General features: G+C 65.2%; 171 protein-coding genes and 2 tRNA genes. 125 read left to right on the forward strand and 48 right to left on the reverse strand.

Annotation, left to right across the window (positions count from 1 at the left end; translation table 11 throughout):
* Positions 1 to 12 precede the first annotated feature (12 nt).
* The 14 genes from CGR01S_RS11345 to CGR01S_RS11410 all read left to right on the forward strand — a co-directional run bounded on the left by CGR01S_RS11345 (position 13) and on the right by CGR01S_RS11410 (position 17,606).
* Positions 13 to 88: transfer RNA gene (locus CGR01S_RS11345), tRNA-Trp, on the forward strand.
* An 82-nt stretch (positions 89 to 170) separates the two neighbouring features.
* A complete protein-coding gene (gene secE, locus CGR01S_RS11350; RefSeq protein WP_042426917.1) occupies positions 171 to 554 on the forward strand; it encodes a preprotein translocase subunit SecE in 384 nt (127 codons plus the stop codon).
* Between the two features lie 63 nt (positions 555 to 617).
* Positions 618 to 1,145, forward strand: coding sequence for a transcription termination/antitermination protein NusG (gene nusG, locus CGR01S_RS11355; protein ID WP_156967567.1), 528 nt, complete (start codon positions 618 to 620; stop codon positions 1,143 to 1,145).
* Between the two features lie 126 nt (positions 1,146 to 1,271).
* Positions 1,272 to 1,703, forward strand: coding sequence for a 50S ribosomal protein L11 (gene rplK / locus CGR01S_RS11360; RefSeq protein ID WP_042426923.1), 432 nt, complete (start codon positions 1,272 to 1,274; stop codon positions 1,701 to 1,703).
* Positions 1,704 to 2,399 carry a 50S ribosomal protein L1 gene (gene rplA, locus CGR01S_RS11365; RefSeq protein ID WP_042426926.1) on the forward strand — a complete coding sequence of 232 codons (696 nt, stop codon included), beginning with the start codon at positions 1,704 to 1,706 and terminating at the stop codon, positions 2,397 to 2,399.
* Positions 2,400 to 2,626: 227 nt separating this feature from the next.
* Positions 2,627 to 3,133, forward strand: coding sequence for a 50S ribosomal protein L10 (gene rplJ, locus CGR01S_RS11370; RefSeq protein WP_042426930.1), 507 nt, complete (start codon positions 2,627 to 2,629; stop codon positions 3,131 to 3,133).
* 44 nt (positions 3,134 to 3,177) lie between these two features.
* Complete coding sequence (gene rplL / locus CGR01S_RS11375; RefSeq protein ID WP_042426932.1) at positions 3,178 to 3,552, forward strand: 50S ribosomal protein L7/L12; 375 nt, start codon at positions 3,178 to 3,180, stop codon at positions 3,550 to 3,552.
* A gap of 295 nt (positions 3,553 to 3,847) precedes the next feature.
* A complete protein-coding gene (rpoB, locus tag CGR01S_RS11380) occupies positions 3,848 to 7,960 on the forward strand; it encodes a DNA-directed RNA polymerase subunit beta (protein WP_042426935.1) in 4,113 nt (1,370 codons plus the stop codon).
* A gap of 130 nt (positions 7,961 to 8,090) precedes the next feature.
* Complete coding sequence (gene rpoC / locus CGR01S_RS11385; protein WP_042426938.1) at positions 8,091 to 12,332, forward strand: DNA-directed RNA polymerase subunit beta'; 4,242 nt, start codon at positions 8,091 to 8,093, stop codon at positions 12,330 to 12,332.
* A 131-nt stretch (positions 12,333 to 12,463) separates the two neighbouring features.
* On the forward strand, positions 12,464 to 13,861 hold the full coding sequence (gene rsmB / locus CGR01S_RS11390; protein WP_084690652.1) for a 16S rRNA (cytosine(967)-C(5))-methyltransferase RsmB: 1,398 nt from the start codon (positions 12,464 to 12,466) through the stop codon (positions 13,859 to 13,861).
* Complete coding sequence (locus tag CGR01S_RS11395) at positions 13,854 to 14,486, forward strand: DUF4390 domain-containing protein (protein WP_439644743.1); 633 nt, start codon at positions 13,854 to 13,856, stop codon at positions 14,484 to 14,486. Before rsmB ends, CGR01S_RS11395 begins: the two co-directional genes overlap by 8 nt.
* Positions 14,483 to 16,774 (forward strand): sensor histidine kinase, encoded by a 2,292-nt coding sequence (locus CGR01S_RS11400; protein ID WP_042426941.1) that lies wholly within the window; start codon positions 14,483 to 14,485, stop codon positions 16,772 to 16,774. The genes CGR01S_RS11395 and CGR01S_RS11400 overlap by 4 nt, the downstream gene beginning before the upstream one ends.
* Positions 16,775 to 16,809: 35 nt before the next feature.
* A complete protein-coding gene (locus tag CGR01S_RS11405; protein WP_042426944.1) occupies positions 16,810 to 17,478 on the forward strand; it encodes a response regulator in 669 nt (222 codons plus the stop codon).
* A 52-nt stretch (positions 17,479 to 17,530) separates the two neighbouring features.
* A tRNA-Phe gene (locus tag CGR01S_RS11410) sits at positions 17,531 to 17,606 on the forward strand.
* A 292-nt stretch (positions 17,607 to 17,898) separates the two neighbouring features.
* On the opposite strand, the gene CGR01S_RS11415 is transcribed toward CGR01S_RS11410, so the two are convergent.
* From CGR01S_RS11415 to CGR01S_RS11425, 3 genes are all read right to left on the reverse strand, one after another.
* Complete coding sequence (locus CGR01S_RS11415; RefSeq protein ID WP_042426947.1) at positions 17,899 to 18,129, reverse strand: DUF2188 domain-containing protein; 231 nt, start codon at positions 18,127 to 18,129, stop codon at positions 17,899 to 17,901.
* Between the two features lie 73 nt (positions 18,130 to 18,202).
* Positions 18,203 to 19,165 carry a hypothetical protein gene (locus CGR01S_RS16470; protein ID WP_084690654.1) on the reverse strand — a complete coding sequence of 321 codons (963 nt, stop codon included), beginning with the start codon at positions 19,163 to 19,165 and terminating at the stop codon, positions 18,203 to 18,205.
* A 4-nt stretch (positions 19,166 to 19,169) separates the two neighbouring features.
* A complete protein-coding gene (locus CGR01S_RS11425; protein WP_042426950.1) occupies positions 19,170 to 20,405 on the reverse strand; it encodes a hypothetical protein in 1,236 nt (411 codons plus the stop codon).
* A gap of 235 nt (positions 20,406 to 20,640) precedes the next feature.
* On the opposite strand from CGR01S_RS11425, the gene CGR01S_RS11430 reads away from it, so the two are divergent.
* From CGR01S_RS11430 to CGR01S_RS11535, 23 genes are all read left to right on the forward strand, one after another.
* Positions 20,641 to 20,982, forward strand: coding sequence for a helix-turn-helix domain-containing protein (locus CGR01S_RS11430; protein WP_042426954.1), 342 nt, complete (start codon positions 20,641 to 20,643; stop codon positions 20,980 to 20,982).
* Positions 20,983 to 20,985: 3 nt separating this feature from the next.
* Positions 20,986 to 21,918 carry an ImmA/IrrE family metallo-endopeptidase gene (locus tag CGR01S_RS11435; RefSeq protein ID WP_245616796.1) on the forward strand — a complete coding sequence of 311 codons (933 nt, stop codon included), beginning with the start codon at positions 20,986 to 20,988 and terminating at the stop codon, positions 21,916 to 21,918.
* Positions 21,919 to 21,943: 25 nt separating this feature from the next.
* Complete coding sequence (locus tag CGR01S_RS11440; RefSeq protein WP_042426957.1) at positions 21,944 to 23,779, forward strand: DUF262 domain-containing protein; 1,836 nt, start codon at positions 21,944 to 21,946, stop codon at positions 23,777 to 23,779.
* Positions 23,780 to 23,803: 24 nt separating this feature from the next.
* Positions 23,804 to 24,655, forward strand: coding sequence for an OST-HTH/LOTUS domain-containing protein (locus CGR01S_RS11445; RefSeq protein WP_156967561.1), 852 nt, complete (start codon positions 23,804 to 23,806; stop codon positions 24,653 to 24,655).
* Positions 24,656 to 24,742: 87 nt separating this feature from the next.
* Positions 24,743 to 24,958 (forward strand): hypothetical protein, encoded by a 216-nt coding sequence (locus tag CGR01S_RS16475; protein WP_084690655.1) that lies wholly within the window; start codon positions 24,743 to 24,745, stop codon positions 24,956 to 24,958.
* Entirely contained in the window at positions 24,955 to 25,425 is a 471-nt protein-coding gene (locus CGR01S_RS11450; RefSeq protein ID WP_042426960.1) for a DUF2924 domain-containing protein, read from the forward strand. Before CGR01S_RS16475 ends, CGR01S_RS11450 begins: the two co-directional genes overlap by 4 nt.
* Entirely contained in the window at positions 25,422 to 26,843 is a 1,422-nt protein-coding gene (locus CGR01S_RS11455; RefSeq protein WP_042426964.1) for a recombinase family protein, read from the forward strand. Before CGR01S_RS11450 ends, CGR01S_RS11455 begins: the two co-directional genes overlap by 4 nt.
* Positions 26,840 to 27,304, forward strand: a complete 465-nt coding sequence (locus CGR01S_RS11460; protein WP_042426967.1) for a hypothetical protein — start codon at positions 26,840 to 26,842, stop codon at positions 27,302 to 27,304. Before CGR01S_RS11455 ends, CGR01S_RS11460 begins: the two co-directional genes overlap by 4 nt.
* A gap of 174 nt (positions 27,305 to 27,478) precedes the next feature.
* Entirely contained in the window at positions 27,479 to 27,754 is a 276-nt protein-coding gene (locus CGR01S_RS11465) for a helix-turn-helix transcriptional regulator (protein WP_042426970.1), read from the forward strand.
* 11 nt (positions 27,755 to 27,765) lie between these two features.
* Positions 27,766 to 28,251 (forward strand): hypothetical protein, encoded by a 486-nt coding sequence (locus CGR01S_RS11470; RefSeq protein ID WP_042426972.1) that lies wholly within the window; start codon positions 27,766 to 27,768, stop codon positions 28,249 to 28,251.
* Entirely contained in the window at positions 28,248 to 28,529 is a 282-nt protein-coding gene (locus tag CGR01S_RS11475) for a hypothetical protein (RefSeq protein ID WP_042426974.1), read from the forward strand. Before CGR01S_RS11470 ends, CGR01S_RS11475 begins: the two co-directional genes overlap by 4 nt.
* A gap of 2 nt (positions 28,530 to 28,531) precedes the next feature.
* The gene (locus CGR01S_RS11480; RefSeq protein WP_042426977.1) at positions 28,532 to 29,293 is read left to right on the forward strand and encodes a BRO-N domain-containing protein; all 762 of its coding nucleotides are present in this window, start codon (positions 28,532 to 28,534) and stop codon (positions 29,291 to 29,293) included.
* Complete coding sequence (locus CGR01S_RS11485; protein ID WP_042426980.1) at positions 29,293 to 30,147, forward strand: ATP-binding protein; 855 nt, start codon at positions 29,293 to 29,295, stop codon at positions 30,145 to 30,147. The genes CGR01S_RS11480 and CGR01S_RS11485 overlap by 1 nt, the downstream gene beginning before the upstream one ends.
* Positions 30,148 to 30,152: 5 nt before the next feature.
* Positions 30,153 to 30,794 carry a hypothetical protein gene (locus CGR01S_RS11490; RefSeq protein WP_042426983.1) on the forward strand — a complete coding sequence of 214 codons (642 nt, stop codon included), beginning with the start codon at positions 30,153 to 30,155 and terminating at the stop codon, positions 30,792 to 30,794.
* A gap of 9 nt (positions 30,795 to 30,803) precedes the next feature.
* Positions 30,804 to 31,286 carry a DUF6511 domain-containing protein gene (locus CGR01S_RS11495; protein ID WP_042426985.1) on the forward strand — a complete coding sequence of 161 codons (483 nt, stop codon included), beginning with the start codon at positions 30,804 to 30,806 and terminating at the stop codon, positions 31,284 to 31,286.
* Positions 31,283 to 32,017, forward strand: coding sequence for an isoleucyl-tRNA synthetase (locus tag CGR01S_RS11500; RefSeq protein WP_042426988.1), 735 nt, complete (start codon positions 31,283 to 31,285; stop codon positions 32,015 to 32,017). Before CGR01S_RS11495 ends, CGR01S_RS11500 begins: the two co-directional genes overlap by 4 nt.
* Positions 32,014 to 32,241 carry a helix-turn-helix domain-containing protein gene (locus CGR01S_RS11505; RefSeq protein ID WP_042426992.1) on the forward strand — a complete coding sequence of 76 codons (228 nt, stop codon included), beginning with the start codon at positions 32,014 to 32,016 and terminating at the stop codon, positions 32,239 to 32,241. The genes CGR01S_RS11500 and CGR01S_RS11505 overlap by 4 nt, the downstream gene beginning before the upstream one ends.
* Positions 32,234 to 34,516 carry a phage/plasmid primase, P4 family gene (locus CGR01S_RS11510; protein ID WP_042426995.1) on the forward strand — a complete coding sequence of 761 codons (2,283 nt, stop codon included), beginning with the start codon at positions 32,234 to 32,236 and terminating at the stop codon, positions 34,514 to 34,516. Before CGR01S_RS11505 ends, CGR01S_RS11510 begins: the two co-directional genes overlap by 8 nt.
* Positions 34,517 to 34,656: 140 nt before the next feature.
* Positions 34,657 to 35,133: a crossover junction endodeoxyribonuclease RuvC gene (locus tag CGR01S_RS11515; RefSeq protein ID WP_042426999.1), complete on the forward strand. Its 477-nt coding sequence runs from the start codon at positions 34,657 to 34,659 to the stop codon at positions 35,131 to 35,133.
* A 1-nt stretch (position 35,134) separates the two neighbouring features.
* A complete protein-coding gene (locus CGR01S_RS11520; RefSeq protein WP_042427002.1) occupies positions 35,135 to 35,338 on the forward strand; it encodes a hypothetical protein in 204 nt (67 codons plus the stop codon).
* Positions 35,331 to 35,729, forward strand: coding sequence for a DUF6362 family protein (locus CGR01S_RS11525; RefSeq protein WP_042427005.1), 399 nt, complete (start codon positions 35,331 to 35,333; stop codon positions 35,727 to 35,729). Before CGR01S_RS11520 ends, CGR01S_RS11525 begins: the two co-directional genes overlap by 8 nt.
* 352 nt (positions 35,730 to 36,081) lie before the next feature.
* Positions 36,082 to 37,479, forward strand: a complete 1,398-nt coding sequence (locus CGR01S_RS11530) for a site-specific DNA-methyltransferase (RefSeq protein ID WP_042427009.1) — start codon at positions 36,082 to 36,084, stop codon at positions 37,477 to 37,479.
* Positions 37,476 to 38,738 (forward strand): site-specific DNA-methyltransferase, encoded by a 1,263-nt coding sequence (locus tag CGR01S_RS11535; protein ID WP_042427012.1) that lies wholly within the window; start codon positions 37,476 to 37,478, stop codon positions 38,736 to 38,738. Before CGR01S_RS11530 ends, CGR01S_RS11535 begins: the two co-directional genes overlap by 4 nt.
* On the opposite strand, the gene CGR01S_RS11540 is transcribed toward CGR01S_RS11535, so the two are convergent.
* The 3 genes from CGR01S_RS11540 to CGR01S_RS11550 form a co-directional block, all read right to left on the reverse strand.
* Complete coding sequence (locus CGR01S_RS11540; RefSeq protein ID WP_042427018.1) at positions 38,705 to 39,067, reverse strand: hypothetical protein; 363 nt, start codon at positions 39,065 to 39,067, stop codon at positions 38,705 to 38,707. The genes CGR01S_RS11535 and CGR01S_RS11540 overlap by 34 nt on opposite strands.
* Positions 39,068 to 39,160: 93 nt before the next feature.
* A complete protein-coding gene (locus CGR01S_RS11545; RefSeq protein ID WP_042427023.1) occupies positions 39,161 to 39,775 on the reverse strand; it encodes a DUF3489 domain-containing protein in 615 nt (204 codons plus the stop codon).
* A gap of 76 nt (positions 39,776 to 39,851) precedes the next feature.
* Positions 39,852 to 40,118 carry a hypothetical protein gene (locus CGR01S_RS11550; RefSeq protein ID WP_042427025.1) on the reverse strand — a complete coding sequence of 89 codons (267 nt, stop codon included), beginning with the start codon at positions 40,116 to 40,118 and terminating at the stop codon, positions 39,852 to 39,854.
* 117 nt (positions 40,119 to 40,235) lie between these two features.
* On the opposite strand from CGR01S_RS11550, the gene CGR01S_RS11555 reads away from it, so the two are divergent.
* The 28 genes from CGR01S_RS11555 (at position 40,236) to CGR01S_RS11690 (ending at position 65,855) form a co-directional block, all read left to right on the forward strand.
* Positions 40,236 to 40,772 carry a hypothetical protein gene (locus CGR01S_RS11555; RefSeq protein WP_042427368.1) on the forward strand — a complete coding sequence of 179 codons (537 nt, stop codon included), beginning with the start codon at positions 40,236 to 40,238 and terminating at the stop codon, positions 40,770 to 40,772.
* Positions 40,772 to 42,748: a phage terminase large subunit family protein gene (locus CGR01S_RS11560; RefSeq protein WP_042427027.1), complete on the forward strand. Its 1,977-nt coding sequence runs from the start codon at positions 40,772 to 40,774 to the stop codon at positions 42,746 to 42,748. The genes CGR01S_RS11555 and CGR01S_RS11560 overlap by 1 nt, the downstream gene beginning before the upstream one ends.
* A gap of 7 nt (positions 42,749 to 42,755) precedes the next feature.
* Positions 42,756 to 42,959: a phage head-tail joining protein gene (locus CGR01S_RS11565; RefSeq protein WP_042427031.1), complete on the forward strand. Its 204-nt coding sequence runs from the start codon at positions 42,756 to 42,758 to the stop codon at positions 42,957 to 42,959.
* 1 nt (position 42,960) lies between these two features.
* Positions 42,961 to 44,496 carry a phage portal protein gene (locus CGR01S_RS11570; protein ID WP_042427034.1) on the forward strand — a complete coding sequence of 512 codons (1,536 nt, stop codon included), beginning with the start codon at positions 42,961 to 42,963 and terminating at the stop codon, positions 44,494 to 44,496.
* Positions 44,493 to 45,737, forward strand: coding sequence for a S49 family peptidase (locus CGR01S_RS11575; protein ID WP_042427038.1), 1,245 nt, complete (start codon positions 44,493 to 44,495; stop codon positions 45,735 to 45,737). Before CGR01S_RS11570 ends, CGR01S_RS11575 begins: the two co-directional genes overlap by 4 nt.
* Before the next feature lies 1 nt (position 45,738).
* Positions 45,739 to 46,116, forward strand: a complete 378-nt coding sequence (locus CGR01S_RS11580) for a head decoration protein (protein WP_042427041.1) — start codon at positions 45,739 to 45,741, stop codon at positions 46,114 to 46,116.
* A gap of 2 nt (positions 46,117 to 46,118) precedes the next feature.
* A complete protein-coding gene (locus tag CGR01S_RS11585) occupies positions 46,119 to 47,123 on the forward strand; it encodes a major capsid protein (RefSeq protein ID WP_042427044.1) in 1,005 nt (334 codons plus the stop codon).
* Positions 47,123 to 47,422 carry a head-tail joining protein gene (locus CGR01S_RS11590; RefSeq protein ID WP_042427046.1) on the forward strand — a complete coding sequence of 100 codons (300 nt, stop codon included), beginning with the start codon at positions 47,123 to 47,125 and terminating at the stop codon, positions 47,420 to 47,422. The genes CGR01S_RS11585 and CGR01S_RS11590 overlap by 1 nt, the downstream gene beginning before the upstream one ends.
* Before the next feature lie 4 nt (positions 47,423 to 47,426).
* Positions 47,427 to 47,873 carry a hypothetical protein gene (locus tag CGR01S_RS11595; RefSeq protein ID WP_042427049.1) on the forward strand — a complete coding sequence of 149 codons (447 nt, stop codon included), beginning with the start codon at positions 47,427 to 47,429 and terminating at the stop codon, positions 47,871 to 47,873.
* Positions 47,874 to 47,878: 5 nt separating this feature from the next.
* Positions 47,879 to 48,079, forward strand: a complete 201-nt coding sequence (locus CGR01S_RS11600; protein WP_042427052.1) for a DUF7210 family protein — start codon at positions 47,879 to 47,881, stop codon at positions 48,077 to 48,079.
* Positions 48,076 to 48,828 carry a phage tail tube protein gene (locus CGR01S_RS11605; RefSeq protein WP_042427054.1) on the forward strand — a complete coding sequence of 251 codons (753 nt, stop codon included), beginning with the start codon at positions 48,076 to 48,078 and terminating at the stop codon, positions 48,826 to 48,828. Before CGR01S_RS11600 ends, CGR01S_RS11605 begins: the two co-directional genes overlap by 4 nt.
* Before the next feature lie 11 nt (positions 48,829 to 48,839).
* Entirely contained in the window at positions 48,840 to 49,232 is a 393-nt protein-coding gene (locus CGR01S_RS11610) for a DUF6631 family protein (RefSeq protein ID WP_042427057.1), read from the forward strand.
* Positions 49,229 to 49,438: a hypothetical protein gene (locus CGR01S_RS11615; protein ID WP_042427370.1), complete on the forward strand. Its 210-nt coding sequence runs from the start codon at positions 49,229 to 49,231 to the stop codon at positions 49,436 to 49,438. The genes CGR01S_RS11610 and CGR01S_RS11615 overlap by 4 nt, the downstream gene beginning before the upstream one ends.
* Positions 49,413 to 50,057, forward strand: coding sequence for a DUF6441 family protein (locus CGR01S_RS11620; RefSeq protein ID WP_042427061.1), 645 nt, complete (start codon positions 49,413 to 49,415; stop codon positions 50,055 to 50,057). Before CGR01S_RS11615 ends, CGR01S_RS11620 begins: the two co-directional genes overlap by 26 nt.
* A 2-nt stretch (positions 50,058 to 50,059) precedes the next feature.
* Positions 50,060 to 54,046 (forward strand): tape measure protein, encoded by a 3,987-nt coding sequence (locus CGR01S_RS11625; protein WP_042427063.1) that lies wholly within the window; start codon positions 50,060 to 50,062, stop codon positions 54,044 to 54,046.
* An 18-nt stretch (positions 54,047 to 54,064) separates the two neighbouring features.
* Entirely contained in the window at positions 54,065 to 54,472 is a 408-nt protein-coding gene (locus tag CGR01S_RS11630; protein WP_042427066.1) for a hypothetical protein, read from the forward strand.
* A 1-nt stretch (position 54,473) separates the two neighbouring features.
* Entirely contained in the window at positions 54,474 to 58,082 is a 3,609-nt protein-coding gene (locus CGR01S_RS11635) for a hypothetical protein (protein WP_042427068.1), read from the forward strand.
* 18 nt (positions 58,083 to 58,100) lie between these two features.
* Positions 58,101 to 59,366: a hypothetical protein gene (locus tag CGR01S_RS11640; RefSeq protein WP_042427070.1), complete on the forward strand. Its 1,266-nt coding sequence runs from the start codon at positions 58,101 to 58,103 to the stop codon at positions 59,364 to 59,366.
* Positions 59,367 to 59,369: 3 nt separating this feature from the next.
* On the forward strand, positions 59,370 to 60,365 hold the full coding sequence (locus CGR01S_RS16190) for a hypothetical protein (RefSeq protein ID WP_052382550.1): 996 nt from the start codon (positions 59,370 to 59,372) through the stop codon (positions 60,363 to 60,365).
* Positions 60,362 to 60,757, forward strand: a complete 396-nt coding sequence (locus CGR01S_RS11650) for a hypothetical protein (RefSeq protein WP_042427073.1) — start codon at positions 60,362 to 60,364, stop codon at positions 60,755 to 60,757. The genes CGR01S_RS16190 and CGR01S_RS11650 overlap by 4 nt, the downstream gene beginning before the upstream one ends.
* 16 nt (positions 60,758 to 60,773) lie before the next feature.
* The gene (locus CGR01S_RS11655) at positions 60,774 to 62,729 is read left to right on the forward strand and encodes a hypothetical protein (protein WP_042427377.1); all 1,956 of its coding nucleotides are present in this window, start codon (positions 60,774 to 60,776) and stop codon (positions 62,727 to 62,729) included.
* Entirely contained in the window at positions 62,722 to 62,943 is a 222-nt protein-coding gene (locus CGR01S_RS11660) for a hypothetical protein (RefSeq protein ID WP_042427075.1), read from the forward strand. The genes CGR01S_RS11655 and CGR01S_RS11660 overlap by 8 nt, the downstream gene beginning before the upstream one ends.
* Before the next feature lie 84 nt (positions 62,944 to 63,027).
* Positions 63,028 to 63,330, forward strand: coding sequence for a DUF6127 family protein (locus tag CGR01S_RS11665; RefSeq protein WP_042427079.1), 303 nt, complete (start codon positions 63,028 to 63,030; stop codon positions 63,328 to 63,330).
* Complete coding sequence (locus tag CGR01S_RS11670) at positions 63,327 to 63,554, forward strand: DUF7940 domain-containing protein (RefSeq protein ID WP_042427082.1); 228 nt, start codon at positions 63,327 to 63,329, stop codon at positions 63,552 to 63,554. The genes CGR01S_RS11665 and CGR01S_RS11670 overlap by 4 nt, the downstream gene beginning before the upstream one ends.
* Entirely contained in the window at positions 63,551 to 64,054 is a 504-nt protein-coding gene (locus tag CGR01S_RS11675) for a lysozyme (RefSeq protein ID WP_042427085.1), read from the forward strand. The genes CGR01S_RS11670 and CGR01S_RS11675 overlap by 4 nt, the downstream gene beginning before the upstream one ends.
* Complete coding sequence (locus tag CGR01S_RS11680) at positions 64,051 to 64,548, forward strand: hypothetical protein (RefSeq protein ID WP_042427088.1); 498 nt, start codon at positions 64,051 to 64,053, stop codon at positions 64,546 to 64,548. Before CGR01S_RS11675 ends, CGR01S_RS11680 begins: the two co-directional genes overlap by 4 nt.
* 205 nt (positions 64,549 to 64,753) lie before the next feature.
* A complete protein-coding gene (locus CGR01S_RS11685; protein WP_042427091.1) occupies positions 64,754 to 65,089 on the forward strand; it encodes a helix-turn-helix domain-containing protein in 336 nt (111 codons plus the stop codon).
* 13 nt (positions 65,090 to 65,102) lie between these two features.
* Complete coding sequence (locus CGR01S_RS11690; RefSeq protein ID WP_042427096.1) at positions 65,103 to 65,855, forward strand: DUF5131 family protein; 753 nt, start codon at positions 65,103 to 65,105, stop codon at positions 65,853 to 65,855.
* Here CGR01S_RS11690 and CGR01S_RS11695 read toward each other — a convergent pair.
* The 16 genes from CGR01S_RS11695 to CGR01S_RS11770 form a co-directional block, all read right to left on the reverse strand.
* Positions 65,850 to 66,761 carry a three-Cys-motif partner protein TcmP gene (locus CGR01S_RS11695; protein ID WP_052382551.1) on the reverse strand — a complete coding sequence of 304 codons (912 nt, stop codon included), beginning with the start codon at positions 66,759 to 66,761 and terminating at the stop codon, positions 65,850 to 65,852. The genes CGR01S_RS11690 and CGR01S_RS11695 overlap by 6 nt on opposite strands.
* A 20-nt stretch (positions 66,762 to 66,781) precedes the next feature.
* A complete protein-coding gene (locus tag CGR01S_RS11700) occupies positions 66,782 to 67,735 on the reverse strand; it encodes a toll/interleukin-1 receptor domain-containing protein (protein WP_042427099.1) in 954 nt (317 codons plus the stop codon).
* On the reverse strand, positions 67,732 to 70,587 hold the full coding sequence (locus CGR01S_RS11705) for an ATP-binding protein (RefSeq protein WP_042427102.1): 2,856 nt from the start codon (positions 70,585 to 70,587) through the stop codon (positions 67,732 to 67,734). The genes CGR01S_RS11700 and CGR01S_RS11705 overlap by 4 nt, the downstream gene beginning before the upstream one ends.
* Positions 70,588 to 70,591: 4 nt before the next feature.
* The gene (locus tag CGR01S_RS11710) at positions 70,592 to 72,250 is read right to left on the reverse strand and encodes an acetate and sugar kinases/Hsc70/actin family protein (protein ID WP_042427105.1); all 1,659 of its coding nucleotides are present in this window, start codon (positions 72,248 to 72,250) and stop codon (positions 70,592 to 70,594) included.
* A gap of 13 nt (positions 72,251 to 72,263) precedes the next feature.
* Positions 72,264 to 73,724 (reverse strand): hypothetical protein, encoded by a 1,461-nt coding sequence (locus tag CGR01S_RS16725; RefSeq protein WP_156967563.1) that lies wholly within the window; start codon positions 73,722 to 73,724, stop codon positions 72,264 to 72,266.
* 14 nt (positions 73,725 to 73,738) lie between these two features.
* Complete coding sequence (locus CGR01S_RS11720) at positions 73,739 to 76,636, reverse strand: DUF1156 domain-containing protein (protein WP_042427112.1); 2,898 nt, start codon at positions 76,634 to 76,636, stop codon at positions 73,739 to 73,741.
* Complete coding sequence (locus tag CGR01S_RS11725) at positions 76,637 to 77,689, reverse strand: hypothetical protein (protein ID WP_042427115.1); 1,053 nt, start codon at positions 77,687 to 77,689, stop codon at positions 76,637 to 76,639.
* A gap of 9 nt (positions 77,690 to 77,698) precedes the next feature.
* The gene (locus CGR01S_RS11730; RefSeq protein WP_042427119.1) at positions 77,699 to 78,319 is read right to left on the reverse strand and encodes an NYN domain-containing protein; all 621 of its coding nucleotides are present in this window, start codon (positions 78,317 to 78,319) and stop codon (positions 77,699 to 77,701) included.
* A 205-nt stretch (positions 78,320 to 78,524) separates the two neighbouring features.
* Complete coding sequence (locus CGR01S_RS11735; RefSeq protein ID WP_042427122.1) at positions 78,525 to 82,067, reverse strand: helicase-related protein; 3,543 nt, start codon at positions 82,065 to 82,067, stop codon at positions 78,525 to 78,527.
* Positions 82,068 to 82,100: 33 nt separating this feature from the next.
* Positions 82,101 to 82,307, reverse strand: a complete 207-nt coding sequence (locus CGR01S_RS11740) for a hypothetical protein (protein ID WP_042427125.1) — start codon at positions 82,305 to 82,307, stop codon at positions 82,101 to 82,103.
* A gap of 63 nt (positions 82,308 to 82,370) precedes the next feature.
* A complete protein-coding gene (locus CGR01S_RS11745) occupies positions 82,371 to 83,267 on the reverse strand; it encodes a BrxR family transcriptional regulator (RefSeq protein ID WP_042427128.1) in 897 nt (298 codons plus the stop codon).
* Between the two features lie 269 nt (positions 83,268 to 83,536).
* A complete protein-coding gene (locus CGR01S_RS11750) occupies positions 83,537 to 84,901 on the reverse strand; it encodes a YfjI family protein (protein WP_042427131.1) in 1,365 nt (454 codons plus the stop codon).
* 3 nt (positions 84,902 to 84,904) lie between these two features.
* A complete protein-coding gene (locus tag CGR01S_RS11755) occupies positions 84,905 to 85,789 on the reverse strand; it encodes a plasmid partitioning protein RepB C-terminal domain-containing protein (protein ID WP_009519800.1) in 885 nt (294 codons plus the stop codon).
* The gene (locus CGR01S_RS11760) at positions 85,786 to 86,685 is read right to left on the reverse strand and encodes a plasmid partitioning protein RepB C-terminal domain-containing protein (protein ID WP_042427136.1); all 900 of its coding nucleotides are present in this window, start codon (positions 86,683 to 86,685) and stop codon (positions 85,786 to 85,788) included. Before CGR01S_RS11760 ends, CGR01S_RS11755 begins: the two co-directional genes overlap by 4 nt.
* The gene (locus CGR01S_RS11765) at positions 86,682 to 88,247 is read right to left on the reverse strand and encodes a recombinase family protein (protein WP_042427139.1); all 1,566 of its coding nucleotides are present in this window, start codon (positions 88,245 to 88,247) and stop codon (positions 86,682 to 86,684) included. The genes CGR01S_RS11760 and CGR01S_RS11765 overlap by 4 nt, the downstream gene beginning before the upstream one ends.
* A gap of 148 nt (positions 88,248 to 88,395) precedes the next feature.
* Entirely contained in the window at positions 88,396 to 88,863 is a 468-nt protein-coding gene (locus CGR01S_RS11770; RefSeq protein ID WP_042427141.1) for a hypothetical protein, read from the reverse strand.
* A 154-nt stretch (positions 88,864 to 89,017) separates the two neighbouring features.
* On the opposite strand from CGR01S_RS11770, the gene CGR01S_RS11775 reads away from it, so the two are divergent.
* The 5 genes from CGR01S_RS11775 to CGR01S_RS11795 all read left to right on the forward strand — a co-directional run bounded on the left by CGR01S_RS11775 (position 89,018) and on the right by CGR01S_RS11795 (position 92,305).
* Complete coding sequence (locus CGR01S_RS11775) at positions 89,018 to 89,791, forward strand: HNH endonuclease signature motif containing protein (RefSeq protein WP_042427144.1); 774 nt, start codon at positions 89,018 to 89,020, stop codon at positions 89,789 to 89,791.
* A 177-nt stretch (positions 89,792 to 89,968) separates the two neighbouring features.
* The gene (locus CGR01S_RS11780) at positions 89,969 to 90,568 is read left to right on the forward strand and encodes a type IV toxin-antitoxin system AbiEi family antitoxin domain-containing protein (RefSeq protein WP_042427146.1); all 600 of its coding nucleotides are present in this window, start codon (positions 89,969 to 89,971) and stop codon (positions 90,566 to 90,568) included.
* Positions 90,565 to 90,813 carry a hypothetical protein gene (locus tag CGR01S_RS16900; RefSeq protein WP_042427149.1) on the forward strand — a complete coding sequence of 83 codons (249 nt, stop codon included), beginning with the start codon at positions 90,565 to 90,567 and terminating at the stop codon, positions 90,811 to 90,813. Before CGR01S_RS11780 ends, CGR01S_RS16900 begins: the two co-directional genes overlap by 4 nt.
* Entirely contained in the window at positions 90,810 to 91,379 is a 570-nt protein-coding gene (locus tag CGR01S_RS11790; protein WP_042427152.1) for a DUF6932 family protein, read from the forward strand. Before CGR01S_RS16900 ends, CGR01S_RS11790 begins: the two co-directional genes overlap by 4 nt.
* Positions 91,376 to 92,305 (forward strand): hypothetical protein, encoded by a 930-nt coding sequence (locus tag CGR01S_RS11795; protein ID WP_042427154.1) that lies wholly within the window; start codon positions 91,376 to 91,378, stop codon positions 92,303 to 92,305. Before CGR01S_RS11790 ends, CGR01S_RS11795 begins: the two co-directional genes overlap by 4 nt.
* 487 nt (positions 92,306 to 92,792) lie before the next feature.
* On the opposite strand, the gene CGR01S_RS11800 is transcribed toward CGR01S_RS11795, so the two are convergent.
* From CGR01S_RS11800 to CGR01S_RS11810, 3 genes are all read right to left on the reverse strand, one after another.
* On the reverse strand, positions 92,793 to 93,023 hold the full coding sequence (locus tag CGR01S_RS11800) for a DUF2188 domain-containing protein (RefSeq protein WP_042427157.1): 231 nt from the start codon (positions 93,021 to 93,023) through the stop codon (positions 92,793 to 92,795).
* Between the two features lie 74 nt (positions 93,024 to 93,097).
* Positions 93,098 to 94,093 (reverse strand): hypothetical protein, encoded by a 996-nt coding sequence (locus tag CGR01S_RS11805; RefSeq protein WP_042427160.1) that lies wholly within the window; start codon positions 94,091 to 94,093, stop codon positions 93,098 to 93,100.
* A gap of 3 nt (positions 94,094 to 94,096) precedes the next feature.
* The gene (locus tag CGR01S_RS11810; protein ID WP_042427162.1) at positions 94,097 to 95,332 is read right to left on the reverse strand and encodes a hypothetical protein; all 1,236 of its coding nucleotides are present in this window, start codon (positions 95,330 to 95,332) and stop codon (positions 94,097 to 94,099) included.
* 243 nt (positions 95,333 to 95,575) lie between these two features.
* Here CGR01S_RS11810 and CGR01S_RS11815 point away from each other — a divergent pair, with 243 nt between their 5' ends.
* The 8 genes from CGR01S_RS11815 (at position 95,576) to CGR01S_RS11845 (ending at position 102,233) form a co-directional block, all read left to right on the forward strand.
* Positions 95,576 to 95,917, forward strand: a complete 342-nt coding sequence (locus CGR01S_RS11815) for a helix-turn-helix domain-containing protein (RefSeq protein ID WP_042427165.1) — start codon at positions 95,576 to 95,578, stop codon at positions 95,915 to 95,917.
* Between the two features lie 87 nt (positions 95,918 to 96,004).
* Positions 96,005 to 96,856 carry an ImmA/IrrE family metallo-endopeptidase gene (locus tag CGR01S_RS11820; protein WP_042427167.1) on the forward strand — a complete coding sequence of 284 codons (852 nt, stop codon included), beginning with the start codon at positions 96,005 to 96,007 and terminating at the stop codon, positions 96,854 to 96,856.
* A gap of 26 nt (positions 96,857 to 96,882) precedes the next feature.
* The gene (locus tag CGR01S_RS11825; protein ID WP_042427171.1) at positions 96,883 to 98,718 is read left to right on the forward strand and encodes a DUF262 domain-containing protein; all 1,836 of its coding nucleotides are present in this window, start codon (positions 96,883 to 96,885) and stop codon (positions 98,716 to 98,718) included.
* Between the two features lie 24 nt (positions 98,719 to 98,742).
* Positions 98,743 to 99,594: an OST-HTH/LOTUS domain-containing protein gene (locus CGR01S_RS11830; RefSeq protein ID WP_156967564.1), complete on the forward strand. Its 852-nt coding sequence runs from the start codon at positions 98,743 to 98,745 to the stop codon at positions 99,592 to 99,594.
* Positions 99,595 to 99,683: 89 nt separating this feature from the next.
* On the forward strand, positions 99,684 to 99,896 hold the full coding sequence (locus CGR01S_RS16480; RefSeq protein WP_084690658.1) for a hypothetical protein: 213 nt from the start codon (positions 99,684 to 99,686) through the stop codon (positions 99,894 to 99,896).
* Positions 99,893 to 100,363: a DUF2924 domain-containing protein gene (locus CGR01S_RS11835; RefSeq protein WP_042427174.1), complete on the forward strand. Its 471-nt coding sequence runs from the start codon at positions 99,893 to 99,895 to the stop codon at positions 100,361 to 100,363. Before CGR01S_RS16480 ends, CGR01S_RS11835 begins: the two co-directional genes overlap by 4 nt.
* Positions 100,360 to 101,772 carry a recombinase family protein gene (locus CGR01S_RS11840; RefSeq protein WP_042427177.1) on the forward strand — a complete coding sequence of 471 codons (1,413 nt, stop codon included), beginning with the start codon at positions 100,360 to 100,362 and terminating at the stop codon, positions 101,770 to 101,772. Before CGR01S_RS11835 ends, CGR01S_RS11840 begins: the two co-directional genes overlap by 4 nt.
* Positions 101,769 to 102,233, forward strand: a complete 465-nt coding sequence (locus CGR01S_RS11845) for a hypothetical protein (RefSeq protein ID WP_042427181.1) — start codon at positions 101,769 to 101,771, stop codon at positions 102,231 to 102,233. Before CGR01S_RS11840 ends, CGR01S_RS11845 begins: the two co-directional genes overlap by 4 nt.
* Positions 102,234 to 102,242: 9 nt before the next feature.
* Here CGR01S_RS11845 and CGR01S_RS17130 read toward each other — a convergent pair whose 3' ends face one another.
* Genes CGR01S_RS17130 through merT form a run of 3 tightly spaced genes read right to left on the reverse strand, consistent with a single transcriptional unit; the run spans position 102,243 to position 103,140 of the window.
* Entirely contained in the window at positions 102,243 to 102,464 is a 222-nt protein-coding gene (locus tag CGR01S_RS17130) for a GDCCVxC domain-containing (seleno)protein (protein WP_084690659.1), read from the reverse strand.
* Complete coding sequence (gene merP, locus CGR01S_RS11850; protein WP_042427184.1) at positions 102,461 to 102,754, reverse strand: mercury resistance system periplasmic binding protein MerP; 294 nt, start codon at positions 102,752 to 102,754, stop codon at positions 102,461 to 102,463. The genes CGR01S_RS17130 and merP overlap by 4 nt, the downstream gene beginning before the upstream one ends.
* 11 nt (positions 102,755 to 102,765) lie before the next feature.
* The gene (gene merT / locus CGR01S_RS11855) at positions 102,766 to 103,140 is read right to left on the reverse strand and encodes a mercuric ion transporter MerT (protein WP_042427186.1); all 375 of its coding nucleotides are present in this window, start codon (positions 103,138 to 103,140) and stop codon (positions 102,766 to 102,768) included.
* A 41-nt stretch (positions 103,141 to 103,181) separates the two neighbouring features.
* Between merT and merR the strand changes: the two genes are divergently transcribed.
* The 16 genes from merR (at position 103,182) to CGR01S_RS11935 (ending at position 115,117) form a co-directional block, all read left to right on the forward strand.
* Entirely contained in the window at positions 103,182 to 103,595 is a 414-nt protein-coding gene (merR, locus tag CGR01S_RS11860) for a mercury resistance transcriptional regulator MerR (RefSeq protein WP_042427189.1), read from the forward strand.
* A 31-nt stretch (positions 103,596 to 103,626) separates the two neighbouring features.
* A complete protein-coding gene (locus tag CGR01S_RS17135; protein ID WP_245616798.1) occupies positions 103,627 to 104,043 on the forward strand; it encodes a helix-turn-helix transcriptional regulator in 417 nt (138 codons plus the stop codon).
* Between the two features lie 11 nt (positions 104,044 to 104,054).
* Complete coding sequence (locus tag CGR01S_RS11870; protein ID WP_042427192.1) at positions 104,055 to 104,534, forward strand: hypothetical protein; 480 nt, start codon at positions 104,055 to 104,057, stop codon at positions 104,532 to 104,534.
* A 2-nt stretch (positions 104,535 to 104,536) separates the two neighbouring features.
* Complete coding sequence (locus CGR01S_RS11875; RefSeq protein WP_042427195.1) at positions 104,537 to 104,818, forward strand: hypothetical protein; 282 nt, start codon at positions 104,537 to 104,539, stop codon at positions 104,816 to 104,818.
* A 2-nt stretch (positions 104,819 to 104,820) separates the two neighbouring features.
* The gene (locus CGR01S_RS11880; RefSeq protein WP_042427198.1) at positions 104,821 to 105,594 is read left to right on the forward strand and encodes a BRO-N domain-containing protein; all 774 of its coding nucleotides are present in this window, start codon (positions 104,821 to 104,823) and stop codon (positions 105,592 to 105,594) included.
* On the forward strand, positions 105,594 to 106,448 hold the full coding sequence (locus tag CGR01S_RS11885) for an ATP-binding protein (RefSeq protein ID WP_042427201.1): 855 nt from the start codon (positions 105,594 to 105,596) through the stop codon (positions 106,446 to 106,448). Before CGR01S_RS11880 ends, CGR01S_RS11885 begins: the two co-directional genes overlap by 1 nt.
* Positions 106,449 to 106,453: 5 nt before the next feature.
* Entirely contained in the window at positions 106,454 to 107,089 is a 636-nt protein-coding gene (locus CGR01S_RS11890) for a hypothetical protein (RefSeq protein WP_042427207.1), read from the forward strand.
* A gap of 9 nt (positions 107,090 to 107,098) precedes the next feature.
* Positions 107,099 to 107,587 (forward strand): DUF6511 domain-containing protein, encoded by a 489-nt coding sequence (locus CGR01S_RS11895; RefSeq protein WP_042427210.1) that lies wholly within the window; start codon positions 107,099 to 107,101, stop codon positions 107,585 to 107,587.
* Positions 107,584 to 108,321, forward strand: coding sequence for a PD-(D/E)XK nuclease family protein (locus tag CGR01S_RS11900; RefSeq protein WP_042427213.1), 738 nt, complete (start codon positions 107,584 to 107,586; stop codon positions 108,319 to 108,321). Before CGR01S_RS11895 ends, CGR01S_RS11900 begins: the two co-directional genes overlap by 4 nt.
* Positions 108,318 to 108,542, forward strand: a complete 225-nt coding sequence (locus tag CGR01S_RS11905) for a helix-turn-helix domain-containing protein (RefSeq protein ID WP_042427216.1) — start codon at positions 108,318 to 108,320, stop codon at positions 108,540 to 108,542. Before CGR01S_RS11900 ends, CGR01S_RS11905 begins: the two co-directional genes overlap by 4 nt.
* Positions 108,535 to 110,817, forward strand: a complete 2,283-nt coding sequence (locus CGR01S_RS11910; RefSeq protein ID WP_042427219.1) for a phage/plasmid primase, P4 family — start codon at positions 108,535 to 108,537, stop codon at positions 110,815 to 110,817. Before CGR01S_RS11905 ends, CGR01S_RS11910 begins: the two co-directional genes overlap by 8 nt.
* Positions 110,818 to 110,959: 142 nt before the next feature.
* Positions 110,960 to 111,436, forward strand: coding sequence for a crossover junction endodeoxyribonuclease RuvC (locus tag CGR01S_RS11915; RefSeq protein WP_042427222.1), 477 nt, complete (start codon positions 110,960 to 110,962; stop codon positions 111,434 to 111,436).
* 1 nt (position 111,437) lies between these two features.
* The gene (locus CGR01S_RS11920) at positions 111,438 to 111,647 is read left to right on the forward strand and encodes a hypothetical protein (RefSeq protein WP_042427224.1); all 210 of its coding nucleotides are present in this window, start codon (positions 111,438 to 111,440) and stop codon (positions 111,645 to 111,647) included.
* A complete protein-coding gene (locus tag CGR01S_RS11925) occupies positions 111,640 to 112,038 on the forward strand; it encodes a DUF6362 family protein (RefSeq protein ID WP_042427227.1) in 399 nt (132 codons plus the stop codon). The genes CGR01S_RS11920 and CGR01S_RS11925 overlap by 8 nt, the downstream gene beginning before the upstream one ends.
* Positions 112,039 to 112,376: 338 nt before the next feature.
* On the forward strand, positions 112,377 to 113,774 hold the full coding sequence (locus CGR01S_RS11930) for a site-specific DNA-methyltransferase (RefSeq protein ID WP_042427230.1): 1,398 nt from the start codon (positions 112,377 to 112,379) through the stop codon (positions 113,772 to 113,774).
* Positions 113,771 to 115,117, forward strand: coding sequence for a site-specific DNA-methyltransferase (locus tag CGR01S_RS11935; protein WP_245616799.1), 1,347 nt, complete (start codon positions 113,771 to 113,773; stop codon positions 115,115 to 115,117). Before CGR01S_RS11930 ends, CGR01S_RS11935 begins: the two co-directional genes overlap by 4 nt.
* A gap of 109 nt (positions 115,118 to 115,226) precedes the next feature.
* Here the strand turns inward: CGR01S_RS11935 and CGR01S_RS11940 are convergent, their stop codons facing one another.
* The 4 genes from CGR01S_RS11940 to CGR01S_RS11955 form a co-directional block, all read right to left on the reverse strand.
* Positions 115,227 to 115,595 (reverse strand): hypothetical protein, encoded by a 369-nt coding sequence (locus CGR01S_RS11940; protein ID WP_042427233.1) that lies wholly within the window; start codon positions 115,593 to 115,595, stop codon positions 115,227 to 115,229.
* Positions 115,596 to 115,692: 97 nt separating this feature from the next.
* Positions 115,693 to 116,052 carry a hypothetical protein gene (locus CGR01S_RS11945; protein ID WP_042427237.1) on the reverse strand — a complete coding sequence of 120 codons (360 nt, stop codon included), beginning with the start codon at positions 116,050 to 116,052 and terminating at the stop codon, positions 115,693 to 115,695.
* Positions 116,053 to 116,184: 132 nt separating this feature from the next.
* Entirely contained in the window at positions 116,185 to 116,703 is a 519-nt protein-coding gene (locus CGR01S_RS11950) for a DUF3489 domain-containing protein (protein WP_042427239.1), read from the reverse strand.
* A gap of 76 nt (positions 116,704 to 116,779) precedes the next feature.
* Entirely contained in the window at positions 116,780 to 117,046 is a 267-nt protein-coding gene (locus CGR01S_RS11955; RefSeq protein WP_042427242.1) for a hypothetical protein, read from the reverse strand.
* Positions 117,047 to 117,153: 107 nt separating this feature from the next.
* Between CGR01S_RS11955 and CGR01S_RS11960 the strand changes: the two genes are divergently transcribed.
* The 28 genes from CGR01S_RS11960 to CGR01S_RS12090 all read left to right on the forward strand — a co-directional run bounded on the left by CGR01S_RS11960 (position 117,154) and on the right by CGR01S_RS12090 (position 143,558).
* Positions 117,154 to 117,699, forward strand: coding sequence for a hypothetical protein (locus CGR01S_RS11960; protein WP_042427244.1), 546 nt, complete (start codon positions 117,154 to 117,156; stop codon positions 117,697 to 117,699).
* Between the two features lie 10 nt (positions 117,700 to 117,709).
* Positions 117,710 to 119,671 (forward strand): phage terminase large subunit family protein, encoded by a 1,962-nt coding sequence (locus CGR01S_RS11965; RefSeq protein ID WP_042427247.1) that lies wholly within the window; start codon positions 117,710 to 117,712, stop codon positions 119,669 to 119,671.
* Between the two features lie 17 nt (positions 119,672 to 119,688).
* Positions 119,689 to 120,180, forward strand: coding sequence for a hypothetical protein (locus CGR01S_RS11970; RefSeq protein WP_042427250.1), 492 nt, complete (start codon positions 119,689 to 119,691; stop codon positions 120,178 to 120,180).
* Complete coding sequence (locus CGR01S_RS11975; protein WP_042427253.1) at positions 120,180 to 120,572, forward strand: hypothetical protein; 393 nt, start codon at positions 120,180 to 120,182, stop codon at positions 120,570 to 120,572. Before CGR01S_RS11970 ends, CGR01S_RS11975 begins: the two co-directional genes overlap by 1 nt.
* On the forward strand, positions 120,572 to 120,793 hold the full coding sequence (locus CGR01S_RS11980) for a phage head-tail joining protein (RefSeq protein WP_042427256.1): 222 nt from the start codon (positions 120,572 to 120,574) through the stop codon (positions 120,791 to 120,793). The genes CGR01S_RS11975 and CGR01S_RS11980 overlap by 1 nt, the downstream gene beginning before the upstream one ends.
* A 1-nt stretch (position 120,794) precedes the next feature.
* Positions 120,795 to 122,321, forward strand: coding sequence for a phage portal protein (locus tag CGR01S_RS11985; RefSeq protein WP_042427259.1), 1,527 nt, complete (start codon positions 120,795 to 120,797; stop codon positions 122,319 to 122,321).
* Between the two features lie 22 nt (positions 122,322 to 122,343).
* Positions 122,344 to 123,582 carry a S49 family peptidase gene (locus CGR01S_RS11990; RefSeq protein ID WP_042427260.1) on the forward strand — a complete coding sequence of 413 codons (1,239 nt, stop codon included), beginning with the start codon at positions 122,344 to 122,346 and terminating at the stop codon, positions 123,580 to 123,582.
* A 1-nt stretch (position 123,583) separates the two neighbouring features.
* Positions 123,584 to 123,961, forward strand: a complete 378-nt coding sequence (locus CGR01S_RS11995; protein ID WP_042427262.1) for a head decoration protein — start codon at positions 123,584 to 123,586, stop codon at positions 123,959 to 123,961.
* A 2-nt stretch (positions 123,962 to 123,963) separates the two neighbouring features.
* Positions 123,964 to 124,968 carry a major capsid protein gene (locus CGR01S_RS12000; RefSeq protein ID WP_042427264.1) on the forward strand — a complete coding sequence of 335 codons (1,005 nt, stop codon included), beginning with the start codon at positions 123,964 to 123,966 and terminating at the stop codon, positions 124,966 to 124,968.
* Complete coding sequence (locus CGR01S_RS12005) at positions 124,968 to 125,270, forward strand: head-tail joining protein (protein ID WP_042427268.1); 303 nt, start codon at positions 124,968 to 124,970, stop codon at positions 125,268 to 125,270. The genes CGR01S_RS12000 and CGR01S_RS12005 overlap by 1 nt, the downstream gene beginning before the upstream one ends.
* Positions 125,271 to 125,274: 4 nt before the next feature.
* Positions 125,275 to 125,721 carry a hypothetical protein gene (locus tag CGR01S_RS12010; RefSeq protein WP_042427271.1) on the forward strand — a complete coding sequence of 149 codons (447 nt, stop codon included), beginning with the start codon at positions 125,275 to 125,277 and terminating at the stop codon, positions 125,719 to 125,721.
* A 6-nt stretch (positions 125,722 to 125,727) separates the two neighbouring features.
* Positions 125,728 to 125,916 (forward strand): DUF7210 family protein, encoded by a 189-nt coding sequence (locus CGR01S_RS16735; protein WP_156967566.1) that lies wholly within the window; start codon positions 125,728 to 125,730, stop codon positions 125,914 to 125,916.
* Complete coding sequence (locus CGR01S_RS12015) at positions 125,913 to 126,665, forward strand: phage tail tube protein (protein WP_042427273.1); 753 nt, start codon at positions 125,913 to 125,915, stop codon at positions 126,663 to 126,665. The genes CGR01S_RS16735 and CGR01S_RS12015 overlap by 4 nt, the downstream gene beginning before the upstream one ends.
* An 11-nt stretch (positions 126,666 to 126,676) precedes the next feature.
* The gene (locus tag CGR01S_RS12020; protein ID WP_042427276.1) at positions 126,677 to 127,072 is read left to right on the forward strand and encodes a DUF6631 family protein; all 396 of its coding nucleotides are present in this window, start codon (positions 126,677 to 126,679) and stop codon (positions 127,070 to 127,072) included.
* Positions 127,073 to 127,264: 192 nt separating this feature from the next.
* Positions 127,265 to 127,909 carry a DUF6441 family protein gene (locus tag CGR01S_RS12025; protein ID WP_042427279.1) on the forward strand — a complete coding sequence of 215 codons (645 nt, stop codon included), beginning with the start codon at positions 127,265 to 127,267 and terminating at the stop codon, positions 127,907 to 127,909.
* A gap of 3 nt (positions 127,910 to 127,912) precedes the next feature.
* Entirely contained in the window at positions 127,913 to 131,953 is a 4,041-nt protein-coding gene (locus CGR01S_RS12030; protein WP_042427282.1) for a tape measure protein, read from the forward strand.
* Between the two features lie 48 nt (positions 131,954 to 132,001).
* Positions 132,002 to 132,409, forward strand: a complete 408-nt coding sequence (locus CGR01S_RS12035) for a hypothetical protein (protein ID WP_042427285.1) — start codon at positions 132,002 to 132,004, stop codon at positions 132,407 to 132,409.
* Position 132,410: 1 nt separating this feature from the next.
* On the forward strand, positions 132,411 to 136,001 hold the full coding sequence (locus tag CGR01S_RS12040) for a hypothetical protein (protein WP_042427288.1): 3,591 nt from the start codon (positions 132,411 to 132,413) through the stop codon (positions 135,999 to 136,001).
* Positions 136,002 to 136,063: 62 nt separating this feature from the next.
* Complete coding sequence (locus CGR01S_RS12045; protein ID WP_042427290.1) at positions 136,064 to 137,332, forward strand: hypothetical protein; 1,269 nt, start codon at positions 136,064 to 136,066, stop codon at positions 137,330 to 137,332.
* A gap of 3 nt (positions 137,333 to 137,335) precedes the next feature.
* Positions 137,336 to 138,421: a hypothetical protein gene (locus tag CGR01S_RS12050; protein ID WP_042427293.1), complete on the forward strand. Its 1,086-nt coding sequence runs from the start codon at positions 137,336 to 137,338 to the stop codon at positions 138,419 to 138,421.
* Positions 138,418 to 138,813 carry a hypothetical protein gene (locus CGR01S_RS12055; protein ID WP_042427296.1) on the forward strand — a complete coding sequence of 132 codons (396 nt, stop codon included), beginning with the start codon at positions 138,418 to 138,420 and terminating at the stop codon, positions 138,811 to 138,813. The genes CGR01S_RS12050 and CGR01S_RS12055 overlap by 4 nt, the downstream gene beginning before the upstream one ends.
* Positions 138,814 to 138,816: 3 nt before the next feature.
* On the forward strand, positions 138,817 to 140,844 hold the full coding sequence (locus CGR01S_RS12060) for a hypothetical protein (protein ID WP_042427299.1): 2,028 nt from the start codon (positions 138,817 to 138,819) through the stop codon (positions 140,842 to 140,844).
* Positions 140,837 to 141,058, forward strand: a complete 222-nt coding sequence (locus CGR01S_RS12065; RefSeq protein WP_042427302.1) for a hypothetical protein — start codon at positions 140,837 to 140,839, stop codon at positions 141,056 to 141,058. The genes CGR01S_RS12060 and CGR01S_RS12065 overlap by 8 nt, the downstream gene beginning before the upstream one ends.
* Before the next feature lie 84 nt (positions 141,059 to 141,142).
* Positions 141,143 to 141,448 carry a DUF6127 family protein gene (locus CGR01S_RS12070; protein ID WP_042427305.1) on the forward strand — a complete coding sequence of 102 codons (306 nt, stop codon included), beginning with the start codon at positions 141,143 to 141,145 and terminating at the stop codon, positions 141,446 to 141,448.
* Positions 141,445 to 141,921: a hypothetical protein gene (locus CGR01S_RS12075; protein ID WP_042427306.1), complete on the forward strand. Its 477-nt coding sequence runs from the start codon at positions 141,445 to 141,447 to the stop codon at positions 141,919 to 141,921. The genes CGR01S_RS12070 and CGR01S_RS12075 overlap by 4 nt, the downstream gene beginning before the upstream one ends.
* On the forward strand, positions 141,918 to 142,388 hold the full coding sequence (locus CGR01S_RS12080) for a lysozyme (RefSeq protein ID WP_042427307.1): 471 nt from the start codon (positions 141,918 to 141,920) through the stop codon (positions 142,386 to 142,388). Before CGR01S_RS12075 ends, CGR01S_RS12080 begins: the two co-directional genes overlap by 4 nt.
* Positions 142,389 to 142,447: 59 nt before the next feature.
* Positions 142,448 to 142,798 (forward strand): helix-turn-helix domain-containing protein, encoded by a 351-nt coding sequence (locus CGR01S_RS12085; RefSeq protein ID WP_245616800.1) that lies wholly within the window; start codon positions 142,448 to 142,450, stop codon positions 142,796 to 142,798.
* Between the two features lie 13 nt (positions 142,799 to 142,811).
* Positions 142,812 to 143,558: a DUF5131 family protein gene (locus tag CGR01S_RS12090; protein ID WP_042427308.1), complete on the forward strand. Its 747-nt coding sequence runs from the start codon at positions 142,812 to 142,814 to the stop codon at positions 143,556 to 143,558.
* Here the strand turns inward: CGR01S_RS12090 and CGR01S_RS12095 are convergent.
* The 14 genes from CGR01S_RS12095 to CGR01S_RS12160 form a co-directional block, all read right to left on the reverse strand.
* The gene (locus CGR01S_RS12095) at positions 143,555 to 144,382 is read right to left on the reverse strand and encodes a three-Cys-motif partner protein TcmP (protein ID WP_042427309.1); all 828 of its coding nucleotides are present in this window, start codon (positions 144,380 to 144,382) and stop codon (positions 143,555 to 143,557) included. The two genes, CGR01S_RS12090 and CGR01S_RS12095, sit on opposite strands and share 4 nt — an antisense overlap.
* A 27-nt stretch (positions 144,383 to 144,409) precedes the next feature.
* Positions 144,410 to 147,163 (reverse strand): phospholipase D-like domain-containing anti-phage protein, encoded by a 2,754-nt coding sequence (locus CGR01S_RS12100; protein WP_042427310.1) that lies wholly within the window; start codon positions 147,161 to 147,163, stop codon positions 144,410 to 144,412.
* 11 nt (positions 147,164 to 147,174) lie between these two features.
* Positions 147,175 to 150,135 carry an anti-phage-associated DUF1156 domain-containing protein gene (locus CGR01S_RS12105; protein WP_042427312.1) on the reverse strand — a complete coding sequence of 987 codons (2,961 nt, stop codon included), beginning with the start codon at positions 150,133 to 150,135 and terminating at the stop codon, positions 147,175 to 147,177.
* 13 nt (positions 150,136 to 150,148) lie between these two features.
* Entirely contained in the window at positions 150,149 to 151,207 is a 1,059-nt protein-coding gene (gene darG, locus CGR01S_RS12110) for a type II toxin-antitoxin system antitoxin DNA ADP-ribosyl glycohydrolase DarG (protein ID WP_042427314.1), read from the reverse strand.
* Positions 151,208 to 151,225: 18 nt separating this feature from the next.
* The gene (gene darT / locus CGR01S_RS12115; RefSeq protein WP_042427316.1) at positions 151,226 to 151,873 is read right to left on the reverse strand and encodes a type II toxin-antitoxin system toxin DNA ADP-ribosyl transferase DarT; all 648 of its coding nucleotides are present in this window, start codon (positions 151,871 to 151,873) and stop codon (positions 151,226 to 151,228) included.
* Positions 151,870 to 152,496, reverse strand: a complete 627-nt coding sequence (locus CGR01S_RS12120; RefSeq protein ID WP_042427318.1) for an anti-phage-associated DUF3780 domain-containing protein — start codon at positions 152,494 to 152,496, stop codon at positions 151,870 to 151,872. Before CGR01S_RS12120 ends, darT begins: the two co-directional genes overlap by 4 nt.
* A gap of 2 nt (positions 152,497 to 152,498) precedes the next feature.
* Positions 152,499 to 155,624 (reverse strand): anti-phage-associated DUF499 domain-containing protein, encoded by a 3,126-nt coding sequence (locus CGR01S_RS12125; protein WP_042427321.1) that lies wholly within the window; start codon positions 155,622 to 155,624, stop codon positions 152,499 to 152,501.
* A complete protein-coding gene (locus CGR01S_RS12130; RefSeq protein WP_042427324.1) occupies positions 155,621 to 155,818 on the reverse strand; it encodes a type II toxin-antitoxin system antitoxin in 198 nt (65 codons plus the stop codon). The genes CGR01S_RS12125 and CGR01S_RS12130 overlap by 4 nt, the downstream gene beginning before the upstream one ends.
* Positions 155,819 to 156,149: 331 nt before the next feature.
* On the reverse strand, positions 156,150 to 157,514 hold the full coding sequence (locus CGR01S_RS12135; protein ID WP_042427327.1) for a YfjI family protein: 1,365 nt from the start codon (positions 157,512 to 157,514) through the stop codon (positions 156,150 to 156,152).
* Positions 157,515 to 158,399 (reverse strand): plasmid partitioning protein RepB C-terminal domain-containing protein, encoded by an 885-nt coding sequence (locus tag CGR01S_RS12140; RefSeq protein WP_042427330.1) that lies wholly within the window; start codon positions 158,397 to 158,399, stop codon positions 157,515 to 157,517. It lies immediately after the preceding gene.
* Entirely contained in the window at positions 158,396 to 159,295 is a 900-nt protein-coding gene (locus CGR01S_RS12145; protein WP_042427333.1) for a plasmid partitioning protein RepB C-terminal domain-containing protein, read from the reverse strand. The genes CGR01S_RS12140 and CGR01S_RS12145 overlap by 4 nt, the downstream gene beginning before the upstream one ends.
* On the reverse strand, positions 159,292 to 160,851 hold the full coding sequence (locus CGR01S_RS12150) for a recombinase family protein (RefSeq protein WP_042427335.1): 1,560 nt from the start codon (positions 160,849 to 160,851) through the stop codon (positions 159,292 to 159,294). Before CGR01S_RS12150 ends, CGR01S_RS12145 begins: the two co-directional genes overlap by 4 nt.
* A gap of 138 nt (positions 160,852 to 160,989) precedes the next feature.
* Positions 160,990 to 161,457: a hypothetical protein gene (locus CGR01S_RS12155; RefSeq protein ID WP_042427338.1), complete on the reverse strand. Its 468-nt coding sequence runs from the start codon at positions 161,455 to 161,457 to the stop codon at positions 160,990 to 160,992.
* A 100-nt stretch (positions 161,458 to 161,557) separates the two neighbouring features.
* Complete coding sequence (locus CGR01S_RS12160) at positions 161,558 to 162,187, reverse strand: type IV toxin-antitoxin system AbiEi family antitoxin domain-containing protein (protein WP_042427341.1); 630 nt, start codon at positions 162,185 to 162,187, stop codon at positions 161,558 to 161,560.
* A 136-nt stretch (positions 162,188 to 162,323) separates the two neighbouring features.
* Here CGR01S_RS12160 and CGR01S_RS12165 point away from each other — a divergent pair, with 136 nt between their 5' ends.
* The gene (locus tag CGR01S_RS12165) at positions 162,324 to 163,439 is read left to right on the forward strand and encodes a Fic family protein (RefSeq protein WP_042427344.1); all 1,116 of its coding nucleotides are present in this window, start codon (positions 162,324 to 162,326) and stop codon (positions 163,437 to 163,439) included.
* On the opposite strand, the gene CGR01S_RS17140 is transcribed toward CGR01S_RS12165, so the two are convergent.
* Both CGR01S_RS17140 and CGR01S_RS16905 read right to left on the reverse strand, forming a co-directional pair.
* Positions 163,421 to 163,987: a helix-turn-helix transcriptional regulator gene (locus CGR01S_RS17140; RefSeq protein WP_245616801.1), complete on the reverse strand. Its 567-nt coding sequence runs from the start codon at positions 163,985 to 163,987 to the stop codon at positions 163,421 to 163,423. The two genes, CGR01S_RS12165 and CGR01S_RS17140, sit on opposite strands and share 19 nt — an antisense overlap.
* Positions 163,968 to 164,435, reverse strand: a complete 468-nt coding sequence (locus CGR01S_RS16905; protein WP_174435703.1) for a helix-turn-helix domain-containing protein — start codon at positions 164,433 to 164,435, stop codon at positions 163,968 to 163,970. Before CGR01S_RS16905 ends, CGR01S_RS17140 begins: the two co-directional genes overlap by 20 nt.
* A gap of 291 nt (positions 164,436 to 164,726) precedes the next feature.
* Between CGR01S_RS16905 and CGR01S_RS12180 the strand changes: the two genes are divergently transcribed.
* A complete protein-coding gene (locus CGR01S_RS12180) occupies positions 164,727 to 165,917 on the forward strand; it encodes a benzoate/H(+) symporter BenE family transporter (RefSeq protein WP_042427348.1) in 1,191 nt (396 codons plus the stop codon).
* 44 nt (positions 165,918 to 165,961) lie between these two features.
* Positions 165,962 to 166,924 (forward strand): glutathione synthase, encoded by a 963-nt coding sequence (gshB, locus tag CGR01S_RS12185; protein ID WP_042427398.1) that lies wholly within the window; start codon positions 165,962 to 165,964, stop codon positions 166,922 to 166,924.
* Positions 166,925 to 166,990 lie beyond the last annotated feature (66 nt).

Raw genomic sequence — 166,990 nt, forward strand, 5'->3', positions numbered from 1 at the left:
GCACTCGTTCGTAGGGGTATAGCTCAATTGGCAGAGCGTCGGTCTCCAAAACCGAAGGTTGTAGGTTCGATTCCTACTGCCCCTGCCACCTGCTAGTGGCAAACCAAGCCCGCCAGCTCCTGGCGGGCTTCAGTGTCTTGAATGGCACCGAAAACAGAGGACAGCCAGTGATGGCCACTTCACAAGTAGAAACAGTCAGCAGCGGTTCGGACAAAGCCAAGCTCGCAGTCGTCGGACTGCTGGTGGTCGCTGCCGTGGCGGGGTTTTATCTGCTGGGCAAGCAGGGCGCCTGGGTTCAGTGGGCGGCCCTTCTGGCGGGTCTGGCGCTGGCGGCCGGTGTCTTTCTGGTGTCCGAGCCGGGGCGGCAATTGCTGGCCTTTTCGCGCGACGCCTGGCGTGAGGTCAAGAAGGTTGTCTGGCCCAGCCGCAAGGAGACTGTGCAGATGACGGGCTACGTGTTTGCCTTTGTAGTCATCATGGCCCTGTTTTTGTGGCTGACGGACAAAACCCTGGAGTGGGTCTTGTACGGCCTGATTCTGGGTTGGAGGAACTAAATGAGCGCTGACGTGGAACAGGGTGCAGCAGCGTCTGCGGCGGCCGAGGCATCGTCCTCCGCCATGCGCTGGTACATCGTCCATGCCTATTCCGGCATGGAGAAGGCGGTCGAGCGCAACATCACCGAGCGTATCGTGCGCTCGGGCATGCAGGGCAAGTTCGGCCGCATCCTCGTGCCGACGGAAGAAGTCGTCGAGATGAAGAACGGCCAGCGCCGCACCACCGAGCGGCGCTTGTTCCCGGGCTATGTATTCGTCGAGATGGTCATGGACGACGACACCTGGCACCTGATCAAGCACACGAGCAAGGTGACGGGCTTCGTGGGGGGCGCCAAGAACCGGCCGGCCCCGATCTCCGAGGATGAGGTCCAGAAGATCGTCCACCAGATGCAAGAGGGCACGGAAAAGCCGCGCCACAAGATCGAATTCATGGTCGGCGAAATGGTGCGCGTCAAGGAAGGTCCGTTCACGGACTTCAACGGCACGGTCGAAGACGTCAATTACGAAAAGAGCCGCCTGCGTGTATCGGTCATGATTTTTGGCCGCTCCACGCCCGTCGAGCTGGAATTCGGTCAGGTCGAGAAAACCTGATCTTTGCCTGAGCGCAGCAGGTCCTTGCGCACTTTACCGGCTCGGTGCGCTGTGCGAAAGAGCCGTCAACCCCGGGGAGCCTGAGGCCCAACGCCCAGGCGATCGCACCCGCAAGGAGTCATCCACATGGCGAAAAAAATCGTCGGCTTCATCAAGCTGCAAGTGCCGGCTGGTAAGGCCAATCCCTCTCCGCCCATCGGCCCGGCACTGGGTCAGCGCGGCCTCAACATCATGGAGTTCTGCAAGGCATTCAATGCGCAGACCCAGGGTGTCGAGCCGGGCCTGCCGCTGCCCGTGGTCATCACGGCGTTTGCGGACAAGAGCTTCACCTTCATCATCAAGACCCCTCCGGCCACGACGCTGATCAAGAAGGCGATCAAGCTGGAAAAGGGCTCCGCGAATGCTCTCAAGAGCAAGGTCGGCAAGATCACGCGCGCTCAGCTCGAAGAGATCGCCAAGACCAAGATGAAAGACATGAACGCAGCCGACCTCGACGCGGCTGTGCGTACCATTGCAGGTTCCGCGCGCTCCATGGGCGTGACGGTGGAGGGTGTGTAAATGGCCAAGCTGACCAAGAAGCAAAAAGCCCTGCAGGGCAAGGTGGATTCGAACCGCCTGTATTCCCTGGCTGATGCGCTGGTCATCGTCAAGGACGCGGCCACGGCCAAGTTCGACGAGTCCATCGACGTGGCGGTGCAACTGGGCGTGGACGCCAAGAAGTCCGACCAGGTGGTGCGCGGTGCCGTGGTGCTGCCCAACGGCACGGGCAAGACCACCCGTGTGGCCGTGTTCGCCCAAGGCGCCAAGGCCGAAGAGGCCAAGGCGGCGGGCGCCGACATCGTCGGCATGGATGACCTGGCTGCCCAGGTCAAGGCGGGTGACATGCCGTTCGACGTGGTCATCGCCGCGCCTGACGCCATGCGCGTGGTCGGTACGCTGGGCCAGATCCTCGGCCCGCGCGGCCTGATGCCCAACCCCAAGGTCGGCACCGTGACGCCCGACGTCGCCACGGCCGTGAAGAACGCCAAGGCCGGCCAGGTGCAGTTCCGCGTCGACAAGGCCGGCATCGTGCACAGCACCATCGGCCGCCGCTCGTTCGACAACGACAAGCTGCAAGGCAACCTCGCCGCCCTGATCGAAGCCCTGAACAAGGCCAAGCCTGCAACCAGCAAGGGTCTGTACCTGCGCAAGGTGGCGGTGTCGTCCACGATGGGCCTGGGCGTGCGCGTGGATACGCAATCCATCGCGGCGTGATGGCGTGAATCTTGAGGCGCCTGCAAAGGCGCCTCGGTGGTGGGCCGGTGCAGCAATGCATCGGGCCATCCAAGACCGCTGGTGTGCCCGCAAGGCACTTAATCCCCGAGGGGCCAGCGCAGATGGCGATCCCGCTGCAGATGGAATCCGTTCCTCAACAGTTGGTCGCTGCAACAAGAGCGTGCGCGAGGGGCCTGCCCTGGAGCGCACATTTTAAGGAGTAGACCTTGAGTCTGAATCGCAGTGAGAAAGAAGCGGTCATCAATGAAGTGACCAGCCTCGCCGCTAAAGCTCAAACGCTGGTGATTGCGGAATACCGTGGCATCACGGTCGCCGACATGACCAAACTGCGCGTCGATGCACGCAGCAAGGGCGTGAGCCTGAGTGTTCTGAAGAACACCCTGGCCCGCCGTGCTGTGGCCGGCAGCCAGTTTGACGTGGTGGCCGACCAGATGACCGGTCCGCTGATCTATGGCTTCTCCGAAGACGCCGTGGCCGCTGCCAAAGTGGTGGCCGATTTCGCGAAAACCAACGACAAGCTGGTGATCCGCGGCGGTGCTTTCGGTGGCAAGGCCCTGGACGTCAACGGCGTGAAGCAACTGGCCAACATTCCTTCCAAGGAAGTGCTGCTGGCCCAGCTGTGTGGCTTGCTGATGTCGCCGATGTCCCGCACCGCCGTGGTGCTGGGTGCGCTGGCGGCCAAAAAAGGCGAAGGCGAAGCCGTTGCTGCCTGAGCAGCGTGCTGACCGACCTGTTAACTAATTGTTAGGAAATCAAAATGGCATTCGATAAAGACGCATTTCTGACCGCGCTGGACAGCATGACGGTCCTGGAACTCAACGACCTGGTCAAGGCCATCGAAGAGAAGTTCGGTGTGAGCGCTGCCGCCATGGCCGCTCCTGCTGCAGGTGGTGGCGCTGCTGCCCCGGCTGCTGAAGAGAAGACCGAGTTCAACGTGGTGCTGACCGATGCCGGCGCCAACAAGGTGTCGGTCATCAAGGCCGTGCGCGAAATCACCGGCCTGGGCCTCAAGGAAGCCAAGGACCTGGTGGACGGCGCGCCCAAGAACGTCAAGGAAGGCATTGCCAAGGCTGACGCCGAAGCGGCCGTCAAGAAGCTGGTGGACGCCGGCGCCAAGGCCGAACTCAAGTAATTCGGCCTCGTGCAAGGGCTGGAGTGCTCGCAATGGGCCTCCAGCCTTTGGCGCTTCCAGAGCGCACTTGAAAGCGGGCTTGGGCGGCATGCCGATGATGGCCGCCGACGGAGAGTCCCAAACCGTTTTCAAGTGTCTTCTGACCCACCCGACAGCAGAAGGCGCCTTGGTCCGGGCGATGTGCAAGGCATCGCCGTCCGCCATGGTTGGTAGTGGCCAACCGCCAAGCCTGCGGCCTCGCCGCCGCAGTCCCGTCGTCGAAGACCCAGGACCCAAGTCTTAGCCCGGAGAATTCATGGCCTACTCTTTCACCGAACGCAAGCGTATCCGCAAAAGTTTCGGCAGCCGCGACAGCGTGCTGAAGGTACCTTACCTCCTGCAGATGCAAAAGGACGCCTACACCGCGTTCCTGCAGGCCAGCGTACCGCCGAAAAAACGAACCAACGAAGGCTTGCAGGCCGCATTCAATTCCGCGTTCCCCATCGTCTCGCACAACGGTTTTGTCGAGATGAAGTTCCTGGAATACAACCTGGCCAAGCCGGCGTTCGACGTGCGCGAATGCCAGACGCGCGGCCTGACCTTTGCCTCGGCCGTGCGTGCCAAGGTGCAGCTCATCATCTATGACCGCGAGTCCTCCACGGCGCAGTCCAAGGTGGTCAAGGAAGTGAAGGAGCAGGAGGTCTACATGGGCGAAGTGCCCCTGATGACCGACAAGGGCTCGTTCATCATCAACGGCACCGAGCGCGTGATCGTCTCGCAGCTGCACCGCTCGCCCGGCGTGTTCTTCGAGCACGACAAGGGCAAGACGCACAGCTCGGGCAAGCTGCTGTTCTCGGCACGCATCATCCCCTACCGCGGCTCCTGGCTGGACTTCGAGTTCGACCCCAAGGACATCCTCTACTTCCGCGTGGACCGTCGCCGCAAGATGCCGGTCACCATCCTGCTCAAGGCCATCGGCCTGAACCCGGAATCCATCCTGGCGAACTTCTTCGTCAACGACAACTTCCGCCTGATGGATTCGGGCGCGCAGATGGAATTCGTCGCCGAGCGCCTCAAGGGCGAGGTGGCCCGTTTCGACATCACCGACAAGTCGGGCAAGGTCGTCGTCGCCAAGGACAAGCGCATCACCGCGCGCCACACGCGTGAGCTCGAGCAGTCGGGCACCACGCACGTGAGCGTGCCCGAGGACTTCCTCATCGGCCGCGTGGTGGCACGCAACATCGTCGACGGCGATACCGGCGAGATCCTGGCCAAGGCCAACGAAGAGCTGACCGAAGCGCTGCTCAAGAAGCTGCGCGCCGCTGGCGTGCAGGACCTGCAGTGCCTCTACACCAACGAGCTGGACCAGGGGCCCTACATCTCGCAGACCCTGCGCATCGACGAGACGGTGGACGAGTTTGCCGCCCGCGTGGCCATCTACCGCATGATGCGCCCCGGCGAGCCGCCCACCGAGGACGCCGTGCAGGCCCTGTTCCAGCGCCTGTTCTACAGCGCCGACACCTACGACCTCTCGCGCGTAGGCCGCATGAAGTTCAACGCCAAGATCGGGCGCGACGACCCCAACGGCCCCATGGTGCTGTCCAATGAGGACATCCTGGCCGTGGTCAAGATCCTCGTGGACCTGCGCAATGGCCGCGGCGAGGTGGACGACATCGACCACCTGGGCAACCGCCGCGTGCGCTGCGTGGGCGAACTGGCCGAGAACCAGTACCGCACCGGCCTGGCGCGCATCGAGAAGGCCGTGAAGGAACGCCTGGGCCAGGCCGAGCAAGAGCCGCTCATGCCGCACGACCTGATCAACTCCAAGCCGATTTCCGCGGCGCTCAAGGAGTTCTTCGGCGCGTCCCAACTGTCGCAGTTCATGGACCAGACCAACCCGCTGGCCGAGATCACGCACAAGCGCCGCGTCTCGGCCCTGGGCCCGGGCGGTCTGACGCGCGAGCGCGCCGGCTTCGAGGTGCGCGACGTGCACGTCACGCACTACGGCCGCGTGTGCCCGATCGAGACGCCGGAAGGCCCGAACATCGGCCTGATCAACTCGCTGGCCCTGTATGCGCGCCTGAACGAGTACGGCTTCATCGAGACGCCCTACCGCCGCGTCGTCGACGGCAAGGTCACCGACGAGATCGACTACCTATCCGCCATCGAAGAGGGCAAGTACATCATCGCCCAGGCCAACGCCGTGCTCGACGCCCAGGGCCGCCTGACGGGTGAACTCATCTCCGCCCGCGAGAAGGGCGAATCGGTGCTCGTGACGGCCGACCAGATCCAGTACATGGACGTGTCGCCGGCACAGATCGTCTCCGTGGCCGCCTCGCTGGTGCCCTTCCTGGAGCACGACGACGCCAACCGCGCACTGATGGGCGCCAACATGTCGCGCCAGGCCGTGCCCGTGCTGCGCCCGGAAAAGCCGCTGGTCGGTACCGGCATCGAGCGCGTGGCCGCCGTGGACTCCGGCACCGTGGTGACGGCCACGCGCGGCGGCGTGGTCGACTACGTGGATGCGACCCGCATCGTGATCCGCGTGAACGACGACGAGGCCGTGGCCGGTGAAGTGGGCGTGGACATCTACAACCTCATCAAGTACCAGCGCTCCAACCAGAACACCAACATCCACCAGCGTCCCATCGTCAAGCGCGGTGACAAGCTGGCCAAGGGCGACGTGATCGCCGACGGCGCCTCGACCGACCTGGGCGAGATCGCCATCGGCCAGAACATGCTGATCGCCTTCATGCCCTGGAACGGCTACAACTTCGAGGACTCGATCCTGATCTCCGAGCGCGTCGTCGCCGACGACCGCTACACCAGCATCCACATCGAGGAGCTGGTGGTCATGGCGCGCGACACCAAGCTGGGCGCCGAGGAAATCACGCGCGACATCCCCAACCTGTCGGAGCAGCAGCTCAACCGCCTGGACGAGTCCGGCATCATCTACGTGGGTGCCGAGGTGCAGCCCGGCGACGTGCTGGTGGGCAAGGTCACGCCCAAGGGCGAGACCACGCTCACGCCCGAAGAAAAGCTCCTGCGCGCCATCTTCGGCGAGAAGGCCTCCGACGTGAAGGACACCTCGCTGCGCGTGGACCAGGGCTCGCAGGGCGTGGTCATCGACGTGCAGGTGTTCACGCGCGAAGGCATCCAGCGCGACAAGCGCGCGCAGCAGATCATTGACGATGAACTCAAGCGCTTCCGCCTGGACCTGAACGACCAGTTGCGCATCGTCGAGGCCGATGCCTTCGACCGTATCGAAAAGCTCCTGATCGGCCGCGTGGCCAACGGCGGCCCGCAGAAGCTCTCCAAGGGCACCAAGCTGGACAAGGCCTACCTCGACGGCGTGGACAAGTTCCACTGGTTCGACATCCGCCCGGCCGAGGAGGAAGTGGCCGCGCAGCTCGAGTCCATCAAGAACTCGCTGGAGCAGACGCGCCACAGCTTCGACCTGGCGTTCGAGGAAAAGCGCAAGAAGCTCACGCAAGGCGACGAGCTGCCCGCGGGCGTGCTCAAGATGGTGAAGGTCTACCTGGCCGTCAAGCGCCGCCTGCAGCCCGGCGACAAGATGGCTGGCCGCCACGGCAACAAGGGCGTGGTCTCCAAGATCACCCCGGTCGAGGACATGCCCTACATGGCCGACGGCACGCCCGTGGACATCGTGCTCAACCCGCTGGGCGTGCCCTCGCGCATGAACATCGGCCAGGTGCTGGAAGTGCACCTGGGCTGGGCCGGCAAGGGCCTGGGCCAGCGCATCGGCGACATGCTGCAGCGCGAGGCCGCCAGCACCGAGCTGCGCGGCTTCCTGGAGCAGATCTACAACCGCACCGGCCACAAGGAAGACCTGGCGGCGCTGCCCGAAAGCGAACTGCGTGCCATGGCCCAGGAGCTGACCAGCGGTGTGCCGTTCGCCTCGCCCGTGTTCGACGGCGCCACGGAGCAGGAGATCCGCGACATGCTCAAGCTGGCCTACCCGGACGACATCGCCAAGGCCAAGGGCCTGACGGCCACGCGCACCCAGGCGCAGCTCTACGACGGCCGCACCGGCGATCCGTTCGAGCGCACCACCACCGTGGGCTACATGCACTACCTCAAGCTCCACCACCTGGTGGACGACAAGATGCACGCGCGCTCCACCGGCCCGTACTCGCTGGTCACGCAGCAGCCTCTGGGCGGCAAGGCGCAGTTCGGCGGTCAGCGTTTCGGCGAGATGGAAGTGTGGGCGCTGGAGGCCTACGGCGCCGCCTATGTGCTGCAGGAAATGCTCACCGTCAAGTCCGACGACGTGCAGGGCCGCACCAAGGTGTACGAGAACATCGTCAAGGGCGAGCACACCATCGAGGCAGGAATGCCCGAGTCGTTCAACGTTCTGGTCAAGGAAATCCGTTCCCTGGGCCTGGACATCGAACTCGAGCGCTCCTGAAGCGGGGCAGGTTTAACAAAAAGTGAGCTGCTAGCGCTTAACTAGAAAGGCTTTGCGAATGATTTGATTCGCAAAGCCTTATGCAACAAGCGCGGCCCGCTATGATTTTTGACGAAAAGGAAAGAGTCACATGAAATCGCTACTCGACCTGTTCAAGCAATTCACGCCCGATGAGCATTTCGATGCCATCAAGATCGGCCTCGCGTCGCCCGAGAAAATCCGTTCCTGGTCCTTCGGCGAGGTGAAAAAGCCCGAGACCATCAACTACCGCACCTTCAAGCCCGAGCGCGACGGCCTGTTCTGCGCCAAGATCTTCGGCCCCATCAAGGACTACGAGTGCCTGTGCGGCAAGTACAAGCGCCTCAAGCACCGCGGCGTGATCTGCGAGAAGTGCGGCGTGGAAGTGACGCAGACCAAGGTGCGCCGCGAGCGCATGGGCCACATCGACCTGGCCGCGCCCTGCGCGCACATCTGGTTCCTGAAGAGCCTGCCCTCGCGCCTGGGCCTGGTGCTGGACATGACGCTGCGCGACATCGAGCGCGTGCTCTACTTCGAAGCCTACGTGGTCACCGACCCCGGCATGACGCCGCTGAAGAAGTACAGCATCATGACCGAGGACGACTACGACGCCAAGCGCAAGGAGTACGGCGACGAGTTCGAGGCCAAGATGGGTGCCGAGGGCATCCGCGACCTGCTCGAATCCATCGACATCGACACCGAGATCGAGAAGCTGCGCGGCGATCTGACCGGCTCCGAAGTCAAGGTCAAGAAGAACGCCAAGCGCCTGAAGGTGCTCGAGGCCTTCAAGAAGTCCGGCATCAAGCCCGAGTGGATGGTGCTCGAAGTGCTGCCCGTGCTGCCGCCGGACCTGCGTCCGCTGGTGCCGCTCGATGGCGGGCGCTTCGCCACCTCGGACCTCAACGACCTGTACCGCCGCGTCATCAACCGCAACTCGCGCCTGCGCCGCCTGCTCGAGCTCAAGGCCCCCGAGATCATCGCGCGCAACGAAAAGCGCATGCTGCAGGAAGCCGTGGACTCGCTGCTGGACAACGGCCGCCGCGGCAAGGCCATGACGGGCGCGAACAAGCGCGCACTCAAGTCCCTGGCCGACATGATCAAGGGCAAGAGCGGCCGCTTCCGCCAGAACCTGCTGGGCAAGCGCGTGGACTACTCGGGCCGTTCGGTGATTACCGTGGGCCCGCAGTTGAAGCTGCACCAGTGCGGCCTGCCCAAGCTGATGGCCCTGGAGCTGTTCAAGCCCTTCATCTTCTCGCGCCTCGAAGCCATGGGCATCGCCACCACCATCAAGGCGGCGAAGAAGGAAGTCGAATCCGGCACCCCCGTGGTGTGGGACATCCTGGAAGAGGTGATCAAGGAGCACCCGGTGCTGCTCAACCGCGCACCCACGCTGCACCGCCTGGGCATCCAGGCCTTCGAGCCCATCCTGATCGAAGGCAAGGCCATCCAACTGCATCCGCTCGTTTGCGCGGCCTTCAACGCCGACTTCGACGGTGACCAGATGGCCGTGCACGTGCCGCTGTCCGTGGAAGCGCAGATGGAAGCGCGCACGCTGATGCTGGCCTCCAACAACGTGCTGTTCCCCGCCTCGGGCGAGCCCTCCATCGTGCCCTCGCAGGACGTGGTGCTGGGCCTGTACTACGCCACGCGCGAGAAGATCAACGGCAAGGGCGAAGGCCTGATCTTCGCCGACACCGGCGAGGTGCAGCGCGCCCTGGATGCCGGCGTGGTCGAGCTGACCACGAAGATCAGCGTGCGCCTGACCGAGTGGAACAAGAGCAAGACCAGCGGCGAGTTCGAGCCCGCCACCAGCCTGGTCGAGACCACCGTGGGCCGCGCGTTGCTGTCCGAGATCCTGCCCAAGGGCCTGGCGTTCTCCAACATCAACAAGGCGCTCAAGAAGAAAGAGATCTCCAAGCTCATCAACGCCTCCTTCCGCAAGTGCGGCCTGAAGGAGACGGTGGTTTTTGCCGACAAGCTGCTGCAAAACGGCTTCCGCCTGGCCACCAAGGCCGGTATCTCCATCGCCGTGGACGACATGCTGGTGCCTGCCGAGAAGCAGACCATCATCGAGCGCGCCGAGGCCGAGGTGAAGGAAATCGCGCAGCAGTACGCCTCCGGCCTGGTGACGGCGGGCGAGCGCTACAACAAGGTGGTGGACATCTGGGGCAAGGCCGGTGACGACATCTCCAAGGTCATGATGGACCACCTGAAGAAGGAAAAGACCATCGACCGCCACGGCAAGGAAGTGGACCAGGAGTCGTTCAACTCCATCTACATGATGGCCGACTCCGGCGCCCGCGGTTCTGCCGCCCAGATCCGCCAGCTCGCCGGCATGCGCGGCCTGATGGCCAAGCCCGACGGCTCCATCATCGAGACGCCCATCACGGCCAACTTCCGTGAAGGCCTGAACGTGCTGCAGTACTTCATCTCCACGCACGGCGCCCGCAAGGGTCTGGCCGACACGGCGCTGAAGACGGCCAACTCCGGCTACCTCACGCGCCGCCTGGTGGACGTGACGCAGGACCTGGTGGTCACCGAAGACGACTGCGGCACCTCCAACGGCGCGCTGATGCGCGCCATCGTCGAGGGCGGCGAGGTGATCGAGTCGCTGCGCGAACGTATCCTGGGCCGCACGGCCGCCGAGGAAGTGCTGCACCCCGAGACGCGCGCCGTCATGGTCCAGCCCGGGCAGATGCTCGACGAGGACATGATCGACGAGCTCGAAGCCGCGGGCGTGGACGAAGTCAAGGTGCGCACCGCGCTGACCTGCGAGACGCGCTACGGCCTGTGCTCGCGCTGCTACGGCCGCGACCTGGGCCGCGGCGGCCTGATCAACCTCGGCGAAGCCGTGGGTGTGATCGCCGCCCAGTCCATCGGCGAGCCCGGCACGCAGCTGACCATGCGTACCTTCCACATCGGCGGTGCGGCATCGCGCGCCGCCATCGCGTCGAGCGTGGAAGCCAAGTCCAGCGGCATCATCGGCTTCAACGCCACGATGCGCTACGTGACCAATTCCAAGGGCGAACTGGTGGTCATCTCGCGTTCCGGCGAGATCATCATCCAGGACGAACACGGCCGCGAGCGCGAGCGCCACAAGATGCCCTACGGCGCCACGCTGACCGTCAAGGCCGACCAGCAGATCAAGGCCGGCACCGTGCTGGCGCACTGGGACCCGCTCACGCGCCCCATCATCACCGAATTCGCCGGTACGGCGAAGTTCGAGAACGTCGAGGAAGGCCTCACGGTGGCCAAGCAGGTGGACGAGGTCACCGGCCTGTCCACGCTGGTGGTGATCGACCCCAAGCGCCGCGGCTCGGCCAAGGTGGTCAAGCCCCAGGTCAAGCTGATCGACGCAAATGGCCACGAAGTCAAGATCCCCGGCACCGACCACTCGGTGACCATCGGCTTCCAGGTGGGCGCGCTGATCCAGGTGCGCGACGGCCAGGAAGTGGGCCCCGGCGAAGTGCTGGCGCGCATCCCGATCGAAGGCCAGAAGACGCGCGACATTACCGGCGGTCTGCCGCGCGTGGCCGAGCTGTTCGAGGCGCGCACGCCCAAGGACAAGGGCACGCTGGCCGAAGTCACCGGCACCGTGTCCTTCGGCAAGGAGACCAAGGGCAAGATCCGCCTGCAGATCACCGACCCCGACGGCAAGGTCTGGGAAGAGCTCATCCCCAAGGAAAAGAACGTGCTCGTGCACGAAGGCCAGGTGGTCAACAAGGGCGAGCACATCGTCGACGGCCCGGCCGACCCGCAGGACATCCTGCGCCTCTTGGGCATGGAAGAGCTCTCGCGCTACATCGTCGATGAGGTGCAGGACGTCTACCGCCTGCAGGGTGTGAAGATCAACGACAAGCACATCGAGGTGATCGTGCGCCAGATGCTGCGCCGCGTCGTGGTCGAGAACCCGGGCGAGTCCAGCTACATCGCGGGCGAGCAGGTCGAGCGCTCCGAGATCCTCAACACCAACGAGGCGCTGCAGGCCGAAGGCAAGATTCCCGCCACGTACTCCAACGTGCTGCTGGGCATCACCAAGGCGTCGCTGTCCACCGACTCGTTCATCTCCGCGGCATCCTTCCAGGAGACGACGCGCGTGCTCACCGAGGCGGCCATCATGGGCAAGCGCGACGAGCTGCGCGGCCTCAAGGAGAACGTGATCGTGGGCCGCCTGATCCCGGCGGGCACCGGTCTGGCCTACCACCAGGCACGCAAGGCCAAGGACGCCATGGACGAGGCCGAGCGCCGCGCCATCGCCGAGGCCGAAGCCGCCGAGATGGCGGGCATCACTGCCTCCGACGACGCCGATACCACGGCCGACGCCGGCGGCGTGGACACGCCCGCCGCCGACTGACACGCCAGTCAGCGCATCCCCGCCGCGTGCGGGATGCGCTGGCGGCTGTCCGGTGCGATGGATTTGACCCCAGACGCTCCCGCCCTGTCTGATCCCAGGCAGGCCGGGAGCGTTTTCACTGGCCCCACTGCATGACGCCCACTGCCCCGCGCCCGCCGGCCCCGGCCGCTTCCGATCTGCCCCCCGCCGCCCGCAAGGCGCCCGCCCTGTCGCAGCGCCTGCGGTCCGTGGCCGCCGCGCTGCAGGCCGTGCGCGCTGGGCGCTCCGCCACGGCGGCCCTGCAGGCCGTGGCGCCGGCCGAGCGCCCCGCGGTGCAGGCGCTGCTGTTCGAGGTGCTGCGCCACCTGGGCCTGGCCCAGGCGCTGCGCCAGCAATTGGCGCCGCGCGCGCCTGCGCCGGCGGCCGATGCCCTGCTGTGCACGGCGCTGGCCTTGCTGGCGGCGCCCGCCGGCGCGTCCTACGAGCCGCACACCCTGGTCAACCAGGCGGTGGAGGCCGCCAAGGCCCAGCAGGCCACGCGCGCGCAGGCCGGCTTCATCAACGCCTGCCTGCGCCGTTTCCTGCGCGAGCACGCCGGCCTGTGCGCCACCGCCCTGCAGCAGGGCCAGGCGCGCTGGAACCACCCGGACTGGTGGGTGCACCGGCTGCGCCAGGACCATCCGCACGAGTGGGAGCAGATCCTGCAGGCCAGCCGCAAGCAGGCGCCGCTGGTCCTGCGGGTTAATCAACAAAAATGCACTCCAGCGCAATACCAGAAAGCGCTGGCAGCTATCAATTTGGAAGCGGATCGCATCGGTGACTGCGGCCTGGTGCTGCGCCGCGCTGTGCCGGTGCAGGAGCTGCCGGGCTTTGCCCAGGGCTGGGTCTCGGTGCAGGACGCGGGCGCGCAGCGCGCCGCGCCCCTGCTGCTGCAGGGGCTGGACCTGCGCCAGCCGCTGCGCATCCTCGACGCCTGTGCCGCCCCCGGCGGCAAGACCGCGCACCTGCTCGAATGCGCCGGCCCGCAGGCCCCCCTGCAGCTCACGGCGCTGGATGTGGATGCGCAGCGCTGCGAGCGCATCCACGAGACGCTGCAGCGCCTGGGCCTGCAGGCGCAGGTGCTGGTGGCCGATGCCGCCCGCCCCGCGGACTGGTGGGAGTCGCGCTGCGGCGGCGAGCCCTTCGACGCCATCCTGCTCGATGCGCCGTGCACGGCCTCGGGCATCGTGCGCCGCCACCCCGACGTCGCCTGGCTGCGGCGCGCCAGCGACGTGGAGCAGCTCGCCGCCACCCAGGCGCGGCTGCTGCGCGCGCTCTGGCCGCTGGTGCGCCCGGGCGGCAGGCTGCTGTACTGCACCTGCTCGGTGTTCCGCGCCGAGGGCAGCGAGCAGATCAAAGCGTTTCTTGCGCACAACACTGATGCGCGCCTCCTGCCATCCCCCGGGCATTTGTTGCCCGGCCTGGCCCCCAAGGACCAGGGTCTCCCGGACAATGGGTCGGGTGAACACGATGGCTTTTTCTACGCACTGCTCGAAAAGCGCCGTGCCTGACGGGGCCGTGGCCGGGGGGCGGCTGCGCCGGGCCCTGCGCTGCCTGTCCGGCTGGCTGCTGGGCTGCCTGCTGGTGCTGGGCGCCGGCGCGCACGCCGCCGCCACCGGGGCGGTGAAGGACCTGCGGCTCGAGGCTGCGGACGACGGCCTGTACCTGCACGCCCTGCTGGAGTTCGAGGTGCCCGCGCTGGCCGAGGATGCCCTGCGCAAGGGCATCCCCATGTACTTCGTCACCGAAGCCGAGCTCACCCGCAGCCGCTGGTACTGGTACGACCAGCCGGTGGCCACGGCGCAGCGCTACCTGCGCCTGAGCTACCAGCCGCTGACGCGCCGTTGGCGGCTCAACGTCGCCTCCGAGCCCTTCGACCCCAGCGGGCTGGGGGTGTCGCTGGGGCAGAACTTTGACGAGTTGTCCGACGTGCTCGCCGCCATGCAGCGCATCGCACGCTGGAAGATCGCGCCGCCGTCGGCGATCGAGCCGCGCGCGCAGTACAACCTGCAACTGCGCTTTCGCCTCGACATGTCGCAGTTGCCCCGGCCGCTGCAGATCGGTGCGCTCGGACGCTCGGGCTGGAGCCTGTCCTTCGCGCGCAGCCTGCGCTGGCCCGCGGAGCCCGCGCCATGAGCAGCACGCAAAGCGCGCACCGCCCCTCGCAGGCCGTGCGCTGGGCCCTGGGCGTGGGCGCGGCCATCATGACGGCCATCGCGCTGGTGCTGTTCTTCCTGCTCACCCTCACGACCAACAACCGCGGGTTGTACGAGCGCAACTACGCCTGGCTCTTCGGCGTCAACGTGGTGGTCGCGTTCCTGCTGCTGGCCGTGCTGCTCTGGATGGCGCTGCGCCTGTACCTGCGGCTCAAGCGCGGGCGCTTCGGCAGCCGCCTGCTGGTCAAGCTGGCGGCCATCTTCGCGCTGGTGGGGCTGGCGCCGGGCCTGCTCATTTACTTCGTGTCCTACCAGTTCGTGGCGCGCTCCATCGAGAGCTGGTTCGACGTGAAGGTCGAGGGCGCGCTCTCCGCGGGGGTCAGCCTGGCGGGCGCCACGCTCGAAATGCAGGCCAGCGAGACGGCCACGCGCCTGCGCAGCCTCGGCGCCCCGCTGGGCCAGACCTCGGATGCCGCGGCGGGGCTGGTGCTCGAACGCATCCGCGACCAGCTCGGCGCCAGCGACGTGCTGCTCTGGAGCGCCACGGGCCAGCTCGTGGCCAGCGCCGGGCAATCGCGCTACCGCCTGGACCAGGAGCGCCCGCCCGCCGCCCTGCTGCGCCTGGTGCGCCAGCAGCGCGCCATCGGGCAGATCGAGGGCCTGGAGGAATTGCCCGAGAGCGCCTCCCCCGAGGCCTTGCGCAAGGTGCGCATCACCGCCCTGGCCTGGGTGCCGAGCACGGGCATGGGGCTGGTGGCCGAGTCGCGCTTCCTGCAGGCCATGGTGCCCCTGCCCGAGGTGCTGGTGGCCAACGCCGTCGCCGTGCAGGAAGCCAACCGCGAATACCAGGAGCGCGCCCTGGCGCGCGGCGGCCTGCGCCGCATGTACATCGGCACCCTCACCCTGAGCCTGTTCCTCGCCGTATTCGGCGCCGTGCTGCTGGCGGTGCTGCTGGGCAACCAGCTGGCGCGTCCCCTGCTGGTTCTGGCCGAGGGCGTGCGGGAAGTCGCCGAAGGCAACCTCAGCCCCAAGGCCAGCGTGCAGGGCAAGGATGAGCTGGGCGGGCTCACGCGCGCCTTCGCCTCCATGACGCAGCAGCTTGCCGACGCGCGCGGCGCGGTCGAGCGCAGCATGGCCGCCGTGGACACGGCGCGCGCCCGGCTGCAGACGATTCTGGACAACCTCACCGCCGGCGTCATCGTGCTCGATGCCGCCGGCACCATCCGCTCGACCAATCCGGGCGCGGCGCGCATTCTGCGCGCCCCCATGGCCACGTTCGAGGGGCAGCCCCTAGCCGCGGTGCCCGGGCTGCAGGCGCTGGCCGAAGGGGTGCAAAAGCAGTTCGACGCCTTCCTGGGCCATGGCGAGCCCGCCGGCTCGGAGCACTGGCAGCAGGCCTTCGAACTGCATCCCGTGGGCGCGGCCCAGGCCGCCGGGGGCGTGGCCCAGGACACCGTCAGCATCGTCGCGCGCGGCGCCGCGCTGCCCGATGGGGCGCGGCTGCTGGTGTTCGACGACATCACCGAAATCGTCTCCGCCCAGCGCGCCCAGGCCTGGGGCGAGGTGGCGCGGCGCCTGGCGCACGAGATCAAGAACCCGCTCACCCCCATCCAGCTCTCGGCCGAGCGCCTGGAGATGAAGCTGCAGGGCAAGCTGCCCGCGCCGGAGCAGGCTGTGCTGTCCAAATCGGTCAAGACCATCGTCGAGCAGGTCGATGCCATGAAGCGCCTGGTCAACGAATTCCGCGACTACGCGCGCCTGCCCGCGGCCGAACTCAAGCCCGTGGACCTCAATGCGCTGATCACCGACATCCTGCACCTCTACGAGTCAGACCGCGCCACCGTGGCCGTGCAGGCCCGCCTCGATCCGCGCTGCCCGCGCATCCTGGGCGATGCCCAGCAACTGCGCCAGATCGTGCACAACCTCGTGCAGAACGCGCAGGACGCGACGGAGCAGGCGGCGCAGCAGCCCGCCGGAGAGGCGTTTCTCCCGGTCTGCATCAGCACCCAGTGGAGCGAGACCACCGGCCGCGTACGCCTGCAGGTGAGCGACCACGGCAGCGGTTTTCCCGCGCACATCCTGAGAAGGGCGTTCGAGCCCTATGTGACCACCAAGGCGCGTGGCACCGGCCTGGGCCTGGCCGTGGTCAAGAAGATCGCCGACGAGCATGGCGCACGCATAGAGTTACTCAATCGGCAGGAGGAAGGGGTAGTGCGGGGCGCCCAAGTGTCGCTATCATTCGCCCCGGAGCAGACAGTTGCGTCCTGACAACAACCCGCACGGCAGAGGCAAGGCATCCCTTCATGGCAAACATACTTGTGGTCGACGATGAACTCGGTATCCGAGACCTGTTGTCGGAGATCCTGAACGACGAGGGCCACAGCGTGGACCTCGCGGAAAACGCAATGCAGGCCCGTGCCGCGCGCGCCGCAAACCTGTACGACCTGGTGCTGCTGGACATCTGGATGCCGGACACGGATGGCGTCACCCTGCTCAAGGAATGGGCGGCGGGCGGCCTGCTGACCATGCCCGTCATCATGATGAGCGGCCACGCCACCATCGACACCGCCGTGGATGCCACGCGCATCGGCGCGTTTGCCTTCCTGGAAAAGCCCATCACCATGCAAAAGCTCCTCAAGGCGGTGGAGCAGGGGCTGGCCCGCCACAGCACCCGTCCGGCGATGGCGGCCACGGTGCTGGCCGCGCCGGCAGATGGCGAGATGCCCGGCGTGCAAAGCCTGCCCATCACCATGGAGGCCGAACCCGGCCCGCACGCGCACCAGGGTTTTGACCTGGACCGGCCGCTGCGCGAGGCGCGCGACGGGTTCGAGAAGGCCTATTTTGAGTTTCACCTGGCCCGTGAGGGCGGCTCCATGACCCGCGTGGCGGAAAAGACCGGCCTGGAGCGCACCCACCTCTACCGCAAGCTGCGCCAGCTTGGCGTGGACCTGGCGCGCGGAAAGCGCAATTAATTCTTCGACTTGCAGAAATGCCCCCATTTTTCTGGTTATAATGCGAGGCTCTGGCCCGGTAGCTCAGTCGGTAGAGCAGAGGATTGAAAATCCTTGTGTCGGCGGTTCGATTCCGTCCCAGGCCACCACTCATAGGCGCCCAACCGTTCTCGGTTGGGCGTTTTCTTTTGCGGCTTCCGCACGCCACGCGGGCTTCCGCGCCGTTCTGCGTGTGCCAGCCGTTCCGGGTAGATGCGGCGTGACCCGTCCGGTTCGCCCCTGTTCCGCCTTATCTTCTCTCGAAACCTGCGCCAACTTCTTCGCCGTGGCACACGCAGACGGTGTTGTTCGTCAACCACTTGTGCGTGTGCTGATGGGAATAGTTGGCTCGCGGGTTTGCACGAGCAAAGTAGAAGCAAACCCGCGAGGCCAACCCCAGCATCACCCCTTGGGCGGAAACGGATCGTCACCGTAGCTGTTGCGCTCGCGGATCTGGCCGTCACGACCTTGGATGAACATCTCGCTCTGCTGGTTGATGGCGATGTCCCGCGCACGGTCAATCGCCTGCTGCTGCGTGTCATGGATGGAGGTGAGGCGGTCGTTGCCTTCTCCCCGCACACCCCACTGATCACCGCCGTTGATGGGTACGACCCATTGGTTCTTTCCGCTCATTTCATGCACTCCAAAAATTGCAAAGGTCAGGCTCTTGAAGTCGGCGCGAGCCTGGGCGCATCGGGTGGTGAGATCACGTCATGGCGACCTCCTTTCCCGCTGCCGCACACGGCATCGCATACAACCCCGCGCGTTGCTGCGTGACCACGAGCGCGCCGTAGGCCGCGTGCTGTGCAGCAGGCTCCGGCTTGCCCTTGTCCTTCGTCTTGATCTTGAATAGGTCGCTCGGCTTGGCGCTGTCCAGGCCTGCGCGCTGCATGATCCGCTCCGCCGTCGTGGCTTCGCCCTTAAACGCCCACAGCGCGCCGAGCACCTTCGACTGGCCATCGGTGAATTGGATCGGCGTGGCCTGCACGTCCGGCAGCGTCGCCCACCTGAAGTCCGCCGAGAACGGCCCGTTCACCGGCGTGGCCGAATCGGCGACCACTGGTGTCGCGGACGGCGACGTGGCGATGAACGTGATTCCGCCGCCGTAGAACGTGAAGCGTTCTTCCAGCCTCAGCCACTGGACGCCCGTGCCGAACGGCGATCCACGCGTCGTGCTCGACCTCGGCGTGATCACCTGGATGTCTCCGCCTGCCACACGCACCCGATCCAGCAACGCGGGTTCGTGCAGCACCCGCGACAGGTCGCGGGCCAACAGGACGGGCGACCGTCGTGCTTCGCCCAGCCGCCACACGCCGCCGCCCAGATCATCGATGCCGTCGCGGCTTTCGATGCCGAGCGCGAGGCGCATCTTCTGGCGCAGCCAATCCTCGTCCAGGGCCAACGCCGCGCCGTCGTTCGTTTCGATGGTCACTGGCCCGCAGTCCGGGCAACGGCACATGCGCCCGCCACGGCCATCGCCCCACACCTGTGCCCGGTGCTGCTGGCAGTGCGGGCAGAGCACGAAGGATTGATCCACCACCGTCGGCTTGACCGCCTTGCCGAGAACGGACAGCACCGATGCCTCGCGCGACGACAGCGTGGCGCGCAGCACGGGCGTGCCGCCCGCAAACAGGCGGCAGATCAAAGCCCAAGCGTCATGCGCCGCCATCGGATCAGTCCTCGATCACCGGTGTCGAACTGACTGCGTCCGCTTCCGGCGGCATCTCGTGCGCATTCAGGGTCTGGCCCTTCTGCAAGATGCCCACCGCAACCAGATAGCCTTCCAGTTGCGCCTGCATCTTGGCGTCGAACTTGTGCAGGTTGAGCCGCCCCTTGCTGGTCACTTCGATGGTGACCACCTTCGGGCGCGTGCGGCCCGGCTCCGGCGGGTAGTAGAGATTGACCTGCGCCGCCGTCACCGCCCAGTTGCCTTCCAGCGGGCCGTGCAGTTTTTCCTTCAGCAGTTCATGCACGGAGCGTTGCTGGCTGGACTGCATCGCGGTGCATTCGAGTTTCAATGCGCCGTCCGGGCTGAGGAAGGTCAGCGCCTTCAACTGCACCATCGAGAACCCGTCCTCGAACGCCTCCGGCACGTCGAAGCCGGTGCGCAGCATCGACAAGTCCAGCGTCGGCGACTTGATGCGGCTCGCACTCGCCTTGACGCCCAGCACATGCTCGGCGAAGGCTTCGACCAGCATCTGCTGGTACTTCTGGCCGCCGCGCACCAGTGTGCGCACCACGCCGGTGGGCTTGGCGTACTCCAGAACCATGTGGATGTTGGGATTGCCGACGCGGCGCTTGAGGGTCGGTCCCTCGAACTCCAGCCGCAGCATGGCCATGTCCTTGACGTGGACGGTCAGCAGGAACACACCGGGGCTGCGCTCGACCAGATGCGCCACGCTGCTGTCGCCGCACTGCATCTCGCGCTTGTAGAAGGCCGAGATCGCGTTGCGCAGCCCAGCCAAGTTCGTATCCGAGCCGTTCGGCTGGCGCTTCAGGCCCAGATCGTATTGCTGGGTCTGCGGCCCGTGGTGCTCCCAAAAGCTGAAATCGTAGGCGCGCTCGAACAGCGTCGGGTGGGTGACGTAGAGCCAGAACGAGCGGTGGACGTCACTGCGGCACAGCGTCAGGCCCGCCAGCGCGGCAGCATCCGAGACCACCGCCTCGAACATCGCCTGCTTGCCCGCCGGATCGCCCAACTGGACGCTGGCCATGAGGTTGGCGGTCATCTGGTCGCGGGCGGCGGTGTCCGGCCAGACCTTGACTGCCTCCACCAAGAACTGGCTGGTCTCCGGCGTATCGTCCCACGCGAACCCGCCAGGCACGGGCAGGCCATGTGAGGTCAGGAAGTCGCGCAGCGTGGCATCCACCGGCAGCTCGAGCATCACGTCGACAAAGGTTTTCTTCATCTTGTTCGTCCTTTCTGGATCGGCGTCGGAGGTCTGCGACCGGGGATCGGGCTGCACGGGCCAGCGACAGGGCTTCTGAACTCGCACCCCGTAGAAGTAAAGCTGCGAGATACAAGGGCGATTCTGCCCCTCGCATTTCCGCTTGTCAATCAATGGGGCACTTGTGGCACTCCGTGGTATCTTGTGGCTATACTTGCGGGCTTGATCGACATTTACCCCTGACGGGAGCAAATTGATGGCTTCGGCATTCGGAGTACGCCTGCGGCGCTTGCGCGAGGCGAAGAAACTGACCCTGCAACAGGTCGCCGACGCGGTCGGCTGCACCAAGGCCTACATCTGGGAACTGGAAATGAAGGACGGGCAGCGTCCGTCCGCAGAACGGATTCAGGCCATCGCCAAGGTGCTGGGCGTGACGATGGAAGACGTGATGGGCACACCCATGGAGCAGGCACCCGACGCCAGCCCCGAGGACGTGGCGTTCTTCCGCGAGTACGCCGGGATGACGGAGGAAGAGAAAAAGAACTATCAAGACGTCCTCAAGATGATGTTCTCCCGCAAGGAAAAAGACGAGGACTGACGAGTGAGCGCAGCGCAGCCCCTCACTGGTTCCATCGCCGCCAACACCGTCCAGAAATGGTTGCGTGCGTGGTACAGCACGGGCATGCCCGACGCCATCGATCTCGAAGTCGTCCGGCAGATGCTGCCGACCACTCCCTACGGCACCGGCGTTCGTGAGATCAGGCCGCCGGTGCAGTTCAACGACGATGCCTTCGAAGGCATGCTGGCGCGCGACCCCAATGACCACGAGGTGTGGGGTATCGCCTACAACGGCAAATCGCGTCCCGAACGTCAACGCTTCACCATCGCCCACGAGCTGGGCCACTTCATCCTGCATCGCAGTCGGCAGCAGAGCTTCAACTGCGACAAGCAGAGCGTCCACACCGGCATCGACACGCTCCGCGACATCGAACGGGAGGCGGATGAATTCGCCAGCAATCTGCTGATGCCAGGCGATCTGCTGCGCGCGTGGATTTCCAGCCAGCGCATCGACTTCCGCGTCCTCGGAGACATCGCCAAGCGTTTCCAGGTCTCGCTGGAGGCACTGTGCATCCGCTACATCAAGTTCACGACGGAGCGCGCGATCCTCGTCTATTGGGACAACGGTTACATGAAGTACGAGTGGCGCAGCGGCAGCGCGAGGAGAACGCGGGCGCGCATCCGGCGCAACGGCGATCCGGCGGAACCGCCGCTGGGCACTCTGGCCGCCGATGCCAGCATCACGCAGGAATGGGACGGCACGGAGATGTCCGCTGCGATCTGGTGCCCGGAAGAAGCGCAGCACATGAAGCTACGCGAGTTCAAGCACACCTTCGGCGCGCGTGATCGCGTCCTCACGCTGCTCCTGCTCGAAAGCGCCGAGCCGCGTGCGTGGGATCAGTCGTGGCAGGACGAGGAGAGCTTCGACAGCTTCGATCAGTTCGTGACGAACGGGCAGTTGCCGGATCGGCGATAGATTTGAACGACCCAGGAAAAAGAACATGGCCCGCATAGAAAACCACAAATACAGCATCGAGGAAGCCTTCCGGGAGTGCTTCTACATCGTCCCGGACTACCAGCGCGAGTACGTCTGGACCGACAAGGAAGTGCATCAGCTGCTGGAGGACATCGGCGAGCAGATTGATGCGGGCACGACGCGGGAATACTTCATCGGCACCGTGCTGGTGTCGCCCACCGAGCAGAAGAACCATTACGAGGTGATCGACGGCCAGCAGCGTCTGACCACCTTCTTCCTGCTGCTGTGCGCGCTGAAGCATCTGTTCCAGGGCGAGCCGCAGCGGCAAATGATTTCCGGGCTGATCTCGACCAGCTATGTTGACAGCGACGGCGAGGTGCGCACCAACCTGAAACTGGAGCCGCGTTACGAAAGTGCGGGCGAAGTGATGGCCAAGCTGGTGGATCTCGACGCCGATCCTATGGCCGTGCGCGCAGGCATTCAGGCGGCAGGAATTGCCAGCTTCGGCTCGCTGGAGAACCTGGTCAGCGCCTACGGCACGCTGTATCGCTACCTGAAGGACAACTACGACGACACGCCCAAGCTGAAGAAGTATTGGGGTTACTTGGCCAACAACGTGGTGTTCATTCAGATCTCCACCGACGTCAGCAGCGCGCTGAAGATTTTCGAGACCATCAACGAGCGCGGCGTGGGCCTGAACCCGATGGACTTGCTCAAGAACCTGCTGTTCACGCAGGTCAAGCAAGCGCAGTTCACCCAGCTCAAAGATGAGTGGAAGAAGATCACCAAGCCGCTGGAGAAGGAGAAGGAAAAGCCGCTGCGTTTCCTGCGCTACTTCCTGATGGCCAACTACGTCATCAAGAACGAGCGCGGCGATGCGGTGGTGCGCGAAGACGAGATCTACGACTGGTTCATCGCCAAGGACAACGCTGCGCTGTGCGATTACGCAGGCAAGCCCTTCGAGTTCGTCCGCAAGGTCATCCGCAACGTCGAGCACTACCTCGCCTTCGCCAATGGAATGGGCAACGATGGCAAGCCCAGCCTGGCTATGGACAGCCTCAAACGGCTGGCCGGTGGTGCTTTCAGCTTGCACTACGTCCTGTTGCTGGCGGCGGCGAATTTCCCCAGGCCGCTGTTCGATCACTTCGTGGCGCAGCTGGAGAGCTTCCTCTTCTATTACATCTTCACCAAGACGCCGACCAAGGATCTGGAACGCAGCTTCTCTCAGTGGGCCGACGAACTGCGCGCGATTGCTGAGGCCGGTGATCCTGTGAAGCAGAAGGTGCAGCTCAACGCCTTCGTTGCCGACCGCTTCGAGAAGAACATGGCCGGCAAGTCGCAGGAGCTGGCCGACGCCCTCAAGCGTTTCACCCTGTACTCGATGCAGCAGTACCGCACGCGCTACCTGCTGGCGCGGCTGACGCAGCACGTCGAGATGGCGTTCAGCGGCCTGAAGACCCCGGGCAGTCTGGAGCCCTTCACCAAACTGGAAATCGAGCACATCCTGCCCGACAACCCGAAGGCGGAACTGCGCGCCACGTGGGCGGCAGAGAACCCGAATGCCGTCTACGACGACTACAAGAATCGCCTCGGCAATCTGACCTTGCTGGAAAAGCCGATCAACATCGTCGCGGGCAACGACTTCTACACGGCCAAGCAGGTCGAGTATGGCAAGAGCGGCAACTACCTGACCCGCAGTCTGGAGGCGCTGACCGACGTCGGACAGAACACATCCATTTCCCGGATCAACGCCAAGCTGGCTGCATTTCCTGCGTGGAATGCTGCATCCATCGAGAAGCGCCACGGACTGCTGATCACTTTGGCGCAGGATGTCTGGAAGACGTCGCCCATCGACGTCTGATCGGCAATCGCTGCCGATTCATCCATGACGACATTGCCCGCCGATGATGCGCTGACGATGCAGCAACGTGAGGTTCAGCGATTGCTGGGCCGCTGCTTGCTGCGTCTGCAGCAGTACGAAAAGTTGATGAAGGCCATCGTGGCCCACCACGAAATCTCGGCTGCTGGATCACCGCTGGCGTCGGATCAGGAGCAGCGCATCGCGGATGCCGCCAGCAAGACGCTGGGCACCTTGGTCGGCACACTCCTCGGTTCGTATGTCACCACCGCCGAGGTGGAAGCCGCTTCCGAGTCCGATGCACGCGACGACATCATCTCGTTCAAGGTAAAGATGAATCTGCGCATGTCGGTTGAGGATTACGACAGGACGCAGAACGAGTTGAAGGAACTGGTGCTACTACGGAACAACCTGGTACATCATTTCATCGACCAGCACGACCTTTGGAGCCTGGACGGATGCCGTGGCGCGCATGACACCCTGACGGCCGCCTATGTCCGCATCGATCAGCACTTCGAGCAACTGCGGGGCTGGGCCGAACACATGGATCAAGCTCGACGGTTGGCTGCAGAATTCGCCCAGTCCGATACCTTTCATGATCTGGTCATCCACGGCATCGCACCGGATGGTTCGGTGGATTGGCCTGCTGCAGGGATCGTGCGCGCGTTGCGGGAGGCCGCCGCCGAATTGGCCGTCGAGGGCTGGACGCCGGTTGCCTCGGCGGGACGCTGGATCGTAGAGCGGCTCCCTGAACACCTGCCAGCCAAATACGGCTGCAGCAGTTGGCGGCAGGTCGTGCACGAATCTCGCCTGTTCGAGCTTCGATATCGTGATGTGGGCGGCCAGCGTGCGGCTTGGTATCGAGCCAAGCAGACATAGCCAGCCCCGCGTATTCCCGCCAAATCGCGTTACGCGAAGTGCCTTCGGTTCATAGCATGAGCAGCGTTTTCCATCGAAACGCCTGCCATGTCCGAACGCGAACCCTTCTCTATTTCCCCGCCGTCTGACCGGCCTCGGCACCCGCAGCAGGAAGTTGCCGACCTGCTGGCCGCAGCACTGCTGCGCCTGCGCGCGCGCCAGGCCAGCCACATCACCGAAAACAGCGAGCGCGTTCGCCTTGGCTTCTCCGGCCAACAGCGCGTGAATGCGAACCCCGATCACCACTACGGAGTTCGCCCATGACGGCACACGCACCACCACCCGCCACCACGGTCGCCGCCCAGGTCGCCGGAATCCCCCATCTGTCGATGGGCGATCTCTGGGCACTGTGGGACGAGCATTTCGATGAACGGCCCGGCCACCACCATCGCGGCTGGCTGGAGAGCCGACTGGCCTACAGGATTCAGGAACGCGCCTTCGGCGGTCTGAAACCCTCTCTGCGCAAAAAGCTCGAAGAGGTCGGTGAAACCGGTATCCTGCCCAAGTCGCTGCGAAGCGACGCTCAACGCCTGTTGCCCGGCACCATCCTCACGCGCATCTACGACGACGTCGAGCATCGCGTGCTGGTGCGCGGCACGGGCGACTTCGAGTATCAGGGGCAACGCTTCAAGAGCCTGTCCGCGATTGCGGGCCACATCACCGGCAGCCACTGGTCGGGCCCAGTGTTCTTCGGCCTGAAGACGCCCGCCGCCAAGAAGGTGACGGCATGAGTTCCCCGCGCGCTCATTCCCTGCCGACGGTCACGCCGAAGAAGCGTTGCGCCGTCTACACCCGCAAATCCACCGACGAAGGGCTGGATCAGGAATACAACAGCCTCGAAGCCCAGCGCGACGCGGGCCTCGCCTTCATCGCCAGCCAGCGGCACGAGGGTTGGATCGCCGTCGGCGACGGCTACGATGACGGTGGCTACTCCGGCGGCAACATGGAGCGCCCGGCGCTGCGCCGCCTGATGGCCGACATCGAGGCCGGGAAGATCGACACCGTGGTCGTCTACAAGATCGATCGCCTGACGCGCAGCCTGCCGGACTTCGCCAAGCTGGTCGAGGTGTTCGACCGCAACGGCGTGTCCTTCGTCTCGGTCACGCAGCAGTTCAACACCACGACCTCGATGGGGCGGCTGACACTGAACATCCTGCTGTCCTTCGCGCAGTTCGAGCGCGAGGTTACGGGCGAGCGCATCCGCGACAAGATCGCGGCGAGCAAGGCCAAGGGCATGTGGATGGGCGGCGTTCCGCCCTTGGGCTACGACGTCGTCGAGCGCAAGCTCATCGTCAACGAACGCGAGGCGGCGCTGGTGCGCGACATCTTCCGGCGCTACGGCGAGCATGGCTCGGCGGCGCGACTGGTGCGCGAACTGGACATCGAAGGCCACACCACCAAGGCGTGGGTGACGCAAACCGGACGGCAGCGACCGGGGCGCACCATCGACCAGCAGTACCTGTTCACGATGCTGCGCAACCGCATCTACCTCGGTGAAATCTCCAACAACGGCCAGTGGTACGAGGGCCAACACGAAGCCATCGCCACCCCGGCGCTGTGGGATGCGGCGCACGCCTTCATCGAACGGCGCAAGCAGGCGCCGCGCGAACACGCCGCCAAGCATCCGGCGCTGCTGGCGGGCCTGCTGTTCGCGCCCGATGGCCAGCGCATGCTGCACTCCTTCGTCAAGAAGAAGAACGGGCGGCAGTACCGCTACTACGTTCCCTACCTGCACAAGCGACGCAACGCGGGCGCGAGCCTATCGCCCCATACTCCGGATCGGCCGGACGTCGGCCATCTGCCCGCCGCCGAAATCGAGAACGCGGTGCTGGCACAAATCCACGCGGCGCTCTCCGCGCCGCAGATGCTGATCGCGGTGTGGCGATCCTGCCAGCAGCATCCTGCAGGTAGCAAGCTCGACGAAGCGCAGGTGGTCGTGGCCATGCAGCGCATCGGCGACGTGTGGGCGCAGTTGTTCCCCGCCGAGCAGCAACGCATCACGCGGCTGCTGATCGAACGGGTGCGGTTGCACGGGCATGGGCTGGACATCGTCTGGCGCGAGGACGGCTGGATCGGCTTCGGTGCCGACATCGGCGCGCACCCGCTTGTCGAGGAAGCCCGCGCGCAGACCGAAGAGGCGCTGGCATGAACACCACGGCGAACCCGCGCAAGCGCACCGTCCACATCGAGGTCGGTACCGATGCCCGCAGCTACGTCAGCGGCGATCAGCGGGTCACGCTGGTGCCGTTGACGATCACGCACCGCCAGAACCGCAAACTGCTGATCCCGCCCGCGCCCGACGCCACTGGTGCGGTGGGCGGCTTCGACGCGCCGATGATCAAGACGCTGGGCAAGGCCTTCTACTGGAAGCGGCTGATCGACGAAGGCGTCTATCCGACGACCGCAGATCTGGCGCGCGCGCTGAAAGTGGAGACAGGCTGGGCGGCCGAGGTGCTGCGCATGACCATGCTGGCCCCGGACATCGTCGAGGCGATCTTCGAGGGCCGCCAACCCCGGCATCTGAACCTGCACACGCTGCGCGGCCGCCAAGACCCGTTGCCCCGCGACTGGGTCGAACAGCGTCGGCTGCTGGGCTTTGCCGACGCCTGAACCCCGTCCCCGATTTCCGCTGACGACGGCGAGCCATGTGCTCGCCGTTTTCGTTGGCGCGGGCGGATTGGCGAACCCGAAGTTTCCGCATGGTTCGCCATTGCGTCCCTTCAAGGTTCGCCACCCGAATTTTGGAATGACACCTGTTCCTCAACAACGCAACAGGAGCGTTCCATGCAGACATCAGCAAGCCCTTTTCCCCGGTCGCCCTCATCGGCGAACGCTCAGGGGATCAACAGCCTATCGCCCGGCGACCGCCGGGTACTCAACGAGAACGAACTGGCCCAGCGGTGGGGCGTCAGCCCCAAGACCCTGCAACGCTGGCGCAGCGAAGGTCGCGGCCCGCGCTACCTGAAGCTGTCCAAGCGCGTCGGCTACCCCGTGGATGCGGTCATCGAGTTCGAGCGCGACGCGCTGCACGACTCGACGTCCGAACGCGCGGCGGTCTGAGGAGCGATGCCATGAGCGACATCACCCTCTTTCCCGCCGACATCGCCGCGATGTCCGTCAGCCAGTTGGCCGCGCTGCCCGCCGCGCAGAAGGCCGAGATCGACAAGAACCTCGACGAAGCCCTCGACTGGCTCAAAAAGGCACGTACCAAGTTCGATGCGGCACTCGACGCCGCCTATGGCGAACAGGCCCGCACGGCGCTGCGCGATTCCGGCCGCGACTTCGGCACCGCGCACATCGACGACGGCGCGCTGCACATCAAGTTCGAGCTGCCCAAGAAGGTCAGTTGGGATCAGAAGAAGCTCGGCGATATCGCCGCCCACATCGTGGCCTCCGGCGAGAAGGTCGAGCACTTCCTCGACGTGAAGCTGGCGGTTTCCGAATCGCGCTTCACCAACTGGCCGCCGTCGCTCCAGCAGGAGTTCGCCACCGCTCGCACGGTCGAGCCGGGCAAGCCGTCTTTCACCCTTTCCCTCGATTCGGAGCACTGTTCATGAGCACCAGCCTCATCGCTTTGCTGCGTAAGCAGCTCCCGTCCATCTTCGGCGAATCCCTGCCTGCGGACATCCACTACCGCAACGCCGAGGGCACCGTGGTCGTCGTCGCGCTCGACGCGGCCACGGTGGACGAACTGGCCTTCGCCATCCAGACCGCCAGCGTGGAGGCGTCGGCCTTGAACCGCCGTCGCAACGCGCTGGAAGACCTCCACACCGAAGTGCGCAAGCGCGCCGCGCGCGGTGCCGACCGCATCGCTGACATCGAGTGGGAGGGCTGATCATGAGCGCGATCATTCCCTTCCAGTTCGAAGCGCACGCCGTGCGTGTGCAGGTCGACGACGCGGGCCTGCCGTGGTTCAACGCCAGCGACGTCTGTGATGCGCTGGAGATGGGCAACCCGTCACAGGCGATCAAGTCCCACGTCGATGCCGATGATCTCCAGAAACTGGAGGTCATCGACAACCTCGGACGCACGCAGCGCGCCAACCACGTCAACGAGTCGGGCCTTTACGCCCTGATCCTCGGCAGCACGAAGGACGCCGCGAAACGCTTCAAGCGTTGGGTGACCGGCGAGGTGCTGCCCGCGATCCGCAAGACCGGCGCGTATGCCGTCCCCGGCACGCTGGCGGCCTTGCCCGCGCTGACCCACGACCGCGTGTCCGCGATCCTGCTGATCGGCGACGCCGTGGCGAAGGTGCCGGGCGTCAAGTCCGGCATTGCGATGGCGGCGACGCTGACCTGCATTCACGAGAACACGGGCCTCGCCGTCGAGACGCTGCGCCGCACGCTGCCCGCCGCCAACGAGCCGATCTGCTCGCTCAACGCCACCCAGCTCGGCAAGCTGCTGAACCGCTCGGCGAAGGCGACGAACCAGTTGCTGGCGGCGGGCGGTTTCCAGTTTCGCAACGACCGCGACGAATGGGAACTGACCGAAGCCGGTGAAGCGTGGGCCGAGGCCATGCCGTACTCGCGCAACGGCCACAGCGGCTACCAGATTCTCTGGAATCCGGCCGTCGCCGACGAGCTGAGGGAGGTTGCGTGATGAGCCTCCCCATCATCTCCGCGCAACAGCGCATGGCCGAGCGCAAGGGCGTGAAGCTCTTGATGCTCGGGAAGTCCGGCATCGGCAAGACCACCCGGCTCAAAGACCTCGATCCGAAGACCACGCTGTTCCTCGACATCGAGGCGGGCGACCTGGCCGTTGCCGACTGGCCGGGCGACACCATCCGTCCGGCCTCGTGGCCGGAATCGCGCGACTTCTTCGTGTTCCTTGCCGGGCCCGACAAGTCGCTGCCGCCGGACGCAGCGTTCTCGCATGCGCACTACGACCACGTCATCGAGAAGTTCGGCGACCCGGCGCAGCTCGACCGTTACCACACGTTCTTCCTCGACTCGATCACGCAGCTCTCGCGCCAATGCTTCGCGTGGTGCAAGACGCAACCGGGCGCTGTCAGCGACCGCACCGGCAAGCCCGACATGCGCGGCGCTTACGGCCTGCTCGGCCAGGAGATGGTCAGCGCCTTGACGCACCTGCAACACGCGCGCGGTAAGAACGTGGTGTTCGTCTGCATCCTCGACGAACGGCTCGACGACTACAACCGCAAGGTGTTCGTGCCGCAGATCGAAGGCAGCAAGACCAGCCTCGAACTGCCTGGCATCGTCGATGAGGTCGTGACGCTGGCCGAGATCAAGGCCCAGAACCCGGATGGCCGCGACAGCAGCTTCCGCGCCTTCGTCACCCACACCCTCAATCCCTACGGCTTCCCGGCCAAAGACCGCAGCGGTCGCCTCGACCTGCTCGAACCGCCGGACTTGAACGCGCTGATCGCCAAGTGCGCGGGCACGCCCGTGCCCGCCAGCGCCGCCATTCCCCCATCCATCGAATCTCAGGAGTAATCGCCATGACCACACAGAATTGGAACGACTTCAACGACGCCGAGCAGCAGCAAGGCTTCGATCTCATCCCCAAGGGCACCATCGTCCCGGTGCGCATGACCATCAAACCCGGTGGTCACGACGACCCGTCGCAGAACTGGACGGGCGGCTACGCCACCCAGTCCCTCGACACCGGCTCGGTCTATCTCGCTGCCGAGTTCGTGGTGACTGCAGGCGACCACGCCAAACGCAAGATGTGGTCGAACATTGGCTTGTACTCGCCGAAGGGGCCGACCTGGGGTCAGATGGGGCGTACTTTCATCCGCGCCGCGCTCAACAGCGCCCGCAACGTCCATCCGCAAGACAACAGCCCACAAGCCTCTGCGGCACGCCGCATCCAGGGCTTCCACGAACTGGACGGCATCGAGTTCCTCGCACGCGTGGACGTCGAGAAGGATGCCAAGGGTGGTGATCGCAACGTCGTGAAGCTCGCGGTCGAACCCGACCATCCCGACTACGCCAAGTTCATGGGCGTGCCGCCCAAGACCAAGACCGGCGGTGGTAACTCCGGCGCTCCGGCACAGGCCGCGCCTTCGTCCTACGCCACCGCCACATCCGCCGCGCCACAGCGCGCTCCGGTGACCGGCAAGCCCGCGTGGGCGCAGTGAGGGAGGCGAATGAAATGCTGGGTCTGCAAACGACAGGCGCGCGGCTACGGCCACACGGATGGCCGGTTCCAGACCGCCGATCCGCGCCGCTACGTGATGGACTGGGTGTTCTGCTCACGCCGCTGTCAGGACGCCTTTCACGCGCTCTATGGCAACTGGACGCGCGTGCAGGAAGGGCGCACGCCCAAGACGGAGGTCGCCATGATCGATCCGTCTGATGTCGAGCTGGGCGCGATGCGCAAATGCCTGAAGGCCTTCGGCGAGGCAGCGGGCGAGATTGGTTTCGGCAAACCGCTGGGCGACTACGCCGAAGCCGAGGCGCTGCGCGTCATCGACGCCATCGTCACCTGCTACACGGAGGCGATGGTCGAGCACCACGAGGTGACCAAGTACCCGCCTGTGCGCGGCATGGAGCCGACGCCCGATCCGTTCGGCTTCTCCGATCTGGAGGACAAGGCGTTCTGGGACGAGCCAAAGGGGAAGAAGCCATGATGGACTTCAATTCCTCGGCCAGCGTCTCCGGCCAGATCACGGCACTGATCGACATCGGGATGCAGCGCATGCGCGAGCAGCAACCCGCGCGCGACTACCTCGGCGCATCGCGTCTGGGCATCGAGTGCGAGCGCGCCTTGCAGTTCGAATATGCCAAGGCTCCCGTGGATCACGGGCGCGACACGGGTGGTCGGATGCTGCGCATCTTCGAGCGCGGCCACGTCATGGAGGACTGCATGGTGGCGTGGCTGCGCGGCGCGGGTTTCGACCTACGCACGCAGAGACCCGACGGCGGCCAGTTCGGTTTCTCCGACGCGCACGGTCGGCTGCGCGGTCACGTCGATGGCGTACTCGTCGACGGGCCGGAGGGCTTCCGCTATCCCGCGCTGTGGGAGAACAAATGCCTCGGCGCGAAGGCGTGGCGCGAGCTGGAAGCCAAAGGCCTCGTGGTCGCCAAGCCGGTGTATGCGGCGCAGGTCGCGCTGTATCAGGCGCACCTGCAACTGCACGAGCACCCGGCGCTGTTCACCGCGATCAACGCCGACACGATGGACGTCTACGTCGAGCTGGTGGACTTCGATTCTTCGCTGGCGCAGCGCATGACCGACCGCGCGGTCAAGGTCATCTCCGCGACCGAAGCCGGTGAGCTGCTGCCGCGCAACTTCAACGACGCCACCCATTTCGAGTGCCGCATGTGCGCGTGGCAAGACCGCTGCTGGAGGCCGACATGAACCACACCCCTTTGGATCAGGTGCTCGGCGAGCAATTCATCGACGCGCGCCAAGCGGCGCTGATGTTCAATCTGCCGACCTACTGGCTCTCGCAAGCCAAGGAACGCCAGCAGCGCCGCATCCCGCACTACCGCGTCGGCAAGCTCGTTCGCTTCAAGCCCAACGAACTGGAAGGGTGGATCGTCGCGCAGCAGCCCTCCGACGAGGAGGCTGTGGATGCTTGATTTCAACGACACGCACACCCCTGTTCCTCGTGACCTCGGCGCCGAACGCGAAGCGATCCGCGCCGAACTGCTGGCGCGGCTGGAATCGGTGCTGGCCGCACTGTTTCCGGCAGGCCGAAAGCGCGGCGGCAAGTTCCTCTCCGGCGACGTGCTTGGCAGTCCGGGCGACAGTCTGGAGATCGTGCTCGATGGCGACAAGGCGGGCCTGTGGACGGATCGCGCCACGGGCGACGGCGGTGACATCTTCGCGCTGATCGCCGCCCACCACGGCATCGATGCCCACGCCGGCTTCCCGCGCACGCTCGACGCGGCGACCGAACTGCTCGGACGTGCTCCGATGGCGCTGGCGCGCAAAACGAAAAAGGAAGCGCCCGTCGACGACCTCGGCCCGGCCACCGCGAAGTGGGACTACCTCGACGCCTCCGGCAAGCTGATCGCGGTCGTCTACCGCTACGACCCGCCCGGCCGCAAGAAGGAGTTCCGTCCGTGGGATGCGCGCCGTCGCAAGATGGCTCCGCCCGATCCGCGCCCGCTCTACAACCAGCCGGGCATGAGCAGCGCCGCGCAGGTGGTCTTGGTCGAGGGCGAGAAGTGCGCGCAGGCGCTGATCGACGCGGACGTCAATGCCACCACCGCGATGCACGGCGCGAACGCGCCGGTCGAGAAGACCGACTGGTCGCCGCTGGCGGGCAAGGCCGTGCTCATCTGGCCCGACCGTGACAAGCCGGGCTGGGAGTACGCGACGCAGGCGGCACAGGCCATCCTGTCGGCGGGCGCGAAGACCTGCCACATTCTGTACCCGCCCGAAGAAGCGGCGGAAGGCTGGGACGCGGCGGACGCCGTGGCCGAAGGCTTCGACGTCGCGGCCTTCCTCACTCACGGCCCGCGCCTCCAAATGCACGACATCGACGAGGATGCCGCGCCGGTCGTCAGCAGCGACGAATCGGTGTGGGGCACCGAAGATGCGCTGGCGCTGGCCTTCACCCGGCGCTACCACCGCGACTGGCGCTACGTCGCGGCATGGGGACGCTGGCTGGTGTGGGACGGGCACCGCTGGCGCACCGAGGACACGCTGGCGGCGACCGACCTGATCCGCAGCGTCTGCCGCCACGCCGCCGTCCACGCCGACAACCCGAAGATCGCCGCCAAGCTCGCCACCTCCGGCACGGTCGGCGGCGTCGAACGGCTGGCGCGCGCGGATCGCAGGCACGCGGCCACCACCGCCGAATGGGACGCCGATCCGTGGCAGCTCAACACGCCCGGCGGTGTGGTCGATCTCAAGACCGGCAGGCAGCGCACGCACGACCGTGCCGACCGGATGACCAAGATCACCACGGCCACGCCCGGTGGCGACTGCCCGATCTGGCGGCAGTTCCTCGCCGAGGTCACGGGTGGCGATGCCGAGCTGCAAGCCTACCTGCAACGCATGACTGGCTACGCGCTCACCGGCTCGACGCAGGAGCACGCGCTGTTCTTCCTCTACGGCACGGGCGCGAACGGCAAGTCGGTGTTCGTCAACACGCTGGCCACGATCCTGGGCGACTACGCGGCCAACGCGCCGATGGACACGTTCATGGAGACGCGCACCGACCGGCATCCGACCGACATGGCGGGTCTGCGCGGCGCACGGTTCGTTGCCGCCATCGAAACCGAGCAAGGGCGGCGTTGGGCCGAGTCGAAGATCAAGAACCTCACGGGCGGCGACAAGATCTCCGCGCGCTTCATGCGGCAGGACTTCTTCGAGTTCTTCCCGCAGTTCAAGCTGTTCGTCGCGGGCAACCACAAGCCCGCCATCCGCAACATCGACGAGGCGATGAAGCGGCGTCTGCACCTGATCCCGTTCACGATCACCGTGCCACCCGACCGCCGCGACAAGCATCTCCAGCAGAAGCTCTTGGCCGAGCGGGACGGCATCTTGGCGTGGGCGGTTCAGGGCTGTCTCGACTGGCTGCGCCTGGGCAGGCTCGATCCGCCGCAGCAGGTGCTCGAAGCGACCGAGGAGTATTTCGAGGCCGAGGACGCGCTGGGCCGCTGGCTCGACGAACGCTGCGTGCGCGAGGCCAACGCGAAGTCGCTGACCGCCGAGCTGTTCGGCGACTGGAAGCAGTGGGCTGACTCCGCAGGCGAGTTCATCGGCTCGCAGCGCCGGTTTTCCGACCTGCTCATCACCCGTGGCGTCGAGAAGTGGCGCAACACGGCGGGCGTTCGCGGCTTCCGTGGCATCGGCCTCAAGAACCCGCCCACGCCCGCTTACACCCCATACGCCGACGACTGACTGCCATGCCGACGCATCCGACTGACACATTTGACGCACTACGTCGTAACTTTCCCCGCGCGGGCGCGTGCGCACGCCTCATAGGGGTTTCGATACCGCGTGTCGGATGCGTCAGTCCTCACCGAACGAGGAACGCAACCATGACCACCACCATCCTCGCCCTCGACTTGGGCACTATCACCGGCTGGGCGCTGCGCGGCAGCGACGGCCACATCACCAGCGGCTCTGAGAACTTCCGCTCGCAACGCTTCGAAGGCGGCGGGATGCGCTTCCTGCGCTTCAAGCGGTGGCTCACGGAACTGAAGGCCGTGACCAGCGGCATCGATGCGCTGCACTTCGAGGAAGTCCGCCGCCACGTCTCGACCGACGCGGCGCACGTCTACGGCGGCTTCCTCGCCACGCTCACGGCGTGGTGCGAGCACCACCAGATTCCGTATCAGGGCGTGCCGGTCGGCACGATCAAGAAGCACGCCACGGGCAAAGGCAACGCGGGCAAGGACGAGGTGATCGCCTCCGTCACCGCGCGCGGCCATTCGCCGTCCGACGACAACGAGGCCGACGCACTGGCGTTGCTGCACTGGGCCATCGCGCAGCACGATCTGGAACGGGAGGTGTGAGATGAAGATTCCCACGCCCACCTATCGCTGCCCGCTGGCGCGCGTCCAGCCCGAGACCACCGACCTCGAAGCGATGAAGCAGCGCGGCTGGCGCGACCAGCACATCCTCGTCGTCAACGCTGCCGACGAACGCCTCGACTTCATCGAGCGCGAGTTCATCCGCCGGATCGGCGAACGGCTCTACGGAGGGGCGCGTCATGGCTGACCGTCGAACCCCGTGGACGATTGACGACGTGGCCGCGCGCTTCGAGGAGGCGGCGAGCACTGGACGTCGCCTGCCGCCCGTGCGTGTGCAGGGCTACTTCAACACGTGGCCGATCATCGTGCGCAAGGAGTGGGAAGCCTTTGCCGCCGACGAGCACGTCTACCGACCGTTTCCTCCGACCCCGGACGCCATCGACCGGATGCTGGAGACGATGAAGTGGGTGCAGTGGCTGGAGGTCGAGCAACGGCATCTGGTGTGGATGCGCGCCAAGCGGTACGGCTGGCGCGACATCACCATCCGCATCGCCTGCGACCGCACGACGGCATGGCGACGCTGGCAGCGCGCCTTGCAGACGGTCGCCGACCAACTCAATGGCGTCGTCGTCGCGTAGTGATTTGGCGTGATTTGGCGCGCATGGTCTGCAATGCGAGTGCATCGGCGAGCGTCAGCGGCTTTTGAGCGTGCAACAAAAACCGGCTCCCGAGCGTAGTATTCAGTCCATGCTCGGGATCAGTGACGAAGAAGCCACAGTCGCTTCAAAGCCACGCTCCCGAGGCGAAATGGGCCCTTCCTGCGGAATAACCCATGCGGGGGGCGCGAGCGCGACGCTTTCCTAGCGTCAGGGTGCGAACCGAGGTTCGCACGGTTCGCAGGTTCGCACCCCGTCCAGTTCGCACCTATTCACTCCAACCCGCCCACGGCATCGTCCGTCGGCGGGTTTCGTTTTTCCGGAACCCGAAACCTTGAACCTCTTGAACGTCGATTACCGCAAGGTCGAGACGCTGATCCCCTACGCCCGCAATCCGCGCACGCACAACGACGCGCAGATCGCCAAGATCGCGGCCAGCATCGTCGAGTACGGCTGGACGAACCCGATCCTCGTGGATGGCGACAACGGCATCATCGCGGGCCACGGGCGTCTGGCCGCCGCGCGCAAGCTGGAACTGGCAGACGTGCCGGTCATCGAGCTGGCGCACCTGAGCCCGGCGCAGAAGCGCGCCTATGTCATCGCCGACAACCGGCTCGCGCTGGACGCGGGTTGGGACGAGGAGATGCTGGCACTGGAACTGGCCGAGCTGTCCGAGGCCGGATACGAGCTGGCGCTCACGGGTTTCGAGGACGGCGAGCTGCAAGACCTGCTGGCCAGCGCCGAGGAGCCGGATGGCAACACGCGGGTCGAAGAATCGGCGGACGACGCCGACGACGTGCCGGAAGTTCCAGCCACGGCAGTGTCCCGCGCGGGTGACGTCTGGGCCATTGGCGCGCATCGCCTGATTTGTGGCGATGCCGCAGACGCCGACGTGGTCACCATCCTGATGGCGGGCGAGCGCGCGGCGTTGTGCTTCACGTCGCCGCCCTACGGCAACCAGCGCGACTACACCACCGGCGGCATCGCCGATTGGGACGCACTGATGCGCGGCGTGTTCGACCGACTGCCGATGGCCGACGACGGTCAGGTGCTGGTCAACCTCGGCCTGATCCACCGCGACAACGAGTTCGTCCCGTATTGGGAGGCGTGGCTCGGCTGGATGCGGGCGAAGGGTTGGCGGCGTTTCGGCTGGTATGTCTGGGATCAGGGGCCGGGAATGCCCGGCGACTGGCAAGGCCGCTTCGCGCCCAGCTTTGAGTTCGTGTTCCATTTCAACCGCGCCAGCCGCAAGCCGAACAAGATCGTGCCCTGCAAGTTCGCCGGGCAGGAAACGCACCTGCGCGCCGACGGCTCGTCCACCGCGATGCGCAACAAGGATGGCGAGGTCAACGGCTGGACGCACGCAGGCCAACCGACGCAGGACATGCGCATCCCTGACTCGGTGATCCGCATCATGCGCCACAAGGGGAAGATCGGCGAAGGCATCGACCACCCCGCCGTGTTCCCGGTCGCGCTGCCGCAGTTCGTCATCGAGGCATTCACCGCCGAGGGCGATGTGATGTTCGAGCCGTTCGGCGGCAGCGGCAGCACGATGCTGGCCGCGCAGCGCACCGGGCGCATCTGCCGTTCGGTCGAGATCGCGCCGGAGTACGTCGATGTCGCCGTCCGGCGTTTCCGGCAGAACCATCCCGACGTCGCCATCACGCTGCTGGCCACCGGCCAGAGCTTTGATGCAGTTGCCGCCGAACGCGAAGTGGAGGTGGCAGCATGAAGTGGCTGGCCGACAAGATCGAGCAATGGCCGATCGCCAAGCTCGTGCCCTATGCCCGCAACGCGCGCACGCATTCGGATGCGCAGGTGGCGCAGATCGCCGCGAGCATCGCGGAGTTCGGCTTCACCAATCCTGTCCTCGCGGGCAGCGACGGCGTGATCGTCGCTGGGCACGGACGATTGGCCGCCGCGCAGAAGCTCGGCCTCGATGCTGTGCCCGTGGTCGTGCTCGACCACCTGACGCCGACGCAGCGCCGCGCGCTGGTAATCGCGGACAACCGCATCGCCGAGAACGCCGAGTGGGATGAAGAACTGTTGCGAGTTGAACTGGAAGGCTTGCAGGACGAAGGCTTCGACCTCGACCTGACCGGCTTCGACGCCGACGCGTTGGCCGAACTGCTGGTGGGTGACGAACCCGACAACGAGGGCCAGACCGACGACGACGCTGTGCCGGAGGTCAGCGAGACGCCGGTCTCACGCCCCGGCGATGTCTGGCAGCTCGGCCCGCATCGTCTGCTGTGCGGCGACGCGACCGTGGCCGCGAGCTATGAAGCGCTGCTCGATGGCGAGACGGTGGACATGGTCTTCACCGACCCGCCCTACAACGTTAACTACGCCAACAGCGCGAAGGACAAGCTGCGCGGCAAGGATCGCGCGATCCTCAACGACAACCTCGGCGACGGTTTTTACGATTTCCTGCTGGCGGCGCTGACGCCGATGGTCGCGCACTGCCGGGGCGCGATCTACGTGGCGATGTCGTCCAGCGAACTCGACACGCTGCAATCGGCCTTCCGCGCGGCGGGCGGCAAGTGGTCGACCTTCATCATCTGGGCGAAAAACACCTTCACGCTGGGCCGCGCCGACTACCAGCGCCAGTACGAACCGATCCTCTACGGATGGCCCGAAGGCGGCGAGCGCCACTGGTGCGGCGACCGCGACCAGGGCGATGTGTGGCAGATCAAGAAGCCGCAGAAGAACGACCTGCACCCGACTATGAAGCCGGTGGAACTGGTGGAGCGCGCGCTGCGCAATTCCAGCCGCCCGGGCAACGTGGTGCTCGATCCATTCGGCGGCTCCGGTACCACGCTGATCGCCGCCGATAAATCAGGCCGCATCGCGCGCCTGATCGAACTCGACCCGAAGTACGCCGACGTGATCGTGCGGCGCTGGCAGGACTGGAGCGGCAAGCAAGCGATTCGCGTGGCCGATGGCCTGCCGTTCGACGTTCAGGCGGCGAGTTCCTCGCTGATGGCGCAGTGAATCACGAAGCCCGTCAGGTAGGGCAGCTCGCGCGGGATGCCGTAGTCGCGGCTGGTCTGGCGTCCAATCGTCCAGCCCATCCACTGCTGCGTGGCGGCGTCGATGGCGTCCTGCATGCTCTTGCCGTCGAACAGGCCATTGTGGACTTCGTCCGCGAAGTGGCGTCCGTAGCGGCTGTCGAGGAAAACGCGGACGGTGTCGAAGTCCTCGCCCGTGGCGTTGGCGACGGCGTTCATGGCCAAGGGCCACGCGATGCTGGCGTGTCCGCCCATCGTGCCCCAGAAACCCCAACCCTCGTTGCGTGTGGCGGGGATGGTCTCGTTGCTCATGTTCTGCTCCTTGGTGGCTGCGTTGCGATGCTTGTAGTAACGCGCTGTGCGAGCCGGAAGCCAAGCTCTATCTGGCCTCCGGCTCGATCTTTCTCAGGCGACGCGGTAGACGCGCTCGCCGCCCCGGGCCTTGTCCGAGGTGAGGGTCAGTCCGAGCTTCTTCTTGAAGGCTCCGGCGAAGGTGCCGCGCACGGTGTGGGCCTGCCAGCCGGTGGCGGCGCAGATCTGGCTGATGGTCGCGCCCTCCGGGCGCTGGAGCATCCGGATGACCTCGGCCTGCTTGCTGTTCTTGCGGCTGCGCGTGGCGGGCTTGTCGCTGTCGGCCTTCTGCTTCGTCCACTGAGCTTCGGCGGCGCTCACGGCGGCCTCCAGTTCCGCATCAAGGGGCTCCGGAACTGTGGGCGCTGTGGTCTGGGAGGCTTCGGCGTTGGCGATGACTTCGTCGAGCTTGACCTCGAAGCTGCCGATTCGCCTCTCGCTACCGGGGCGCGGCATGCCCAGGGCGTCGTAGCCCTCGGCGGCGACGCGCCAGCTCTTGCCGTCCTGGCCGTCGGGCGTGATCAGGGCGCGGTTGAACATGCCTGCCAGCACCTTCGTGCGCGCACCGCCTTTGATGTTGTCGGGAAACCACTCGATCTTGCCACCGCTGGTGTTGATGGCCTTGGCGAGGATGGCGTGCTGGGCCAGGGTGAGTTGCGTGGTGCTCATGGTCTGCTCCTTTGCAGTGGTTGATTGGGATCGTGATGAACGCGCTGTTCACCGGTGAAGCCAAGCTCTTTCTGCTTCAACGCCCGCGCAGCGACGAGATGCCCGCTTCGGCCAGTTCGAGGGCGGCGGCATGGAACGCGGTTTCCGCGATCCACGGCGCAGTCCGCGCGTCATCCAACAGTTGATCGACGACCGTCTTGGCGCTGGCGCGCATCGATGCACAGGCAGCTTCGAGTTGGGCGTTGCTGGCAGTGGCGACTTCGTTGCGGCAGACGCGAACCAAGACCGTCATCGCGGCTTCGGCGAGCTTGATGGCGAGGGTGTCAGGGGCTGGCTTGTTCATGGGTCGTCCTTTCGACGTGGTTGATGGCGTGACGTGATGAACGCGCTATTCCCAATGGAAGCCAAGCTCTTTCTGCTCGCACAGGAGCCACCCGAAAAATGATTGAAGAAGGTGCCGATGGGACTCTCGATTCGCGCCTATGCGCGCCACCGTGGCGTTTCCGACGCGGCGGTGCGCAAGGCCATCGCGGCGGGCCGCATCACGCCGGAGGCCGACGGCACCGTTGACCCGGATCGCGCCGACGCCGAGTGGGCCCGCAACACCGAAGCGCCGCGCAACGGCACGCGGGCCAGGCCCGTGCGCGTGGCCGTACCGCCTGACACCGCACCTGCAGGCGACGGCCCGGCCGCACTCCCTGCGGGTGGTACCTCGCTGCTTCAGGCCCGCACCGTCAACGAGGTCGTCAAGGCGCAGACCAACAAGGTGCGGCTGGCGCGGCTCAAGGGCGAACTGGTCGAGCGCAATCAGGCCATCGCCCACGTCTTCAAGCTGGCGCGCGCCGAGCGCGATGCGTGGCTCAACTGGCCTGCGCGCGTGTCAGCGCAGATGGCGGCCAAGCTCGCCATCGACCCGCACACGATGCACGTCGCGCTGGAAGCCGCCGTGCGCGAGCACTTGCAGGAACTGGGCGATCTGCGCCCGCGAGTGGATTGATGGACATCGACTACGAAGGCGCTGCCGAAATCGCTCGCGCGTGGCGCGAAGGGTTGACGCCCGATCCGCTGCTGTCCGTGTCGGAGTGGTCAGATCGGCACCGAGTGCTCTCCAGCAAGGCGTCCGCCGAGCCGGGCCGTTGGCGCACGGGGCGCACGCCGTACCTCAAGGCCATCATGGACAGCCTGTCGCCGACTTCGCCGGTCGAACGCGTGGTGTTCATGAAGGCCGCACAACTCGGCGCGACCGAGATGGGGTCGAACTGGATCGGCTACGTCATCCACCACGCGCCGGGGCCGATGATGGCCGTGTGGCCCACGGTGGAGATGGCCAAGCGCAACTCCAAGCAGCGCATCGACCCGCTGATCGAGGAATCGGGCGTGCTGGCCGAACTGATCGCTCCGGCGCGCTCGCGCGATTCGGGCAACACGATTCTGGCCAAGGAATTTCGGGGCGGCGTGCTGGTGATGACGGGCGCGAACAGCGCCGTGGGCCTTCGCTCGATGCCGGTGCGCTACCTGTTCCTCGACGAAGTGGACGGCTACCCGCTGGACGTCGAGGGCGAAGGCGATGCTGTTTCTTTGGCCGAGGCGCGCACGCGCACCTTCGCCCGGCGCAAGATCTTCATCGTCTCGACGCCGACGATCTCCGGCGCCTCGGCCATCGAGCGCGAGTACGAGGCCAGCGACCAGCGCCGCTACTTCGTGCCATGTCCGCATTGTTCGCACCGGCAGTGGCTGCGCTTCGAGCAGTTGCGCTGGGACAAGGGCCAGCCCGCGACGGCAGCCTACGTCTGCGAATCCTGCGACACCGCCATCGCCGAGCACCACAAGACCTGGATGCTCGAACACGGCGAATGGCGCGCGATGGCCGACACCTCGGGCAAGACGGCGGGCTTTCACCTGTCGTCGCTCTACAGCCCGGTCGGCTGGCGCGCGTGGGGCGACATCGCCGCCGCGTGGGAGGCGGCGGTCAGCAAGGAATCCGGATCGGCGGCGGCGATCAAGACCTTCAAGAACACCGAACTCGGTGAGACGTGGGTCGAGGAAGGCGAGACGCCCGACTGGCAGCGGCTGGTCGAGCGCCGCGAGGACTATCGGCTGGGCAGCGTGCCGCTGGGCGGCCTGCTGCTGGTGGGTGGCGCGGACGTGCAGAAGGATCGCATCGAAGTTTCGGTCTGGGCCTTCGGGCGCGGCAAGGAGGCGTGGCTGGTCGAACACCGCGTGCTGATGGGCGACACCGCCCGCGAGCAGGTGTGGCAGCGGCTGGCAGAAATGCTCGGCGAGCACTGGACGCACGCCAGCGGCACGGTGATGCCACTGGCCCGCTTCGCGCTGGACACCGGTTTTGCGACGCAGGAGGCGTACAGCTTCGTGCGCGCCAGCCATGACGCGCGCGTGATGGCGGTCAAGGGCGTGGCGCGCGGCGCAGCGCTGATCGGCACGCCGACGGCGGTGGACATGACGGCGGGCGGCAAGCGGCTGCGCCGTGGCATCAAGGTGTTCACGGTGGCGGTCGGCATCGCCAAGCTGGAGCTTTACAACAACCTGCGCAAGGCGGCGAATGTCGGCGAGGACGGCGTCACCACGGCGTTTCCTGCGGGCTTCATCCACCTGCCCAAGATCGACGCCGAGTTCATCCAGCAGCTCTGCGCCGAGCAACTGATCACTCGCCGCGACCGCAACGGCTTCCCCGTGCGTGAATGGCAAAAGATGCGCGAGCGCAATGAAGCGCTCGACTGCTACGTCTATGCCCGCGCCGCTGCGGCGGCGGCAGGGCTGGATCGCTTCGAGGAGCGCCATTGGCGCGAACTGGAGCGGCAACTCGGGGTGGCGTCCCCATCGGACGACCCGCCACCCCTGAACGACATCGAACTCAACGAGGCCACCCATCGCGGTGGCCTCGCTGTCTCTGGCACCCGCAACAGCAGCAAGAGCGGTCGGCGCGTCATCAAGAGCCGATGGCTGACCCGATGAGGAACCCGTGAGCTACACCCGCAAACAACTCGATGCGCTCAAGAAGGCGCTGGCCACCGGCGAGCGCCGCGTGAGCTTCGGCGACAAGACGGTCGAGTACCGCAGCGTCGCCGAACTGCAGGCCGCGATCCGCTCGGTCGAAGCCGAGATCGCGCGCGGCGCGGGCGCGGCCAAGCGCCAGATCCGCATCACCACGGGCAAGGGCTTCTGACATGGCGTGGTTCGCCCAAACCGTCCGTCGCCTGTTCGGTCAGTCGCCCGTCCACGAGGCCGCGGGCCGTGGCCGTCGCGCGCTGGCGTGGATGCCCGGCAACCCCGGCGCGGTGGCCGCGATGCTGGCCACCAGCACCGAACTGCGCATCAAGAGCCGCGACCTCGTGCGCCGCAATGCCTGGGCGCAGGCGGGCATCGAAGCCTTTGTCGCCAACGCGGTCGGCACCGGCATCAAGCCGCAGAGCCTGTCGGGTGATGAGCAGTTCAAGACCGAAGTGCAGGCGCTGTGGCGCGACTGGGTCGAGGAAGCCGACGCCGCAGGCCAGACCGATTTCTACGGCCTGCAGTCGCTGGCCTGCCGGGCGATGCTCGAAGGCGGCGAATGCCTGATCCGGCTACGCCCGCGCCGCCCGGAGGATGGTCTGGCCGTGCCCCTGCAACTTCAGTTGCTGGAGTCCGAACACCTGCCGATGCACCTCAATACCGATTTGCCGTCCGGCAACGTGGTGCGCTCGGGCATCGAGTTCGACGCGATGGGGCGGCGCATGGCCTACCACCTGTACCGCTCGCATCCCGAAGACGGCGGCCTCGCGCCGATGTCGGGCCAGGGCGGCATGGACACGGTGCGCGTCGATGCGCGCGAAGTGATCCACCTGTACCGCGTGCTGCGCCCCGGCCAGATTCGCGGCGAACCCTGGTTGTCGCGCGCGCTGGTCAAGCTCAACGAACTCGACCAGTACGACGACGCCGAGCTGGTGCGCAAGAAAACCGCCGCGATGTTCGCGGGCTTCGTCACGCGCGCCAACCCCGAGGACAACCTGATGGGCGAAGGCGCGGCTGACGGCGGCGGCATCGCGCTGGCCGGGCTGGAACCCGGCACCTTGCAGATTCTGGAGCCGGGCGAGGACATCAAGTTCTCCGATCCGGCCGACGTGGGCGGTTCGTACTCCGAGTTCCTGCGCACCCAGTTCCGCGCGGTGGCTGCCGCCATCGGCATCACCTACGAGCAACTGACCGGCGACCTGACGGGCGTGAACTATTCAAGCATCCGCGCCGGGATGCTGGAGTTCCGCCGCCGCTGCGAGATGGTGCAGCACGGTGTGCTGGTGCATCAGCTGTGCCGCCCGGTGTGGGCGGCGTGGATGAAGCAGGCCGTGCTCGCGGGCGCGCTCGATGCGCCGGGCTTTGCGCGCGGGGGCGCTGCACGACGCCGCCAGTACCTCGCCGCCAAGTGGGTGCCGCAGGGTTGGCAGTGGGTCGATCCGGAGAAGGAATTCAAGGCCATGTTGCTGGCCATCCGCTCCGGCCTGATGTCGCGCTCGGAAGCCATCTCGGCCAACGGCTACGACGCCGAGGACGTCGACCGCGAAATCGCCGCCGACAACCAGCGCGCCGACGACCTCGGCCTGATCTTCGATTCCGACCCTCGCTACACGTCCCGCGAGGGCTCGTCGCGTGACGCCGTGGAAGACGCACTGCTGGCCGATGCCGTGCCCGGCACGCCCAGCCAGTCCAGCCCGAAGGACACCCCATGAACCTGCTGCCCCATCTGTCGGCGCGCCTCTTCGGCGTGCCGCTGGCGATCCATCGCCCCAAGCTCGACGTCATCTTGGCCGTGCTGGGCCCGCGCGTCGCGTATCGACAGAACACTGCCGATCTGGCCGCCGCGCCGGGCTTCACGCCTCCGACACGGGCCGCGTCCGCATCGTCGCCCGGCGTGGCGGTCATCCCGATCCACGGCACGCTGGTGCGCCGCACGGTCGGGCTGGAAGCCGAATCGGGTCTGAACAGCTACGCGACCCTCACGCAGCTGCTGGACTCGGCCCTCGGCAACCCGGCGGTGTCGGCCATCCTGCTGGACATCGATTCGCCTGGCGGCGAATCCGGCGGCGTGTTCGACCTGGCCGACCGCATCCGCGCGGCCAGCCAGATCAAGCCGGTCTGGGCCGTCGCCAACGACATGGCCTTCTCGGCCGCCTACGCGTTGGCGTCCGCCGCCAGCCGGGTGTTCGTCTCGCGCACCGGCGGCGTCGGCTCCATCGGCGTCATTGCGATGCACGTCGACCAGTCCGAGAAGGACGCGCAGGACGGCCTTCACTACACCGCCGTGTTCGCGGGCGACCGCAAGAACGACCTCAACCCGCACGAGCCGATGTCTGGCGAGGCCCACGCCTTCCTCAAGGCCGAGGTCAATCGTATCTACGGCCTGTTCGTCGAGACGGTGGCCCGCCACCGTGGCTTGGAGCCTTCCGCCGTGCGCGACACCGAGGCTGGTCTGTTCTTCGGACAGGCCGCCGTCGCCATGGGTCTTGCCGATGCCGTCGGCAGCTTCGACGACGCGCTGGCGCAGCTCCACGCATCCCTGTCCCCCAACCCGACTCCGGTGGCTGCTGCCACGCGGGCGGGCCCTTTGTGCAACCACCCCCAGGAGTCATTGATGAATGATCGAACCGACCCCGCTGCTCTTGATCGGCCTCTTGCTGATCCTGCTGGCAGTGCTCCTCAACCGCCCGCCGCCGTCACGTTGAGCGTGGCCGACGCCATCGAGATCGCGCAGACCTGCACGCTCGCCGGTCGCACCGACCTGATCGCGGGCTTTCTCGAAACCAACACCGCACCCGCCACGGTGCGCAGCCGATTGCTCGCCGCACAGGCCGAAGCCAGTCCGGAAATCAGCAGCCGCATCACGCCCGACGCCGCGCGTCCCACCGCCAGCAACGCGCTGATCGATGCGGCCAAGAACCTCGCCGCGCAGTCCGCCAAGAAGGAGATCTGAAATGCCCGTCCTCGCCGAACCGCTGAATCTGGGCGATCTGCTCAAGTACGAAGCGCCCAACCTCTACTCGCGCGACCGCGTCACCGTCACCTCCGGCCAGAACCTGCCGTTGGGCACGGTGCTCGGCATCGTCACTGCTTCCGGCAAATACAAGCAGATCGACCCGTCCGCCGAAGACGGCACACAGGTTGCCGCCGCCGTGCTGCTGCAAGCCTGCGATGCGTCGCTCGGCGACCGCGATGACGGCCTCGTCGTTGCGCGTCACGCCATCGTCGCCGACCACGCGCTCGCGTGGCCCGACGCCATCACCAACTCCGAAAAACTCACCGCCTTGGCGCAGCTCAAGGCGCTGGGCGTGCTCGTCCGCCAAGGAGCCTGACCATGAACAACCCCTTCGGCAATCCCGCGTTCTCGATGGCGGCGCTGACCGCCGCGATCAACATCCTGCCCAACCGCTACGGGCGACTCGAAGAACTGAACCTGATGCCCGCCAAACCCGTGCGTCAGCGCCAGATCGTCGTCGAGGAAATGAACGGTGTGCTCAACCTGCTGCCCACGTTGCCCCCGGGTTCGCCCGGCACGGTCGGCAAGCGTGGCAAACGCAATCTGCGCTCCTTCGTCGTGCCGCACATCCCGCACGATGACGTGGTGTTGCCCGAAGAAGTGCAAGGCATCCGCGCCTTCGGTTCGGAAACCGAAACCGAGACGGTCGCGGGGGTCATCGCGCGCCATCTCGAGACCATGCGCAATAAGCACGCGATCACGCTGGAGCACCTGCGCATGGGCGCGCTCAAGGGCGTGATCCTCGACGCCGACGGCAGCGAACTGGTCGATCTGTTCGATGCCTTCGACATCACGCCGCAGGCGGTGTCCTTCGAACTGGGCACGGCGGGCACCAACGTCAAGGCCAAGTGCGGCACATTGCTGTCCACCATCGAGGACAACCTCAAGGGTGAGTTCATGAACGGCGTCCACTGCCTGTGTTCGCCGGAGTTCTTCGCCGCGCTCACCGGCCACGCGAAAGTCGAGAAGGCGTTCGAGAACTGGCAGAACGGCGCGATCCTCATCAACGACATCCGTCGCGGCTTCACCTACGGCGGCATCACCTTCGAGGAGTACCGGGGCCAGGCCACCGATGCCAACGGCACCGTGCGCCGCTTCATCGCCGCTGGCGAGGCGCACGCCTTCCCGCTGGGCACCATCGACACCTTCGGCACCTACTTCGCACCGGCGGATTTCAACGAAACCGTCAACACGGTCGGCCAGCCGCTGTACGCCAAGCAGGAACCGCGCAAGTTCGACCGTGGCACCGATCTGCACACGCAGTCCAACCCGCTGCCGATGTGCCATCGCCCCGGTGTGCTGGTGAAGCTGACGGTGGCGTGATGGGCCTCGTCGAACAGGTCTATGCAGCTGCCGCCAACGCGGGCCTGACGGTGCGCTGCCGCTGGACGCCTGCGGGCAGTCCGGCCAAGACGCAGCAGGTGGGCTTCTCTGCGCCCGACGACACCGTGCTCGATGGGCTGGCTTTGAGCACCGACTACGCGATGACCTATCCCGCGTCGGGCCTCGATGGACTGGCCGTGCGCGACGTGGTGGTCATCGACGGCCACAGCTATCAGGTGAGCGACATCCGGGCCATCGGCGACGGTTCGGAAATGCGCGCCAAGCTCACCCGGCTCTGACGCCATGTCCGCCCACTCGATCCGCGAGCGGATTCTGCTCGCAGTGCTTGATGCTGTCCGCGCGCCGGTGGAAACGCTCGGAGCCACGCTGCACCGCTCGCCCACGGTGGCGATCAGCCGGGAGCAATGCCCGGCGCTGGTGGTGTTCCCCGAATCCGATGCCATCACCGAACGCGCCAACGACCGCGTGACACGCGTGTTGACCGTCCGCCTCGTCGCGCTAGCTCGCGCCGTGCCGCCTGCCATCCCGGAAACCGAAGCCGACCGGCTGCTCACCGCCACCCACGCCGCGCTGCTGGCCGACGGGAATCTGGGCGGTCTTTGCCTCGGCATCCGCGAACAGGAATGCGAGTGGGACGTGGAAGACGCCGACGCGGTGGCCGCCGCGATTCCGGCGCGCTACGCGATCACCTACCGGACGCTGGCCAGCGATCTCTCAACCACTGGATGACACCCATGACCTCAATCGTCTTGACACGCCCGCACACGCACGCGGGCAAGTCCTTCAAGGCAGGCGAACGGCTCGATGTGGATGGCGGCACTGCCGATTGGCTGGTCGCCAACGGCATAGCCCGGCACGTCACCGAGCCGTCCGCCGCCGCCGCCCGCATCGACGCCGATCCCAAACCCGTTCAACGCAAGGAATCCAAATCATGAGCACCTACGCCAGTTTTCAGGGCCGCGTCTTCCTCGGTAAACGCGACGAATCCGGCCAGCCCATCGAAGTGCGCTCGCCCGGCAACGTCGCCGAGCTGAAGCTCTCGCTCAAGACCGACGTGCTGGAGCACTACGAAAGCCAGACCGGCCAGCGATCGCTCGACCATCGCATGGTCAAGCAGAAGTCGGCCACGGTGAACCTCACCATCGAGGAATTCACCAAGGAAAACCTCGCGCTGGCGCTCTACGGTAACCATGTCACCGGCAGCACCGGTTCTGTCACCGCTGAAACCGTCGGTGGCGCGACGCCCATCATCGGCGACCGCTACTTCTTCGCGCATCCGAAGGTGTCGGCGGTGGTCATCACGGATTCGGCAGGCACGCCCGCGACGCTCACCGCAGGCACGCACTACACGGTGGACACCGATTTCGGTGCCCTCCAGTTTCTGGATACCACCGGCTTCACCGCACCGTTCAAGGCCGCCTACACCTACGGTGCGGCCACCGAGATCGGCATCTTCACGCAGGCGCTGCCGGAGCGCTTCCTTCGGCTGGAAGGCATCAACACCGCGCAGGGCAACGCCAAGGTGCTGGTCGAGCTGTACCGCGTGGCCTTCGATCCTTTGAAGGAAATCTCCTTTATCTCGGACGAGTACAACAAGTTCGAGCTGGAAGGCTCGCTGCTCGCCGACAACACCAAGCCCTATGACGCGGTGCTGGGCCAGTTCGGCCGCATCGTGCAGCTGTGAAGGAGCGTGCCATGAGCGATCTGGACGCACTCGTTCCGCAGGCCGTGGAACTGGTCATCGACGGCGAGCCACTGGCCATCAGGCCGCTCAAGGTCGGGCAGTTGCCCGCCTTCCTGCGTGCCATCACGCCGGTGATGCAGTACCTCGGGGGCGACGGCATCGACTGGCTGGCCCTTTTCGGTGAGCGCGGCGACGACCTGCTGACGGCGGTGTCGATTGCCGTCGGCAAACCGCGCGAATGGGTCGATGCGCTCGACGCCGACCAGGCCATCCTGCTGGCAGCCAAGGTGATCGAGGTCAACGCAGATTTTTTTACGCGGACGGTGATGCCAAGGCTCGACGGCCTGATCGCGCAGACCAGCGCGGTGGCGGTCACGGCTGGTTCGACGCCGTCCAGCACCTGATCGCCCACGGCCACCGCTTGCCCGACATCCTCGACTACACCCTGGCGCAGATGCGCGGCTTCAGCGCCGCCACCGTGCGCGCCGATGCTGCGCGCGACGCGAACCTCCTGTCGCTGATTGCTATCGGCACGCGCGGTGATTCGCGCCACCTCGACCAGACCCTCGACAGGCTTCAAGACCATGCGCATCTCGGTTCGCATCGATAGCAAGGCCGCGCAGGCGCAGTTGCGTCGATGGGGCGGCGAGTTCCGCGAGAAGGTGCAGAAGGCGGTCGCGCGCGGCATCGCTAGCGAGGCCACCGAGTTGAAGCAGGACGTGCGCAGTCACGTCGCGGGCCAGATGACGGTGGTCAAGAAGTCCTTCGTCAAAGGCTTCACCGCCAAGGTGCTGGACAAGGACAAGAACCGGCTGCCCGCGCTCTACGTCGGCTCGCGCATCCCGTGGTCGGGCATCCATGAGCACGGCGGCCAGATCGGCGGGCGGATGCTGATCCCACTGCACGGGCGTGTGGGCCGCAAACGCTTCAAGGCGCAGATCGCCGAGTTGATGCGCGGCGGCAATGCGTATTTCATCAAGAACGCCAAGGGGAACCTCGTGCTGATGGCCGAGAACATCAAGGAACACGACCGGCCACTGGCAGGCTTTAAGCGCCGCTACCGCAAGGCCGAAGGCATCAAGAAACTCAAGCGCGGCGCGGATGTGCCCATCGCCGTGCTGGTGCCGCGCGTGCAATTGAAGAAGCGCCTGAACGTCGAGCGCATGGTGGCCGGGCGCATTCCGCGTCTGTCGGCGGCCATCGAGAAGCAGTTGCGGCAGGTGGACTGACGATGGCGAACCGCATTTCCGTCCTCGTCGCGCTCGAAGGCGCGGACGAGGGGCTCAAGCGCGCCATCAACGATGCCGAGCGCAGCCTCGGCGGCTTCGGCTCCAGCGCCAAATCCGCCAGCGACAAGGCCGCTGCTGGGGTGGCCGAAGTCAAGGCGGGCATGAACGCCTTCGGCGATCAGATTTCCAAGGCCAAGACGCAACTGTTGGCCTTCCTGACCATCAACTGGGCCAGCGGCAAGCTGCAGGAGATCGTCCAGATTGCCGATGCGTGGAACATGATGTCCGCGCGCCTGAAGCTCGCCACCGCAGGCCAGCGTGAGTACACGGTTGCGCAGAAGGAACTGTTCGCCATCGCCCAGCGCATCGGCGTACCGATCCAGGAAACCGCCACGCTGTACGGCAAGCTGCAGCAGGCCGTGCGGATGCTGGGTGGCGAGCAGCAGGACGCGCTGACGCTGACCGAGAGCATCTCGCAGGCGCTGCGCATCTCCGGCGCGTCGGCCACAGAGGCGCAGTCGGCTCTGCTGCAGTTCGGGCAGGCGCTGTCCTCGGGCGTGTTGCGCGGCGAGGAATTCAACTCGGTCGTCGAGAACAGCCCTCGTCTGGCCAAGGCGCTTGCCGATGGCCTGAACGTGCCCATCGGACGTCTGCGCAAGCTGGCCGAGGAAGGCCGCCTGACCGCCGATGTGGTCGTCAACGCGCTGATGAGCCAGAAGGACAAGCTGGCCGCCGAGTACGCGCAACTGCCGATGACCGTCAGCCAGTCCTTCACCCGGCTGGCGAACGCCTTCGGCCAGTGGATCAGCCGCCTCGACGAATCGACCGGCTTCACCCAGAAGCTGGCGCAGGCGCTGACCTGGCTCGCAGACAACCTCGACACCGTGATGAAGTGGCTCACGCGCATCGCCGAGGTCGGCCTCGCGGTGCTGGTCTACCGCCTGATCCCGGCGCTGATCATCGCGTGGCAGACGGCGGGCGCAGCGGCGGTGACGGCGGCCAGCACCACGGCGGCGGCGTGGGCGACGGCAAACCTGTCCGTGTCGAACGCCATCGCCACTGTCGGCAAGCTGCGCGTGGCCTTCGGCGTGCTCGGCGCGGCCATCGTCGGCTGGGAAATCGGGACCTGGCTGTCGGAGAAGTTCGAGATCGTCCGCAAGGCGGGCATCTTCATGGTCGAGGTGCTGATGAAGGGTGTCGAGCACCTGCGCTACCAGTGGGAGATGTTCGCCGCCATCTTCACGACCGACACCATCGCCGAGGCCACGAAGCGCCACGAGGAGCGCTTGGCCGAGATGAACCGCATCTTCGGCGAGATGTATGCCGACGCCACCGAAGGCGCGAACGCCGCCAAGGGCGCGATGGATACCGCCGCGACCGCTGCCGAGGAAATCGCCAAGCGGCTCGAAGCCGTGCGCCAGGGCACACAGGAGGCGGTCGGGCGCGGCATCGAGGCCGTCCACGGCGCGCTGGAGAAACTCAAGGGCCGTCTGGGCGAGGTCGAACAGGCGGTGGGCAAGGCCCAGGGCGTGGTCAACGATGCCACCGCCAAGATGGCCGAGGCCTACAAGGGCTTCACCGCCATCGTCGAGGCCAATCTGCAAGCGCAGATCACGGCTGTCAAGGCCCGCTACGAACAGGAGAAGGCGGAACTGGAGCGTACCCAGCAGTCCGAAACCGCCAAGATCACGAAGTCCACGCAACTGCTCACCGACGCTCTGACCCAGCAGGCCACGCTGCGCCGTCAGGCCACGACCGACACGTTGCTACTGATCGACCAGGAAACGCAGGCACGCAAGGACGCCGCTGCGCGCCAGGGCCAGACCGAGGCCGAACGTGCCGCCAATGTGCAGCGCGTCGAGAACGACATCCTCGTCACCAAACGGCAAACGCTGTCTCAGGCGCTCTCCGAATACCGCCAGCACGTCGATGCGCTCAACGCCGAGGCCAATCGCCATCTGGCCGAAATCCAGCGCATCGAGGCGGCCAAGCGGCAGTTGTCGATGACGACGGAAGAGCGCATCCGCGACATCCGCCGTCAGGGCATGACGGAGTACGAGGCCACCGAGGATCGCAAGCGCCAGATCGCCGAGATGCAGGAACAGGCGCGCCGCGCGCTGGCCAACGGCGAACTGGAGCAGGCTCGTCAACTCGCGCAGAAGGCGATGGACATGGCGGCGCAGGTCGCCAGCAGCCAGACCAGCGAGGCCAAGCGCGCCGAGGAAGCGCGCAAGCAGTCTGAGCAAGCGGTGTCGCAGGTCACGCAACTCGAAGCGCAGTCGCGCGACGCCTACCGCCGCCAGGAGTACCAGCAGGCCACCGATCTGATGCGGCAGGCCGAGCAGTTGCGCGCCGAACTGGCGCAGAAGGCCAAGGAGGCCGATGCGCAGGCAGCACAAGGCAAGCAGGGCGTGGCAGACGCCATCGACCGCATCCGCCAGTCCGAGGACATCCTCAACAAAGCGCTGGACGCCGAAGCGAAGGCACACCAGACGGCGGCCCAGGCGGCACTGTCGGCACGCGACCAGATCCGTCAGACGCTGGAGCAGACACAAACGCAGATCGACCAGATCACCGCCAAGCTCAAGGATGGCCTGAAGGTCACGCTCGATGCGGACACCGCGCGCTTCGACAAGGCCATCGCCGATCTGGACAAGGCGCTGGCCGAGAAGCAGTACCTGCTGCAGATCCAGGCCGACCTACAGGAAGCGGAGAAGAAGCTCAAGGAATACGAGGCTCTGCTCAAGGAAGGCAAGACCCTGCCGGTCGATGCCGATGTGTCCAAGGCCAAGGAGGCGCTCGAGCGGCTCAAGGTCTACGCCGACCAGAACGCGCAGTTCGAACTGAAGGTCGCCACCGAAAAGGCACAGGCGGCGATCACCAACGTCGAAGGGATGATCAACGCACTGAACCGCATCCAGACCGAGTCGCGCCATCAGGTCTCGACCAACGCGGATGCGGCGCGCGCCGAGATCATGAGTCTGAACGGCGCGAACACCAGCAGCACCCACACCATCTACGTCCAGAAGGTCGAGGTCAACGCCACGGGCGGGCTGGTCGGCGGTGGTGTGCAGCGCTTTGCCGACGGCGGCGCGGTGGCTCCGGCCTTCCCCCGCATGGCAGGCGGCTCCGTGCCCGGCTCCGGCCACCACGACACCGTGCCGCGCACGCTGGACGCCGGTGCCTTCGTGATCCGCAAGGCGGCGGTGCAAAAGTACGGCGGCAGCGCGCTCGCACGGCTGGCGGGCATGGCGACGGGCGGCGTCGCCCACTTCGCCAAGGGCGGCCCGGTGACGCCGCAGAAGCCCAAGCGCAACCGCGATGTGGTCGAAGCCGAAAAGATGATCGACCTCGGGCTGCAGGGCCTGGGCCAGATCAGCTACAGCGGCAGCCTGGATGCGCGCAGCAAGACCTTCGCGTACTGGCAGCCGCTGGCCCGCCAGGATCGCTCGGCGCTGGAGAAGATGATCGACCGAAAGACGCTCACCGCCAATGAGCGCGCCAGCCTCGACCAGATCAAGCAGCGTTGGCGCTTTGCGATGGCCCAGCCGATGATCTACGGCAAAGACCTCGAGCGCGACCTGATCGACTACATGGAAACGCTCGACGGCGAGTTCTTCGCCCGAGGCGGCCTGGCGAAGTCCGACACCGTACCCGCGATGCTTACGCCCGGCGAGTACGTGGTCAACCGCAGCGCGGTCGCGCGCCTGGGCGTGGGCTTCCTCGAGGCCATCAACAACCTGAGCGCCCCGGCGCAGGCGCTGGCCGGGCATGTGATGGCGGGCATCCAGGGCTTCGCATCGGGCGGCCTCGTGTCGCCTATCGGTTCTTCGCTGCCGCGTCCCACGCTGCCTGCCGACGGCGCGCCATCGCGCACGGTGCGCGTGGAACTGGCGGCGGGCGCGCAGCGGGTCAACACCACCGTCGATGCGCGCGACGAAGCGCGCCTGCTGCAACTGCTAGACGCGGCGCGTGCCCGCACTGCCTGACCTCTTTCGGGTTCACCGATGCAACTGAAGAACCTCGCCACCGGGGTGGCTCTGCCATTGCCGGACGACTTGCTGTGGAGCGATGAGCACGCGTGGTCACCCGCCGTGGCCTCCACGTCCTACCTGATCACCGGAGCCTTGCTGATCCAGTCGGCCACGCGGCAGGCAGGACGCCCGATCACTTTGGTCGGCGCTCCCGATATGGCGTGGGTGACGCGCGCCACCGTCGAAGAACTCCGGTCGTGGGCGGCGTCGCCGGTGAGTGCGACGACGGGCCGCTTCGAACTCATCTTCGCCGATGCGCGCGTCTTCATCGTCGCCTTCCGCCACGCTGAAACCGCCGTCGAGGCCGAGCCGGTGCTGGGCATCCCGGCGCGGGCCAGCACCGACCGTTACCGCCTGACCCTTCGATTCCTGGAGTTGTGAAATGCCGATCCAATCCGGCGACGTCAAACTGCTGAAGTCCGCCGTGATGGCCGACGTGCCCGAAGGCGGCGGCGCGCCCACGGGCGTGACCATCGCGGATGGCGTGTCCAACGCCATCTTCCCGGACATCTCCGAACTGGATCGCGCCGGGGGCTGCGTCAACCTCCGCAAGACCTTCGTGCAGGTCGCTACCGACGACACCGACACCTACTTCGGGGCCAACGTCATCGTGGCCGAACCGCCGCAGGACGTGCGCGTCAGCGTCACGTTGTTCTCCACCAAGAAGACCTTCGACACCCGCGAGCAGGCGCAGACGCGCATCGAAGCCTATCTCAACAAGGGCCCCGAATGGGCGGGCTACCTGTTCGAGAACCACATCGCGGGCCAGCGCGTGGTGCAGCTGTTCCAGCGCCTGAGCGACGCCGTGCCCAACGTCGGCCAGACCCTCGTCCTCATCGAAAACGAAAACCTGCCCACGCAGAAGGAGCAGTACGTGCGCGCCACCGCCGTGTCGGTGGTCGAGCGCAGCTTCACCTACAACACCGATCAGGACTACCGCGCCGCCGTCGTGACGGTGGCGATCAGCGACGCGCTGCGCTTCGACTTCACCGGCTCGCCCGCCAGCCGCACGTTCACCCGGGTGGCCAACGCCACCAAGACGCGCGACACGGTCGTCGCCGACGCGGGCACCTACGTCGGCGTGGTGCCGCTGGTGCAGGCCGCTGCCGTGGGCGACTTCACCGTCAAGGGCGCGTCCATCTACACGCAGCTCGTGCCCAGTGCGCAGACCGAGACACCGATCTCGTTCGCGCCTCCGTATGCGGCAGCCGGACTGCCCGTGCCCGGTGCCGCGCCGGTGAGCTACAGCGCCAGCCACGCCTGGACGACAAGCATCAACTTCAACCTGCCGGGCGGCTGCTTGCCGGGGTCGCTGTCCATCGTCACCGGCGGCGTCACCATCTTCGACGACGCGGGCCTGCTCAAGACCGCCAGCGGCACGCTCGGCACCATCGACTACGCCAACGGCATCCTGAGCCTGAACTCCGGCGCGATGTCGGGCAGCAAGTCCATCACCTACACGCCTGCCGCGCAGTTGCAGCGTGCGCCGCAAAGCTCGGAGATCCCGGTCACGCCCGAGTCGCGCAGCCAATCTTACGTCGGCACCGTGAACCCGGTGCCGCAACCGGGCACGCTCACGATCAGCTACATGGCGCAGGGCCGCTGGTACGTGTTGTCGGATAGCGGCAACGGCTCGCTCAAGGGGCTGGATGCCAGCTACGGCGCGGGCACCTTCAACAAGAACACCGGCGCGTTCGTCGTCACGCTGGGCGCGCTGCCCGACGTGGGCTCGTCGCTGATCCTGACCTGGAACGTGCCGACGCAGGAGACCCAGCAGCCGACCGCCACGCTCAAGGCGTCGCAGACCATGCTGCTTGCACCGCCCGAGGGTAAGAGCGTGCAGCCGGGAACGTTGACCGTCACATGGCCTCACGAAAGCGGAACCGGCACGCGCACGGCTTCTGCCACCACCTCCGGCGCGCTGACGGCCAGCGCCACCGGCGAACTCAACGTCGCGCAGAACCTCCTGAGCTTCGCGCCCAACGTGCTGCCGCCGGTCGGCGCGCTGCTGACGGTGGACTACGTCGCGGGCCCCAAGCAGGAGGACGCTTTCGCACACCCCTCGCGCGACGGGCTGGGCCGTGTGCCGGTGGCGGCCACGCTGGGTTCCATCGAGCCGGGTTCGCTGGAGATCGAATGGAACACGCTGACCGACACCACCGTGCTGGGCGTCTACACGCAGCAGCAGATTCAGGCGATGGGCCTGGGCCTGTGGAACGGCGTCGATCCCACGCAGTACGCGCGTGACGACGGCGCGGGCAACGTGCTGCGCTCCGGCGTCGTCATCGGCAGTGTCAACTACGCCACTGGCGCGGTGCAGTTCCAGCCGGACGTCACGGTCAAGATTCCGCGCCCCGTCTATGGCACGCAGCAACTGGGCTGGGCGAACGGCGTGGGCCAGATGTTCCGCCTGAACTACAGCGGCATCACCTACGTGGATGCGCCGTCGCTGTACCCGAACGACGAGTCCGGCTACGTCAAGCTGCGCTACAACAGCGCGGGTTCGACCAGCAATCACACCGACACCTTTCCCTTCGCGCCCAGCTTCCGTCTCGTGCCCGGTGTCAACGCGCAAGTGGTGACGGGCAGCGTGCTGCTCGCCATCGCAGGCAGCCAGCCCTGGGGCGACAACGGCCAAGGCACGCTGCGCGAGTTCACGCCCAGCGGCTGGGTCACGCGCGGCAGCATCAACTACCTGTCGGGCACGGTCGCGCTCACGTCCTGGTCGGCGGGCGCGGCCAACAGCATCACGCGCGCCAGCTGCGTGACCACGGTCGGCGAGAACATCTCCAGCGAGTATGTGTTTCGCACTGGCGCGGCTCCGCTGCGGCCCGGGTCGCTGTCGATTCAGTTCGCCCGTGCGGTGGGCGGCACGCAGACGGTCACCGCAGGCATCGACGGCACGATCTCCGCATCCGGCGTCAGCGGCAGCGTGGACTACGACACCGGCCTCGTGCGGGTGCGTTTCGGTACCCTGGTCACGGCGGCGGGCCATGAAAGCGAGCCGTGGTTCGACGCCGAGAACGTGCGCCCGGACGGCAAGGTGTTCCGGCCCGAGCCGGTGGCGGCAAGCAGCCTGCGCTACAGCGCCGTCGCCTACAGCTATCTGCCGCTGGACGCGGCGCTGCTGGGCATCGACCCCGTGCGCCTGCCCAGCGATGGACGTGTACCGATCTTCCGGCCCGGGGGCTTCGCGGTGGTCGGCCACACCGGGCGCATCACCGCGTCGGTCAGCAACGGCCAGACCATCGATTGCGCTCGCGTGCGCCTGTCGCGCGTGCGCGTGGTCGGCCACGACGGCGTGGTGATCCACAGCGGCTACACCACCGATCTGGAAGCGGGAACCGTCACCTTCACCAATGTCGCGGGCTACAGCCAGCCCGTGACGGTCGAGCACCGCATCGAGGACATGGCCGTGGTGCGCGACGTGCAGATCAGCGGCGAAATCAGCTTCACGCGGCCTTTGACGCACCAGTACCCGCTGGCCAGTGTGGGCGATCCGCTGTCCGGCAGCTTCGTGTCCAGCGCGCTGGTGGCCGGTGACCTGTTCGCCCGCGTGAACCTCGTGTTCGACCAGAGCAGCTGGAACGGCGGCTGGTCGGACGACCTCGTGGGCAGCGCCGCCACCGCGACCTTCAATCACACGCAATACCCGATCACCGTCACCAATCGCGGCGCGCTCACGGAGCGCTGGGTGGTGCGCATGACCAACAGCACTTCGTTCGAGGTGATCGGCGAGAACGTAGGCGTCATCGCCACCGGAAACACCAGCGCCGACTGCGCGCCCAACAACCCGGCCACCGGGGTGCCGTACTTCCGTCTGCCCGCGCTGGGCTGGGGCAACGGCTGGGCCACGGGGAACGTGCTGCGCTTCAACACCATCGGCAGCCAGTTCCCGGTCTGGGTGGTGCGCACCGTCCAGCAGGGGCCGGAATCCGTGCCCGACGACCACTTCACGCTGCTGATCCGTGGCGACGTGGATACGCCTTGATCCAGGGGAGCCATCGCAATGACCGACCTCACCGTCAAATACTTCAACAGCGGCATGACGGGTGCGCCGCAGATCGCCAACAACTGGGGCGATCTGGTGACGATGCTCGACGCTTGCCTCGTCAACGGCTTCGCGCTCAAGGCCATCGACACGCTGACCTGCGCCGATGGCGTTGCCACTGCCAGCATCAGCGCGGGCCATGCCTACCGGCCCGAGCAGGTGGTGGAAATCGCCGGGGCCGACCAGCCGGAATACAACGGCGAGGTGAGGGTGATCGCCACTACTGCGACCACCTTCACCTACGCGGTGACCGGCACGCCTGCATCGCCCGCGACCAGCGCCACCAGCCTCTCGGCCAAGGTCGCGCCGCTGGGCTGGGAAAAGGCGTTTGCGGGAATGAACAAGGCGGCTTACCGCAGTCAGAACCCGGCCTCGCCGCAGAACCTGCTGCTGATCGACGACGACCTCAAGACGCCCGGCTACACGACGACCTGGGCCAAGTGGGCCAACGTCGGTATCGTCGAAGGGCTGTCGGACATCGACACCATCGTCGGCGCGCAGGCCCCGTTCGACCCGAACAACCCGACGCAGAACTGGAAACAGGTCGCGGCCAATCAGTGGGGTTGGTACAAGTGGTACCACGCTCGGAGCAACCAGTACGAGAGCAACGGCGACGGCGGCACGGGTGGTCGCAATTGGGTGCTCATTGGCGACGACCGGCTGTTCTTCCTGTTCGTCACCAATGCCGCCGGATACAACTGGTACGGGCGCAACGCTTATTGCTTCGGCGACCTCATCAGTTTCAAACCCGGTGACGCATACGCCACGGTGCTGTGTGCCGACGACAACTACTCGGGCATGAGCAACTACTGGAGCTATCCCGGCCAGTTCAACGGCTACGGACTCACGCAGTCGCTAGAGTTCACAGGCAAGACGCTGCTGCGCAATCACACCCAGCTCGGCAACCCGGTGCGTTTCGGGCTGACATCTCTGAACACCAACAACTCCAGCCAAGTCTGCGGACACGGGCCGATGCCGTTTCCGAACGGGCCAGACTTCAGCCTGTGGCTGTTGCCGACCTACGTGCGCGAGGAGTCGGGCCATATGCGCGGCCTGATGCCGGGAATGCACTGGATGCCGCAGGATCGGCCCTACAGCGACCAGACCATCGTCGACAACGTGGTGGGCCAGGCAGGCAAGAAGTTCCTGCTGGTCAGGACGCAGTACAGCTCGGAAACCGAAGGGGCGCAGATCGCCTTCGACATCACCGGGCCGTGGAGGTAAGCCGTGGCGTGGTGGGACAGCGTGGCGTCCTTGACGCCGGTCGCGGCGTGGGACGCGCTGCATTTTTCAGATGGGCAACTGCAGGATCAGGTCGGCGGCAACACCATCACCGTGCAAGGCGGCGTGGCCACGCCATTTCCCCTGCACGGGCTGTATGGGCAGGACAAACCGTGGCCGCTGGCGATGTCGATGTCTTTGTCCGGCGATTTCGTGCTGATGGGCTTCGTGATGCACGTCAGCCGGGGGCTGGTGTTCTACAAGACCCTCGGCGACAGCAGCAGCTACTTTCTGGATCAGGAATCCAACGGGGCGATCTACCAGTACGCCAATGGCACGGGCGGCCAGGTGGGCAGCGGGCCAGCCTGGGGTACGCCCAAGTTCATGGCGCTGGTGGTCAGCCCGTCCAGCGCCCGCGTCTATCTGAACAACGACTGGGCAGGAGCGGCCTTCGCACGCGCGTGGGTGGCGGACACCGTAGGCGGCATCGGCTACTACGCCGACGGCAACGAATACAACATCGGCGGTAGCGAGCGCTTCTACGCCGCCGGGCTCTGGTCGGGGACACCGAGCCTTGCCGACCTGCGTGCGTTGGAGACCGCCTGCCGCGCTGCGCTCGCAGGCCCGCCAGTCGGCGTTCATGCCGCTGCCTTGGCCCGCTGGCACAGCCCGAACTCCGATCAGTGGAATCAGCCGGGCAGTCATCCGCGCCAGTTTCGCGGCCTACCCGGCGCACGCCGGAACATCCATTTCGGCGGTGACGGCCAGATCAGCGGCACCGTCAAGGAGAAGGGTTCACCCGACCAACCGCTGGTGCGTCAGGTGCTGCTCTACAGCGAGAACACGCACACGCTGGTGGCCGACACCTGGTCGGACGCCTCAGGCAACTACCGCTTCGAGCGGCTCGACCGCGCGCAGACCTATACCGTGATCAGCACCGACTACCAGCAGATGTACCGCGCCGTCATCGCCGACAGGCTCCGGCCGGAGGCCATGCCATGACCGTCGCCATCACGCAGGAACACAACGAGGCGCGGCTGGCGGGCACGTTGTCCTTCCTCGACGCGGGCAGCAACCCGGCACGCCTGCGCATCTACGGTGGGGCGCGGCCGCCCAATCCGTCCGCGACACCCACGAGCGCGATGCTGGTCGAGATCGCGCTCACCAAGCCCGCAGGCACGGTGGCAGGCGGACTGCTGACGCTCACGCAGCAGGAAGACGGCCTCATCATGGTCACGGGCATCGCCACCTGGGCACGGCTGGTCAACGGCGACGAGATGACGGCGCTCGACCTCGATTGCAGCGGCACCGATGGCGACGGCGACGTGAAGCTGGCCAGTGCCAATCTCTATCTGGGCGGCGACGCCCGGATGGTGTCGGCGATCCTCGGCTGAATGCGTGGGATGAATGATGCCAACGAACTCCGGGCAGAACGTCGATCTGCCGTTCGACCGGCCCGCCGCGCAGGATGCCGATCTGGTCTTTGGCGCAGACTATGTGCCGCCGCGCAACGATATGGCGGTGCAGGCCACGCTGCCGCTGCCAGTCGGCAGCATCCACTTCATCCCGCCTGCGCGGCTGGAGGTGCTGGCAGCGCTGCCAAGCCTCACGGTCAGTACGCTGATCCTACGACCCAGCGTTCCGCTGCACGTCGGCACCGCCAGTCTGCCCGGCGTGGTGCTGACCGGCGAGGTGCGCTACGCCTCCCGCACCCAGCGCCCCACGGTGGGCCAGACGGTGCACCCGTGGCAACAGGCCACGCAAACGGAAGACGGCGCGACGTGGGGCCAACAAGACGCCACGGCTGCGATCGCAGGCTGGGGCGCGCGCTGGCAGCGCGGCAACGTGTCGGCGCATGGCATCGCGCACCGGCTGCCGCCGGTCTTGCTAGCCTTGCCGATGCAGCGCCGTGCGGGCCAGCAGCAGGCGACGCGGCTGCACGGCGCAACTGGGTTCGGCCATCAGGACGCGACCGCCACCGCGCAGATCCGGACGGGCTTGTTCCAGAACGCCACCGGGCTGCGCGACGCCACTCGGTTTGCGCATCAGGACGGTGATCGCACCAAGCGCGTGGGTCGGCTGGCCCGCTGGCAGAACGCGAATCTACTGACCCAGTGCCGGGCCAGCGCTTTCCAGAGCGCGACTCAGTGGCCGGTAGGCTGGCGCGGCAGGTACCAGGAAGCGATGCGCCCGCCACCGGGCATCAGCGTCTGGATCGTGCCGGAGCCGCCCGAGCCGCCGCACTGCTACACGCCGAACGGCCATCTACTGTTCGCCGCACTGGCCCCGTCCGACGCACACCTGCTGTTCTTCTGCGCAAACCACAGCGACCCGCCCGATGGGGAGCCGGTGGTCGTTCCCATTCGGAGGGTGTACTTCGTGATCAACAACGTGACCCTGCACCGGCTGCCCGATGGTCTGCCGGTGCCGGTGTTCAACCTGTCACTGTCGCTCGACGCCGCGTCCTGGACGTGGGGGTTCGACGCGCAACTGCCCGCCACGGCGGAAACCCTGGTCGCGCCCGGCAACGCCTCCGGCCCGGTCGAACTGCTGGCCAGCGTCAACGGAACGCAGTTCCGCGTGCTGGCCGAGAGCATCAGCCGCGAGCGCAGCTTCGGCGACGCCAGCATCCGCGTCTCGGGCCGGGGCCGCAACGCCGTGCTGGCCGCGCCTTACGCCCCAGTGATGAACTTCCAGCAGCCGCAGGCGCGCACCGCCCGGCAGATGATGGACGACGTGCTCACGCTCAACGGCATCCCGCTGGGCTGGGACATCGATTGGGGTCTCGCGGACTGGAACGTCCCGGCAGGCGTGTTCGTCCAGCAAGGAACGTGGATCGAGGCACTGACCACCATTGCCGGTGCCGTCGGCGGCTACCTGATCCCGCATCCGTCCGCGCAGAGCATCCGCGTGCGGCACCGCTATCCGGTCGCACCGTGGGAGTGGGCCAGCGTCACACCGGATTTCGTGCTGCCGGTGGACGCCGTCGCCCGCGAGTCGCTGCGCTGGATCGAGAAGCCTGCGTACAACCGGGTGTTCGTCTCGGGCCAGGACGTGGGCGTGCTCGGCCAAGTCACGCGCGCAGGAACAGCCGGTGACGTTCTGGCCCCGATGGTGGTCGATGCGCTGATCACCGATGTGGTGGCTGCGCGCCAGCGTGGCATCGCGCTGCTGGCCGACACCGGGCCGCAGATCGAAGTCAGCCTGCGCCTGCCGGTGCTGACTGAGACGGGGATCATCGAGCCGGGGGCCTTCGTCGAGTACCAGGACGGCAGCGTCACCCGGCTGGGCGTCGTGCGTTCCACGCAGGTCGAGGCCGGGATGCCCGAAGTCTGGCAGACGCTGGGGGTGCAGAGCCATGCATAACCTGTACGACCAGTTCCGCCAACTCATCCCCGATCCTCCGCTGCAGGCGGGCACGGTGGTCAACGTTGGCAACGGCGTGGCGACCGTGGCCTTGCCCGGTGGCGGCCTGATCCGCGCGCGCGGCAGTGCCGTCGTCGGTCAGCAGGTGTTTGTCCGCGACGACGCCATCGAGGGCGTCGCGCCCAGCCTGACGCTGGAGATCATCGAAATCTGAATCCCACACATCATTCTGTTCAACCCCGAACCCGCCTTGGTGCCCTGTGCATCAGGCGGGTTTCGTATTTCTGGAGACCCCCCAATGACCGAAGAAAACCAACCCGCTGCCTTCGTGGAAAACATGCTGCTCTTGCGCCGCGAGGACTTTGACGAACTGCTCGAACGCGCCGCCGAGCGTGGAGCCGAGCGTTGCCTCGCCCATCTCGGCCTCGAAAACGGCCACGCCGCGAAAGACATCCACGAGCTGCGTGACCTGCTGGAAGCGTGGCGCGATGCGCGCCGCACCGCATGGCAGACCACCATCAAGGCGCTGACCACGGGCCTGCTGGCGGCGTTGCTGGTCGGTGCCGCCATCAAGCTCAAGCTGCTGGGCGGTGCGCCATGAGTGCCCGGCGCCAACTGTGCCTGTTGGACGACTGGCGGCGAGTCGCGCGTCGGGCATGGAGCTTTCGCTTCTCTCTCGTCGCGGCCGTCTTCACGGTGGCGGAAGTGGTGGTTCCACTGTTCGGCGACGTGCTGCCGCGTGGGGTGTTCGTGCTGCTGGCCTTCAGCGCCAGCATCGGCGCGGCCATCGCACGGCTCGTCGCCCAGCCGGAGATGTACCGATGATCCGGCCACCGCAACGCAGAACCGTGGCCGCGCTGACGCTGTCCGCCGCCGCGCTGGTCGGCATCGTGCTGCACGAGGGATACACCGACCGCGCGGTGATCCCGGTCAAGGGTGATGTGCCGACCATCGGCTTCGGCACGACTTCGGGCGTGAAGATCGGTGACACCATCACGCCGCCGAAGGCGCTGGCCCGGGCGCTCACCGACATGCAGCAGTTCGAGGGCGCATTGAAGCAATGCGTCACCGTGCCCCTGGCCCAGCACGAGTACGACGCGCTGGTGAGCTTCTCCTACAACGTCGGCAGCAGCGCGTTCTGCAAGTCCACGCTGGTCAAAAAGCTCAACGCCGAGGACTACGCCGGAGCCTGCGCCGAGCTACTGCGCTGGCGCTTCTTCCAGGGCAAGGACTGTGCACTGCCTGCCAATGCCCGGCTCTGCGGCGGGCTGGCCATACGTCGGCAAGCCGAGTACCGCCAATGTCTCGGGGAAGGTGCCCCATGACGCTGATCCCTTGGCCTTATCGCCCACTGGCCTTGGCTGCGCTGGCGGTTGCGCTGATCGGATTCGGCTGGGTGAAGGGCGCGAGCCGCGTTCAAGCGCAGTGGGATGCCGCCGTCCAGCAACAAACCCTGCAGACCGCTGCCACTCGCCAACGTCAGGCGCAAACCACCGTCAAGGTCGTCACCGAGTACGTCGACCGCGTCCGCGTCGTCCGCGAAAAGGGCGACACCATCATCAAGGAAGTTCTCGTCTATGTGCCCGTTGAAGCCGATGCTGCTTGCACTATCAACCGTGGCTTTGTGCGCCTGCACGACGCTGCCGCCGCCGGTGAGCTGCTCAAGCCCGCCGGAGATGCTGATGCGCCCGCCGCAGGCCTTGCGCTCTCTGCCGTCGCCGGAACCGTCGCAGGCAACTACCAGTCCTGCCACGAAAACGCCGAGCAACTGAGGGCGTTGCAGGCGTGGGTCAGGGAGATGGCTGCCCCCGCGAGGTGAGAAATCCGTGGGGCAGACCATTGAGCCTGAACTGCGGCGCTGAGTCTATGGCAGCGGGAAGGTGTTGCTCGGCCTCGTGGCGCGGCGCGAGGCTGAGACGCCCCTGATCCTGCAAGCCACGGCTGGCTGATGGCCCATATCTAGGCACAACAAGCATATTCATGATAAAATATGCTTTAGATGAATTATCAGAATAGGCAAGATCGTGGCTTTCGAGAGCGTTGAAGAACTCATCCGGGCGGCGCGCAATGGGCGCAGTCAGAAGGAATTCGCCGATCTGCTGGAGGTCGATCAGTCGATGGTGAGCAAGTACGAACGGGGCAAGGCCAGTCCGCCGATCAGCGTCATCAACCGCTGTATGCGTCTGGTGCATACCGCCCAGGGCGAGGCGGCGCCGTCGGCGGAACAGCTCGCCGACCGCGTGCGCGAATCCTTGGCCGATCCGAAATTGGGTCAAGTGCGCTCGGCGCTATCCCGCTTGGTGGACGCCTTCGCGTCCGAAAACGCGCAGGCCCGTTCGTCGGGCGCTGCGCCGCAATGACATAGGAGGCCGTATGGCAACGCAATCAACCATCGAATGGACGGAGCAGACGTGGAATCCCACCACCGGCTGCACCAAGGTCTCTCCGGGTTGTAAGAACTGCTATGCCGAAGTGATGGCGCGGCGGCTGCACGCGATGGGCGCGCCCGGTTACGAGAACGAGTTCAAGCTCACCGTGCATGAGAACCGACTAGAGCAGCCACTGCTGCGCAAGAAGCCCACCACGTACTTCGTGAACAGCATGAGCGACCTGTTCCACGAGGCTGTTTCGGACAAGTTCCTCGACCGCGTGTTCTCGATCATCGAGACCACGCCGCACCACACCTACCAAATCCTCACCAAGCGCGCCGAGCGCCTGCCGGAGTATTTCGCGCGCCGGGCTTGCCCGCAGAACGTGTGGCTGGGCGTATCGGTGGAGGACAAGAAGTACGGCGTGCCGCGCATCGACCATCTGCGCAAGGTGGACGCGCACATCCGTTTCCTCTCGGTGGAGCCGCTGCTGGAGGACTTGGGCCGCATCAACCTGAGCGACATCCACTGGGTCATCGTCGGCGGTGAATCAGGCCACAAGGCGCGCCCGATGCGCGAGGAGTGGGTGGCCAACGTGCAGGTGCAGGCCGAGGCCGCTGGCGCGGCGTTCTTCTTCAAGCAGTGGGGCGGTTGGGGCGCGGACGGCGTCAAGCGCCACAAGAAGGCGAACGGTCGCGTCTTCCGTGGCCGCACATGGGACGACTACCCGCAGCAGGCTGCGGAAACGCAGCTATAACGTGTCCAGAATGTCTTTGGCGATCTTCATCGCCAACCCGTACGCCTTCGGTGTTGGATTGGACGCCGCGAAGTAGAGCGCGAAAAGTGGCGCGCCGCTCGGGTTCTTTGAATCGCCTCCCTGATACAGCACCTTGGGTTCGGTGACAGCGGGAAACAGCCCCTTCAATCGCTTGGACACGAACTCCAGCATCTGCCGGTGATCGGTTTCGCGCACATCGCCATTGCTGCCACCGAACAGATCGGTCTGCCGATTCTGAGCGTAAAATACCTGACGCCATTCATCGGTGCCGAGCACGCGCGTCAATGACGCTTCCTTGTCGGCATCCAGCGCGTCGGCATTCTTGGCGGCTTGTCGGTACAGCCCGGCATACGGGAATAGGTACCAGACATCTATTGCGCCAGTCTTGGAAATCGCTTCCAGCGTCGACCACTCAACGTGCATTCCGAACGGATCAAGAAACAGCACGGCCCGTTCACTGTTCCACTGATGCTGGCTGCACAGCGTTTTCAACGCTGTGTTGGCATCGCTTTGGATCACTTCGATGGTCTTACCCGGAAATTCCGCACCAAGCGCATTCAGGGCAGCCAGCTTCTTCGGGCGCAATTCGATGAAGCAGAACTTGTGGAACGATGGGTTGGCCGTCAATGCCCTGCGCGCGGAACCATCGATGCTCTTCTTCTCGCCGTCCACCTTGATGTCGCAACGGCCCGTACCAGCGAAAGCATCGATGTAGAGCCGAGTAAAGCTCTGCTTGCTGAGGGCCGTGTTGAAAGCCACGAGGTACTTCTCCAGCGCCTCCAGCTTGATGCGCGTCCAGACACCCCCAAAAGAATGCTGATCCTCTGAACTCCTTTCGAGATCGTCGTCAAGCAGGCCATCGTCCCCATCGATCAGTTTTCCCATCGTGTCTCCCCCGCATCGGTTTATTGCGCCTGCTGGATCGCCCGACGCAGCGATGCAGAGACATCCCACACATGGGACTGGCCGCCTATGTACTTGGAAACCTTGATGTGATTATTGCTTTCCAGCAGGTTCAGCACGAAGTCGACGAAGGCGCGGGGCTTGCCGACTCGCGTTGCCAGTTCTTCATTCTGGCGGACATCCTCGTTGACCAGCAGCGCGGCAATCCGGCCAACCACATCCTGATAGCCATCGACATACGCCTGCGCGAACTCCTGAAAGCCGTAGTCCGTCAGAACGACATGCGACAGCGGCGCGCCGAGAACGCGCCCGATCTTGATGTAGTCGTGCTGTTCGAGAATGTCCAGCGAGTCGAGCAGTTCCTGTTGCGGCACATCTTGAAGCGCGGGTTCGGCGCGCAGCCGATCCCAATCCACAAGACCTGCGTCCTCGTCGATCTGCACTCTCGCAATGACGCGCAAGGCCAAGTCATCAACCCGCGTCAGGCCGGAGATCAAGGGTGCAGACCCGGAGAACCGGGCGGGCGGCTGGCCGATGGTCGGCTTGTCGTCCACGTCGAAGATGGCCGACAGGATGCGCTGCAAGCTCTGGTCGTAGTCGGCGAGGTCATCGACCTTCTGCCATAGGGTGGATCGCAGGCTTTCGGGTACTTCGCAATCGTCGATGACGACGGGGATCAGCCGCGTTCCACGACTGATCCTGTTGACCACCGAGGTGTTCAGTTCCTCTCGAACCCAAGGCTTCTGGACACTGACCTTGGACAAGACAACGATCACGGCTCGCGCCTCTTTCAGTCCTTCCTCGAAGATCTTGTCCACCAGACTGTCGCCCGGTTTCATCTCCCACTGGTCGAGCCACGCATCGACGCCATTCTTGCGCAAGCGCCGCGCGAACTCGACGACGAAGCGATCCTTGTCCTCGCTAGCGTGGCTGACGAAGACCTTGGGCGCGCTCATTCGCCCGCCTCGAATTCCGCGCTCTTGAACTTCAGCACGTTGCAGTTCTCCTTCACCGCGCGCTGAAGGCCATCATCGAAGCCGGTTGGCGATTCCGCCTGAATCTCAATGGCGATCCGCACCTTCACGCCGGGGCGTAGGGTGAACTGCTGCACCACCTCGTCCACCAGATCGGCGAACTGCCGCTTGGCCTGAATCGGGTCGAGGTCGATGCTGGCGTAGAACTGCTTCTTGGCGCTCGGTGCACCGCTGCCGGTCGAAGTGCCGCTCTGGCCGGAGTCCTCGACGCGCGGCGGAATTTTTCCGTCACCCGTCACCAAGACCGTCGTCGCAGAGCCTCCTGCATTGGCGACACTGGCACGAGATGCTTCCTCGGCCGCACGCAGGCTCTCCATGTAAGCGGCTGCGGTGAGCGGTTCAATCAGCAGCAGCGACGAATCCATGATCAGCGACGTGCGCTTGCCGTAGCTGAAGCCCACGTAGCGCACCTTGTCGCCGTCCGGCTCCTTGCCCTGCGCGAAGCCGAAGAACTCTCGGCTGTCCGCGCCAGCGCCCATCGTAGTCTGGAACACCGCGTCGTCCTTTAGGCGCGGCAAGTAGAGCTGCTGGCAACTCTGCTGCCACACGTTGAGGGCGCTGGCGTCCTTGGCATCGTCCTTCCAGAACCAGTCCTTCAGCACCTTGGCCAGATGGATCGGTGCCCATTCGCTGATGAGCAGTTCGTTTTCCTTGAGCACGCGCTCGATTTCCTGCGACCAGTTCTGCGCGCCGGGGTTGAGCGGGAAGTGCTCCCACTTCACTTCGGACAGCCCCTTGCCAGGGCGGGCTTCCTGCACCGGCGCGACCAGCCATTTGTAGGTTTCGCGGATCATGCGCCGCGCCGTTTCCTCGGCCTGATCCAGGCTGGCTTGCGCCTGCTTGGCCATCAGGTTGTCGAGGACGATGCGGTTGTCCTTGTAGTCGCCGACGATACTGCGCCACGCGAGGTGCGAGCGGACATGATCCTTCAGGCGGCTCACGCTGTCGTAGTCTGCCGCCACGAAGATCAGGCGGTTCTGCTTGAAGCGGGGCTGGTCGCCGCGCTTCTTCAGAATCTCGGTCGCGCGATCAATGGCCAGGCTCTGGCCGCTCTTGCTGAAGGCCGCATCCGGCGGCAGCACCACCAGCCGCAGCGCCCAGTCGTCGGGCACGTCGCCGCTGCCGGTGAAGATGTGGATGCCGCCGAACACCCCGCTGGCAAAGCTCTTCTGCACGCGGTCGCGGATGGCGGGGAACACGTCCTCCTTGTCCTGAAAGCGGCGCTTGCGCTCTTCCATCTCGCGCCGCAGGTTCGGGCGCGTGTCCAGCCAGAAGCGGTTGTTGGCGGCGTTCAGATAGTGCAGCCGGTCGCCCAAGCGCCGCAGTGCATCCTTGAACAGGTTGGGCTGCTGGCCGGGCTGGGCCACGCCCAAGATCACACGCTCCAGCTCTAGGCCGCGCACGCCCTGGTTGGATGTGCTGGGCGCGCTGCCCAGAAAGATGGCGCGCGCGGCGCGGCGGCAGGCTTGCACGCTGCCGAAACGGGTGTCCTTGTTCTCGATCTCCCAGGTCTCCGAACGCTCACCATCCACGTCGCGCTCGATCACCGGCGTCCAGCCCTGCGGCAGGTAGTACAGCACTTCGTTCAGTGTGTCGGCATCCATCAGTGGAAAGCTGCCGGGCATGATCAGCGGGTCGTTGTTGCCGTCCTTCCACAGGCGGTGGATCACCTTCGCCATCAACTTCAGCACGCCGCGCGTGCGCTGGAAGTTGTCCAGCGTTGACCAGTCCTCGTAGAGACGGTCGAACACCTCGGGGTGGATCGGATAGGCGTGCGCCAGCCGCTCCAGGTACTTGCTGTCCTGCGTCTCCTGCGGGAAGTCGTCGCGGTTCTCGATGTAGTAGTCCGCGAACGACCGGCAGACAGACTCCATCACCAGCTTGTCGTTGATGTTGCTGAACAGGCGGCGGCGCACGATCTCGAATGCTTCTTCGGTGGCCACCGGCTTCCACAGCGCCTGGATGCGCCCGAAGTAGTGCGAAAGAGAAGCCAGAGCCTTCTCGCCGCGCTGGCTGCCCGCTTCCTTGGCGGATTCCGGCAGCGAGGCCAGCAACACGGCGGTCGGAACGGCCTTCAAGGCTTCCGTCAGTGCCTGCACGAAGCTGAGGTTGGAGTCGAAGGTGCCGCCCGACAGCGCCTTGCCTTCCTCGAACTGGCGCACATAGGCCACCAGCTCGTCGATCAGGATGACGCAGGGCGCATAGCGGCCCAGCAGATCGGCCAGCACATCCTTGCCCGGCGACGTGCCCGATGCGTCGGCCTCCGCCACCAGAGCGTAACCCTCGGCCCCGCCCAGTTGCCATGCCAAGTCGCCCCACAGCGTGCGGATGCTCTGTCCGTTTTTCAGGACGGGCTGGTTGGGCGAGGACTTGATGCCGTCGAGCACCGCGATGCGCGCCTTGGGCAGTTCCGTCACGCCCGCCGCGTCGAGGATGGCGGGAACGCCCTGCAAGTCGCTGGCGGGCGCTTCGCCCTTGGCGAGGTGATAGACCGCCAGCATAGTGTGCGTCTTGCCGCCGCCGAACGCGGTTTGAAGCTGGATCACCGGGTCGCCGCCCTTGCCCGCAAGGCGCTTGACCACCGAGTCCAGCAACAGCCCCATGCCTTCGGTGATGAAGGTGCGCTGGAAGAACAGCGCCGGGTTCTGGTATTCCGCGTTGGCCGAGCCCGCATGCACGCGCGACAGGTCAGCGGCGAATTCGGCCTGCTGGAACTTGCCTTCCCGCACATCGGAGTGCGGTTCCGCGATTTCGCGCCAAGGTTTGATGGTCATGCTGCTATTTCCCTCCAACATGGATATTTCCAGCAACATAGCTGGGGGCCCGCACGCCACCGCCAAATACAAGCGGTGCATCATTGGTCTCGGGCATGGTTTCGGCTGCACCTCCAATGGCCACGGCCAGCTGAGGGTAGACGGTCAACAATTCATCGGGCATGTCATCCATCCAGCTAGGACTAGGGTCAACGGATTGCCGCACGATTCGATGCCCATTCACTTCGATGAGGCCCTTGCCCAGGGCTTGCATCATCGGCAGTGGAGAACTACCGCCTGTCAACACCACATGCAAGCGCACACCGTCCATCGCCAGCCAGCGCAGCCAGGATTCATCGACCGCGCCGAGTGCTTTCTTGAAGCCATCCTCCACGGCTTGACCAAACCGAATGACTTTGGGATCAGCGAGAAAATCGTCCAGCATGATCTTGCCAACCGTGTCATCTGACAGCGTGTATTCCAAGGTTCCGGTTTTGAAAAGTACCTCTTTAAGGCTCCGGATTCTTCTCGACAGGTCGGCAAGGATGAGCTTGCCTGAGTTGTCACTCGGATCGATAGACTCCTTCTGCGCGATAAATCCACGAAGCAAACCATCAACCTTGTCACCGGCCTGCATCAAGCCTTGAATGGATTTTGAATTCTGGAAGACGCGAGGCTCATCCTCTTCCGACCTCCTGGTTGAGATGAAAAGGCCAAAATCTGTTGTACCAGCACCTACATCCACAACCATGAATGCGTCGCGCAAGTTCTCGCTGTCGGCAATTGCGCCTGCGGCAACAGCCACAGGCTCAGGGACGCCCTCACCAATCAGGTAGTCCGGTCGTTTTTCGAGCTTCTTGACTTGTTCAACGGCTGCTTTGAGTTCTGCGACATTGATCCCGCCTGACCAATAGCCACTGAACGTGTCGGCAAGCACCTGGGCTTCTGCCAACATCCGGCGCATCAAGTTATTGCCCCACTGTGCCTTGCTGTCTGGCCAACATGGACGGGCGTACCGGCGCTTCACATACCTTGGCTCAGTAACGTGCTCCTTTAAAGCATGCTCCGCGACATCAGTGAAGTAAGCCAAATAGATGCGCAGCAGATCTCCCTGGGTCAACTTGACGCCAGAGGGGTTCATGGCTTTCGACAAGATATTCGCATCTCCGTCAAGAGAGCCTTCCTGCTGAAGACTGATCCAACCTTTGATGGAGTCCAGTCGTTCCCTCCCAGAACTCTCCAGCCCCTGGCTCATTTCAATGGCCTCGAAGCCGAAATAGACTTTGCAGTCATCAGCAATGAATATTGAAGATGGCAGAGCGTAGCCCTCTCTACCAACTGCCACTCCTAACGCCAAATCCAAATGCTGGTCAGGGAAGATCGAGGCAAAGGCTTTGGACATGGCAGTCCCGAAGTCCAAGCACATTAGTGCATCCGGTTCGGTTTTCTCTTCCCTCTGGATGGACGAAAGCACCAGGTCAATGCGAGGCGGCTCTACGGGCGGAACGACAACGATGTGGGGCGCAGGTGGTGGTAATACAGGGGGGACATCCTCCCCACCCAGCGCTTGTACGGCAAGCCGTAGCGCCTGCCGCTCGTGTGACGAAGCTGCGCCAATGGCGTGATCGCGCTCAATGCGCTCCAGCAAGCTTGCCAGCAAAATGGCTGCGGTTTTCTTGTCCATTTCGTCCTCTCAGTTACTCGACAATTCCCTTGGCAACCACATCACCCACACTGCCATCGTGCCGCTTGCGCACGATGGCGGGTTGTTTGACCAGCATGCGCTGCTTAGGCGCACCACCCACGGCGGTGAAGAACTTTGGCGACATCTCGATTTCCTCACCCGGAATCCCGTACAAATCCAGTGCGCGCAGGCTTGCGGCCTGTTCGACCTGTACAGCTAAGGTTTGCACGCGGTCCAAAAGATCCCGTGCTGCGGGTGCCATAGTGGGTTCGTAAATTTCCAGATTGGCCAACAGTGGATCGTGCAAGTTGTCACGCATGGCTCTAGCTCGCCGGGCAGCCTGCAAGGCCAGGCCGATACTTTCATCGGCATTGCTGGCTGCTGCCTCAATAGCAGACTCACTGGCTTGGCGAGCGACGCGTACGCGCCCTCGCTCCAACCAGTCCCGCACGTCTTCGGGCAGTTCGGGGTGTTTCTTGGCCAGATCGCGTGCCAATGCGCGGGCGCGTTCTGGGTGACTGCACAGAACATCCAACTGGCCCAGCAATGTCTGGTCGCATTGACCTTGGCGACCCAACAAAATCAGCGCCTCTGAGACATCCGTAATCAACCGCTCCAGCGGGCTGGTCAAGTCTTTGGGCCAGGACGTACTGCCAAGCAGTCTGCGGCAGTAGGCAACCACGCTGTACATCTGGGGGTCGGCAACCACTGAGATACGTGTGCGAACGATGTCATGCACCGTCAGCAAAGCTTCGCGCACCAAGTCGATCTGCACCTTTTCATTCTGCGGCTTGCCTAGAGTAGACAAAGGCAAAGCCAGCAGCTCGTGCAACGCTTTTCCCGGTTCGTCTCCGGCGTCCAGTTCCACTTCTAGAAGGGAATTGCGCAGCGTGACCAAGGTGCGAGCCAGCCGCCTCGCGACCGTTTCACCCGGCTCTTCAGTATTGGGCCGTAAGGCTTGGAATGCGCTTGCTAGCTGCCGCAACGCTGTTGCGAGATCAGGTGAGCGCGCCAGCAGAGCGGCCACCACCTCTCCGCGCGCTTTCTCGCCCGTCTCCTCCTCTGCAATCGCTCTTGCCAGATAGGCTGGCAACCAGGCAGAAGACATAAGCGCGCAGGCTCGGGCCAGATTCAGACGGTCATCGGCTTCATTTAGCAGTTGCATCGAAGGCAGTTCCTCCGCAAACGCGGGGCGCAACTGTTCGGCAATTTCTGGTGCCCACCGTTTGACCACTTGCCCAAGGCGTATGCACTCTGCGATAGACAGCAGCCGATGCTCTGGCGCAGCATCCAATGCAAAGACCTGCGCCAGCAGATGCGCGCGACCATCCGTCACGGCGGGGTCGTCCGCCTGCTTGGGCAGCACCTTTGCTGTGATCAATGCGGTCAACGCGGCCCGACGCTCTGCCGGAGGCGTGGCCGCATTGGCAAAAGCTGATAGAGATTCGGTGGTGCTTGGTGTATCAGCGGTCATGACAAGCCCTCCATTCACAGATCGAAGCTGCCTTGCGAGCCCAGCATGCCCACTTCTCCGGCTGCCTGTTCGATGGCGCTCCACGCGGTAACGAGTTCGTTGTAGGCGCGCGCCTCCTCAGCCCAACCCTTGCGTTCGCACAGGGTGTAGAGGCGGTAGGCCAGCGCGCGGATGGGTTCGGCGCGGGCGGGCATACGGGCCAGCAGGCCGCCTGCGGCGGATTCGCCGTCCTGGTTCAGGGCGCGGATCAACTGGTGCAGTGCCTCCCACACCGGCAGCCGTGCGTCTTTCTCCGGCTGCCAGTCGCGCGGCATCTCGGCCCACTTGAGCAGGCGCAAATCGCCCTTGCTCGACTCCACCACGCCGCTGGCTTGCAGGCCGCCGACGCTGGTGCCCTTGGCACGGGCTAGCACGTCAGCGTCACCGTATTTGCCGGTGGCCCAGCCTTGCTGCTCGAACCAGTGCAGGCAGAACTGCGTGTCGTGGTCGAAGTCGTCTTCGGCCAGGAAGCGGTTGATGAGTTGCAGCGCCGTGCGCACGCTCATGGGCGTACCGTCAGCTTCGAGCACTGCGGCGTATTGGCTGAAGATGGCCATACCGGGGCCGATGATGGCTTGCGACAAGTCCACCGGCGCGACGGGCGAATTGACGCCGCCGCGTGTCATCTCGTCCAGCGCCTCGGGCAGCACGGCGTTGAGTTCGCGGATGAACTCGCGGCGCGAGACGGTGGGCGCGTCGGCGGGGCGTTGGCGGCAGACGAGGACGATGCTGGAAGCCAAGGCATTGGTTCCAGCGCCGATCATGCGGCTACTCATTTCTGTGCGCATCGGCCAAGTGCCGGTAAGCGCGAAACCAGCCTTGAGCACGGCTTCGAGGAAAGTTTCCCAGCCGGTACTGGAGGTGCCGGCCTCGCCCTTCGTCTCGGACTGCTTGAAAGCGTAGTAGATGGTGACCGGGAAGGCTGGATGCGCCTGCTGCGCCAGATTGCGCAGCGCCTCTGTCATGCCGTCAAGGAAGAATGTTTCGGCTTGTTCCTTGCCACCGTGGCGATAAGGCGTGGCGACCAGCTCTTCGGCCTTGGGAACCGCCAGAGTAGCGAACAAGTCCGGATAAATGGTGCGGAGCGACCGGCGCAGCCAAACATAAAAGAAGTCTGACAAATCGGCGTATCCGATGTTGTCATAGTAAGGTGGATCAGTTGAAACGAGTTTGCTGCTGCTTATGGTTTGAGTTTGTGCATCAGCTTGAAATGCAAACCCCACATTTACCTTGCCTGCTGAACTCTTGCCAAAGCTCTTGAAAATATTCTCTATCGACGCGTCAACGGAACCCGTGCTGGTGCAAAGTGGATTGACCTCCGAGTAATCCCAAACCATCGGGATCGCGTGACGTCCAAAAAGCTGCTGTGGAACCTGCGCTTTTGATTCCCAACGAGATAGCGAGTTGCCCCAATCTGTTCCACGACTAATCGCAAATGCCAAGTACGTCCCGACGGCCTCGGCATACGCCGTTGCGCCGGTGCCGCCTTCATCGAGGCCGCGGCCTTCGTCGGGCAGGCCGGCGGCCAGGGCGTCGGTCTTGACCTTGGCAATGGCCTCGACCACCAGATCGGAGAAGGTGGTCAGCGCCACCAGTTGGCGCGGGGTGAAGAGGTCGCCCCACTCGGTCAGGCCATAGGGAACGCACGTGCCGCCGGTGAGCCGGGCAGGCACCTTGCCGGATGGCTTCCATTCGGGCCGCGCCTGCCGCGCAATGGCTTCGTGTTCGGCAGTCGGCGCGAGATAGACGCGGCCACGCGCGCCTTCGGCGACGATGGCCATGAGCCTCGCGCCCATACGCCCGGCCTGCCCCTCGGCCTTGATGTAGTCGCCACCGATGGGCGCGTCCGAAAGCACGCAGCGGAAGTTCGCGCCGCGACCGGCAGCCTTGGTGCCTTCCTTCGCTTTCTCCGGCGGGGCACCCACCTTCACCGTGAAGCGGTACCTGTCGCCCTCGACCACCGGCTGCACCCAGCTTTCCTTGCCCGCCTTGCTGCTGAGGATGAAGGTGGAAGCCAGCGGCACGTCCACATGGCTGAACGCCGGGTTGGGGCTTTTGACCGTGCGCGCCCACAGCCAAGCGATGACCGTGAGCTTCTGGCCCAGCAACGGTTTGAGGTCGGGCCGCTCCTTCACGATCTCGGCAGTGATTTCCACCTGCGGATACAGATGACCGATGCGCTTTTCAGCCTCGGCGCGCATCCACGCGCCGTAGCGGCGCACGTCTTCGGCCAGCCCTTTCGCGCCCGACCAGTCCTCGCTCAACTTGCCCTGCTTGTCGCCCGGCACGCGCGGCCCCACCGGCGCGCGACCGGCGAAGCGCGGCGGGATTTCGATCATGGCCTTGTTGATGGTGACAGCCACGGGATTGAGGTCGCTGGCGTAGCTCTCCAGGCCCAGACGCTGCGCTTCCAGCGGCAACGCGCCGCCGCCCGCGAAGGGGTCGTGGAAGGCGGGCAGCTTGTCGGGGTTGAGCAGTTCGGCAGCCTGCGGGTGCGCCCTGTTCAGTTCGCAGACCTCGCGCCACGAGCGTCGGATTTCGGCGCGGGCGCGTTCCAGCACTTCCTCGTTGTTGGTGTTTCCCCACTGCACCAGGTCTTCGATGATCTTGAACAGCCGCTCGCGCTCGGCCTGCGCCTTTTCCTTGTTGACGCCATAGCGGAACCCGCCACCCTGCTGGTAACCGGGATCATTGACCATCTGGGCGAAGATGACTGCCCGAGCCGCCGCCAGCGGACGACGTGCCCACCAAAGGTGGATGCTTTGCGGTTTCCCTACTTTGACGAGCTTTTCATAAGTTGCGGCAGCGTTGATGGCATCGAGCGGCAGGGCGACTTCGATGAGCTTCTTGGGTGTTTTGATGTTGTTGTTCATTTAGTCGTCCTTCTCCCAGCCGACTTTGCCATCGCATTGGCTACAGCCGACCGAGTAACTGTGTTCCATATCGCCGGTGTTGTATTCGTTGCACCACTGGCACTGCTCGATGCCATTGGAGATGTCGAAGCAGTTGGCGCAGAAGTAGTGATCGCCGCGCCTGACCACGGTGTGATAGCCCTCGCAGTTGCCGCAGTTGGCAGGCTCCCAGCGGTCATCGCCATCCTTGATGCCGATGTGCGCTGCATCGTGATCCGTCAGCGCATCCGCCAGATGCTCCGGCTCGATGCATTCCTCGCAGTGCTCGCACGTCGCATAGCCCTCGGTCGCAATGACGATGGGTTCGCCGCAATGCGGGCAATCGAGTTCTACTTGGGTTTCGGTGTGATCGCACACCAGGCAGCGCAGCGAGGCGATCTGGTCGTCAAGGGCGTCGGGAATGGCGGCGTCGAAGCCACAGGCGCTGCATGCTTTCGGCGCATGGCCTGCCTTGCGCGCGGCGTCCAGTTCGGGCTTGAGCGCCTTGAACTTAGCGGCCAAGTATTTCCGGTGCCCCTTCATCGCGCGATCTGCATAGGCGATCTCACTGCTGAAGTCGTGGAAGTAGTTGCCCCACTGGGTCAACAGGCGTTGGAGGTGAAACCACGAGCGGCAATGCTCGGCGACGATCTGCGTCTTGGCCTTTTCGTCGCTTTCCAGCCCGTTGTGGAAGAAGTGAACCATCTTGTTGCGATGGTTCGCCAGCGCGCGGAAGCTGGCGTAGGCGTCGTCGCCAATGTCCTCGCCCGCGACGTCCCGAATCCGCACCCTGGCATCTTCCAGCGTGACCGAGATAAAGTCCCCGGCCATGAACTTGGCGAGGTTGGCCTGATCGGGCTTGGAGACGATCAACGACCAGTGCTCCTTCATCAGCCGCGCCTTGAGCAGCATCTCGACTGCCGCGCAGAAGTGGATGACGGAATACTTGGGCGTCTTGTCGAACTCCGCGATGCCGCGCTCCAGGAAGTCGAAGGCGTTGCGGGTCAGCGAGTCGAAGATGTCGTGGTAGGTCATGACATCCTCCTATCGCCAATGCGCAGGGCGCTGGAGCACAAAGCCGTCCGCGCGCTGCACTTGAGCCGGAAGCTGGCTGTGGCGGTAAGCGGTTTCGTTGATGATGAAACTGCCGCTGGCGGCCTGTGTGAGCTGGTGCGAGCGGCGATTGGGCGGCAAGGCGACGATGATGTTCTTGCCGGGAAACTTGGCGCGAGCGACGCTGACCGGCGTGGTGAGGTCGCTGTCGGCAGAGATCAGGAGCGCCGTGTCGAAGCGGTCGTCATAGGCATCGGCCAGCAGTTGCATGGCGATGTTCACGTCGGTCATCTTTTCCTCGTAGTCCATCCACTGCGCGCCACACTGGCGGCACTGCTTGGGCTTTTCGAGGTAGTGGCCGAAGTGCGACTGGAGCTTGGACATGGTGTCCAGCGCCTCGAGGTAGGCGGTCTGGCGCTGCATGTCGGAGACGTTGCGCCCGTTGGCACGGATGCGCGAGGTGAAGTAGTGGACGCCCTCCAACGTCTGGCCGGGCCTGAGCAGCGTGGTTGCCAAGGCACACAAGTCCAGCCAGTAATACTTCTTCCAGCCCTTGCTGCGCAGGCCGAAGTAGAGGTTGAATCCATCCACGTAGGCGACAACCCGGCTCATCGGCGTTGCTCCCGACAGGCCAAGTCCACCTTGACAGAGGCACGGGTTGCGTGTAGGATTCGCGCCATAAACCCCACCGGAGATCGCATCTCCGGCCCAACGCCTCCCTCGTGGAGGCGTTTTCCTTTGTGCCCCGCCAAGGCGAGCAGCCTTGGCCCGACGCCTCCCACGCGGAGGCGTTTCTCTTGGGGCGTCCGGAAGGCCATCACAGCGAAGCCCCCGGCGCGACGGCCTTGGCCAGCAACTGGCCCAGATCGAGGTTCTTGCTGGTTTCCGCCCAGTCCGGCTCCTGCGTGAAGGGCTGGCACACGTAGAACGGGCCTTCGTGCCTGTCCCCGTCCACCAGCACGATGGCGAGGATGAATTTGTCCGCCTGGTTCAGGCCGTAGAGGATTTCGTTGCGGGTCACCGTGATGGTGGACTGCCCCTTGGCGCGGCCCTTCACCTCGATGTGGCGCGAGGTCGTCAGGCGGCCATCCACGGGTTGTGGCTGGCTGGTCACGTCCCAGCCGCACTTCTGCGCCGACACGTCGATGACGTCGTGACCAAGGGCGCGTTCGGCCTCCATGACCGCGCGCATGGCCATCTGTTCGACACGGGCGCGGGCAGCGGCGTCCGCCGACCAGCCGCCTTGTTCGGCGGGGACGCCCTTGCGCTGCATCAGCAGCCCTGCCGGGATGACGAGCGCGCCGCCGAGCACGACCGGCGTGGCCGAGACCACATGGCGCATGGCCAGCAGTTCCTTCTCGCGCGACTCGCGGCGCGCCGTGAGGTCGTCGATGGTGCGGCGCACGTTCTCCAGTGTCAGGCGCACGTCCTTGCCTGCGGCCAGGTCGTCTTGCAGCTTGATGTAGCGGTCTGACCAGAAGTTGATCTCCCTGACCAGCCGTTCGTGGACGGCGGCCAAGGTCTTGTCCACGGACTTCTCGCGCCGCGAGCGCACTTCGTCGAAGTGTTCGGGCACGAGGTGGCTGCCCGCATGAGCAAGCGCGGCGTGCTCCAGATCTTTGGCGATCCACGGTGCGGCCAGCACATCTTGGATCAACGCCATGTCGGAAGCGTCGAGCGGCTCCAAGTCCAGATGCGGAGCCCAGCCGGCGTTGATGGTGGTGCCTGCGGCATCGATCTCGACGAACTGCATGCGCCGCGAGGCGACGCGGCTGGGGTCTTGGCCTTCCAAGACCCGGTGGTCGATGATGAACATGACCTTGGGCGCTAACCCCAAGTCGCTCGGATCGACCAGCACCGCGCCCTGCTTCAGCTTGTTGCGGTGCTGCTCCAGCACGATGTCGGTGACCGACTGCATCAAAGGATGGCCCGGATGCAGCAGGCTGGCCATCGGCGCGCCCACACGGTCGGTCAAGCGCACGTACTGCTTCTCGAAGCAGACGCGCTCGTAGCGACGCAGCACGGGGTCGGCGTTGCGGCGATCCCGGCCCGTGATCTGACGGTCGCGCTCGCGGATGATGGCGGGGACGTTGGTGATCTCGAAGCGGCCCGGCTCGCGGGGGCGCAGCTCGCCGCCCAGGGCCGCGAAGGATTGGTTGAAGAATGCGCGGATGAAGAAGGGCTGGAGCTTGCGGGCCTCGGCCTTTTCCATTTCCTCCTTGACGGCGAATAGGCGCTTCTCATCCATCACCTCTTCGCACAGGGCATTGCGCTTGATGATGTTTTCGAGGTGATCGGTATCGAGCGCGCCTTCGATCTTCTTGAGCAGGCGGGCGCGTACCTCGGGGTCGGCCCCGTAGCGGATGGCCTCGATCAGCAAGTCCTTGAGGCTCTTCTCCTCGAACACCTCGCCGAGGATGTCGAACACGCGACCGCCCAGCGCCGCACGCTCCACTTCGAGCTTCTCGAACAGGCGCTGGAAGACGTCGCCCTCGCGGGTTTCGGAGGCGACCATGTTCCAGAGGTGGCAGACCTCGGTCTGGCCGATGCGGTGGATGCGACCGAAGCGTTGCTCCAGCCGGTTGGGGTTCCACGGCAGGTCGTAGTTGACCATCAGGTTGGCGTTTTGCAGGTTCACGCCTTCGCCCGCCGCGTCGGTGGCAATGAGCACGCGCGCGGTCGGATCGTTGCGGAACAGTTCCTGCACCTTGCGCCGTTCCTCGCGCTTGACGCCGCCGTGGATCATCACCACGGCTTCCTCGCTGCCGATGAGGCCGCGAATCTTGACCGCAAGGTAGTTCAGCGTGTCACGGTGCTCGGTGAAGATGATGAGCTTGCGCTGACGTCCGGCGTCGTCGTGCATCTCCGGCGTGTCTTGTAGCAGGCGGGAGAGTTCGTCCCACTTGCGGTCTTGGCCGGAATGGACGACCTGCCGGGCCTGCTCTTCCAGCCCTTCGAGGATGATGATTTCGGCTTCGAGTTCGGGGATGGTTTGGGAGGCCGTGGCCTGATCGACCAACCGTTCTTCCAGCGCTTCATAGTCCTCGGATGGAAGGTCATCGGCGGAGTCCCAGATGTCCTCGGGCAGGCCGTTGCTGCCATTCAATGTCTCTGCCAGCGCCTGACCACGCTGGCGCAATTTTTCGTCCTCGACGCGGCGCTTGAGCTTGTTGCGGCGTCGCTTGAGCGACTGGTAGATGGCCTCGGGACTGGAGGCAAGCCGCCGTTGCAGCGCGGTCAAAGCAAAACCGACCGTGCCTTTGCGGCCACCATCAGCCAGTTGGTCAGCGCGGGCGAACTCGGTCTTCACGTAGTCCGTGACCGCTGCGTACAAGGCAGCCTCCGGGTCGGAGAGCTTGTAGTTGACGGTATAGGCGCGCCGTTCGGGAAACAGGCGCGTGCCGTCGAAACGCAACATGTCCTCCTTGACCATGCGGCGCATCAGGTCGGCCACGTCCACCTTGTGCGCGCCGTCGCGGAACTTGCCGTAGAAGCGGTCTGCATCCAGCAGCGACAGGAAGAGCTGGAAGTCCTCTTCCTTGCCGTTGTGGGGCGTGGCCGTCATCAGCAGAAAGTGGCGGGTGATGGCTCCCAGCGTCTCGCCAAGCAGGAAGCGCTTGGTCTTGTTGACCTTGTTGCCGAAGTAGCTGGCCGAGAGCTTGTGGGCTTCGTCCACGACGACCAAGTCCCACTGCGTGAGCATGAGCTTTTCTTGCAGGTCTTCGGATCGCGCCAGTTGATCGACGCGGGCGATCAGCAGGTCGAAGTCGTCGAAGGGGTTGCCGCTGCGCGATTGCTCGACCTGCTCACGCGAGAACAGCGTGAACGAGAGGCCGAACTTCTCGAACATTTCGTCCTGCCACTGTTCCACCAGCGAGCCGGGCGCGACGATGAGCACGCGCTTGGCGTCGGCGCGCATCAACAGCTCGCGGATGAACAGCCCGGCCATGATGGTCTTGCCCGCGCCGGGGTCGTCGGCCAGCACGTAGCGCAGCGGTTGGCGCGGCAGCATGGACTCATAGACCGCCGTGATCTGGTGCGGCAACGGCTCCACGTTCGAGGTGTGGACGGCCATCATCGGATCGAACAGGTGGGCCAGATTGATGCGGTAGGCCTCGGCGGCGAGCTTGAAGGCGTCGCCCGGCGCATCGAAGGCCCACGGGCGGCCCGACTCGGCCAGCGACAGGTTCGCTTCGTCGGTGCGGAACAGCATCCGCTCGCGCAGCGTGCCGTCGGCGGTCTTGTAGTAAACGGTCAGGGCGTTGTCGCCGACAGGCTCGGTCGTGACGATGCGCACCACCTGTCCGGGCTCCAAGCCCGAGATGGCTGCGTTCTTCTGGATCTGTTCGAGCTTCAACACGGCGCGCCCCTTCGTCTTCGTTCCGGCTGTCGCTCAGGGCTTGCGCCGGTTGTAGGGCGACTGGTTGGTGGGCTTGAGGGAAACATCCGTTTCGCTCGCCTTGGCGCGCACGGCATCTTCCGTGCGGCCCATCTTGAGGCCGATGACGCGCGTGGGCGTGTTCTGCTTGGCGAGCTGCTTAAGCTGCGAAACGTCGGCAGGCGACCACTGCTTGCCGTGATTGGACAGGGTCTTAGCCATGATGGAACTCCTTTCGGGCGTAAGCGTGCTTGGGGGCGGGGTTGAAGCAGAGCGCCATGTTCATCACCATTCCTTGCTGGTTGCGTCGTAGCCCGGCGCGAGAACGAGGTTGGTGACGCCATAGAGCGCCTGCCGGTTGCGCAGCCACAGGTGGTGTTCGCCGCCCTTGAGGCTGTGGTCGTCGGTGCAGTCCACGTTCCAACGGCGCAGCAGGTAGCCCGCCATTGCCGCGCGGGTGCGCACCTTGAGCACGCCGCCTTCCATGCCGTACTCGGCTTCGATGGTGTCGGGGTGCTGCACATTGGCCGGATGCGGCACAAGCTCCAGCTCGGTGATGCGGTTCCACTGGATGTCCTGAGCGGCGGTTTCGTGGTCGGCGACCTCGCCCGGCAAGATGCTGGCGTCGTCGAAGCGGCCCAGCACGAAGTCGCGGAACTCGCCGCTACGGCGGTCGAAGGCCCGCAGGTGCCAGCGCAGGCCGCTGTCAGCCAAGGCGAAGGGCACGATCTCGCGGGTGGTGAGGCCGCTGGACAGGGCGCGGTAGGAAATCTTGACGGCTGCGCCCCGGTGGATGGCGCGCGTCAAAGTCGAAAGCAATTCCAGATCGACCCGGCCCGGCAAGCTGGTGCCTTCGGTGGCGATGACACCCCGAAAGCGCGCAGGCTCGGCATCGCCGTAGCTTTGGGACAGCCATGTGAAGACCCGCTCGACCGGGAAGTCGAACAAGGGCCGGAACCACGCGGCTCGCACGTAGACCTTGCCCTTGGTGTCGTACTCCATGTTGCCCGGGGCCAGTTCCTTGTACTGGGCAATGTCCCGCGTAGCCGCCGCCGCTTGGATATCGAAGCGCGCAACCAAATCCTGACGGCGGATTTCGCCCATGAAGCGCAGGCGCAGCTCGACGAACGCGAGCCGGTCGCGTTGCGCTTGAGACATTCCTGAGAGGCGGTCGCTGGACATGGTGGCGTGGGAGTTTTCCTATGTTTTGGCGGAGCATACACGCATCAAAACAGTTCGTCAAACAGAATGAAAATAATTCTGTATCAGTCGTAAAATGATGATGACTTTCTGGCGATGCGGCGATATGGCTCCGATCTGGAACGAGGGTCGCCGGTCACTCGCCTCTCCAGAGAGAGGGCGGCGAAATGAGCGAAACCAGCGAAATGAGAAGCCCGACAAGCACTTGCGGGCGATCCGGCGCGGCGAAACGAGCGAAATGAGCTTCCGGTCTACGCAGGCCGATATACCCGTGTTGGCGTGCCCGGCGCGTCGATGGGACGCTCGACCCACTGCACGGCGATCTTCGGCGGCGTGGCCGCCAGCAGGTGCTCCAGACAGGCGTCGAGCCGCGTCTTCGGCACCTTGCCCTTGAAACACTCGGTGCTGATCTGGCTGCGCGTGGCCTGACCTCGTTCGCGCAGGAAGGCCAGCACCCGGCTCGACAGTTCCAGCACCTGTGCGAGCTTCGCTTCCTCGGCCGCGCTGACGAACACGAAGCGGACAGACGCCGTGGCATGCCGAATCCACGCCATCGCCGCATCGATGTGCTGGGCGTCGACGCGGGTTTGCAGGTTGGTCAACGCCATCAGCATGGCCAACCGCAGCAGCATTGGGGCGCGGCGTTCCAGCAGCGCGCCGATGACGCCATCACCGAGGTCGTCGTTCAGCTCACCCCGATAGAGCTGGGCGTAGCGCCACTGCGCCTGCGGCGACAGTTCCATCCGCAGGTGGTCGCGCTCGTCGTGCTGGTCGGCGCGGACGAAGGCCAGCACCTCCAGCGTCCTGCGCGCCAACTGCTCGACTACCGCCTGCGGCGTCTCTTTCGGGAACGGCAGCATCCGTGACCGCTCGGCCCAGAGCATCAGGAAACGGTTGGCGAAGCCGTTGGTGAGTTCGCGCGTGCTCATCAGGCCGGTCAGCTCGCCCGGTGAGATCGCGCCGCTCAGGCAGACGTGCGGGTCGCTGGCGTAGAGCCGGTTCGATTTGGTGGCGGGTTTGAGATCGACGCCATCCCAACAATCGCGCAGCGCCGCCGACAGCGTGTTGCCGTCGCGCCGCCCTTGGTGCAGCACGTTGGCGAACTCGGATTCGACCACCCACAGCCGCTTGTCCTCGATGTCAGGTACGTCCTGCCGACCTTGCCGGTAGCCGTCGTGGATCAATGCCGCCAATCCCTCGCGCGTGGACAGGCCGCCACGGTGAATCTGCGGCGCGAAGGCGTCGTCCATCGCCCGCAGCGCCTGATCGATGCGCAGCACCAGCGACACCGCGTCGCCCTTGCGGCCACGACCCGAACGCCCGATGTGCAGGCAGAACAGTCGTGCGTGGTGCCGGGTATTGCCGATGGGCAGGTACACGCCGCGCCCGACCGCGCAGGACAGGTAGGCCATGAAGTTGGCGGCGATGGCGAAGGCGTTGGTTTCCGTGCCTTCGCTGCCCGCGCGGGCGACGTCGCCGATCAGGCCGTAGAGGCAGGCCGGATCAGCGTCCGGGGCATTGCGGTGAGCGGCCACGGATGCGCCGTCGTCGTCATCGGTGGCGTCAAGCGGTGACGTGGCATGAGATGCCGGGGTGACATCGACGATCCGAGGCATTCGTCATTTGCCGTCCAGCGCCACGGTCTGGACGATATTCTCGAACTCGGCCAGAACGTCCGGCTGGCGTTGTGACAGGAAGCGGAACACGGCTTTGTTGCCGATCAGCTTGCCAAGGTAGCCGCGCGCCAGCGTCAGGAGCAGCACGTCCTGACCGTAGGACTTCTCGACCAGCTTCAATTGGTTTTGGATGTTTCCCATTTCGCGCTCCATCTTTACCATCTGTTCCGCCGTGACGCCGGAGAGCTTCCGGGGTCGCTTTTCGCTGACCAGCAGATGTGGGGGCGTTGCCGCCAGCAAGGCTTCGGCGTAAGCGACGGTCATGTTGTTGGCGGTCAGCATCAGTTCCACGCACTCGACCTGCCGCGTGGGCTTCATCTTGCGCAGCACCGAGCCGAGGTTGGCCGAAAAATGCTGATCCTTGAGCATCTCGACCGCCTCCGGGCAGATGCCTTCAAGCAGGCCGACCTTCTTGTGGATCTGGCTGATGTCCACGTTCAGCGCCTTCGCCAGCCGATCTTGCGTCACGCCACGCTCGACCGCGCGCCGGAGCATGTGGTGCTCCTGAATGGACGAGATGCGGTTGATCCGGTTGTTATAGGTGTAGCTTTCATCGTCAGTGGCGATCAGGCACGGCGCGTCGGTGTAGCCGAGCTGCTGCAACGCCAGCAACCGCATGTGCCCGTCGAGCAGAATGTGCTGACCGGTTTTCTTGTCGGCCTTGCCCACGCTCAGGGGTTCGATCAGCCCGACAGCTTCCATCGAGGCCACGATCTGCTTGAACTTCCGCGATGCCTGCAGACCTTCCGGCGGTTTGCGGGACGGCAGAATCCGATCCAGCGCCAGTGTGATTGGCTCCGGAATGAACCCCAGCGGTGGTTTGCTCATGCCGCGTGGCCTCCGCCCCAGACGCGTTCCGCCAGCTGCTTGGGCAAGGTGTCCAGCCCTTCGGCACGCAGCAGGTTGGAAAAATGCTCGTCGGCCAGCAACTGGCGCAGCGCTTCGATCACGAACAACATGCGCTGCTGCGTGAACTCAGCTTTTTTGATGGTCAGTTTCTGCCGCTCGACCTCGTTCTGGTAGTTGCGCACCAGACTGGAGGTCGTGACGGCCGCTCCCTTGCGCGCGGGCCGGTGTTTCAGCGTCTTTCCGAGAGTGCTGCGCCGCTGAAGCACGCGCCGCACCTGCATCAACTGCCCGCCGCGCAACTGGCCGCTTTCGTAGGCATCCTGCAAGGCGGTCTGGACGGATTCCTCGTCGCTGGCCCCCGCGATGGTGATGGCGACGTTGAGCGGAACCCGTCCGGACTCCACGGCAGCCAGCAGCCGTTCCTCACCTTTCTCAAAAAGAAGCAGGATGCCCTTGATGTAGTCGAGGCTCAGACCGGTCTTCTGGGCGATGACGCGCTTGTCGTAGCCCTGTTCGCTCAACTGCTGGATGCTCATCAGCAGTTCCAGCGCGCTGTATTTCCTGCGGGCGATGTTTTCGGTCAGGCTCATGATGAAGGCGTCCTCATCGTTGACCGCAACGACCAGCGCCGGGATTTCCTTCTCGCCAAGCGACTTGAAAGCCTTGAGCCTGCCTTCGCCGCAGATCAGCAAGTAGCGTTTGCCGTCCTCCAGATCGTTACGCTGCGTGACCGTGACGGGCTTTTTCAGGCCAAGGCTTTTGATGTTGCCGACGATCTCCTCGAACACACGGCCATTCCGGTCACGCGGGTTGAGCACGGCGATCTGATCGACCGGGATCATTTGCAGATCGGTGGCGTGGTGCTTCTTCGTCATGCGACTCTCCTCAAGCGGCTGCGCTCGGCCATGCTGTAGAGATAGTCCAGGCTGTCGAAGCGGTAGCTCTCGAATTCAAGGCCGTTGTGATCGGCCAGATGGATGCCCGACTGGCCGAAGTCCAGACGCGGCAGCAGGTAGTAGTCCAGGGGTGCTTGGTTCGTTTCGTCGAGCCGGACGGCGACGGTGATGTCCGGCGTCAGGCTGGTGTCGAAGCGCACTTTCCACCGCCTGCGTCCGTTGTCCTGCAACTGGCAGCGCGAGAGCACGAGCGAGACCGTGAACTCGCGGTTGACGGTGAGCAGGTCGCTCGCCGGATCGCGCACGACCGCGCCGCCGACCTCGGCGATCATCCGCTCGGTCTGACCGACGATCTCCGGGTGCAGGCGGCGCAGAAACTGGTTGACCTCCAGATACTGATAGTCCCGATCCGGCGTGAACCCGACCGTCTGGTAGGCGCGAATGAGGCTTCCGAAGCGGTGCGCGTAGGCCGCCGACGACGGCATGCCTTCCGCTTCGTCGATGATCAGGCCGGAGAGGTAGCCGTGCTGCTGGAACAGCCGCCGCAGCTTCTCGATCAATTCCTCGTTGCTGAAGCGGTATGCCCGTGCGCGCAAGATGCCCTGCGCGGTGTAAAACAGGTCGGGCGGCACGATGCCCTCGAACGCGCCTTCTTTCTTGATCCACATCTCCGGCTGGTTCACGACCCGCACCTTCTTGAGCTTGAAGGAGCGCCGGTTGTAGACGTTGTTGCCGATGTACTTTTCGTTGGAGAGGACTTCCCGCACCGTGGCCCGCGTCCAGTCGCGCCCGAGGTCGGTCTGGATGCCCTTGGCGTTGAGCCGTTCGGCGATCTCCGACTCGAACAGCGCGTCCTCGACGAACCAGCGATAGATCTGGTTCACGACGGCGACCTCGGCATCCGGGCCTGGCTGCAAGATCACGCGGTCGGTTTGCAGGCTCTTGTGCTCGCCGCGCGAAAGCTCGCCTTTCACCGAACCGGACTGGTCGATCAGCACGCGACGCAGGCCGTAGCCCGCTGGCCCGCCTTGGCGGAATCCCAACTCGATCAGGCGGCACTGGCCCGCAAACACCTTCGCCGACAGCTCGCGGCTGTATTCGCCCGCCATCGCGCGCTTGACGCCCTTGACGATGGTGGACACCGGCGAGCCGTCGTTTTCGAACTGTTCGGCGCAGTAGGCGACCTGAATCCCGGCGCGGCGGCAGATGTATTCGTAGTAGGCGCTCTCGTCGGCGTCTTGGAACCGGCCCCAGCGGCTGACGTCGTAGACGAGGATGATCTGGAAGTCGGCCTTGCCCGCCTGCACGTCCGAGATCAGTTGTTGGAGCGCCTGCCTGCCATCGATGCGCAGGCCACTCTTGCCCTCGTCGGCGTAGGTGCGGACGATCTCGATGTTGCGCCGGGCGGCGTACTCGCGGATTTTGTCGCCCTGGTTCTCCGTCGAGTATTGCTGGTGCTCGGTGGACATGCGCACGTACTGCGCGGCCCGGTACACCGGCCCCGATCCTGTCGGGCTTTGAGGCGATTCGTTCGATTGCATAGACCCGGCCACTTCGATGGTTGACGTTTCGGGTCTGCCGCTCCCTTCATTGGCTGCGCTGCCGCTCCGTGAAGATCACGAGAACGGTCGCGCAGACGGTTGGAATCGTTGCCATGCAGGATGTTCGAGAACCCGTTTGGAGGCGAAGTTAAGGGGAGATCGCCGAGGCGTCGATCACGTCCTCTCTTGACACGTCCATCTTGCGCGGACACGTCACGGCCACCGGCGTGATCTCGACGACCCACGAAGCGCCGCTTTCCCTCGGAAACGCCGGGTGGCGTGTGATGCGGTAGAGGCCCGGCGGCAGGTCGCACACGTCCATCTTTGCAAGATCGTCGTTTCGGGCCTGATCGCGCGACTTCTGCTGCTCGCGGTTGCGCTGCACATAGTCGGGCTGGGCGTCGCGGTAGCTGCGCCAGTAGTCCGGATTGCGCTGCGACCACGCCTGCTGCGCGGCGCGCTGGTTGTCCCGGTAGTCGGGATCGGACTGGCGCTTGGCCCGCTGCCACTGGCGCTTGCGGGCACGCTGGCAGTCGGGCGAGAAGCAGAAGGCCTGGTTGGGAACTTGCGGGCGTGGCTCGAAGAGGTTGCCGCAGCAGGCACAGGGTCGTGTCATCACTGGAGGTCTTCATGCAAATTTGCATGAAAACCGAGGCCGCTCTTGGTGAGAGACAAACGCTTCGCGTTTACGACGGGCAGTTATTCCTCACTGGCTGTACATCCTGCTGCAAACTATCTGCAATCCGACGCACAGATGCCCATTGCCCCTCATGACCGCCCCTTCGTTGCCGACCATCAAAGCCTTGTTTGCGCGCTCGAAAAATCAGTGTGCTTTTCCAGAATGCACAGCCCCCATCGCGGAAGACAGTGGAACTGTGACCGGGGAGGTTTGCCATATTCGAGCCTTGAACGTCGGTGGCCCCCGATACGATCCGAGCCAAACACCGCAGGAACGCAATGCAGCGGCGAACCTGGTTTTGATGTGTGGCAGGCATCACAAGATCATCGATACCGAAACGGGAACATTTACTGCTGCTCGGTTGCAGTCCATCAAGCGTGCCCATGAAGAACAGGGTGTCGCGGAAATCTCCCCGGCCGCTGCGCGAATTGCCCAACAACTCCAGGCCAGCTGCGGAGACGTGACCATCGTCGGGAATCTTGGCAATGTGGCCATCCAGAGCCCGGGAGCGATCCAGGCGCACACCGTCACCATCAAGAACACCAAAACCAAAGGCCCATCGATTCAACCGCCCGCGGGGTCAATCGGCGCAGCGCAGGCAAAGGTCGCTTATTGCCAACATCTGATTGATCGCTACCAGGAGTATCAGAAGGCGGACAAGACCGGGAAGAGCGACTACAAATACATGGCCATCCACCAAGCGCTCGCGCGAAAGTTCGGTACCTCGTGGAAATTGCTTGGGGAAGAACGCTTCGACGACGTCGTTGCCCTCTTGCAGCAGCGGATCGATGCGACGATTCTGGGCAAGCTGAACCGGGCAAAGGGGAGGCCGAATTACAGCGCGTTCGAGGATTGGCGCAGCTGACATCGCTATTCGAATGGTTCACCGGCGCGATGGAGCTGTGCCGCGAATGGCGCAACCCTCTGCTGCACACCTGGGACATGAGGTCGCCACGGTTCGTGGGTGCGCACCAGTGGCGCGAGTTCCTATTCATCGGTTGTCATTGACATTTACCGATATTATGGAACAATATACCGGATCATGGAAACGACCACCGACAAGCTGCTGGAACTGGTGCGCACGCAGGGACTGGTACGCCCAAACGCGCTGGCCCCGCTGGGCATCCCACGGGTGGCCCTGACGCGGGCGGTGCGGCGCGGGCAACTGGAGCGCATCGGGCGCGGGCTGTACGGCCTCACGGAACGACCCGTGTCGGCACACGGCACACTGGCCGAGGTCGCCCGGCGCGTGCCCAAGGGTGTCGTGTGCCTGCTGTCGGCGCTGCGGTTTCATGGCCTGACGACGCAGGCTCCGTTCGAGGTCTGGCTCGCCATCGACAACAAGGCCGCCACGCCGAAACTGGACTACCCCCCGCTGCGCCTCGTGCGCTTCTCCGGCGCGGCGCTGACCGAAGGCGTCGAGGAGCACGTCGTGGACGGCGTTACCGTCTGCGTCACTGGCGTCGCCAAGACGGTGACCGATTGCTTCAAGTATCGCAACAAGATCGGCCTCGACGTGGCGCTGGAGGCGCTTCGTGAGGCATGGAATGCCAAGCGTATGACCAGCGACCAGATCTGGCACTACGCCAAGATCGACCGCGTCGCCAACGTGATGCGCCCCTATCTGGAAAGCCTTGCATGAACCAACGCAACATCGCCGCGTCGGTTCGCACCCGGCAGATCAACAAGGACTGTGCCGAAAAGCTGGACTTCAACCTGCTGATCACGCGCTTGTGCGCTGGAGCGGATGCACCACGGCAGTTACCCTCGGAAGGGGCTGTGTTGAGCAGGTTGAAATCTCAGAAATTCGGCCTGATGCAAGATCTGCTCCCCGACAAGATGCCGGTGAAAATGGAAGAACCCGAACCCGTGGAAACCCTCGCATGACCACCGTCGCCATCCCCGCTTGGAATCCGCAGGGCTTGCTGCCGCCCATCGACGTGCTGAATCCGACCAGTGTCGAGCGTTCGCCGTATCGCGTGGTGCTGACGGATGTGATGGTGCGCTTCGCCACCTCGCCGCAGCGTCGGCAAATCCTGCGCGGCTGGCTGGGCTATCGCGCAGCATTGCACGGCATGGGACTGACCGATGGCTTCCAATGGCTCGACGGCAGCTTTCTGGAGCAGGTGGAAACGCTGGAAAACCGTCCACCGCAGGACATGGATGTGGTCACGTTCCTGAATCCACCTGCTGGTTTTGCGCCAACACAACAGCAAATTGCCACGCTGGACAATCAGGCGGCGAAGCAGGCTTTCCGCGTGGACAGCTACTTCGTTGACCTTAACTTGCCTGCCAATGAACTGGTCGAACGCAGCGCCTACTGGTACAGCATGTGGTCGCACCGCCGCAATCAGGTTTGGAAAGGGTATCTTGAAGTTGACCTGAACCCGGCACACGACCAGCAGGCCACCGACTATTTGAATCAGCAAGACGCTTTGGGGGCGCAGCCATGAACACAGACCAACGCAATTTCCTGCTGGCCGAGCGCGAAACCGTTAAGCGGATGTTGGCAAAAACGCCTGCCACGGCACTCCTGACCCGAATGAGCGACGAAGCGCGGCTGCGTAATATCGAAGCCGAACTGGCAGCTTTGCCTGCGGACGGGCGCAGTCCTGCTCGTGCCCGCCTGACCTTCAACGGCCTGCCGGTGATCGGCAGCCACGGCATCTTTGCCGACTTCGGCATGAAGGCCGTAAGCAGCTTCACCGACGCGGTGGCGACCGTGGCGGCATCCCTGTCCGCGCCTTTGGCGGCGATGGGCCCGATTCCCAACCGCGACCAGAACCAGTTGCTGATCACCAACACCGCTGTCGGCTCGTTTGGTTTCGAATTGGAGGAATACCGCGCGCAGGAACTGCTGGATGACGAAAGCGCCGTCGCCGTCGCGTTGGATCGCACCCAGAGCCTGTTGCAAGCCACACTGGGACAGGACGACGAACTGGCCGACATCGCCTCGGAAACAGACCCTCGCGCGTTGGACAAGGTGCGTGGTTTCCTGCGCGTGCTGGCCGACAACGAAGCCATCTGCACCCTGCAATACGGCGACAAGGCCATGCGCTTCGCCGACCCCGGACAGGTGCGGCGCAGTCTGGATCGTCTGGCCGCCGACAACCTGCGCGAAAGTCAGGAAACGCTAGAGGGCGAATTCGTCGGCGTGCTGCCGGTGGCGCGCAGCTTCGAGTTCAAGCTGTCAGGCAGCGACGAAATCGTGCGCGGCAAAATTTCGCCCAAAGTGGGCGACGTGGGAATGCTCAATGATCATCTGCATCAGCGTGTTCGCGTTGAGGCTATGCGAACGCAGGTTGGCAATGGCCGCCCGCGCTTCCTCCTGACACATATTCCACAATGGGCTGCGGGTGCTGCGCCTGCAAGCAGTTGAAGGTGAATTAACGCGAGAGCGCAGGCGCTGTCAACAGGCAGTGACGCCAAGTCCTCGGCACGACATTCGTGCTGATTTAGCACAATGGGCGCATCAGCGGGTCACGCATATGTCCCTGCTCTTTACGCAGAAACCCACTCCTATGGGGACGTTTCGGCATGGTTGAAGATAACGGGTTCACGGTTCCGGTAGAATCCACCACCACTATTCAGCGCCCAACCGTTCTCGGTTGGGCGTTTTCATTTGCGGGTTCGGCGCACCACGCGGGCTTCCGGGCCGTTCTGCGTGTGCCAGCCGTTCCGAGCACGGGCGGCATGACCCGCCCGGTTCGCCCCTGTTCCGCCCTATCTTCTCTCGAAACCTGCGCCAACTTCTTCGCCGTGGCACACGCAGACGGTGTTGTTCGTCAGCCACTTGTGCGTGTGCCGACGGGAATGGTTGGCTCACGGGTTTGCACGAGCAGAGTGGAACGGCAACGGCCTCAGAGTCAGCCCTTGGGCGGGAACGGATCGTCACCGTAGCTGTTGCGCTCACGGATTTGCCCATCACGCCCTTGGATGAACATCTCACTCTGCTGGTTGATGGCGATGCCCCGCGCACGGTCAATCGCCTCTTGCTGCGTGTCGTGGACGGAGGTGAGGCGATCGTTGCCTTCTCCCCGCACACCCCACTGATCGCCACCGTTGATGGGTACAACCCATTGGTTCTTTCCGCTCATTTCAAGCACTCCAAAAAATTGAAAAGGACAGACTCTTGAAGTCGGCGCGAGCCCAGGCGCTTCAGGCATGGAACTCATGTCATGAACGTCCCCTCCTTTCCCGATGTTTGGCGTAGGGACGCCGACGCGCCCGCCGCGCACGGCATCGAATACATGCCTGCGCGCTTCTGCGTGACCACGAGCGCACCGTAGGCCGCATGCTGCGCCGCAGGCTCCGGCTTGCCCTTGTCCTTCGCCTTGATCTTGAACAGATCGCTCGGCTTGGCGCTGTCCAGCCCGGCGCGCGGCATGATCCGATCCGCCGTCGTGGCTTCCCCCTTGAATGACCACAGTGACTCGAACACCTTGGCCTGACCGTCGGTGAACTGGATCGGCGCGCTGCTGATGTCAGGCAGCGTCGCCCACTTGAAGTCCGCCGAGAACGGCCCGTTCACCGGCGTGGCCGGATCGGCGACCGCTGGCGTCATGGATGGTGCCGGCGTGCCGAGGAGCGTGATGCTGCCGCCATAGAAAGTGAAGCGTTCTTCCAGCACCAGCCACTCGATGCCCGTGCCGAAGGGCGAGCCGCGCGTTGCGCTTGGCCTCGGCGTGATCACCCGGATGTCGCCGCCCGCCACGCGCACGCGATCCAGCAACGCGGGTTCGTGCAGCACCCGTGTCAGGTCGCGGGCCAGCAGGACGGGCGAACGGCGGGCATCGCCGAGCCGCCACACGCCGCCGCCCAGATCATCGACGCCGTCGCGGCTTTCGATGCCGAGCGCGAGGCGCATTTTCTGGCGCAACCAGTCCTCGTCCAAGGCAAACGCCGCACCGTCATTCGCTTCGACGGCCACCGGCCCGCAGTCCGGGCATCGGCACATGCGCCCGCCGCGACCATCGCCCCACACCTGCGCCCGATGCTGCTGACAGTGCGGGCAGAGCACGAACGACTGATCCACGACCGTCGGCTTGACCGCCTTGCCGAGGAGGGTCAGCGCCGCAGCCTCATGCAGCGACAGCGTGGCGCGCAGCACGGGCGTGCCGCCCGCGAACAGGCGGCAGACCAAGGCCCAGGCGTCGTGCGCCGCCATCGATCAGTCCTCGATCACCGGCGACGAACTGATCGCATCCGCTTCCGGCGGCACTTCGTGCGCGCTCAGGGTCTGGCCCTTCTGCAAGATGCCCACCGCGACGAGATAGCCCTCCAGTTGCGCCTGCATCTTGGCGTCGAACTTGTGCAGGTTCAGCCGCCCCTTGCTGGTCACCTCGATGGTGACCACCTTGGCGCGCGTGCGGCCCGGCTCGGGCGGATAGTAGAGATTGACCTGCGCCGCCGTCACTGCCCATTTGCCTTCCAGCGGGCCGGGCAGCTTCTCTTTCAGCAGCTCATGCACGGAGCGTTGCTGGCTGGACTGCATCGCGGTGCATTCGATCTTCAGCGCGGTGTCCGGGCTGAGGAGCGTGAGCGCCTTCAGCTGCACCATCGAGAAACCGTCCTCGAACGCCTCCGGCGCGTCGAAGCCAGTGCGCAGCATCGACAAATCCAGCGTCGGTGACTTGATCCGGTGCGCGCTCGCCTTGACGCCCAGCACATGCTCGGCGAAGGCCTCGACCAGCATCTGTTGGTATTTCTGGCCGCCCCGCACCAGCGTGCGCACCACGCCGGTGGTCTTGGCGTACTCCAGCACCATGTGGATGTTGGGGTTGCCGACGCGGCGCTTGAGGGTCGAACCCTCGAACTCCAGCCGTAGCATGGCCATATCCTTGACGTGGACGGTCAGCAGGAACACGCCGGGACTGCGTTCAACCAGATGCGCCACGCTGCTGTCACCGCACTGCATCTCGCGCTTGTAGAAGGCCGAGATCGCGTTGCGCAGTGCAGCCAGATTGTGGTCAGCGCCGTTCGGCTGGCGCTTCAGGCCCAGATCGTATTGCTGCGTCTGCGGACCGTGGTGCTCCCAGAAGCTGAAGTCGTAGGCGCGCTCGAACAGCGCCGGGTGGTTGACGTACAGCCAGAACGAGCGGTGGATGTCGCTGCCGCACAGCGTCAGTCCTGCCAGCGCGGCGCCGTCCGCCACCACGGCCTCGAACATCGCCTGCTTGCCCGCCGCGTCGCCCAGCTGAACGCTGGCCATGAGGTTGGCGATCATCTGGTCGCGGGCTGCGGTGTCGGGCCAGACTTTGACCGCCTCCACCAAGAATTGGCTGGTTTCCGGCGTGTCTTCCCACACGAACCCGTGCGGCACGGGCAGACCGTGCGAGGTCAGGAAGTCGCGCAGCGTGGCATCCACCGGCAGCTCGAGCATCACGTCGACAAAGGTTTTCTTCATCTTGTTCGTCCTTTCTGGATCGGCGTCGGAGGTCTGCGACCGGGAATCGGGCTGCTTGGGCCAGCGACAGGGTTACTGAACACGCATCTCGTGTAAGTAAAGCAACGAGATACAAGCGATTCTGCCCCTCAGATTCCCGCTTGTCAATCAACGGGGCACATCTAGACCTAGCTGGTATCTCGTGGCTATACTATCGGTCTAGCTTCCATTCACTGACTGTTTTTCCACTACAGGAGCATCGCCATGGCTTCGGCGTTCGGAACACGCCTGCGGCGCTTGCGCGAGGCGAAGAAGTTGACCTTGCAACAGGTGGCCGACGCGGTCGGCTGCACCAAGGCATACATCTGGGAACTGGAGATGAAGGACGGGCAGCGTCCGTCCGCAGAGCGGATTCAGGCGATAGCCAAGGTGCTGGGCGTGACGATGGAGGATGTGATGGGCACGCCCATGCAGCAGGCACCCGAAGCCAGTCCCGAGGACGTGGCCTTCTTCCGCGAGTACGCCGGGATGACGGACGAAGAGAAGGATCGCTACCGGAAGGCGCTCAAAATCATGTTCCCCGACAAGGGCGACGGCGGGGACTGAGGATTGAGCGCGCCGCAAGCTCTCACTGGCTCCATTGCCGCCAGCACCGTCCTGAAGTGGTTGCGGGCGTATCACCGTGAGAGCGGCATGCCCGATGCCGTCGATCTGGACATCCTGCGCCAGATGCTGCCAACCACGCCCTACGGCAAGGACGTGCGGGAGATCAAGGCACCGATGGTGCTCGACGTCGACAGCTGCGAAGGCATGCTGGTGCGCAACCCGAAGGACGTCGCCGAGTGGGGCATCTTCTACAACGGCAAGGCCAGTCCGGAGCGCCGACGCTTCACCATCGCCCACGAGCTGGGGCACCTCATCCTGCATCGCGGTCAGCAGCAGAGTTTCAACTGCGACAAGGAAAGCGTCTACTCCGGCATCGACACCATCCGTACCATCGAGCGTGAAGCCGACGACTTCGCCAGCAACCTCCTGATGCCCGGCGATCTGCTGCGCGACTGGATTTCGAACCAGCGCATCGACCTGCGCGTCCTCAGCGCCATCGCCAAGCGGTTCCAGGTTTCGTTCGAGGCTCTGTGCATCCGCTTCATCAAGTTCACCACGCAGCGCGCGATCCTCGTCTATTGGGACAACGGCTTCGTGAAGTACGAATGGCGCAGCAGCAGTGCCATCAAGACGCGGGCGCGCATCCGGCGCACTGACGATCCGCAGGAACCACTGCCGGGCACGCTGGCCGCCGACGCCAGCGTCACACAGGAATGGGATGGCACGGAGATGTCGGCCGCGATCTGGTGCCCGGAGGAGGCACAGCACATGAAGCTGCGCGAGTTCAAGCACAGCTTCGGCGCGCGTGATCGCGTCCTCACACTGCTGCTGCTCGAAAGCGCCGAACCGCGCTCATGGGATCGGTCGTGGCAGGACGGCGAGAGTTTCGACAGCTACGATCAATTCGTCTCGAGCGGGCAGTTGCCGGATCGGCGATAGTTTTGAACGAATCAGGAAAAAAGAAAATGGCCCGCATCGAGAACCACAAATACAGCATCGAGGAAGCCTTCAGGGAGTGCTTCTACATCGTGCCGGACTACCAGCGCGAGTACGTCTGGACGGATAAGGAAGTGCATCAGTTGCTCGAAGACATCGACGAGCAGATCGATGCGGGGACGACGCGGGAATACTTCATCGGCACCGTGCTGGTGTCGCCGACCGACCAGAAGAACCACTACGAGGTCATCGACGGCCAGCAACGCCTGACCACGTTCTTCCTGCTGCTTTGCGCTCTCAAGCATCTGTTTCAAGGAGAGCCACAGCGGCAGACCGTCAGCGGCCTGATCTCGACCAGCTACACGGACAGCGACGGGGAAACGCGAACCAGCTTGAAGCTGGAGCCGCGTTACGAAAACGCGGGCGAGGTCGTCACGAAGTTGGTGGAACTCGACGCAGATCCTCAAACCGCGCGGGCGGGCATTCAGTCGGCGGGCATCGCCAGCTTCGGATCGCTGGAGAACTTGGTCAGCGCCTACAGCACGCTGTACCGCTACCTGAAGGACAACTACGAGGACGCGCCCAAGCTGAAGAAGTATTGGGGCTATCTGGCCAACAACGTGGTGTTCATCCAGATCTCCACGGACGTGAGCAGCGCCCTGAAAATCTTCGAGACCATCAACGAGCGTGGCGTCGGCCTCAACCCGATGGACTTGCTCAAGAACCTGCTGTTCACGCAGGTGAAGCAGGCGCAGTTCACCCAGCTCAAGGATGAGTGGAAGAAGATCACCAAGCCGCTGGAGAAGGAAAAGGAAAAGCCACTGCGCTTTCTGCGCTACTTCCTGATGGCGAACTACGTCATCAAGAACGACCGTGGCGACGCCGTGGTGCGCGAGGACGAAATCTACGACTGGTTCGTGGACAAGGACAACGCGGCGCTGTGCGACTACGCCAACAAGCCCTTCGAGTTCGTCCGCAAGGTCATCCGCAACGTCGAGCACTATCTCGCGTTCTCGAACGGGCTGGGCAACGACGGCAAGCCCAGCCTTGCGATGGACAGCCTCAAGCGACTGGCGGGCGGTGCCTTCAGCTTGCACTACGTCCTGCTCTTGGCTGCGGCCAATTTCCCGAAGCCGCTGTTCGACCACTTCGTGGCGCAGTTGGAGAGCTTTCTCTTCTACTACATCTTCACCAAGACGCCGACCAAAGATCTGGAGCGCAGCTTCTCCCAATGGGCTGACGAGCTGCGCGCGATTGCCGCCGCCACCGACCCAGTCAAGCAGAAGGTACAGCTCAATGCCTTCATCGCCGACCGTTTCGACACAAATATGGCCGGGAAGTCGCAGGAGCTGGTCGATGCGCTGCGGCGCTTCACGCTGTATTCGATGCAGCAGTACCGCACGCGCTATTTGCTGGCGCGACTGACGCAGCACGTCGAGATGGCTTTCAGCGGCTTGAAGACGCCGGGCAGCTTGGAGCCGTTCACCAAGCTGGAGATCGAACACATCCTGCCCGACAACCCAACGGCTGAACTGCGTGGGAAATGGGCCACCGAGAATCCCGGCACAGCCTACGACGACTACAAGAACCGGCTGGGCAACCTGACCTTGCTGGAGAAGCCCATCAACATCGTCGCGGGCAACGATTTCTACACGGAGAAGCAGGCGGAGTACCGAAAGAGCGGCAACTATCTGACCCGAAGCCTGGTTGAACTGACCAGCGTCGGGCAGAACACGTCGATATCCAGAATCAACGAGAAGCTGAAGGCGTTTCCTGCTTGGGACGCCAAGGCCATCGAGGCTCGCCACGGGCTGCTGATCACTTTGGCGCAGGATGTCTGGAAGACGTCGCCCATCGACGTCTGATCGGTAATCGCGGTCGATCCATACATGACGACATTGCCCGCTGATGACGCGCTGCCGATGCAGCAACGTGAGGTTCAGCGATTGCTGGGGCGCTGCCTGCTGCGTCTGCAGCAGTACGAGAAGTTGATGAAAGCCATCGTGGCCCACCACGAAATCTCGGCTGCTGGATCACCGCTGGCGTCGAATCAGGAGCAGCGCATCGCGGATGCCGCCAGCAAAACGCTGGGCACCTTGGTCGGCACACTCCTCGGTTCGTATGTCACCACCGATGAGGTGGAGGATGCTTCCGAGCCCGATGCACGCGACGACATCATCTCGTTCAAGGTAAAGATGAGCCTGCGCATGTCGGCCGAGGATTACGACAGGACGCAGAATGACTTGAAGGAACTGGTGCTGCTACGGAACAACCTGGTGCACCATTTCATCGACCAGCACGACCTTTGGAGCCTGGACGGATGCCGTGGCGCGCATGACACCCTGACGGTCGCCTACGGTCGCATCGATCAGCGCTTCGAGCAACTGCGGGGCTGGGCCGAGCACATGGATCAGGCCCGACGTTTGGCGGCGGAATTCGCCCAGTCCGATGCCTTTCACGATCTGGTGATCCACGGCATCGCGCCGGATGGTTCGGTGGATTGGCCTGCCGCAGGGATCGTGCGCGCGCTGCGGGAAGCCACCGCTGAATTGGCCGTCGAGGGCTGGACGCCGGTTGCCTCGGCAGGACGCTGGATCGCAGAGCGGCTCCCTGAACACCTGCCCGCCAAGTACGGCTGCAGCAGTTGGCGGCAGGTCGTGCACGAATCTCGCCTGTTCGAGCTTCGATATCGTGATGCGGGCGGCCAGCGCGCGGCTTGGTATCGGCCCAAACAAGCATAGCGCCAGCCCCGCTCACACCCGCTAAATCACGTTACGCGAAGTGCCCTCGGTTAATAGCATGAGCAGCGTTTTCCATCGAAACGCCTGCCATGTCCGAACTCGAACCCATCTCCATTTCCCCGCCGTCTGACCGACCCCGGCACGCGCATCAGGAAATCGCCGATCTGCTGGCCGCAGCACTGCTGCGCCTGCGCGCGCGTCCGCCGCGCGACCCCAAAAACAGCGAGTGCGTTCGCCTTGGCTTCTCCCGCCAACAGCGCGTGAATGCGAACCCCGATCACCACCACGGAGTTCGCCCATGAAGGCACACGCACCATCCACCACCACCTCGGTCGCCGCCCAGGTCGCCGGTCTTCCCCATCTCTCGATGGATGATCTCTGGAAACTGTGGGACGAGCATTTCGACGAGCGGCCCGGCCACCATCATCGCGGCTGGCTGGAGAGCCGACTGGCCTACCGGATTCAGGAGCGCGCCTTCGGCGGCCTGAAACCCTCGCTGTGCAAGAAGCTCGAAGAGGTCGGCGAAACCGGCATCTTGCCCAAGCAACTGCGCGGCGACAGCCAACGTCTGCTGCCCGGCACCATCCTCACGCGCATCTACGACGACGTCGAGCATCGCGTGCTGGTGCGCGGCACGGGCGACTTCGAGTATCAGGGGCAACGCTTCAAGAGCCTGTCCGCGATTGCAGGCCACATCACCGGCAGCCATTGGTCTGGCCCGGTGTTCTTCGGCCTCAAATTGCCCGCATCGAAGAAGGTGACGGCATGAGTTCGCCGCGCGCCAACCCGCTGCCGCCGGTCACGCCGAAGAAGCGTTGCGCCGTCTACACCCGCAAATCCACCGACGAAGGGCTGGATCAGGAATACAACAGTCTCGAAGCGCAGCGCGACGCGGGCCTCGCCTTCATCGCCAGTCAGCGACACGAAGGCTGGATCGCCGTCGGCGACGGCTACGACGACGGCGGCTACTCCGGCGGCAACATGGATCGTCCCGCCTTGCGCCGCCTGATGGTCGACATCGAGGCCGGGAAGATCGACACCGTGGTCGTCTACAAGATCGACCGCCTCACGCGCAGCCTGCCGGACTTCGCCAAGCTGGTCGAGGTGTTCGACCGCAACGGCGTGTCCTTCGTCTCCGTCACCCAGCAGTTCAACACGACGACCTCGATGGGGCGGCTGACGCTCAACATCCTGCTGTCCTTCGCGCAGTTCGAGCGCGAAGTCACCGGCGAGCGCATCCGCGACAAGATCGCCGCCAGCAAGGCCAAAGGCATGTGGATGGGTGGCATCCCGCCCCTGGGCTACGACGTGGTCGAGCGCAAGCTCGTCGTCAACGAACGCGAGGCGGCTCTGGTGCGCGACATCTTCCGGCGCTACGCCGAGCATGGCTCGGCGGCGCGGCTGGTGCGCGAACTGGACATCGAAGGCCATACAACCAAGGCCTGGGTGACGCAGACCGGGCGCGAACGCTCGGGCCGCACCATCGACCAGCAGTACCTCTTCTCGATGCTGCGCAACCGCATCTACCTGGGGGAAATCCGCAACCACGGCACCTGGTATCCCGCCCAGCACGAAGCGATCGTGCCACAGGGTTTGTGGGACGCGGCGCATGCCTTCATCGAACGGCGCAAGCAAGCGCCGCGCGAGCACGCCGCCAAGCATCCGGCGCTGCTGGCGGGCCTGCTGTTCGCGCCCGACGGGCAGCGCATGCTGCACTCCTTCGTCAAAAAGAAGAACGGGCGGCAGTACCGCTACTACGTTCCCTACCTGCACAAGCGGCGCAATGCGGGCGCGAGTCTGTCGCCCGGTGCGTCGGACGTGGGTCATCTGCCCGCCGCCGAAATCGAGAACGCGGTGCTGGCGCAAATCCACGCGGCACTGTCGGCTCCGCAGATGCTGATCGCGGTCTGGCGCGCCTGCCAGCAACATCCCGCAGGTAGCACGCTCGACGAAGCGCAGGTGGTGGTGGCGATGCAGCGCATCGGCGACGTGTGGGCGCAGTTGTTCCCCGCCGAGCAGCAGCGCATCACGCGGCTGCTGATCGAGCGGGTGCAACTGCACGGGCACGGGCTGGACATCGTCTGGCGCGAGGACGGCTGGATCGGATTCGGTGCCGACATCGGCGCGCATCCGCTGGTCGAGGAATCCAGCGAGCAGGCCGAGGAAACGCTGGCATGAGCGCCGAGACCAATCCGCGCAAGCGCACCGTCCGCATCGAGGTCGGAGCCGACGCCCGCAGCTACGTCAGCGACGGCCAGCGCGTCACGCTGGTACCGCTGACGATCAAGCGCCGCCAGAACCGCAAACTGCTGATCCCGCCCGCGCCCGATGCTGCCACAGCGGCGGGCGGCTTCGACGTGCCGATGATCAAGACGCTCGGCAAGGCGTTCTACTGGAAGCGGCTGATCGACGAAGGCGTCTATCCGACGACCGCCGACCTGGCGCGCGCGCTGAAACTGGAGCCAGGCTGGGCGGCCGAGGTGCTGCGCATGACCATGCTGGCGCCGGACATCGTCGAGGCGATTTTCGAGGGCCGCCAGCCCCGGCATCTGAATCTGCACACGCTGCGTGGCCGCCAAGACCTGCTGCCTCGCGACTGGGGCGAGCAGCGTCGGCTGCTGGGCTTTCCTTCAGCTTGAGACTGGCGCTCAGCTGGCGCAACAACTACCTCTGCCACGCTCCTGGATTGGTGGGCACGGCACAGTGCCGTAGGAGCAATAGACGCAGCAGTCCCCGGGCTTGGGCTTGAGTATGGCGTGGCAGGCCTCGCACTCATAGAACCACTGGCACGCATCGGTAGGCATGGTCTCGGTTTTGGTGTGACCGCAATCCGGACAGGTCAACGTCGATTCCAGGACGACGGCACTCACTTCACGCTCCCGACCACCGTCGAGGGGTAGCCAGCATCCCGGGTCGCCCGCGTCAGCGCCTCTACATTGGCTCGCGCGTCGTCGAATGTCACGGTCGCCTCTCGTTTGTCGAGGTTCACGTCCGTATTGGCCACGCCAGGCACCTTGCCGAGCGCCTTCTTGACCGTAATCGGGCAGGCGGCGCAGTTCATGCCCGGCACTGACAGGGTGACGGTCTTTGTCGCGGCGATGGCTGGCACGCTCACGATCAGGGCGAGCGTCAGCGTTGGAAGTCCAAGCAGTCTCTTCATAAAATCTCCGTTCAGTAAAACCAGGGCGCGACCAGCGGGAAGCCGAGCGCCACGATCACCAGGGCGACCACGATCCCGAACAGCAGCTTGTAGCCACGCTGTACGCGCGGCACCGCGCACACTTGCCCGGGCTCGCAGGCCGGGGTTTTGGCCCAGATGCGTCTGCCTGCGAGAAACAACGCGATGAGCGCTGCGCCGATGAAGACGGGGCGGTAAGGTTCGAGCGCTGTGAGATTGCTGATCCAAGCGCCCGAGAAACCCAGGGAGATCAGCACCAATGGCCCGAGACAGCAGGTCGAGGCGAGGATGGCCGAGACGAATCCGGCCGCGAGCGCCGCACGGCCGCCTCCGGTACTGCCTTGCGCAGTTGGGGTGACTGGTTTCATGGAGTAAGCTTACTTCCGTACTTAAGTACGGAGTCAAGACCATGAACAGCACGCCCGAGATCGAGGCGATGACGATCGGCGCGCTGGCGCGCGCGGCTGGCGTCAATGTCGAAACCATCCGCTTCTACCAGCGCAAGGGGCTGCTGCCCGAACCAGATCGGCCGCAGGGAAGTATCCGCCGTTACGGCGCGAACGAGCTTGGCCGCGTCCGCTTCATCAAGTCGGCGCAGCGGCTGGGCTTCAGTCTCGACGAGGTATCCGAACTGCTCAAGCTCGAGGACGGATCGCACTGCGCCGAGGCGCGTGCGCAGGCTCAGCGCAAACTCGTTGACGTTCGCGAGCGACTGAATGACCTGCAGCGCATCGAAGCGGTGCTGTCCGAGCTCGTGCAGCGCTGCGATGCCGTCCGTGGCCGGGTGCGCTGCCCCTTGATCGCCGCCTTGCAGACGGAGTGACACGCAGCCATCCCTTGACTGATCCTCGACGATGACGGCGGGCCTTGTGCCCGCCGTTTTCGTATCCAGCGAGAACTTTGGCGAACCCGAAGTTCCCGCGTGGTTCGCCATTGCGTCCCTTAAAGGTTCGCCACCCGAAGTCTGGAATGACACCTGTTCCTCAACAACGCAACAGGAGCGTTCCATGCAGACAGCAGCAAGCAGTATCCCCCGGTCGCCACAGCAGGCGATCAACAGCCTCTCACCCGGCGACCGCCGGGTGCTCAACGAAAACGAACTGGCCCAGCGGTGGGGCGTCAGCCCCAAGACCCTGCAACGCTGGCGCAGCGAAGGCCGCGGCCCGCGTTACCTGAAGCTGTCCAAGCGCGTCGGCTATCCCGTGGACGCGGTCATCGAGTTCGAGCGTCAGGCGCTGCACGACTCGACGTCCGAGCGCGCGGCGGTCTGAGGAGCGATGCCATGAACGACATCACCCTCTTTCCCGCCGACATCGCCGCGATGTCCGTCGGCCAACTGGCCGCGTTGCCCGCCGTGCAGAAGGCCGAGATCGACAAGAACCTCGACGAGGCCCTCGACTGGCTCAAGAAGGCCCGCACCAAGTTCGACGCGGCGCTCGATGCCGCCTACGGCGAGCAGGCCCGCACGGCACTGCGCGATTCGGGCCGCGACTTCGGCACCGTGCACCTCGACGACGGCCAGCTGCGCATCAAGTTCGAGCTGCCCAAGAAGGTCAGTTGGGATCAGAAGCAACTGGCAGAAATCGCCGAGCGCATCGTGGCCTCGGGCGAGAAGGTCGAGGGCTACCTCGACATCAAGTTGTCCGTCTCCGAATCCCGCTTCACGAACTGGCCTCCGGCGCTCCAGCAGCAGTTCGCCGCCGCTCGCACCGTGGATTCCGGCAAGCCGTCCTTCACCCTTTCTCTCGATTCGGAGCACTGATCATGAGCACCAGCCTCATCGCTTCGCTGCGCAAGCAGCTGCCGTCCATCTACGGCGAATACCTTCCCGACGACATCCGCTACCGCGATGCCGACGGCCACGACGTCGTCGTGGCGCTCGACGCGGCCACGGTGGACGAACTGGCCTTCGCCATCCAGACCGCCAACGCCGAAGCCCTGGCGCTCGGCCGCCGCCGCACCGCACTGGAGGAACTCCACACCGAGGCGCGCAAGCGCGCCGCGCGCGGGGCCGACCGCATCGTCGACGTCGCGTGGGAGGACTGATCATGAGCGCGATCATTCCCTTCCAGTTCGAGGCGCACGCCATGCGCGTGCAGGTCGACGACGCGGGCCTGCCATGGTTCAACGCCAGCGACGTCTGCGACGCATTGGAGATGGGCAACCCGTCTCAGGCGATCAAGTCGCACGTCGATGCCGATGACCTCCAGAAATTGGAGGTCATCGACAACCTCGGGCGCACGCAGCGCGCCAACCACGTCAACGAATCGGGCCTCTACGCCCTGATCCTCGGCAGCACCAAGGACGCCGCGAAACGCTTCAAACGCTGGGTGACCGGCGAGGTGCTGCCCGCGATCCGCAAGACCGGCGCGTACTCCACCCCCGGCACGCTGGCTTCCTTGCCCGCGCCGACCCACGACCGCGTGAGCGCGATCCTGCTGATCGGCGAGGCGGTCGCCAAGGTGCCGGGCGTGAAGACCGGCATTGCGATGGCGGCGACGTTGACCTGCATTCAGGAGAACACTGGCCTCACCACTGAGGTGCTGCGCCGCGCCCTTCCAGCCAAGAGCGCTGCCGCCAACGAGCCGATCTGCTCGCTCAACGCCACCCAGCTCGGCAAGCTGCTCAACCGCTCGGCCAAGGCCACGAACCAGTTGCTGGCATCACACGGCTTCCAGTTCCGCAACGACCGCGACGAATGGGAACTGACCGAGGTCGGTGAAGCATGGGCCGAGGCCATGCCGTACTCGCGCAACGGCCACAGCGGCTACCAGATTCTCTGGAATCCCGCCGTCGCCGAGCAGTTGAAGGAGGTGGCGTGATGAGCCTCCCGATCATCTCCGCGCAGCAGCGCATGGCCGAACGCAAGGGCGTCAAGCTCCTGATGCTCGGCAAATCCGGCATCGGCAAGACCACCCGGCTCAAAGATCTCGATCCGGCCACCACCCTGTTCCTCGACATCGAGGCCGGTGATCTCGCCGTGGCCGACTGGCCGGGCGACACCATCCGTCCGGCATCGTGGCCGGAGTCGCGCGATTTCTTCGTGTTCCTCGCCGGGCCGGACAAGGCCCTGCCGCCGGAGGCCGCGTTCTCGCAGGCGCACTACGACCACGTCGTCGAGAAGTTCGGCGATCCGGCGCAGCTCGACCGCTACCAGACCTTCTTCCTCGACTCGATCACGCAGCTCTCGCGTCAGTGCTTCGCGTGGTGCAAGACGCAACCGGGGGCGGTCAGCGACCGAACCGGCAAGCCCGACATGCGCGGCGCTTACGGCCTGCTCGGTCAGGAGATGGTCAGCGCCTTGACCCACCTGCAACACGCGCGCGGCAAGAACGTGGTGTTCGTCGCCATCCTCGACGAACGGCTCGACGACTACAACCGCAAGGTGTTCGTGCCGCAGATCGAGGGCAGCAAGACCAGCCTCGAACTGCCCGGCATCGTCGACGAGGTCGTGACGCTGGCCGAGATCAAGGCCGAGGACGGCAGCGCCTACCGCGCCTTCGTCACCCACACCGTCAATCCCTACGGCTACCCGGCAAAAGACCGCAGCGGTCGTCTCGAACTGCTCGAACCGCCGGACCTGAGCGCGCTGATCGCCAAGTGCGCGGGCGCAGCCATGTCCGCAAGCGCCGCCGCCCATTCCGCCATTCCCGCATCTCACGAATCTCAGGAGTAATCGCCATGACCACGCAGAACTGGAACGACTTCAACGACGCCGAACAGCAACAGGGCTTCGACCTCATCCCCAAGGGCACGCTGGTGCCTGTGCGCATGACCATCAAGCCCGGTGGCCACGACGATCCGGCGCAGGGCTGGACGGGCGGCTACGCCACCGAATCCTTCGAGACCGGCGCGATCTACCTCGCCGCCGAGTTCGTCGTCACTGGCGGCGAGCATGCCAAACGCAAGATGTGGTCGAACATCGGCCTGCACTCGAAGAAGGGCCCGACCTGGGGCCAGATGGGGCGCAGCTTCATCCGCGCCGTCCTCAACAGCGCGCGCAACGTCCATCCGCAGGACAACAGCCCGCAAGCCGCCGCCGCGCGCCGCATCCAGGGCTTCCACGAACTGGACGGCATCGAGTTCCTCGCCCGCGTGGACGTCGAGAAGGACACCAAGGGTCTGGATCGCAACGTCGTCAAGCTCGCGGTCGAACCCGACCACCCCGAGTACGCCAAGCTCATGGGCGTGCCGCCCAAGGCCAAGACCGGCGGCGGCACCTCGGGCGCTCCGGCGCAAGCCACGCCTCCCCATGCAGCTACCACGCCCGCGCCTCAGCGCGCGCCGGTGACCGGCAAGCCCGCTTGGGCGCAGTGAGGGGGGTGGATGAAATGCTGGGTCTGCAAACGACAGGCGCGCGGCTACGGCCACACCGATGGCCGGTTCAAGACCGCCGATCCGCGCCGCTACGTGATCGACTGGGTGTTCTGCTCGCGCCGCTGCCAGGACGCCTTTCACATGCTCTACGGCAACTGGACGCGCGCGAAGGAAGGCCGCGTCGGCATCGGGGAGGTCTCCATGATCGATCCCTCTGATGTCGAACTGGCCGCGATGCGCAAATGCCTCAAGGCCTTCGGCGAGGCGGCGGACGAGATCGGCTTCGGCAAGCCCCTGGGCGACTACGCGGAAGCCGAGGCGATGCGCGTCATCGACGCCATCGTCACCTGCTACACGGAAGCGATGGTCGAGCACCACGAGGCAACCAAGTTCCCGCCCGTGCGCGGCATGGTTCCGACGCGCGACCCGATGGCCAATCCCTTGGCCGATCTGGAGGACGACCTTCCCTGGGAAGAGCCGAAAGGGAGGAAGCCATGATGGATTTCAATTCCTCGTCCAGCCTGTCCGGCCAGATCACGGCACTGGTCGATCTCGGCATGCAACGCGTCCGCGCGCAGCAGCCCGCGCGCGACTACCTCGGCGCGTCGCGTCTGGGCGCGGCGTGCGAGCGCGCCTTGCAGTTCGAGTACGCCAAGGCTCCGGTCGATCATGGGCGCGACACCGAAGGCCGGATGCTGCGCATCTTCGAGCGTGGCCACGTCATGGAGGACTGCATGGTGGCGTGGCTGCGCGACGCGGGCTTCGACCTGCGCACGCGCAAGCCCGACGGCGGGCAGTTCGGCTTCTCCGACGCGCACGGTCGGCTGCGCGGTCACGTCGATGGCGTGATCGTCGGCGGGCCGGAAGGCTTTCGCTATCCCGCGCTGTGGGAGAACAAATGCCTCGGCACGAAGTCGTGGCGCGAGCTGGAGACCAAAGGCCTCGCGGTGGCCAAGCCGGTGTACGCGGCGCAGGTCGCGCTGTATCAGGCGCATCTGCAACTGCATGAACACCCGGCGCTGTTCACCGCGATCAATGCCGACTCGATGGAGATCTACGTCGAGTTGGTGCCCTTCGACGCCGCGCTCGCACAGCGCATGACCGACCGTGCGGTCAAGGTCATCTCCGCGACCGAAGCCGGAGAACTACTGCCACGAGGCTTCAACGACGCCACCCACTTCGAGTGCCGCATGTGCGCGTGGCAAGACCGCTGCTGGAGGACACCGGCATGAGCCAATCCCCGATGAACCAGTTGCTCGGAGAGCAACTGATCGACGTGCGCCAGGCCGCGCTGATGTTCAACCTGCCGTCGTACTGGCTCTCCCAAGCCAAGGAACGCAAGGCACGCCGCATCCCGCACTACCGTGTCGGCAAGCTCGTTCGCTTCAAGCCTGCGGAGCTGGAAGCGTGGATCGTCGCGCAGCAGCCCGGCGAGGAGGCTGTGGATGCTTGATTTCAACGACACGCAGACGCCCGTTCCTCGTGACCTCGATGCTGAACGCGAAGCGATCCGCGTCGAACTACTCGTCCGGCTGGAATCGGTGCTGGCCGCGCTGTTCCCGGCAGGCAAGAAGCGCGGTGGCAAGTTCCTCGTCGGCGACGTGCTCGGCAGCCCGGGCGACAGCCTGGAGATCGTGCTCACCGGCGACAAGGCGGGCCTGTGGACGGATCGCGCCACGGGCGACGGCGGCGACATCTTCACGCTGATCGCCGCGCACCTCGGCATCGATGCCCACACCGACTTCCCGCGCGTGCTCGATGCGGCGACCGAACTGCTCGGACGCGCTCCGGCGGCACCGGCGCGCAAATCGAAAAAGGAAGCCCCCGTCGACGACCTCGGCCCAGCCACCGCGAAGTGGGACTACCTCGACGCCTCCGGCAAGCTGATCGCGGTCGTCTACCGCTACGACCCGCCCGGACGCAAGAAGGAGTTCCGCCCGTGGGACGCGCGCCGCCGCAAGATGGCTCCGCCCGATCCGCGCCCGCTCTACAACCAGCCGGGCATGACCAGCGCCACGCAGGTGGTCTTGGTCGAAGGCGAGAAATGCGCGCAGGCGCTGATCGAGGCGGGTGTCGTTGCGACGACGGCGATGCACGGGGCGAACGCCCCGGTCGAGAAAACCGACTGGTCGCCACTGGCGGGCAAGGCCGTGCTGGTCTGGCCCGACCGCGACAAGCCGGGCTGGGAGTACGCGACGCAAGCGGCGCAGGCCATCCTGTCGGCCGGCGCGAAGACCTGCCACATCCTGTACCCGCCCGAGGAAGCGGCGGACGGCTGGGACGCGGCGGACGCCGTGATGGAGGGCTTTGACGTCGCGGCCTTCCTCACCCACGGCCCGCGTCTCCAGATGCACGACGTCGCCGACGACGCCGAGCCGGTGGTCAGCAGCGACGAATCGGTGTGGGGCACGGAGGATGCGCTGGCGTTGGCCTTCACGCGGCGCTACCACCGCGACTGGCGCTACGTCGCGGCGTGGGGCCGCTGGCTGGTGTGGGACGGGCACCGCTGGCGCACCGAGGACACGCTCGCAGCCACCGACCTGATCCGCAGCGTCTGCCGTCACGCCGCCGTCCACGCCGACAACCCCAAGATTGCCGCCAAGCTGGCCAGCTCGGGCACGGTCGGCGGCGTGGAACGGCTGGCGCGCGCTGATCGCAGACACGCGGCAACTACCGCCGAATGGGATGCCGATCCGTGGCTGCTCAACACGCCCGGCGGCGTGGTCGATCTCAAGACTGGCAGGCAGCGTGCGCACGACCGCGCCGACCGGATGACCAAGGTCACCACGGCCACGCCTGGTGGCGACTGCCCGATCTGGCGGCAGTTCCTGGTGGAGATCACCGGCGACGACGCCGAGCTGCAAGCCTACCTGCAACGGATGGCGGGCTACACGCTCACCGGCTCGACGCAGGAACATGCGCTGTTCTTCCTGTACGGCACGGGCGCGAACGGCAAGTCGGTGTTCGTCAACACGCTGGCCACGATCCTCGGCGACTACGCGGCCAACGCGCCGATGGACACTTTCATGGAGACGCGCACCGACCGGCACCCGACCGACATGGCGGGCCTGCGCGGCGCGCGCTTCGTGGCCGCCATCGAAACCGAGCAAGGGCGGCGCTGGGCCGAATCGAAGGTCAAGAACCTCACAGGCGGAGACAAGATCTCCGCGCGCTTCATGCGGCAGGACTTCTTCGAGTTCTTCCCGCAGTTCAAGCTGGTCGTGGCGGGCAACCACAAGCCCGCCATTCGCAACATCGACGAAGCGATGAAGCGGCGGCTGCACCTGATCCCGTTCACGATCACCGTGCCGCCCGAGCGCCGCGACAAGCATCTCCAGCAGAAGCTTTTGGCCGAGCGCGACGGCATCTTGGCGTGGGCGGTTCAGGGCTGTCTGGACTGGCAGCGTCTGGGCCGCCTCGATCCGCCGCAGCAGGTGCTCGAAGCGACCGAGGAGTATTTCGAGGCCGAGGACGCGCTGGGCCGCTGGCTTGACGAACGCTGCGTGCGCGAAGCCAACGCGAAGTCGCTGACCGCCGAACTGTTCAACGACTGGAAGCAGTGGGCCGATTCCGCTGGCGAGTTCATCGGCTCGCAGAAGCGGTTCTCCGATCTGCTCATCACCCGTGGCGTCGAGAAGTGGCGCAACACAGCGGGCCTGCGCGGCTTCCGTGGCGTGGGCCTCAAACATCCGCCCACGGCCGCTTACACCCCTTACGCCGACAACTGACCGCCATGCCGACACACCCGACTGACGGATTTGACGGACTACGTCGTAACTCCTACGCGCGCGTGCGCGCACACGCACCTCACGGGGAGTTTCGATGTGATCCGTCCGATCCGTCAGTCCGCACCGAACAAGGACTGCAAACATGACCACGACCATCCTCGCCCTCGACTTGGGCACCATCACGGGCTGGGCGCTGCGCGGCAGCGACGGCAGCATCACCAGCGGCAGCGAGAGCTTCCGTCCGCAACGCTTCGAAGGCGGCGGCATGCGCTTCCTGCGCTTCAAGCGTTGGCTCACGGAACTGAAGGCCGTGGCCGACGGCATCGACACGCTGCACTTCGAGGAGGTGCGCCGCCACGTTTCGACCGACGCGGCGCACGCCTACGGCGGCTTCCTCGCCACGCTCACCGCGTGGTGCGAGCACCACCAGATTCCGTATCAGGGCGTGCCGGTCGGCACGATCAAGAAGCACGCCACCGGCAAAGGCAACGCGGGCAAAGACGAGGTGACTGCCTCCGTCACCGCGCGCGGCCACGCGCCCGGCGATGACAACGAAGCCGACGCACTGGCGCTGCTGCACTGGGCCATCGCACAGCACGATCTGGAACGGGAGGATTGAGATGAAGATTCCCACGCCCACCTATCGCTGCCCGTTGGGCCGCGTGCAACCCGAGATCACCGACCTCGAGGCGATGAAGCAACGCGGCTGGCGCGACCAGCACATCCTTGTCGTCAACGCCGCCGACGAACGCCTCGACTTCATCGAGCGCGAGTTCGTGCGGCGCATCGGCGAACGCCTCTACGGACAGGGAGGCGCACGTCATGGCTGATCGTCGCGCTGCTTGGACAATCGAAGACGTCGCCGCGCGCTTCGAGGAAGCGGCCAGCACCGGACGACGCCTGCCGCCCGTGCGCGTGCAGGGCTACTTCAACACCTGGCCGATCATCGTGCGCAAGGAGTGGGAAGCCTTCGCGGCCGACGAGACGGTCTATCGACCGTACCCGCCCAGCCCGGACGCCATCGAGCGGATGCTGGAGACGATGAAGTGGGTGCAGTGGCTGGAGGTCGAGCAGCGCCACCTCGTGTGGATGCGGGCCAAGCGCTACGGCTGGCGCGACATCACGATCCGCTTCGCCTGCGACCGCACGACGGCATGGCGGCGCTGGCAGCGCGCCTTGCAGACGGTCACCGACCAGCTCAATGGCGTCGTCACTGCGTAGGGATTTGGCGTGATTTGGCGCAGGTGGTCGGCAATGCGCGGGCATCGGCGGCATTGAGCGGTTTTTGACCCCGCAACAAATCAGCCCGGTCGGGGGTAGTATTTCAGCTATCTTCTGGACAGCGGCGACGGCGCGGCGAGCGGCCCGAGGCAAAAGGGGTCCTTCCTGCCGAAATCGCAATGCGGGGGGCGCGAGCGCGGCGCTTTTCTAGCGTCAGGGTGCGAACCGAGGTTCGCACAGGTTCGCAGGTTCGCACCCCGTCCAGTTCGCACTTCACACTCCAACCCGCCCACGGCGTCGTCCGTCGGCGGGTTTCGTTTTTTCTGGAACCGACACCCTTGAATCCTCTGAACGTCGAGTACCGCAAGGTCGAGACGCTGATCCCCTACGCCCGCAACCCGCGCACGCACACCGAGGCGCAGATTGCCAAGATCGCGGCCAGCATCGTCGAGTACGGCTGGACGAACCCGATCCTGGTCGATGGCGGCAACGGCATCATCGCGGGCCACGGGCGTCTTGCCGCCGCGCACAAGCTCGGCTTGGCCGAGGTGCCGGTGATCGAACTGGCGCACCTGAGCACGGCGCAGAAGCGCGCCTACGTCATCGCCGACAACCGGCTGGCGCTGGACGCGGGCTGGGACGAGGAAATGCTGGCGCTGGAGCTGGCCGAGTTGTCCGAGGCCGGACACGAGCTGGCGCTCACCGGCTTCGAGGAGTCCGAGCTGCGAAACCTGCTGGCAAGCGCCGAAGTCTCGGACGCGGGCGAACAACAGGACGACGCGGCGGACGACGCCGATGACGTGCCCGATGCTCCGGCCACGCCGGTGTCCCGCGTGGGCGACGTCTGGGCCATCGGCGCGCATCGCCTGATCTGCGGCGACGCCGCCGATGCCGACGTGGTCGCCACGCTGATGGCGGGCGAGCGAGCGGCGCTGTGCTTCACCTCGCCGCCCTACGGCAACCAGCGCGACTACACCACCGGCGGCATCGCCGATTGGGATGCGTTGATGCGCGGCGTGTTCGCTCAGTTGCCGATGGCCGACGACGGCCAGGTGCTGGTCAACCTCGGCCTGATCCACCGCGACAACGAGTTCGTCCCGTATTGGGAAGCGTGGCTCGGCTGGATGCGGACGAAGGGTTGGCGGCGCTTCGGCTGGTATGTCTGGGATCAGGGGCCGGGAATGCCCGGCGACTGGCAGGGCCGCTTCGCGCCCAGCTTCGAGTTCGTGTTCCATTTCAACCGCGCCAGTCGCAAGCCCAACAAGATCGTGCCCTGCAAGTTCGCCGGGCAGGAAACGCACCTGCGCGCCGATGGCTCATCCACCGCGATGCGCGGGAAGGATGGCGAAGTCAACGGCTGGACGCACGCGGGCCAGCCGACGCAGGACATGCGCATTCCCGATTCGGTGATCCGCGTGATGCGCCACAAGGGCAAGATCGGCGAAGGCATCGACCATCCTGCCGTGTTCCCGGTGGCGCTGCCGCAGTTCGTCATCGAGGCGTTCAGCAACATCGGCGATCTGGTGTTCGAGCCGTTCGGCGGCAGCGGCAGCACGATGCTGGCCGCGCAGCGCACCGGGCGCGTCTGCCGCTCGGTCGAGATCGCGCCGGAGTACGTCGATGTCGCCATCCGGCGCTTCCGGCAGAACCATCCCGAAGTCGCCATCACGCTGCTGGCCACGGGTCAGACCTTCGACGAGGTCGAGGGCGAGCGCATCGAGGAGGTTGCGGCATGACCAGCTCGTGGCTCGCCGACAAGATCGAGCAGTGGCCGACCGCCAAGCTCGTGCCCTATGCACGCAATGCGCGCACACACAGCGACGCGCAGGTGGCGCAGATCGCCGCCAGCATCGCCGAGTTCGGCTTCACCAACCCCATCCTCGCGGGCAGCGACGGCGTGATCGTCGCCGGTCATGGGCGGCTCGCTGCCGCGCAGAAACTCGGCCTCGAAATGGTGCCGGTGGTCGTGCTCGATCATCTGACGCCGACACAGCGCCGCGCGCTGGTGATCGCGGACAACCGCATCGCCGAGAACGCCGGGTGGGACGATGAACTGCTGCGCGTCGAGCTGGAAGCCTTGCAGGACGAAGGCTTCGACCTCGATCTGACCGGCTTCGACGCCGATGCGCTGGCCGACTTGCTGGCGGGCGATGAACCGGATGGCGAAGGCGAAACCGATGACGATGCGGTGCCCGAGGTTAGCGAGACGCCGGTCTCGCGCCCGGGCGACGTCTGGCTGCTCGGCGGCCATCGACTGCTGTGCGGCGACGCCACCGTGGCCGCCAGCTATCGCACCTTGCTCGCCGGCGAGCCGGTGGACATGGTGTTCACCGACCCGCCGTACAACGTGAACTACGCCAACAGCGCCAAGGACAAGATGCGCGGCAAGGATCGCGCGATCCTGAACGACAACCTGGGCGATGGCTTCTACGACTTTCTGCTGGCGGCGCTGACGCCGACCATCGCCCACTGTCGTGGCGCGATCTACGTGGCGATGTCGTCCAGCGAACTGGATGTGCTGCAGGCCGCCTTTCGCGCTGCCGGTGGCAAGTGGTCGACGTTCATCATCTGGGCGAAGAACACCTTCACGCTCGGTCGCGCCGACTACCAGCGGCAGTACGAGCCGATCCTGTACGGATGGCCCGAGGGCGGCGAACGCCACTGGTGTGGCGACCGCGACCAGGGCGACGTGTGGCAGATCAAGAAGCCGCAGAAGAACGACCTGCACCCGACGATGAAGCCGGTGGAGCTGGTCGAGCGCGCGATCCGAAATTCGAGCCGCCCTGGCAACGTGGTGCTCGATCCCTTCGGCGGCTCAGGCACGACGCTGATCGCCGCCGAGAAATCGGGACGGCTGGCGCGGCTGATCGAGCTCGACCCGAAGTACGTCGATGTGATCGTGCGCCGCTGGCAGGACTGGACCGGACAACAAGCCACCCGCGAATCCGATGGGGTGGCGTTCGACGATCTGTCAGGACTCGGGGAAACTCGGGTAGAGGTCGCCGCTGCTGATATCGGCAACGTAAGTGACGTTGCGGAACTCGTCGGCGTGGTCGGCAAGGATGACGCCGCCGACTGACTTGATTGCCACCCCGTACTTGCGGGTGAGCGCGGTCAATTCGGCGACGAACTCGTCGTAGTTGGCTTCGATGGTCAGGTTGGTGGCGACTGCGGCCATGTCGCTCTCCTCAGGCGGCGAGTTCTTCTTCGACGATCTCGCAGTGAATCACGAAGCCCGTCAGGTAAGGCAGGCCGCGCGGGATGCCGTAGTCTTTGCTGGTCTGGCGTCCGATCTTCCAGCCCATCCACTGCTCGGTGGCGGCGTGGATCGCGTCCGTCAGGGCGCGACCCGCGTGCATCTGGTTCAGGACATCGTCCGCGAAGTGGCGTCCGTGCCGGCTGTCGAGGAAGGCCCGGACTGAGTCGAGGGGCTGGTGTGTGGCATCCGAGATCGCGGTCATCGCCGTCGGCCAGGCTGCGGTGGCGTTCTCGTTCATCGTGCCCCAAAAGCCCCAGGCGTCGTTTCGGGTGGCGGGGATCTGGTTGGTGTTGTTCATCGTGGGCTCCTTGTGGTTGATCGTTGCGACACCCGTAGTAACGCGCTGTTCGATTGAGAAGCCAAGCTGTTCTCGGCTTCTTTCTCGATCTTTTCGATTACCCGAGGCGGGCCACGTAGCGGGCGTAATCGCCGCCCTCCGGGTTGACGTACAGATAGGGGCGACCCGGCGCCTTGACCTCCACGCAGAGGTAGCCGTCGCCCGCACCGCCGCCTTTGCCGCGTAGCCAATCGCGCGATACCAACAGGCTGCTGGCAAAGGCGTCGAACTCGGCCGGGGTCAGTTCCTTGGTCTCGGTGATGTAGATCTTGGTCTGCCCCTGGCCGCCGACTTCGCCAAGATCGGCAGGCTTGCGCGCGAACGGCAGGCGGATGCTCAACTCCGCGACCTCGATGGCGTTGTCGCCGATTTGGAGAGTGCGAGGGGTGCGTTCGAGGGTGATGGTCATGGTGCTCATGGCTGTTCTCCTTGGGATGGGTCAATCACGACACCAGCATGAACGCGCTGTTCGCCTGGGAAGCCAAGCGTTTCAAGGGTGGTGGCGATGGATTTTTCCGGGGTGCAGGCAGGGCCGGCACCCCGGCGCTGATCACGCAATCCGATACACGCGCTCGCCGCCCTGTTCTTTGTCCGAGGTGATGGTCAGGCCCAGCTTCTTCTTGAAGGCTCCGGCGAAGGTGCCGCGCACCGTGTGCGCCTGCCAGCCGGTGGCTTCGCAAATCTGGCGGATGGTCGCGCCCTCGGTGCGCTTGAGCATCCGGATGACCTCGGCCTGCTTGCTGTTCTCGCGGGTGCGCGGCGTGGCCTTGGCCTCCTGCTTCCACGTGGCTTCGGCGGCAGCGACGTCCTGCTCCAGTTCGGCATCGAACTCGGGCGTCGGCTGCTGGACGCCGGGGCGCGGCATGCCCAGCGCGTCGTAACCCTCGGCGGCAATGCGCCAGCCCTCGCCGTCGGGCGTGATGAGGGCGCGGTTGAACATGCTCTCCAGCACTTTCTTGCGCGCGCCGCCTTTGACGTTGTCGGGGAACCAATCGAGCTTGCCGTCGCTGGAGTGGATGGCCTTGGCGAGGATGGCGTGTTGGGCCGGGGTCAGTTGGATGGTGCTCATGGTCAGTTCCTTTGCAGTGGTTGATTGGGATCGTGATGAACGCGCTGTTCGCCGGTGAAGCCAAGCTCTTTGTGCTTCAACGCCTGCGGAGCGACGAGATGCCCGCTTCGGCCAGTTCAAGGGCTGCGGCATGGAACGCGGTTTCCGCGATCCAGGGCGCGTCCCGAGCGTCATCCAGGAGTTGATCGATTACCGCCTTGGCTCGTGCGCGCATCGAAGCGCATGCGGCTTCGAGTTCGGCATTGCTGGCGGTAGCCACCTCGTTGCGGCAGGCGCGCACCAAGACCGTCATGGCGGCTTCGGCGAGCTTGACTGCAAGGGTGTCGGGGGCTGGGTTGTTCATCGTTTGTCCTTTCGACGTGATTGATGGCGTGACGTGATGAACGCGCTGTTCCCGATGGAAGCCAAGCTCTTTCTCGACGAAGGACGAACACATGATTGAAGGTGCCGATGGGAATCTCGATTCGCGCCTACGCGCGTCACCGTGGCGTTTCCGACGCGGCGGTGCGCAAGGCCATCGCAGCCGGGCGCATCACGCCAAAAGCGGACGGAACCCTTGACCCGCAGCGCGCCGACGCCGAGTGGGCGCGCAACACAGAAGCGCCACGCACCGGCACGCGCGCTCGCGCCGTTAAGGCTGCGGTGCCGCCGGAAACCGCCACCGTCGCGCCTGTGGGCGACGGTCAGGCCGCCTTGCCCACCGGCGGTGCGTCGCTGCTGCAAGCGCGCACTGTCAACGAGGTGGTCAAGGCCCAGACGAACAAGGTGCGGCTGGCCCGCCTCAAGGGCGAGCTGGTCGACCGCAACCAGGCCATCGCCCACGTCTTCAAGCTGGCGCGCGCCGAGCGCGATGCGTGGCTGAACTGGCCCGCGCGTATCTCGGCGCAGATGGCGGCGCGGCTGGCGGTCGATCCGCACACGATGCACGTCGCGCTGGAAGCCGCCGTGCGCGAGCACTTGCAGGAATTGGGCGATCTGCGCCCGCGCGTGGACTGATCGGGAACTGATGGACGTCGACTACGAAGGTGCTGCCGAAATCGAACGTGCGTGGCGCGAAGGCTTGACGCCCGATCCGCTGCTCACCGTGTCGGAATGGTCGGATCGGCACCGGATGCTTTCCAGCAAGGCGTCCGCCGAGCCGGGCCGCTGGCGCACCAGCCGCACGCCATACCTGAAGGCCATCATGGATTGCCTGTCGCCGACCTCGCCGGTCGAGCGCGTGGTGTTCATGAAGGCCGCCCAGCTCGGCGCGACCGAAATGGGATCGAACTGGATCGGCTACGTGATTCATCACGCGCCGGGGCCGATGATGGCCGTGTGGCCGACGGTGGAGATGGCCAAGCGCAACTCCAAGCAGCGGATCGACCCGTTGATCGAGGAATCACCCGCGCTGGCCGAATTGATCGCTCCGGCACGCTCGCGTGATTCGGGCAACACGATTCTGGCGAAGGAGTTTCGCGGCGGCGTGCTGGTGATGACGGGCGCGAACAGCGCCGTGGGCCTGCGCTCGATGCCGGTGCGGTATCTGTTCCTCGACGAGGTGGACGGCTACCCGCTGGACGTCGAGGGCGAAGGCGACGCGATTTCGCTGGCGGAGGCGCGCACGCGCACCTTCGCGCGGCGCAAGATCTTCATCGTCTCGACGCCGACGATCTCGGGCGCGTCGGCCATCGAGCGTGAGTACGAAGCCAGCGACCAGCGTCGCTACTTCGTGCCGTGCCCGCATTGCTCGCACCGGCAATGGCTGCGCTTCGAACAGTTGCGCTGGGACAAGGGCGCGCCGGAGACGGCGGCCTACATCTGTGAGTCCTGCGACACCGCGATTGCCGAGCACCATAAGACGTGGATGCTCGAACACGGCGAGTGGCGCGCGATGGCCGAAGGCACGGGCAAGACCACGGGATTTCATCTCTCCTCGCTCTACAGCCCGGTCGGCTGGCGCGCGTGGTGCGACATCGCCGCCGCGTGGGAAGCCGCCGTCAGCAAGGAATCCGGCTCGGCGGCGGCGATCAAGACCTTCAAGAACACCGAACTGGGTGATACCTGGGTCGAGGAAGGCGAAGCACCCGATTGGCAACGACTGGTCGAACGCCGCGAGGATTACCGCGTCGGCAGCGTGCCGCTGGGCGGCCTGCTGCTGGTCGGCGGCGCGGACGTGCAGAAGGATCGCATCGAAGCATCCATCTGGGCCTTCGGTCGCGGCAAGGAAGCGTGGCTCGTCGAACATCGCGTGCTGATGGGCGATACCGCCCGCGACGCGGTGTGGAAGCGCCTCGGCGAGTTGATCGCCGAGAACTGGACGCACGCGTCGGGCGCGGCGATGCCGTTGGCCCGATTGGCGCTGGACACGGGCTTTGCGACGCAGGAGGCCTACGCGTTCGTGCGGGCCTGCCGCGATCCCCGCGTGATGGCGGTCAAGGGCGTGCCGCGTGGCGCAGCGCTGATCGGCACACCAACGGCCATCGATGTCTCGCAGGGCGGCAAGAAGCTGCGCCGGGGCATCAAGGTGTTCACGGTGGCGGTCGGCATCGCCAAGCTGGAGTTCTACAACAACCTGCGCAAGAGCGCGGATGTCAGCGAGGACGACGTGACCACGGTCTACCCGACGGGGTTCGTCCACTTGCCCAAGATCGACGCCGAGTTCATCCAGCAGCTCTGTGCCGAGCAACTGATCACCCGCCGCGACCGCAACGGTTTCCCTGTGCGCGAGTGGCAAAAGATGCGCGAGCGCAACGAGGCGCTCGACTGCTACGTCTACGCCCGCGCCGCAGCAGCGGCGGCGGGACTGGATCGCTTCGAGGAACGCCACTGGCGGGAATTGGAGCGCCAACTCGGGATGGAGCGGCCACCGGATGAGCCGCCCCCGATTCAAACCTTCGACCCAGACGAGGCCACCCAACGCGGTGGCCTCGCTGTTTCTGCAACCCCATCACGTCGGCGGGTCATCAAGAGCCGCTGGCTGTCCTGACACATCGAGGAGTTTTCATGAGTCTTGCCACCCGCATCGAGAGCCTGGTCATCCGGGTCGCCCAGGAGTTCAACGACGTCCGGGCGACGGCAGGCAATCTCGCCAGCCTGTCCACCACCGACAAATCGAGTCTGGTCGCGGCGATCAACGAGTTGAAGGCGGCGGTGCTGTCCGCGACGGCCATCGACGACAACCAGATCGGAACCTCTACCACCTACTCGTCGAACAAGATCGTGTCGCTGCTCGATGCGCTCAAGGCCGACATCTTGGGTGGAGCGGACGCCGCCTACGACACCCTGGTCGAGATCCAGCAGCTGCTGCAGAACGGCACGAGCGGACTGGACGCGCTCCTGGCCGCAGTCAATCTGCGCGTGCGCTTCGACGCGGCGCAGACCCTCACTGTGGCCGAGCAGCTGCAGGCCCGCACCAACATCGGCGCAGTCGCTGCCGCCGATGTCGGCAACACCGACACCGACTTCGTCGTGATCTTCGACGGGGCGCTGGCCTGATGAGTCTGGCGTCCAGCATCGCCGCGCTGGCCGCGCGCATCGGCTTCGAGGTGAAAACCAAGATCGACGCCACGCATCCGGGCGTCGCCCGGGTGTGGGTGAGCTTCGGCTACGTGGGCGGTCAGGTCGTGATCGGCAGCGCACGCAACGTGGCCAGTGTCGTGCGCACGGCGGCGGGCCGGTACCGCGTGCATTTCGCGGTGCCAATGCCGGATGCGAACTACTGCTGGACGGCGCTCGCGCGCAGCAGCACCAACAGCGGTCAGCAGCGCGTGGCCATCGTGCGCGCCAGCTCCGACCTCAAGACGGCCCAGTACGTCGACCTCTCCTGCGCGACGACCGCTGCGTCGTTCGACGACTCCTCCGAAATCAACCTCGTGGTGTACCGCTGATGGCCTACACAGAAGTCCAACTCCAGGCGCTGGAAACCGCGCTCGCCAAGGGCGAGAAGCGCGTGAGCTTCGGCGACAAGACCGTGGAGTACCGCTCGGTCGAGGAACTGAAGGACGCGATCCGCGAGGTCAAGCGCGGCCTGCTGGAGCAAGCCGCCGCCAGCGGACTGTGGCCGGGCGCGCCGCGCCAGATCCGCATCACCACGGGCAAGGGGTTCTGACATGGCGTGGTTCGCCCAAACCGTGCGCCGCCTGTTCGGCCAGTCGCCAGTCCACGAAGCCGCAGGCCGGGGCCGACGTTCGCTGGCGTGGATGCCCGGCAATCCGGGCGCGGTGGCCGCGATGCTGGCCACCCACACCGACCTGCGCATCAAGAGCCGCGACCTCGTGCGTCGCAATGCGTGGGCGCAGGCCGCGCTCGACGCCTTCGTCGCCAACGCCGTCGGCACCGGCATCAAGCCGCAGAGCCTGTCGGATGACGAGCACTTCAAGGCCGACGTGCAGGCGCTGTGGCGCGATTGGACGGAGGAAGCCGACGCGGCGGGCCAGACCGATTTCTACGGCCTGCAAGCCTTGGCCTGCCGCTCGATGCTCGAAGGCGGCGAATGCCTGATCCGGCTGCGTCCGCGCCGTGTCGAGGACGGCTTGGCCGTGCCCTTGCAGCTTCAACTGCTGGAGTCCGAGCACCTGCCGATCCACCTCAACACAGACCTGCCGTCTGGCAACGTCGTGCGCTCGGGCATCGAGTTCGATGCGCTGGGTCGGCGCGTCGCCTACCACCTGTACCGCTCGCATCCGGAGGACGGGCGGCTCGCGCCGATGTCGGGCCAGGGCGGCATGGAGACCGTGCGCGTGGATGCGCGCGAAGTCATCCACCTGTACCGCGTGCTGCGCCCCGGCCAGATTCGCGGCGAGCCGTGGCTGTCGCGGGCGCTGGTCAAGCTCAACGAACTCGACCAGTACGACGACGCCGAGCTGGTGCGCAAGAAAACGGCCGCGATGTTCGCGGGCTTCGTCACGCGCCAGAACCCCGAAGACAACCTGATGGGCGAAGGCGCGGCCAACGGCGACGGCATCGCGCTCGCCGGACTGGAACCGGGCACCTTGCAGATCCTGGAGCCGGGCGAGGACATCAAGTTCTCCGATCCGGCCGACGTGGGCAGTTCGTATTCCGAGTTCCTGCGCACGCAGTTCCGCGCGGTCGCCGCCGCCATCGGCATCACCTACGAGCAACTGACCGGCGACCTGACGGGCGTGAACTACTCGTCCATCCGGGCCGGGCTGCTGGAGTTCCGCCGCCGCTGCGAGATGGTGCAGCACTCGGTGCTGGTGCATCAGATGTGTCGTCCGGTGTGGGCCGCGTGGATGAAGCAGGCCGTGCTCGCGGGCGCGCTCGATGCACCGGGTTTCGCGCGCGGCGGGCCCACGCGCCGCCGCCAGTGCCTCGCGGTGAAGTGGATTCCGCAAGGCTGGCAGTGGGTCGATCCGGAGAAGGAATACAAGGCCATGCTGATGGCGATCCGCGCGGGCTTGATGAGCCGCTCGGAAGCCATCTCGGCCAACGGCTACGACGCCGAAGACGTCGACCGCGAGATCGCCGCCGACAACCAGCGCGCCGACGACCTCGGCCTGATCTTCGATTCCGACCCTCGCCATACGTCGAAGGACGGCGCGAATGTGCGTGATGGGGCGGAACCCAACCGCAACGCCGTCACGCCCGACGCCACCAGCGGCGATTCCATCGCCTGACCGTTCTTCCAGAAGGATTCCCATGACCGTGCTGCCTCATCTGGCGGCGCGCCTGTTTGGCGTGCCGCTGGCGATCCATCGCCCGAAACTCGACGTCATCCTCTCCGTGCTCGGCGCGCGCATCGGCCTCACCGATCTCGCCGCACCCGTGGGCTACACGCCGGTGACGCGCGCGCCGACGCCCGCCAGCGGCAAGGTCGCCGTCATCCCGATCCACGGCACGCTGGTGCGCCGCACCTCTGGTCTCGAGGCCGAATCAGGCCTCGCCAGCTATACCGGCATCGCCGCGCAACTGGACGCCGCGCTCGCCAGCCCCGAGGTCGCGGCCATCCTGCTCGACGTCGATTCGCCCGGCGGTGAATCAGGTGGCGTGTTTGATCTGGCCGACCGCATCCGGGCGGCGGCGCAGGCGAAGCCGGTCTGGGCCGTGGCCAACGACATGGCGTTCTCGGCGGCCTACGCGCTGGCGTCCGCCGCCACACGCGTGTTCGTCGCGCGCACCGGCGGCGTCGGCTCGATTGGCGTCATCGCCATGCACGTCGATCAGTCGGCGAAGGACGCGAAGGACGGCGTTCGCTACACCGCCGTGTTCGCGGGCGAACGCAAGAACGACCTCAACCCGCACGAGCCGATCTCCGACGCCGCGCACGCGGTGCTCAAGGCCGAGGTGGATCGCGTCTACGAGCTGTTCGTCGAGACCGTCGCGCGCCATCGCGGCCTCGACGCGGACGTCGTGCGCGCCACCGAAGCCGGCCTGTTCTTCGGCCCGAATGCCGTCGCCACCGGACTGGCCGATGCGGTCGGCGGTTTCGACGACGCGCTCGCCCAGCTCACGCAATCGCTTTCCCCACTCCCGACTCAGGTGGCTCCGGCCAGCCAAGCGGGCTTTCTTCGTAACCACCAGATGGAGTCATCCATGAATGAACGATCCGACCCCGCTGCTCTTGATCGGCCTGTTGCTGATCCTGCTGGCAGTCCTCCTCAACCGTCCGCCGCCACCACGTTGAGTGTGGCCGACGCCATCGAGATCGCGCAGACCTGCACGCTCGCCGGTCGCGCCGACCTGATCGCGGGCTTCCTCGAAACCAACACTGCACCTGCCACGGTACGCGGCCGACTGCTCGCGGCGCAGGCCGAGGCCAGCCCCGAAATCGTCAGCCGCATCGCGCCCGACGCCGCGCGTCCTGCGGCCAGCAATCCGCTGATCGACGCGGCCAAGCAGCTCGCGGCGCAGTCCACCGCCTTCAAGAAGGAGATCTGAAATGTCCGTTCTCGCCGAACCGCTGAATCTGGGTGACCTGCTCAAGTACGAAGCGCCGAACCTCTACTCGCGCGACCGCGTCACGGTCGCTTCCGGTCAGAACCTGTCGCTGGGCACCGTCGTCGGCATCGTCACCGCCACCGGCAAGTACAAGCAGCTCGATCCATCCGCCGAGGACGGCACGCAGGTCGCCGCAGGCGTGCTGCTGCAAGCCTGCGACGCGGCATTGATCGACCGTGATGACGGCCTCGTCGTCGCGCGCCACGCCATCGTCGCCAACCACGCACTTGCGTGGCCCGACGCCATCACCACCGCCGAACAACTCACCGCGATTGCGCAGCTCAAGGCGCTGGGCGTGCTCGTCCGTCAAGGAGCCTGACCATGAACAACCCCTTCAGCAATCCCGCGTTCTCGATGGCCGCGCTGACCGCTGCCATCAACATCCTGCCCAATCGCTACGGGCGTCTGGAAGAACTGAACCTGATGCCGCCCAAGCCGGTGCGTCAGCGCCAGATCGTCGTCGAGGAAATGAACGGCGTGCTCAACCTGCTGCCCACGCTGCCGCCGGGCTCGCCCGGTACGGTCGGCGTGCGTGGCAAGCGCAAGCTGCGCTCCTTCGTCGTGCCGCACATCCCGCACGACGACGTGGTGCTGCCCGAGGAAGTGCAAGGCATCCGCGCCTTCGGTTCGGAAACGGAAACCGAGACGGTCGCGGGCGTGGTCGCACGCCATTTGGAGACGATGCGCAACAAGCATGCGATCACGCTGGAGCACCTGCGTGTCGGCGCGCTCAAGGGCGTGATCCTCGATGCGGACGGCTCGGTGCTCTACGACCTGTTCGACGCCTTCGAGATCGCGCAGCAGACGGTGGCTTTCGAGCTGGGCACGGCGGGCACCAACGTCAAGGCCAAGTGCGGCACCGTGCTGGCGACCATCGAGGAGAACCTCAAGGGCGAGTTCATGAACGGCGTCCATTGTCTGTGCTCGCCGGAGTTCTTCGCCGCGCTCACCGGCCACGCCAAGGTCGAGAAGGCCTTCGAGAACTGGCAGAACGGCGCCATCCTCATCAACGACGTGCGGCGCGGCTTCACCTACGGCGGCATCACATTCGAGGAGTACCGGGGTCAGGCCACCGATGCCAACGGCACCGCGCGCCGCTTCATCGCCGCTGGTGAGGCCCATGCCTTCCCTCTGGGCACCATCGATACCTTCGGCACCTACTTCGCGCCGGCGGACTTCAACGAGACCGTGAACACGGTCGGCCAGCCGCTGTACGCCAGGCAGGAGCCGCGCAAGTTCGACCGTGGTACCGATCTGCACACGCAGTCCAACCCGCTGCCGATGTGCCACCGCCCCGGCGTGCTGGTGAAGTTGACGGTGGCGTGATGGGCATCGTCGAGCAGATCTACGCGTCGGCCGCCAACGCCGGGCTCCTGAAGGACTGCCAGTGGCGTCCTTCGGACGGCTCGCCGCCGCAGAGCCACCCGGTTGGCTTCGCCGCGCCGGACGACACGGTGCTCGACGGCCTGACGCTGAGCACCGAGTACGTGATGACCTATCCCGCGTCCATCTTCGTTGGGCTCGCACAGCGCGAGCCGGTCGAGATCGATGGCGTGACCTTCCTGGTGCGTGACATCCGGGCCGTGGGCGACGGCACCGAGATGCGCGCCCATCTCACCCGGATGTAGCGCGATGGCTGGCAACTCGATCCGCGAACAGATCCTGCTCGCGGCGCTGGCGGCTGTCCGTCCACACGCGGAATCTCTCGGGGCAACGCTGCACCGCTCGCCCACGGTGGCCATCAGCCGGGAGCAGTGCCCGGCGCTGGCGCTGTTCCCCGAGTCGGAGTCCATCACCGAACGCGCCAACGACCGCGTCACCCGCGAACTCACCGTCCGCGTCGTGGCGCTGGCCCGCGCCGTTCCGCCCGCCGTCCCGGAAACCGAAGCCGACCGGCTGCTCACCGCCGCCCACGCCGCCTTGATGGCGGACGGGAATCTCGGCGGGCTGTGCTTAAGCATCCGCGAGCAGGAATGCGAGTGGGAGGTGGAGGACGCCGACGCGGTGGCCGTGGCGCTCCCGGCGCGCTACCGCATCACGTACCGGACGCTGGCCAATGACCTCTCAACCCCTGGATGACCACCCATGACCCGACTCGTTCTGACCCGCCCGCACACCCACGCTGGCAAGTCCTACGGGCCCCGTGACCGCATCGAGGTCGACGCCGACACCGCCGAATGGCTGCTGGCGCACGACATCGCCACGCGGGAACCCAAGCCTGCCCGGACTGAAACCGACCTTCCTCCCATTCAACGCAAGGAACCCAAGCAATGAGCACCTACGCCAGTTTTCAAGGGCGCGTCTTCCTCGGCAAACGCGACACCGACGGCCTTCCCATCGAAGTGCGCTCGCCCGGCAACGTCGCCGAGCTGAAGCTCTCCCTCAAGACCGATGTGCTGGAGCACTACGAAAGCCAGACCGGCCAGCGCTCGCTGGATCACCGGATGGTCAAGCAGAAGTCGGCCACCGTGAACCTCACCATCGAGGAATTCACCAAGGAAAACCTCGCGCTGGCCCTCTACGGCAACCACGTCGTCGGCACGCCGGGCACGGTCACTGGCGAACCGTTGGGCGGTGCGACACCGACCCCGGGCGACCGCTACTTCCTGGCCCACCCGAAGGTGTCGTCCCTCGTCGTGGTCGATTCGGCGGGCACGCCTGCCACCCTGGCCCTGGGCACGAACTACACCGCCGACACCGACTTCGGTGCCCTCCAGTTTCTGGATACCACCGGCTTCACAGCGCCGTTCAAGGCCAGCTATGCCTACGGTGTGGCCACCGAGATCGGCATCTTCACGCAGGCGCTGCCCGAGCGTTACCTGCGGCTGGAAGGCATCAACACCGCGCAGGGCAACGCCAAGGTGCTGGTCGAGCTCTACCGCGTGGCCTTCGATCCGCTGAAGGAAATCTCCTTCATCTCGGACGAGTACAACAAGTTCGAACTGGAAGGGTCGCTGCTGGCCGACACCACGAAGCCCTATGACGCGGTGCTCGGCCAGTTCGGCCGCATCGTGCAACTCTGATGGGAGCCGCCATGAGTGACCTGGAAGCGCTGATTCCGCAAAGCATCGAACTGGTGATCGACGGCGAACCGCTGGCCATCAAGCCGCTGAAGGTCGGGCAGATGCCCGCCTTCCTGCGCGCGATTTCGCCGGTGATGCAGCAGCTCACCGCCAGCGAGATCGACTGGCTGGCGCTGTTTGGCGAACGTGGCGACGATCTGCTGTCGGCCATCGCCATCGCGGTCGGCAAGCCCCGCGCGTGGGTCGATGAACTGGCCGCCGACGAAGCGATCCTGCTGGCGGCCAAGGTGATCGAGGTGAACGCCGATTTTTTCGCCCGGACGGTGATCCCGAAGCTCGACGGTCTGTTCGCGGCGGCGAAGCTGCCGCCCGTGACGGCTGCTGGTTCGACACCGTCCAGCACCTGATCGAACACGGGCACCGCCTGCCCGACATCCTCGACTACACCCTGGCGCAGGTGCGCGGCTTCGTCGCCGCCACGGCACGTACCGACGCTGCCCGCGATGCGCGGCTGCTGTCGCTCGTCGCCATTGGCACGCGCGGCGATGCCCGCCATCTCGACCAGACCCTCGACCAGCTCACCCATCGGGCCACTGACCATGCGCATCTCCGTCCGCATCGATAGCGCAGCAGCCCAAGCGCAACTGCGCCGCTGGGGCGGCGAGTTCCGCGACAAGGTCAAGAAGGCGGTGGCGCGGGCGATTGCCAGCGAGGCGACCGAGCTCAAGCAGGACGTTCGCGGCCACGTCGCGGGCCAGATGGCGGTGGTCAAGAAATCCTTCCTCAAGGGCTTCACCGCCAAGGTGCTGGACAAGGACCCGAACCGCCTGCCCGCGCTGTACGTGGGCTCGCGGATTCCATGGTCGGGGATGCACGAGCGCGGCGGCCTGATCGCCGGTCGGATGCTGATCCCGCTGCACGGGCGGGTCGGCAGGAAACGCTTCAAGGCCCAGATCGCCGAGCTGATGCGCGGCGGCAATGCCTATTTCATCAAGAACGCAAGGGGGAACATCGTCCTGATGGCCGAGAACATCAAGGAACACGACCGGCCACTGGCGGGCTTCAAGCGCCGTTATCGCAAGGCCGAGGGCATCAAGCGCCTCAAGCGCGGCGCGGACATCCCGATTGCCGTGCTGGTGCCCAAGGTCGTGCTCCGTAAGCGCCTCGATGTCGAGCGTCTGGTCGCGGGCCGCATCCCGCGCCTGTCGGCTGCAGTTGAGAAGCAGATCCGGACGGTGGACTGAGCCATGGCGAACCGAATCTCCGTCCTCGTCGCGCTCGAAGGGGCCGACGACGGGCTCAAGCGCGCCATCACGTCCGCCGAGCGCAGCCTCGGCGAGCTCTCAAGCACCGCCAAGAGCGCCGGGGAGAAGGCGGCCGCCGGCATGGCCGAGGTCAAAGCCGGGATGTCGGCCTTCGGCGATCAGGTGGCGACGGCCAAGACGCAGTTGCTGGCCTTCCTGTCGATCAACTGGGCGGCGGGCAAGGTGCAGGAGATCGTCCAGATCGCCGACGCCTGGAACATGATGTCCGCACGCCTGAAGCTGGCGACCGCCGGGCAGCGCGAGTACGCGGTCGCGCAGAAGGAGCTGTTCGACATCGCCCAGCGCATCGGCGTGCCGATCCAGGAAACCGCCACGCTGTACGGCAAGTTGCAGCAGGCGGTACGGATGCTGGGCGGCGAGCAGAAGGACGCGCTCACGATCACCGAGAGCATCTCGCAGGCGCTGCGCCTGTCGGGAGCGTCCGCAGAGGAGTCGCGTTCCGCCTTGCTGCAGTTCGGGCAGGCGCTCGCCTCCGGCGTGCTGCGCGGCGAGGAATTCAACTCCGTCGTCGAGAACAGTCCGCGTCTGGCGCAGGCATTGGCGGACGGCCTGAACGTGCCCATCGGTCGGCTGCGCAAACTGGCCGAGGAAGGACGGCTCACCGCCGACGTGGTGGTGAACGCCTTGCTCTCGCAGAAGGACAAGCTGGCCAGCGAGTACGCCCAACTGCCGCAGACCGTCAGCCAATCGTTCGAGCGCCTGAAGAACGCCTTCGGGCAGTGGATCAACAAGCTCGACGAATCGACCGGCTTCACCAAGAAGCTGGCCGAAGCCTTGACGTGGCTGGCGCAGAACCTCGACACGGTGATGCAGTGGTTGAAGCGCATCGCCGAGGTGGGGCTGGCGGTGTTGATCTACCGCCTCATCCCGGCGCTGATCACTGCTTGGCAGACCGCCGGGGCGGCAGCCGTCGCAGCAGCCAGCGCCACCTCGGCCGCGTGGGCGACCGCGAATCTGTCGGTGTCGGCGGCCATGGCCAGCGTGGGCGTGCTCAAGACGGCGTTTGCCGTGCTGGGGGCCTTCCTGGTCGGCTGGGAGATCGGGACATGGCTGTCGGAGAAGTTCGAGATCGTCCGCAAGGCCGGCATCTTCATGGTCGAAGTGCTGATGAAGGGCATCGAGCAGCTTCGCTTCCACTGGGAAGTGTTCGCCGCCATCTTCACCTCCGACACCATCGCCGAGGCCGCCAAGCGGCATCAGGCCCGCCTCGTCGAAATGAACCGCATCTTCGCCGAGATGTACGCCGACGCCTCCAAGGGGGCCGATGCCGCCAAGGGCGCGATGAACACCGCCGCGACCGCCGCCGAGGAGATCGCCAAGCGGCTCGAAGCCGTGCGCCAAGGCACGCAGGAAGCGGTCGGACGCGGAATCGAAGCGGTGCACGCGGCGCTGGAGAAACTGAAGTCCCGCCTCGGCGAGGTGGAGCAGGCCGTCGGCAAGGCCAATCAGACCGTCAACGACGCGACCGCGAAGATGGCCGAGGCCTACAAGGGCCTGACCGCCATCGTCGAGGCCAGTCTGCAGCGGCAGGTCGATGCCGTGAAGGCGCGCTACGAGCAGGAGAAGAGCGCGCTGGAACTCTCCAAGCAGTCCGAAGCGGCGCTGATCACCAAGTCGACGCAACTGCTGACCGATGCGCTGACGCAGCAGACCACGCTGCGACGCCAAGCCACCGCCGACGCGCTGAAGCTGATCGACGACGAGTCCCGGGCCAAGATCGAAGCGGCGCGCCGCGACGGGCAGACCGAGGCCGAACGCGCGGCCAACGTCACCCGTGTCGAGAACGAAATCCTGGCCACCAAGCGCCAGACGATGATGCAGGCGCTGTCCGAGTACCGCCAGCACATCGACGCGCTCAATGCCGAGGCCAACCGGCATCTGGCCGAGATCAAGCGCATCGAGGAGGAGAAGCGCCAGCTCTCGATGACGACGGAAGAGCGCATCCGCGACATCCGCCGTCAGGGTATGACCGAGTTCGAGGCGACCGAGGATCGCAAGCGCCAGGTTGCCGAGTACCAGGAGAAGGCGCGCGAGGCGCTGGCCAATGGCGAGTTCGAGCAGGCTCGGCAACTGGCACAGAAGGCGATGGATCTGGCCGCGCAGGTTGCGAGCAGCCAGACCAGCGAGGCCAAGCGCGGGGAAGACGCCCGCAAGCAGTCCGAACAGGCGGTGTCGCAGGTCACCCAACTGGAGGCCCAGTCGCGCGAGGCCTATCGCAAGCAGGAGTATGCGCAGGCCGAGGCCCTGATGCGTCAGGCCGACCAGTTGCGCACCGAACTGGCCCAGAAGGCCAAGGATGCCGACGCGCAGATCGCGCAAGGCAAGGACGGCGTCAATCAGGCCATCCAGCGCATCCGCGACTCAGAGGAAATCCTCAACCGCGCGCTGGACGCCGAGGCCAAGGCGCACCAGACGGCGGCGCAGTCGGCACTCTCGGCGCGGGAAGAGATCAGCCGCACGCTCGCGCAGACTTCAGTCGAGATCGACCAGATCACCGCCAAGCTGAAGGACGGCCTGAAGGTCACCATCGACGCCGACACCGCGCGCTTCGACAAGGCCATCGCCGATCTGGACAAGGCGCTCGCCGAGAAGGAGGTGCTGCTCAAGATCCAGGCCGATCTGCAGGAGGCCGAGAAGAAGCTGCAGCAGTACGAGCAACTGCTCAAGGAAGGCAAGACCCTGCCGGTGGATGCAGATGTGTCCAAGGCGAAGGACGCGCTGGCCAAGCTCAAGACCTACGCCGACCAGAACTCGCAGCTCGAACTGAAGGTGGCAACCGAGAAGGCGCAGGCGGCGATCACCAACGTCGAGGGGATGATCAAGGCACTGGATCGCATCCAGACCGAATCCAGGCACGTGGTCAGCACCAATGCCGATGCGGCCCGCGCCGAGATCATGAGCCTGAACGGTGCCAACACCTCGAGCACGCACACGATTTACGTGCAGAAGGTCGAGGTCAACGCCACCGGCGGTCTGGTTGGTGGTGGCGTGCGGCGCTTCGCCGACGGCGGCGCGGTGGCCCCTGCCTTTCCCCGGATGACCGGCGGCACGGTTCCCGGCTCCGGCTACCACGACACCGTTCCGCGCACGCTGGACGCCGGCGCGTTCGTCATCCGCAAGGCGGCGGTGCGCAAGTACGGCAGCGGCGCGCTGGCGCGTCTGGCCAATGGCGTCGCCCACTTCGCGGTCGGCGGGCGCGTCGCCTCATTGGGCAGCACCGGCTCCACCGGCACCGATCCGGACGGCAAGCCCAGCGCGCCGAAACGCAACCGCGAGGCGGTCGAGGCATTGAAGATGATCGACCTCGGCCTGCAGGGCATGGACGAGTACACGCGCTGGCTGGAGTGGAACTACGGTGCGTCGGTCAGCCTCGACATGCGCTGGAAAACGATGGAGAGCTACGGCAAGCAGGCGCAGCAGGATCGGCGCACGCTGGAAGACTTCATCGGCCGCAAGACGCTGACCGGCAACGAGCGCCAGAACCTCGAACGCATCAAGCAGACGTGGCGGCAGGCGATGGCCCAGCCGCTGCTCTGGGGCAAAGACCTGGAGCGCGAGCTGATCGACTACATGGAGCAGAACCAGGGCGAGTTCTACCGGCGCGGCGGCTTGGCGAAATCCGACACCGTCCCGGCGATGCTCACCCCCGGCGAATTCGTCGTGAACCGGCAGGCCGTCTCCCGCTACGGCGCGGGCTTCTTCGAGGCCATCAACAACCTGAGCGCTCCGGCGCAGGCACTGGCCGGGCGCGCGCTGGCAGGCATTCAGGGCTTCGCCTCGGGCGGTCTGGTACAGCCCGCAAGCCGTAGCCTGCCACGTCCATCGTTGCCCGATGGCACACCCACCCGCACCGTGCGCGTGGAACTGTCCTCGGGACAGCAGACGGTCAACGCCACCGTCGATGCGCGCGACGAAGCGCGGCTGCTGCAACTGCTGGACGCCGCCCGCGCCCGCACGGCTTGACCGTGCGCTCCTGCTGTTCTGCCTGATCCCTAAACCCAAGGTTTCCCGATGCAACTGAAGAACCTCGACACCGGGGTGGCTCTGCCATTGCCCGACGATTTGCTGTGGAGCGACGAACACGCGTGGTCGCCTGCGGTCGCCAATGCGTCCTACCTGATCACCGGGGCCTTGCTAATCCAGTCGGCCACCCGGCAGGCAGGTCGCCCGATCACCCTGGTGGGCGCGCCCGATATGGCTTGGGTGACACGTGCCGCCGTGGAGCAGTTGCGCGGGTGGGCGGCGATTCCGGTGGGCGGCACCACAGGCCGCTTCGAACTCGCTGTCACCGATGGCCGTGTCTTCACGGTCGCCTTCCGCCACGCGGAAACCGCCATCGAGGCCGAACCCGTGCTGGGCATCCCGGCCCGCGCCGACACCGACTTCTACCGCCTGACCCTTCGATTCCTGGAGATCTAAGATGCCGATCCAATCCGGCGACGTGAAACTGCTGAAGTCCGCCGTGATGGCGGACGTGCCCGAGGGAGGCGGCGCGCCCACCGGCATCACCATCGCCGATGGCGTCTCCAACGCCATCTTTCCCGACATCTCCGAACTGGATCGTGCCGGCGGTCGGGTCAACCTGCGCAAGACCTTCGTCTCGGTGCAGACCGACGACACCGACACCTACTTCGGTGCCAACGTGATCGTGGCCGAGCCGCCGCAGGATGCCCGCGTCAGCGTCACGCTGTTCTCCACCGAGAAAACCTTCGATACCCGCGAGCAGGCACAGGTCCGCATCGAGGCCTACCTCAACAAGGGCCCCGAGTGGGCGGGCTACCTGTTCGAGAACCACATCGCGGGCCAGCGCGTCATCCAACTCTTCCAGCGCACCACCGACACCATCCCCAACGTCGGCCAGACGCTGGTCTTGATCGAAAACGAGGGATTGGGCACGCAGAAGGAGCAGTACATCCGTGCCACCTCGGTGTCGGTCGTCGAGCGCACCTTCACCTACGACGGCGACAAGGATTACAAGGCCAGCATCGTCACGGTCGACATCAGCGACGCGCTGCGCTACGACTTCACCGGCTCACCCGCTACGCGCACCTTCACGCGCGCCAGCAACAGTACGAAGGTGCGTGACACGGTCGTGGCCGATGCCGGCACCTATGTCGGCGTGGTGCCGCTGACGCAAGGCGCGTCCGTCGGTGATTTCACGATCAAGGGCGCGTCCATCTACACGCAGCTCGTGCCCAGCGCCCAGACCGAGACGCCGATCTCCTTCGTGCCACCCTATGCGGCCGCCGGATTGCCGGTGCCCGGCGCGGTGCCGGTCAGCTACACCGCCAGCCACGCGTGGACGACGAGCACCAAGTTCAACCTGCCAGGTGGCTGCCTGCCAGGCTCGCTGACCATCGTCACGGACGGCATCACGATCTTCGACGACGCGGGCCTGCTCAAGACCGCCAGCGGCACGATGGGCACCATTGATTACGCCAACGGCATCCTGAGCCTCAACTCCGGCTCGATGTCGAACGCGAAGGCGGTCACCTACACGCCCGCCGCGCAGATTCTGCGTGCGCCGCAAAGCTCGGAGATCGCGGTCACGCCGGAGTCGCGCAGTCAGTCCTACGTCGGCACGGTCAACCCGGTGCCGCAGCCCGGCACGCTGTCGATCAGCTACATGGCCCAGGGCCGCTGGTACGTACTGTCCGATGGCGGAAACGGCTCGCTCAAGGGGCTGGATGCCAGCTACGGCGCGGGCACCTTCAACCGGAACACCGGCGCGTTCGTCGTGACGCTGGGGGCCTTGCCCGACGTGGGCAGTTCGCTCGTCCTGTCCTGGAACGTCCCGACGCAGGAAACGCAGCAGCCATCCACCACCCTGATGGCCGCCCAGAGCCTCGCATTGAACCCGCCCGCAGGGACGGCGGTGCAACCCGGATCGCTGACCGTGTCCTGGGAGTACGGCGGCACCAAGACGGCAACGGCGGCCACCTCGGGCGTACTGTCCGGGGCGGCCACCGGCAGTCTGAGCGTCGCGCAGAGCCGGCTCGACTTCGCGCCCAACGTGCTGCCGTCGGTCGGCACGCAGCTCACCGTGAGCTATGTGGCGGGCCCCAAGCAGGAGGATGCCTTCGCGCACCCATCCCGCAATGGTGCGGGGACGTTGCCGGTGACGGCGACGCTCGGTGCCATCGAACCGGGTTCGCTGGAGGTCGAGTGGAACACGCTGACCGACACGGCGGGGCTGGGCGCGTACACCTTCGCGCAGTTGCAGGAGATGGGGATTGCCATCTCGATCTGGCGCGACCCGACGCAGATCGCCCGCGACGATGGTGGCGGCAACGTCGTCCTCAACGGCGCGAGCATCGGCACGGTCAACTACGCGACCGGTGAAGTGATCTTCAACCCGGACGTGACGATCCGGATTCCACGCCCGAACTACAGCCTCGGCGCGGCCATCGCCGGCACCGGGCGCTGGCGTCTCAATTACGGTGGCATCAGCTACGTCACCGCGCCGTCGCTGTACCCGAACGACGAGTCGGGCTACGTGAAGCTGCGCTACAACAGCGCGGGCTCCACCAGCAACCACACGGAGACCTTCCAGTTCGCGCCCAGCTTCAAGCTGGTGCCGGGCGTGAATGCGCAGGTGGTGACCGGCACGGTGCTGCTGACGATCAGCGGCGCGCAACCCTGGGGCGACAACGGCCAGGGCACGTTGCGCGAATTCACGCCCAGCGGCTGGGTCACGCGCGGCGCGATCAACTACCTCTCGGGCGACGTCACCCTCACGTCGTGGACAGCGGGAACAGCCAACGCCATCACCCGCGCCAGTTGCGTGACCACGGTCGGCGAGAACATCTCCAGCGAGTTCGTGTTCCGCACCGGCGCGGCTCCGTTGCGTCCGGGGTCGCTCTCGATCCAATACGCCCGCGCGGTCGGCGGCACGCAAAACGTGACGGCGGGCATCGACGGCAAGATCGAGGCGACCGGCATCAGCGGCAGCGTGGACTACGAGAGCGGTCTTGTGCGCGTGCGCTTCGGCACGATGGTCACGGCGGCCGGCAACGAGAGCCAGCCCTGGTACGCCGCCGACCGCGTGGGCACGGACGGCAAGATCTTCCGGCCCGAACCGGTGGCTGCCTCCAGTGTGCGCTACAGCGCGGTGGCCTACAGCTACCTGCCGCTGGATGCCGATCTGCTCGGCATCGATCCCGTGCGGCTGCCCAGCGATGGGCGAGTGCCGATCTTCCGTCCGGGTGGCTTCGCCGTCGTCGGCCACACCGGCAAGATCACCGCCCCGGTCAGCAACGGCCAGACCATCGACTGTGCGCGGGTTCGGCTGTCGCGCGTGCGTGTGGTCGGCCATGACGGCTTGGTGATCCACACCGGCTACACCGCCGATTTGGAAGCGGGCACCGTCACCTTCACCAACGTGACCGGCTACAGCCAGCCCGTGACCGTCGAGCACCGCATCGAGGACATGGCGGTGGTGCGCGACGTGCAGATCAACGGCGAGATCAGCTTCACGCGCCCGCTGACCCACGAGTACCCGCTCGCCAATCCCGGTGATCCCGCGTCCGGGAGTTTCGTCTCCAGCGCGCTGGTAGCGGGCGACCTGTTCGCCCGCGTCAGCCTGGTGTTCGATCAGGCGACCTGGAGCGGCGCGTGGTCGGACGCGTTGTCGGGCAGCTCGGCGACCGCGACCTTCAACAACACGCAGTACCCGATCTTGGTCACGAACCGGGGCGCGCTGACCGAACGCTGGATCGTGCGCTTCACCAACAGCACCTCGTTCGATGTCATCGGCGAGAACGTCGGCGTGATCGCCACCGGCAACACCAGCACCGACTGCGCCCCCAATAACCCGGCGACCGGCGTGCCGTACTTCCATCTGCCTGCCCTCGGATGGGGCAACGGCTGGGCCACCGGCAACGTACTGCGCTTCAACACCATCGGCGCGCAGTTCCCGGTCTGGGTGGTGCGCACCGTCCAGCAGGGGCCGGAGTCCGTGCCCGACGACAACTTCACGCTGCTGATTCGCGGGGATGTCGACACGCCCTGAAGCCACATGAATGGCGTGGGTGGACACATCCTGATTTCTGAAACCTCTCCGCAGGAATTCCAATGACCGATCTGACCGTCAAATACTTCAGCAGCGGCATGGTGGGTGCGCCGCAGATCGCCAACAACTGGGGCGATCTGGTGACGATGCTCGATGCCTGTCTCGTCAACGGCTTCGCCCTGAAGGCTATCGACTCGCTGACCTTCGCAAATGGCGTTGCCACCGCCACCATCACCTCCGGGCACGCCTATCTGCGTGATCAGGTGGTGTTGATCGCCGGGGCTGATCAGCCCGAGTACAACGGGCTGTTCCGGGTGATCGCGACAACCACGACCACGTTCACCTATGCGGTGACCGGCACGCCCGTATCGCCCGCGACGACCGCGACGAGCCTTTCCGCCAAGGTCGCGCCGCTGGGCTGGGAGAAGCTCTTCGCCAGCTCGAACAAGGCGGCGTACCGCAGCAAGAACCCGGCTTCGCCGCAGAACATTCTGCTGATCGACGACAGCCTCAAGACGCCCAACTACACCACGAGCTGGGCGAAGTGGGCCAACGTCGGCATCGTCGAAGATCTGTCGGACATCGATACCATCGTCGGCGCGCAGGCTCCCTACGATCCGAACAAGCCCACGCAGAACTGGAAGCAGTTCGAGGCCAATCAGTGGGGCTGGTACAAGTGGTACCACGCCCGGCAAAACGCCTATGACAACTCCGGCGACGGTGGCGGTGGCAATCGCAACTGGGTTCTGATCGGTGACGACCGGCTGTTCTACCTGTTTTGCACGTACCAGGCCGGATACAACTGGTACGGACGCAGTTGCTACTGCTTCGGCGACCTCATCAGCTTCAAGCCGGGCGACAACTACGCCACCGTGCTGTGCGCCGAGGACATCTACTGGAGCAACAGCAACCAGCATGAGAGCTACCCGGGTCAGTACAACGGCTACGGACTGGTCTCTTCGCTCGACTTCACTGGCAAGGTGCTGCTGCGCAATCACACTCAGCTTGGCAATCCGGTGCGCTGGGCGACGACGTCGCTGAACACGAACAACGGCCAGCAGATCTGCGGGCGCGGCCCGATGCCGTTTCCGAACGGGGCGGACTACAGCCTGTGGCTGCTGCCGACCTACGTGCGGCAGGAGGACGGCCACATGCGCGGCCTGATGCCGGGAATGCTGTGGATGCCCCAGGATCGCCCGTACAGCGACCAGACCATCGTCGACAACGTGGTCGGACTGGCGGGCAAGAAGTTCCTGCTGGTCAGGACGCAGTACAGCTCGGAAACCGAGGGGGCGCAGATCGCGTTCGACATCACCGGGCCGTGGAGGTGATTCGTGACCTACCCGCTCTCCGACACCTTCGCCACGGCCCCGGCGAACGGATACACCACGGCGCTCGGCAGCATGTCCGCCAGCTACAACGGCGCCCAGCAGGCCATCGACATCTCGGCGCCCAATGGACAGTCGATCCTGCGTTTCAACGAGACGGCGCACGGTGACTTCTGGTTCGAGGTCGATGTCGAGTTCCTGACCGACCCGAGTGCTCGCAAACACATCGGCCTGTGGATGACCACCGGCAACGGAGCCGAGGGCTACCGGTTCGCGCATCTGGATGGCGCGTGGAGCGTTTCGCGCTGGAACAACGGCTTCGGCGACGGGGCGGCGGTGACGGGCGGCGTCAATGACGGCGCGAAGCCCATCGCCGGCCTGTCCGACGTGGCTCCGACCTTCAACGTTGGCCAGCGGATGATCCTGCGCTGCGAAGTCATCGTCGGTGCCTTCGATGCCAACGGCGTGCCGTGGGCGCGACTGATCCAGTTCAAGGCCGGCGGCGTGCTGATGTTCCAGGTCGGCGATGCGAGCTACCGGGGCAAGCTGATCCCGGGCGTGTTCCTCTACGGGGGCACGGCGCGTGTTCACGCCATCGTCGGCGACACGCCTTCCGGTCTGCCCGCGTTTCCCGCGACCGTGGGCGTGAACGCCGACGACGAGCTGGTGCGGCTGGCCGGTGGCTCGACCTCGGTGTTGCCCGATCCCGCTGCCAACATCGGCGTCAACGCCCACGTCGACCTGATCCGCCGCAACAGCCCATCGAGCGAGTTGTGGAACCGGGATGGCGGCTACGACTGGCGCTTGCGCACGATTCCCAGCGCGCGCAAGGACATTCACTTCAGCGGCCACGGCGTGATCGCCGGGACGGTGAAGGAGAAGGGGCAGCCCGACCAACCGCTGGTGCGGCGGGTGCAACTCATCAGCGAGAACACCCGTGTCCTGGTTGCCGAGACCTGGTCTGACGCCGGTGGCAACTACCGATTCGAAGTGCTGGACCCGGCCCAGAGATACACCGTGGTCAGCTACGACTACAAGCAGATGTACCGCGCCGTGATCGCGGACAACCTACGCCCGGAGCCCATGCCATGACCGTTGCCATCACTGTCGAACACAACGAGGCGCGGCTGGCGGGCACTCTTGCGTTCCTCGATGCGGGCAGCACCCCGGCGCGTCTGCGCATCTACGGCGGGACGCGGCCCGCCACTCCTGCCACGACGCCGACCAGTGCGATGCTGGTCGAGATCAAGCTGACCAAGCCCGCAGGCACGATCTCGGGCGGGCTACTGACGCTCACGCAGCAGGAAGACGGGCTGATCACGGCCACGGGTGTGGCCACCTGGGCGCGGCTGGTGAACGGCAACGACGTGACCGCCCTGGATCTGGACTGCAGCGGCACCGATGGCAGTGGCGACGTGAAGCTGGCCAGCACCAATCTGTATCTCGGTGGAGATGCACGGATGGTGTCGGCGATCCTGGGATAGGCCGTGCCTGTCGATCTCAACGAGGTGACCTTGGTCGCCGCGTTGCCCGTGCTCATTGCTGACGTAGTGGTTGGCCCACCGTTGATCGAATTGCTGTTCGACCAGCCCGCTGCCACCGATGCCAACTTGGTGTTCGGGGCTAACTACATCGCGCCGCGCGACGATGTGACGGTGCGGGCCACGCTGCCGCTGCCGGTCGTTGCGATCAAGTTCATTCCCCCGGCCCGCGCCGAGCTGCTGGCCGAACTCCCGGGCCTGACGGTGCGGTCGCTGGTCTTGCGCCCGAGCGTGCCATTGAACGTGGGGACTGGCGCGGGCGCGAGCCTCCCCGGCGTGGTGTTCACCGGCGAAGTCAGGTACGCCTCGCACACGCAGCGCCCCACGGTCGGCCAGACCTCGCATCACTGGCAGGTGGCGCGGCAGACGGAGGACGGCGCGGATCACGTCCAGCAGGATGCGGCCGCGACGCCCGCAGGCTGGGAGACGCTCTGGCGGCGCACGCTCGCTTCGCCACAAGGCATCGTGCACCGACTACCTCCCGTCTTGGCGGCCGCGCCGGAGCAACGCCGCACGGGCCAACAGCAGGCCACGCGTCTGCACGACGTGACGTGGTTCGCCCACCAGGGTGGCACTCACCTCGAACTGGCCCGACAGGGCTCGTTCCAGAACGCCGTGCGCTTGCGCGGCGCCACGCGCTTTCGGCATCAGGACGGTGATCGCACCAAGCGCGCCGGTCGGGCCACTTTCTGGCAAGTCGCGCGGCTGCTCATTCAGCGTCAAGGCACCGACTTCCAGAGCGCCCGCCCTGCGCCGAAAGGATGGTGCGGTCGGTATCAGGAAGCGGTTTCGCCACCGCCGGGGATCAGCGTTTGGGTGGTTCCCGTGCCGCCCGCGCCGCAGCCTTGCTACACGCCGAGCGCGCATCTGCTGTTCGCCGCATTGGCCTCAGCGGACGGCCACTTGCTGTTCGTCTGTGAAAACCACGCCGACCCGCCGCCTCCGGATGGAGAGCCCGTGGTCGTTTCCGTCCGGAGGGTGTATTTCGTGATCAACAACGTGACCCTGCACCGATTGCCCGATGGCCTGCCGGTGCCGGTGTTCAACCTCTCGCTGTCGCTCGACGCCGCGTCTTGGACGTGGGGCTTCGAGGCGCAACTGCCCGCCAAGGCGGAAAGCTTGGTGGCACCCGGCAGCGCCACTGGTCCGGTCGAACTGGTCGCCAGCGTCAACGGCTCGGCCTTCCGCGTGCTGGCCGAGAACATCAGCCGCGAGCGCATCTTCGGTGACGCGAGCATCCGCATCTCCGGTCGTGGACGCAACGCCGTGCTGGCCGCGCCCTATGCGCCGGTGATGACCTTCGGCAACGCTGAGGCGCGCACAGCGCGGCAGCTGATGGACGACGTGCTCACGCTCAACGGCATCCCGCTGGGCTGGACGGTCGATTGGGGCCTCACGGATTGGAACGTCCCGGCCGGGGTGTTCGCGCAGCAGGGAACGTGGATCGAGGCGCTAACCGCCATCGCCAGTGCGGTCGGGGGCTACCTGATCCCGCATCCCTCCGATCAGGGCTTCTGCGTGCGCCACCGGTATCCGGTTGCGCCGTGGAACTGGAGCACTGTCGCGCCCGACTTCGTGCTGCCTGTCGATGCGGTCGCCCGTGAGTCGCTGCGCTGGGTTGAGAAGCCCGCCTACAACCGCGTATTCGTGTCCGGGCAGGACATCGGCGTGCTCGGGCAGGTCACGCGTGCGGGCACTGCCGGAGATGTGCTGGCCCCGATGGTGGTCGACTCGCTCATCACCGAGGCGGCTGCGGCGCGCCAGCGTGGCATCGCCGTGCTGGCCGATACCGGCCAACAGATCGAGGTCAGCCTGCGTCTGCCCGTGCTCGCCGAGACCGGGATCATCGAACCCGGGGCCTTCGTCGAGTACCAGGATGGCAGCGTCACGCGGCTGGGCCTCGTGCGCTCGACGCAGATCGAGGCCGGGATGCCGGAGGTCTGGCAGACGCTGGGGGTGCAGGGCTATGCATAACCTCTATGAACAGTTCCGCCAACTCATTCCCGACCCACCGTTGCAGGCGGGCACGGTGGTCAACGTCGGATCTGGCGTGGTCACCGTCGCATTGCCCGGTGGCGGCCTGATCCGGGCGCGCGGCAATGCGGCCGTCGGCCAGAAGGTGTTCGTCCGGGACGACGCCATCGAGGGCATCGCGCCCAGCCTGACGCTGGAGATCATCGAAATCTAAAGCACCGCCGTTTCACCAATTCACCCCTGAGACCCGCCTTGATGCCGACGCATCAGGCGGGTTTCGCATTTCTGGAGAAAGCCAATGACCGAACCCGAACACCAACAGCCTGCGCTCGTCGAGAACATGCTGCTCTTGCGCCGCGAAGACTTCGACGAGCTGCTCGACCGCGCCGCCCAACGCGGAGCCGAGCGTTGCCTCGCCCATCTAGGCTTGGAGAACGGCAGCGCCGCCCGCGACATCCGCGAACTGCGCGATCTGCTGGATGCGTGGCGCGATGCCCGGCGCACTGCGTGGCAGACCACCATCAAGGTCGTCACGACCGGCATCCTGGCCGCGCTGCTGGTGGGTGCCGCCATCAAGCTCAAGCTGATGGGAGGCTCGCAATGATCGAAACCTTGCTCGGTGGCCTCCTTGGCGGGGCCTTCCGTCTCGCGCCGGAAATCCTGAAATGGCTCGACCGCAAGGGCGAGCGCGGCCACGAGCTGGCAATGCAGGACAAGGCGCTGGAGTTCGAGAAACTGCGCGGCGCGCAGCGGATGGCGGAGATCGGCGCGAGCGCGGACGCGGCGTGGAACGTCGGTGCCATCGAGACGTTGCGGGAAGCCGTCCGCACGCAGGGCGAGAAAACCGGCGTGCGCTGGGCTGACGCGCTGTCGTGCAGTGTGCGTCCCGTCATCACCTACTGGTTCATGGCGCTGTACTGCGCGGCCAAGACGGCGGCGTTCGCGGCCGCCGTGACCGCTGGCGCAGGATGGGGTGCGGCCATCCTGCACGCCTGGACTGAGGCCGACCAAGCGCTGTGGGCCGGCGTGCTGAATTTCTGGTTCCTCGGACGAGTGTTCGACCGGGTGCGTCAGTGATCGAAGTGCCGAAAACGGCCATCGAACTGGCCAAGCGCTTCGAGGGGTTTCACCGCGTGCCGAAGACCGATCCGGGTCGTGCACATCCGTACATCTGCCCGGCAGGGTTCTGGACGATTGGCTACGGCCACCTCTGCGACGCCCAGCACCCGCCGATCATCGAGACGGAAGCGGAAGCCTATCTGGCACGTGACCTGAGTACGGCGCTGGCCGCCACGCTGCGCTACTGCCCAGTGTTGGCCTCCGAACCCGAAGGGCGGCTGGCGGCCATCGTGGACTTCACATTCAACCTCGGCGGCGGGCGCTTGCAGACCTCGACGCTGCGGCGGCGGGTGAACCAGCGGGACTGGGCCGCTGCCGCGATGGAGCTGCGGCGCTGGGTGTACGGTGGCGGCCGCGTGTTGCCGGGCCTCGTAGCCCGGCGTGAAGCAGAAGTGCCCCTGATCCTGCGAGCCACGGCTAGCTGATCGGCAAAAGCTAGGCACAAGAAGCATATTCATGGTTAAATAGGCTTTAAGTGCATTTTGTGGATGACAAGATCGTGGCCTTCGAGAGCGTTGAAGAACTCATCCGGGCGGCGCGCAATGGGCGCAGCCAGAAGGAATTCGCCGACCTGCTGGAGGTCGATCAGTCGATGGTGAGCAAGTACGAACGGGGCAAGGCCAGCCCGCCGATCAGCGTCATCAACCGCTGTATGCGTCTGGTGCATACGGCGGAAGGCGAAACGGCTCCGTCGGCGGAACAGCTCGCCGAACGGGTGCGCGTGACCTTGGCCGATCCGGACTTGGGACAGGTGCGCTCGGCGCTATCCCGCTTGGTGGACGCCTTCGCGTCCGAACATGCGCAGACCCGCACGACGGACGCTGCGCCGCAATGACATAGGAGGCCGTATGGCGACGCAATCGACCATCGAGTGGACGGAGCAGACCTGGAATCCGACCACCGGCTGCACCAAAGTCTCTCCGGGGTGCAAGCACTGTTACGCCGAAGTGATGGCGCGACGGTTGCACGCGATGGGCGCGCCCGGCTACGAAAACGAGTTCAAGCTCACCGTGCATGAGAACCGGCTGGAGCAGCCGTTGTTGCGCAAGAAGCCGACTACGTACTTCGTGAACAGCATGAGCGACCTGTTCCACGAGGCCGTGCCGGACAAGTTCCTCGACCGCGTGTTCTCGATCATCGAGGCCACGCCGCAGCACACCTACCAAATCCTCACCAAGCGCGCAGAGCGCCTGCCGGAGTATTTCGCGCGGCGGGCCTGCCCACAGAACGTGTGGCTGGGCGTCTCGGTGGAGGACAAGAAGTACGGCGTGCCGCGCATCGACCATCTGCGCAAGGTGGATGCGCACATCCGCTTCCTCTCGGTCGAGCCGTTGCTGGAGGACTTGGGCCGCATCAACCTGCGCGACATCCACTGGGTAATAGTCGGCGGCGAGTCAGGTCACAAGGCCCGACCGATGCGCGAGGAGTGGGTGGCAAACGTGCAGGCGCAGGCCGAGGCCGCTGGCGCGGCATTCTTCTTCAAGCAGTGGGGTGGCTGGGGTTCGGACGGCGTCAAGCGCCACAAGAAGGCGAACGGGCGCATCTTCCGTGGCCGCACATGGGACGACTACCCGGAAGCGGTGGCACAACCCTAGAAATTGAACGCGCCTTGGCCCTCGACGTTGGAGGCCGTGGCCCAGAACTTGTGCGGCAGCGAATGCTTGGCCGCCATCAGCAACCAGTACAGCGGCTGGTTATTACTGCCCGTGAGCAAGCGCATGTCGGTGGAAGGCCACACGCCAAGGCCTGCGACCTTGTCGCGCCAGAACTGGAATATCTGCTGCCGGAGTTCCTGCTGGCCCTGAATGATGGACACCTTCTCACGCCATCCGGGCGCGAAGGTGTCGAACGGCGAGTTGTCGGTGGTCGCGTAGGTCACGACGTTGCGCTGCAAGTCCATCTGGCTGATGTGAACCAGCATGTCGATGCGCTTGAGCGCTGACAGGGCGACGATGATGTCAAAGTTCAGCGCCGCCAGATCGAAGGGATCGAGAAACGCGAAATGCAGGCCGTAGGCGTTTAGCTGGGCGATGACCTGTTTCACTGCATCGACTGCGCCACCGTCGATCTCGACCACCGGTGCGCCCAGATTCCGCAGGCGGGTTGCGGCGGCTTGACGCCGCTGGGTATCGAGGTCGCCGATGAAGACCTGCGAGAACGGCGCGTTGCCTTCCTGGCTCTTCTTCCACGCAGCGACGACACCGCCGTCAATCCATTCACCGGAGTCCCGCACCTTGCATCGGCCCGGGCCACAGAACAGGTCGATATAGGTCGCGCCTGCCTTGCCGGGGCCAAGATACTTCGCGCGGGTGCTGCGCGAAATGTCGATGTAGCGGCACAGGTAGTCGTGCTTCTCCTTGGCCCAGACGCCCACTTCTTCGGCAGGCAGTCCATCGTCCCCATCGATCAACTTTCCCATCGGGTTCCTCCCCCATTTGGCTGGCCGTCAACCCCAAGCCGCGCTCATCAGCGTGGCGAGATCCCGTCGCGAGAGCACTTCTGTAAATTCGCGCCAGTCCTTCTCCGGCGGCATCATCGTGCCGGTGTAGCGCAGGTCGAAGCCCGTCGCGGTCTTCTGCGCGTTGATGTATTCGTCCAGCCTCTCACCGAGCGTTTCGATGTCATCGATCCACTCGTCCTTGATGGTGTCCGGCAGCGAGCCGAAGAGGTCGTAGCGGTTCTTCATGCGCTCGGACAGGCGCTCGTAGATCTTCTCGTCCACGGTCTGTTCGAACACGAGGTTCAGCATGTCAACGGTTTCGCGCCGTTGCCCGAAGCGCTTGATGCGGCCGATGCGCTGTTCGAGCCGCGTGGGATTCCACGGCAGATCGACGTTGATCAGTGTGCCGAGGGTTTGCAGGTTCAGGCCCTCGCACGCGGCGTCGGTGGCCACCATCACGCGAATCTGGTGCTCGGCCACCATGCGCTTGAGCGTCTCGCGTTCGACGGTCACGCTATCGCCGCGCTGATACAGGCGGCTGCGACCCGCGCCTGCGTATAGGCCGACCGCCTCTTCGGGATAGCGGGCCGCCAGCGAATCGGCCAGCCACTTCGCCGTGTCGTAGTACTGGCTGAAGATGATGACGCCCAATCCCAGCCACTTCTCTTTGTCGAGGAAGTGGACGACGGCCTCCATCTTCGGGTCGGCGTCCAGCCGTTCCAGCCGGGCGATCAGGCGTTGCAGCACCTCGCGCTCCTCGCCCGTCTCGACCTTGAGGTCAGCTTCTTGCTCTTCGTCTTCCTCATGCACTGCGTCGCCTTGCAGCAAGCGCCGCGCGGTTGCCAAGCCCGCATGAATGCTGGAGCAGATGCGCTGCTCCATCAGGTTCTTCATGAAGCCGCTGCCCTTGCCGCGCTTCGCCAGCGCCTTGCCAAAAGCGCGGGCCTCGCCATACGCCTGGCGGAAGTCCTCCGAGGTGCGCAGCGCCTTGCCTTCGAACAACATGTCGAAGGCACGCTGCTCCGTGACCTGCTCGCGTTCGGGATGAACATCCACACCCACGGGGGTCAACAAGGGTTTGCCGTCCTTGTCTTTCGTTTCCTCGAGCTGCTGGCGCTTGCGCAGCACGACATGGCGCACCAAAGGGTTCTCGCGCTGGAAAAGGGTGGCTCCGGCGATGCGGCGCTCCAATTCCTCTTCCAGAATCTCCCGCGTCTCCTCCGTCAAGTCGGCGAGCGAACGATTGGTCTGCCACTCGCCGTTCTGCAAGCCCAAGTCTTGCCGGATAGCGGAGAACAAGCGCCGGGCGCGAGGTTCAGTGGTCGACTCCGTGCGCGGCAGCGGCGAGCGCAGCAGCTCCCAAGCATGGGCGAGAGTCTCCACCTCCACGCGGCCCGCGAGAACGTCAAGCACGTCGTCGGGACGATGCCAGGGGGCGAGGTCATGACCCAGCACGAAGCGTCCCGGGCCTTGATGCAAGATGCCCAGCAAATCCCACAGATCGGCGGGGTTGGTCTGAATCGGCGTGGCCGTTCCCAACAGCACATGGTCTGCGCGCGCAGCGATCTCGCGCATGAAAGCTAGCAGCTCGTTCGGCGTGCCGGCCTCCTTGCCGAAGCCCTGGCGCGTTCTCGCCTTGTGCGCCTCATCCAGAATGACGACGCCAAAATGCATACCCAGCAAATGCTGCTTTTCCAGCGAATCACGCATCATCAGCCCGGTGGAGACGATGCCGATCCGCAGCGGGCAATGGGCGATCTGCTCGCGCCCCGCAGGGGAAATAACTCGCTCCTCCGCGTCCAGCCAGACCTTGCCCACGGTATCCCAACGTGCGGTCGGGATACCGAGCTTGTCCAGCATCTCGGTCTGCCATTGCTCGGTCAGCGTGGCAGGGGCGAAGATCACCACCGGACGGCGCGGGCCATTTTCCTTGTCAGACAGCAGGCACAGCGTCAGCGCGGCGGTGGCCAGCGAGAGCGTCTTGCCCAAGCCCACCTCGTCGGCCAGCAGCAGGCGCACCGTGCCGTACAGACGCTGGTGGCGAAGACACTCGGTCAGGAAGCCCTGCTGCCACGGCTGAAGCTGCTGTCCCTCGCGGTACAGCGGCGACTCGATCAGCGCCGCAGGCGCAAGGTTCTCATCGTCCTCGATCTCGGTGAACTCGATCTCACGCCGATAGCCGCGACGATGCACCTCGCGGATCACGGCCTGCGGCAGCGGCTTGGCGGCGTTCCAGAGGAAGTCGAATTCCTCCTCGATCCACGCTACGCCTTCCTGCGACTCGTCTTCCCACAGGATTTCGTAGTGGCGCTGCCAGCCGCTGCGTGTCTCGTTCATCGAGCCGATAAAACCCAGCCTGCGGCCATCGGCCAGCGTGATCACGCCTGCCTTGCCATGCACGAAGCCGCAGATGTCGTCGGGCGCGACGCGCACCGCTGGCCCGTGCTTCTGGAGGAAGGAATCCAGACACCGGTAGCGTTCGCGGTTCAGCAGCGCCTCAGCTTCCAGGCCGCGCTCGTTCCAGCGGCCCAGCATCTTGCTCTCGCGCAGTTGCGCCACCTTCAAGTCGTCCGGGTGGATGTCCACATTGCAGACGATCTTGACCTCCGGAATGTGCTCCAAGGCTTCGCCTGCTACCTCGAACAGCGAACTGGTGAAGTAGCCCGCAATGCGCTTGTAGCTCTTCGCGCCAATCAGATGCTGCATCAGGAAGCTCGCATCCAGCCGGTGAGTACGCGAAGAAAAGCGCCGGATGCTCATGCTTCAGGCCCTCAGTCGCCGAAGCGCAGGTTCTTCAAGCGCGCGCCCAGCACCTCGGCGGCGTTGCGAACCTCCGGCTCCGACGATTTGCGCTCGATGAAGGTCAGCACATCCACCAGCAAGGGCCGGATTTCGAGGAAGTCCGCCATCTCGCTGCGAATCTGATCGACGATGACCTGCGGCTCGGCGTCCTTCAGCAGTTGCTGCAAGGCGATGATCAGCCGCCCCAGCCGGGTGGCACCGATCTCGGTGGCGTCGGTCAGCTCGCGCGAGGCGTACTCGCTCATGCGCTTCAGGCGCGCGTGGTTGGGCCGCATGTCGCCCATCACGCGGGCGTAGTCCTCGACGTGGAAGGCTTTGGCGAAGTTCTGGTAGTTGTCCAGCTTGGCCGAGCCGGTGGTCTCCATGTCCAGCATCCGCAGCACGAAGCGCTCGATGCCCGTGAGCTTGGCCCACGCATCCGCCGTCAATCCTTCGGGCACCAGCAGACTGGACGCGGTTTCCGCCGCCTGCTGCACGATCTCATCCACCACGGTGACTTCCCCCCGCGCGCGCGGGCGCAGCGCGAAGCTGGTGACATCCTCGCCGCCGATGTGGGTGTAGGCGGTCAGCACCTTCAGCGCCGCCGCGTATCCTGCCATCTGCAAGTCAGAGTCGTTGAACACCGGCTCGCCGTGATGCGCCTTCACTGTGTCGTTCAGGTGCATCATGCTTTCGATCTGACGGGCCACCTCCTGCCGCACGGCGGGCAGCAGGCGCTGCTTGAAGCCGGTGCGCTCGCCAGCGGCGCGCTTCTTCAGCATCAGGATGACCGTGCCCTGGACGTAGCCGCCTTTCTTGAGTTCCGAGGTGGTTTCGGTCGCGATGTACCACGCGGCCACCACTTGCAGGCCAGCAGCCCAGAAAATGCCGATCAGGTCGCCCCAGACGCCGGTGTCCTGATGCGTGAACATCACGCATTGCATGCCGTTGTCCGGCATATGCTCGGCCATCGCCTTGTAGGCGGACACCATGCCGCGCCGGAAGTCCTCACCGGAGCCTCTGACCGCCAGCGCGCGCCGGGAATCCCACACCCATTCGTCGAAAGGATCGGGCGGGTTCTTGCGCAGCCACGCAATGAAGAACTCAGCGATCTCATGGTAGTTCACCGCATCTGCGTAGGGCGGATCGGTGATCCAGAAATCGGCATCGTGCTGGAGATCGGACGCTTCCTTATTCCTGACGGTCAGGCCGCCAGCAATGCCGCTCGACGCATCGGTCAGGAACAGGTAATTCTGTCCGGTGACGAACGACCGGACCCCGTAGAAGTAGTTGGTGTTGTAGGCTTGGTTGTAGAAGGTCTGCGTGATTGATTCACGCGCCGCACCAGTGCCATAGCGGCAGAGCTTGCTCGACCAATCCAGCATCTTCGCCAACGACAGGCACAGTACCGGTTGCACCTCAGCGGGCATGGCCTTGATTTGCTCATGCACCACAGCAGCAACCAGAAGCTGTCGGGGGCTGAACAAGTGATGCCAGTGTGTCCAGCCGCGCGTTCGGATCGGCTCGTCGGTTTTGTCGCCCGGCTCAATAGCCATGTCTGGCACCAAGCCTTCCTCCTGCCAGCGGGTCAGGTTCTCGGCGACGATCTCCTCCACGCGCTGCTCGCGCTTTAGATCATCGTCGTTCGGCGCGGCAAAGTAGGTTTCCTGACGACCAGCATTCAGCGTGGCCTTGGTGATCCACTGAATCGCGTACAGCCGCTCCTGAAAAACATCGTCCGAACGCGGCTTGAATTCGTTCCTCTCCCAACGGCGCAGCCGGTTGCCCGTCACGCCATCCGCTTGCCGGAAGTCGCCACGCAGCGTTTTGATGGGCGTGCGATAGGTCTTACCGTCCAGCGCATAGACCATGTCGCCGTCCTGCACTGTGCCCTGTTCGGCGGCGCTCATTTCGGCCTTCGATGCGCCCGAGACGACTTCGATGGCGAACCGCTTGTTCTTGGGGTCTGGTTTCAGGCGGGCGATGGCGTTGCGCGTCTTTGAAACAACCCAGCTCGATGACAACGGCACCATCCATCCGGTTTCGGGGCAACGCGCTTCGAGGCACCAGAGATAGGCCTTGGCTCGATTGCCCTTGGCATCATGCTCGATGCCCAGCTTCGTGATACGTTCATCGACGGCTTTCGCCAATGCCGACTGCGCTTCCGAAATCTCAGCACGCCGATCGCTTGGTGCACCAATGATCTTTGCGCCACCCCAAGTCAGCATGCAGGCAACGGGATTGAGGTCGGAGGCGTAGGCGTCGCAACCGAGGCGCGCGGCCTCGAACGGAATGGAGCCGCCGCCGCAAAACGTGTCGCCCACGCGCGGACGATGGCCATAGCGCAGGATGCCGAATTGCTCGACCAACTCCGGCAAAGACTGCACGTTCACGCCCAAGTGCGCGTAGTGGCGATTGACTTCCGGCCATACCGGGGCAAAGAGCCAATCCTGATCCAATTCTTCCGGACGCTTGCCCAAGCTGGCCTTTTCTTCGTAGCTCGACAGCGTGGCCAGCGCGCGCCGGTACAGGACGAGCTTTTCGTCGTCGGTGACGTCACGCCGCCAGCCGCGCCCGCTGAAGTAGCGTTCAGGATCGGAGATCGGGATGACTTCCTGAAGCGTCGTGGCTGAGTAGGCATTGGCGGCCAGTGCGCGGCGAGCCAAGCCTTCATCGTCGAAGGCCATCAACTTCTCGAAGATGGAGAGATCGGCCTCTGCATCGTCGGTGGGCGGCAGCAGGCATCCCAGCACGATGGCCCGTACCAGAATCAGCGGCTTACGGCCTTTCCAGTACGAACCGAGACCAGTAAGGGTCTGGCTTTGCACGGCCGTCCGTTCTTCTTGCGCCTCGAAAGAAACCTTCTGCGCCGGGAATACCGTCTCGATCAGCGCGGGTGCATCTTTCAGTGCCAGTGGCGTGAGCGTTGTCGTTTTTGTCTTTGCATGCATCGCGTGTTCTTCTTCAATGGGTCGCCACGGGTTCGGGCGACAGCCAGCCCTGCGACCTCAGCCGCTCCTCCGCGATGGCGAGCTGGCGGGGCGTGAACTGCTGCTTGCGGGCGTTCCAGTCATAGACCTGACGCGCCACGCTGTCGGGTTGGGTCGCGCCTTCGCGGCTCATCACCCAATGCACTGTGGCCAGCAACTCCAGGCCGTAGGGCGATTCGAAACCTTCGACCAGGCGCGTGACGCGCTCGAAGCGGGCGCGGCTGATTTCGTGCTGGTCGAGGTAGTCCTTGGCTTCCTCCGCTGCGCCCGGCACGAGGCTCAAGGGTTTGTCGGGCGCGTCGCCGCCGTCGGCGTAACCCGCGATCAGATGGCCCTCGACCGCGCGCAGCACATGGCGAAGGTTTCCCGCGTAGGGACCGTAGTGATGCTTGACGTAATTGAGCCGCAGTGGCTCACCGGCTTCCTGCATGAAGTACATGAGCTTGTGGACTTCCAGCAGAGTGACGAAGGGGTCGAGCAAGCCACCGAGGTAACGTTGAATGAGTTCAACCAAAGCAGCACGGCCCGCCGTCATCTTGGGCACTTCCCGAACGTGGGACATTTTGTCGCTGGCAGGGGCGCCGTTAGGTTCGAACACGAGCACCTGCACATCGGCAAGGTCCGTCAGGGCCCGCTCGATGCGGGGGCGCACCTCGTTCCAGTCCAGCCCACCCAGGCCACTGCCCAGCGGGGGGATGGCAATGGAGCGAATGCCTTTGTCGCGGATGACCTTGACGAGATCGGCAAGGCCCGACTCGATGTCCTCGATGCGGCTCTTGCCGCGCCAGTGGCGCTTAGTGGGAAAGTTGATGATGAAGCGCGGCGGCGTGAGCTGGCCCGTCTCGTAGACGAACATGCGGCCCGGCTGTACGGCTTCGCGCTTGCAGGCAGCCTCGTAAGCCTTGAAGTTTTCGGGGTAGACGTTCTTGAACTGCAAGGCGATGCCGCGCCCCATCACACCAACGCAGTTGACGGTGTTGACCAGCGCGTCGGCCTCACATTTGAGGATGTCGCCCGAGGTGTACTCGATCATGGCTGTGCTCCTCTCATTTCAGTAATACCAGTCCGCGCGGACTTCGACCGTGGGCCGATGCCCGTGCGCGGGAAGGGCGTTGACCACTTGGCCGTAGACGGCGGCCGAGTGAACACCGATACGTTCGATCAGGTGCCAAGGGAAGCGGTGCTCCAGCAGAAACTCCGCTTGCTTGCCTTCCTTGTGCGCCCGCCAGTCACGGGCCTGCACGGCAGTCCAATTGATCTCGCCCAGATGCGCAAGATCGCTGCGGTCCTCGAAAAAATATGAGCCTGCATTCGAGAGCGTGAAAGCCCAGCGCGCGGGCTGCGCGTTGGCCCATGCAACGACGGCGTGCAGGTCGGCCTCGAAGTGCAGGATCGGCCCTTGCCCGCCACGATAGGCCAACTCCTGATGGTTACCCTGGTAAATCAGGTAGAGCATCACGGAGCGCGGGCAGAAATAGAACGGCACACAGTCGCCGACGTGCAGGTCGGCGTAGCTGCCCAAGGGCAGCGTCAGCCGCCGCTGCTTGATGCTGCTCATGCCGATGGTCGTGCCCGCAGGCCCGCGCCTGATGACCTCCGCATCGCACCACAGGAAACCGTCAGCCACGATGGAGGGCAGACGATCTACATGGGCGATGTGGTAGATCTTTGGCTGCGGCGGCACGAGCACGGCGTTCATGACGTCTCGTCCCCGAACAGGTCAAGCGAGGGGCGGATGTCGTCCTTGCCACGGCTGCTGCGGCGTGCGCGCGGGGCGAGCAAGTCGCTTTGCGCCACGTCGCCCAAGGCATGTTTCAGGGCGGCGCGCCAGCCCTTGCCCGCGTCCATAAGGCCGCCCGTGCTCATCGCGGTCATACCGAAGAGCCACCAACGTTCTTCCGGGCGCAGCGCCAGCCAGTTGCGGACGGCGACCGGAATCTTCTCCGTATCCATCTGCTCGACGGCCCACGCCAGCACGCACAGTTCCTTGCCGAGCAGGCGGTCCACCGGGTTGTCGCCGACCTTCCACGCACCGGGCCTCAAGCCGTGCGCGGACAAGCGCGCGTTGAAGGCTCGTTGCACCTCGGCGCGGATCGCCGTCCAGCGCGGGCGATCCAGCAGGACGCGGTCGATGACCGCGCTGTCGGCGCTGGCGGCCTGCAAGCCGAGGTGTTCGCTGATCTGGACCTTGCCGGTGCTGCTCTTGGGGATGACGACCTTGAAGTGATGCGGGTCGGAGGTCGCAGGCACACCGAAGCCCAGCGTGTGCGGCACTTGCGCGCGCGCCTTGGGTGATTCGGTGTTTGCTGCGGCCTTGGCCATCGTCAATCCTCCTGACTCACTTCGCCTGGTTTCAACTCAATCCCGGCGAGCTTGGCAAACTCCTTCAGCGCGAAGCCGGTATCGAAGTGAACGCCGTCGGCAATGGCAATGTTGAGCGGTGCGTCGGGCTCTTTGAGCACCTCGCGCAGGCTGTTGACGACCCCTTCGATGATGGCCGCCGTGACCTCGCGCTCCTGAAAGCGAACGGTCACGGTGTTCTCGCCTTCGCCGATTTCGACGCGCACGCCCTTGAAGCGCGTGCCCGGTTGATCGCGGAAACGGTTGATGACGCCGAAGACGCGGTCGGTCGTGTCGAGAGCGACGCGCTTGCTTTGCAGACGCGCGGGCTTGCTGTCGACGATCTGAACCGTCTTGTCCCCACTAGCGGGAATCTGAAAGTCCGCCGTCTTGTTGGCTTCGCCCGCACGAGCGAACACCAGCAGTCGGTAGCTCGCGGCACCGATCTCGAACGGCCCCTCGTAGCGGGTTCCGTCCTTGGGATTGGAACCGTCCAGGGTGTAGAAGAGGTCGGCGCGCGGCGTAGCGGCTAGGACGACACGGCGCTTGTCGGCGGCAGGCTCGACCTGATGGCGAATCTTTAAGTCGGCGAGCCAGCGCGTGGCAGGGCCGCTCTCGTAGCGACCTGTCGGCTCCTTCACCATGAAGTAGACCGTGCCCTCGCCTGTGGCAAAGTTCTCTAGATCCTCGATCTTGTGATCCTTGTCCGACACGTCGGGCTTGGTCGACCAATAAACGACGGGGCTTTCGCCCGCGTGGCGCGGCGTGAGGCTGAGAACCGTTTCGCCCGTGTCCGGCTTGACGTTCACGACGGAGACGTTGACGGTGGCCTTGTCTTTGGGGAACGGCCCCTTCTCGATGTAGCCGTCCTCGCCCAAGCGCCAGCGGCCTTGCTTCAGGGCTTCGGTCTTGAGGGCGTCCAGTCCGCTCGAGCCCGGCATCCACGGCCAGATGGGCGAGCACTTGGCCCGGGTGGCTACGTCCTTCCACGGTGTGCGGCGGTTGTCCTTGCCAGACGGCCACAGATATTCCTCGGCCTGCGCGAAGTATTCGTCGAGGTTGTCCTTGCTGAGTTCGGCCACGAGCTTGTAGTCGGCGCGCGGACTGGACAGCAGTTTCTCGATCTGCGTCTCAGCGGACTGGTCGCCTTGGCCGAGCTTTAACCCCTGGTCAATGCTTACCTTGCCGAGCACATCACGCCCGTCGGAGGCGTCATTCGTGGGGATGTAAAGGCAGTTGTAGGCCGCCGACAGTGCCTTGCCGAACCGATCCTCGGCCTCCTCGAGGCGGTCGCGGGCCTCCTCGAACAAGGTATCGCCGGGCTTGAGCCGCTTGTGAATCTGCTCGATGGCGTACAGCTCGCGCAACCGTTCCTCCACCGCGTCGGCCAGCAGGCTGTCCTGGCCCGTCAGCACCAGAAGGTTGTTCTTCTCCTGCTGATAGTCGAAGAAGTTCTGCAATTCGCTGGGCGGCACCTTGCCATCAGGCTTAATGACGATCAGCGTGCGCGGGCCGCCGAGCTTGAGTTCGTCCAGCTTGGGCAGCACCTGCACGTCCTGATAGGCGATCTTGCGGACTGGATCGAGGATGCCCGCGAGGCGGTTGATGAGCGCCTGATCGACCTTGGGCTGCGGAACCTCCTTGGCGTTGCGCTCGATCTGGCGCGACAGGTTCTCGGTTTCCTTGATGAAGAAGCGTTGCTCTTCGCGGTGGAGATACCACGCCGATTCACGCAGCCGCTGCAATGCCTGAAGGAACTCGTCTGGCTTCCGCTGCGGTGCGGCAAGGAACTCGATCAGCTCGCTTTCGGACAGGCCGATGCGCCCGCCGACGGCGCGCGACAAGCTGGAAGCCAGCAGCAAGGTCATGACCTGCTGCGCGGAATCGCCAGCCAGCTCGACATCGATGTGTTCGGCGATGGCGTTGCTCTTGTCGGCGATGTCCCGCGTCACCGCAGGCATCAGCTTCGGCGCGATACGCTCGATCTCGTCTTTGACCTGTTCGTCGTTGAGGTTGAGGTGCTGTGTGCCGACCAGAAAGACATCGTCGGCTTCGCGCTCGTCCACGCTCTTGAGCAGGCGTGCGGTGAACTGCATCAGGCCACGGGTCTGGCGGAAACCTTCGTTCTCCTTGAACAGCGCGACGAGGTGCTTGAAGGACGGATGGAAGGGGTAGGTTTCCCTGACCTGCTCGGCGATCTGCTCGATGCTGCTGGCCACGATGTAACCGCCGTCCTCGGCCTTCTTGACTTGCTGCGCGTATTCCTCCGCGATGTCGGAGACGACGCGCTCGTCCGGCAGTTCGTCGATAAGGCGCTTCTTGAGGATTTCGTAGATTTCGTTGCCCGCCAGTTGCACCGGCGTGATGGTCATCGCCTGACGGCGGGTTTCCTGCTGCAAGTTGGAAATGGCATCGGCGAGCGCCTTGGTCTGGGCCTTGTAACTGCCCGAGAGGTTGGCGACCACGATGGCGCAATTCGGCAGCTCCAGCGCGGCGCTCATCAGGCTGGAGAGGCTGTAGACCACCATGTTGGCCAGCGTGCCCTGACCGAACACTTGCGTGCTGGCGTTGTCGAGGTAAGGCGGAAGCTCGTCCAAAAGGATCAGCGTCGGCTTGTCGCCGATGATTTCCTTCCAAACGCGCTGATCGACCGCCTTCGGCCCGTTGGCCCAGTACGGCTTGATGGCTTCGGCGGCGCCGAGTTGGGTGGCGATTTCGCCCCAGATGTAGTTGTCAGGACTGTTGCGGCCGTTGAACGCGGCAATGCGCGCATTGCCGAATTCGATGCGCGAAGCCAAGTCAGCGGGCAAGACGTCCTTGCGCAGATGTGGATGCCGCGCGAGCAGGCCAAGCGCGATCATCATGTGCGTCTTACCGCCGCCCATTGCCTGCGTCAGTTCGAAGACGGCTTGGTCGGACTTGCCGGACAGGCGCAGCAGACCCTCACGGAAAAGCTGATCCATGCCGTGGGTGACATAGTTGCGCGAGAAGAACTCGCGGCCGTCCCCCGCGTCATTGATGAGCTCTGCGAGGTTCTCGATCCCCTGGCTCATCCGGTAGTCGCGGATGATGGGATTGAACCGGCAGGCTTGCTTGACCGTCTTGATCATGAGCGCACTCCGTGGTTGTTCTTGGTTTCCTCGGAGGACGGAATTGCAATGCCGCGCTGCTCGCAGTAGTCCCGAATCAGAACCTCGACCATGTTCGCTATGGATCGGTGTTCCTGATCCGCTGCGATGCGAAGGGCCTCCTTCAACCCGGGGTCGATGCGAAAAGTCAGCGTGGCAGTCTTGATGTTGGCCATAGCCTCTCCAGAAACCACTGCAAATGTACTGCACTTTACAGTATCGCAGCGTTTCCCGCAATGCGGAGTGGCTCCGGCCTGCGCGCCCATCCGCCAGGGTGACCAGTCCGGGCCGGAGCGGCGCGCGGGGCACTTGGCGGGAGTCGTCGGAGGCGGGAAGCATCATGGTGGCTGGTCGTTGGCAGGTGCGCGTATGAACGCGCTATTCCGTCGAAGAGCCAAGTAATGGGTCGAACCGCTGGGCGAAAAGAGCGAAATCAGCGAAATGAGAAGCCCGACAAGCACTTGCGGGCGATTCGATGCGGCGAAACGAGCGAAATGAGCTTCACCGCTACGCGGGCCGGTACACCCGCGTTGGCGTGCCCGGCGCGTCGGCTGGCCGCTCGACCCACTGCACGCTGATTTTGGGCGGCGTGCTGCCCAACAGGTGCTCCAGGCTGGCGTCGATCCGCGCCTTGGACACCTTGCCCCGGAAGCACTCCGCGCTGATCTGGCTGCGCGTGGCCTGGCCACGCTCGCGGAGGAAAGCCAGCACGCGGTTCGACAGTTCCAGCACCTGCGTCAGTTTCGCTTCCTCGGCGGCGCTGACGAACACGAATCGGACGGAGGCCGTGGCGTGGCGAATCCACGCCATCGCCGCGTCGACGTGCCGGGCGTCGATCCGGGTCTGCAGATCGGTCAGCGCCATCAGCATCGCCAACCGCAGCAGCATCGGGGCGCGGCGCTCCAGCACCGCGCCGACGACGCCATCGCCGAGATCGTCGCTCAGCTCACCACGGTAGAACTGGGCGTAGCGCCAGTGGGCCTGCGGCGAGAGTTCCATCCGAAGATGGTCGCGCTCAACGTGCCGGTCGGCGCGGACGAAGGCCAGCACCTCCAATGTTCGACGCGCCAAATCCTCGACCACTGCCTGCGGCGTTTCCTTCGGGAACGGCAGCATCCGCGTGCGCTCGGCCCAGATCATCAGGAAGCGATTGGCGAAGCCGTTGGTGAGTTCGCGCGCGCTCATCAGGCCGGTCAGTTCGCTGGGCGAGATCGCACCGCTCAGGCAGAGGTGCGGCTGGCTGGCGTAGAGGCGGTTCGACTTGGTGGCGGGCTTGAGATCGACACCATCCCAACAATCGCGCAGCGCCGCCGACAACGTGTTGCCGTCGCGCCGCCCCTGATGCAGCACGTTGGCGAACTCCGACTCGACCACCCACAGCCGCTTGTCCTCGATGGCGGGCACGTCCTGCCGACCTTGCCGGTAGCCGTCGTGCATCAGCGCCACCAGTCCTTCGCGGCTGGACAGGCCGCCGCGATGAATCTGCGGCGCGAAGGCCTCGTCCATCGCGCGCAGCGCCTGATCGATGCGCAGCACCAGCGACACCGCGTCGCCCTTGCGGCCACGGCCCGAGCGCCCGACATGCAAGCAGAACAGCCGCGCGTGGTGGCGGGTGTTGCCGACAGGCAGGTACACGCCGCGCCCGACCGCGCAGGACAGATAGGCCATGAAGTTGGCGGCGATGGCGACTGCGTTGGTTTCCGTGCCTTCGCTGCCGGCATGGGCCACGTCGCCGGTCAGGCCATGCATGCACGCCGGATCGGCCACGGGCGCGTTGCGATGCGCGACCATCGCCGCCTCTCCGCCGTCATCGGCATCGTCCGGCGGTGATGTGGCGTGCGGTCGGTGAATGGCATCGCCGATCCGTCGCATTCACTTTCCGTCCAGCGCCACGGTCTGGATGATGTTTTCGAACTCGGCCAGCACGTCGGGCTGGCGCTGCGACAGGAAGCGGAACACCGCCTTGTTGTCGATCAGCTTGCCGAGATAACCGCGCGCCAGCACGAGCAGCAGCACGTCCTGACCGTAGGATTTTTCGACCAGCTTCAGTTGCCCTTGGATGTTTCCCATCTCGCGCTCCATCTTCACCATCTGTTCCGCCGTGACGCCGGATATCTTCCGGGGCCGCTTCTCGCTGACCAGCAGGTGCGGCGGCGTGGCTGCGAGAAGGGCTTCGGCGTAGGCGACCGTCATGTTGTTGGCAGTGAGCATCAATTCCACGCACTCGACCTGCCGGGTCGGTTTGAGTTTGCGCAGCACCGAACCGAGGTTGGCAGAGAAGTGCTGATCCTTCAGCATCTCGACCGCCTCCGGGCAGATGCCTTCGAGCAGGCTCACCTTCTTGTGGATCTGGCTGATGTCCACGTTCAGCGCCTTGGCCAGCCGCTCGGGCGAAACGCCACGCTCGACCGCTCGCCGAAGCATGTGGTGCTCCTGAATGGACGAGATGCGGTTGATCCGGTTGTTGTAGGTGTAGCTTTCGTCGTCGGTAGCGATCAGGCACGGTGCGTCGACGTAGCCGAGCTGCCGCAGCGCCAGCAGGCGCATGTGCCCGTCGAGCAGGATGTGCTGGCCGGTGGCCTTATCGGCTTTGCCCACGCTCAAGGGTTCGATCAGTCCGACTGCTTCCATCGAGGCCATGATCTGCTTGAACTTTCGCGAGGTATTCAAACCCTCCGGCGTCTTGCGCGACGGCAGAATCCGATCCAGCGCAAGCGTGATCGGTTCTGGGATGAACCCCAGTGGTGGTCGGCTCATGCCGCGTGGCCTCCGGCCCAGACGCGCTCGGCCAGTTGCTTGGGCAAGGTGTCCAGTCCTTCGGCGCGAAGTAGGTTGGAGAAGTGCTCGTCGGCCAGCAACTGGCGCAGCGCCTCGATCACGAACAGCAGGCGCTGCTGGGTGAATTCGGCCTTCTTGACCATCAGCTTTTGCCGCTCGACCTCGTGCTGGTAGTTGCGCACGAGGCTGGAGGTGGTGACGGACGCGCCCTTGCGCGTGGGCCGATGGGCCAGCGTTTTGCCCAAGGTGCTGCGCCGCTGAAGGACGCGCCGCGCCTGCATCAGTTGTCCGCCGCGCAGTTGGCCGGTTTCGTAGGCATCCTGCAGCGCGGCCTGCACCTCTTCTTCGTCGCTTGCGCCCGCGATGGTGATGGCGACATTGAGTGGAACCCTTCCGGCCTCGACGGCGGCCAGTAGGCGTTCCTCGCTCTTCTCGAAGAGGAGCAGGATGCCTTTGATGTAGTCGAGGCTCAGGCCGGTTTTCTGGGCGATGACGCGCTTGTCGTAGCCCTGCTGGCTCAACTGTTCGATGCTCATCAGCAGTTCCAGCGCACTGTATTTCCTGCGGGCGATGTTCTCGGTCAGGCTCATGATGAAGGCGTCTTCGTCATTGACCCGCACCACAAGTGCCGGAATCTCTTTCTCGCCGAGCGACTTGAACGCCTTGAGCCGTCCCTCACCGCAGATCAGCAGGTAGCGTTTGCCGTCTTCGAGATCGTCGCGCGGCGTGACCGTGACCGGCTTCTTCAGGCCGATGTTCTTGATGTTGCCGACGATCTCCTCGAACACGCGGCCGTTGCGGTCGCGTGGGTTGAGCACCGCGATCTGATCGACCGGGATCATTTGCAGCTCGGTGGCGTGGTGCATTTTGCTCATGCGACTCTCCTCAGACGGCTGCGCTCGGCCATGCCGTAGAGGTAGTCCAGGCTGTCGAAGCGGTAGCTCTCGAATTCGAGGCCGTTGTGATCGGCCAGGTGAATGCGCGGCTGGCCGAAGTCCAGACGCGGCAGCAGGTAGTAATCCAACGCAGCCTGATTGCTGTCATCCAGACGCACGGCGACCGTGATGTCGGGCGTCAGGCTGGTATCGAAGCGCACCTTCCAGCGGCGGCGGTCGTTGTCCAGCAACTGGCAGCGCGATAGCACCAGCGAGACGGTGAACTCGCGGTTGACCGTGAGCAGGTCGGTCGCCGGATCGCGCATGACCGCGCCGCCGACCTCGGCGATCATCCGCTCGGTTTGGCCGACGATCTCTGGGTGGAGGCGGCGCAGGAACTGGTTGACCTCCAGATACTGGTAGTCCCGATCCGGCGTGAAGCCCACCGTCTGGTAGGCGCGGATCAGGCTGCCGAAGCGATGCGCGTAGGCCGCCGCCGACGGCATCCCCTCGGCCTCGTCGATGATCAGGCCGGACAGGTAGCCGTGCTGCTGGAAGAGCCGCCGCAGCTTCTCGATCAGTTCCTCGTCGCTGAAGCGGTGGGCGCGTTCGCGCAGGATGCCTTGCGCCGTGTAGAACAGGTCGGGCGGCACGATGCCCTCGAACGCGCCTTCCTTCTTGATCCACATCTCCGGGCGGTTCACCACGCGTACCTTCTTGAGCTTGAAGGAGCGCCGGTTGTAGATGTTGTTGCCGATGTATTTCTCGTTGGACAACACCTCGCGCACCGAGGCCCGCGTCCAGTCGCGCCCGAGGTCGGTCTGGATGCCACGGGTGTTGAGCCGGTCGGCGATTTCGGATTCGAACAGGCCGTCCTCGACGAACCAGCGGTAGATCTGGTTCACGACGGCCACTTCCTCGTCCGGGCCAGGCTGCAGGATCACGCGGTCGGTTTGCAGGCTCTTGTGCTCACCACGGGAAAGCTGCCCCTTCACCGAGCCGGACTGGTCGATCAGCACGCGTCGTAGACCGTAGCCCGCTGGCCCGCCTTGGCGGAATCCGAGTTCGATCAGGCGGCACTGCCCGGCGAACACCTTGGCGGACAGCTCGCGGCTGTATTCGCCTGCCATCGCGCGCTTGACGCCCTTGACGATGGTGGACACCGGCGAGCCGTCGTTCTCGAACTGCTCGGCGCAGTAGGCGACCTGGATGCCGGCGCGGCGGCAGATGTATTCGTAGTAGGCGCTTTCGTCGGCGTCCTGGAACCGGCCCCAGCGGCTCACGTCGTAGACGAGGATGATCTGGAAGTCGGCCTTGCCCGCCTGGACGTCGCCGATCAGTTGCTGGAGCGCCTGCCGACCGTCGATGCGCAGACCGCTCTTGCCCTCGTCGGCGTAGGTGCGAACGATGTCGATGTTGCGCCGGGCGGCGTACTCGCGGATTTTGTCGGCCTGGTTCTCCGTCGAGTATTGCTGGTGCTCGGTGGACATGCGCACGTACTGCGCGGCGCGGAACACCGGCCCCGGCGGGCTTATAGGCGATTCGTTCGATTGCATAGACCCGGTCACTCCGTGATTGGCGATCTCGGGTCTGCCGCCCCTTCAATGGACGCGCCGCCGCCGCACGGCGGCAACGCACACGGTTGGAATCGTTGCCATGCAGGATGTTCGAGAGAGCCCGTTTTGGAAGCAAAGTTACGGACGAATCGACGAGGCGTCGATCACGTCCTCTCTTGACACGTCCATCTTGCACGGACACGTCACGCAGACCGGCGTGATCTCGACGACCCACGAGTCGCCGTTTTCCCTCGGCAATGCCGGATGCCGCGTGATGCGGTACAGACCGCTCGGCAGGTCGCACGCGTCCATCTTTGCAAGATCCCCGTTTCGGCCTTGATCCCGCGACCGCTGCTGCTCGTGGTTGCGTTGTGCGTATTCGGGCCGAGCGTCACGGTAGTTGCGCCAGTAGTCCTGATTGCGCTGCGACCACGCCTGCTGCGCGGCGCGCTGGTTGATCCGGTAGTCGAGATCGGACTGGAGCTTGGCCCGCTGCCATTGGCGCTTGCGAGCGCGCTGGCAGTCGGGCGCGGAACAAAAGGATTGGTCGGGAACTTGCGGGCGTGGTTCGAAGGGTTTGCCGCAGCAGGTGCAGTGTCGGGTCATCGTCGGGTCTCCATGCAAATCCGCACGGAAGCCGCGACCGATCACCGTCGCCGGATGATCACGCGGGCGATCAGGCGCTCATGGGAGCGAGGCCGCGCGATTACTCATGGGCGACCACTTCCATATAGGGCCGCATCACATTGGCGACCCGGCACACCTTGGCGTACCGCCACAGATCGTCCGCCGACGCCTTGCGCGCCATCCAGGCATCTTTCAGCGCCTCCATCGCCACATCCAGGCCGATCTTGTTGCGGTGCTTGAAGCAGTCCACGACCGTCTTGGCCGCGCTGTAGACCCGCAGCGTCACGCCGTCGCCCCGGTGTTCCTCGATGCCTGCTGCGTGGGCATCGCCCGTCATCTGCGTCATCCTGATCGGCGGCCAATCGATGCGGGGCGCGTGGCAGCCGCGCGGCATGGCGATCCAGACATGGCGTGGCAGTTGGGTGGTCAGCCCGTGGAATTGCAGCGCCGTCAGCAGGCAGAACACGGCCTGCGGCGCCTTGGCCGCCACCACCATGAGGCCTTCGTGTTCCGAGATCGGATGACCGGGCAGGCGATAGAGGCCGCGCCCGACCCTGTCCAGCAGGCCAGCGGCGATCAAGCGCGTCAGGACAACCCGGGGCGCGTCGATGGCGTCCAGATCGCTGGCGCGCAGCAATCCCTTCTGGCTGGCCAAATCGAGCACGCGCTGGCTGTGGGTGTTAGCGGGTATGGCCGTTTCGTGTTCCATATATTCTTCAAATGTAGCAGTTTGGAGAAAAATAGGAACATCGCAACTGCCGGATGCGGCGATTGGTCGCCACATTCGCCGCACATCACGCGGAGAATGACTTGCCCTTGCGACGAATAAGGTGTTTAATCTCCGCATGGATAGCGGAGAAAAACTTTACATCTGGCAGGCCGACGACTGGCCGAAATGGCGCTACGACCTGGCCGCGCTGACCGGGCCGCTGACCGAGGTCAGCCGTGCCCAGGGCGTGCTGCTGGGTCGCCTGGCCGACGTGGGGTTGGCGCTGCGCGACCAGGCCAGCCTCGCCGCGCTGACGGAGGACGTGGTCAAGACCAGCGAAATCGAAGGCGAAGTGCTGAACGTCGAATCGGTGCGTTCGTCGATTGCTCGCCGTCTGGGCGTGGACATCGGCGCGGTGGCCCCGGTGGATCGGCACGTCGAAGGCGTCGTGGAGATGGTGCTCGATGCCACTTCGCGCGCTGCCTCCCCACTGACCGCCGAGCGCCTGTTCGGCTGGCACGCCGCCCTGTTCCCGACCGGGTACTCGGGCATGAATAGGCTCACCGTGGGCCAGTGGCGTGACGATGCCGCCGGGCCGATGCAGGTGGTTTCCGGCCCGGTGGGGCGACGCAAGGTTCACTTCCAGGCACCGCCCGCCGATGCGCTGCCCGCCGAAACAGCGCGCTTCTTGGCGTGGGCCAACGCGGACACCGGCGAGCCCGCGCTCATCAAGGCCGGGCTGGCGCATCTGTGGTTCGTGACGCTGCACCCCTTCGACGATGGCAACGGCCGCATCGCGCGCGCCGTGGGCGATCTGTTCCTGGCCCGCGCCGACGGCAGCCCGCAACGCTTCTACAGCCTGTCGGCGCAAATCCAGCGCGAGCGCAAGGACTACTACGACGTGCTGGAGCGCACGCAGAAGGGCACGCTTGACGCCACCGGCTGGCTGTCGTGGTTCCTCGACACACTCGGGCGCGCGGTCGCCAGCGCGCAGTCCACGTTGGACGCCGTGCTGGTCAAGGCGCGCTTCTGGCAACGCTGGGCTGGCACGTCGTTGAACGAACGGCAGGTGAAACTGCTCAACCGCCTGCTCGACGGCTTCGAGGGCAAGCTCACCAGCAGCAAGTGGGCGACCATCGCCAAGTGCTCGTCCGACACCGCGCTGCGCGACATCACGCAGTTGCTGGACCTGGGCGTGTTGAAAAAATCGCCCGGCGGCGGGCGCAGCACCGGCTACGAGCTGGCGGACTGAAGTGCATCGATGGGTATGCCCGCACCGCTGCGGCACGGGCGCAAGTGATGCACCTCCCAGCGGAAGATTTCTTCGATGCTGAAACGGATGACGTCACCGTTCGCCATCCTGTAGAAAGGAATGCCGAGCCGGTGGCGTTCCTGATTCTGGTGAAGCCAGTGAGCGGGCAATCCAGTGATGTCGGCCACCTCCTTGGCGGAGTAGAAAATCTGATCGCGCCGACCGGGTCGCTGCTGCATCATCTGCTCGATGGCGTCTTCGCGCGCGGTGGGCGAGGATTCGGACAAGGCGCGTCCGGCGCTGGATCTCCACGTCACCTGCGCCTTGCGCTCGAAGGCCTCGACCTCCATCAGGAGGTAGCGGACAGACCTGCCGATGTGCCATGCGGGCGGGCCGATGCCCTCCGAACGCCAGCGTTGGAGCGTCTTGGGCGAGAGGTTCCACCTCGAGCACAGCTGCGTTTCGTTGAGAACCGGATACTTGATTGGCGGTTCATCCGGGCCGGTGTCGGCGCGGCGGGCAGTGGAGTCAGCCTTGGGTTTCATCATGCGCCTCCGTCAGGGCGGCCTCGGCCGCCGCAAGGCTGCCGTACTGCGCGATGAGCGCGAAGGCCTCGTTGAGGTAGTACCGCTTCGGCTCGGGCGCGGCTGGCACCTGAGGTTCGACGACGGGCGTCGCCGTCGTCAATGGCGGCAAGGCAGCGTCGTTGGGCATCCCCTGGCGGTTTGCCTGCTCATAGGCCACGATTTCAGCCACCGCGTAGCGGACGGCCTTGGAGAGCTTGAAGTACGGTGGGCCGCGCTCTTCGCTGCGCCAGCGTTGCAAGGTCTTGATGCTGATGTTCCAGCGCAAGGCAAGTTCGGTTTCGGTGAAGGCGGGTTCGGTCAACATGGCGCTCCTTTCGTCGTTCGTGCCGGGCATTACGGCGGCGATCGCGACGAAAGCCAAGTTGCAGGCCCGGAAGCGCCCGGCATTGGCGACGGCTGCGAGTGCCAATCGGCCTCTCTGAACTTCCGGTCGTGGGCATGTGCGGGGGCGCGGAATCCTTCCCCGGAATCGCGCGCATATGGCGGGGTTTCCGACCCGTGGCGAGGCACAGCGGAGAAGCGGGTTTCGTTTCTTGTTAAACTACGCCACCAGATTTGAAAAAAACCAACCCTTCCCGGTTGGTTTTTTTTTGCCTGTGCCGCCCCTTGTACACCCCAGGCCGGGTTGCCCGGAGGGGTTGGGCAGCGCCGTGCGCGCCCGTCCCGGGTGCCGCCGACCCGGCGGTGCGAGAATCCGCCCATGCGATTTTTCCAAGACTTGAGCCTCTCGGCACTGACGGCCGGCTTTGTGGCTGTGCTGGTCGGCTTCACCAGTTCGGTGGCCATCGTGTTCCAGGCAGCGCAGGCCTTCCAGGCGACCCCGGAGCAGATCACCTCCTGGATGTGGGCCCTGGGCCTGGGCATGGGGCTGTGTTCGGCCATTCCCTCGCTGTGGCTGCGCAAGCCGGTGATGGTGGCGTGGTCCACCCCTGGCGCGGCCGTGCTGGCCACCGCCGGCCTGGCCGGCGGGTTCAGCATGGCCGAAGCGGTAGGCGCCTTCCTGGTATGCGCTGCGCTCATCACCCTGGCGGGGGCCACGGGCTGGTTCGAGCGGGTGATGAACCGCATTCCCATGGAGATTGCGTCGGCCCTGCTGGCCGGGGTGCTGGCGCGCTTCGGGATCGAGGCGTTCGCGGCGGCGCAGACGGCGCTGCCCCTGGTGCTGCTCATGCTGGGCACGTACCTGGTGGCGCGCAGACTGGCGCCGCGCTATGCCGTGGTGCTCACGCTCGCTGCCGCAGTGGCCTACGCTGCCGCGCGCGGCCAGATGGCCTGGTCGGCCGTGGCCTTCGAGTTCGCCCTGCCGCAGTTCACGGCACCGCAGTTCACGTGGAGCGCGGCCGTGAGTCTGGCGCTGCCGCTGTTCGTCGTCACCATGGCGTCGCAAAACCTGCCGGGTGTCGCCGTGATGCGCGCCACGGGCTACCAGATGCCGGTATCGCGCCTGATCACCGTGACCGGCCTGGCGACCCTGGTGCTGGCGCCTTTCGGGGCGTTTGCGCTCAACTTCAGCGCCATCACTGCAGCCATCTGCATGGGGCCGGAGGCGCACGAGAACCCGCACCGCCGGTACACGGCCGCCGTCTCGTGCGGTGCCTTGTATGTGGTCATTGGCATTTTCGGTGCCGTGGTCACGGGCCTGCTGACCGCGTTCCCCCGCGAACTGGTGGTGGCCATTGCCGGCCTGGCCCTGCTCAGCACCATCGGCAGCGGCTTGCATGCCGCGCTGCGTGAAGAGCCCCACCGGGAGGCCGCGCTGATCACCTTTCTGGTCACGCTCAGCGGCGTGGTCATCGCCGGCGTCGGCTCCGCCTTCTGGGGTGTGGTCGCGGGCAGCCTGGCCCTGCTGGTGCAGGAGTTCGCGCGCCGCCCCGCGGCGCGCGTCCGCTGAGGTGGGCTGGCGCCCGCCCGAAACCTTTTTTCAGGATGTCCTCCATGCAACTGCTGTTCATTGCCGATCCTCTTGAATCCTTCAAGACCTACAAGGACACGACGTTCGCGATGATGCGCGAGGCCCAGCGCCGCGGCCACACCATCAGTGCGTGCCTGCCGCAGGATGTGATGTGGGAGCGCGGGGCGCCCGTGCGCGCCCATGTGCGCGATATCGAACTGACCGGGCAGGCGCAGGAGTGGTACCGGGTGCGGCAGGAGCGCGCCGAGGCGCTGGCCGGCTTTTCTGCCGTGCTCATGCGCAAGGACCCGCCGTTTGACAGCGAGTACTTCTATGCCACCCACCTGCTGGAGCAGGCCGAGCGCGAGGGGGCGCGCGTCTTCAACCGTCCCCGTGCCTTGCGCGACCACCCGGAGAAGCTCGCCATCATGGAATTTGCGCAGTTCATCGGCCCGACGCTGGTCACGCGCGATGCGCGCGACATCCGGCGCTTCCATGCCGAGCACCGGGATATCATTCTCAAGCCGCTCGATGGCATGGGCGGCATGGGCATCTTCCGCGTGGGCGCCGATGGGTTGAATCTCGGCAGCATCACCGAAACGCTCAATCGGGGCGGCGCACAAAGCCTGATGGTGCAGAAATTCCTGCCGGAGATCGCCCAGGGCGACAAGCGCGTGCTCATCATCGGCGGCAAGCCGGTGCCCTTCTGCCTGGCGCGTATCCCGCAAGGCGACGAAGTCCGGGGCAATCTGGCTGCGGGCGGCAAGGGCGTTGCGCAGCCGCTGTCGGCGCGCGACCGCGAAATCGCCGAAGCACTGGGCCCCATCCTGCATGCCCGGGGCCTGCTGCTGGTGGGGGTGGATGTGATCGGCGATTACGTCACGGAGATCAATGTGACGAGCCCGACCTGCTTCCAGGAAATCCAGCAACAGACCGGCTGCGACGTGGCCGCCTTGTTCATAGATGCCCTGGAGGCAGAGCTGGATGCGGGGCGGCCGGGGACTTAGGGCGCCGGACGCAGCGAAGGCATTTGCGAGGGCGTGCAAGAAAATTCTTCGACTTCTTGCTCCCCC

Origin of the sequence: Comamonas granuli NBRC 101663 (genome assembly GCF_000739995.1) — a bacterium.
Classification (GTDB): domain Bacteria; phylum Pseudomonadota; class Gammaproteobacteria; order Burkholderiales; family Burkholderiaceae_C; genus Simplicispira; species Simplicispira granuli.

Bases quoted from the DNA above. Each gene is read 5' to 3' on its own strand.
- secE (WP_042426917.1), top strand. From the start codon at position 171: ATGGCCACTTCACAAGTAGAAACAGTCAGCAGCGGTTCGGACAAAGCC.
- nusG (WP_156967567.1), top strand. From the start codon at position 618: ATGCGCTGGTACATCGTCCATGCCTATTCCGGCATGGAGAAGGCGGTC.
- rplK (WP_042426923.1), top strand. From the start codon at position 1,272: ATGGCGAAAAAAATCGTCGGCTTCATCAAGCTGCAAGTGCCGGCTGGT.
- rplA (WP_042426926.1), top strand. From the start codon at position 1,704: ATGGCCAAGCTGACCAAGAAGCAAAAAGCCCTGCAGGGCAAGGTGGAT.
- rplL (WP_042426932.1), top strand. From the start codon at position 3,178: ATGGCATTCGATAAAGACGCATTTCTGACCGCGCTGGACAGCATGACG.
- rpoB (WP_042426935.1), top strand. From the start codon at position 3,848: ATGGCCTACTCTTTCACCGAACGCAAGCGTATCCGCAAAAGTTTCGGC.
- rpoC (WP_042426938.1), top strand. From the start codon at position 8,091: ATGAAATCGCTACTCGACCTGTTCAAGCAATTCACGCCCGATGAGCAT.
- rsmB (WP_084690652.1), top strand. From the start codon at position 12,464: ATGACGCCCACTGCCCCGCGCCCGCCGGCCCCGGCCGCTTCCGATCTG.
- CGR01S_RS11400 (WP_042426941.1), top strand. From the start codon at position 14,483: ATGAGCAGCACGCAAAGCGCGCACCGCCCCTCGCAGGCCGTGCGCTGG.
- CGR01S_RS11405 (WP_042426944.1), top strand. From the start codon at position 16,810: ATGGCAAACATACTTGTGGTCGACGATGAACTCGGTATCCGAGACCTG.
- CGR01S_RS11415 (WP_042426947.1), bottom strand. From the start codon at position 18,129: ATGAGCGGAAAGAACCAATGGGTCGTACCCATCAACGGCGGTGATCAG.
- CGR01S_RS16470 (WP_084690654.1), bottom strand. From the start codon at position 19,165: ATGGCGGCGCATGACGCTTGGGCTTTGATCTGCCGCCTGTTTGCGGGC.
- CGR01S_RS11425 (WP_042426950.1), bottom strand. From the start codon at position 20,405: ATGAAGAAAACCTTTGTCGACGTGATGCTCGAGCTGCCGGTGGATGCC.
- CGR01S_RS11430 (WP_042426954.1), top strand. From the start codon at position 20,641: ATGGCTTCGGCATTCGGAGTACGCCTGCGGCGCTTGCGCGAGGCGAAG.
- CGR01S_RS11440 (WP_042426957.1), top strand. From the start codon at position 21,944: ATGGCCCGCATAGAAAACCACAAATACAGCATCGAGGAAGCCTTCCGG.
- CGR01S_RS11445 (WP_156967561.1), top strand. From the start codon at position 23,804: ATGACGACATTGCCCGCCGATGATGCGCTGACGATGCAGCAACGTGAG.
- CGR01S_RS16475 (WP_084690655.1), top strand. From the start codon at position 24,743: ATGTCCGAACGCGAACCCTTCTCTATTTCCCCGCCGTCTGACCGGCCT.
- CGR01S_RS11450 (WP_042426960.1), top strand. From the start codon at position 24,955: ATGACGGCACACGCACCACCACCCGCCACCACGGTCGCCGCCCAGGTC.
- CGR01S_RS11455 (WP_042426964.1), top strand. From the start codon at position 25,422: ATGAGTTCCCCGCGCGCTCATTCCCTGCCGACGGTCACGCCGAAGAAG.
- CGR01S_RS11460 (WP_042426967.1), top strand. From the start codon at position 26,840: ATGAACACCACGGCGAACCCGCGCAAGCGCACCGTCCACATCGAGGTC.
- CGR01S_RS11465 (WP_042426970.1), top strand. From the start codon at position 27,479: ATGCAGACATCAGCAAGCCCTTTTCCCCGGTCGCCCTCATCGGCGAAC.
- CGR01S_RS11470 (WP_042426972.1), top strand. From the start codon at position 27,766: ATGAGCGACATCACCCTCTTTCCCGCCGACATCGCCGCGATGTCCGTC.
- CGR01S_RS11475 (WP_042426974.1), top strand. From the start codon at position 28,248: ATGAGCACCAGCCTCATCGCTTTGCTGCGTAAGCAGCTCCCGTCCATC.
- CGR01S_RS11480 (WP_042426977.1), top strand. From the start codon at position 28,532: ATGAGCGCGATCATTCCCTTCCAGTTCGAAGCGCACGCCGTGCGTGTG.
- CGR01S_RS11485 (WP_042426980.1), top strand. From the start codon at position 29,293: ATGAGCCTCCCCATCATCTCCGCGCAACAGCGCATGGCCGAGCGCAAG.
- CGR01S_RS11490 (WP_042426983.1), top strand. From the start codon at position 30,153: ATGACCACACAGAATTGGAACGACTTCAACGACGCCGAGCAGCAGCAA.
- CGR01S_RS11495 (WP_042426985.1), top strand. From the start codon at position 30,804: ATGAAATGCTGGGTCTGCAAACGACAGGCGCGCGGCTACGGCCACACG.
- CGR01S_RS11500 (WP_042426988.1), top strand. From the start codon at position 31,283: ATGATGGACTTCAATTCCTCGGCCAGCGTCTCCGGCCAGATCACGGCA.
- CGR01S_RS11505 (WP_042426992.1), top strand. From the start codon at position 32,014: ATGAACCACACCCCTTTGGATCAGGTGCTCGGCGAGCAATTCATCGAC.
- CGR01S_RS11510 (WP_042426995.1), top strand. From the start codon at position 32,234: ATGCTTGATTTCAACGACACGCACACCCCTGTTCCTCGTGACCTCGGC.
- CGR01S_RS11515 (WP_042426999.1), top strand. From the start codon at position 34,657: ATGACCACCACCATCCTCGCCCTCGACTTGGGCACTATCACCGGCTGG.
- CGR01S_RS11520 (WP_042427002.1), top strand. From the start codon at position 35,135: ATGAAGATTCCCACGCCCACCTATCGCTGCCCGCTGGCGCGCGTCCAG.
- CGR01S_RS11525 (WP_042427005.1), top strand. From the start codon at position 35,331: ATGGCTGACCGTCGAACCCCGTGGACGATTGACGACGTGGCCGCGCGC.
- CGR01S_RS11535 (WP_042427012.1), top strand. From the start codon at position 37,476: ATGAAGTGGCTGGCCGACAAGATCGAGCAATGGCCGATCGCCAAGCTC.
- CGR01S_RS11540 (WP_042427018.1), bottom strand. From the start codon at position 39,067: ATGAGCAACGAGACCATCCCCGCCACACGCAACGAGGGTTGGGGTTTC.
- CGR01S_RS11545 (WP_042427023.1), bottom strand. From the start codon at position 39,775: ATGAGCACCACGCAACTCACCCTGGCCCAGCACGCCATCCTCGCCAAG.
- CGR01S_RS11550 (WP_042427025.1), bottom strand. From the start codon at position 40,118: ATGAACAAGCCAGCCCCTGACACCCTCGCCATCAAGCTCGCCGAAGCC.
- CGR01S_RS11555 (WP_042427368.1), top strand. From the start codon at position 40,236: ATGGGACTCTCGATTCGCGCCTATGCGCGCCACCGTGGCGTTTCCGAC.
- CGR01S_RS11560 (WP_042427027.1), top strand. From the start codon at position 40,772: ATGGACATCGACTACGAAGGCGCTGCCGAAATCGCTCGCGCGTGGCGC.
- CGR01S_RS11570 (WP_042427034.1), top strand. From the start codon at position 42,961: ATGGCGTGGTTCGCCCAAACCGTCCGTCGCCTGTTCGGTCAGTCGCCC.
- CGR01S_RS11575 (WP_042427038.1), top strand. From the start codon at position 44,493: ATGAACCTGCTGCCCCATCTGTCGGCGCGCCTCTTCGGCGTGCCGCTG.
- CGR01S_RS11580 (WP_042427041.1), top strand. From the start codon at position 45,739: ATGCCCGTCCTCGCCGAACCGCTGAATCTGGGCGATCTGCTCAAGTAC.
- CGR01S_RS11585 (WP_042427044.1), top strand. From the start codon at position 46,119: ATGAACAACCCCTTCGGCAATCCCGCGTTCTCGATGGCGGCGCTGACC.
- CGR01S_RS11590 (WP_042427046.1), top strand. From the start codon at position 47,123: ATGGGCCTCGTCGAACAGGTCTATGCAGCTGCCGCCAACGCGGGCCTG.
- CGR01S_RS11595 (WP_042427049.1), top strand. From the start codon at position 47,427: ATGTCCGCCCACTCGATCCGCGAGCGGATTCTGCTCGCAGTGCTTGAT.
- CGR01S_RS11600 (WP_042427052.1), top strand. From the start codon at position 47,879: ATGACCTCAATCGTCTTGACACGCCCGCACACGCACGCGGGCAAGTCC.
- CGR01S_RS11605 (WP_042427054.1), top strand. From the start codon at position 48,076: ATGAGCACCTACGCCAGTTTTCAGGGCCGCGTCTTCCTCGGTAAACGC.
- CGR01S_RS11610 (WP_042427057.1), top strand. From the start codon at position 48,840: ATGAGCGATCTGGACGCACTCGTTCCGCAGGCCGTGGAACTGGTCATC.
- CGR01S_RS11620 (WP_042427061.1), top strand. From the start codon at position 49,413: ATGCGCATCTCGGTTCGCATCGATAGCAAGGCCGCGCAGGCGCAGTTG.
- CGR01S_RS11625 (WP_042427063.1), top strand. From the start codon at position 50,060: ATGGCGAACCGCATTTCCGTCCTCGTCGCGCTCGAAGGCGCGGACGAG.
- CGR01S_RS11630 (WP_042427066.1), top strand. From the start codon at position 54,065: ATGCAACTGAAGAACCTCGCCACCGGGGTGGCTCTGCCATTGCCGGAC.
- CGR01S_RS11635 (WP_042427068.1), top strand. From the start codon at position 54,474: ATGCCGATCCAATCCGGCGACGTCAAACTGCTGAAGTCCGCCGTGATG.
- CGR01S_RS11640 (WP_042427070.1), top strand. From the start codon at position 58,101: ATGACCGACCTCACCGTCAAATACTTCAACAGCGGCATGACGGGTGCG.
- CGR01S_RS11650 (WP_042427073.1), top strand. From the start codon at position 60,362: ATGACCGTCGCCATCACGCAGGAACACAACGAGGCGCGGCTGGCGGGC.
- CGR01S_RS11655 (WP_042427377.1), top strand. From the start codon at position 60,774: ATGCCAACGAACTCCGGGCAGAACGTCGATCTGCCGTTCGACCGGCCC.
- CGR01S_RS11660 (WP_042427075.1), top strand. From the start codon at position 62,722: ATGCATAACCTGTACGACCAGTTCCGCCAACTCATCCCCGATCCTCCG.
- CGR01S_RS11665 (WP_042427079.1), top strand. From the start codon at position 63,028: ATGACCGAAGAAAACCAACCCGCTGCCTTCGTGGAAAACATGCTGCTC.
- CGR01S_RS11670 (WP_042427082.1), top strand. From the start codon at position 63,327: ATGAGTGCCCGGCGCCAACTGTGCCTGTTGGACGACTGGCGGCGAGTC.
- CGR01S_RS11675 (WP_042427085.1), top strand. From the start codon at position 63,551: ATGATCCGGCCACCGCAACGCAGAACCGTGGCCGCGCTGACGCTGTCC.
- CGR01S_RS11680 (WP_042427088.1), top strand. From the start codon at position 64,051: ATGACGCTGATCCCTTGGCCTTATCGCCCACTGGCCTTGGCTGCGCTG.
- CGR01S_RS11690 (WP_042427096.1), top strand. From the start codon at position 65,103: ATGGCAACGCAATCAACCATCGAATGGACGGAGCAGACGTGGAATCCC.
- CGR01S_RS11695 (WP_052382551.1), bottom strand. From the start codon at position 66,761: ATGGGAAAACTGATCGATGGGGACGATGGCCTGCTTGACGACGATCTC.
- CGR01S_RS11700 (WP_042427099.1), bottom strand. From the start codon at position 67,735: ATGAGCGCGCCCAAGGTCTTCGTCAGCCACGCTAGCGAGGACAAGGAT.
- CGR01S_RS11705 (WP_042427102.1), bottom strand. From the start codon at position 70,587: ATGACCATCAAACCTTGGCGCGAAATCGCGGAACCGCACTCCGATGTG.
- CGR01S_RS11710 (WP_042427105.1), bottom strand. From the start codon at position 72,250: ATGGACAAGAAAACCGCAGCCATTTTGCTGGCAAGCTTGCTGGAGCGC.
- CGR01S_RS16725 (WP_156967563.1), bottom strand. From the start codon at position 73,724: ATGACCGCTGATACACCAAGCACCACCGAATCTCTATCAGCTTTTGCC.
- CGR01S_RS11720 (WP_042427112.1), bottom strand. From the start codon at position 76,636: ATGAACAACAACATCAAAACACCCAAGAAGCTCATCGAAGTCGCCCTG.
- CGR01S_RS11725 (WP_042427115.1), bottom strand. From the start codon at position 77,689: ATGACCTACCACGACATCTTCGACTCGCTGACCCGCAACGCCTTCGAC.
- CGR01S_RS11730 (WP_042427119.1), bottom strand. From the start codon at position 78,319: ATGAGCCGGGTTGTCGCCTACGTGGATGGATTCAACCTCTACTTCGGC.
- CGR01S_RS11740 (WP_042427125.1), bottom strand. From the start codon at position 82,307: ATGGCTAAGACCCTGTCCAATCACGGCAAGCAGTGGTCGCCTGCCGAC.
- CGR01S_RS11745 (WP_042427128.1), bottom strand. From the start codon at position 83,267: ATGTCCAGCGACCGCCTCTCAGGAATGTCTCAAGCGCAACGCGACCGG.
- CGR01S_RS11750 (WP_042427131.1), bottom strand. From the start codon at position 84,901: ATGCCTCGGATCGTCGATGTCACCCCGGCATCTCATGCCACGTCACCG.
- CGR01S_RS11755 (WP_009519800.1), bottom strand. From the start codon at position 85,789: ATGAGCAAACCACCGCTGGGGTTCATTCCGGAGCCAATCACACTGGCG.
- CGR01S_RS11760 (WP_042427136.1), bottom strand. From the start codon at position 86,685: ATGACGAAGAAGCACCACGCCACCGATCTGCAAATGATCCCGGTCGAT.
- CGR01S_RS11765 (WP_042427139.1), bottom strand. From the start codon at position 88,247: ATGCAATCGAACGAATCGCCTCAAAGCCCGACAGGATCGGGGCCGGTG.
- CGR01S_RS11770 (WP_042427141.1), bottom strand. From the start codon at position 88,863: ATGACACGACCCTGTGCCTGCTGCGGCAACCTCTTCGAGCCACGCCCG.
- CGR01S_RS11775 (WP_042427144.1), top strand. From the start codon at position 89,018: ATGACCGCCCCTTCGTTGCCGACCATCAAAGCCTTGTTTGCGCGCTCG.
- CGR01S_RS11780 (WP_042427146.1), top strand. From the start codon at position 89,969: ATGGAAACGACCACCGACAAGCTGCTGGAACTGGTGCGCACGCAGGGA.
- CGR01S_RS16900 (WP_042427149.1), top strand. From the start codon at position 90,565: ATGAACCAACGCAACATCGCCGCGTCGGTTCGCACCCGGCAGATCAAC.
- CGR01S_RS11790 (WP_042427152.1), top strand. From the start codon at position 90,810: ATGACCACCGTCGCCATCCCCGCTTGGAATCCGCAGGGCTTGCTGCCG.
- CGR01S_RS11795 (WP_042427154.1), top strand. From the start codon at position 91,376: ATGAACACAGACCAACGCAATTTCCTGCTGGCCGAGCGCGAAACCGTT.
- CGR01S_RS11800 (WP_042427157.1), bottom strand. From the start codon at position 93,023: ATGAGCGGAAAGAACCAATGGGTTGTACCCATCAACGGTGGCGATCAG.
- CGR01S_RS11805 (WP_042427160.1), bottom strand. From the start codon at position 94,093: ATGGCGGCGCACGACGCCTGGGCCTTGGTCTGCCGCCTGTTCGCGGGC.
- CGR01S_RS11810 (WP_042427162.1), bottom strand. From the start codon at position 95,332: ATGAAGAAAACCTTTGTCGACGTGATGCTCGAGCTGCCGGTGGATGCC.
- CGR01S_RS11815 (WP_042427165.1), top strand. From the start codon at position 95,576: ATGGCTTCGGCGTTCGGAACACGCCTGCGGCGCTTGCGCGAGGCGAAG.
- CGR01S_RS11820 (WP_042427167.1), top strand. From the start codon at position 96,005: ATGCCCGATGCCGTCGATCTGGACATCCTGCGCCAGATGCTGCCAACC.
- CGR01S_RS11825 (WP_042427171.1), top strand. From the start codon at position 96,883: ATGGCCCGCATCGAGAACCACAAATACAGCATCGAGGAAGCCTTCAGG.
- CGR01S_RS11830 (WP_156967564.1), top strand. From the start codon at position 98,743: ATGACGACATTGCCCGCTGATGACGCGCTGCCGATGCAGCAACGTGAG.
- CGR01S_RS16480 (WP_084690658.1), top strand. From the start codon at position 99,684: ATGTCCGAACTCGAACCCATCTCCATTTCCCCGCCGTCTGACCGACCC.
- CGR01S_RS11835 (WP_042427174.1), top strand. From the start codon at position 99,893: ATGAAGGCACACGCACCATCCACCACCACCTCGGTCGCCGCCCAGGTC.
- CGR01S_RS11840 (WP_042427177.1), top strand. From the start codon at position 100,360: ATGAGTTCGCCGCGCGCCAACCCGCTGCCGCCGGTCACGCCGAAGAAG.
- CGR01S_RS11845 (WP_042427181.1), top strand. From the start codon at position 101,769: ATGAGCGCCGAGACCAATCCGCGCAAGCGCACCGTCCGCATCGAGGTC.
- merP (WP_042427184.1), bottom strand. From the start codon at position 102,754: ATGAAGAGACTGCTTGGACTTCCAACGCTGACGCTCGCCCTGATCGTG.
- merT (WP_042427186.1), bottom strand. From the start codon at position 103,140: ATGAAACCAGTCACCCCAACTGCGCAAGGCAGTACCGGAGGCGGCCGT.
- merR (WP_042427189.1), top strand. From the start codon at position 103,182: ATGAACAGCACGCCCGAGATCGAGGCGATGACGATCGGCGCGCTGGCG.
- CGR01S_RS17135 (WP_245616798.1), top strand. From the start codon at position 103,627: ATGACGGCGGGCCTTGTGCCCGCCGTTTTCGTATCCAGCGAGAACTTT.
- CGR01S_RS11870 (WP_042427192.1), top strand. From the start codon at position 104,055: ATGAACGACATCACCCTCTTTCCCGCCGACATCGCCGCGATGTCCGTC.
- CGR01S_RS11875 (WP_042427195.1), top strand. From the start codon at position 104,537: ATGAGCACCAGCCTCATCGCTTCGCTGCGCAAGCAGCTGCCGTCCATC.
- CGR01S_RS11880 (WP_042427198.1), top strand. From the start codon at position 104,821: ATGAGCGCGATCATTCCCTTCCAGTTCGAGGCGCACGCCATGCGCGTG.
- CGR01S_RS11885 (WP_042427201.1), top strand. From the start codon at position 105,594: ATGAGCCTCCCGATCATCTCCGCGCAGCAGCGCATGGCCGAACGCAAG.
- CGR01S_RS11890 (WP_042427207.1), top strand. From the start codon at position 106,454: ATGACCACGCAGAACTGGAACGACTTCAACGACGCCGAACAGCAACAG.
- CGR01S_RS11895 (WP_042427210.1), top strand. From the start codon at position 107,099: ATGAAATGCTGGGTCTGCAAACGACAGGCGCGCGGCTACGGCCACACC.
- CGR01S_RS11900 (WP_042427213.1), top strand. From the start codon at position 107,584: ATGATGGATTTCAATTCCTCGTCCAGCCTGTCCGGCCAGATCACGGCA.
- CGR01S_RS11905 (WP_042427216.1), top strand. From the start codon at position 108,318: ATGAGCCAATCCCCGATGAACCAGTTGCTCGGAGAGCAACTGATCGAC.
- CGR01S_RS11910 (WP_042427219.1), top strand. From the start codon at position 108,535: ATGCTTGATTTCAACGACACGCAGACGCCCGTTCCTCGTGACCTCGAT.
- CGR01S_RS11915 (WP_042427222.1), top strand. From the start codon at position 110,960: ATGACCACGACCATCCTCGCCCTCGACTTGGGCACCATCACGGGCTGG.
- CGR01S_RS11920 (WP_042427224.1), top strand. From the start codon at position 111,438: ATGAAGATTCCCACGCCCACCTATCGCTGCCCGTTGGGCCGCGTGCAA.
- CGR01S_RS11925 (WP_042427227.1), top strand. From the start codon at position 111,640: ATGGCTGATCGTCGCGCTGCTTGGACAATCGAAGACGTCGCCGCGCGC.
- CGR01S_RS11935 (WP_245616799.1), top strand. From the start codon at position 113,771: ATGACCAGCTCGTGGCTCGCCGACAAGATCGAGCAGTGGCCGACCGCC.
- CGR01S_RS11940 (WP_042427233.1), bottom strand. From the start codon at position 115,595: ATGAACAACACCAACCAGATCCCCGCCACCCGAAACGACGCCTGGGGC.
- CGR01S_RS11945 (WP_042427237.1), bottom strand. From the start codon at position 116,052: ATGAGCACCATGACCATCACCCTCGAACGCACCCCTCGCACTCTCCAA.
- CGR01S_RS11950 (WP_042427239.1), bottom strand. From the start codon at position 116,703: ATGAGCACCATCCAACTGACCCCGGCCCAACACGCCATCCTCGCCAAG.
- CGR01S_RS11955 (WP_042427242.1), bottom strand. From the start codon at position 117,046: ATGAACAACCCAGCCCCCGACACCCTTGCAGTCAAGCTCGCCGAAGCC.
- CGR01S_RS11960 (WP_042427244.1), top strand. From the start codon at position 117,154: ATGGGAATCTCGATTCGCGCCTACGCGCGTCACCGTGGCGTTTCCGAC.
- CGR01S_RS11965 (WP_042427247.1), top strand. From the start codon at position 117,710: ATGGACGTCGACTACGAAGGTGCTGCCGAAATCGAACGTGCGTGGCGC.
- CGR01S_RS11970 (WP_042427250.1), top strand. From the start codon at position 119,689: ATGAGTCTTGCCACCCGCATCGAGAGCCTGGTCATCCGGGTCGCCCAG.
- CGR01S_RS11975 (WP_042427253.1), top strand. From the start codon at position 120,180: ATGAGTCTGGCGTCCAGCATCGCCGCGCTGGCCGCGCGCATCGGCTTC.
- CGR01S_RS11980 (WP_042427256.1), top strand. From the start codon at position 120,572: ATGGCCTACACAGAAGTCCAACTCCAGGCGCTGGAAACCGCGCTCGCC.
- CGR01S_RS11985 (WP_042427259.1), top strand. From the start codon at position 120,795: ATGGCGTGGTTCGCCCAAACCGTGCGCCGCCTGTTCGGCCAGTCGCCA.
- CGR01S_RS11990 (WP_042427260.1), top strand. From the start codon at position 122,344: ATGACCGTGCTGCCTCATCTGGCGGCGCGCCTGTTTGGCGTGCCGCTG.
- CGR01S_RS11995 (WP_042427262.1), top strand. From the start codon at position 123,584: ATGTCCGTTCTCGCCGAACCGCTGAATCTGGGTGACCTGCTCAAGTAC.
- CGR01S_RS12000 (WP_042427264.1), top strand. From the start codon at position 123,964: ATGAACAACCCCTTCAGCAATCCCGCGTTCTCGATGGCCGCGCTGACC.
- CGR01S_RS12005 (WP_042427268.1), top strand. From the start codon at position 124,968: ATGGGCATCGTCGAGCAGATCTACGCGTCGGCCGCCAACGCCGGGCTC.
- CGR01S_RS12010 (WP_042427271.1), top strand. From the start codon at position 125,275: ATGGCTGGCAACTCGATCCGCGAACAGATCCTGCTCGCGGCGCTGGCG.
- CGR01S_RS16735 (WP_156967566.1), top strand. From the start codon at position 125,728: ATGACCCGACTCGTTCTGACCCGCCCGCACACCCACGCTGGCAAGTCC.
- CGR01S_RS12015 (WP_042427273.1), top strand. From the start codon at position 125,913: ATGAGCACCTACGCCAGTTTTCAAGGGCGCGTCTTCCTCGGCAAACGC.
- CGR01S_RS12020 (WP_042427276.1), top strand. From the start codon at position 126,677: ATGAGTGACCTGGAAGCGCTGATTCCGCAAAGCATCGAACTGGTGATC.
- CGR01S_RS12025 (WP_042427279.1), top strand. From the start codon at position 127,265: ATGCGCATCTCCGTCCGCATCGATAGCGCAGCAGCCCAAGCGCAACTG.
- CGR01S_RS12030 (WP_042427282.1), top strand. From the start codon at position 127,913: ATGGCGAACCGAATCTCCGTCCTCGTCGCGCTCGAAGGGGCCGACGAC.
- CGR01S_RS12035 (WP_042427285.1), top strand. From the start codon at position 132,002: ATGCAACTGAAGAACCTCGACACCGGGGTGGCTCTGCCATTGCCCGAC.
- CGR01S_RS12040 (WP_042427288.1), top strand. From the start codon at position 132,411: ATGCCGATCCAATCCGGCGACGTGAAACTGCTGAAGTCCGCCGTGATG.
- CGR01S_RS12045 (WP_042427290.1), top strand. From the start codon at position 136,064: ATGACCGATCTGACCGTCAAATACTTCAGCAGCGGCATGGTGGGTGCG.
- CGR01S_RS12055 (WP_042427296.1), top strand. From the start codon at position 138,418: ATGACCGTTGCCATCACTGTCGAACACAACGAGGCGCGGCTGGCGGGC.
- CGR01S_RS12065 (WP_042427302.1), top strand. From the start codon at position 140,837: ATGCATAACCTCTATGAACAGTTCCGCCAACTCATTCCCGACCCACCG.
- CGR01S_RS12070 (WP_042427305.1), top strand. From the start codon at position 141,143: ATGACCGAACCCGAACACCAACAGCCTGCGCTCGTCGAGAACATGCTG.
- CGR01S_RS12075 (WP_042427306.1), top strand. From the start codon at position 141,445: ATGATCGAAACCTTGCTCGGTGGCCTCCTTGGCGGGGCCTTCCGTCTC.
- CGR01S_RS12090 (WP_042427308.1), top strand. From the start codon at position 142,812: ATGGCGACGCAATCGACCATCGAGTGGACGGAGCAGACCTGGAATCCG.
- CGR01S_RS12095 (WP_042427309.1), bottom strand. From the start codon at position 144,382: ATGGGAAAGTTGATCGATGGGGACGATGGACTGCCTGCCGAAGAAGTG.
- CGR01S_RS12100 (WP_042427310.1), bottom strand. From the start codon at position 147,163: ATGAGCATCCGGCGCTTTTCTTCGCGTACTCACCGGCTGGATGCGAGC.
- CGR01S_RS12105 (WP_042427312.1), bottom strand. From the start codon at position 150,135: ATGCATGCAAAGACAAAAACGACAACGCTCACGCCACTGGCACTGAAA.
- darG (WP_042427314.1), bottom strand. From the start codon at position 151,207: ATGATCGAGTACACCTCGGGCGACATCCTCAAATGTGAGGCCGACGCG.
- darT (WP_042427316.1), bottom strand. From the start codon at position 151,873: ATGAACGCCGTGCTCGTGCCGCCGCAGCCAAAGATCTACCACATCGCC.
- CGR01S_RS12120 (WP_042427318.1), bottom strand. From the start codon at position 152,496: ATGGCCAAGGCCGCAGCAAACACCGAATCACCCAAGGCGCGCGCGCAA.
- CGR01S_RS12125 (WP_042427321.1), bottom strand. From the start codon at position 155,624: ATGATCAAGACGGTCAAGCAAGCCTGCCGGTTCAATCCCATCATCCGC.
- CGR01S_RS12130 (WP_042427324.1), bottom strand. From the start codon at position 155,818: ATGGCCAACATCAAGACTGCCACGCTGACTTTTCGCATCGACCCCGGG.
- CGR01S_RS12135 (WP_042427327.1), bottom strand. From the start codon at position 157,514: ATGCGACGGATCGGCGATGCCATTCACCGACCGCACGCCACATCACCG.
- CGR01S_RS12140 (WP_042427330.1), bottom strand. From the start codon at position 158,399: ATGAGCCGACCACCACTGGGGTTCATCCCAGAACCGATCACGCTTGCG.
- CGR01S_RS12145 (WP_042427333.1), bottom strand. From the start codon at position 159,295: ATGAGCAAAATGCACCACGCCACCGAGCTGCAAATGATCCCGGTCGAT.
- CGR01S_RS12150 (WP_042427335.1), bottom strand. From the start codon at position 160,851: ATGCAATCGAACGAATCGCCTATAAGCCCGCCGGGGCCGGTGTTCCGC.
- CGR01S_RS12155 (WP_042427338.1), bottom strand. From the start codon at position 161,457: ATGACCCGACACTGCACCTGCTGCGGCAAACCCTTCGAACCACGCCCG.
- CGR01S_RS12160 (WP_042427341.1), bottom strand. From the start codon at position 162,187: ATGGAACACGAAACGGCCATACCCGCTAACACCCACAGCCAGCGCGTG.
- CGR01S_RS12165 (WP_042427344.1), top strand. From the start codon at position 162,324: ATGGATAGCGGAGAAAAACTTTACATCTGGCAGGCCGACGACTGGCCG.
- CGR01S_RS17140 (WP_245616801.1), bottom strand. From the start codon at position 163,987: ATGATGAAACCCAAGGCTGACTCCACTGCCCGCCGCGCCGACACCGGC.
- CGR01S_RS12180 (WP_042427348.1), top strand. From the start codon at position 164,727: ATGCGATTTTTCCAAGACTTGAGCCTCTCGGCACTGACGGCCGGCTTT.
- gshB (WP_042427398.1), top strand. From the start codon at position 165,962: ATGCAACTGCTGTTCATTGCCGATCCTCTTGAATCCTTCAAGACCTAC.